The 230,686-nt window shown below is 37.6% G+C and carries 187 protein-coding genes, 13 pseudogenes, 1 CRISPR repeat array and 2 other annotated features (1 of these 203 running past the window's edge); of the genes and pseudogenes, 45 read left to right on the top strand and 155 right to left on the bottom strand.

Annotated elements, in window-relative coordinates; all coding sequences use genetic code 11:
- Positions 1–76 precede the first annotated feature (76 nt).
- A complete protein-coding gene (locus JCM15457_RS08445; protein WP_034989206.1) occupies positions 77–580 on the bottom strand; it encodes an RrF2 family transcriptional regulator in 504 nt (167 codons plus the stop codon).
- Positions 581–605: 25 nt separating this feature from the next.
- Complete coding sequence (locus JCM15457_RS08440; protein WP_051993387.1) at positions 606–1,121, bottom strand: GNAT family N-acetyltransferase; 516 nt, start codon at positions 1,119–1,121, stop codon at positions 606–608.
- Between the two features lie 409 nt (positions 1,122–1,530).
- Here JCM15457_RS08440 and JCM15457_RS08435 point away from each other — a divergent pair, with 409 nt between their 5' ends.
- The 4 genes from JCM15457_RS08435 to JCM15457_RS08420 all read left to right on the top strand — a co-directional run bounded on the left by JCM15457_RS08435 (position 1,531) and on the right by JCM15457_RS08420 (position 4,366).
- Positions 1,531–2,376: a sulfite exporter TauE/SafE family protein gene (locus tag JCM15457_RS08435; RefSeq protein ID WP_034989205.1), complete on the top strand. Its 846-nt coding sequence runs from the start codon at positions 1,531–1,533 to the stop codon at positions 2,374–2,376.
- Positions 2,376–2,750 carry a DUF1634 domain-containing protein gene (locus JCM15457_RS08430; RefSeq protein ID WP_034989203.1) on the top strand — a complete coding sequence of 125 codons (375 nt, stop codon included), beginning with the start codon at positions 2,376–2,378 and terminating at the stop codon, positions 2,748–2,750. The genes JCM15457_RS08435 and JCM15457_RS08430 overlap by 1 nt, the downstream gene beginning before the upstream one ends.
- A 48-nt stretch (positions 2,751–2,798) precedes the next feature.
- Positions 2,799–3,866 carry an LCP family glycopolymer transferase gene (locus tag JCM15457_RS08425; RefSeq protein WP_081778232.1) on the top strand — a complete coding sequence of 356 codons (1,068 nt, stop codon included), beginning with the start codon at positions 2,799–2,801 and terminating at the stop codon, positions 3,864–3,866.
- Positions 3,867–4,093: 227 nt separating this feature from the next.
- Positions 4,094–4,366 carry a hypothetical protein gene (locus JCM15457_RS08420; protein ID WP_034989201.1) on the top strand — a complete coding sequence of 91 codons (273 nt, stop codon included), beginning with the start codon at positions 4,094–4,096 and terminating at the stop codon, positions 4,364–4,366.
- A gap of 385 nt (positions 4,367–4,751) precedes the next feature.
- Here the strand turns inward: JCM15457_RS08420 and JCM15457_RS08410 are convergent, their stop codons facing one another.
- The 13 genes and pseudogenes from JCM15457_RS08410 to JCM15457_RS08360 all read right to left on the bottom strand — a co-directional run bounded on the left by JCM15457_RS08410 (position 4,752) and on the right by JCM15457_RS08360 (position 14,901).
- Positions 4,752–5,942 (bottom strand): MDR family MFS transporter, encoded by a 1,191-nt coding sequence (locus JCM15457_RS08410; protein WP_034989197.1) that lies wholly within the window; start codon positions 5,940–5,942, stop codon positions 4,752–4,754.
- Between the two features lie 70 nt (positions 5,943–6,012).
- Positions 6,013–6,213 (bottom strand): cold-shock protein, encoded by a 201-nt coding sequence (locus tag JCM15457_RS08405; RefSeq protein WP_034989196.1) that lies wholly within the window; start codon positions 6,211–6,213, stop codon positions 6,013–6,015.
- A gap of 159 nt (positions 6,214–6,372) precedes the next feature.
- Positions 6,373–7,020 (bottom strand): metal-dependent transcriptional regulator, encoded by a 648-nt coding sequence (locus JCM15457_RS08400; RefSeq protein ID WP_034989194.1) that lies wholly within the window; start codon positions 7,018–7,020, stop codon positions 6,373–6,375.
- A gap of 126 nt (positions 7,021–7,146) precedes the next feature.
- Positions 7,147–8,052 carry an RluA family pseudouridine synthase gene (locus tag JCM15457_RS08395; protein ID WP_051993385.1) on the bottom strand — a complete coding sequence of 302 codons (906 nt, stop codon included), beginning with the start codon at positions 8,050–8,052 and terminating at the stop codon, positions 7,147–7,149.
- A gap of 52 nt (positions 8,053–8,104) precedes the next feature.
- Positions 8,105–8,950: a hypothetical protein gene (locus JCM15457_RS08390; RefSeq protein WP_034989187.1), complete on the bottom strand. Its 846-nt coding sequence runs from the start codon at positions 8,948–8,950 to the stop codon at positions 8,105–8,107.
- Positions 8,951–9,039: 89 nt separating this feature from the next.
- Entirely contained in the window at positions 9,040–9,561 is a 522-nt protein-coding gene (locus JCM15457_RS08385; protein ID WP_051993382.1) for a hypothetical protein, read from the bottom strand.
- Positions 9,546–9,830, bottom strand: a complete 285-nt coding sequence (locus tag JCM15457_RS11715) for a hypothetical protein (protein ID WP_051993381.1) — start codon at positions 9,828–9,830, stop codon at positions 9,546–9,548. The genes JCM15457_RS08385 and JCM15457_RS11715 overlap by 16 nt, the downstream gene beginning before the upstream one ends.
- Positions 9,827–10,695: pseudogene (locus JCM15457_RS08380) on the bottom strand (ATP-binding cassette domain-containing protein). Before JCM15457_RS08380 ends, JCM15457_RS11715 begins: the two are co-directional and overlap by 4 nt.
- A gap of 2 nt (positions 10,696–10,697) precedes the next feature.
- Positions 10,698–11,060 carry a GntR family transcriptional regulator gene (locus JCM15457_RS08375; RefSeq protein WP_034989186.1) on the bottom strand — a complete coding sequence of 121 codons (363 nt, stop codon included), beginning with the start codon at positions 11,058–11,060 and terminating at the stop codon, positions 10,698–10,700.
- A gap of 33 nt (positions 11,061–11,093) precedes the next feature.
- Entirely contained in the window at positions 11,094–12,113 is a 1,020-nt protein-coding gene (locus tag JCM15457_RS12410; protein ID WP_235725639.1) for a hypothetical protein, read from the bottom strand.
- The gene (locus JCM15457_RS12405) at positions 12,079–12,909 is read right to left on the bottom strand and encodes an FtsX-like permease family protein (protein ID WP_235725638.1); all 831 of its coding nucleotides are present in this window, start codon (positions 12,907–12,909) and stop codon (positions 12,079–12,081) included. The genes JCM15457_RS12410 and JCM15457_RS12405 overlap by 35 nt, the downstream gene beginning before the upstream one ends.
- A gap of 16 nt (positions 12,910–12,925) precedes the next feature.
- Positions 12,926–13,621 carry an ABC transporter ATP-binding protein gene (locus JCM15457_RS08365; RefSeq protein WP_081778235.1) on the bottom strand — a complete coding sequence of 232 codons (696 nt, stop codon included), beginning with the start codon at positions 13,619–13,621 and terminating at the stop codon, positions 12,926–12,928.
- A gap of 383 nt (positions 13,622–14,004) precedes the next feature.
- Positions 14,005–14,901 (bottom strand): LysR family transcriptional regulator, encoded by an 897-nt coding sequence (locus tag JCM15457_RS08360; protein ID WP_034989183.1) that lies wholly within the window; start codon positions 14,899–14,901, stop codon positions 14,005–14,007.
- Between the two features lie 136 nt (positions 14,902–15,037).
- Here JCM15457_RS08360 and JCM15457_RS08355 point away from each other — a divergent pair, with 136 nt between their 5' ends.
- Together JCM15457_RS08355 and JCM15457_RS08350 are read left to right on the top strand one after the other, a co-directional pair.
- On the top strand, positions 15,038–16,657 hold the full coding sequence (locus JCM15457_RS08355; RefSeq protein ID WP_034989181.1) for a malolactic enzyme: 1,620 nt from the start codon (positions 15,038–15,040) through the stop codon (positions 16,655–16,657).
- A gap of 15 nt (positions 16,658–16,672) precedes the next feature.
- The gene (locus tag JCM15457_RS08350) at positions 16,673–18,091 is read left to right on the top strand and encodes an anion permease (protein WP_152537299.1); all 1,419 of its coding nucleotides are present in this window, start codon (positions 16,673–16,675) and stop codon (positions 18,089–18,091) included.
- A 402-nt stretch (positions 18,092–18,493) separates the two neighbouring features.
- On the opposite strand, the gene JCM15457_RS08345 is transcribed toward JCM15457_RS08350, so the two are convergent.
- The 4 genes from JCM15457_RS08345 to glpK form a co-directional block, all read right to left on the bottom strand.
- Positions 18,494–19,714 carry an acetate/propionate family kinase gene (locus tag JCM15457_RS08345; RefSeq protein ID WP_034989176.1) on the bottom strand — a complete coding sequence of 407 codons (1,221 nt, stop codon included), beginning with the start codon at positions 19,712–19,714 and terminating at the stop codon, positions 18,494–18,496.
- 347 nt (positions 19,715–20,061) lie between these two features.
- Entirely contained in the window at positions 20,062–20,778 is a 717-nt protein-coding gene (locus JCM15457_RS08340; protein ID WP_034989175.1) for an MIP/aquaporin family protein, read from the bottom strand.
- 9 nt (positions 20,779–20,787) lie between these two features.
- Complete coding sequence (glpO, locus tag JCM15457_RS08335; protein ID WP_034989173.1) at positions 20,788–22,650, bottom strand: type 1 glycerol-3-phosphate oxidase; 1,863 nt, start codon at positions 22,648–22,650, stop codon at positions 20,788–20,790.
- An 18-nt stretch (positions 22,651–22,668) separates the two neighbouring features.
- Positions 22,669–24,186, bottom strand: a complete 1,518-nt coding sequence (gene glpK, locus JCM15457_RS08330; protein WP_034989172.1) for a glycerol kinase GlpK — start codon at positions 24,184–24,186, stop codon at positions 22,669–22,671.
- A gap of 381 nt (positions 24,187–24,567) precedes the next feature.
- Between glpK and JCM15457_RS08325 the strand changes: the two genes are divergently transcribed.
- Entirely contained in the window at positions 24,568–25,776 is a 1,209-nt protein-coding gene (locus JCM15457_RS08325; RefSeq protein WP_034989170.1) for an NAD(P)/FAD-dependent oxidoreductase, read from the top strand.
- 262 nt (positions 25,777–26,038) lie between these two features.
- Here JCM15457_RS08325 and JCM15457_RS08320 read toward each other — a convergent pair whose 3' ends face one another.
- The 12 genes and pseudogenes from JCM15457_RS08320 to JCM15457_RS12665 all read right to left on the bottom strand — a co-directional run.
- Positions 26,039–28,573, bottom strand: coding sequence for a M1 family metallopeptidase (locus JCM15457_RS08320; protein ID WP_034989168.1), 2,535 nt, complete (start codon positions 28,571–28,573; stop codon positions 26,039–26,041).
- 123 nt (positions 28,574–28,696) lie between these two features.
- A complete protein-coding gene (locus tag JCM15457_RS08315; protein ID WP_034989166.1) occupies positions 28,697–30,073 on the bottom strand; it encodes a DUF2252 domain-containing protein in 1,377 nt (458 codons plus the stop codon).
- A 361-nt stretch (positions 30,074–30,434) separates the two neighbouring features.
- Positions 30,435–30,566, bottom strand: coding sequence for a hypothetical protein (locus tag JCM15457_RS12535; RefSeq protein WP_268870129.1), 132 nt, complete (start codon positions 30,564–30,566; stop codon positions 30,435–30,437).
- Positions 30,567–30,924: 358 nt separating this feature from the next.
- A CRISPR array of direct repeats spans positions 30,925–31,931; the repeat unit is 28 nt; unit sequence GGATCACCCCCGCATACGCGGGGAATAC.
- Positions 31,932–31,960: 29 nt separating this feature from the next.
- On the bottom strand, positions 31,961–32,845 hold the full coding sequence (gene cas2e, locus JCM15457_RS08310) for a type I-E CRISPR-associated endoribonuclease Cas2e (RefSeq protein WP_034989165.1): 885 nt from the start codon (positions 32,843–32,845) through the stop codon (positions 31,961–31,963).
- Positions 32,842–33,795 carry a type I-E CRISPR-associated endonuclease Cas1e gene (gene cas1e, locus JCM15457_RS08305; protein WP_034989163.1) on the bottom strand — a complete coding sequence of 318 codons (954 nt, stop codon included), beginning with the start codon at positions 33,793–33,795 and terminating at the stop codon, positions 32,842–32,844. Before cas1e ends, cas2e begins: the two co-directional genes overlap by 4 nt.
- 3 nt (positions 33,796–33,798) lie before the next feature.
- The gene (gene cas6e / locus JCM15457_RS08300; protein WP_034989160.1) at positions 33,799–34,470 is read right to left on the bottom strand and encodes a type I-E CRISPR-associated protein Cas6/Cse3/CasE; all 672 of its coding nucleotides are present in this window, start codon (positions 34,468–34,470) and stop codon (positions 33,799–33,801) included.
- A gap of 14 nt (positions 34,471–34,484) precedes the next feature.
- Entirely contained in the window at positions 34,485–35,198 is a 714-nt protein-coding gene (gene cas5e / locus JCM15457_RS08295) for a type I-E CRISPR-associated protein Cas5/CasD (RefSeq protein ID WP_034989157.1), read from the bottom strand.
- Positions 35,179–36,252, bottom strand: a complete 1,074-nt coding sequence (gene cas7e / locus JCM15457_RS08290) for a type I-E CRISPR-associated protein Cas7/Cse4/CasC (RefSeq protein WP_034989264.1) — start codon at positions 36,250–36,252, stop codon at positions 35,179–35,181. Before cas7e ends, cas5e begins: the two co-directional genes overlap by 20 nt.
- A 2-nt stretch (positions 36,253–36,254) precedes the next feature.
- Positions 36,255–36,881, bottom strand: a complete 627-nt coding sequence (casB, locus tag JCM15457_RS08285) for a type I-E CRISPR-associated protein Cse2/CasB (RefSeq protein ID WP_034989153.1) — start codon at positions 36,879–36,881, stop codon at positions 36,255–36,257.
- Positions 36,882–36,898: 17 nt separating this feature from the next.
- Positions 36,899–38,596, bottom strand: a complete 1,698-nt coding sequence (locus JCM15457_RS08280; RefSeq protein ID WP_034989150.1) for a type I-E CRISPR-associated protein Cse1/CasA — start codon at positions 38,594–38,596, stop codon at positions 36,899–36,901.
- Positions 38,589–41,366 carry a CRISPR-associated helicase Cas3' gene (cas3, locus tag JCM15457_RS08275; protein ID WP_152537298.1) on the bottom strand — a complete coding sequence of 926 codons (2,778 nt, stop codon included), beginning with the start codon at positions 41,364–41,366 and terminating at the stop codon, positions 38,589–38,591. Before cas3 ends, JCM15457_RS08280 begins: the two co-directional genes overlap by 8 nt.
- 174 nt (positions 41,367–41,540) lie before the next feature.
- Positions 41,541–41,729 (bottom strand): annotated as a pseudogene (locus JCM15457_RS12665) (transposase); the annotation flags it as partial.
- A 304-nt stretch (positions 41,730–42,033) separates the two neighbouring features.
- Here JCM15457_RS12665 and JCM15457_RS12660 point away from each other — a divergent pair.
- Positions 42,034–42,162, top strand: coding sequence for a YibE/F family protein (locus tag JCM15457_RS12660; RefSeq protein ID WP_152537303.1), 129 nt, complete (start codon positions 42,034–42,036; stop codon positions 42,160–42,162).
- 685 nt (positions 42,163–42,847) lie between these two features.
- Here JCM15457_RS12660 and JCM15457_RS08265 read toward each other — a convergent pair.
- The 7 genes from JCM15457_RS08265 to JCM15457_RS08235 all read right to left on the bottom strand — a co-directional run bounded on the left by JCM15457_RS08265 (position 42,848) and on the right by JCM15457_RS08235 (position 49,079).
- Positions 42,848–43,618: an SDR family NAD(P)-dependent oxidoreductase gene (locus JCM15457_RS08265; protein ID WP_034989145.1), complete on the bottom strand. Its 771-nt coding sequence runs from the start codon at positions 43,616–43,618 to the stop codon at positions 42,848–42,850.
- 11 nt (positions 43,619–43,629) lie between these two features.
- Positions 43,630–44,103, bottom strand: coding sequence for an S-ribosylhomocysteine lyase (locus JCM15457_RS08260; RefSeq protein WP_034989144.1), 474 nt, complete (start codon positions 44,101–44,103; stop codon positions 43,630–43,632).
- A 109-nt stretch (positions 44,104–44,212) separates the two neighbouring features.
- A complete protein-coding gene (locus JCM15457_RS08255) occupies positions 44,213–45,067 on the bottom strand; it encodes a MetQ/NlpA family ABC transporter substrate-binding protein (RefSeq protein WP_034989142.1) in 855 nt (284 codons plus the stop codon).
- Positions 45,068–45,078: 11 nt separating this feature from the next.
- On the bottom strand, positions 45,079–45,759 hold the full coding sequence (locus tag JCM15457_RS08250) for a methionine ABC transporter permease (RefSeq protein WP_034989140.1): 681 nt from the start codon (positions 45,757–45,759) through the stop codon (positions 45,079–45,081).
- Positions 45,743–46,795 carry a methionine ABC transporter ATP-binding protein gene (locus JCM15457_RS08245; RefSeq protein ID WP_235725636.1) on the bottom strand — a complete coding sequence of 351 codons (1,053 nt, stop codon included), beginning with the start codon at positions 46,793–46,795 and terminating at the stop codon, positions 45,743–45,745. The genes JCM15457_RS08250 and JCM15457_RS08245 overlap by 17 nt, the downstream gene beginning before the upstream one ends.
- Entirely contained in the window at positions 46,782–47,903 is a 1,122-nt protein-coding gene (locus tag JCM15457_RS08240) for an iron-containing alcohol dehydrogenase family protein (protein WP_034989138.1), read from the bottom strand. The genes JCM15457_RS08245 and JCM15457_RS08240 overlap by 14 nt, the downstream gene beginning before the upstream one ends.
- Positions 47,904–49,079: an aminotransferase class I/II-fold pyridoxal phosphate-dependent enzyme gene (locus tag JCM15457_RS08235; protein ID WP_034989137.1), complete on the bottom strand. Its 1,176-nt coding sequence runs from the start codon at positions 49,077–49,079 to the stop codon at positions 47,904–47,906. It lies immediately after the preceding gene.
- A gap of 747 nt (positions 49,080–49,826) precedes the next feature.
- Here JCM15457_RS08235 and JCM15457_RS08230 point away from each other — a divergent pair.
- A complete protein-coding gene (locus tag JCM15457_RS08230) occupies positions 49,827–50,765 on the top strand; it encodes an NmrA family NAD(P)-binding protein (protein ID WP_034989134.1) in 939 nt (312 codons plus the stop codon).
- Between the two features lie 247 nt (positions 50,766–51,012).
- On the opposite strand, the gene JCM15457_RS08225 is transcribed toward JCM15457_RS08230, so the two are convergent.
- From JCM15457_RS08225 to JCM15457_RS08180, 10 genes are all read right to left on the bottom strand, one after another.
- Positions 51,013–51,663, bottom strand: coding sequence for an NAD(P)H-binding protein (locus tag JCM15457_RS08225; RefSeq protein ID WP_034989132.1), 651 nt, complete (start codon positions 51,661–51,663; stop codon positions 51,013–51,015).
- Positions 51,656–53,008: a lanthionine synthetase LanC family protein gene (locus tag JCM15457_RS08220; RefSeq protein ID WP_034989130.1), complete on the bottom strand. Its 1,353-nt coding sequence runs from the start codon at positions 53,006–53,008 to the stop codon at positions 51,656–51,658. The genes JCM15457_RS08225 and JCM15457_RS08220 overlap by 8 nt, the downstream gene beginning before the upstream one ends.
- Before the next feature lie 31 nt (positions 53,009–53,039).
- Entirely contained in the window at positions 53,040–53,783 is a 744-nt protein-coding gene (locus JCM15457_RS08215; protein WP_034989128.1) for an amino acid ABC transporter ATP-binding protein, read from the bottom strand.
- Positions 53,776–54,480, bottom strand: coding sequence for an ABC transporter permease subunit (locus tag JCM15457_RS08210; RefSeq protein ID WP_034989125.1), 705 nt, complete (start codon positions 54,478–54,480; stop codon positions 53,776–53,778). The genes JCM15457_RS08215 and JCM15457_RS08210 overlap by 8 nt, the downstream gene beginning before the upstream one ends.
- A 34-nt stretch (positions 54,481–54,514) precedes the next feature.
- Positions 54,515–55,306, bottom strand: coding sequence for a transporter substrate-binding domain-containing protein (locus JCM15457_RS08205; protein ID WP_034989123.1), 792 nt, complete (start codon positions 55,304–55,306; stop codon positions 54,515–54,517).
- A gap of 100 nt (positions 55,307–55,406) precedes the next feature.
- Positions 55,407–56,147, bottom strand: coding sequence for an amino acid ABC transporter permease (locus tag JCM15457_RS08200; protein ID WP_034989120.1), 741 nt, complete (start codon positions 56,145–56,147; stop codon positions 55,407–55,409).
- Positions 56,148–56,720: 573 nt separating this feature from the next.
- Positions 56,721–57,830: an NAD(P)/FAD-dependent oxidoreductase gene (locus JCM15457_RS08195; RefSeq protein WP_034989118.1), complete on the bottom strand. Its 1,110-nt coding sequence runs from the start codon at positions 57,828–57,830 to the stop codon at positions 56,721–56,723.
- 60 nt (positions 57,831–57,890) lie between these two features.
- A complete protein-coding gene (dcd, locus tag JCM15457_RS08190; protein WP_034989117.1) occupies positions 57,891–58,412 on the bottom strand; it encodes a dCTP deaminase in 522 nt (173 codons plus the stop codon).
- Between the two features lie 190 nt (positions 58,413–58,602).
- Positions 58,603–59,775, bottom strand: coding sequence for an ammonium transporter family protein (locus JCM15457_RS08185; protein ID WP_051993376.1), 1,173 nt, complete (start codon positions 59,773–59,775; stop codon positions 58,603–58,605).
- Between the two features lie 120 nt (positions 59,776–59,895).
- The gene (locus JCM15457_RS08180; RefSeq protein WP_034989256.1) at positions 59,896–61,989 is read right to left on the bottom strand and encodes an LTA synthase family protein; all 2,094 of its coding nucleotides are present in this window, start codon (positions 61,987–61,989) and stop codon (positions 59,896–59,898) included.
- A gap of 171 nt (positions 61,990–62,160) precedes the next feature.
- Here JCM15457_RS08180 and JCM15457_RS08175 point away from each other — a divergent pair, with 171 nt between their 5' ends.
- Positions 62,161–63,291: a YibE/F family protein gene (locus JCM15457_RS08175; protein WP_152537297.1), complete on the top strand. Its 1,131-nt coding sequence runs from the start codon at positions 62,161–62,163 to the stop codon at positions 63,289–63,291.
- On the top strand, positions 63,288–64,046 hold the full coding sequence (locus tag JCM15457_RS08170) for a YibE/F family protein (RefSeq protein WP_034989115.1): 759 nt from the start codon (positions 63,288–63,290) through the stop codon (positions 64,044–64,046). The genes JCM15457_RS08175 and JCM15457_RS08170 overlap by 4 nt, the downstream gene beginning before the upstream one ends.
- Positions 64,047–64,093: 47 nt before the next feature.
- Here JCM15457_RS08170 and JCM15457_RS08165 read toward each other — a convergent pair whose 3' ends face one another.
- The 6 genes from JCM15457_RS08165 to JCM15457_RS08140 all read right to left on the bottom strand — a co-directional run bounded on the left by JCM15457_RS08165 (position 64,094) and on the right by JCM15457_RS08140 (position 71,880).
- Complete coding sequence (locus JCM15457_RS08165; protein ID WP_034989113.1) at positions 64,094–65,341, bottom strand: sensor histidine kinase; 1,248 nt, start codon at positions 65,339–65,341, stop codon at positions 64,094–64,096.
- Positions 65,319–66,023 carry a response regulator transcription factor gene (locus tag JCM15457_RS08160; RefSeq protein WP_051993370.1) on the bottom strand — a complete coding sequence of 235 codons (705 nt, stop codon included), beginning with the start codon at positions 66,021–66,023 and terminating at the stop codon, positions 65,319–65,321. Before JCM15457_RS08160 ends, JCM15457_RS08165 begins: the two co-directional genes overlap by 23 nt.
- A gap of 13 nt (positions 66,024–66,036) precedes the next feature.
- A complete protein-coding gene (locus JCM15457_RS08155; protein WP_034989112.1) occupies positions 66,037–66,648 on the bottom strand; it encodes a GTP pyrophosphokinase in 612 nt (203 codons plus the stop codon).
- Positions 66,649–67,144: 496 nt separating this feature from the next.
- Positions 67,145–70,357, bottom strand: coding sequence for a glycoside hydrolase family 70 protein (locus tag JCM15457_RS08150; RefSeq protein WP_051993368.1), 3,213 nt, complete (start codon positions 70,355–70,357; stop codon positions 67,145–67,147).
- Positions 70,358–70,696: 339 nt separating this feature from the next.
- Positions 70,697–71,554 carry a DUF1129 domain-containing protein gene (locus JCM15457_RS08145; protein ID WP_034989111.1) on the bottom strand — a complete coding sequence of 286 codons (858 nt, stop codon included), beginning with the start codon at positions 71,552–71,554 and terminating at the stop codon, positions 70,697–70,699.
- Entirely contained in the window at positions 71,551–71,880 is a 330-nt protein-coding gene (locus JCM15457_RS08140; protein WP_034989109.1) for a PadR family transcriptional regulator, read from the bottom strand. Before JCM15457_RS08140 ends, JCM15457_RS08145 begins: the two co-directional genes overlap by 4 nt.
- A 359-nt stretch (positions 71,881–72,239) precedes the next feature.
- Between JCM15457_RS08140 and JCM15457_RS08135 the strand changes: the two genes are divergently transcribed.
- The 3 genes from JCM15457_RS08135 to JCM15457_RS08130 all read left to right on the top strand — a co-directional run bounded on the left by JCM15457_RS08135 (position 72,240) and on the right by JCM15457_RS08130 (position 75,584).
- Positions 72,240–73,199, top strand: a complete 960-nt coding sequence (locus JCM15457_RS08135) for an MFS transporter (RefSeq protein ID WP_369384624.1) — start codon at positions 72,240–72,242, stop codon at positions 73,197–73,199.
- A gap of 139 nt (positions 73,200–73,338) precedes the next feature.
- Positions 73,339–73,602 (top strand): hypothetical protein, encoded by a 264-nt coding sequence (locus JCM15457_RS12655; RefSeq protein ID WP_369384623.1) that lies wholly within the window; start codon positions 73,339–73,341, stop codon positions 73,600–73,602.
- Between the two features lie 542 nt (positions 73,603–74,144).
- The gene (locus JCM15457_RS08130) at positions 74,145–75,584 is read left to right on the top strand and encodes a 6-phospho-beta-glucosidase (RefSeq protein WP_034989108.1); all 1,440 of its coding nucleotides are present in this window, start codon (positions 74,145–74,147) and stop codon (positions 75,582–75,584) included.
- Between the two features lie 127 nt (positions 75,585–75,711).
- On the opposite strand, the gene JCM15457_RS08125 is transcribed toward JCM15457_RS08130, so the two are convergent.
- Positions 75,712–76,446, bottom strand: a complete 735-nt coding sequence (locus JCM15457_RS08125; RefSeq protein ID WP_235725635.1) for a MurR/RpiR family transcriptional regulator — start codon at positions 76,444–76,446, stop codon at positions 75,712–75,714.
- Between the two features lie 232 nt (positions 76,447–76,678).
- Here JCM15457_RS08125 and JCM15457_RS08120 point away from each other — a divergent pair, with 232 nt between their 5' ends.
- Genes JCM15457_RS08120 through celB form a run of 3 tightly spaced genes read left to right on the top strand, consistent with a single transcriptional unit; the run spans position 76,679 to position 78,738 of the window.
- Positions 76,679–76,996 (top strand): PTS sugar transporter subunit IIB, encoded by a 318-nt coding sequence (locus JCM15457_RS08120; protein ID WP_034989106.1) that lies wholly within the window; start codon positions 76,679–76,681, stop codon positions 76,994–76,996.
- A 31-nt stretch (positions 76,997–77,027) separates the two neighbouring features.
- Positions 77,028–77,366: a PTS lactose/cellobiose transporter subunit IIA gene (locus JCM15457_RS08115; protein ID WP_034989104.1), complete on the top strand. Its 339-nt coding sequence runs from the start codon at positions 77,028–77,030 to the stop codon at positions 77,364–77,366.
- 25 nt (positions 77,367–77,391) lie between these two features.
- The gene (gene celB, locus JCM15457_RS08110; protein ID WP_034989103.1) at positions 77,392–78,738 is read left to right on the top strand and encodes a PTS cellobiose transporter subunit IIC; all 1,347 of its coding nucleotides are present in this window, start codon (positions 77,392–77,394) and stop codon (positions 78,736–78,738) included.
- 636 nt (positions 78,739–79,374) lie between these two features.
- Here celB and JCM15457_RS08105 read toward each other — a convergent pair.
- Complete coding sequence (locus tag JCM15457_RS08105) at positions 79,375–81,801, bottom strand: FIVAR domain-containing protein (RefSeq protein ID WP_034989102.1); 2,427 nt, start codon at positions 81,799–81,801, stop codon at positions 79,375–79,377.
- A 151-nt stretch (positions 81,802–81,952) separates the two neighbouring features.
- On the opposite strand from JCM15457_RS08105, the gene JCM15457_RS08100 reads away from it, so the two are divergent.
- The gene (locus JCM15457_RS08100) at positions 81,953–82,552 is read left to right on the top strand and encodes a tyrosine-type recombinase/integrase (protein WP_034989101.1); all 600 of its coding nucleotides are present in this window, start codon (positions 81,953–81,955) and stop codon (positions 82,550–82,552) included.
- Positions 82,553–83,408: 856 nt separating this feature from the next.
- On the opposite strand, the gene JCM15457_RS08095 is transcribed toward JCM15457_RS08100, so the two are convergent.
- Entirely contained in the window at positions 83,409–84,917 is a 1,509-nt protein-coding gene (locus tag JCM15457_RS08095; RefSeq protein WP_034989100.1) for an FAD-binding protein, read from the bottom strand.
- 37 nt (positions 84,918–84,954) lie between these two features.
- The gene (locus tag JCM15457_RS08090) at positions 84,955–86,193 is read right to left on the bottom strand and encodes an MFS transporter (protein WP_034989099.1); all 1,239 of its coding nucleotides are present in this window, start codon (positions 86,191–86,193) and stop codon (positions 84,955–84,957) included.
- Positions 86,194–86,303: 110 nt separating this feature from the next.
- Here JCM15457_RS08090 and JCM15457_RS08085 point away from each other — a divergent pair, with 110 nt between their 5' ends.
- Positions 86,304–87,215 carry a LysR family transcriptional regulator gene (locus JCM15457_RS08085; protein ID WP_034989098.1) on the top strand — a complete coding sequence of 304 codons (912 nt, stop codon included), beginning with the start codon at positions 86,304–86,306 and terminating at the stop codon, positions 87,213–87,215.
- Positions 87,216–87,501: 286 nt separating this feature from the next.
- Here JCM15457_RS08085 and JCM15457_RS11710 read toward each other — a convergent pair whose 3' ends face one another.
- The 3 genes from JCM15457_RS11710 to JCM15457_RS08070 all read right to left on the bottom strand — a co-directional run bounded on the left by JCM15457_RS11710 (position 87,502) and on the right by JCM15457_RS08070 (position 89,610).
- Complete coding sequence (locus tag JCM15457_RS11710) at positions 87,502–88,221, bottom strand: DUF6287 domain-containing protein (protein ID WP_051993365.1); 720 nt, start codon at positions 88,219–88,221, stop codon at positions 87,502–87,504.
- A gap of 353 nt (positions 88,222–88,574) precedes the next feature.
- Entirely contained in the window at positions 88,575–89,153 is a 579-nt protein-coding gene (locus JCM15457_RS11705) for a hypothetical protein (RefSeq protein WP_051993363.1), read from the bottom strand.
- A gap of 76 nt (positions 89,154–89,229) precedes the next feature.
- Positions 89,230–89,610 carry a hypothetical protein gene (locus JCM15457_RS08070; protein WP_034989097.1) on the bottom strand — a complete coding sequence of 127 codons (381 nt, stop codon included), beginning with the start codon at positions 89,608–89,610 and terminating at the stop codon, positions 89,230–89,232.
- Positions 89,611–90,164: 554 nt separating this feature from the next.
- Between JCM15457_RS08070 and JCM15457_RS08065 the strand changes: the two genes are divergently transcribed.
- Positions 90,165–90,473 carry a helix-turn-helix domain-containing protein gene (locus tag JCM15457_RS08065; RefSeq protein ID WP_034989096.1) on the top strand — a complete coding sequence of 103 codons (309 nt, stop codon included), beginning with the start codon at positions 90,165–90,167 and terminating at the stop codon, positions 90,471–90,473.
- A 97-nt stretch (positions 90,474–90,570) separates the two neighbouring features.
- On the opposite strand, the gene JCM15457_RS08060 is transcribed toward JCM15457_RS08065, so the two are convergent.
- The 6 genes and pseudogenes from JCM15457_RS08060 to JCM15457_RS08035 form a co-directional block, all read right to left on the bottom strand.
- Positions 90,571–93,486: an SEC10/PgrA surface exclusion domain-containing protein gene (locus JCM15457_RS08060; protein ID WP_034989094.1), complete on the bottom strand. Its 2,916-nt coding sequence runs from the start codon at positions 93,484–93,486 to the stop codon at positions 90,571–90,573.
- Between the two features lie 1,419 nt (positions 93,487–94,905).
- A complete protein-coding gene (locus tag JCM15457_RS08050) occupies positions 94,906–95,274 on the bottom strand; it encodes a hypothetical protein (protein ID WP_034989091.1) in 369 nt (122 codons plus the stop codon).
- Positions 95,255–95,794 (bottom strand): annotated as a pseudogene (locus tag JCM15457_RS12395) (hypothetical protein); the annotation flags it as partial. The gene JCM15457_RS08050 and the pseudogene JCM15457_RS12395, both read right to left, overlap by 20 nt.
- A 31-nt stretch (positions 95,795–95,825) precedes the next feature.
- A complete protein-coding gene (locus JCM15457_RS08045; RefSeq protein ID WP_034989090.1) occupies positions 95,826–97,064 on the bottom strand; it encodes a hypothetical protein in 1,239 nt (412 codons plus the stop codon).
- Between the two features lie 284 nt (positions 97,065–97,348).
- Complete coding sequence (locus JCM15457_RS08040) at positions 97,349–97,714, bottom strand: hypothetical protein (protein WP_034989089.1); 366 nt, start codon at positions 97,712–97,714, stop codon at positions 97,349–97,351.
- A 40-nt stretch (positions 97,715–97,754) separates the two neighbouring features.
- Entirely contained in the window at positions 97,755–100,805 is a 3,051-nt protein-coding gene (locus tag JCM15457_RS08035) for an LPXTG cell wall anchor domain-containing protein (protein WP_034989087.1), read from the bottom strand.
- A 178-nt stretch (positions 100,806–100,983) separates the two neighbouring features.
- On the opposite strand from JCM15457_RS08035, the gene JCM15457_RS08030 reads away from it, so the two are divergent.
- Positions 100,984–101,301 (top strand): helix-turn-helix domain-containing protein, encoded by a 318-nt coding sequence (locus JCM15457_RS08030; protein ID WP_034989085.1) that lies wholly within the window; start codon positions 100,984–100,986, stop codon positions 101,299–101,301.
- Positions 101,302–101,372: 71 nt separating this feature from the next.
- Complete coding sequence (locus JCM15457_RS08025; RefSeq protein WP_034989084.1) at positions 101,373–101,648, top strand: hypothetical protein; 276 nt, start codon at positions 101,373–101,375, stop codon at positions 101,646–101,648.
- 237 nt (positions 101,649–101,885) lie between these two features.
- Here the strand turns inward: JCM15457_RS08025 and JCM15457_RS08020 are convergent, their stop codons facing one another.
- The 7 genes from JCM15457_RS08020 to JCM15457_RS07990 form a co-directional block, all read right to left on the bottom strand.
- Complete coding sequence (locus tag JCM15457_RS08020) at positions 101,886–105,656, bottom strand: YobI family P-loop NTPase (protein ID WP_034989082.1); 3,771 nt, start codon at positions 105,654–105,656, stop codon at positions 101,886–101,888.
- Between the two features lie 314 nt (positions 105,657–105,970).
- Entirely contained in the window at positions 105,971–107,176 is a 1,206-nt protein-coding gene (locus JCM15457_RS08015) for a tyrosine-type recombinase/integrase (RefSeq protein ID WP_034989081.1), read from the bottom strand.
- Complete coding sequence (locus tag JCM15457_RS08010) at positions 107,166–107,381, bottom strand: DUF3173 domain-containing protein (protein WP_034989080.1); 216 nt, start codon at positions 107,379–107,381, stop codon at positions 107,166–107,168. The genes JCM15457_RS08015 and JCM15457_RS08010 overlap by 11 nt, the downstream gene beginning before the upstream one ends.
- 381 nt (positions 107,382–107,762) lie before the next feature.
- On the bottom strand, positions 107,763–108,692 hold the full coding sequence (locus JCM15457_RS08005; RefSeq protein WP_161633670.1) for a Rep family protein: 930 nt from the start codon (positions 108,690–108,692) through the stop codon (positions 107,763–107,765).
- 268 nt (positions 108,693–108,960) lie between these two features.
- Complete coding sequence (locus tag JCM15457_RS08000) at positions 108,961–109,560, bottom strand: hypothetical protein (RefSeq protein WP_034989077.1); 600 nt, start codon at positions 109,558–109,560, stop codon at positions 108,961–108,963.
- A gap of 15 nt (positions 109,561–109,575) precedes the next feature.
- Positions 109,576–110,685, bottom strand: coding sequence for a P-loop NTPase family protein (locus JCM15457_RS07995; RefSeq protein WP_034989076.1), 1,110 nt, complete (start codon positions 110,683–110,685; stop codon positions 109,576–109,578).
- Positions 110,685–111,002, bottom strand: a complete 318-nt coding sequence (locus JCM15457_RS07990; protein WP_034989074.1) for a hypothetical protein — start codon at positions 111,000–111,002, stop codon at positions 110,685–110,687. Before JCM15457_RS07990 ends, JCM15457_RS07995 begins: the two co-directional genes overlap by 1 nt.
- Before the next feature lie 210 nt (positions 111,003–111,212).
- On the opposite strand from JCM15457_RS07990, the gene JCM15457_RS07985 reads away from it, so the two are divergent.
- A complete protein-coding gene (locus JCM15457_RS07985) occupies positions 111,213–112,499 on the top strand; it encodes a hypothetical protein (protein ID WP_034989072.1) in 1,287 nt (428 codons plus the stop codon).
- A gap of 95 nt (positions 112,500–112,594) precedes the next feature.
- Here JCM15457_RS07985 and JCM15457_RS07980 read toward each other — a convergent pair whose 3' ends face one another.
- From JCM15457_RS07980 to JCM15457_RS07970, 3 genes are all read right to left on the bottom strand, one after another.
- On the bottom strand, positions 112,595–115,522 hold the full coding sequence (locus tag JCM15457_RS07980) for an SEC10/PgrA surface exclusion domain-containing protein (RefSeq protein ID WP_161633669.1): 2,928 nt from the start codon (positions 115,520–115,522) through the stop codon (positions 112,595–112,597).
- A 49-nt stretch (positions 115,523–115,571) separates the two neighbouring features.
- Complete coding sequence (locus JCM15457_RS07975; protein ID WP_034989067.1) at positions 115,572–116,342, bottom strand: hypothetical protein; 771 nt, start codon at positions 116,340–116,342, stop codon at positions 115,572–115,574.
- 61 nt (positions 116,343–116,403) lie between these two features.
- Positions 116,404–116,700 carry a hypothetical protein gene (locus JCM15457_RS07970; RefSeq protein WP_034989064.1) on the bottom strand — a complete coding sequence of 99 codons (297 nt, stop codon included), beginning with the start codon at positions 116,698–116,700 and terminating at the stop codon, positions 116,404–116,406.
- A gap of 154 nt (positions 116,701–116,854) precedes the next feature.
- Between JCM15457_RS07970 and JCM15457_RS07965 the strand changes: the two genes are divergently transcribed.
- Positions 116,855–117,223, top strand: coding sequence for a helix-turn-helix domain-containing protein (locus tag JCM15457_RS07965; protein WP_034989061.1), 369 nt, complete (start codon positions 116,855–116,857; stop codon positions 117,221–117,223).
- Positions 117,224–117,281: 58 nt separating this feature from the next.
- Here the strand turns inward: JCM15457_RS07965 and JCM15457_RS07960 are convergent, their stop codons facing one another.
- The 6 genes and pseudogenes from JCM15457_RS07960 to helD form a co-directional block, all read right to left on the bottom strand.
- The gene (locus tag JCM15457_RS07960) at positions 117,282–118,346 is read right to left on the bottom strand and encodes an RES family NAD+ phosphorylase (RefSeq protein WP_235725634.1); all 1,065 of its coding nucleotides are present in this window, start codon (positions 118,344–118,346) and stop codon (positions 117,282–117,284) included.
- Positions 118,347–118,386: 40 nt separating this feature from the next.
- A complete protein-coding gene (locus JCM15457_RS07955; RefSeq protein WP_034989056.1) occupies positions 118,387–119,313 on the bottom strand; it encodes a sce7725 family protein in 927 nt (308 codons plus the stop codon).
- Between the two features lie 4 nt (positions 119,314–119,317).
- Positions 119,318–120,175, bottom strand: coding sequence for a sce7726 family protein (locus JCM15457_RS07950; RefSeq protein WP_034989054.1), 858 nt, complete (start codon positions 120,173–120,175; stop codon positions 119,318–119,320).
- 401 nt (positions 120,176–120,576) lie between these two features.
- A pseudogene (gene guaA, locus JCM15457_RS07945) lies at positions 120,577–122,116 on the bottom strand (glutamine-hydrolyzing GMP synthase).
- A 123-nt stretch (positions 122,117–122,239) separates the two neighbouring features.
- Positions 122,240–123,160, bottom strand: a complete 921-nt coding sequence (gene coaA / locus JCM15457_RS07940) for a type I pantothenate kinase (RefSeq protein ID WP_034989052.1) — start codon at positions 123,158–123,160, stop codon at positions 122,240–122,242.
- 115 nt (positions 123,161–123,275) lie between these two features.
- Positions 123,276–125,562, bottom strand: a pseudogene (gene helD / locus JCM15457_RS07935) (RNA polymerase recycling motor HelD).
- Positions 125,563–125,740: 178 nt separating this feature from the next.
- Here helD and JCM15457_RS07930 point away from each other — a divergent pair.
- Both JCM15457_RS07930 and JCM15457_RS07925 read left to right on the top strand, forming a co-directional pair.
- Positions 125,741–126,388 (top strand): VTT domain-containing protein, encoded by a 648-nt coding sequence (locus JCM15457_RS07930; protein ID WP_034989050.1) that lies wholly within the window; start codon positions 125,741–125,743, stop codon positions 126,386–126,388.
- A gap of 236 nt (positions 126,389–126,624) precedes the next feature.
- Positions 126,625–127,296, top strand: a complete 672-nt coding sequence (locus JCM15457_RS07925) for a histidine phosphatase family protein (RefSeq protein WP_034989048.1) — start codon at positions 126,625–126,627, stop codon at positions 127,294–127,296.
- Between the two features lie 204 nt (positions 127,297–127,500).
- Here the strand turns inward: JCM15457_RS07925 and JCM15457_RS07920 are convergent, their stop codons facing one another.
- The 5 genes from JCM15457_RS07920 to JCM15457_RS07900 form a co-directional block, all read right to left on the bottom strand.
- On the bottom strand, positions 127,501–128,460 hold the full coding sequence (locus JCM15457_RS07920) for an ABC transporter ATP-binding protein (protein WP_034989046.1): 960 nt from the start codon (positions 128,458–128,460) through the stop codon (positions 127,501–127,503).
- Positions 128,461–128,485: 25 nt separating this feature from the next.
- On the bottom strand, positions 128,486–129,529 hold the full coding sequence (locus JCM15457_RS07915; RefSeq protein WP_034989045.1) for an ABC transporter ATP-binding protein: 1,044 nt from the start codon (positions 129,527–129,529) through the stop codon (positions 128,486–128,488).
- A gap of 8 nt (positions 129,530–129,537) precedes the next feature.
- Complete coding sequence (locus tag JCM15457_RS07910; protein WP_034989042.1) at positions 129,538–130,563, bottom strand: ABC transporter permease; 1,026 nt, start codon at positions 130,561–130,563, stop codon at positions 129,538–129,540.
- A gap of 3 nt (positions 130,564–130,566) precedes the next feature.
- Positions 130,567–131,496: an oligopeptide ABC transporter permease gene (gene opp3b, locus JCM15457_RS07905; RefSeq protein WP_034989039.1), complete on the bottom strand. Its 930-nt coding sequence runs from the start codon at positions 131,494–131,496 to the stop codon at positions 130,567–130,569.
- A 148-nt stretch (positions 131,497–131,644) separates the two neighbouring features.
- Positions 131,645–133,267: a peptide ABC transporter substrate-binding protein gene (locus JCM15457_RS07900; RefSeq protein ID WP_034989037.1), complete on the bottom strand. Its 1,623-nt coding sequence runs from the start codon at positions 133,265–133,267 to the stop codon at positions 131,645–131,647.
- Between the two features lie 437 nt (positions 133,268–133,704).
- On the opposite strand from JCM15457_RS07900, the gene hflX reads away from it, so the two are divergent.
- The gene (hflX, locus tag JCM15457_RS07895) at positions 133,705–134,955 is read left to right on the top strand and encodes a GTPase HflX (RefSeq protein ID WP_034989034.1); all 1,251 of its coding nucleotides are present in this window, start codon (positions 133,705–133,707) and stop codon (positions 134,953–134,955) included.
- Between the two features lie 49 nt (positions 134,956–135,004).
- Positions 135,005–136,341 (top strand): annotated as a pseudogene (locus JCM15457_RS07890) (APC family permease).
- Between the two features lie 93 nt (positions 136,342–136,434).
- On the opposite strand, the gene JCM15457_RS07885 reads toward JCM15457_RS07890, so the two are convergent.
- The 8 genes from JCM15457_RS07885 to JCM15457_RS07850 all read right to left on the bottom strand — a co-directional run bounded on the left by JCM15457_RS07885 (position 136,435) and on the right by JCM15457_RS07850 (position 142,313).
- On the bottom strand, positions 136,435–137,088 hold the full coding sequence (locus JCM15457_RS07885) for an amino acid ABC transporter permease (protein ID WP_034989032.1): 654 nt from the start codon (positions 137,086–137,088) through the stop codon (positions 136,435–136,437).
- A gap of 18 nt (positions 137,089–137,106) precedes the next feature.
- Positions 137,107–137,745: an amino acid ABC transporter permease gene (locus JCM15457_RS07880; RefSeq protein ID WP_034989031.1), complete on the bottom strand. Its 639-nt coding sequence runs from the start codon at positions 137,743–137,745 to the stop codon at positions 137,107–137,109.
- On the bottom strand, positions 137,742–138,575 hold the full coding sequence (locus JCM15457_RS07875; RefSeq protein WP_034989029.1) for a transporter substrate-binding domain-containing protein: 834 nt from the start codon (positions 138,573–138,575) through the stop codon (positions 137,742–137,744). Before JCM15457_RS07875 ends, JCM15457_RS07880 begins: the two co-directional genes overlap by 4 nt.
- A 14-nt stretch (positions 138,576–138,589) precedes the next feature.
- Entirely contained in the window at positions 138,590–139,324 is a 735-nt protein-coding gene (locus JCM15457_RS07870; protein WP_034989028.1) for an amino acid ABC transporter ATP-binding protein, read from the bottom strand.
- 480 nt (positions 139,325–139,804) lie between these two features.
- Positions 139,805–140,629, bottom strand: a complete 825-nt coding sequence (locus tag JCM15457_RS07865) for a DUF6681 family protein (protein WP_034989026.1) — start codon at positions 140,627–140,629, stop codon at positions 139,805–139,807.
- Positions 140,630–140,640: 11 nt separating this feature from the next.
- A complete protein-coding gene (locus JCM15457_RS07860) occupies positions 140,641–141,171 on the bottom strand; it encodes a hypothetical protein (protein WP_034989024.1) in 531 nt (176 codons plus the stop codon).
- Positions 141,172–141,238: 67 nt separating this feature from the next.
- The gene (locus JCM15457_RS07855; protein WP_034989022.1) at positions 141,239–141,676 is read right to left on the bottom strand and encodes a Fur family transcriptional regulator; all 438 of its coding nucleotides are present in this window, start codon (positions 141,674–141,676) and stop codon (positions 141,239–141,241) included.
- Positions 141,677–141,752: 76 nt separating this feature from the next.
- A complete protein-coding gene (locus JCM15457_RS07850) occupies positions 141,753–142,313 on the bottom strand; it encodes a guanylate kinase (RefSeq protein ID WP_034989020.1) in 561 nt (186 codons plus the stop codon).
- Positions 142,314–142,668: 355 nt separating this feature from the next.
- Here JCM15457_RS07850 and JCM15457_RS07845 point away from each other — a divergent pair, with 355 nt between their 5' ends.
- From JCM15457_RS07845 to JCM15457_RS07830, 4 genes are all read left to right on the top strand, one after another.
- Positions 142,669–144,063, top strand: coding sequence for an APC family permease (locus JCM15457_RS07845; RefSeq protein WP_034989018.1), 1,395 nt, complete (start codon positions 142,669–142,671; stop codon positions 144,061–144,063).
- Positions 144,064–144,225: 162 nt separating this feature from the next.
- On the top strand, positions 144,226–146,640 hold the full coding sequence (locus JCM15457_RS07840) for a Xaa-Pro dipeptidyl-peptidase (protein WP_034989017.1): 2,415 nt from the start codon (positions 144,226–144,228) through the stop codon (positions 146,638–146,640).
- Positions 146,641–146,741: 101 nt separating this feature from the next.
- The gene (locus JCM15457_RS07835; protein WP_034989016.1) at positions 146,742–147,647 is read left to right on the top strand and encodes a proline iminopeptidase-family hydrolase; all 906 of its coding nucleotides are present in this window, start codon (positions 146,742–146,744) and stop codon (positions 147,645–147,647) included.
- A 334-nt stretch (positions 147,648–147,981) separates the two neighbouring features.
- A complete protein-coding gene (locus JCM15457_RS07830) occupies positions 147,982–148,368 on the top strand; it encodes a VOC family protein (RefSeq protein WP_034989015.1) in 387 nt (128 codons plus the stop codon).
- 136 nt (positions 148,369–148,504) lie between these two features.
- Here JCM15457_RS07830 and JCM15457_RS07825 read toward each other — a convergent pair whose 3' ends face one another.
- From JCM15457_RS07825 to mscL, 27 genes and pseudogenes are all read right to left on the bottom strand, one after another.
- Positions 148,505–148,996: a QueT transporter family protein gene (locus tag JCM15457_RS07825; RefSeq protein ID WP_034989013.1), complete on the bottom strand. Its 492-nt coding sequence runs from the start codon at positions 148,994–148,996 to the stop codon at positions 148,505–148,507.
- Positions 148,997–149,209: 213 nt separating this feature from the next.
- Positions 149,210–149,626: a GtrA family protein gene (locus JCM15457_RS07820; RefSeq protein WP_235725632.1), complete on the bottom strand. Its 417-nt coding sequence runs from the start codon at positions 149,624–149,626 to the stop codon at positions 149,210–149,212.
- A gap of 292 nt (positions 149,627–149,918) precedes the next feature.
- A complete protein-coding gene (locus JCM15457_RS07815) occupies positions 149,919–150,911 on the bottom strand; it encodes an aldo/keto reductase (RefSeq protein WP_034989012.1) in 993 nt (330 codons plus the stop codon).
- A 69-nt stretch (positions 150,912–150,980) separates the two neighbouring features.
- Entirely contained in the window at positions 150,981–151,796 is an 816-nt protein-coding gene (locus JCM15457_RS07810; RefSeq protein ID WP_034989010.1) for a Cof-type HAD-IIB family hydrolase, read from the bottom strand.
- A gap of 41 nt (positions 151,797–151,837) precedes the next feature.
- Positions 151,838–152,560, bottom strand: coding sequence for a TerC family protein (locus JCM15457_RS07805; protein ID WP_034989239.1), 723 nt, complete (start codon positions 152,558–152,560; stop codon positions 151,838–151,840).
- Positions 152,561–152,796: 236 nt separating this feature from the next.
- Positions 152,797–153,216: a helix-turn-helix domain-containing protein gene (locus JCM15457_RS07800; protein WP_235725629.1), complete on the bottom strand. Its 420-nt coding sequence runs from the start codon at positions 153,214–153,216 to the stop codon at positions 152,797–152,799.
- A 109-nt stretch (positions 153,217–153,325) separates the two neighbouring features.
- Complete coding sequence (gene addA / locus JCM15457_RS07795; protein ID WP_034989008.1) at positions 153,326–157,081, bottom strand: helicase-exonuclease AddAB subunit AddA; 3,756 nt, start codon at positions 157,079–157,081, stop codon at positions 153,326–153,328.
- Complete coding sequence (locus JCM15457_RS07790; protein ID WP_034989007.1) at positions 157,071–160,658, bottom strand: PD-(D/E)XK nuclease family protein; 3,588 nt, start codon at positions 160,656–160,658, stop codon at positions 157,071–157,073. Before JCM15457_RS07790 ends, addA begins: the two co-directional genes overlap by 11 nt.
- Before the next feature lie 354 nt (positions 160,659–161,012).
- The gene (locus JCM15457_RS07785) at positions 161,013–162,329 is read right to left on the bottom strand and encodes a C1 family peptidase (protein WP_034989006.1); all 1,317 of its coding nucleotides are present in this window, start codon (positions 162,327–162,329) and stop codon (positions 161,013–161,015) included.
- 93 nt (positions 162,330–162,422) lie between these two features.
- Complete coding sequence (locus JCM15457_RS07780; RefSeq protein ID WP_034989005.1) at positions 162,423–163,076, bottom strand: carbonic anhydrase family protein; 654 nt, start codon at positions 163,074–163,076, stop codon at positions 162,423–162,425.
- 179 nt (positions 163,077–163,255) lie between these two features.
- Positions 163,256–164,230, bottom strand: a complete 975-nt coding sequence (locus JCM15457_RS07775) for a ribose-phosphate diphosphokinase (RefSeq protein WP_034989003.1) — start codon at positions 164,228–164,230, stop codon at positions 163,256–163,258.
- Positions 164,231–164,373: 143 nt separating this feature from the next.
- Complete coding sequence (locus JCM15457_RS07770) at positions 164,374–165,621, bottom strand: glutamate-5-semialdehyde dehydrogenase (protein WP_034989001.1); 1,248 nt, start codon at positions 165,619–165,621, stop codon at positions 164,374–164,376.
- 20 nt (positions 165,622–165,641) lie between these two features.
- Complete coding sequence (gene proB / locus JCM15457_RS07765; protein WP_034988999.1) at positions 165,642–166,448, bottom strand: glutamate 5-kinase; 807 nt, start codon at positions 166,446–166,448, stop codon at positions 165,642–165,644.
- Positions 166,449–166,545: 97 nt separating this feature from the next.
- On the bottom strand, positions 166,546–167,892 hold the full coding sequence (locus tag JCM15457_RS07760) for a hemolysin family protein (RefSeq protein ID WP_034988998.1): 1,347 nt from the start codon (positions 167,890–167,892) through the stop codon (positions 166,546–166,548).
- Between the two features lie 529 nt (positions 167,893–168,421).
- On the bottom strand, positions 168,422–169,240 hold the full coding sequence (locus JCM15457_RS07755; protein ID WP_034988996.1) for a MetQ/NlpA family ABC transporter substrate-binding protein: 819 nt from the start codon (positions 169,238–169,240) through the stop codon (positions 168,422–168,424).
- Between the two features lie 31 nt (positions 169,241–169,271).
- A complete protein-coding gene (locus JCM15457_RS07750; protein ID WP_034988995.1) occupies positions 169,272–169,958 on the bottom strand; it encodes a methionine ABC transporter permease in 687 nt (228 codons plus the stop codon).
- Positions 169,951–170,994 (bottom strand): methionine ABC transporter ATP-binding protein, encoded by a 1,044-nt coding sequence (locus tag JCM15457_RS07745; RefSeq protein ID WP_034989238.1) that lies wholly within the window; start codon positions 170,992–170,994, stop codon positions 169,951–169,953. The genes JCM15457_RS07750 and JCM15457_RS07745 overlap by 8 nt, the downstream gene beginning before the upstream one ends.
- 43 nt (positions 170,995–171,037) lie before the next feature.
- Positions 171,038–171,267, bottom strand: a binding site (T-box leader).
- Positions 171,268–171,448: 181 nt separating this feature from the next.
- Positions 171,449–171,919 carry a hypothetical protein gene (locus tag JCM15457_RS07740; protein ID WP_051993358.1) on the bottom strand — a complete coding sequence of 157 codons (471 nt, stop codon included), beginning with the start codon at positions 171,917–171,919 and terminating at the stop codon, positions 171,449–171,451.
- A 35-nt stretch (positions 171,920–171,954) separates the two neighbouring features.
- Positions 171,955–173,367 (bottom strand): C69 family dipeptidase, encoded by a 1,413-nt coding sequence (locus JCM15457_RS07735; protein WP_034988993.1) that lies wholly within the window; start codon positions 173,365–173,367, stop codon positions 171,955–171,957.
- A gap of 45 nt (positions 173,368–173,412) precedes the next feature.
- Positions 173,413–173,577 (bottom strand): hypothetical protein, encoded by a 165-nt coding sequence (locus tag JCM15457_RS12170; RefSeq protein WP_161633668.1) that lies wholly within the window; start codon positions 173,575–173,577, stop codon positions 173,413–173,415.
- Positions 173,578–173,612: 35 nt separating this feature from the next.
- Positions 173,613–174,047 (bottom strand): NAD-dependent epimerase/dehydratase family protein, encoded by a 435-nt coding sequence (locus JCM15457_RS07730; protein WP_051993353.1) that lies wholly within the window; start codon positions 174,045–174,047, stop codon positions 173,613–173,615.
- Between the two features lie 385 nt (positions 174,048–174,432).
- Positions 174,433–176,167, bottom strand: a pseudogene (locus JCM15457_RS07725) (pyruvate oxidase).
- 264 nt (positions 176,168–176,431) lie between these two features.
- Positions 176,432–177,978, bottom strand: a pseudogene (locus JCM15457_RS07720) (ABC-F family ATP-binding cassette domain-containing protein).
- 155 nt (positions 177,979–178,133) lie between these two features.
- Positions 178,134–178,295, bottom strand: a complete 162-nt coding sequence (locus tag JCM15457_RS12195; RefSeq protein WP_156406567.1) for a hypothetical protein — start codon at positions 178,293–178,295, stop codon at positions 178,134–178,136.
- Positions 178,296–178,362: 67 nt separating this feature from the next.
- Positions 178,363–179,271, bottom strand: a complete 909-nt coding sequence (locus JCM15457_RS07715; RefSeq protein ID WP_034988992.1) for a helix-turn-helix domain-containing protein — start codon at positions 179,269–179,271, stop codon at positions 178,363–178,365.
- 411 nt (positions 179,272–179,682) lie between these two features.
- Positions 179,683–180,915 carry a glycosyltransferase gene (locus tag JCM15457_RS07710; RefSeq protein WP_051993351.1) on the bottom strand — a complete coding sequence of 411 codons (1,233 nt, stop codon included), beginning with the start codon at positions 180,913–180,915 and terminating at the stop codon, positions 179,683–179,685.
- Positions 180,916–181,284: 369 nt separating this feature from the next.
- Positions 181,285–181,659 (bottom strand): large-conductance mechanosensitive channel protein MscL, encoded by a 375-nt coding sequence (gene mscL / locus JCM15457_RS07705; RefSeq protein ID WP_034988990.1) that lies wholly within the window; start codon positions 181,657–181,659, stop codon positions 181,285–181,287.
- A gap of 200 nt (positions 181,660–181,859) precedes the next feature.
- Between mscL and JCM15457_RS07700 the strand changes: the two are divergent.
- Positions 181,860–184,513, top strand: a pseudogene (locus JCM15457_RS07700) (calcium-translocating P-type ATPase, PMCA-type).
- Between the two features lie 232 nt (positions 184,514–184,745).
- On the opposite strand, the gene JCM15457_RS07695 reads toward JCM15457_RS07700, so the two are convergent.
- Both JCM15457_RS07695 and JCM15457_RS07690 read right to left on the bottom strand, forming a co-directional pair.
- A complete protein-coding gene (locus JCM15457_RS07695; RefSeq protein ID WP_034988989.1) occupies positions 184,746–185,663 on the bottom strand; it encodes an aldo/keto reductase in 918 nt (305 codons plus the stop codon).
- A gap of 94 nt (positions 185,664–185,757) precedes the next feature.
- On the bottom strand, positions 185,758–186,630 hold the full coding sequence (locus JCM15457_RS07690; protein ID WP_034989233.1) for a diacylglycerol/lipid kinase family protein: 873 nt from the start codon (positions 186,628–186,630) through the stop codon (positions 185,758–185,760).
- Between the two features lie 484 nt (positions 186,631–187,114).
- On the opposite strand from JCM15457_RS07690, the gene JCM15457_RS07685 reads away from it, so the two are divergent.
- Entirely contained in the window at positions 187,115–187,543 is a 429-nt protein-coding gene (locus JCM15457_RS07685) for a universal stress protein (RefSeq protein ID WP_034988987.1), read from the top strand.
- 637 nt (positions 187,544–188,180) lie between these two features.
- Here the strand turns inward: JCM15457_RS07685 and JCM15457_RS07680 are convergent.
- From JCM15457_RS07680 to JCM15457_RS07650, 6 genes are all read right to left on the bottom strand, one after another.
- A complete protein-coding gene (locus JCM15457_RS07680) occupies positions 188,181–188,699 on the bottom strand; it encodes a DUF6622 family protein (RefSeq protein ID WP_034988985.1) in 519 nt (172 codons plus the stop codon).
- 528 nt (positions 188,700–189,227) lie between these two features.
- On the bottom strand, positions 189,228–189,788 hold the full coding sequence (locus JCM15457_RS07675; protein WP_034988984.1) for a hypothetical protein: 561 nt from the start codon (positions 189,786–189,788) through the stop codon (positions 189,228–189,230).
- A 141-nt stretch (positions 189,789–189,929) separates the two neighbouring features.
- Positions 189,930–190,412 carry an HXXEE domain-containing protein gene (locus tag JCM15457_RS07670; protein ID WP_034988983.1) on the bottom strand — a complete coding sequence of 161 codons (483 nt, stop codon included), beginning with the start codon at positions 190,410–190,412 and terminating at the stop codon, positions 189,930–189,932.
- Positions 190,412–190,789 (bottom strand): DUF3021 family protein, encoded by a 378-nt coding sequence (locus JCM15457_RS07665; protein WP_034988981.1) that lies wholly within the window; start codon positions 190,787–190,789, stop codon positions 190,412–190,414. The genes JCM15457_RS07670 and JCM15457_RS07665 overlap by 1 nt, the downstream gene beginning before the upstream one ends.
- A gap of 114 nt (positions 190,790–190,903) precedes the next feature.
- Positions 190,904–191,362 (bottom strand): LytTR family DNA-binding domain-containing protein, encoded by a 459-nt coding sequence (locus JCM15457_RS07660; RefSeq protein WP_034988980.1) that lies wholly within the window; start codon positions 191,360–191,362, stop codon positions 190,904–190,906.
- A gap of 1,617 nt (positions 191,363–192,979) precedes the next feature.
- Positions 192,980–193,354 (bottom strand): winged helix-turn-helix transcriptional regulator, encoded by a 375-nt coding sequence (locus tag JCM15457_RS07650; protein ID WP_034988977.1) that lies wholly within the window; start codon positions 193,352–193,354, stop codon positions 192,980–192,982.
- Positions 193,355–193,504: 150 nt separating this feature from the next.
- On the opposite strand from JCM15457_RS07650, the gene JCM15457_RS07645 reads away from it, so the two are divergent.
- Entirely contained in the window at positions 193,505–194,692 is a 1,188-nt protein-coding gene (locus JCM15457_RS07645; RefSeq protein WP_034988975.1) for an NADH-dependent flavin oxidoreductase, read from the top strand.
- Positions 194,693–195,578: 886 nt separating this feature from the next.
- Here JCM15457_RS07645 and JCM15457_RS07635 read toward each other — a convergent pair.
- The 5 genes from JCM15457_RS07635 to JCM15457_RS07615 all read right to left on the bottom strand — a co-directional run bounded on the left by JCM15457_RS07635 (position 195,579) and on the right by JCM15457_RS07615 (position 198,708).
- On the bottom strand, positions 195,579–195,905 hold the full coding sequence (locus tag JCM15457_RS07635) for a YbjQ family protein (RefSeq protein WP_034988973.1): 327 nt from the start codon (positions 195,903–195,905) through the stop codon (positions 195,579–195,581).
- Between the two features lie 2 nt (positions 195,906–195,907).
- Positions 195,908–196,504 carry a GNAT family N-acetyltransferase gene (locus JCM15457_RS07630; protein WP_034988972.1) on the bottom strand — a complete coding sequence of 199 codons (597 nt, stop codon included), beginning with the start codon at positions 196,502–196,504 and terminating at the stop codon, positions 195,908–195,910.
- 394 nt (positions 196,505–196,898) lie between these two features.
- Complete coding sequence (locus tag JCM15457_RS11950) at positions 196,899–197,234, bottom strand: MerR family transcriptional regulator (protein ID WP_081778226.1); 336 nt, start codon at positions 197,232–197,234, stop codon at positions 196,899–196,901.
- Positions 197,235–197,506: 272 nt separating this feature from the next.
- Positions 197,507–197,767 (bottom strand): hypothetical protein, encoded by a 261-nt coding sequence (locus JCM15457_RS07620; RefSeq protein ID WP_051993350.1) that lies wholly within the window; start codon positions 197,765–197,767, stop codon positions 197,507–197,509.
- A gap of 86 nt (positions 197,768–197,853) precedes the next feature.
- Positions 197,854–198,708, bottom strand: coding sequence for an alpha/beta fold hydrolase (locus JCM15457_RS07615; protein ID WP_034988971.1), 855 nt, complete (start codon positions 198,706–198,708; stop codon positions 197,854–197,856).
- A 541-nt stretch (positions 198,709–199,249) separates the two neighbouring features.
- Between JCM15457_RS07615 and JCM15457_RS07605 the strand changes: the two are divergent.
- Positions 199,250–200,316: pseudogene (locus JCM15457_RS07605) on the top strand (IS3 family transposase).
- 141 nt (positions 200,317–200,457) lie between these two features.
- On the opposite strand, the gene JCM15457_RS11695 reads toward JCM15457_RS07605, so the two are convergent.
- Both JCM15457_RS11695 and JCM15457_RS12165 read right to left on the bottom strand, forming a co-directional pair.
- Entirely contained in the window at positions 200,458–201,159 is a 702-nt protein-coding gene (locus JCM15457_RS11695) for a CPBP family intramembrane glutamic endopeptidase (RefSeq protein ID WP_051993348.1), read from the bottom strand.
- Positions 201,160–201,476: 317 nt separating this feature from the next.
- Positions 201,477–201,635 (bottom strand): hypothetical protein, encoded by a 159-nt coding sequence (locus JCM15457_RS12165; RefSeq protein ID WP_156406568.1) that lies wholly within the window; start codon positions 201,633–201,635, stop codon positions 201,477–201,479.
- Between the two features lie 274 nt (positions 201,636–201,909).
- Here JCM15457_RS12165 and JCM15457_RS07595 point away from each other — a divergent pair.
- Positions 201,910–202,497: pseudogene (locus JCM15457_RS07595) on the top strand (ISL3 family transposase); the annotation flags it as partial.
- Between the two features lie 652 nt (positions 202,498–203,149).
- Here the strand turns inward: JCM15457_RS07595 and JCM15457_RS12160 are convergent.
- The 8 genes from JCM15457_RS12160 to JCM15457_RS07560 all read right to left on the bottom strand — a co-directional run bounded on the left by JCM15457_RS12160 (position 203,150) and on the right by JCM15457_RS07560 (position 211,089).
- On the bottom strand, positions 203,150–203,320 hold the full coding sequence (locus JCM15457_RS12160; RefSeq protein WP_156406569.1) for a hypothetical protein: 171 nt from the start codon (positions 203,318–203,320) through the stop codon (positions 203,150–203,152).
- A gap of 63 nt (positions 203,321–203,383) precedes the next feature.
- A complete protein-coding gene (locus JCM15457_RS07590; RefSeq protein WP_034988969.1) occupies positions 203,384–203,608 on the bottom strand; it encodes a hypothetical protein in 225 nt (74 codons plus the stop codon).
- A gap of 534 nt (positions 203,609–204,142) precedes the next feature.
- Positions 204,143–204,670: a hypothetical protein gene (locus tag JCM15457_RS07585; protein WP_034988968.1), complete on the bottom strand. Its 528-nt coding sequence runs from the start codon at positions 204,668–204,670 to the stop codon at positions 204,143–204,145.
- A 93-nt stretch (positions 204,671–204,763) separates the two neighbouring features.
- Positions 204,764–205,999 carry a glycoside hydrolase domain-containing protein gene (locus JCM15457_RS07580; protein WP_051993345.1) on the bottom strand — a complete coding sequence of 412 codons (1,236 nt, stop codon included), beginning with the start codon at positions 205,997–205,999 and terminating at the stop codon, positions 204,764–204,766.
- Positions 206,000–206,616: 617 nt separating this feature from the next.
- On the bottom strand, positions 206,617–206,859 hold the full coding sequence (locus JCM15457_RS07575) for a GlsB/YeaQ/YmgE family stress response membrane protein (protein ID WP_034988966.1): 243 nt from the start codon (positions 206,857–206,859) through the stop codon (positions 206,617–206,619).
- Positions 206,860–206,999: 140 nt separating this feature from the next.
- Positions 207,000–207,218, bottom strand: coding sequence for a CsbD family protein (locus JCM15457_RS07570; protein ID WP_034988964.1), 219 nt, complete (start codon positions 207,216–207,218; stop codon positions 207,000–207,002).
- A gap of 163 nt (positions 207,219–207,381) precedes the next feature.
- On the bottom strand, positions 207,382–208,038 hold the full coding sequence (locus tag JCM15457_RS07565; protein WP_034988962.1) for a class A sortase: 657 nt from the start codon (positions 208,036–208,038) through the stop codon (positions 207,382–207,384).
- 318 nt (positions 208,039–208,356) lie between these two features.
- On the bottom strand, positions 208,357–211,089 hold the full coding sequence (locus JCM15457_RS07560; protein WP_051993343.1) for an HAD-IC family P-type ATPase: 2,733 nt from the start codon (positions 211,087–211,089) through the stop codon (positions 208,357–208,359).
- A 308-nt stretch (positions 211,090–211,397) separates the two neighbouring features.
- Between JCM15457_RS07560 and JCM15457_RS07555 the strand changes: the two genes are divergently transcribed.
- Both JCM15457_RS07555 and JCM15457_RS07550 read left to right on the top strand, forming a co-directional pair.
- Positions 211,398–212,837 carry an MFS transporter gene (locus tag JCM15457_RS07555; protein ID WP_034988960.1) on the top strand — a complete coding sequence of 480 codons (1,440 nt, stop codon included), beginning with the start codon at positions 211,398–211,400 and terminating at the stop codon, positions 212,835–212,837.
- A 426-nt stretch (positions 212,838–213,263) separates the two neighbouring features.
- Entirely contained in the window at positions 213,264–213,968 is a 705-nt protein-coding gene (locus tag JCM15457_RS07550; RefSeq protein WP_034988958.1) for a glycerophosphodiester phosphodiesterase, read from the top strand.
- Between the two features lie 130 nt (positions 213,969–214,098).
- Here JCM15457_RS07550 and JCM15457_RS07545 read toward each other — a convergent pair whose 3' ends face one another.
- Complete coding sequence (locus tag JCM15457_RS07545) at positions 214,099–215,853, bottom strand: thiamine pyrophosphate-dependent enzyme (protein ID WP_034988957.1); 1,755 nt, start codon at positions 215,851–215,853, stop codon at positions 214,099–214,101.
- A 144-nt stretch (positions 215,854–215,997) separates the two neighbouring features.
- Here JCM15457_RS07545 and JCM15457_RS07540 point away from each other — a divergent pair, with 144 nt between their 5' ends.
- The 4 genes and pseudogenes from JCM15457_RS07540 (at position 215,998) to JCM15457_RS07525 (ending at position 219,446) form a co-directional block, all read left to right on the top strand.
- The gene (locus JCM15457_RS07540) at positions 215,998–216,450 is read left to right on the top strand and encodes an Rrf2 family transcriptional regulator (protein WP_034988956.1); all 453 of its coding nucleotides are present in this window, start codon (positions 215,998–216,000) and stop codon (positions 216,448–216,450) included.
- 324 nt (positions 216,451–216,774) lie between these two features.
- Positions 216,775–217,779, top strand: coding sequence for a tryptophan ABC transporter substrate-binding protein (trpX, locus tag JCM15457_RS07535; RefSeq protein WP_034988955.1), 1,005 nt, complete (start codon positions 216,775–216,777; stop codon positions 217,777–217,779).
- Positions 217,776–218,681, top strand: a complete 906-nt coding sequence (locus tag JCM15457_RS07530; protein WP_034988954.1) for an ABC transporter permease — start codon at positions 217,776–217,778, stop codon at positions 218,679–218,681. Before trpX ends, JCM15457_RS07530 begins: the two co-directional genes overlap by 4 nt.
- A pseudogene (locus tag JCM15457_RS07525) lies at positions 218,668–219,446 on the top strand (ABC transporter ATP-binding protein). Before JCM15457_RS07530 ends, JCM15457_RS07525 begins: the two are co-directional and overlap by 14 nt.
- 174 nt (positions 219,447–219,620) lie before the next feature.
- On the opposite strand, the gene JCM15457_RS07520 reads toward JCM15457_RS07525, so the two are convergent.
- The 4 genes from JCM15457_RS07520 to JCM15457_RS07505 all read right to left on the bottom strand — a co-directional run bounded on the left by JCM15457_RS07520 (position 219,621) and on the right by JCM15457_RS07505 (position 223,620).
- Positions 219,621–220,001, bottom strand: a complete 381-nt coding sequence (locus JCM15457_RS07520; protein ID WP_034988953.1) for an ester cyclase — start codon at positions 219,999–220,001, stop codon at positions 219,621–219,623.
- 531 nt (positions 220,002–220,532) lie between these two features.
- Positions 220,533–221,558 (bottom strand): polysaccharide pyruvyl transferase family protein, encoded by a 1,026-nt coding sequence (locus tag JCM15457_RS07515; protein ID WP_034988951.1) that lies wholly within the window; start codon positions 221,556–221,558, stop codon positions 220,533–220,535.
- Positions 221,559–222,075: 517 nt separating this feature from the next.
- Positions 222,076–222,696 (bottom strand): NADPH-dependent F420 reductase, encoded by a 621-nt coding sequence (locus JCM15457_RS07510; protein WP_034988949.1) that lies wholly within the window; start codon positions 222,694–222,696, stop codon positions 222,076–222,078.
- A 105-nt stretch (positions 222,697–222,801) separates the two neighbouring features.
- On the bottom strand, positions 222,802–223,620 hold the full coding sequence (locus tag JCM15457_RS07505; protein WP_034988947.1) for a DNA/RNA non-specific endonuclease: 819 nt from the start codon (positions 223,618–223,620) through the stop codon (positions 222,802–222,804).
- A 127-nt stretch (positions 223,621–223,747) separates the two neighbouring features.
- Between JCM15457_RS07505 and JCM15457_RS07500 the strand changes: the two genes are divergently transcribed.
- Positions 223,748–224,254, top strand: coding sequence for a type 1 glutamine amidotransferase domain-containing protein (locus JCM15457_RS07500; RefSeq protein ID WP_034988945.1), 507 nt, complete (start codon positions 223,748–223,750; stop codon positions 224,252–224,254).
- A 111-nt stretch (positions 224,255–224,365) separates the two neighbouring features.
- On the opposite strand, the gene JCM15457_RS07495 is transcribed toward JCM15457_RS07500, so the two are convergent.
- Positions 224,366–225,331 carry a ketopantoate reductase family protein gene (locus tag JCM15457_RS07495; protein WP_034988942.1) on the bottom strand — a complete coding sequence of 322 codons (966 nt, stop codon included), beginning with the start codon at positions 225,329–225,331 and terminating at the stop codon, positions 224,366–224,368.
- A gap of 493 nt (positions 225,332–225,824) precedes the next feature.
- Positions 225,825–226,063: a binding site (T-box leader), on the top strand.
- Between the two features lie 80 nt (positions 226,064–226,143).
- Between JCM15457_RS07495 and JCM15457_RS07490 the strand changes: the two genes are divergently transcribed.
- Positions 226,144–227,094, top strand: a complete 951-nt coding sequence (locus tag JCM15457_RS07490; RefSeq protein WP_034988940.1) for a ketopantoate reductase family protein — start codon at positions 226,144–226,146, stop codon at positions 227,092–227,094.
- A gap of 98 nt (positions 227,095–227,192) precedes the next feature.
- Here JCM15457_RS07490 and JCM15457_RS07485 read toward each other — a convergent pair whose 3' ends face one another.
- From JCM15457_RS07485 to JCM15457_RS07475, 3 genes and pseudogenes are all read right to left on the bottom strand, one after another.
- The gene (locus JCM15457_RS07485; protein ID WP_034989222.1) at positions 227,193–228,095 is read right to left on the bottom strand and encodes a LysR family transcriptional regulator; all 903 of its coding nucleotides are present in this window, start codon (positions 228,093–228,095) and stop codon (positions 227,193–227,195) included.
- A gap of 34 nt (positions 228,096–228,129) precedes the next feature.
- Positions 228,130–229,551: an anion permease gene (locus tag JCM15457_RS07480; RefSeq protein ID WP_034988937.1), complete on the bottom strand. Its 1,422-nt coding sequence runs from the start codon at positions 229,549–229,551 to the stop codon at positions 228,130–228,132.
- Positions 229,552–229,616: 65 nt separating this feature from the next.
- Positions 229,617–230,686 (bottom strand): annotated as a pseudogene (locus JCM15457_RS07475) (flavocytochrome c); it runs 332 nt beyond the window's last position.

Here is a 230,686-nt window from a genome sequence, read left to right as displayed (position 1 = left end):
AGCATTAGTACCTTTTAAATTATTTATATTGTGAAACACCACACTTCAAATAAGTATTTTGGTCATCTCCAGCAATTTATGTTTGTTTGGGAATGACATCACTTTCTGTTAAGTCTGGATTATTCCAGTCCACCAGCGGTATTTCCTCCTTGCCCAGAGTCTTGGAGATAACCTGATAAACTGTCTGTTCACCCAAATACTGGCACCAGCGTCTATCAGCCTGATGAAAAATACCATTCATTACTTGTTTTGCTTCTTGGGAAATAGGTTGAAAATCTTTAAAAACAAGATCAATAAAGCCTAAATCTGGATAAGATTGAATTTTCCCCTCAGTTGCGTCAACAATCTGCAACAAAGTAATTTCTTTAGGATCTCTTGCCAACGAAAAACCACCACTATTACCAGAAACAGACGTTATCAATCCAGCTACAACTAGTTTACGCAATACCTTCTGCAGGTATGTCTGGGAACCGCTGATTCGCTGATGGATCATTTGTGAAGAAAGCGGAACTTTACGATCCTGCGTTGCCAGCAGAGCAATGATGCATGCCGCTTGTTCAAATCCCTTTGTTAACTGCATTCTAAATTCTCACCCTTAACTTTAATTAATTAAAAAGCCTGCAATATGTATAAACTTGCTTCGCGGAAGTATGCCCAAAAAACGGGTTGGCTTTCCTTTTAACAACTAGCACAAAACCATTTTTTTCAAGAACTCGCTGTGAAGCAACGTTCCTATCTGACACCATTCCTGTCACTTCTTTTATTCCATTTTCTTGTGCCCAACCAACCATGGCTGCAAGGGCCTCCGTCATAATTCCTTGACCCCAATAGTCTTGGTTAAGCGCGTAACCGACAACCCGTCTATCCTCTATTGGTTGACTCTGCTCTCCTATTTGCTCATACAAACAGATATTGCCGATTACTTTTTTTTCAGCGCTATATTCAATAACCCATGTGTGTTCATTATCCAGAATCCTGTAAAAAGCACGGACATCATCCAATGTTTTACACAAAGTAAATTCAGCTTCTTGAGCAACTTTTTTTTGCGTAGCATAATCCTGCAAATCAAATAAATCGCTCTCTTTAATACGCCTAATTTTTAATCTCTTTGTTCTTAGCATAAATCCTCATCTTCTTAATAACCTGCTCCTCAGTCCAATTACAAGGCAGTAAGAGTTTCTCTGGAAATGAAGAGAAAGCCCCTCTCGTAGACATCTTCTCAACAGTTCGTTCTAAGAAGCTACTAATTTATTTTAGCATTTTTTCCAAACAATATACTACTAGTTTGTAACTGCCTGTGTTGATAAGCATTAAATATCTTCAAGTTTGCTTTTCATTATGCTGCTGGGGTCAAATCTCATCCTCATCTTGCTTATAACAGCATAAGTTTTAGTCTCCACACGCTGCTAAGACCTTTATACTTTTTGATTTTGATTATACAATAGCTTGGTAGCTTTAATTTGTGTTTGCATTGTTTGCTAACTTTAGCGCAAACTCAGTTAATAAAATAGCTTTCAAGGAGAATTCAATATGATTAATGACGTTTTACTATTCTTTGTTATCGGTCTTTTCGCTGGAACCATGGGTGCTATCCTAGGGCTTGGCGGGGGAATTATCATCACACCAATCGTCACCTTGGCTTTCGGGCTTGATATCAAATATGCCATTGGGGCAAGCATAATTGCTGTAATAGCGACTAGTTCGGGCTCTACGATTGCTTTTCTTAAAGACGATGTTCTTAATCTTCGTGTGGCCATGTTTTTAGAAATTGCAACAACGATCGGTGCGATTGTTGGAGCTTTTTTAACAGGTATTATTGACCCTAGTTTTCTCTATGTTATTTTTGGTGCTCTCCTTGTTTTCTCAAGTTGGAATATGTACCGCAAGTTACGTGCTGGAGCTGAAGTCTTCCACAGTCCCCAGCATAATAAACTAGCCGATAAGTTCAAACTTAACAGTTCCTATTATGATAAAAATTTAAAAAAGCAAATCAACTACCAAGTTGATAATATACCGACCGGTCTAACAATCATGTTTGGTGCTGGCATTGCAAGTGGAATGCTTGGGATTGGTTCGGGCGCTTTCAAAGTCATGGCTTTGGATAATGCTATGAAAATGCCGCTTAAACCGGCTAGTGCCACTAGCAATCTTATGATGGGAGTTACTGCGACTGCAAGTGCAACTATCTATTTTTTTAATGGCTCGATCCGTCCAGATATTGCAGTTCCATTAGCACTTGGAATACTTGTCGGCGCCGCAATTGGAAGCCGTATCATGCAGTTGCTTCCAGCTAGAATTATCCGTGGTATATTTATTCCAGTATTGCTTTATTTAGGGCTGCAAATGATTCTTAAAGGAATGGGGGTAATTGCATAATGAATTCAAAAAACAAAAATACCGCTGCAGAGATGGAAGAGATTGAAATAATCATTGGCAAGATTATGCGGGTTGGCGTACTGCTAGCCACTCTTTTCATGCTGGCAGGTCTATTGCTCCTACTAATCACATCTAATTCAGGTTATCCTGGTAAAAGTTTCCCGACAACTATAGCAGCAATTCTTTCGGGCCTAACAGAGTTCAAGGCATTCGCTTTTATGATGACTGGGATCTTCCTGTTAATTTTAACTCCCTTCCTGCGTGTTGTTATTTCGGTATATGCCTTCTACAAGGAAAAAGATACACTTTACGTTTACATCACCCTCACTGTCCTTTTCATCCTTATTATTAGTTTCTTAATTGGTCATCATTAAGTTAATTTGCTAAACTAAGAATAGCTTTAATCAAAAAGTATTAAGGGGATGTTCACGGTGGCTAAGGATAGAGAACGGCTTAAGGAAGAAAATTCAAGAAGAGCGAATCCTCCCCATTCGAAACCCGCTTTTAAAAGTCGTCAAAAAACGATTTTTTTCTGGACACTATTTGGCCTAATCTGCTGCTTAGGAATAGGGATACTTTACGTTTCACGAATCTATAAAAACGCACGTCAAGCCACTAACACTATCTATAGTCCAAATAATGTCAAAAAGAAGCGTGACACATCTTCTTTGTTAAAAAGCGGCTCTCCTATTTCAATTCTTTTAATGGGCACTGATACCGGCGCTCTCGGGAGAAATTTTAAAGGCAGAACAGATACTTTGATTATTTTGACGTTAAACCCTGACAAAGAGAAGATGACACTAGTTAGTCTTCCGCGTGATGCCAAAGTTGCTGTTACTAATTATGAAAACCGCTACCCTAGCAAATTAAACTCAGCCTATGACTATGGTGGCTCTGCAACTGCTGTGAAAACGGTACAAAAATATCTTAATGTTCCAATCGATTTTTATGCAACCATCAATATGGGCGGATTAGAGCATATGGTCAATGCAGTCAATGGCGTTGATATCAGCCCAACCTTAACTTTTTCTTACGGTGGTTATTCATTTACAAAGAACAAGACTGTTCACATGTCTGGGGCTGAAGCACTAGCATACGTCAGAATGCGCCATACAGATCCTCAAGGTGATTATGGCCGCCAACTGCGGCAGCGACAGGTTCTTACACAAGTTGCATCTAATGGCGGCAAATTAAAAAATCTGTTAAGCACCCGTTTCTTTGGAGAAATTTCTAAGCAATTAAAAACAGATCTTTCTTTCAATGACATTATGCTGCTCGCTTTAAAATATCGCACAGCAACACATCACATGACCTCGGATCATGCTCAAGGAAACCCACAAATGATCAATGGGGTGTCTTTTGAATCAGTTCCTGAAGATGAGAAACAACGTGTTACAGATTTATTGCGTTCATCTTTGGATATCCCCAAAGCCGAAACTGGAAATACTCTTTTAAATTCAAATGGCAGTTTAATAAACACTCAAAATTAAACAATTAAAATTAGTTGTAATGGGCGCTTGCTTGCGTTCTGTCGCAGCTTTTTTTATTCCAAAAACAAGCAGTATACTTGCCATCAAAACAAGTGCTTGCTACGTTCTCAAAAAATAAGTTTGTGAAATAATATTTTTATAGCAAAATATTATTGACATTTATCCAGTCAAAATAGTATAGTAATTACAAGTTAGTAAGCGTTTTCACAAAAGGAGGATTTATTACTATGAATGAAGAAAGTTATCTTGCTTGGGCTGAGTCAGTTCCACATAATTATGAGATTAACTTCAGCAATAGCATTTTGTCACCAGAAGTTAATGATTTCCCTGAATTAAAAGAGTTAGGAAAGATTACCGTTTCCGAACATAAAAAATGGCGCGTTAAATCTATCGTCCCAGAACTGGCAGTTTTTGAGCAATGCTTTGTAGCGATCATGAAAAAGCATCACGTTCCAACAGAAAACTACACCATCGTTCAATTAGACGAAGAAATGGTCTGATTTTTTAAAATTTAAGTTTTTACTATTCTCTTTTGTTAGTATACAAAATATTGTAAATCAACGCTCCCCATTAGCTATGACTATTTCAATATTAATCGGGAAACTTTTACTTGCACGATATCTCTATACACGCAATAGGCAGCAAGAGAACGGGGCTGTGCCAAAAGTGAAATTTTGGCACAACCCCTCTTTTATTCCGTATAAACGTGTTCCATAAGTCACAATCTCGTTCTTTTTTACCGGTTTACATAGTCTATCTACTTGCTTTTCCCCACCAAAAGTAATATTTGTGACTTGGATATTTCTTAACAAAAAAGCTTCTAGAGTCATTCTCTAAAAGCTCCTACAATCTTATGCCTACTTCATGTCTGTTTGCTTTAAAAAACTATTTTTTCTTCTTGGGACCTCTGACACCCGTCAGCAAAACACTCACTCCACCACTGAAAACAACTAGAACAACCATGATAAAAAAGAGTATTTCATATGATCCGATTTCAATTATTAATCCACCTAGTAGTGGTCCAACAGCATGCCCCAGTGACGCTGCAATGCTGACTAAGCCCTGATACCTTCCCTTTTCACCTGTACCACTCAAATTATTAACCAATGATGAGATCGTTGGAAATGTAATTACCTCTCCCAGAGTTACGACAATCATTGATAAAATAAAATGCATATAATCTTTAGCAAAAATCAATGATGTGAACGCTATTGTAAATAAAAAGAAACCCACATATATTTTTGTGTATTCATTAACCTTAAAATGTTCGTCGACAAAATTTATCAGCGGCTGCCCCAACACTATCAGCAACCCATTCATTGTCCACAGTAAACTATACTTGCCAATAGCAATTCCTAAGGTTTGCATATAGACAGCCAGATTACTCTGCCACTGGGAATAACCAATCTGAATTGCCAAATATGTTAATAAAATAAACAGAATAATGACAACATTACGTGTTTTAGTCTTGACACCTCTATCACCGCTCGCTTTTTTCTCATGAACATTCTTGTTTTCTTTATCTTGAGGATTATTGTAATGCTTTTTAGCTATGATGAAGAAAAGCAAAAACAAAACAAAAGTTATGCAGAAAATATAGCGTATATTAATGTCGATAATAAAACCGACGAGTAAGGTTCCCAAAACTACGCCAACATTAGCAGTAAAATATAACATATTAAAAACATAGCGTGCATCATATTTTTTTATGGATGTTGCCAAAGAATTAATAATCGTATTTGCGATTGCTCCGCCAAAACCATTGATAACTAAAAGTATCGGGTACGCTGGCCACCCATTCAGAAAAATCAAAATAAACATTGAACCCATTGACAGTCCAATTGCGGTCAGCAGCCAGTGCTGGCTATTCAAGCGATCATAGATATACCCACCAAAGTAGCTGCCTAGAATCATTACAATTGACTCTATACATAAGACGATCCCTGCCGTTGTCAAGCTCTGATTTAAATACTCGTGCATATATACCGTCGTCAATGGCCAAACAAAGCTTGTACCGGTACTTGCTATCAGACTTCCCAGCAGCAGCCAACTTAATTTAATTTCCCCTCTTCTCATTTATTTCTCCCAAAATAAAAAAACCGAAGCAAGACAGCTGTCTTGCTTCGGTTAAATTATTTTTAATTAATTAGTCTTTAACGACGTTAACAGCTTGTGGGCCACGGTCGCTTTCTTCAACGTCGAAAGTTACATGTTGGCCTTCATCTAAAGTTTTGAATCCTTCACCTTGGATAGCTGAGAAATGTACGAATACATCGCTACCATCTTCGCGAGTAATAAAACCAAAACCCTTGTCTGCATTAAACCACTTTACTGTACCTTGTTCCATAAATAAAATCCTCCTTGTGCCTGATGGCACTAAAATAGTTGTAATTCTTGATCGGCACAAATGGGGAAAGTTATTTGAAACAATCTAACCACGGTAACCCATACAAAAATACAAACATAGTATATCATACTTTGTCAAAAAAGATAGTCAAAAAAGCAATTATTTTACAAAGATATAGTGTGCTGCTTTAAAGCTAACATTGGTTTCTTGACCAGTTTCCTCGATTAATATTTTTATTGGGCCCTCAAAAGGCGCGTGGCTTATTATCTTCAACCTATCACCTATGTTCAATTCGATATCATCTAAGTAAGTAAGCAAATCATGATTATCAATAAAACGGTCTACAATAACGCTTTGCCCATCTTCAGCATCTGCTAAAACTTGATGGCTGTCCTCTTTATAGTCGCCGTCTTTGGTCGGGATAACTCCACCATGTGGACAATGTGATGGATGACCTAAGAAATCATCTAAGTGATCCATCAATCTTTCACTTGTAGCGTGCTCCAAGACTTCAGCGTCGGCATGCACATCCTGAAGTTTATATCCCAGTTTAAATACTAAAAAACTTTCCCATAATCGATGTCTACGGACCAAATTTTCTGCAATTTTAATGCCCTCAGAAGTTAACGAAATCCCTGCATAAGGTGTATGCTCAGCCAAGCCATCCTTAACTAGTTTACCGACCATTTCAGTAACTGAACCCGCGGCTACATTCAAGCTTAACGAAATCTGCTTGTTCGAGATTTTGGCTTGTGTCCCGCCTAATTCAAAAATAATCTTTAAATAATCTTCCTTCATGGGTGTCATGCAATTCACCTCACCTAATTTATATATCATAACGATACATCTAAAATAAAAATACTAGAAGCTATTATACCAGAAAATTCTCTGATCTGTTTGTATAAACTCTCTCACCAAGTACAAAATGCTTAATCAGTAATCAAAAGCAGGTAAAGCTAAACCGATTTTGTCACAAAGCTGCGTAAAATCATCTGGTAGAGGTGCAGTGATGGTTTGCCGTGTTCCATTGAATGGATCTGTGTATTCTATCGTGCTAGCATGCAGCGCTTGTCTAGTTATCCCCATCTGCATTTCCCCGCCATAAAGCTCATCCCCCAGCAATGGGTGGCCGCAAAAGGCGAAATGAACTCTGATCTGGTGCGTTCTACCAGTGTGCAATTTTACTCGCAACAAAGATCCGCGCTCATTTTCTGAAAGTACCCAATACTCAGTTTTAGCATATTGACCATTCTGCAGGACTGTTCTTCTTATCTGGTCACCCACTCGGCCGATTGGCTGTTCAATTATGCCATGTTTTTCAGAAATTTTTCCTTCAATTACAGCTAAATATTGTTTATTGATTGCCTTTTCTTCTACTTGTTTGTTGATCAATCCCTGTGCTAACCGATTTTTAGCAATTAAAACTACTCCGCTCGTAAAACGGTCAAGACGTGTTATAATGTGCGGAACCAAGTCCTCCGCATGTTTATCAAGCAGATAACCCTTTGTTCGATTAACCAATGTTTTTGTCCGATTGCTAGGACCTGGAACACTAGTCAGATCTGCAGGTTTATTTACCACGAGCCAATTTTCATTTTCTAGAAGAACTTCTATCTTCTCATGATCTGGCTTAACCTCTTGATTATTTTCTGGTGGCAAACAAAGTGTTACTTCTTCATTTTTAGAAACGTAAGTATTCAACTGGACATTTTTTTGATCAAGCCAAACTTTGCCACCACCCTCTTTAATCTGCCGCAACAGTCGATGACTTACCCCGCGATTTGCCAAAAAACGTTTAACTGTTATTTTATCTTCTCTACTACTCCATGTATAATGCATAAGCTCTCTCTTCCAAATAAACTTTAGGCTTTCTTTCTAAAAAAGCCTACAACTATTCCAAATAAACCGCATAATGCAAGCAAAAGCCCGGCACTTTGAAAGTTGACAGCCACCAGTTCAAGCAAGTTTTCCGCCAACCCGCTTGCCTGAGCAGCTCGTTCAGCTTTTGCGCAAAAAAGCCACTGTTGTTAGCGGCAAACGCCAGCACCGCCATTAATAGTCCACTCCAAAGAGCCGCCAATCCTAGATAATGAAGCCAGCGTAGAAACGCGCGCTCATGTAGCAGAAGCAGCACTGCTAGCACAACCGTTGCAATGGTACTGACCCAAAACACTATTTTTGTACCTTCATCAATATTTTTCACCATTTCTGTTACTCTGTCTAAATACCTGTCCTGAATGGTTTGATTAAGGTAGTTATCCACACTGCCTAGCAGTGATGACTGCACAGCTGCAAATTCCTCGTTGTTAGTTGACACTCCAGCACTCTGCGCTTTTAACGAAATATTTTGACTGATTTGCTGCTTTATTTTCTGGCTGTCGATTGCATTTGTCTTTCCTTTATAAACATTCTCCACAACTTCTGTTAAATCCTCTTTCACCTGCTTTGAGGTGACCAATCCACTAGCCAAAGAAGCGGGGACACCATTTGAAGACGCCAAATCAGCCACAACATTATTCACATTTGTTGTGGCTTCATTAACATAATCTGATTTAATTACTTCTGCAGCTACGAAATGCGCGTTTAGGACTGTTCTTTGCAGAATATGTGCGCCAACTGCCAAAAAAAGTGTTATCCCAATTAAAACAACTAGCAACCGGCTAATCGCATGTCCTGGAGTCTTAGTTAGATAGCGATTACGCGTGCGCCTGCTTAATTGCTCCACATCTTTACTCATTACTTCACTCCTCAACTTGTTATCTTTCTCTCAAGTATAAACTACTATAGCGCGAGGACAAACAAATTGAGTTGAAGTTTATAAAATAATTACTCGTTTCTGATTTTAAAGTGTTTCATGACCCATAAACTGCATATGCTGCTTAGAACTCCCGCTACAATTAAATCAATAAACGGCATTGTTGGATTCAAAGTTTTGCCAGCACTATTTTGATCATATCCCGCCAAGAAATTCAGCATGTTGATAATTCTAAACGACACCTTAAATCCATATCTGTCATAAGAATCCGCTATTGTTACTATCCCGACGATGAACAACGTTATCAGCGCTAAAAATATCAGGCGTCGCTGTTTTTTTGTGAAAAGGCTAAAAACACTTCCAATCAAAATACAGGTGAGTGAGAACACAAAAGACGATAATATTGCAAAAAGGAAGCTCACTAGATAAGCAACTGTTGTATTTTTGAAGAAACCCCCATATATCAGCATAAACAGTGAAAATTTTTCCCAACTAACGCCATTCAATGTCAGTTTAAGCAAAAAAGCATACAAAATACCTATTACTTGGCCTAACGTACTGATCCCTAGAAAGGCAATTACCTTGCTTTCCAATATGTATGCCGTGAAACTCCATTTTGAATCAGTATTTTAAAATCACTGTAGCTCAACAGTGCAAGGCAGCCAACGATAATATAAAGCATCGGGCCCAGCGTTATATTTTTAATTGCTTCAACTAAACTATAGTTGGCACCTGTCATAAAGGATAGTATCATTGGAAAAACAATTCCACCAAGCAGCAACCACAACAATACATAAAGTAGTTGGCGAAAAACACGTTTGAATAAAAAGTAAACAACACTTTCTTCTTTTGCTGTTATCACTTTTTTTGCCCCCTTACGTTCGTTAAATTGATAAATAGCTTCTGCAGATCCATCTTTTCGACGGTAACTGTATCAGGTAGGATTCGTTCACTGTCTAACTCACCGAAAACATAATTTCCTTGAATATTGCCTAAAGTTTCCTGCCCGATAACATTCAACCCAGATGTATATTGCTCAACTTCCTTCACGGGACCAGAAATCAAATACGCATTCTCAAGCACATCTTCAACGTCTCCATCCACGATGATCTGCCCATCTCTTATCACAAAAACATGTTCTAGACTATTTGCGATTTCTTCGATTAAATGTGTCGAAATTACAAATGTTTTCCCCGTTTTAACGTAATTGTCCACTAATTCGCGATAAAATAGTTCACGATGGTTCGCATCCAGTCCCAAAACCGGTTCGTCCAAGAACACATATTTTACTGGTACACAAAGTGAAACGATTAGTTTGAAAATTGTGCGATAGCCCGTCGATAACTTACCAAACTTCTGATTTAAATCCAATTCAAATATGTTGGCCAATTTTTGGGCGTAATTATAATCAAAGCCCCATACAGCAATTCTGTAGTAACGAACAATTGCTTCAGCTTACTGCCTTTAGAATAAAGATTACGTTCGCTCATTAAGTACAGCTGCCCGAGTGCTTCATCATTTTCAAAAACTGTACTGCCATCCAACATTACATCCCCTTCATTTGGGAAAATTCGGTTAGCAATAATACTTAGCAATGTGCTTTTTCCTGCACCATTTCGTCCTAACAGACCATATATTTTGCCTGGTTTGATCTGCAGATTTATATTCTTTAGCACTTCTTTTTTATTGAATTTTTTCTTGATCTCCTTAACAACTATTCCATTCACATTCAGAACCCCCTTTTTATTAAATCAACCAATTTTTCTTGTGAAATCTGCAATTTTTTAGCCTCGCTGATAAGCTTAACGACTTCGTCTTGGTAAAAAAGTTCTCTCCTCTTTTCGACGATCTTACTCTGTGCTCCTTCTACAACGAACATTCCAATTCCCCGCCTTTTCTCAATTAGCCCATCTGCAACAAGCAAGTTCATTCCCTTTAAAACAGTTGCTGGATTAATATGAAAGTCGCGCGATATTTCCGTTGTTGACGGTATTTGCTCGCCTTCTGCATATGTTTTGGTAAAAATAGCCTCTTGGATTTGCTGGGCTACTTGCAAATAGATTGGTTCCGAACTATTAAAATTAAAACGCATCTTTTTCACCTCATCATCCCTAGGGCAAATTACTTAGTCACTCTGCCTTTTCTTATTTAACACAATGCGCTCGTACATCAAAACCATCCCTGCATAATATCCGAAATACAGCAATCCAAAAATTGTAAAAGGTATCCAAATAGCATAATAAGGATCATTCAACAATGCTTTAAATAATTTCAGTCCAAACATTACGTGGACTACTCCAAGTGCTCCTGGCAAAACAAAGAGAATCCCTATTTCTTTTTTAATGGCCCATTTCAGATCACGTTTTCTTACACCCAATTTTGCAAGCAGCTGATAGCGTCTAACATCTGCAAAGGCACCTGAAAGAATTTTAAACATCAGACAGCTTGCCAGCATCGCTAAGAAAGCAACTCCCAAGAAAATTCCTATAAATTCAAAACCACCAAAAATTGTCTTCAATTGTTTAAAGCTGCTGAAGCTCCCGTTAACAGAAGTATTAGCCGCCAGCTGTTCCGCAACTGTCACACCATCTTTATTCTTAGTATTCTCAAGCTTTTGCAGTAGAGCGTAATCATTCGTTATGTTCTTAACTCTGAACAGAAATAAAGCCTTATTCTTAGTATTGATTCCCACAAATGCATTCTGGCCGACAACTTTCAAACGATGTTTACTATAGGATGTTGGTAAAAGCGACATTATTTCATTGCTATTTTTCTCAAGTGCAGGAATGCTTTGATTAACATATTTAATATTATACAAACTGTTGTTGAATTTGACCATTTGAAGTGGAACATCTTTCACTTGCTTTTTATTGAGATAAACAACATTCTCAGTGGCTTTTAGCTTGTATTTACCTTGTTTCTCGACTTTCAATTTTGCAATCAATCTTTTTTGTTGATTGCTTGGTTCTAGAATTCCCATTGTATATGCCGACTGTGCGTGTGCTGCATTTTCAATTGAATTTCTAAACCCAATTCCGGTAGTTATCGCTCCCAAAGCTAAGGCAAAAAGCATCGAAACAACAGTTAATATCCTAGTATAGTCAAATATTCTATATTTTAGCTGCCCCAACGTAAAAGTATTCAATCTTTTTTTTCGCTAAGCGGCTTTTCCTCAAAAAATCAATAATTACGATTATGCTGGCATTAAACAAAAAGTAAGATCCCAGCGTCAAGGTTATTAATGATGCTGGAATTGTGCTTTGCTTTAAAACATTTGCGTTAGATATCACCCAATATCCAGCAACTAAGAGTAAAATTCCCACTAAAGCCTGCAGTAATTGTAAATACCATGGCATAAAACTTTTGCTGACCGTCTGCTCACTTTTAAGGAGTTTCAATGCAGGTTTGCGTACCATAACAATTGTATTAAGAATTGCTCCCAGCAGAAACAAACCTAAATATAAAAGTGCAGTCCATAAAATAGCTTTTCCCCAAAATGGTTCATAATACTTGGGGGTTATTCCCAATAGCTTCGTTAAAAGTCTAGGAACAAATGAACTAGCTAAGATTCCTAATGCGATCCCAATGATCGTCGACAAAATACCAATTAGAATCGTCTCCACCCATACAAGCTGACCGATTTTTTTCTTTTTCGCTCCAAGCATCATAAAAAGTCCATAATCATGCTTACGCATATTCAGTAAAAAATTATTTGCGTAGTTTAGATAAACAAACGTGATCAGCATCAATAAAATTGACCCAAAGTTGAAAATATAACCGGTAAAACTAACAACCTCTCCGTTAGCCTGTAAAAACCGGCTGTTTGTTGCCAGTGTTTCAAAAAGATAAAAAATTGCACTGGAAATAATGAGACCTGACAGTAAAATCAAGTAATCCTTCCATCTATTCTTTAAACCGCCAACTGCCAATTTTCGTAACATCATGTTCCTCCTTCTATCACTGTTCAAAAGTTCCTAAAATATCAAGAATCTCTTGATAAAAAACACCACGCGTTTGCTTTTTATCCTTGAGCAATTGACGACTAATATAGCCATCTTTAATAAATAGGATCCTATTGCAGAAGCTCGCTGAAAACGGATCATGTGTCACCATCAGAATAGATGTTCTATGTTTTTCATTGATTTCAGTTAAAAGACTTAGCAATTCACGTGCGGACTTAGAATCAAGAGCTCCAGTTGGTTCATCTCCGAATAAGATTGCGGGATCATGAACCAAAGCTCGCGCACATGCCACCCTTTGTTTCTGCCCCCCAGACAATTCATACGGATAGTTCTTCAAAAGCTCTGAAATTCCTAATATCTGTGCTACTTCTGCTACTTTTTTGTCTATTTCATTGGCTGTAACAGATTGCAAGGATAAAGGCAAAGCAATATTCTCGGCTGCCGTCAAACTTTCAATCAAATTGAAATCTTGAAAAATAAATCCAATTTTTTGTGCTCTAAAATCAGCTAACTGATCTCCCTTCAATGAGCTGACCTCATCTCCAGCTATTTTTACTGAACCTGAGGTTGGACTGTCAAAAGTTGACAGCATATTCAATAAGGTGGTTTTTCCTGAACCGGAAGCCCCCATTATCCCCACAAATTCACCTTGCTGCATTTCAAAATCAATTTTTTTAAGCGCCATATACATTTTTTCATTTTTTTTACCGTAAACCTTTTTTAGATTAACAACTTTGACAACAGGTGTATTCAATGTATTTCCTCCATCCACTCTTTTAGTTAGTTACTTATGCAGTTAACCATATCACTGAGTGTCAGCAGAGTCAACTTCAATTCGTAGACTAGCCTCTTAAAAAGATTAGAATTTAAAACACGTTGCCAAAAGGAGGGAAAATTACATTCCCTTTTGGTAACGTGTTTTAATAAAGATTATTTTCTGCTCGCTCGCAAAATTTTTGTAGCTTACCGCCTAATTAACACATTTTCATTTTTGGTATTGAACGCGCACAAACAGCGTAAGCAATACGAAATGTTAGTCTTTTGAATATATCCCACCCTTGATTGTTTTAGAATTTATCCGATGCCTTTTTCAAACAAAGCAGTTCTAATATTATCTAAAATCTCTTTTTGCAAAGCATTAAAAAAATAGGCTTGTCTGTATGCAATGCTTGTTACAAATTGTGGCATGTCCTTGTCCAGTAAGTTGAGCTTGACAATATCGGTTCTCATTGGTTTGATAACCGATGTCAAGAAACCAACACCCACACCATCTGCAATCAAATTCATTAGGCTATGCGTCCCATTTGAACGAAAAATGACATGCGGCCTAAAGTGATTTCTCTGTGCTAAGACATTAATTGCTTGATTATGAACAAAACCATTTTTAAATAACACAAAATCTTCTTTTCTCAATTCTGCGAAGTAAATGTTTTTTTTACTTGCAAGTTTATGCTCCCGTGATACAAAAATGCTAAAGGTCTGCCGATCAAATTCCTCCGTGATAATTTCTTCATCGCTTAATGAGTCGATCGATCCGAGCAGTGCTAAGTCGACCGCGCCATTTTTTAATGCCTCAAGTGTTCGCATCGATCCGTATTCCATTGTATTGATCTTACTTAATAAATTTTTTTCCTTAAGTATTCGTGCAACTGCTGGAAAGTAGTTATTCTCTATAATCGGCGGCAAGCCCAGAGACAATTTCTTTTGTTTGATATTATTTATTTCCATCTTGATCAGCTGATAATGTCTCAACATTTGTTTGGCATGCTGCAAAAGTTGATGCCCACTGTCTGTGATCACCAATTGACCACGCGCGCGATGTCTAATAATCAATTTCGTATCTAATTCTTTTTCTAGTCTTTGCAACGCAAATGTTACACTTGGCTGACTTACTTTAAATTCCTGTGCAACTTTCGAAAAATTTTTCAATTCTGTAAGTTTTATAAAGTACTCTATATCTCTTGTATTCATCCAGAGCTCCCAATAACGCTGACACAGCAGCTTTTTAAGTTTTATTATAATAAATACTTATTATAATACACTATTTTGACTATAAAAATAATCTTCATATATCATAAAAGCAACTCAAAAAAAGGGAGTAATACTATTGGGAATAAATATTATTAATGATCCATTCAAAAATAAAGGTACGGCCTTTACCGCCCAAGAACGAAAAGAATTAGGCTTAGAGGGGTTGCTTCCCCCGTATGTTCAAACATTAGATGAACAGGTAAAACGTGTCTATGCTCAGTTTCAGACGAAGACATCGAATCTTGAAAAAAGACTTTTCTTAATGGAGATCTTCAATGAAAATCGAACACTATTCTTTAAACTGTTCAGCCAACATGTCGTTGAGTTTATGCCTATCGTCTATGACCCAACAATTGCTGATACGATCGAAAACTATAGTGAACTTTTTGTTGATCCTCAAAATGCCACTTTTTTGTCAATTGATGAGCCAGACGCCATCGAAAACTCATTACGCAACGCAGCTAACGGTCGTAAAATCCGTCTTATTGTTGTTACGGATGCCGAGGGGATTCTAGGTATTGGTGACTGGGGAACAAACGGGGTTGATATTGCGGTCGGCAAGTTAATGGTTTATACCGTAGCCGCAGGCATTGATCCTAGTCAAGTTCTTCCTGTTGTTTTGGACACTGGAACAAATAATGAAAAGCTTTTGAAAGACCCTTTGTATTTCGGTAATCATCATAAACGCGTTACAGGTGCTAAATACTACGACTTTGTTGACCGTTTTGTCGACACAGCTGAGAAACTTTTTCCCAACCTTTACCTTCACTTCGAAGATTTTGGACGCGACAATGCAGCTAATCTGCTTAACAAGTACAAAAATCAAATCACCACATTCAATGATGATATCCAAGGTACCGGCATCATTGTGTTAGCAGGTATTTTAGGCGCAATGAATATCTCCAAACAAAAAATGACTAACCAAACTTACTTATGTTTCGGTGCAGGCACGGCTGGAGCAGGCATTACCAAACGTATTTATGATGAATTCTTACAACAAGGCTTGACTCCTTCTGAAGCTCGAAAGCACTTTTATATGGTCGATAAGCAAGGTTTATTATTCGATGATGATCCAACTCTAACACCTGAACAAAAGCCATTTGCAAGGACACGCGATGAATTTAAAAACGCAGCTGAGTTAACTAATCTAGAAATGGTTGTTAAAACTATCCATCCAACAATCTTAGTTGGTACTTCAACACAACCAGGTGCATTTACGGAAACCATAGTGAAGGAAATGGCTGCGCACACTGAACGACCAATAATCTTCCCGCTCTCCAACCCAACTAAACTTGCAGAAGCCAAAGCAGCAGATTTGTTGAAGTGGTCAAATGGTCAAGCTTTAGTTGCTACTGGGATTCCAGTTGAAGATGTTGATTTCAATGGCACTAAATACCAAATCGGTCAAGCTAATAATGCTCTGGTTTATCCAGGTCTTGGGCTTGGCGTGATTGCATCAACGGCTAAGTTGCTAAATGATGAAATGATTTCAGCTGCTGCTCATTCATTGGGTGGAATTGTTGATCCTGACAAACCTGGTGCTGCTGTCTTGCCTCCAGTTTCCAAGTTAAATGTTTTTTCGACAACAGTTGCAAAAGCAGTTGCTAACAGCGCCGTTAAACAGAACCTGACCCGTTCAAAAATTGCTGATGTTGACGTAGCGATTGAAAACACTAAGTGGACACCACATTACTAAGAGAGTGTGACAAAATTGACCATCGAAAAAATAAATTATAAAAAATTTCTTTTGCCGCTTATAGTCGGATTGCTCATTTGGTTTTTAGCACCTTTTAAACCAATTGGAGTCTCAATAATAGCATGGCATATGCTTGCCATTTTTGTTGCTACTATCATTGGATGTATCACACAGCCCTTACCAATCGGGGCAGTTGCTATTCTCGGATTCACCGTTACTGTCATCACGGGAGAAGTAAAAATCGATACCGCAGTTGCTGGTTTCGGCAATGATAGCATTTGGTTAATTGCCATGGCGTTCTTTATCTCACGTGGTTTTATCAAAACTGGGCTCGGCAAGAGAATAGCCCTTGTTTTTGTCAGGCTGTTCGGTAAAAAGACACTTGGGCTTGCCTATTCTCTTATTGGGGTTGACTTAATACTATCGCCTGCAACTCCAAGTAATACGGCCAGAGCCGGCGGAATCATGTATCCGATCATTGATTCTTTATCACGATCGTTTGGCTCTAATCCTGAAGATAAAACCGAAAGAAAAATAGGTTCATTTCTGACCTTTGCCGAATTTCATGGTAATACAATAACTTCTGCCATGTTTTTGACAGCGATGGCAGGCAACCCGTTAGCTCAGTCCTTAGCTAAGGCTGCACATGTTAATATCTCATGGATGGGTTGGTTCTTAGCGGCACTTGTCCCAGGAATCATCTCTTTGATTTTAGTTCCATTTTTGATTTACAAACTTTATCCACCTGAAGTCAAAACGACCCCTAACGCCAAAAAATGGGCGGAAGATCAATTAAATAAAATGGGCCATATGTCCATAGCTGAACGTTTCATGGCAGTCATCTTCGTCGTTGCATTAATTCTTTGGGTTTTAGGCGGAACATTTAAGATAGATGCGACTTTAACAGCTTTTATCGCTCTTTCATTGCTGCTATTAACAGGTGTCCTTTCATGGTCCGATATTTTGCAGGAAAAAGGTGCATGGAATACTTTGACGTGGTTTTCCATCCTTGTGATGATGGCCACCCAATTAAATGTTCTAGGTTTCATTCCATGGTTGAGTAAGACAATTTCCACCAGTTTGCATGGTCTTAGCTGGCCGATTGTCCTAGTGATCTTAATTCTATTCTACTTTTATTCACATTATCTTTTTGCTAGTGCAACGGCTCATGTCAGTGCAATGTACACTGCTTTGTTGGGAGTGGCTATAGCTGCCGGCGTTCCTCCTCTGCTTGGTGCTTTGATGCTTGGTTTCTTTGGTAATCTTTTTGCTTCAACCACACATTACAGTGATGGTCCTGCGCCAATCCTATTCTCCTCGGGGTATGTACTTCAAAAAGACTGGTGGACTTTAAACGCTATTCTTGGAATATTTTATCTAGTGGTTTGGTTGGGCATCGGAACATTATGGATGAAAGTCATAGGGATTTTCTAAAAAGACCAGCGGATAAAAGATTTAAAATCTATATAACCTGCACACTAACGCAAAATTGCGAACGTAATACATTACTCATATGGAGGTTAATAAGCGAGCGTGCCATAAGTCGACAAAATTTGAGTGCTAACGCGAAATTATGCACAGAGAGACCATTTTGATATGCGTATTTCGAGGCAGGCAGGGGATTCCGACTTGTGGAACACGTTTATATAAAATAAACATAGGGGCTAGATCAAAAGTTAACTTTTGATCTAGCCCCCTATTTAAATTTCACATTGTATAAATTAACGTTTTTGTAAGTCCATCTTTTCTTCATTTAAGTATGAACTGCCTTTAGTTCACACTTAATATTCAAACTTTACTGTTCATCGGCAAAAATTGTTTCTTTTATTATCCCGCTTAAAGCGAAAGCTCTTTATTGTCATCGCGTGAGGAGTCTAAGCTAAAAACGTCTCGTGCGATCATTAATTCTTCATTTGTCGGGATCATCAACAGTTTTGCACTACTTCCCTTTCCCGTAAAATCAAGCTCATCTGCATCAGTCCACTGTCCTTCAACTGCCCTGAAAATGTTAAGCGGCTCCAACTTGTTGGCAATGCGTTCACGCATCACAGCATCTTTTTCACCAATTCCACCAGTAAAGACCAAAGCATCAGCACCTCCTAATTCCAGCCAGTAAGCACCAATATAATCCACAATCCTTTTCACAAACATCTCAATTGCTAATTGTGCCTGGGGGTCCTCAGACGCCTTCTTCTCCAAAGTGCGCATATCGTTACTAGTCTCTGAGACACCCAGCAAACCGGACTTTTTATTTAAGATGTTAAGACAATCATCAATATTCTTAATCACTCCCTTATGCATTAAATAAAACAGGGCGGAGGGATCAATGTCTCCTGAACGCGTACTCATCATTAAGCCGGAAACTGGTGAAAAGCCCATAGAGGTATCAACACTCTTCCCATTCTTAATAGCAGTCACCGATGCACCTGCCCCAAGATGTAACGTAATTAATTTCAGAGAAGTTAACGGTTTCCCGATGAGCTTAGCAGCTTGCATTGCCACATAACGATGACTTGTTCCATGCGCTCCGTATTTGCGAACCTTTAACGTACGATAGTATTCATATGGGAGTCCGTATAAAAAATTCTTTTTTCCCATGGATGAGTGAAAAGACGTGTCAAAAACCGCAACCTGCCGTGCATGCGGCAACAACCTAGCAGTTGCACGAATTCCCTTTGCATTAGCGGGATTATGTAAAGGAGCAAATTCAGCTAATGCCTCAATATCTCGCAAAACTTTGTCTGTAATCACAGTTGAAGAGGTGAACTTTTCTCCTCCTGCGACAATTCGATGACCAATTCCATGTATTTCTGAAAAGTCATTAATAACCTGATATTTCTTTAGTAATTTAAGTGCTAGTTCAACCGCTTCAGTATAATCAATTGCTGTATCTAAATGAAGTTTAGTTTTAAAATTGTCTTGTTTAAAAGTTATATTGCAATAATCAGCGTTAATCGGGTCAAATAACATACTAACAAGGCTTTTTTCTAATGGCATTGCAAAAAGCCGAATTTTGAGAGTAGAACTTCCTGAATTGACGGCAAGTATTTTCTCCATGATCATTCCTCCAAAATTGTGGAATTATTGATAATTTATGTGATTTACTTCACAAATATAATGATAACTATTTTTTATATAATGTCAACCCTATAGAAGCAATAATAATAAACAAATGTCTTTTCCTTAATATATTGTAAAAGCCTTATTTAAGTAGCATACTTCCAAGCGTTCCAAGAGATAACTTTAATTTAAGCAAAATAAAGAATTTGCAAATATATTCACTAAAAGAGAAATCTTTCCAGTTTTGCTGCAATAAAAAAACTAGTCTACTGTCCTGAATCCGTTCAGAACCCGACTAGCTTTAAATATCGCCCTTGTCTTATATACCGCTTATCAACTTGCAGTTACGGTAATATTATAAAAAGCACAGCTCCTAAAATGCCACCCACAACAGGGCCAAGTACTGGAACCCAACTATATTTCCAATCAGAACCACCCTTGTTTTTAATAGGTAAAAGTGCGTGTGCTAGACGCGGTGCTAGATCTCGTGCTGGATTGATAGCATAACCTGTTGTTCCACCTAACGAAAGCCCGATCGCAATAATAAGAATTCCCACGATAACCGGGGTTAAACCTGCTGTAAATTGACCACGGGTAAATGCCAAAAGTGAGAAAACTAAAACAAACGTTCCAATAACTTCACTCATGAAATTTGCAAAATAATTACGAATTGCCGGACCAGTTGCGAACGTTCCTAAAATCAATTCTTTGTCCTTAGTAGCTTGCCAATGAGGCAAATAGTGAACCCAAACTAACAGTGCTCCTAAAAATGCCCCCAGCATTTGTGCAATAATAAAAAGCAGCACACCTGACCAAGGAAATTTATTTGCCAGTGCCATTCCAATGGTAACTGCTGGATTAAGATGAGCAGGGCCTAAAAAAGCCGAAGTATATATCCCCATTGTAACTGCAAATCCCCATCCCAGCGAGATTACCACCCATCCTGAATTGTTCGCTTTCGACTTTGTAAGATTAACTCCCGCGCAAACTCCGTCTCCCAATAATACTAAAATAAATGTCCCAATAAATTCACCCAATGCTTGAACTGGAATACTATTCATCTCTTTCACCTACCCTATAAGTTGTTTTTGCTTGCTTTGTTTAAGATAGTTCAATTCGGTTTCTGAGATCACTTGATCCAACTGTGTACGCATTTTATCTGTTTGTTCACTTGACCAACCTAGAATCTCAGCCATTTCTCCAACAACTGACTCTTTTATTTTGCCGACCTTATCTGCATGGAACAATATATGATTTGTCCGACGCAGAAGATAGTCAACAGGTGTCAGGGTCATTTCCTCTTTGACTGCGTAATAGAGACTTAGCCGTTCGGCAAGATCGAGTGTAGAATTTGTCTTCATTTCTATTTTACTAATGTTTGCGATAACACGCGGTGTGTTTGAACCAAAGCGATTAGCAAGGTCAAGTGCTCTTTTTTCAGGTATTCCTTTCTCCATTGTTATTGTTTTATAAAACTCAATCGTGTCTTCAACATTAGTTGGATCAAAGTGTCCGCCTGATACTTGGAGCTTTTTGGAATCGATTTCATTAGAATCAACATCAAAATAGTCTTTCAACATTTTTCTAATAAGTTTCATTGCTCCCGCAGCCATTTTACGATAATCTGTTATTTTCCCACCAGATAGTGTAATCAACCGATTTTCTCCTACATCCAGTGACGAACCCCGTGAGACCTGCGACGGTGTCAATGCCGTTTCCATTCTCGCGGTCCTTAATTGACTGATTGCCTGCTCAACATCAGCGCGCGTCGCTTCGTCTTCATTAAACTCGCTCACGGTTTTGACCAAGTGTGCAAAACTTTCTGCTGATACTTTGCCCGCGTTTGCACCACCCCCATTATAGTCAGAGCTGCTGTTCCCAGCTATTAAAGGTCTCAATCCGGCCCAACTAGCCTCAATATCCCTCAAGCTAAGTCTGGTTTTGGGAAAATGCTTGTTAAGTGCCTTTAATAAATAATCAACATCTTTCTTTTCAACCTTCGGATGCCTATAGTCACCCTCATAATCAGTATCCGTTGTCCCAAAATAAGTTTTCCCTTCACGCGGTACGACAAAGATCATTCGGCCGTCACCCATTCCAGAGTCAAAGTAGGTGGGCTGCGGAACAGATAAACGTGTCTCGTCCACAACTAGATGAATACCTTTGGTTGGGCGCATTTTTGGAACTTGGCTCTTGCTTTTGTCAAGTGCAAAAACCCGGTCCACCCACGGGCCTGTGGTGTTGATAACCAATCTAGCTCGAATATCGAATTTTTCTCCTGTCAACTCATTTTTAGCTTTCACCCCCTTAATAATTCCGGCGGTATCGTAAAGCGCAGACACAGCTTTGACGCGACTTGCAATAATTCCGCCTAAAGTATTTGCCTCCTTTAAGTTCTCAATGACTAGCCGTGAATCATTATTGACATAATCAAGGTAAACGCCGGCGCCTAACAGCCCTTCCTGATTGATGTTCGGCTCTCTTTGAATCACTTCTGCCCTGTCAATTGTATAATTAGCATACTTAGTACCATTTACTCCTGCTAAACGATCATAAAGATCCATCGCAACTTTTAAACTGAACATGTTGAAGGTTGAAGCTGGGTCATCATAAACAGGCAGCAGCATTGGAAATGGGCGTGGAATGTGTGGTGCTATTCCTTGCACAACAGCTCGTTCCTTTACCGTATCAGAAACAACTTCGACATCAAACGTCTTTAGATAACGCAAGCCTCCATGTACCAATTTAGTTGAACGTGAACTAGTTCCTTCAGCAAAGTCTTGCATCTCGATCAAACCGACCTTAATACCAGAAGCTGCCGCTTGGACAGCCACACCTGCTCCCGTTATTCCACCACCGATAACTAACAGATCAAGCTCCTCATCCTGTAGACGTGCAATATTTTCTTGCCGAGTTTCATTTGAGAATCCCATTAGCTTTTCCATCCTTCCTTAATCGTCTTCATTTTCTGGCCTGAACTTGAATACTTGTGTTGCTTTAACTGCATTTTTCCACCCTGTATATAGATTCTCACGTTTTTTTTGTCCCATCTCTGGCTTAAATGACCTGCCTACTTCAAAAATCTGTTGCAGCTCGTTTGTGTTCTCCCAAAAACCAACGGCAAGTCCTGCCAGGAATGCAGCTCCCAGCGCTGTTGTCTCAAGATTTTTTGCCCTCTCTATTGGAATATTAAGCAAATCAGACTGAAACTGCATCAAGTAATTGTTATTGGCCGCCCCGCCATCAACCCTAAGCGCTGGGATGTTGAGTCCTGTGTCTTTGTTCATCGTATCAACAACATCTCTCGTTTGGTAAGATAGCGCTTGCAAAGTTGCTTTGATAAAATCTTCTCGCGTTGTTCCGCGCGTTAATCCGAAAACTGCACCACGTGCTTCACTATCCCAATATGGTGCACCCAACCCAGTGAAAGCTGGGACCACATAAACTTCATTTTGACTTTTTGAGGAAAGCGCAGCCTCTTCTGACTCTGGGGCTGAATTAAGCATCTTCATGCTGTCGCGCAACCATTGCAAGGCTGAGCCAGATACAAACACCGAGCCTTCAAGAGCATAAGTAATTTTACCGTCAATTGAATAACCAATTGTTGTCAACAGATTGTTTTTTGAAAGCGTTGGTTCTGAACCTGTATTCATAACGATAAATGAACCTGTGCCATAGGTGTTCTTTACCATTCCTTTTTTTAGCGCTAATTGACCAAATAATGCTGCTTGTTGATCCCCAGCCATTCCAGCAATTGGAATCGAGCTGCCATAAAAATGGTATTCTTTTGTTTTACCGTATACCTCAGAGTTTCCCTTCACTTCTGGCAACATCACTCGCGGAATATTCAGCAAATCCAGAATTTCTTGATCCCAATCCAACTTATGAATATTAAATAACATCGTGCGGGATGCATTTGTATAGTCTGTAACGTGTACATCCCCACCTGTTAATTTCCAGACAAGCCATGTATCAATCGTTCCAAACAACAGCTCCCCCTTCTCAGCTCTTTCTTGCGCTCCAGGTACTTGGTCTAGTATCCACCTCACTTTAGTCGCGGAGAAATAAGCATCGACGACTAAACCAGTCTTCTGATGTATCATCTCTGCGTGTCCCTCGTGCTTAAGCTTTTCAGCCAATTCATTAGTTTGACGTGATTGCCAAACCACTGCGTTATAAATTGGCAAACCTGTTTTTTTCTCCCAGACAACCGTTGTTTCACGTTGATTTGTAATACCGATTCCACTTATCTGATTCGGATGGATTCCAGAATCGATAAAGGAAGTTGCAATCGTCGATAAAACAGCATTCCAAATTTCATTTGCATTATGTTCCACCCATCCTGGATGTGGGAAAAACTGTGTAAATTCTCTTTGTGAATCGGCAACCTTTTTCCCATCATGATCAAAAATGATTGCTCGTGTACTAGTCGTTCCCTCATCAATTGCCATCACATATCTATTATCCATCAATAGCCCCCCTTAAAATATTGCGAGAATTGCTAAAAAAGTTACCCTCCGAAGTTATGTATCCGCTATCATAACAATTTATATTGTACACAATATTTATTTTTATTCAATCATTTTGCCTTTTAATTTATTTAGAAGCTCTCTGTAATTTATTAATTATTTTAGTTAAGTATACTATATTAACCATTAAAAAGAATTATTTTAGCTTGAACTATTCTTCTGATAACTTAGAGTATTTTACCGGTATGGAAAAAATTTCCTATGCTATTTTTAAGCAGATTTTTTAAACTTTTGTGTCCGCTCCTCTATAATCAAGACAAAAGACTTTTTGTAAACCAAAGGGTTGCACTATCAATAAAACATTGAAAGAGGGTACAATCTATGACCGAGAAAATCAGGCATTTTAACTATCTCTTAATCGGTGGTGGAATGGCGGCTGACCAAGCAGCTGCAGGCATTCGTTCCATTGACCGCAAAGGATCATTGGGAATCATTTCCGCCGATTCTGACGAGCCTTACGCAAGACCGGCTTTAAGTAAAAAACTTTGGGTTGATTCAGACTTTACTGAAAATGATACAAATTTTCATACCAAAGAAAAAAATAACGCCAATCTCTTTTTAAAAACGCAGGTAACAAATATATCTCCAGCGCAGCACCTTGTTACTACGACCGACGGAACCAAATTCAGTTACGACAAGCTATTACTTGCAACTGGCAGCAAAGCTCTAACGCTGAATGGCCCCGAGAGTGACTTAGTTGTTGCACTGCGTTCTAAAGCTGATTATCGTAAAATTCGTTCTTTTAGCAGTCCTCATAAACACGTTATCGTTGTTGGTAATGGCTATATTGGCAATGAAATAGCAGCTGGACTTATCCAAAATGATGTTCAAGTTTCTCTTGTCATCAGTGGAGAACAGCTCTACGATAAAAAATTTCCAGCGAACTTAAGCAAACAGTATCAAGACAAATACCTTGCTGCCGGTGTTAAAATATACTCTCGCAAACGTGCTCAAAAATACGAAGTTGAAGATAATCATGTTAAGCTTTTTCTTAATGATGGTTCAATTCTTGAAGGAGATGGTTTGATTCTAGGATTAGGTGCTCAGCCCAATCTCGCTCTTTCAAAAAATGCGCATCTAAAATCAGACAACCTCGGGGTAGTTGTTGATAAGTATTTAAAGACCTCTGCAAATGATATATGGGCTGCAGGCGATATTATTTGCTATCCAGATGTTATTTTGGGACGTCAGAACGCAGGCCATGTCAACCATGCTATCAAGTCAGGATATATTGCTGGGCAAAATATGGCTGGCAAGATAATTCCTTATGACCATACACCATACTTCTACAGTTGGGTTTTCGATGTTTCATGGGAAGCTCTGGGGACTGTCAGCTCAAATTTAGAAATGTATGAAGAGAAACTCAAACATTCGGACGGCAAAGTCGTTTACTATTTTGAAGAGAATATCCTACAAGGCGTATTACTCTGGAATGCAGCGATAAACTTGGATCATTTTCGCAATATTTTGAAAAAGAAACCGCATTTTACAGATTTAAACGCGCTATTACCGTTAGAGAAAGCTAATTAAATCTATTTTAGTAACAATATATGTCTTCGCCCTTTTGCTCGAACTATCAAAAAAGGAACCTTGGTCAAGAATTAAATCTTGAGTTAGGTTCCTTTTTTAAGTCGATATATACGAATTAACGTGTTCTATAAGTAAAATTTTTCGTCTAACTTCGAATTGTTCATAACTACAAACTCATAGTGTTTTCAATTTTGAGTTAGTCTTCAAATCCGCTGACTTATGCACACGTTCATTGATGTACCCAACATTCACCAAACAATAATTATTCAACAATAGAAGCTATCATTTTGTTTACTGCTTCTTTTTCACGTTCAATGAGTTCGACGCGGCTTTCAATCACTTTAATATCCATTGTGATCTCACGTTTCAAACCTGGAGTTTCCAGCTTAGGTTCAAAGAACTTTTTAAACTCTGCCAGCCGTTCTGCTGTTCGGAAAACGCCCGCAATAACTGTAATAAATGTCGTAAATTCCATGTCTCCGCCAACTGTTTTCTCAAGCCAGTCCCAGTCGTCACGTAGCCAGTCCCACGCTGCCTGTTGCCCATCTTCATTAGACAAGACACCGCGGAACCAAGCACGCAAATCCTGCGGCTTTATTGTTTCAGCATCCTTAAATTTGGTAATTAAACGTGCAATCAATTCTAGATCATTAGTACTTGTCAAAGCCGAATTTATATCTGCTTTGTAACTTGCATCGGAAGTTGTCCGATATGCTTCCAGTAAGTCGTCAAACAAGCGACTGTTGCCGAAATTTTTTACTTCATTACGCAGTACAAGAACTCTAATATCAGCTGGTAATGACGCTAAGTTCGTACTGTTGGCAGTGAATAAATCGTGCGCTACAGCAATCGCAGCTGCATTCTTAGCATACAAAGCTGCATTTAACACGTACGGACGTGTCAGCTGGTCATCATTTGATTCATTAGCTTTTCTTTGCCAGCCCAAACGCGCAACTTGTGGCGCGCTCAACTTATTGAAGAAGTCTTGCAGATTCTTTTCCTGTTCAGAATCAGGTGTTACGAACTTCTTCAGATTGCCTGCTACCTGATATAAAACCGTGTTAACAACGGCTGAGTGGCTATCTGCAAATTTTAAGAGCAGCGGTATAACAGCAACATAAGATACTTGTTTTCCTTCTGCCAGCAAACGCAAGTCTTGTAAAAGTTGCAACCTTGAAATATCATCCAGAGAGTCCGCATCATTCAAAAGATCGGTTAGCAAAGTGTCATCGTATCGAACAATAAAATGTGAATTATTACCTACATTCAACCTGAATGGTGTACCAGCACTTTCACGTAGAGCAGCATAATTCCCCAACTCTACCTTCTTCTCAGCTAAAATTGTCGGTGCTTTTGCATAATTGCTATTCAACGGGATCTGCCATTGGCGGCCTACTTCTTCACCCTTGCCAATAAAGAATTGCTGCTGTTGCAATACTAACTGCCCATTGACGACACTAGCCGTTACTACTGGGTAGCCCGGTTGCTCTAACCATGAATTCATGATAGCACCTACATCAATACCAGCTGCATCACCTAAAGCGGACCATAAATCAGCACCCGTCGCATTGCTAAACTGATGGGCTGCAAAATAGTTCTTCAAACCAGCTCGCAAAGCATCATCACCAATCAACGCACGTACCATCACCAGCATACGTGAACCTTTTGCATACACGATCGCACCATCAAACAAAGCATCAATTTCTGCTGGGTTTTCAACATTAACATGCACCGATTGTACCCCATCAGTAGCATCCCGCTGCAGCGCAGCTGGAACCTCTGAGGTTTGGAAAGTTTCCCAAATACGCCAGCTAGGTTCAAGAGCATCAACTGCAACATATTCCATCATGTTGGCAAAACTTTCATTTAGCCACAAATCGTCCCACCATTTCATTGTCACTAAATCGCCAAACCATTGATGGGCTAATTCATGTGCGATTACGGTTGCAACGAGCTGTTTCATATCAAGTGCCGTATTTTCGGGGTCAAGCAACAAATACGCTTCACGATACGTTACCAGTCCCCAGTTTTCCATTGCTCCTGCCGAGAAATCAGGTAAAGCCAGCTGCCAAGAATGAGGTAATGGATAAGGTGTTTGGTAAAAGTCTTCATAAAACTCAATGGATCTTTTAGCAATATCAAGCCCAAAGTCCAATTCACTAGGCCGATGTGCCTTAGTCGCAAACACACCGATTTTCACGCCACTTTTGGTAGTTGTCTGTTTGCTTTGCAGTTCACCAAAAGCGAAAGCAACCAAGTAAGTCGACATTCGAACAGTTGTGTCAAAGTAATGGATTCCATCGACAACCCGAATTTCTGGCATATTACTTAACGTAATTTCACCTGGATGCTCATCAAATTTAAGAGCTATATCAAAAGTCGCTTTGGCCTCAGGCTCATCAATACACGGAAAGGCTTGTCTTGCAAAATTAGTTTCAAACTGTGTTCCTATAATCTGCTTTTTGACACCATCTACCGTGTAATATGATGGATAAATCCCCATCATTGTGTCTGTTAATTGCGCATCGTATACAATACTTAACTTAACATCACCCGTTTTTTCTAAATCAATTTTAAGGGCATCATTTTCGTTATCAATCTCAAAAGGCAAACTTTGACCATCCAACTGCACAGATAGTATTTCCAGATCTTTCTGATGAATCGAGATATTTTGCTCTTTAGCCGTACCTGTAATCGTTGTTTTACCGGTAATTTTTTTAGATTCACGGTCAATATCCAAAAAAATATCATAATGTGTTGGTTGGAACATATTATAAAAGCGTTTCAATTCAGCCATAATTTCTCCTCTACTTTGTTAGAATAAAAATATTATACGACTTTCATTCATAAGACGCTACTATCCTGAAATGGGAAACCATTAAAAAGCACCTCGTAAACAGGCCAAAAAGACCATTGCTTACTAGTTCTCTACGACATACTTCTTGTACTTTTTATAATCATCACTAACTTGCTGTGCATACTTAACTGTCCACGCAGCCATTAACTCGTCAAAATCATCCCCCGCTTCTTCAAGATAACCTTGAATTATCGGTGCAGTTGGACTATGAAAATGGCTGAAAGCCAGAAGCAATGCACAGACTTCTGTATAAAGTTTATATCCTTGCCATCCCATTTTTTCAAGATCAAATGAACCTTTCATATCTCTGAATTGCCGCACATAATAACTGCGTTGTCCAACATTCATACTTCCTAAAAATGGATCTGAGGCAGACTGCATTATTTTCTGTGCCTTAATGATCCGATTACCTTCACCTATTTCTCTATGAAGATCAATATCCAGTTTCAGTGGAATAAATGAATCTCTCGTAGGCAAGGCCTCTTTAACTTGAAGGACCAAGTGGCTGCTATCATTGGCAGTCAATAATAATAGGTAACAGCGGGTACCAAAACTACCCACACCCACGCTATGTCGAATAACATCTGTAATCCGATATTGCATCAGCAAAACTTTAATCCTTTCAGGAACTGTTGTGCGATAGTCTTTAAATGCAACGGTAAATTTTTGCATTTGTTTCTTAGAAACATGAACAGACCGTGGGGTATCTTCAATAAAGACTCGCTCCCCATTAGAATTCAGCATTGTAAATTTTTTGAGCACCTTGCCCAGATCATTTTTAGTTGCCTTCCCAATAATATCTGCTAGCGGTTTTTCAAAATCACCATCGGTCTGTTCACGCACAGTTTCTGCTAGCAATCTAACTTTAGGCGAAAGATGAAAGCGTTCCATCAGATTCATTGATCCTGCTTGAGCAATAGCCGCGCGATACGCCGCAGTGACTTTCCCGAGTAACTTCCGTAATTTCTTATCTTTAAATCCATTATCCCTGCCTGCTAGGTATACACTAACAAGCAAACGACGTAGGTCGCTTTCCCAGTTGCCGATCCTAGCTTCATCAAAATCATTAAGATCAAACAGCAACTGTCGTTCCGGTGAAGCATAAAAACCATAGTTTCCAATATGTGCATCACCACAAAGCAAAACTGGAATATTACTATGAATCTGTGCAGCTAAATCAAAATCCATCAAACCAGCTGTCCCGCGATAAAATGAAAATGAATTTTTCAGCATTCGTTCTCGTCGCAATGGCAAAAGCTCGGAAATTAGATTCTTTTCAACAGACTTAATAATATTAACAGCATTTCTTTTAACGTCTTGATAAGCAGTCAATTTCTCACTCGGTACTGCCTGATACTTCTTTCTGCCGATTTCAATTAATTCTTCTTTTGTCTTTGAAACATTTATTTGATCAATATCCAAGATCTTTTTTTCAATCATGCGTACCACTCCTCGTATTTTACTACCTTTGATTATGCCTGAGCAGACCGCATTGACGTTGATTTTATCTTCAACAACTTCCAGCGCTAATTAATGTTTTAACTAAACCTAGAACAGCATGTTTGGATGCACCCTAAGCAGCCATCGCTCGATAACCGTTCTTACCGGCTTAAGAGTCCACAATAATTTTGCCTTTTTTCCCTTTAGCTTTAAGAAACCTGGCATAGTGCTTGCCTGTCAAATAAAAGCCGCGAGTATTGACTTCCCATTTTTTAAAAATCTGAAATCTTAGAATTGTCAATTCAATCATCTTCAAGCTTTTTCTAACCAGTGGCTTAGCTATCAAAGGCTGACAGAATATCTATAGCTGATTGACAACTGAGTGGTCGTTGATTCGAAACATCTTGGAAAACTCGAATTCCAACCAATGCCACTTAACGTATGGAACGGCCTTTGGAAATAAATTCTCGAATAAATTGTTTTCAGTTTTCATTAACTTCACGCTCCCACGGTAAATATGGGTGGTCAAAATAAGTCGTTGTGTCCGTTGCTTTTGACAAGTCCGCAAATTTAGAACTGTAGTCTTTAACGATACTTTTGAGTGCTTAACAGCAAGTATCCGCATGGTCATTGTCAAATTTTATCGATGGTCCCATGACAGCTTTTTCGTTCGACTAAAGTCATGATGGTAAATTCACTAATGACCTACTTACCTTTAAACAAACCATCTTATCAGTGACCGATTTCAGTTCAAGTGTTGGTGTCAGTTGATCGGTCTTCAATAGATTTGGACACATTGATTCATGTACGGGGAATACTTAAGACGTGCAAGACGAAGCTATAACAACCAAGGATCACCCCCGCATACGCGGGGAATACATTCAGACTTTCAGCACACACAAGAACATTACAGGATCACCCCCGCATACGCGGGGAATACTTATCAATTTTTGCTAAGCAATCACTACTTAGAGGATCACCCCCGCATACGCGGGGAATACTGATTTGCCCCTTGCAACACAATCAGCATTTCAGGATCACCCCCGCATACGCGGGGAATACGAGGCAAGAAGAGGTGCCAAAGCAGCAGAGCTAGGATCACCCCCGCATACGCGGGGAATACTGAAAGTTGGTGTTATGAATGGCAGGCGGTGGCGGGATCACCCCCGCATACGCGGGGAATACCGATAATAATACCAAAAAGAATGATTAGCTTTGGGATCACCCCCGCATACGCGGGGAATACTAACTGGATGGGTAACTACTTTGCTTGATTATAGGATCACCCCCGCATACGCGGGGAATACCTCGATCCAGATATGGTTAAAGATGATGGAACAGGATCACCCCCGCATACGCGGGGAATACTGTGTGGGCGCTTCTTGTGGAACGTTTGAAGCTAGGATCACCCCCGCATACGCGGGGAATACTCATTCCACTAACTGCCGAGGAACGACCAGTATGGATCACCCCCGCATACGCGGGGAATACCGGGAATACTAAATGGTGCAACTGTAGACGTTAGGATCACCCCCGCATACGCGGGGAATACTAAAAGATTTACTTCAAAGAGCCATTGGGGAAGGGATCACCCCCGCATACGCGGGGAATACAATTTCTTCAGCAGGGTAGACCATGTCTTCATAGGGATCACCCCCGCATACGCGGGGAATACCAATACTAACTTTGAAATAATCTGCCAGCTTTAGGATCACCCCCGCATACGCGGGGAATACTGGTTGGATCTTGGCAAATTGTTCTTCCATTTGGGATCACCCCCGCATACGCGGGGAATACCCACCAATTGCGCCACCTACTATTTCGCTGTTGGGATCACCCCCGCATACGCGGGGAATACACTAAATTAATCCCGTTAGACCGGCATCTTTAAATGTTCAAATTCTGTTTTTTTATGAGTTGTATCGCCAATTCAAGTGTTGCTTTTGCATCTGAATCCGCACGATGAGGATGACGATTTGAAATTTTATAGTCTTCTAAAACCGTCTTGAGACGATAATTATCCAAAAACTTATTTGTCTTTTTAATCACAGGCATTAAGTCAACTATTTTATTTGATAAACAAGGTTCTTGAATGTCTTTATATCCCCTTTCCAAGAAAGCTTCATCAAAATGAACGTTATAACCTACTATCGGTAGACTTCCAATAAATTTTTTCAATTGGACTAGTGCCACTCTAAGATCCACACCTTCGTCTGACAAAATCGTGGAAGTTAAACCCGTCAAATCAGATATCTTTTTGGGTACTATGGTATTCGACTTAATCAAAGAATAAAAACAACTGTTTTTTTTAGCTGCACCAATAGCAATTATTTGATCTTTCGTAACATCTAGACCTGTTGTTTCAATATCTAGCGATACAACTGACTCGCTTAAAACTTTCTCCAATTTATCCGTTACTTCTAGCCTCTTATGTGACATTACTTTAGCTTTATGAAGTTTTGCTGCATCGCTAAAGCCATGTTTAACTGCCTTATTGGGTACAACCAAATGCATCATTAATGGGATTCCATCATAATCTATCACATCACGGTCTGAACGAGTTGTTTTAAACGTATATCCGAGCTCGTTGTTCGTGTTATAAGCCATTGTTGCTTGCCCATTCCCAATATCGCGCATTATTCTATCCCATAGTCCATCACGAATTTTAGCACTAACATTGCCAACATAAACACCGGTTTGAATTTCTTGACACCATTTGGTTAAATCACCCCGAAGAGAGTTAGGAACTTTAGTTAAAGTAATCACTATCATACCGATTCATCCTCTTCAATCTCATGATATTGAACACCCATCTTTTGTAACCCAAGCTTATCATCCCAAAGGCTTAGAGACTCAACATTTTCTTCCAAATTTGCTTCACCTAGAAGATATTTTAAATCTACAACCATTTGAGATAAAAGATTTCCATCTTTAAAAGCATCTCGCATTGCTAAGCGTGTTTTAGCGGCAATATTCTTATCATTACCGAACTTTGCTGTCATTTTAAAAGCAATTGGAATTGAATATTTTGCTTTATATAAATCTGCAAAATCATACACAAAAGATAAATCGTGTCCCGTGTGCACAAACCCCAATCCTGCTGAGGCACCTAGAGCAGAAATAACGCTGTAACTTAATCCATAGAGAGCTTGATGTGCTGCAGTCAATGCCTTATTGATTGGTGTACCTGCATTAAAATCATCTGGATTATATTCTCTACGTGACCAGTCTACTTTCGATTTCTTCGACTGCTCCCGATAAACTCGACGAACTCTTGCCCCCTCTTTTCCTCTTAACTCTTGCATAGATAAATCAGAGACGTCCTCGCCCTTAAAACGCATTTGATACATTTTCCGTGCAACTGCTATTCGGGTCTTTGAATTGCAAACTAATCTTGCTTGAGCTTCTAACAGTGTTGAAGCATGATTTAATGGACGACCATAAGCATACTGTCTTACACCATATTCGCCGACCCAAATGACGCCCATACCTGATGTGCCAATCAATTCCATGGCACGGTGAGTTACGTCAACACCCGGCCCAAGCATTAAAACACTGACAACTGCCGCCGGAACACACACTGTTCCCCTGCTATCTATTGCAATGATAGCGCTATCTTGACGATTTAATTTTGCATGCTCTAAATAAAGAAAAGTCAGTCGGTCTCTTACCCGCCCCAATTCAGACCGCTCAGGTTTCTTTGCACCTATTTTCTTACCCATTGCTTACACCTCGGTAATCACTGTCATTAATCCCATACCGAAAGCCTTTTCTCGGCCTAATCCCTTGATAAGGGTTTCCTTAAATACAGTTACATCCCGAACTTGTAACAAACCTTCAAATGTTACGCGGCTCAATCTCATAACGTGTCCCTTTTCACGATACAGAACTGGATGATCACGACAGACGATATCAAAAGCAAAACCATCATCATCACCTTCACTATTCAACAAGCGTTGACGAATAAGTTTAAATCCCGCTTTTTCAGACCTTTCATTTAACCATTGGCGCTGTTGTTTAACAGTAATGTGTGGATACACTCGTCCACGTTTTTTACCTGGTTGCAAAACAGAATAGCTTGGATTAGCAGTTAATCTAAATCGCATTATTTCACCAATTTTAATTGCATCCAAAAATCGATTGTAAGATTTGATTTTAACAGTGCCTGAAACACCATATTTTTCCAATTGCCCTTCATCCGGCTGATTTTCACTTAATACTAGCAAATAATTTTTACCTGCTAACTGATCAAGCCGCCACAGATGACGCTTTCGTTCACCGAGGTTGATTTCATCTGGAAAACTTTGTTCAACCCAATTATGATAAGCGCCCAAATGTGTTAGATCCTTAATTTTTTGTCGATTTTTAGTTGCTATTTCGACCCTTGATAAGTACATAGAGCGACCCCTCTCTAGAGAAAATTCATAACATCATGGTTAGTATCTACTGTTTGTTTTTTAAACTTATCATTGTTGAGTTGAACCTGCGTGCGTGAAACAGCTCGAAATCCAATTTGCCGATACTGCTGGTCAAGCGAAATAACACGGTCTTTTACTAACTCAGGCCTCACTTTAGAATCCGGTAATAGCTCAGCATCTGCAATCATCTCAAGACTGACAGACTCTTTTTTAGTTTTTTTACGAAACCACTTAGATGCCTGCCACTTAAAATCCTTCAAAACTTGAACTGGATTTTGATGGTTAATTAAATGTAGTTGAAGCGGCCCAGCCGGAGCATTGGCCCGACGACCAAAAAACAACTGGAACTTTGGGTGTCGAAGTGCTGTTCGTAAGGTGTCAATTAATTGATCGTCCTCACTCCCAATTGCTACTACAAAAATAGCATCCTGCAAATAATCACGATAGGTTATTTTTCGCGTACTGAGTTTCCATTCAACAGTTTGATAATCAGTCATTGTTTGACCAGGTTGATCAATGCGGACTGCAAACTTTAACGTATTAAGATCAGCAATTCGTGAATCATTACGCCGGTAACCCATTGCTGCTGATAGCATTCCGATAACAGCACTTTTGGAAGGATATTTCCAAGTAGTCCGACGGGCAAATGTAGCTTCATTGCCAAAAGATTGCAAAGGTGCATTTAATTTAATCGTTAACGTCTTCATTTTGTATCGCCTCTTTAAGTCCATCAGTAACTCGTTGCAACAACTCTGATAAATTAGCAACCCTTACACCGGTATTCGTTTCAAATTTGCTCAGAACAACATTTAATTCTGGCTTATCAAGATACTGCCCACTTATCTCAAATTCTTTTTCAAATCTTTCAATAGATTTTTTAAGATAACCATTCTTTGATTTTACTGGTTCTTCAAAAGCAGAAACTAAATTAACTGACGTGTCAGTACGAAGGTTAATCATGGCATAACTAGGTAACGTTTTATTAGCAAATGTATTCTGCTTTCCTGATGGCATCGTCAACAGAAATTCTTTAATAAAAGCGACTGCACCAATTATTGCACTATCTATATCCATATTATGTATCAGTTCATTTACATTCACATTTGCGTAGCGATAGAGGGTTGATGAGTTAAATTCTAAGCTACCAAGCATTGCAGCCCCGGCATTAGTCTTAGGTTGTAAATCATCTAGAGCAGTAAAGTAATCATATTCTGGAACAACTTCATGCGTAGAGATAGCATGCGCTACTTGAGTAGAAGCGTCGACATTTAATTCTGGATTATCGGCTACCATACGTCCAAATAATGCAAGATCGAGAGATTGGTCACTCTTTAAAACTTTTTTAATTTCTTTCTTGCTTAGATCAGCATTGCTGAGTGCATATCGAGCTAATTTTTCAATTTGACCGCGGCTAACTAGAAGCAGTGCACCCGTCTCATTTGTTTTCTTATCAATTTTGACACCCGCAGCTTTGAAGACTTCAATTGCCATTTTGAGTGCATCTTTATCACCTAGGTCCTCATCTAATTTCATCAACTGGTCAATTAATAATTGAGCAGCTTCTTTTGTCCGAACACCAGCTGTTACATCTTCAGCTTTAAATCCTTGACGAACTGCGCGCTTCCAACTCTGTGAGGAAACCCGCGCTCGAGTTACACCACCATACAATGCAGTTTTAGGTGCACCTGTATCGTCACGGTTGAGGTTTGAAGAAGGTACAGTCTGTAAAACATGTAAGTCAATGTATAAATTTGGAGTAATCATTAATTTTTCTTCCCTTCAGATTGTGTTTTTCTGGATTTACTATTACTAATTGAATAAAAATATTGGCGTCCCCAATTCAATCGGACTCGATTAGCCTGTTCGTAGCTCATTTGAAAATGAAAAAGATCATCTGCCAAACGAGCGTAATCAATTTTACATGTTCGTTGACTAACTTTAAGAATGGCAACCAAATGTGTAAGTGAATTAATAACACTATTAACATTCGTTGTCGCAAGCAGTAGCTGTACCCGCCTGTCTAACGCAGCTCTAGCATCGTCACTTTGTCGTAAACTAGCTAAAGCCGCGAATAACGAAATGCCCTCTGACTTCTCATTATTGTATTGATTAAACGATGGTGAATAAACACAAGTATCGGTGCTTTGTTGATGAATCGCATATAGTCGGACTGCCGCATAGGTCGCTATTTCCGCATATGTTGGTTCACCATTTTGACTCAACATTGGCTTCTGCAGTTCTGCCATCATTATTGGCCAAACTGATTGTGCTTGTGGGCTTACCATAGATACGGCGTGTCTCGCACTTGCAAGAACTGCTTTATTGATATTCCCATTCCTGTACAAATTACAAAGGATATTATTAACAGAGATAACAATTGAATTTCTCATATATTTGACCACTCTTCCTAGAGGTTTAAATGTCGTTTCAAGTTATACCTCAAATCATTATTTGACGTAAAAATGTTCTGAATAACTGACTTATCCTTCCTAATAGCCGTAATACCTTTAATATCTCTTGAAGTACTTGAATTCATAAATTCTTCTGCCGACCGTAATACAATTTTTTTTAAAGTTCGTTGCCACTCAAGCTCTTTCTCATCACGATTGTCATCGTTTGATAATCCTGCTAGCCATTGTTTAAATGGTTCATTTAATCGATCATAGAACTTAGCGCTGTACTGGCTCGCAAATTGACGAGAATCAAGATTTCGAATCTGACCCATATTTACAACAAATTGCCAATAATCTTTACCAATTTGTTGTGTCAGATCAATAATATTTTCAATTCGTTCAGGCCAACGATGTGTCCCTTCAGTATCAAATAATACCTCCACTTTAACAACCAAATCATCAGCTATTTCTGCGACAGGCGCCTGAGATGTAGCATTACCGTCACTTACCAAAACAGCAGTTGCTAGATTTAGTCGTCGATTTGATGCTAGCATGCCCTTTTTCTCCAGGATGTGTAACCATGAAACTATTCCAGGTTCATGAGGTGTACTCTTGTCAACATTGACATATTGACCAAAATTGCGCCACATTGCAATCCCCAGAGAACGAGTACTTTTTACAGCTGGCTTAAAATCTTCTGTGCCTCCTTGTAAATCTGGTTTCCAAGTCGTCATCGGTTCAACAAAAGCATTTTTGTTGCTAAACATTGGCAATCCTGCACTGAAAATAGTTGGCTGATTTTGCTCATCCCATTCAATATGCAACACTCGTGACCATGCAGTATACAGTCCTGCTAAATCATCTGGTAAAACTAATTTTTTGCGGTTTGCTACATAGTCTTGGAGATTTTCGTATTCCCAAACTGGTTTTTGAGCAACATATTCTTTTTTAGTAAATAAAATAAGGTTTAGCATTAGAGTTTCAAATAAGGTAGCTCCATTTGCAAAAACCGGATTTAATTTATACAGCCATCCTGATGGTGTCGAAAATTTTTCATTGGTGTCAACCTTTGTTTTGTCAGTTACGCCAGTAAAATTTTGATACATAATCAACCAGCGTACTAATTCATCTAACAAAACTTGATTTTTTTTGCCATCCGTTTTGGGTGTGAAAATATCTGGTGTATTATTACTTTCTGAAATAAGGCGGTTGATTTGTTTAACTGAAACTGTACCAGAGCCCGTCGCAACCTTCTTCTTTTCAGATACCACAGCATCATACTCATCCGCTGTCACCTGATAAAAAGGCTGCTCACCAAATAAATCAAACCGTTTTTGGTGTCGTTTTAAATACTGAGTCACAATTTTTGAAAAATGGCCTTGCTGAAATAGTTGTTGCCAAGTTTCTTGCAAATCGCTTTGGTCATAGTCGTCCTCATCAACTGAATTGATTATTTTTAAGGTCTCTGTATCAATTTCCAGCCACTCGTATCCTACGCCGTCAGCGTCAACTCTTGAATAAACAGTTGTCAAAATTGCTAATAAAAAGCGTAAGATAGCTAAATCTTGTGACCGCATTTCCCCTGCTAGTCGTCTATAATGCTGTGCGTTCTCAAATAGTTCAGTAAGGGATACTTCTTTATCTTGATTTGTTGTTTTATCAATCACTTTAATCCATGGGTCGGTAACTAAATTAAAGACTTGATTATTCATCTTCATCCTCCTTTTCATAACTTAAGCCTAGTATTGGGGAATAATGTAGTTTCCAGCCATTCAATTCTCCTGAAAAATTTTTATCAAGAATCAACGCTAATGCCCCTCTTAACCAACAACTATCTTGCCAATCCGAAAAATAATGACTTGTCTGTGTTTCAAGTTGAGAAATCACTTGGTCTATTTTGTAATTTGGCGTAATAGCTGCTGGAATTTGGACAACTTGCTGGGCAATTTTAATAGGTGAACATTCTCTTAAATTTTGCCCGTCCATCAAAAAATCGCCCGTTTCAAGATGTTGAATTAAGATAACTTCTAATGTCTCCTGAATATCACGGACAGCGGCAGCTGCTTTCCGCTCGTCAGTATCAACATGGTTCTGTCCTCGGCTTAACCAACCATGAATCGTCATGTCATCGTCCATCGCGGATACCGCTAAATTAGGATCATTAATTTGAAAAACCTCTGCTTTTTTCTCTTCGCGTTGTAAGTCAGTATCAAACTTATCTCGTGCCTCAGTTAATTGTTCAACTTCCCTATCTGTATTATTGTCATAAACATTTTGCACCAAACTTGAAATATCATTTGGTAACTGAATTTTATCACTTAAAAAATGGTCTGTCTTCATTAAAAGATACTTTTCATATATCGATTCATTTCCAGAACCATAATCGCCGAATTCATTAATCCCCATAACATAGAGCCGTGGTTGTTTTAACATCCTAGGTCGTTTGATACGGTGTCGATGTAGACGCCCTGCCCGTTGAAGCAAAAGATCCATTGGTGCAACGTCAGTGAACAGGACATCAAAATCAATATCTAATGATTGCTCCAAAATCTGTGTCCCAATCACAATCATTTTATGTGGCCGGTCAGCATTCTTTCCGATAGTCCTTTCAAGTGTCTTCTCAAGGAGCACACGATCCGTTGCTAAAAATGCCGAGTGCAGCACCATTAACCTAACATCGTCCGGTACCAATTTGGCCAATACCTGCGCATGTTTAACAGTATTAACGATAATACCTGCAATACCACCACCACGTATTCTTTGCAAAACGATTTGAATTACTTCTGTATCAGCCACTTGAAGTCTTTTCACTTGGAGTTCGACAGACTTCTGATTATTTTGATCATTAAAATCAGTTATTTGCTTAATTTCTTTATCATCAAGAATACTAAGTAAGGGGTACGCCCGCTGGTTCTGCCATCCAATTGGAGCAATAACGTTCTTTTTAAAATGTTTTCCATATTTTCCCTTGTAATAGGCTTTTAACAGTGCGTTGCGCTTTAATTTGGGAAGGGTTGCAGATAAAATTACCAAAGGAACGTGATACGCCCCTAGCCACTCGATTGCTTTGTATAGATATTGATTCATATAACTATCATATGCATGGACTTCATCAATAATGACAACTTTATCGCTAAATCCCAGATGCCTTAAGAAGAGATGTTTTTGTTTAAGCCCCATCAGGAGCAAATTATCGATAGTACCAACGGTGAATTTAGTTAAGATTGACTTTTTACCCGAAAACCAATTATTGATAACTACCGCACCTTCATCATCTATGTTAGACGCATTAGGGATTTGTCGATAATCCTCATTGAATTCAGCTTTACCATGCATTAACTTAATAGCGAAGTTCTCATCTTGCATTTTAGCCAATACTTCCAGCCAATCCTCCACTCTTGCAAACATTGCGTTCGTTGTTGCTTGAGTTGGCAATCCCATAAATAAGCCATCTTGTCCAGTTTTAAACGCTAATTGCTCGGCAGCTAAAAGAGCGATTTCAGTTTTTCCTAAACCCATAGGGGCTTCTATAATCACTACACCAGGATCATTTGTATCAGCTATCGCTTTTGTCATAATCTGTTGCACTGGTCGTGCATCAAATCCCCAATACTTCCTATAAGGGTCATCTTTGGTATCGATCTGATCTGGTACCCATTCTCCCGTCTGATACCACGCCATCATGGCACTTCTAAATCGCTTTTTCATATCTAACTCTACAAAAGTTTGATCAATACTAATCAGTGGAAATAGCGGTACTGCGGTCTCATTTCCTAAATATTCACTTGAAGCAAGCCAATCGGCCATGATAAGCAGACCTTCTAATAGAACAGCCTCAGGTTGATTAATGTCTGGGATTTCATCGACTGATTCGTAGCCAGATAAATTCAATCCATACTTAAAAAGAGTCTTCTGCACTTGTTCCCAATTTTCCTGAATTTTCTTATCTGCAAAGCTTTTTCCAACATCCCTTTGTAAGTAATTTGCAGTATAAGTTGCAATCTGTTTGTCCTGTGGGCTTTCCTCTGGTTTACCATGATGGGCACCAATGATTGCAGTAATTGATTCAGGAACACCTTCACGGTCTAAAATAGCTTCTCCTGCGCGTGCATGCTGAGATTCCTGAGGTGCTGCTAAAATTAACTCATCTAATCCTGTAAAACCGTTTTTAACGAGTTTTTCCAATAGTTCAATATCTAATTCACTATCACCATCAAAAGATCTTTTCACTTGAAACACAGGTGTTGCTTTACCAATATCGTGGATAAACCCAAGAAATTTAACCAGTTTTTCAATATTTTCCTCACTTGACCGTTGTGCAAGTAGTTGTCTTTGCCCTTCACTAAACCAGTGGTTAAAAAGCCAGTTGATAGTATTTTGCGTGTCGAGTAAATGTGCAATTAATGGTAACCAATAATGTTCACCTTCTTTGGAACGCTTTTTGGCCCACAGAGTCGTCACCTGTCTTGATAAAGAAATCAAAAATCATCACCTGCATATGTAAATTTATTTCATGTAATTATTATATATTAATTAGCATAGTCAAGGCCATAGTTCTGTGTAAAATACACTAAGATTTTTAAAAGTTTCTTACCAATCAAACTTAATATAATTTCTTATAGAGTTGAGCCATTTTTTGACCATAAGTTCTAGCTATTCAATTAGGGTAGGAACGAAAAAATTCGATACTAACTTTCCACAGAGTTCTTCAACAATTTTAGAAGCTTTGCGCGTATAGACACTTGAAACATACATTTCAAGCATAGAATTCAGTAAATCTTCCTCATTTCGCAGGTACCTCTCAAACAGCGTTCGAGAAAACTTGCCATCGCATGTTCTAGGTACTTAAAAAAGAGTGTACACACGCGTCCGTAAACGCTCAATTATTGTACAACCATCTCATTTACTCTAGACAATTTCCAATCATTCATAATCAGTGACTTAAATATATTTATTCAACTTTAAAAGTTCATTTATCTTTTACACACTTATATAGACGTTGGCAGCGGCCAACAATTATTTATTAGTTTACATAGCCTAAAAAAGAATGACATCATAATTGCTGATATGAATGGTGATTGGAAAACAGATAATAGCAACAGATTTTAACACTTTGTTTTTTGGGGTTTTTCGGTAATTTTTTCGTCTTATTATTTGGTTTATCCGTCTTAATTATACATTTGGTGAATTTCTCAATAACAAAATCTTTGTCGTTGAATTTTTACTGACAATTATTTCAATAATCGGCGTAACACTCTCTATTCCTACACTTATTTGACTAATGATGCTAGAGTAAGAAGGACTTCTTAAACAACGTTACTTGTGTAAAAGAGGACAACATACTTTTAGTGCCGCAATATCGCTAGTTAAATCACACTGTCAGATCTCGGAAGATACCAAGCAGATGATTATTTTACGACTTACTAAAGATCGTAGCATTACTGATATCGCGGAGAAATTTTCACCAGTAGCAGTCACTCGAGGGCTTGATTCATTAGCGGTTCAGACCAAGACAGCCTTACTTACCTTACCAACCGCTGTATTGTCATCAGATGAGTTTTATTGCCATTGATGTCGATACAAATCGGCTAGTTTCTACTTTGCCTGACCGACTTAATCGAAATATCAAAAAGCACTTTCAAAGTAACTATTCCTTGGCGGAACGCAGAAAAAATAAACAAATCAAACGCACTGCATACGGCTACAAAAACTGCTCACATTTTTACACTCAAATTAGAATTGAATTTACGATTCAAATAAAAAAAGAAAACCAATTCGAAAATGAATTGATTTTCCCATAAAATACTGTATCGTACAAAGTTAATTAAGGTAACAAAATCAAGATTTGCCAAATTAATCATAAATTGCATCGCAGAAGATCAAGGCACTTAGGTACTGTGTTTAAGTAATGCCATTAGTGCATCAATCAAATCCCCAGTTTCAAAGCTAAAAACGCTACTTGCTTAATTCATCGTCATTCCGCCAGTGACATTAACTGCCTGCCCCGTCATATAATCGGACAAATGACTGCCTAAAAACAAAACAACATTTGCAACATCCTGCGGAGTACCTGTTCTGCCTAAGGGTACTTGACTATTATCTTCAGCTTGAACTTCTTCTGGAGTCAACCCTCGTATTTTACCACCTTCGATTCTCTCTCTGTGTTTCATCCCAGTTTCGATTATGCCTGGGCAGACCGCATTGACATTGATTTTATCTTCAGCAACTTCCAGCGCTAATGTTTTAACCAAGCCTAGAACAGCATGTTTGGATGCAACATAAGCAGCCATCGCTCGATAACCGTTCTTACCGGCTTGGGAGTCGACCACAATAACTTTGCCCTTTTTCCCTTTAGCTTTAAGAAGTCTGGTATAGTGCTTGGCTGTCAAATAAAAGCCGCGAGTATTGACTTCCCAATTTCTTTGAAAATCCGAGCTCTTACTTTCTGTCAAATAATCCATCGTCGAAATTCCAGCAACATGCACCAATATATCTGGAACTAGCCCTCTGTCCTCAAGTCGTGTAAATAAATCTTCAACTTGTTCTTCATCACTGACATCCAATTTGACAGTATACAGTCTTTCTTCTAGTTCCTTGAGGTCTGCATTTTCATAAACAACATCAGCTGCAATTACTTTTGCATTCTCTGCAAGGAATGTTGTCACAACAGCCTTACCTATCCCTTGAAAACTTCCAACAACAAGAACGAGCTTATCTTCTAATTCTCTAAACATTCTAATCACCACTAAATCACATTTCGTTCAAAAGGCTCATCACTGATTCCTTCATCAAGGATTTTCTTTGACCATTCTTTAGCCGAGAATAACGAATGGTCTCGATAATTTCCACAGCTGTAAATATCAGTTCCTTGAACATCCTTCCACTCAATCTGTTCAGCAATTTCTTCTAATGCTCCTTTTAGAGCTACCGCAACCTCTGTCGTTGAGTGTTCTCCCCAAGTTATTAAGTGAAAACCTGTTCGGCAACCAAATGGCGAACAATCAATGACCCCATCGAGCCGATCCCGCAACAGCCCCGCCAATAAATGTTCTATCGTATGCAATCCCGCCGTTGGAATAGCATTTTCATTGGGCTGCACCAATCGCAGATCATAGTTGGAAATTACATCACCTCTTGTTCCTTTTTCTTGCGTTATCAACCTAACATATGGAGCTTTTACTTTTGTATGATCTAATGTGAAACTTTCTACTTTTGCCATAAATAAATCACCTTTCATTAATTAAATTATTGGTATTTCAAAATACTTGAAAATAAATGATTCTGCCCACTTACACTTTTACTATCTATCAGCCGACTTCACTTCCTTATTAATATTTAAAAGCAGGAGTATAAACACCCTTATGTGTCTTTTCTATAACTTTGGCAACTGACTTTGTATGGTACGCTTTGACAACTTTTTTATAAGTTTCATTGTCCTTATCACTTGTTCTAGCTACAATAACGTTGATCCATGGTTTGTTTCGTGAATCATTGATATCCGGTTTCAAGCTATAGATTGCATCCTTAATTGGGTTAAGATGAGCCGCTTCTGCAAAATCGCTATTCGTAATACCAGCAGCGAAGTCAGGTAATAAACTAATTATTTTTGCTGGGTCGACTTGAACAATTTTTATATTATGCTTATTTTCAGTGATATCCTTGATTGCTGGCAAGTTTCCCTTGCTTGGATCTGTTTTTATAAGACCCGCACTTTCCAAGACTTTCAATGCTCGTCCAGCATTAGTTACATTATTTGGAATTGCAATTTTGTCCCCGTCTTTTATCTCTTTCAGACTGCTGATTTTTTTAGAAAAGACGTTCAACGGCACCAAGTATGACTGGCCAATAACCGTAAATTTGTAATGTTTTTCCTTTTCTTCCTGCTTCAAAAAAGCATAATGCTGAAAAGCAGTTAGGTCCAATTCTTTATTGTTCTGGGCCTGGTTTGCCAAGATACCATCTGTAAAAGAAACAGTCTTAACTTGAATATGATCTTTCTTCAAATTTTTATTGACTTGTTCCCAAATCGGTTTATCTGTTGTCCCTACCAGACCAACTTTAACGACCTTAGTCTTAGTTTTAGCTGCTGCAGATTTACCGCATCCGGCTAGGCTCCCAACAATTCCAAAGGTTGCAAGAACAACCAGAAAACTTAGAAAAAAGCGTTTATTTTTGAATTTCATTTTATTTCCTCCTAATGAGTGGCTTTCTTACTGATGAAAGTTCCTATAATTTGAACGATACTTACTAATATTAATAAAACGATAATGCACGCTATGGTTGCATCAAACTGGTTCTGCTGATAACCATATTGAATGGCGAAGTCTCCCAAACCACCGCCGCCGACCACACCGACTATTGCGGTCAATCCTATCAAACTTACAATTGTTATTGTAGTCACTCTCGAAATGCTTGAAATACTTTCATGCAGATACACCGACCACACTAACTGCCATGGCGTCAGTCCAATGACCTCACCAGTTTCGATTAACCCATCATCAGTCTCGTTTAAAGCAGATTCTATCTGCCTTGTAAAAAAAGGTGTTATTCCTACAATCAGTGGAAAAATAGTTCCCTTGACACCAATTGCCGTCCCCGAGATAATTCTGGTTACCGGGATTAAGGCTGCTATTAAAATTATAAATGGAATTGACCTGAACAAATTTATTATCTTGTCTAAAATATTCCAAACTATTCTGTTAGCTAAAATACCACCATTTTTGGTAATAACTATTAGAATTCCAAAAGTAAGGCTCAGTAAAAATGAAATTACCCCTGAAATAGCAACCATTTGCAACGTTTGTATAATTGCTTGGTTGAAGACCTCGAGATTACTTACTACGTTCGGAAATAACTTGCTAAAGAAAGCGTCCATTCTGATACACCTCCACCTGAATGTTTTTTTGTTCTTTGAGATATTTTAATGTATCAGTCACTTGCGCAGACTCGCCGTCTAAAACAATTATCAGGCCTCCCAATGGCTTACCTCTGAGTATCTTGATATCTCCAACGATTATATTAGCTTTGATCTTAAATTTTAACGAGATAATTGAAATGAGCGGGACTACCGCTTCATCACTGATATACGTAATCTTAACCAAACGCTGCTCTTCGGTAAGATTTATTGTATTCAGCAAACTATCTGAAATATTTAATTTAGAAGTTGTATTTATAAAACGTTTAGTTAACTCAGCTTGGGGGTTCACAAAGATGGAATATACATCTCCCTGCTCAACTATCTTTCCCTTATTCAAAACAGCAATTTCATCACAAATGTCTTCCACAACTTGCATTTCATGAGTTACTATTACCAAAGTTATCCCCAAGCTTTTGTTTAGTTTCTTTAATAATTCTAAAATTGACTGTGTCGTTTGAGGATCAAGTGCACTAGTCGCCTCGTCGCACAATAATATTTTTGGGTCATTTATTAAGGCCCGTGCAATTGCGACTCTTTGTTTTTGACCACCGGACAAGGAAGATGGATACGCATTAGCTTTTTCAGGAAGCCCAACAAGCTCTAGCATTTTCTTAACTTTTTCTTTGATTTTTTGTTTTCCCAGCTTACTGTACCTTATGGGTAAGGCGACATTTTCGGCAATTGTTCGCGCGGGCATCAAGTTAAACTGTTGAAAAATCATTCCTATTTGTCCCCTTACCTGCCTCAATGATTTCTTTGAAAGCTGATTGATCTCCTTGTCTTCAAAAAAAACTTTGCCTTGAGTCGTATCTTCAATTCCATTGATACACCTTATCAAGGTTGACTTACCCGCACCGCTATAACCAATAATTCCAAAAATTTTTCCTTTTCTGATAACCAAATTAACATCTTTCAGAACTTCATGTTCTTTTTTCTTACTAGTCTTAAATGATTTGCTTACATGTTGAAATTTTACCAGCTCAGAAGACGCCATTTTGTTCCCTCTCTCTCAGAAAATTATCGTTTAGTTCCTCTACACCAGTAACAGCCTCATAAACTGCTTCCTTGGAAACATTGAGTGGTAGTAGATGAATCATTTTGTCTTTCCTAACAGCGGCGGCTGCAATTTTTTCTTTGATCTCAAACCTATTCTCAAGCCCTAATTCAGCTAGATTGGTTGGTAAATTCAGTGTTCGCAACCATATTAAGACCTCTTTAGCTTCTTCTAGTTTATGTTCCAAAACTAATTGAACTAATATACCATAGCCTACCTTCAAGCCATGCAAAATCGCATGAGTTTCTGGAAATTGGGTCAATGCATCATGAATTGAATGTGCCCCTGTTGCACGTCCATACTGATCACTGAAACCACCGACCAGTCCACCAGTCACAATGACAGTTTCAGCTACTTCCAGCCACCTTTTGGTTTTTATGTGTTTCTCCATGTCGACCGTAGCTTGTATTCCTTGACCTAGGATAATTCGCTGACATCTCTTAGCAAAATATGCAGCATGCTCCAGAGCAGTCTTTCCATGAATAAACTCTTCAGTTAGTATCAGCTCAGATTCATAATACTTCGCTAGCGTATCAGCAAGACCTGCTACAAAATATGCCTTTGGTGAATCAAAAAGAACATTTTCCTCCAGAAGAAGTAGATCAGCTGAGTGTTCATAGGTATCAAAATCCAAAAACTTCCCGTCAGTATGATAATGAACACTCAGTGAAGACCAGGGGGCACAATTACTGACAAGTGTGGGCAGCAATATCAAGGGTATTCGCAACCTATCAGCAACACTTTTGACTGTATCTAAAACCTTTCCGCCACCAATTCCCACAATTGCTTGGAACCCTTCATTAATAATTTGAGCAGCTACACCTGTAATTTCGTTTGGAGAGCATTCACCTGAGAATTTTCTGTATTGAACTTTCGTAGCCAGAAACGAATCCGGCAAGTATTTCTTCGCGGCAAGCAGTGCTTTTTCACCATGCAAAACTAAGGCTTTCTTGATACTATTATTCCGAAAATAATCATTCAGATACTTGTAAACATGATTCCCAGCAATATATTGCTGGGGTCCAACTCTTGAAATAAAGTCTGGCATCTAAAAACCTTCTTTCACCTTTAGAACTCTTAATCTTTGTAAGACTTCTTGAATTTTTTCTAATCCGCATACCACACTGAAACGAATATACCCCTCACCATATTTTCCAAAACCATTGCCGGGCGCGACTGCAACGTGTGCTCCTTGCAAAAGAAGTTTTGCAAATGAAACACTTGTATAATTCTCAGGGATTCTGACCCAGACAAAAAAAGTCCCCCTTGTGTCTGCAACTTCCAAATTTATTTTCTTTAAACCGTCTATGAGCGCATCTCTTCTTGACTGATATTTTTTCCTTATTTCTTCAACACATTCTTGCGAAGATTCTAGAGCCGTACCGGCCGCATCCTGAACTGCCCCAAAAACTGTACTGTGTCCGTGTGCTAAGTACTTATTCAAAGATTTTACAACCGATGAATTGCCAACAGCGAAACCAATTCGCCAGCCTGCCATACTGTAGGTTTTGGACAAAGTATATATCTCCAATGCATTTTCCTTTGCTCCTGGACGGGACATGATGCTCACAGGAGTTTCATAAAACCCTAAGGAGGCATATGCAAAATCATTGACGACCAGTAATTTATTAGCATGTGCAAAAGAAAGTGAACGGTCAAAGAAAGATGCAGAAGCTGTCGCACCCGTGGGATTATTCGGATAATTAAGCAGTATTATCTTAGTTCTAGCCAAGATTTCCTTGGGTACTTGTGCATAGTCAGGCAAATAATTGTTTGCTTGCAAAAGTGGTAACTTGTAAATTTTTCCCCCTGCTAATTCGATAGCAGTATCGTACTCTGGATAGCAGGGATCAGTCGTAATGACATAATCACCAGGATTTAGCAATACCTGAGGAACTGCATTTATACCTACCACTGCTCCATGAAAAACAGCTATTTCTTTGTCAACATCAACTGATGCACCATATTGTTGCTGGTAAAATTTTTGAATTGATTTTCTAAAACTTATTTTCCCTTTGAAGGGCGTATATCTTTGATTTTCTCTTTTATCCACAGCTTCTTTTAAAGAGAGAGCAATATGTTGCGGTGTAGCAATGTCTGGATTTCCTTTAGACAAATCAATAACACTTTCATTTTCAGCACCTATAGTCGCAACCTGCTTATCAAGCTCTGCAAAAAAATTCTCTGGTATCTTTTTTATCCTGTTCGCCGCTCCAAATTCCACTTTCACACCTCCAAATAAAAAAATCCCGCCCCTTGTTATGTTTATATAACAAGGGACGGGAAACCCGTGGTACCACCCAAATTCGTAATTAAATAAATAATTACCTTCTTAAAGACACTAACATGTCCTGAGTTATATCGTACCCCAACGGATTTTCAGCTTTCACTTTAAATCTGAACTCCAAGCTCATCTTCAGTAAACTTTCAGATCCGTCCTCTCACTTTCAACGGTCGCTTTAATCCTACTAATTTACCTACTCTTCTCTTCAACGTCCAAAAGAATTAATTAAGTTGCTCATATTCTACAAACAAATCATTACAATGTCAAGAGAATAAAGCGTCGATATTTAATCGTTTTTTCATTTTATTTTAAAAAAAGGATTTCTACGACCTTTTATACATTTTTAATCTTTTTTAAGTAAGCATAATCCCATCAACTATAAGACTGCTAGGGAAACTCAAAAGCGTAAAATGTTTTTTGCATTAATTTTATAATTAAGTTTTAACAAATGATTAATATACGTAAAATCTATTAGTTTATACAATATATTCTTCTATAAGTTGAAACATCTACTGTTTTATGCCACTAAAATCAGCTTTAAAATAACAATGTATGCGTTTAAGCAGAATAAAAAATCATTACCCACAAGATGAATATTATAAATCAAAAATTAACGATAGTAATTACAAGTAAAATTTTGTATAATCATCTTGTGATATGATTAACAATTTTTTTGGAGGTGTCTTAATGGGAAAAATTTTAATGACTGGTGTAGATGGACATGTTGGAGGAATTGCAGCTGAAGAGGTTTTGAAGTATGTAGCACCTGAAAAACTGATTTTCAGCGCTCCCTCACTAGCATGGATCAAAAAGCCGAAATTCGAACGTTGGGAAAAATTAGGTGTCGAGTTTCGCGAGGCACCTTATGATGACGAAACAAAATTAGAAAAAGCTTTTGCCGGTGTGGACAGACTATTCATGCTTTCAACCATGGCTATCGGCGAGAAGCGACGTGAACAGCATTTTAATGCAGTTCAAGCAGCCAAGAACGCTGGTGTGAAGCATATAATATATTCCTCATTCAAAGGTGCTGAAATTGCTGAAAATACACCTGAAATAGCAATCGATCATCGTTACACTGAACAGTTAATACTCAAATCAGGTATGGATTATAATTTCATGCGCAACTGTCTTTATTATGATAACTTACTAACCCTTTTCGTTCCTTTAGCTGCCAAATTAGGCAATGTCTGGCATGCAAATTCCTTAGGTGGGAAAGCAGGTTTTGTTGCTCGTGAAGATGTTGCCAAGGTAGCTGCAGCTCTTGCCGCGGGCAAAGGCCAAAAGAATCATGCTTACTTTGTTACCGGACCTGATCTGTTGTCCGATGAAGATGTTTTCAATAGCTGCGAAACTGTGACTGGCTGGAAATGCAAATTTGACTATGTTAGCGATGAAGAATTGTATGCTTTTTGCGACTCAATAAACATTCCACGGACGATGACTGGTGATTTTTCCAAATCGCCGGTACGCATCTGCGGTGATGATATTGTTGATAACGGACGCAGCATTCGTCTAGGTTACTTTAACGTTGTCAGCGACACTGTAAAGGAACTTTTGGGCAGAGAACCATTATCTGTTTATGATGTAGTTAAACAATATAAAGATATCTTGCCTCACGGTTAAATCTTACTTAACTTGGGCGTGGTTAATCGATCGTTTATATAAACGAACAAGAAATTCAATCTAAGCATACTTAACTACGAACTTTAAATATAAAAAAAGGGAAGCTGGATCAAAGTAAAATTCTGATCTAGCTTCCCTTATTTCGTATAAACGAGCCCTACAAGTCAAAATTTCTCGTCCAGCTTCACATTATCCATGACAAAAACTTAACACACCAGCACCACAAATCTTATTTGTAATAGCTAATTTATGCGTCAATTGCTGTAAAGCGTTCCTGCTTATGCTTAGGATTGCTAATTTCATCAACAATGACCTTAGCTAGCGTGCCAGAAGAGGTTTCAGACTTTCCTTTTGCGTCATACAAAATGGTATTCTTGCCAATCTTAGCCGGTTGTACTTCCCCTTGTTTAAACAAAATACCTGGAGAAATTCCAACCCAATCAACATTTTCAACTTCAGATAAAAAGTTAAACTCCTTAAATTGCTGTTTAGGAGCTTCAATCCATGCCGCTGCATCTGGACTTTCCTTTAAATCATCCAAAACATGTTTTCCTTTACCATTCAATAAACTTCCCGCACCTAAAATGAAAAAAAGGCGTGGCCTCTCTTCTTCACGAAAGTAAGAAATTAATCTAGTAGCTAAATCAATATGCAGGTACGCTTTTTTCACATCTGATGGAGCAAAGGCATCAACAATTACATCAAAAGACTGCAAATCACTTTTTTCAAGTTCAAATGCATCTTTTGTTAAATAAGAAACTGTGTTTTCAAACAAATCCTTCGCTTTTACTTCGTTTCTGACAATTGCAGTAGTATCAAACCCCTGTTTGACAGCCTCTTTTACAATGGCTTGACCGGCTGTTCCTGTTGCACCTATAATGCCAATTTTTTTAGTCATTTTCTTTTACCTCCTGTTTTTTTTCAGTTGGAAATGGATCATCAACTGATCTAGGAACCTGTGGATGCTCTGTTAATACAGAATAAAGTTGTAAAAGAGCTGATCCTGCACCAGCAGCTCCATCGTAAAATCCAATAGGTGCTGAAATATTCTGAGGTTCCAATCGTGTATAAGCTTCATACCATTTAGCCAATTTATCGCCACCTTCAAGTTCATAATGTGCATCACCTATAATTTGTTCCGCAGTCCGTTTAGCATAATTCAGGAATTTTTTCTTGTTCGTGGCTAGATAAAATCCTAAAAAGGTATTTAGTATACTAGAGGAACCGCAACACTGTGCAACTGTATTCCAATATCCTTCTGAGTGAATCTCAGGAGCACCAGCAGCAACTATACTATCTAGCAATAGTTCTACTTCATTTAAATGCTTAGCTTCACCAGTTTCTTGATACAATTTATAAAAATACCGTGCTACTCCAGCGTTTCCGCCGCAATATCCTAGGTAATAAACTGGATTTTCATTTGGTATGTCATGCGGAATTTTAACAAAACCTTTATCATCATACCGATAAATTGTTCGATAAAAATCATCTATTCCCTCGGTGGCCTGTTTAAAAACCTCATCTCTGCTTACATCATAAAGTTTCCAGAGTGTAAAGGCTACTCCACCAGCTCCAATCGGAAATCCAGGAACTATTTGTTCGTTGAATTGGCTTCCTTCAAAATAATAACCACCTTCGGAATATTTTTTCTTTTGTCCTATTAAAATGCGCCCAGCATTAACCGTGAATTCTTGCCAATCATGGCGTTCAAATAAATCAGCTACATATAACAGAAAAAGCAATGTTCCTGAATCAGCAACAATTCCAAATGAACCTGACCAGTATGCTCCTATACCATCGTCTGCTGGTTTGGCATTTTTGATAATTTCTGCAACAACCTCTTCAACAAATTTTTTATATTTTTTGTTATGAGTCGTTGTATACAGTTCACTCACCGCATATGCCACTCCAGCAAATCCACTTGTAAAAGCCCATGGTGAGAAGGCAAGACTCAAATCCGGTTTTTCACGCCACCGATACTCTATATATGGATACGATTTTTCTGCCTGCTCAAGGTACTGCTGTTTTCCAGTCGTCTTATAAAGCTGCAATAGATAATGAACAATGCCTGCACTTCCTGAATATAAACAGATTTCATCAAAATAAGGATCTGAATTTGCTGATCCCTCCAAAGAGTATCGTATTCCGTGATCAGTTTTTTCAATTTTTGAATCTATATAGTTTTTTGCCAGTTCTGCTACGTTTAGTAGCTCTTTCGTATCTAACTCTGCTTTTATTGCCATAAATAACTCTCCTTTATCAATTTATCCTAAGTCAATTGTATCTAACACTTTTCAAAAAATTTTGAATTCTTGGATTCTGAGGATTCTCCAAAATCTGTCTTGGAGTCCCTTCATCAAGGATTGCTCCATTTTCCATAAAAACAATTCGATCTGATACATCGTGGGCGAATTGCATTTCATGCGTCACAACTATCATTGCTTGTTTCACCCGTGTTGCCGCAACATTTTTGATAAGCTCCAGTGTATCACCGACTAATTCTGGATCTAAAGCTGATGTAGGCTCATCAAATAAAATTAGCTCGGGGTCAAGCGCCAAAGCTCGTGAAATACCAATTCTTTGCTGTTGCCCTCCTGATAGTTCAGCAGGATATGCATTTCGTTTTTCATATAAACCTACTTTTTTCAAAAGATTCTCAGCAATCTCATTCGCTCTTTCCTTATCAATTTTTCTGGCTACTACAAGACCTTCCGTTATATTTTGAAATGCCGTTTTATTTCGAAATAATGCATACTGTTGAAATACCATCGCAGTTTTTCTTCGAATTTCTAAAACATCTTTCATCTTGACTCGTGGAAAGTTGATCACTTTTCCATTGAAATCAATAACTCCTTGGTCAGGGGTATTCAGTAAATTGATACACCGCAAAAATGTAGTTTTTCCTGCACCACTTGGTCCAATAATCGAAACAACTTCTCCTTTGGCAACAGAGAAATCTATATTGTCTAAAATCTTATGTTTTGAGATACTTTGTGACAGATTTCTTACTTCAATCACTAAAAATCCTCCTCTGCTTACTAGAAATAATTCCGAGAAAGCGGCTAGCAAACGTAATTACTGTGCATAACACCCAATAGACAATAGCTGCCGCTAGATATGCTTCAAAATATTCATAGTTGACTTGTGCTTTGATCATTACAGAATTCAACAGGTCAACTACTGAAACAGCCGATACCAATGATGAGCCCTTAATCAAAGACGTTAAAATATTTCCAAATAAAGGAATACTTGAACGTAAAGCTTGCGGCATAATTATTCCAAATAGTGTTTGTTTAGTAGTCAGCCCAACTGAATATGCTGCATCCCACTGTGATTGCGGTACTGCATTTAAGGCAGATCGAATTGCCTCTGCAACATAGTTCGTTGAAAAAATTGATAATGCAAAAATTGCGATCCACTTTCGATCAAAAAATTTGAATTGCCAATTGGCCCCCACTATGTTTCCTAGAGGATGAAGAGCGTCTGAAACAACCAAATAAAACACTGTCAACGTCAAAAGCAGAGGAATACTGTTAGAAAGACTGATAGTCCACTTGAAAAATGTACTGATAAACTGCACCTTGAAAAACCTGACGAGTGCGATAATAATTCCAAAAATTAACCCTATAAAAAACGAGGTCAAGCCTAAATATAAGGTGATTGGAACATACTTTACAGCAACTTTTATACAAGTAATTAAAAACGTAACATCCATTAGTATTCCTACATCCTTTCTGTCCCTATCAAAATTAATTAGTATAATCTCCGCCTAAATATTTAACAGACAGTTTTTTAAGCGTTCCATCATCTTTAAGCTGCTTCAAAGCTTTACTTACTTGACTATTCAATTTTGTTGAATCTGGGTCCTTTTTTCTAAATAGATAATATGTCGAAGAAGTATTTACAGGCTTGTCGGAGTATACATAATGAGACCCTAACTGTTTATTTGTAAAGTCTGCCGAAAACTTGGTTCCCAACGTAGCATCCACTGTTTTATTTTTAAAGCTCTTATACAAAAGCTGGTCCGACCAATTCCCATAAACAATTTTGAATTTATTCTCAGGGTGAGCTTTAATATAGTTTTCCAAAATTAAAGGAGCATTGCCACCAGGAATCGCGTAAACTTTCTTTCCCTTTAAATCTTTTAAAGTATGGTACTTGCCATATAATGACACAATGTGTAGGTCATAATTAGTGTATCCTTCTTTACTAAATTGATATAACTTGCGCCTTTCAGAATTTGATTCAATTTGATTGGCAAGAATGTCAATTCTCTTGTTTTTTAAAGCCGGAAATAAATTGGTGAAATCATAATGTGATACCTTAAATTTATACTGTGGTAATTTTTTATCAATTGCTTTAAGCACCGCTATCTCATATCCTGTATCTTTGCCAGATTTTGTTTGGTAAACAAAAGGCCGATAATTTGTACCTGTTCCGACCGTAATAGTTTTTACTTCTGCTTTTTTATTACCACAGCCCGCAGCTATGGTGCCTAAAGTGACAAAAGCAAACAAAGCAACTAATCGCTTTAACTTCATATTTTTCCTCCAACACTCTTTATTTTTATACAGACTGGTTGCAAAACATGAGCGACTTAATAAATCTGCATCATTTTTGCATAACTCAAGCATAGTTTTTTCATTTTACCTTTTTAAACGATAACTCATTTGTTTCTGCAAGAGGTCTAACATTGTATAAACGGAATTTAATATGTCTTTTAGTTAAGCCAAAGTATCTAAATAAGTAGTGAACAGCTAAACTAAGAACCATAAAAATAACCATTGCATCAATGTACGCCTCCATCTGATGCCCTGTGTTCGTCCCGACTAATTGTGATTTTCCCATGATATCCATAATCCCTAGGTATGTTGCTAATGAAGAATTCTGAAGCAATGATACTACTGAAACTTCAACATTAGGCGCCATAGCTTTTGTAGCCTGAGGAATAATAATCTTTCTATAGGCTTGATATTTGTTCATCCCAACCGAATAAGCTGCATCAAATTGAGTTTTAGGAATATCATTAATGGCTGCACGTATTATTTCACTGAAGTAAGCTGCTGAGTTTAAGCCGTATGCAATAAACATAAATGAAATCTTGCTGACGTCAGCAACATTGATCCCTGCCAAATCAAGAACAGCAGGAGCACCATAATAAACTACAAACAGTTGCACGATAATTGGTGTTCCTTGGACAAATGATACGTACAAGGCTCCCAACCAATTTAATAGAGGTATCCTTTCAATCCTAAAATAGGCTATAATCAAACCCAAGATTAGCCCTCCAATAGTCGAAACAACTACAATTGAAAGGGTAATTGGTAAAGAACTAATTATTTGCGGAAACAACTCATAAAGATACTTAATATCAAAAAACACTTTTTGATTTCCCCTCCCAATGTGATGACGAGCAATAAAATTATAAAAATTCCATATACATCTCTGTTCCCCTCTTACCCTTGCCTCTCCACATAAGTAGCCAAACATTGACCTTATGAGCGCGAATTCTGCACATTTTAATCACTCCAATTTAAAAAATTAAAAGCACCCCACAGTATAAACTGCGAGGTGCTTTTAAACACGGTACCACTCGTTTTCAACAATAATAATTGTCCTCAAAAGATCATCAAGCAGATAATCTTAGTCGCTGTATCGGGCGAACTCGAATACTGCTCAGAACTCCCTCACAGTACCAGCATCTAATTGGACCATATTCATTTACTCCGCACTAACTGCTTTCACCTAACACAGTCTCTCTTAAAGATAGGTTATAAACTACTCATCCAAATGCCATAAAAATATTATCATAATGTTACATTCAAACAAAAAATAAGTCAACCTTTTTTTGTTTTTTTATTGTGATTGCTTAAAGCCCTTCTTCCACTGTATTTTGCACAAAAAAATCCCCCCATAACTGATGTTGTCTATCAATCATGAGGGGATAATGATATTCTAACAGTCACACGCGACTACACAATTATTGCAATTTGCCAAATAAAAGCTGTTTTTTTGGTACTCGGCTATTTTTTCTTTATCTATTTGGAGATTTTCTCGCTTGGCAATTTCTTCGATGATAACCGCAAAACGCTGTCGAAATTTGTAAATGTAACAAAAAATTGCATTTTGATGACGCACATCTGGTCCTACCAGAAAAATATTTTGTGCTTTAAGTGACTCATCGTAGTCATTAAGTAACACTGTACCTTCTTCCTCTTCGAATAAATTCTGCTGCAATTTGACCGCTCCATTTTTGAATCCAGTGCAGAGAATCGGTTCTGTCTTTGCTTCAATCAAGTGACCATTTGCAAATTCTAAGAGGTACTTATTTTTTTGCTGTGTTAGCCTTTTAAGTTCCATTTTTTCATGAATTTTAATGTTTTGTCGCTGGTTTGCATTCAGCGCAAAAAATTTTTGGCGGGTATACGGTGACAGTCTGATGCTCGGATCTGCATCTGGTGCACTCAATCCGCTTTTTTGCGTATAAACGTTTACTTTGTTACCATTTTTGGCTAAATTCAAAGCAGCATCTATGCCGCTTTCATTGCCACCTATCACAATTTGTTTTTCATTTGTAAACTGCTTCCACGATTGAACCTCACTGTAATGTATCCCTATGTTTCCAAAACTTTTATCTGGAGTACTATATTGTCCAACCGCAAAAATAATATATTTCGCTTCAAAACTTTTACTGTCAGTATAGACTTGGTATCTGTTGTCCTCTTTTTTGATCTCATTGACCTTTTGATGCTCCAACAGCGGTAATTCGTACCCCTTAGCAACTAACTCTAGATATTGTGCGTACTCTTTTCCAGCTAATCGTTCCTTCCCTAATGAGTATGCTGGAGAAGTACTAAAACTGACCGCATTCAAATCAGGCATGCCAAAACCGTTGCTTGTAAAAGAAGGAGTGATGAAACGTGTTTCCTGAGGCCAGTTTTTAAAACTATTTCCAATAGTCTCACTTTCTAAAATCAAGAAATCATCATACTCCAAATCCTTCAAGGCAACTCCAAAACCTATTCCAGCTGCGCCTGCTCCAATAATAATAATACCCTTTTTCATTTTCTAAAATCCTTTCTCCGCGTGCTAAAAATGAAGCTTCTCTGCAGACTAATTGGCAAATCAATCCATAAACTCCTGATATAGCTTGCTTGGTTGGATATTCTGACTATTTGAATATTTCCCATGCTGATAGGAATCGTACTCATCACTGATGGTATGATAATAAATCTGACAGATCTCAACACCAGCATATATACGAATCGGTTGCAGACAAGCCATTTCAAGGGTCCAGCAACCTGAAAAACCAACATCTCCAAATCCAGCCGTCACGTGAACCAATAGTCCTAACCTGCCAATTGACGACCTTCCCTCAAGCATTGGCACATATTTCAGTGTTTTAGTATATTCAAGTGTTCTGCCGAGATAGACGTGTCCCGGCTGCAGTACATATCCTTCAGGCGGAATAGCGATACACTTAGTTTTCATCTTTTTTTTCATATCCAGTACTTGGTCTTCATAAACCATCAGTTTGTTGTACAGCCGCAAATTATAGCTATTCGGATTTACTAGTTTTTGTGAAAAAGGCTCTATAATAATTTCCTTGCCATGAAGTTCCTGAATTTTTTTCCCAGACAATATCATTTAGCTGCACTCTTTTCAAAAATATTCTTATTCAGTCAAACTTTTATCTTATTTGCAACATTTTCCCTGTGTACAACAGTTTTCCTTATCCTTTTTGTTTTTTCTTTCTTCTTCGACCAAAATGCTCTTTTTTAATTTCTTTAATTCTTTAGCTGATAACTGCATACATGCTTCACCTCCAACTACATCTTTATATTTTGCGCTGCCGTAAACTATACTTTCCTTTTAGCTTGATTTTCTTTCCACTTACAAATAATAGTTTGGTAATAGCATAAGTAAGTGTAGCCCCAATAAACGTCATGACTAGGGTTACTGTTAGTGCCAGCAGTTCGATTGCTGGAAAAGCAAGGTGTCCTTGCAGTAATCCGGCAGCGCCTGCGGAATTGAGCTTTTTATCTGCAAAAATGATAAGTCCTGCTGTCCCAACTATGCCACCTACTGCATTGATTCCAAACGAATCAACTGCATCAAAAAAATGAACACTTGCTTGCATTTTCAAAGTTACGTGGTAGCAGGTAACCCCACTAACAAATGCAGTAAGGGCAGTACTTAACGGGGAAATATAGGCGGCAAAGGCGGTACTGGTCACTAAACCGCAAATAACTCCGTTCATCAGATCACCAAGCTCCAAATCGCCAGCTTTTATGAAAGCCTGTATACTCCACCCTAAAACTGCAAACAAAACTGATATTAAGGTATTTAGCATCACTAGTCCGCCGAACTGATTCCATTCTGCTAGCGGAGCAAGATTAAAACCGAACCAACCAGTCAAAATAAGAAATAGCGCGATATAGCTGGTTGTCCTATCATCTGTGGAAACGGTATCATGTTCTTCTTTACGCTTGACAAACTTTGCTAGTACTAAACTCGTTATCCCTGCAGTCAAATGAACTACTAGAGCTCCCGAAAAATCTAGTGCGCCCAGTTGTTTAAGCCATCCACTTTCTGACCAAATAAAATTAGCAATCGGTCCATAAACCAAGAGCAGCCAAAACGGAATATAGATAATAAAAAACGGCCAATTAAACCGACTAGCTGCTGTTCCGCTGAACATCACCACTGCGTACAAAAAAAATTCCAATTGTACCAAAGCATTCAACACATTGCCGCTGGAGAAATTGCCCGCGTATACCGCTCCCAGTAAACGAAACTGTTGCAAAACAAAACCATCAAAGCGCAAATAAAATGATTCAAAGTAACCAAAAAGCAGCCAAAATAAAATGCCTGCAAATAAGCACACTATCATTCCTATCATTCCAGCTTGAAATCGTCTATTTGGCAGTGCCTGAGCATAGATTACAGGAACACTGAAAATCATCGGTAACATAATCAAAAAACAAATAAATTTAAATATGGTTGGCAAAACAACACCTCTTTTTCTAAATAGTAACTATTACTATTTAGAAATAATATAGAATGTCGCTAGCACTTTGTCAAGTTTTGGTAGCTTGTATTTTTTCAGATTTCAAAAACCGCAGCTTTTTCACTTAATCTCTGGCGCATTGGTAGAATATTCGTTTTCAAGCGGACACTTATTGTTTTTCGAGAAAAGTGACGTTGATCTTATCTTCAGCTTTTTCTGAACACCTATTTCTTTTTCAAGCAGTTTCGTATAGTCATAGATCCTAGGATTGATTTTTTTAAAACCTTTCGGATGATAAAACCGAAGCAGATTTCCCTGATTAAGGAGGTCCGACATTTCCAGTTGCGTATGTACCTTTTTTTGAGCAGTCGCGATCTCCCATTTTATCTTCCCATGCGGCGTAATCTGCTTGCCTGCCTTATTGTAAAATACCTCATTTATCTCACTAAATTTTGGAGAAACAAAATCTTGATTTCTAAAAGCAACAGTCTGATCGTGCTCTTTACTCAGTAGATCTGTTCCAAACTGAATATAGCTGGCCGTTTTTATGCCTAACAAATGAAGTAATGTCGGCAAAACATCAATTTCTCCACCATATTGCTTCAAAATTTTACCATTTTTATATCCTGGAATATGGATCATGAAGGGAACACGCTGCAATTGTGCATTATTCCAGCTTGACCAGTTTTGCGCATCTTCCCCTAAAGACTTGAAATGTTCTGGATCCTGAGCAAATGTTTTAGCGAGCGCGGGATTAGAAGAGTTCGAAATACCATAGTGATCGCCATACAAGATAATAAGTGAGTCATTATACAGCTTTGAACGCTTCAAAAAGGAAAAAAATTCTGCGACAGCTTGATCAAGATAATTAGCCGTTTTAAAGTAATTATCAACTTGCTGATTGCCAGTATCAGGTGTCCGAAAACTCGAATCTTGATTGCCTAACTCAAACGGGAAATGATTGGTTAAAGTTATAAACTTTGCATAAAATGGCTGTTGCAGATACTGAAGGTATTTAACCGAGTCTTTGAACAGCAATTTGTCCTTTAAACCATAGCCAACTGAATTATCATTCTTGGTGTTAAAATAATCTGCTGAAAAGAAATATTGAAATCCCATATTTTTGTAAACATTCGCCCGATTCCAAAAACTTGGAACATCACCATGAAAAACAGCAGATGTGTATCCTTGTTTCTGTTTCAAAATTGCTGGTGCACTCTGAAAAACCTGATCATTGCCTAATTCCGTAAAAAGAGACCCTTGCGGCAATCCAAAAGTACCAGTTTCTAACATATTTTCAGCGTCACTCGTTTTCCCTTGTCCTACTTGATGGAAAAAGTTTTCAAAGGACAATGTGCTTGAATCATGATAGAGGCTATTCAAAAAGGGAGTTACTTCCTGGCCCTCGACTTTATCATCAATTAAAAATTGTTGAAAACTTTCTAAGTGGACGATGATCACATTCTTCTTTTTAGCAACACCAAAATACTGTGGATCAGGTCGTGCTTGATGAAGTTGCACATAGTGGACAATTTTGTGCATACTTTTCCGTGTTGCTTTGCTGCGCATGACTGCTTTTTGTTCCATGTTAAGGCTGTCATAAACAGTAAAGACGTCAAGCCCCAAATATTTGACCATATATCTTCGATCAAATGTCCGTGTCAGCAATTGTGGCCGGTCAATTTCTGCCAGAGTCAAATTAAAGGTGAACAAAAGTAAACTGCTGGAAATTAAAGCCATCGCTTTTTTGGTTCTGATGTGTCGCTCATCCAAGCTTATTTTGCCCATGAATAAAAACAAAAATAACACCAAAAAATCAAGCCAATAGAAAATATCATGTAATTTGACTAATGCGACTGAGCTGCCGTCAAGCCCTTTGTTCACAGCTGAATACCCCAGAACCGTGCTCATCGTTACAAAATCGGAAAACTCGCGGAAATAAATTGCGTTCAAATATAGTAGTACTGTGTTGCACAAATAAAGCAAAAGAAGCACACTGTAATATTTTTTTGTACTTTTAACAAACATCCCTAAGCCAAAAATAAAAAATGTCATAGCCAAGGGATTCAAAAACAAGATAAACTGTTGGAAAATACCTGAAACGCCTAGTTTAAATTCCGTAGTATAGGCAAAGATGCTTTTTGACCAAGACAGAAAAACAAGCAGCCAAAAGAAGCCCATCCTAGTATTAATTTTCTCTAAAGTTTTATGCACACTCTCTCTTCCTAACTGGTTCAACGTGGTATTCTTTATCATAAACAGTAATTATTACTATTTATGATAAACCAAAAAAAATAATTTTGCACTACTATTTTTATTTGCACAACAGCTTTGCTTCTAAACATAAGAAGCGAAGTTAAAAAATATGTCGGAGTTGATATTATTTTGAGAATAACCACAAAAGATTTTCACATTGCTTGGATCAAGCTGTTACTCTTCCTCTCACTTGGAAGCATACTCTATCTACTGATAGTTAATGACGCAATGCTATATAAAACTCCGCTAAGTCAAGTCATCGCGCTTAGCAGTAAAAAAAAGATCTATCAAACTGATAACTTCAATAATAAAGATTATCAGCAAACACAAATCCTTAAATTAAGAATATTGAATGGTAAATATCGCGGCAAAACTGTTAATATCAGCAATACTTTTTCGTCTTCAAACGCCTACGATTTGCAGTATCATCGCGGTCAGCAATTATTTATTAGTTTACATAGCCTTGAAAAAAATGATGACATCATAATTACTGGTATGAAGCGCGACACTACTATTTTCCTAATCACATATTTGGCCATTGGGCTGTTGTTTATGATTATTAAAATGCACGGCTTTCTAGCGCTCATCAGTGTGCTGTTGAATGCGTCTTTCTTTTTTGCTGCTGTCAAACTTGATGTTATCACTCATGCAACTACCAGCAACGTCTTATTTATTTTTGGGGCTCTTGCTGTACTACTTTTGGGAATCACTTCTCTGCTAACCTTTGGAAGATCAAAACAGACTTTAATTCTATTTTGCTCCTCATTAGGCAGCACTTCTATTGGTCTACTACTTTCAATTATCATTTTGACAACTACTAACTACAACGGAATAAACTTTGAAATGATGGGATACGTCACACAGCTTCGTGTTCCGCTCTACCTCGCTGGCAGTATCTTAGGATCCCTAGGAGCTGTTATGGATGTTGCAACCGACATCACTGCTAGTTTATTTACGCTTGCTTACCGCACGCCGACGCTGCGTTTTCGCGATTTTGTGCAGGCTGGCCATAAAATCGGTAAGTCAGTCATGGGGCCGCTCATCAATGTCTTATTTCTGATTTTTCTTGCTGGCACCTTACCTATGATGGTTCTAGCAATGCGTAATGGTAACAGCTTCAGCTACTCCTTTTCAATGATCATGTCGCTCGGGATCGTGCAGAGCATCATTAGCGGGATCGCAATTTCTTTAACCATCCCAATTACCACTTTTTTAACTAGCTGGCACTGTAGCAGAAGTAAGAAAAGAGATGTTCTATGAACTCAATCGTAATTTTATCCTTCGTGCTATTGCTAACAATGTTTGCAGCGGGAGGAAAAAGCGGTATCAAATCTTTTTTTAGTCTCGTAAGTTGCTGCTGTGTTGTTTTTGTAACTATCATACTCATCGCATGGAACTTTCCATATTTATGGATCACTATTATCAGTTCGCTTATTATCTTGATACTAGTAATCTACCTGCGAGATGCGGATATTAAAAGCGCAAACACAGCCTTTCTCTCTTCCGTAATTATATTAGTACTGCTTGTTCTTTTAGTTATCCCACTGGAATATGTGGCTCAAGTGCAAGGCTTTAGCAGCGAAAACTCTGCAGACCTTGAAAGCATGTCTCTTTTGATTGGTTTTAATTTCATGAATGCTGCAATCGCAATGACAATTTTAAGTTGCCTAGGTGCTGTAGCTGAGGCGACTGTATCCGTTGCAGCTGGACTTAGTGAAGTACTGTCACATGATCCTTCTGTTTCAAATGAAGAGCTCTACCAAGATGGAATGATGATTGGAAAACAGATAATATCAACAGCTTTTAACACCTTGTTTTTTGGCTTTTTCGGTGGTTTCTTAGCCTTATTTATTTGGTTCATCCGTCTTAGTTATACATTTGGTGAATTTCTCAATAACAAAATCTTTGTCGTTGAATTTCTACTGACAATTATTTCAATAATCGGGGTAACACTCTCTATTCCTGCAGTTATTTGGCTAACAATGCTAGAGCGAAAAAAAACTTCTAAGAAATAAAAAAGCCACCCATCTGAGATGAATGACCATTAAAGTTCTCCAGTATATTACTTGACCGGTTTGAAACTAATATTGAATATTATTTGATTGCCGCTGTACCGTACACTTAATTTTGCTTTGAAAGAAGCTACCAAATTCTTAGCCATTGAGAGTCCGATACCGTAACCTTTTTTCTTGCTATTATGCGACTTGTCATCTCGGTAAAAGCGCTCGAAGAACTTGCTGTAATCAGTTTTTTTACCATCTGCATACGTATTCCCAATCGCAAGAATTACTCTTTTTTGTCGTTTGTCAGAAGTAAGCGCAGCAGTCACTGTACCACCTTCATCGCAATACTTGCTGGCGTTGTCCAGTAAAATATTGCATAATTCGTAAAAGTTGTTTTCATCAGCTTTAATTTTTAAATCTGGCATAATCTTTACTTTAAAAGATTTCTTTTCCTTATCAATAACGGTTTTAAAACTATCAGCAGCCTTCTTGAACGTTTCCGAAGCATTGATTGTAGTCAACGTAACTTTGGGCCGTTCCTCCATTCGAGCTAATGAGATCAAATTATTGATTAAGCGCGTCAGCCGATCTACTTGCTGCTCATTGCTGGTTGTCCATTCGGATTTGCCATCCATCATCTCTTGCAGTTCAGTGTTTGCCTTGATGATCGACAAGGGCGTTTTTAATTCATGTCCTGCATTAGTAATAAACTCTTTTTGCCGTTTGTCAGCTAAAATGATTGGTTCAATAGCTCTTTTAGAAAATGCAATCAGAATTAACGTGAAAAGGGCGAGACTGATTGCCCCAAGGAAGAGCCCAAGTTCCATAATATTATTAGTGCTTTCCATGATTACCGATTGATCGAGAAAAACGATAGTTGTTTTGTCAGGTTTTTTAGTCACTTTATAAGCGTAGTTTGACATTAGCGAGCTGATGGTTCCAGTTTTTTTGTCACTATCATATACACGACGACCTAAATCCATAATTGTTTCCCTTGAGACGCTGACAATATGAGAGTCATCTAAACCAGCCTGATTGCCGTTTTTATCGAAAGAAACGCTAAAATAACGGTACTGGTACAGGCTTTCTCGATTAAATGCAGGTCCAAACCTTTTTTTTACATTTTGCGTATTGATTTGGGAATTTATTTGCCCGTCATTTTGTGAAAGTATAACTAGGACATTATTGATCTGCTGTTTTGCACGATAAATAGAGATTCCAATGATGCTCCCAATTACCGTGAGAAGCACCAAAAACAAGGCCGCGGTAGAAATAGCGATGAACCTATAACGAAACTTCTGAATCATTAGAGTTCCCCCCGTTAGTGTTGACTAGCTGGTAAGGTCCGCCCTTCTCACCCTGAATTTCAACATGTGCATTAACTGATTGAAGTTTCTGCCGCAAATATGAGATATAGATCCATAGTGTGTCTTGATCCAAATCATCAGCATTTTCCCAAGCATGTGCAATGAGTACATCACTGTCTATTTTTTTATCTGCATTTAAGATGAAAAGATTTAAAAGTTTCGTTTCTTTTGCAGAAAGACTAATTGAATTAAAACTTTCCAAACGCTGTTCACTACTGTCAAGAACGATATCGCCAAATTTTAAAACATCATTGGTATAATTTTCACTTCGTCTTTCGAGGGAACGTAAACGCGCTAACAGCTCTTTTAACGAAAAAGGCTTAGTCATATAGTCATCCGCCCCCGCATCCAAGCCGGTAACTCTATCGTCAATTTCAGACATAGCCGTTAGCATGATTATATAAGTTTGATCGCCAGCAGCCCGGATCTTTTTTAGTGCTTCAATTCCTGTCATAACAGGCATCATAACATCAAAAATCATCAGATCATATACGCCCTGACTAGCTTTTTCGACAGCCTCCAAGCCATTATATGCAGGATCAACACTATAACCCTTACTATGCATAGCAGTAACAAGGACTCTTGATAGTTCCTTTTCGTCTTCAGCTAACAATATCCGCATCGTACATCGCTCCTCAATCATTTTCATGGATCAGCTGCCGAATCGTCTGCATTTGAACATCGCAAGAGGCAAGCTGATCTGCACATCGTTTTAATTCCTTAACTATTTGCTTTGAATTTCGGATGTTATGTTTATATTTCATTTCATGTTCTAAGCTAGCCCATGAATCCATTGCAATCGTTCGCAATTGAACTTCGACAAAGTAGCACCCCGCATCGTTCAAGTCGACGGAAGGATATGGGGTAGCAACTTTTAAGATAAGATGATAACTCCGATATCCGTTCGGTTTCGACCTCGTGATGTAGTCTTTTTCTTTAACAATCTCACACCAGTCAGCAGCTCTTAAAAGTTCAATGGAACGGTAAACATCATCAATAAAGTTGCAAACAACTCGAATGCCGATCGCATCCTTGCATTCATAAAGAGCACTTCTAGAGGAAAGTTCATATCCTTTTCGACTACACTTCTCCACCATACTGTCTTCAGCCTTAATACGTCCAATAAGATGTTCATATAACTTAGTTTGGTTGTTATCAAGCTCCCTTTGGTTAAGAACACTGAGCTTGTTCATCACATCATCCTTTATCCGAGAAAGATAAGATCCATACTCCCCATATATTCCCATAAACGTCATTCCCTTAGTCTGTTCTATTAACAACTATTATAACAGTCTTCACATATCAATTACTATTTTAACCAGTATGTTCAATAATTGGCTCAACCTTCAACTAGCAACCAGCATGCATCCTTGTAGTCAATAATTGTAGTTTGAAGTATAGTGAACGATAACATCAAAATATTAAATTTATTTATAGAAGCTCGCTAACTAAAAGTAAAATTAAGCTTTTACTCTGAGAACGTTAATTAAACAAATAATTTTACCGCCAAAAAGAAAGAATTTCGAAAGTCATTATCCTCTGGGTACTTAAGCCAAATCAATAGGCGCGGTAAAATTTGAGTATTATCGCGAAATTTTGACTTATGGAACACGTCTGTGCAGAATACATGAATAAGCAGAGCCAAAAATTACTTTTTGACCCTGCTTATTTATAAAGAATTTTTATGTCTTATCGTAAAAAATATTTCAGAAAAAGAAGAAGGATTGCCACAAAACACTCACCCTACTCATTCGACTGATCGTGTTCAGCTACAAGAGTTGATGGCAAAAACTTCTGCGCTACTGCTGAATTTTCTCCAACGTAGAAATAGTTGCTATGCGGGCTGCGTAAAACATAATCACTGCCGCGTCCTAAAATATTTGTTCCGTTGAAATACTTGGCAGACCAGCTAGTGATTCTAACACTCGGATCAATAGCTTTACCATTAGATGATTGAATAGCAGTAAATAAATCAGGATATTCGGTTTCTAATAGGTTTAAAAAAGCTCCTCCATACAATTTTTGGTATTTACCGCCACCAATTGTATTTGCAACATACAAACGGTTATGGATCTTGGAATCTGCTAATAGGTTGCCTCTTTCATCTGTTCGATCAACTGTTACTAGTTCTTTAGTTGGCAAATTATAAATCTGATCAGGTACCCAATCGGCAATTGCCTGAATTCCCACGGCATGCAGTGTTTTAATCGCATTCCGCAAATCAGCAACTGTCCCATATTTTGTTGGTTTCCCGAATCCAAGATCGTACCGATCAGTGAAAGCATAGCCATTATCGATGGTTGAATCTAAGAATGTCTTATCTCCGCTTGAACGATATTGTGGAGCCAGCTCAAAGCTGGTAAATCCTAATGACTTAAATAATCCCACATTTTTTGCAATGACAACATTTGCATTGTCATCGTGAATCTCTGGGTAAGATATGAAATTTGAAAAGCCTTCAAAGAGTACATTTGAATCTAACGCTGCATTGGAATGGAAAATTTTACCGTCAGTTGATGGCGTTGCCGCTGCTGATGTGCGTGCATCTTGATTAGTTGCTGCCCCCACCGGTACCCAAACAGCTAGATAACCAGTTACTTGTGAATTAGCATATCCTTGAACACTTGTGTTTGCCTCGCTAAGCCCATCGATTACTACATCGCGGTTCTTAAAAATCAAGTTTCCCTCGTCATCGGTATAGACGATTGGAGCACCTTCATCAGATGTGTAGTTAACTATTCCGGATTCAGTAGTCAAGACAGCTGCGCGATAAGCTTGGTTACGATGTGCAGCACCCATTTGCAATACGACCTGTTCATCATCTGATAGTTTCAGATCGGTGTTATTGCTGACAATTACACCTATTCCTTCTGTCCGTGTTTCGTCTGTGCCGTGATCATCCGCAGTCAGTGCTCCTTTGCCAAAACGAATGCTGGTCAAAATATCATTATGGTCAACAGACATTGTTTGCCCACCAGCAACATATTTAATCCTTGTCCTTAATAGGTTAGCAATTGTATCGTAGTAAATGGTCTTAGCAGACATATATTGTCCGCCTTCAAGATACATATCACCATAATATACTCGCGGAATCGTATCTTTGTTGGTCAAAAGCATTGCATAAGTGCTTGGCATATTATGCCGGTTGTATTGCTTATTAGTTGCGGTTTGATCTTTGTAGTACAATTCTAAACCTTGCTGCAGCTGTTCCCAGTTAAATACGCCGTACTCTCCACCTGTAGCAGCTTGAACTGCTGCTTGAATTTGATCTTGTGAGTTAGAATCATGTGCTCGCACAAACGTATAATTGGGAATAGCTGTGTTCTCAGTACTGTTGTTAGCCCGATCAATCAAATACCATTGTAGAAAGCGAAGCATTTTGTCATTTGTTCCTGGTTTATTTTCCAAAGAATAGTTCATTTGACCAACAAAATAATCATCCATTGTTAATTGATTAGCACCTTGGTCATAAATATATTGCGGGTCATCCGATCCCCAATCCTCCAAAATCGATAAATGTGCATTAGCAGCTTGGTCACTTTGATCGACATGATAAGCATTTTTGAAGTACTCAGCTGCTATATGCAATAGATCCGCGTCAACATTGTCAACTGCATCAACCCGAATACCATCAAAATTGGCTGCCGCATCATTTCCCGTGATCGAACCAAAATTCAATAAATAATGCAGCCAGTTCAATTCTTCAGCTTGCACCACCGGATTGGAGTTGTCGATATCATTTGCTAACAAAAATTCTGACCCTTTATTCTCATTATTTTTAATATATGACGGTACATAGCCTAAAATACGATAATCCGAGTTGGCCTTTGGCGTCAGTCGGCTGTTCTTATAAGTTAGGAATCCGCCTTGTAATGACTGCAGCCCATCTGAACTTACACTTTCAGAAGACTTGTTCCAAATTGCTTCTGTTTTAATAAAACTATGAATCAATTGACGCAGCCAGTTGGCAGATGCTGTTATCGTTAAATTCTTTTCCAATGCTATCTGAACATTTTGTACTGCATTATTGAGCACTCGTGGGCTATCCTTAGCAGTAAATTTACGCTTGCTTTCTACAATTCCCTGTTCGATCATGTAGTTGATGTAATCCGCTTGAATACTTTTGGTGGGCCACCATGACATTAATAGCGGCCGAAAATCAGCCTTACCTGATTTTTCCCATAACTGTCCATCAACCAAGATTTCTTTAGGACGATACCATGAATCGGCTGTTAAATAGCCATCGATTTCTTCAAAACTTTTTTTGTTAGCGGAATGTGCAACATTATGGGCTGCAAAACTCGCAATCGCTTTGGCAGAACTTACTCGACTTGGAATCCTTTGAGGGATCAATTTGACAACTTGACCAGTTGCTGCATCTGCGTAATATGTGCTACCATCCGCTGTTTCTAACGTATCTTTAGCTAGATGACCTGCTTCATCGAAGAAATAAACTATACCGTCAATTGTCTGCAAACCTGCAGCATATGAACCATCCTCATTAAAGTAGTAAATGTCACCGTTTTGAGCGGTGAAAAAGCCCCATTTAGCCGGTTTACCATCACTTTGATAGGCAGAGATCTTGTTGTCCTCTGTTAAAACATATGGTACAGCATTCCCCGAGATTTGATCAAAATAATAAGTCGTTCCGTCAACTTTTGCAAACTCTCCTTTGACCTGTGCTCCGGAGATTTGATCAAAATACTGCAATTTCCCGTTAATCTTATTCAAACCTTTTAGCTTGTTCCCGTGGCTGTCAACGTAGAAGCGTGTGTCTTTCAAATCTACATACTTGCCCTTAGAGATTTTTGAAACTGCAGCAGCTTTTTTCTCTTGTGTTTGCTTCTTTCGACGCTGCTTAGTAGTGGACTTGGCTACTTGCTTTTTAGCTTTAGCATTTTCACCTCCCTGTTTTTTGCTTGACCTTTTTTGTGCTTCTAATACTGCTTGAGCCATATGATAACTCCCTTTCTTTTAAGATTGATTTCATCTTAAGCCCGAAGTTTCATATAATCAAACGTATGTTCGTTTTTTATTCGAAGAATTTAGTCTTACTTTTTTTCGGAAGTACATATATTTTTCCCATTTCTCCAAGCAACAAAGTGAACATAATAAATTTTCCCTAACTCGCTTGAAAAGATTAGTACAGATAAAAAAAGCTCCCTCAACGGAAGCGGTGATAATAAAATAAAAAGTATTTTAAACTAGAAGTACTTTTCATAATAATCCTGCAATTTCAAACAACTCATAAAAGCTATTTTAATTATGTTAAAAAATGTGTTATGCCGACAACACTTAATCGTTTGCTACTTTCTTTACCTGAATTCTTGTCCAGATGATATTGGCTAAAAATCCGATTACAGCAGCCCCAATTGCCAGATATTTGACATTGTCTGCTCCTATAGCAGCAACCATCACAGGTATCCTTTGAATAATTCCCACTATTGCTATCAAAACAACAAATGGTGTTATCGGATACAGGTAAATCTGTTTACTGCTAATAATCCAGGTAACGAAGACAACTGCTAAAGCTAAAATAAGAATTGTATCATAAGGATATATAATTCTTATTGTCAAAAAGGCTGGAGTCCAAAATGAAATAGCTGAGAACAACAAGACAAAGCTTGCAAAAAAGGCGGTACCGAGAATAAAACCTGCTGTTTTTGACTTGCGAAAAATATTATCTTCACTTAGATAGACTGATTTATGAACTAGACTGAAAACTATACACGTCAATGCAACCGATAGCACAGCCATCAAAAAGTACTCTAAAATATTTATTTTAAGCGTTCCAGGATTGGCAAAGTCACTAAAAAAAGTAATCAGCCAAAAAATACCAATGGGAATGCAAGTTATATTAATCATCTCTCTAAGGCTGGCTTTTTTAAAATTTTTGATCATACTATTTGCCAGTTTTCGGCTGTCTTTACCAAAATACTCTTTAGCAGTTTGTCCATTTTCTTGCGCCTCAATCAAATCAAGACAGACATTGTATATCTGTTCAGTGACATCTTCTTCGGCGTAGAAAATCCCTGAAGTAATCAAATAACTTCTTAAATCATCAAAGAATATTGCATTTGGTTCTTTTAACTGCTTTCTGAGCTTATTTGTTTCATCCCTCAATAATTTCGTTCGTGTATCTTCTTTGTTCATTCTTCTCCCCCTAATTTAAAGATCCGTTTGACATTGTTATTAATTTCTTGCCAGTCCCGCAAAAATGCTGTTAGCTCCGCCCTTCCATCTGGAGTAATACTGAAATACTTGCGACTAGGTCCTTCAGGTGATGGTTTCATCTTGCCGATAATAAGTGACTTTTTTTCAAGTTTTTGCAAAATTGGATAGATCGTTCCACCTATTACATCTGTAAAACCCACGGCTCGCAGTTCTTGGACAAGTTGATACCCATATGTTTCATGCTGTGCAACAATTTGTAAAACACAGCCCTCTAAAACACCTTTTAACATTTGTGTTTTACTCAATACGCCATTCCTTTCAATCACTAGTATGTAATAGCAACTACCGTATTTGAAATATAACACATCCTTCACTAGTTTGTAAAGCATAGTAGTTAGATAGATGAAACTTTCAAGCTTTGCTACCTAACAAGTATTACAATGAAATTAATAAAAAATCGCTTTTAAACTGTCCCTGAATAAGAGCAGCTGTTTGCATAAAATTAAGAACATAGAAATTCAGTTAATAATTTTAGGTGTTGACTTGTCTTTTTGAATCAGTTAAATTAGAAGTACAGAGAAGCAACTCAATCTAGCGAGTATAAACGCTGAACTACCAGAAATGGGGGTTCAGCGTTTATTTTTGAAATCAAGGGAGTTATTTTATGAAAGAGAAAGTTTCATTAAAAACAATGTTGAGCATTGTAGCTGTGGCCCTAGTCTCATTCTCAGGAATCATGGCAGAAACAGCGATGAACGTCACATTTCCAGTTTTGTCAAAAGAATTCAATACTAATCTGAATTCCATCCAATGGGTCACGACAGCCTATCTATTAGCAGTTACAGTGATGATGACAACCAGTGCATATCTGGTCAAACGCTATAGCAGTCGCAATTTGTGGTTGACCAGCGTATTGGTATTCATGGTAGGAACATTGATTGGAGGTCTGGCACCAAGTGTGGAACTACTGCTTTTCGGACGTATCCTAGAAGGTATTGCTGCCGGAATTGCGATGCCACTCGTCTTTAATATCGTTGTGGCAACTGTCCCTTACTCTAAAGTCGGTACATGGATGGGGTTAGCCGCAATGGTAGTCAGTTTGGCACCATCTTTTGGTCCAACATATGGTGGTGCGTTGGTTGATACATTGGGCTGGCGTTCAATCTTCTTTATCCTATTGCTTGCCCCAGTAGCCTCGTTGCTGATAGGTTGGAAAACGGTTGGTGAGATCAAACGGCATCCGTTAAATAAGCCGTTTGATGTTGTAGCTTTTGTACTACTGGCAATTTGCTTAACAACAGCTTTGCTACTGGTTAATCAGCTAGAAGGCGGTGCACTTAATTGGACTTGGTTCGTTATCGCACTCGTAACATTAATAGCATTTATCTGGCGGGGAATCACTTCCACACACAGCTTTTTGAATTTAAAATTATTCGCAAAGGCAAGATTTGTTTCACTGTTAATTCCCATTGCACTCTACATGTTCATTATGTTGGGTTTAAACTTGATTATTCCAACGTATCTTCAAAGCTTTCTGCATACTTCAAGCTTTTGGGCAGGTTTTTCCTTACTGCCAGGTACTCTTTTGTGCATTCTTAACGCCATTCTTCGGAAGACTATATGACTTAAAGGGACCAAAACTGCCGTTATATTTAGGTAATGCTATTTTTACAATAGTCGTCTTTTGTATAGCCATATGGTCACGTCATTTATCCTTAATCTTGATTATCGGGCTATATATTATATTCATTATTGGGCGAAACATGGCATACACGAGCGCGCAAACTGCCGCAATTGCAGATGAAAACGAACTTGAAAAGGCGGACGCTACAGCAATCGTCCAAACTCTTCAAATGTTCATGGGTGCATTAGGAACTACAGTAGGCGCCCTACTGCAGGCTAAGAGCGGTGTGGTTAGCGGTCTCCAACATTTCTCCTGGCTCTCGTTCGTTCTAGCATTGGTAATGTTTGGTCTAATCGCAAGCTACTTTTTCAAAATGACATCATTAAATAACAAACAAGTCTAATGTGTTATTGCCAGCAACCTTACATTGATCCTTTCAATTTTAATCAGCGAGAGATACTGTTTTATTCACGCTTTTAGATATGAAAAAGGTTTGAAAGAGGGTCAGTGGTTGTCCTTTGGGTTAGTTTGAGTCTTTTCCATCCTACCCTAAGCTGGAACTTGGAGACATGTTTTCGTGGCTTCAAGTCGTGCCCACTGCGTTCCAGGCTCTCCAAAGAATTAGGCATACCGTCAGCGTTAAAGTTTTTACTTTAACTTTGGCGGTATTTTTTTGACCCACCCCTTTCTATTTTTCAGCTTTATATCTTATTTATCCAGCGTACGTCAAAAAGTATTAATTTTTTGTAAATGTATTTTATTTGATCTGTTTTTATCAACTTTTATACTAATTTAAGTACCTCTACCCCTGTATTAACCACAATCGTTTCAGAATTGTAACATAATACTTTTCTTCGATTACTGTTACTATTTGCTCGCTTCTTATGTTAGCGCATCCAAAACAGTTTATACTTAAGAAAATAAAATAAAAAGGAGACGACTTAGATGACATATTCAATACCAAAAGACTTTCTATGGGGGGGCGCAGTTGCAGCTCACCAACTGGAAGGTGCTTGGCAAGCAGACGGTAAAGGCCCAAGTATCGCTGACGTTATGACTGCAGGAGCGAATGGAATTCCCCGTCAAATCACGGATGGGGTCAAAGCTGACAAGTTTTATCCTAACCACGAAGCTATTGACTTTTACCATCACTACAAAGATGACATTAAATTGTTCTCTGAGATGGGCTTTAAAAGCTTTCGCACATCAATCGCCTGGACACGTATTTTTCCGCAAGGCGATGAAGAACAACCGAATGAAGCTGGCCTGCGATTCTACGATGAACTATTCGCAGAATGTCATAAATACGGAATTGAACCAATTATTACGTTGGCCCATTTTGAAATCCCCTATCACCTAGTAAAAAAATATGGTGGCTGGCGTGATCGTCGTGTAATCGACTTCTTCATTCGTTTTGCTACAACCGTCTTTAAGAGGTACAAAAACCAGGTGAAGTACTGGATGACCTTCAACGAAATCAACAATCAAACAAATTACAAAGAACAATTTTTAATGGCTACTGATTCCGGCCTAGTGCTAGAACCGGATGATCCTGAAAGTGAAGCTTTGATGTATCAAGCAGCCCATTATGAGTTAGTTGCAAGCGCCCTTGCAGTAAAAATCGGGCATGAAATCAATCCTGAATTCAAAATTGGTTGCATGTTGAATGTTTCGCCGTTATACCCCGCTACGTGCAAACCTGCAGATGCCTTCCAAGCTTTGAAAGCAATGCAGCGGCGTTATTGGTTCGGTGATGTTCATGCACTCGGTCGATATCCAAGACACATGGAAGCATTCTTCAAAGCCAATGGATTAAGACCAGATATTACCGCCGAGGATCGCGTAGTTCTCAAGGAAGGAATCGTTGATTATATCGGATTTAGTTACTATAATTCATCAACTGTTGCTGCTCAAGAAAACAATCCTGAATTTCATTTTGTTGGCTCCGAAGCAGCGCAAGAAAATCCTTATTTGACAACTAGTGATTGGGGCTGGCCCATTGATCCACTAGGATTACGCTACTCTTTAAACTGGTTGGCTGACCATTATCACAAACCGTTAATGATCGTCGAAAATGGTTTAGGTGCTAAGGATGAAGTTACAGCCGAAGGTAAAATACATGACGATTATCGCATTTCTTATTTGAAAGCCCATATTCAAGCAATGAAAGACGCAATTGAAAAAGACGGCGTTTCGGTAATCGGTTATACCCCATGGGGCTGTATTGACCTTGTTTCAGCTGGGACAGGCCAAATGTCAAAACGTTATGGTTTTATCTACGTTGATCGTGATGATAAAGGCAACGGCAGTGACAAGCGCCTTAAAAAAGATTCATTTTATTGGTACCAAAAGGTTATCAAAACAAACGGTTCTGATTTAGGCTAGATTCTAACAAACAATTTTAGAGAGTAGCACAAAAATTTACAATACTTCAACGATGTAACAAAAAAGCATAAACAGACGACCAAAAATCTTCTCACAAATTTTTGGTCGTTTTTATACGTTAGCGCTATCAAATGTTTCTAGCTAACAATTCTAAAATGAAGATAACTGGGACCTGCGTCGTAATATTTAGTGTTTCATTGATAATTTCAGGTTTGACGTTGTATGAAAAATTAATTTCAGAAACTTTGGCCAGAGTGCTGTAGTTATTATCTGTGATACTGATAATATGAAAGCCTTCCCCTTTTAAACTAATCGCCCGCTTAACGATTTCAGGTGTTTCACCGCTTACCGATAGCATAATAGCAATTTGATCAGTATCATGCCGTACCTCCTGAGGCAGCGGATAAAACGGGTCACTATTATAAACTGAATTAACTCCAAAATTAGCAAATTGACGCGCACCATATTGGGCCAAGACCCCTGAGGTTCCTATGCCAAAAAACAGAACATTATTCGTATTAGTAACCAGTTTTTTAAAAGCCGCCAATTCATCAGCATATTGCTGTAGTGAAGGACGGCTAAAAAATTCGACTGCTGAATCTACAATCTCTGTGTCATAATTTGTGGATAATTTCTTAGTTTGCAACACTAGTTTTTGCTGTTTTAAATCAAATTTAAATTCGTAAAAACTATCATACCCCATTTTCTTGATGCACCTAATAATAGAAGCTGATGAAACGTGAACCGCAGCGGCCAATTGGCGAATGCTTGATTTGAGCGTTTCGTTAGGGTGCGCTATTAGGTAATTGTAAATTATAATTTCCGTTGGGGTGAAATCCTTTAAATCGATCATTTCTTTCATCCAACCCTTCCTTAAAATGCATGGTGACTAAATTATAAAATAATACTTTAAAAAATACAAAGTTACACTTTGTTCCATTATCTGTAAAATGTAACCATTTCTCCTACAACTATAGATAGCGCTTACAAGTACTGCTATAATAACGTTAGTAAAGCAAAAAACAGTTTTGCTAAATTGTTGAGTTCTATTATTTTTAACACTAAACCATAAAACAAGCTAGGAGGAATTAATTATGAGTGAAAAAACAATTATGTTGTGTTGTGCTGCCGGCATGAGTACCAGTATGTTAGTTAAAAGAATGCAGGATGCTGCCAACGAAAAGGGAATTGATGCAAAAATATTTGCTTGTCCAGCCGCAGAAGTCGACGAGAAACTAAAACAAGAAAATGTTAACAGTATTTTATTAGGCCCTCAAGTTCGCTACTTACTTGACAACATCAAGAAAAAAGTTGAAGGCAAGCCAATCAAAGTTGATGTAATTGACATGCAGGCTTACGGAATGATGAATGGTGCCAAAGTTTTGGAACAAGGTCTAAAATTGATCGACTAAAAGTTCAATTAATTTTTGGAGGGATGACTTAATGGCTGATAATAATGAAGAACAACAATTGATGCAATCAATGGGGTTGATAACTAATGCTGGTAACGCGAAATCTCTGGCAATGGAAGCTATTCATGCTGCTCACAACAACAACTTTGAAGCGGCTCAAACAAAGATTGACGAAGCCAACAAGGCCTTGGTTGCTGCTCATAATATGCAAACAAAAATGTTAACTGAGGAAGCAAATGGACACCATGCAAAACTGACCTTACTAACCGTGCATTCTCAAGATCATCTGATGACTGCTATTACATTTATTGATTTGGCTCAAGAGTTGATTAGTGTTTACAAGAAGTTGGCTGAAACTAAGAAGATTTAAATCTTGCGGAAAGAGGCGTTAGTCTATGAATAATTCTGATGCATTTAAGGAGAAAATGACAAATTTGGTCGGCAAGTTTTCTGGATCACGGTTTGTACGCGCAATCATGGAGGCAGGATACAGTGTTATTGCTTTTTCCATTATCGGCGCTATATTTTTAATTTTGCAAGTTTTACCACAAGCCTTCCCCATCCCGGGATTCGCGGACCTATATGCAAATACACTAGGTCGCTTTAACATTCTATTCCAGGCAGTCTATAACTCAACAATGGGAATCTTGGCATTGATTTTTGCAGGAACATTCACTTTCAGTTATACCAAGATTTATCAAGAAGAGGAACATCTTAACTTAAATCCGCTTAATGGTCTATTAATGTTTTTGATGGCAATGTTTATTACTGTTCCACAATTAATTTGGAAAGGCGGTACAGTTCAGTTTGTACAAACCTTAGATAAAGCTAACATTATCGGCGGAGGATATGCAGTATCGGTCTCAGGTGTTACAAGAATTGGCGCAGTTGGAATTTTCACCGGATTAGTTGTTGGCTGGCTAACAGTTCAAATTTACAGATTTACAATTAAACACAACTGGTCGATCAAAATGCCGGCCTCGGTACCAGCCGGTGTCTCTAATTCATTCAGCGCTCTGATTCCGGGATTCTGTGTTGCCTTTGTAATTGCCGGCCTCAACTTATTGTTGGTTTTTGCCAAAACTGATATTTTTAAGGTCCTTTACATCCCATTCTCATTCGTCAGCAATATTGCCGACACTTGGTGGGGATTCCTAATTATTATTTTCTTGATTCATTTCCTCTGGTGGTTTGGAATTCACGGTGCAACGATCGTCAGTTCTTTCTATACGCCAATCGTGCTAGCAAACATGGCCGCTAATGTTAAAGGGGCGAACCATTTCTTCGCTGGTGATCCATTAAATGCCTTTGTTCTTCTTGGGGGTTCGGGAGCTACTTTAGGCGTAGCTATCTGGCTAGTAACTAGATCCAGGTCCGTTCAGTTACGTGAAATCGGTAAAGCAGAAATCGTCCCAGCAATTTTTAATATTAATGAGCCTTTGATCTTCGGATTACCGATTGTTTATAACGTCAAACTTTTTATTCCCTTTGTTTTTGCACCATTAGTTTCAGGTGGCATTGGATATTTCGCAATTAGTACTAATCTGGTTCACAAAATTATCATTCAGCAACCTTGGCCAACACCTATTGGCTTAGGTGGTTTCACCGCAACAACAAGTTGGCAAGGAGCTATTCTTGCATTCATCTGTGCCGCAGCTGCTTTTGTAGTTTGGTATCCATTTATCAAATACTATGATCGTACCCTGCTAAAACAAGAACAAGAAGCAGCAGCCAAGAATTAGGTATCGTAGCCTGCTTTCTCAAAAATATTCATGCTTCAGTGGCTTCACACTTTTTAGTAAAATCTGTTCTCTTCTGTCTTACTTTAACAGCTATTTAATTTAAAATTCTACTACAATAAACCTCTCAATGTGAATTTTCCATTCGACATTGAGAGGTTATTTCTTCCCTAAAATTAACAATATTTACATATAGACCGCATTTCGTCGTGACAGCTACTTGATAAAGAATTCTACTTTATAAATATTTTATCTTCAGCTAAGAAATACACACTCAAGCGTTGCTATGCCCTTCTTCATCAGCTATAAAACATTTTTAACTGCTGCAGCAATGATTTTATTCATATGTTGCTGCATATAGTTTTCTAAATAAACAACAGCCGTTAATTCTTCAAACAAAAAATGCTATTCTGTCTTCCTTATTAGCTGTAACATTGTATTTTCATCTTTGGGTTAGTTCTTCACATTCCTACTCTTCTTGCTGAGCCATTGTCTAAAGAAGATGAAATTAATACCAGACCTCCGCATAATATTCTGCAGACCTCTTAGTAATTAAAATTCCAACCATGCTTCAGCTAAAGCGATAAATCTATAGTTAACTTCTAAAAGTGGCAGCACATACTTATCAGCGTAAAACAACTATTTAGTAAAGTGTTTATATTTACGCATATAACCAAAACCAAAGACCGCAGCAGTAGAGGCCAAGAGAACACTACCCCACAATGTAATTGCTTTGCTACCCTGTTTATCCTCACCTGTCTGTGGAAGAGAAGCCTCTTGAACCTTCTGACTGCTCTTAGCAGCTATAACAGATCCAGCTTTAGAATCTAATTTTGCTGTAGAAGTGTTCTTCAATGTCTTTGGAACATCAGGAACATTCTCATTGGCCGAAGAACTAGGTATAGCATTAGATATAGCACTAGTTGCCTTGGTATCATTAGATTTAGTAACAACCTTAGCTTTTTCAGAAACCTGTGTCTTTTTGTTCAAAGACTCACTGGAACTATCAGACACACTTTTGGAACTATTTGTTGTTTTATCAACGTTCTTTGTGTCTTTATTTGTATTTGCATGCTTATCTGCTGGAGCTTGTTCTGTCTTCTTATCTGATTCAGAAGAAGAACTATCTTTATTAGCATCAGAGTCCTCAACCCCAGTATTTGCTTTTGGATCTGATTGCTCTTTCTGATCATTTGATGAGTTAGTAGGGTTCTTTGTATCAGGCTTCTTTTCATCAGTCTGTTTGTTAGAACCGCCATCAGCATCATGGTTGCCGGGTTCTGTTGGAGTATCTTGTTTATCATTGGTTGTTGCGGATACTAAGCCAGCAACCCCACTTTTTAGCCCTGCAGCAGCCTTATCTATATCAGATTGTGATGGATCAGTCGCCCCAAGAACTGAAAGAGCATAACTAACTTTCTGTTGTAATGCAGAGAAGGAAGCATCTGTATAATCAGCCCCCTTGTATTGGATAGCTTTGTTGTATTCTGTCTGTAATTTAGCTTTGTCTACCTTAGCGGGAGTAATTGTACCACCCTCGTCAGGCTTGCTGGGTGTTGGTGTTGGGTCGGCTTCTTTGACCTTGAGAGCTGATACTGCATTATCCAATGCTGTTTTGGCTCCATCAACCTGTGCCTGTGTTGCTTGAGCATTGTCGTTTACATCAAAAGCTTTGTTCAAAGCCTCTCGTACGTTAGCAACCGTTTCATCAGTGTATGTCTTACCATCATCTAATTTAGATTGCGCACCTACGATTGAATCACTCAAAGCACTCTTATCTGTGTCTACCTTGGGTGCTTGTTTCTCTAAAGCGTTGATATAACTTACCAAATCAGCGTTGGCTGAATCAATCTCTGATTGTACCATGCTAGAGTCGTTTTCAGCATCTTGAGCACGCTGGATAGCACTTGCCAAATCTGAAAGTGATACTTCTGTGTAAGTATCTGTTTGTTTAACTAAACCTTGTGCCTTAGCAATGTTCTGTTGCAAATCTGTCTTGTCCAAGTTACCTTGTGCTTCGATTGCATTCACAGCTTGTTGTAACTTGTCTGTAGCACTATCTACTTGTGCTTGTGTAGCAGTAGGTGTTTCGTCTACTCCATAAGCTGCTGTAATGGCGTCATCTAGGGCTTGACGTGACTCATGCGTGTAGTTCTTGGAATCGTGTTGGTAACCTGTTGCTGTCTGTAAGAGAGCTTCCAAGCCTGAACGGTCAACATTTTGAGTTGGGTTGGTTGGGTTTGTGTTGCCACCTGTGCTACCCTTTGTCAAGTAAATCGTTGCTCCTAAGTCACTACCTGCTGTCGCATCAGCATTGAGAACGATTGTAGCATTGACACTATTAGCATTTTCGATAGAACCAACACCCTCAGTAATCTTAGAAGAATCATAAGTGTAACCTTGGGAATCAAAACCGTAACTTTTGTAGTTAGACGTTGTAGCATATTGACCCATATCAACTTCGATATAGTCTACAAGTGTTGCTAAAGTAGCACCAGTGTCCTTATCTGCAACAACAGTCGTAACTTTCTTGTAAGCAGTTGGCCCTTTTGTACCATCACTAAATACTTGATAGTACTTTCCAGCAGAAGCATCTTTGTGCCAACCTACTGACTCGTTAGTAGTATTAGAAGTGCTTGATGCAGTAGAAGCACCGTCTAAACCAGTTTCATTACCATTAAGTTTATCAACATCAATGCCAGCATCTTCGAGCTGTTTAGCTCTTTGTTCTGGTGTCAATTTGGCAAGAGCTGCTGCACGGTCTGCTTCTGACATCTTACCCATTTCCTCTAACGTTGGTACTTTGTCTGTCGAAGAAGTTGAAGAAGCTGTGCTTGCTTGTGATGATGATGCTGTACTTGCTGATGATGCCGTTACAGGTGTTGTAGCAGTCGATGAAGATGAAGATGATGCTGGTTGGCTACTTGTCTGTGATGCCTGCGTTGTGGTATCAGCGAACGCCGTTGTAGTACTCAAGACTGAACCTGATAAGAGAATTGATGCGAAAAGAATAGAACCTGTGATTTTACCTACCTTTGCTAACTTGTACTTGTTTTGTTTGTCCATGACATTATTCCCCTTTTTTACGTATAGAGGGGTCTTTTCTATGTAAAGTCCCCTCACAAATGTTGATAAACCAAGGTATAAGCTTATCTAATTAATTAATTTAGAGTTATAATCTACATACCCCCAAAAACACCTTGAGAGGAAGATACATATGGCATCGCGTAAACCACACATAGTTAGCCCAATAAAAAATATAAAAATACAGAAACAGGTTGAAAAGACATTGTTAGAAAATTTTCGAGCAGGAAGACGCAACTATACAATTTTTCAAGTTGGAAAAGCAACATTGCTGCGAGTCAGTGATGTACTATCTTTGCGTTACAATGATGTTTTTGATAACAAGGGATGTGTTAGAACCAGAACCTATACTACAGATCAAAAAACAGGCAAGCCGAACACTCTTTACCTTAGACCAGTAATGGATGACCTAATGAAGTACAATGACTGGCTAAACAACAATCAACTTCATTCAGAGTGGCTATTCCCTTCTACAACCAATCCTTCCAAGCATATAACTCGAAAACAGTACTATAAAATAATAACTCATGCTGGTGATTTATTAGGCTTGAATTACTTAGGAACGCACACGATGCGAAAAACTGGAGCGTATATCGTGTACAAAGAGACTAACTACAACATAGGTTTGGTGATGCAGCTGCTCAATCACAGCAGTCAAAGAGCTACTCTGGAATATCTTGGGTTAGATCAATTCTCCCGTGAGTCTATCCTTGATAAAATAGATTTCAATTGATTTCTGAAAATGCACAATTTAACGAAAATAATTATTGACTTCCAAAGACTTATATTAAATAATTATCCTAGAGGTCTTTACATAGAAAAGACCCCACAACAGTTATTCTTGCATTTTTCTTTCTCCGCAAAGTCCAGTGCTTTGCTATTTTTTTGCCCTCAGTTAATAAGTATTTAAACCTATAAATAGCCATTTTTAAATTTATTAAGTACAAAAACTCAGCTAGAGATTAGTTTTTTATTCATATAACAAGTTGCTAATAAAATATATAATGATTTAACATTTTTTAAGAATTAGTCAAAATTCGGGTGTTGTTGGAAATTCATCAACATCCAATTTTCATATACAATAAAAGGATAGGCCCTCAAATGCACCACCAAATACTAACCAAAGTAAAGACAAGCGAGAAAACATGTTCCAAGAACATCCTGTCGGAAATATCCTTCAAATCCAAAACCCCAATATTAAATATATCAACGTTGGTAATTCAGATTAAAGAAGCAAGTCATTCACGTAATCTTTCCGGCAGCAAAAATAATTGCCGCTAACTTTCATCTAATTCAAACAATCCACTAGAAAACTTTAATCGAAAAATCAAGCGCATAGCATACGGGACCCAAGGCTGGTTATATTTTTAGACTCGAATTAGAATTGAATTCATGATCCAATAAAAAAAGAAAACCAATTCGAAATGAATTGATTTTCCCATAAAAGTTTCTCCTCAACGGCCGTTAACAAAGATCCGTTTAAATTCTTCAGAATATTTAGTTATAGAAAAATTTCTGGAATTAAAGCTGGTGCCGAAGCTTGAGAAAACTTAATTTTCAAAATATTATCCTTTGTTTTTTAGTTAAAACTAATCCTGCTTAGACATTGCCGCAAACTTACCTGCCAAACGTCCAAATGTTTGCGCATGACTAGCGGTTAGTCCTGGAACATGATCTGGATATGCTCCCCAGAAGAAGCCACCTGAACAGTTGCCAGCTGCATACAGTCCGGGAATCACTTTCCCATTCTCACGTAAAACTTGCATCTTTGTGTTGACTCTTAGGCCATCAAGGGTTGCTAAAAGTCGCCCACTTATAAATGCTCCATAGTAAGGACCTTGGTCAATTGCAAGCATACGGTAAGCTTCCTTACCAAAATCTTCATCTTTACCCTTATGGCAAAGTTCATTGTACCGCCTAACTGTGTTTGTCAAAGTTTTAACTGGCAAATTCAACTTATCTGCTAATTCTTCAATATTGTCTGCCTTCTGAACTAAATTTTCTTTAATCAGTCCAGCAATTTGTTTACGTCCTTCTTCCGCGGTCCAAATACCTGGGAACCCAAGACGAGAACATCCAAGAGTATGAACAGCTTTCAAATGCTCATCATCCATGGTTTCTTCATTCCAAATCATTGCCTGCATATAACCAGTTTGACGAGCAGCTGCATGTATTGCAAACTGATATGGTGCGCTTTCATTATAAAAGCGTTCACCTTCAAGGTTTACACGTAAGAATGGATAACTGCCGAACCAGAGATAAGCAGGATCATTGGGCGGAGTCATATCAATTTCATACATGTCTCGCGCATTAGCGCCAACAGAAACGGCAGCACGGTTAAACACAATAGAAGCAGCTTCCTCGTCCTTAGCAGCCCCAGCTTCCAGACCGGCTACAATCCCTGAGCCATCATCACGCATACTATCACTGTAAACATTAGTTTTGAGTCCCATTGGGTTCCACTTTTGCATCAGAGCAAGATTTGAACCATAACCACCGGTGCAGATAATGATATTTTTGGCACCAATTTCATAACTTCGTTTTGTTGGAAGGTCTTCAACTTTCACTCCTACAACTTCACCAGCCGCAACTACCAAGCTTTGCAGCTTAGTCTGCCAACGAACTTCTGCTCCCAATTTCTTAACCTCATCAAGGACCCAGTTACCATAGCCTAATTCCCAGTAGGTGCCGTCAGAATTTGTGACTTCATTTCCTGTTGGGAAAGCTTTATTCATCGCTGACTCATAGTAAGCATCGGGGGTAGCTTGTATATGGGCACCATGCGGCCGCAAAATTCTTTCATCGAGCCAATCAATCGTTTCAGCACTATTATCAACCCAAGTATTTAACAGGCGCTGATCAACGTTGTCTTGTGCAAACTCAGTTAAAAAATTAATTAACTCTTGTTTGTCAATCTCAACTCCAGCTTCTTTTTGTGCCTTACTGCCAATTGAAGCGATAGTATCACGGTATAAGTACCCCGCACTTCTCATCTTGTCAATCACCAATACCTTAGCACCCTTTTCGGCAGCTGCCGCCGCGGCAAACCCGCCAGCATTACTTGCCCCAATAACGATCACATCATATTCTTTTTTCATGTTTTTCCTCCATCATTAAAAGTTTATGTTATATCTATTAATCTACTGACCTATCTTCAAAGTGATTCTTTCCACCAAATATGATTAGTCCAATTGAAATCAGCACTAAAATTCCAAAGAAAATATACACTGCATTAAAATTGCCAAACTTTTCTGCAATTAAATTATTAACCGGCATCGCGAAAGCACCAATTATAAAGGAAAATGATCCCACTAAAGAAAATCCCTTAGCAAAAGCTCTTGCTCCAAAGATTGATTGTGCTAGTGCTGTGATTCCGGTTCCTAAGAAAACATAGATAATATCATTGAGTCCAGCGGCTGCTATTGCCAAACCTGCTGAGTGAACATTAGTCGCTAAAATTAACATTCCAAGTGAAAGAAGACCAACAAACATCCAGCCAACACTTGACTTTTCAGCGCCAAATTTATCACCAGTTATTCCAACCAGCGGATTAAGAAAAATATCAAAAAGCATAGCTGCCGTAACCATAAAGCCACCAATAGTTGGTTTAAAACCGACAGCCACTACATAAGTTGGAAACATTTGATTCAGAACCGCTGGAAATTGTAAAAGACACATTAATAAAGTCACAATCCAGAAAGATGCACTGCGCAATATTACTTTAGTTGAAATTTGAACTTCTTCATCATCGGCCACCTCTCCATGCTTTTCACCCAAAGCATGTGAACGAGCTAACTTTGGAGTAAATTTAATTAGAAATGAGCATGGGATACTCAAAACACCAACTATAATGGCTAAAGTATTTAAAGCCTCTTGCCAGCCCACTGAGTCTATCCATACCGACAATACTGGACTCATAATTCCTTGAAAGGCTGAAGTGATCGCCCAACAAATACCGATTGCCAGCCCAATTTTTTCATTAAACCAGTTATCAATTAAGATTCCCACAGGAACAAAGTTCATAAACGAGATTGCGACTCCAATAACAACTGCAATGACAAAGAACATCCAGATTTGCGTAATATGGCTTATCAAGATAAGACTAACAGTGATCGCTATTGTTGCTGCCAAATAAATAACAGTATTATTGATACTAGCCAAAGCTTTCGGAACTAGCGGCATCATAAGTGCCATAATTAAAACTAACACTGTATAATAGTATGAAACAATTGCAATTGAAACATGAGTTGCTTCGCTAATTGAGCCCAAAAATGATCCCATTAGAACCATGCTTGAGCCTAGACATGTAGCCGAAATTAAACTAATTGCCAACATGACTATCCATGGACGAAAATTGGATTTTTTTGATTTCATTTTTCTACTCCTTTCTTGAAGTTCCCTACATCTAGAATATTACCTGAATCTAGACATAGTGCTTGAAAGCGGTTAGAATACTATTATAACTTTTTGGAATAGAGGGAAACATGAATAGTACACAAATTGCTTGCTTCCTATCATTGGGAAGAACCTTAAATTATAGCAAAACTGCAAATGAGCTCTTTATGTCCCAACCAGCAGTTTCGAAGAATATAAAGAAATTAGAAGCAGAGTTAAAAGTTAATCTAGTTAAGTACCGTCATCATCAAGTATCTTTAACACAAAATGGAAAGTACTTCTGGAATAAAATGCTTACGGTGGAATCGATTGTAACTGAAACTGTTAGTAACATGCAGAACAACGATGTTAATGACATTATTACTATCAAAATTGGCTTTTCTGATATCTCATTCGAAAAAAGCTATCTGCCTAAATTAATTTCAAATTTAAAGCGAAAATACCACTATGATGTGCAGCTAGTTTTTACTGACCCTAATGGTAATAAAAAAATTGTTAACGAACTAGTTAACAAGCGCTATGATTTCCAACTCTTCCAAGACGATTTATTCTTCAAAAAAAAAGAACTGGCCTCCACAGCCTTGCTGACTGGGGGATTTTCAGTTTTGATTTCTAAGCGGAATCCCTTAAGCAACAATGAATACCTTACACTGGATCAATTATCAGGACAAAAAATCCTTATTTGGGAGGGAAATGAGTCAATTCCTGCTATAAGTAATCTTAAATACGAATTGAATACAAACTACAATAATCTTGATATTACGCCTATCTACGATTCTTCAAGTTTAGAAATTTATGCAGCTGCTAATAAAGTGATTGGAATCGTACCTAGTTTTCTTTATAATCCTGCTAGTAATGACGTTAATTACGTTAAGTTAGACATATCAATTTCCATCCATTACAGCATTGGCTACCTTAGAGAAACCACTAGTAAACCCTATTTTGAAAAAGTAATTACTTCTTTCAAACAAGCTGTTAATTTTGAAAAACAAAATTGGTAACTACTTTAACAAGTGTTGCCAGATAGGATAAATTCCAGATTAAATTTTCAATTACCTAAAAGCCTTTTGTCATAAAATAAAAAACTGGTTGGAAGAACATACAAATATACGTTCTTCCAACCAGTTTTTTATTTTATTACCTATCTACGTAAAGTGTTCTGCTTTTCTACCTAGTTATAGCTACTGAAAGAAAATCCAGCAGTAACCTTTCCGTTAAATTAGTGTACCGTTATTTAAAATATTAACATGCTCTATTAGTAGATAATCTCGTTTTTATGACAAACCATCAATTGTCCTGGCTTTGAAAAACTTCCGTGTAACTGTTGTTGCTAGTCCAAATCACTATTCGATTTTTAGAATTATCAATTGATGCCGGCACATCATCGCCAAAACCGGACATTGCTATCCCCTTTGGATAAAAGTAAATAGCATAATTAACGGCAACACTCTGATCTGCAAGATTGGCATTCAAGTAACCATCTTTTTGAGTAAATGTTACAGGTCTAGCGGTTCCATCATTCAAGCTGTTCCCTTGTAATGTCAAAGAACCATTAGCAAGTTTGTCTTTAGTTATTTCAAGAGTATCTGTTCCTTGGCTTTCTTCCCATCTACTCCCTGTCCCATCATGATGATTACCAGAAATTGCTACCTCTTGCCAGTTTCCAAGTAAACTTGCATAATTACCTTGCTGAATTTGAGAGAAATCCATTTGTTTTGTCGTGCTTTCTGCTTTTGAAGCTGATTCTGAGACATTATTCTTGCTGGATGTTTGCGAATTTGCTGCATTATCACTTTCCTGATTGGATTTTTGTTTCACTGAACTTTTATGACTGCTCTTATTCTTACTACTTGTTACCCTAGTTTTGTTACTACTTTGCTGCTTAGATTGACTATTACTGCATGCCGCCAAATTAGCAGTAACTACTATAGTTGTCACGGCAATAGCCATATGTTTGCTTAAACTTAGATAATCAAGCATACTTTTCCGACATTTTTTATTAGCCATTATGTTTTACATTCCTTCTATAATTTATTAATTAGTACCTCTATGTCCTATTTTTATTTCTGAAACACCTACTCTTCTCATTTATTGATAATTATCCTAAGTATTTTGCCTAGTCCTTTTGGTCTTTATCAGTAATTTTCCTAATAATGTAAATAATGAATATTAAGATAAGTTAGACTGGTAATGAATCCTCAGGTACATTAAAACCTTGCATAATCGCTCAACAATTAAGTTTTAGTATCGGACAGAGGATTAGTAATAATACAAATCATAATTCATTACATTAAAAGAAAGGTCCCTACCCAAAGATGACTTTCAGCATGGAACCTCCCCTATTCATTTCCTAAGTTGCGCTATTTACGTGTATTAAATGCTGTAAAAACATTTGCAGCGGCAGAAATTTTTGACATAGAATTAGTAGATTGTGCAACTGCAAGGTTTTGTTGTTGTAATGCTATTTGATCATTTTGAAAGTCTTGTGCTTCAGCAACATTAAATGCATCTTGCAGCGTAGTTGCTCGGTTCTCCTGTACAAGATGCATTAAACGATCAATTGTCCAGTAACTGTAGAACTTTTTGGGAAAATCAGCCATTCCTTCAATGTAAGACGGCTGATTTTGAGCATCTGCAATTTTCTGATTAGCTGTATTAATTTGCTGATTTGCTTGATTCCCTTGTTGAACCCTCTTAGCAACTACCCACCCCAACAGTGCCAAACATCCAAGAACTAAGATACCCTTAACAATACTGCCAGTATCCATACCTACAACTACGACCGTTACAACAATTGACCAAATCAAGCGCTTTTTGAATTGTTTTCTAATAGACACTAGATTTTTATTTGCTATGTATAGCTCATGGCGTGCATTTTGCAAATCAGCAGTTAAATTTCGCTTTTTCTCCAAGTAGTTTAAAATTTCATTTTTGCTCATTATAAACTTCTCCATTCTTCAATATGCTCAATTATCTTTTGAATTAAACGCTGTATTATTAAAATTAAATATCTACTTAATTCTTAGTATACTTAAAGCCCTTAGCCAAAGATGCTATACCATCAGCAGACTTAACTACAAACGATTTTTTATCATCTGAAAGTTTTGCAGCCATATTCACACCATTAATTTTCATTTTCAGTTCGTCGCCGGAAATTTTATATGTTCCAGAATTCGTTTTCTTACCATCTGCATATTCAATAACTTTATCCCCATCAAACTTCAAAGTATCAGTTGATGAAATAAACAGAAATGTGGTAGTATGCGAATATTCTCCATCCAAATGCTTCGGAAGAGCCTTCACCACACCTACAATAACAACTACAGCAATTATAGCAATACCAGTAATTAACCAACTTTTCTTGATTTTACCATTTGCATCTCTAAATGATCTCATTAGTTTTCCCCTATTTTCATTCTACTTATAAATAAGACTGATTCAGCAAATCTCAACATGCTTTTTCTAACTGTTACATTTTATTTTTGCGAATGTGCAATTAGACTTTAATTAGCTTCCCGTTACTTTATTACACATCCCTCCTAGTTTCAATTGCAGTGACAGTCAATAGGCACCGGCTTGAGAATAGGAATATCTAAACACTCTATATCGCAGGTGCACACATCTATACTATCCGCATCAAAATAAGTCCCATCACTGGCAAAGAGCACTACTTTATCTCAATTCTGATTACTATAAACCTCCTTTGTTTCCTCAAAGTTCTAAAACTTATTCAGGCTTTATTTGTATACTTAATACATTCCCCATTTACTCCCTGATCCATCCACTTATGTACCTCCCCTTCGCCTTCTTTCTCACGTAACAAATACCGATTATTCAGGTATTTTATACAGGTAATATTAATAAACTTTAGTAAAAATGTCAATATTATATGTATTGAGTACTGTTATTTTATGTATACACCTTTGCTATTCTAGAACGAGGGTGAACTTATGACCATAGACTTTTTTGGAGAAAAGTTAAAAGCAGTCCGCAAATCAAAACATTTAACGCAACTGGAATTATCAAAACGGTTAGACGTTAGCAAAGGTACTGTCTCGGCGTATGAGCAGGGTCTGTCCTATCCGTCTCTCGAAACATTCGTCAAAATTTGTCGCATTTTAGATACTTCTGCAGATTACTTGCTTAGTGTGTCCGATACCTTGCCATTTAAAATGGGGGGATTGACTGATGAACAGGTAGAAAGCATGTTACAGTTCATTTCACTAATTGAGCGTGCAAACAGAACTATTGACCAATAATTAAGCTGTTTTTTCAAAATAGAAATATACAAAAGGAGCTGTGCCAAAAGTTAAATTTGTCACAGCTCCTAGTTTTTTCATTCTGTTCTTTTATTTGCTATCTAATAAAGTGTTTTGCCTTTCTACTTCTAAATATCAATACCATACTAAATACACTAATTAGCAATCCTAACACTTTGACAAATGGCTTGGTTGCTTCGCCTGTTTGTGGATATGCACGTTGTTCTTTGAGTCTAACGATCTTGTTTGCTGATCTGCTGTTTACATTATTTTCTGCACCTTTTACGCTATTCGTGTGAGTTTTAAAATCATTTTCAGCAACATCATTTGGAGCAATTTTTTCTAAGACATCCATTTTAGTATTCTTTTTCAAAATCTGTACAATAGCTTTATCACTATATCCATGCTCTTTCAATATTTTGACAAATGGCTGAACTGTTGGGTCTTCGAAATTAATTTTACCATCACTGCTTGAATCATTTGAAAGATTTGTAGGTACAGCCCGATTCCCATCGGATACAACATTCTTGTCTTGGCTAGGTACAGTTGTTTGAGCGTTTTGTCCAGAAATTGTGTCGCCTGCTGACTGATTGCTCTGGTCTGCCTTTGCATCAGCCTCCTTAGTCTTTTGCTCAGCTTTCTTAACAGCCTGCTCAGCCTGTTCTTGTGCAACAACCTTGTTCAGTGCATTTTTAGCATTTGTGAGAGCTGTTTTCTTAACTTGTTCATTAACTGCAGCAGCTGCATAGGCTTTCTGAGCATTGGCGTTATTGAATTTTGCTTGTTCTAAAGCAGTTTTTGCATCTGCTAATTGAGCTTTGGCTTGTGTCAATGCAGTTTCGGCCTGTTTAACGCCTGTCTTAGCTTGTGCCAACTTATCGTTAGCAGCTGCAAGGTTTTTGGCCGCATTCAAGTAAGCATTCAACTTATCTTGAGCAGCTGTTTCTGCTTTCTTATCAAGTGCGACTTTGGCAGTTAACCTAACGACATTAGCCTGCACTGCACTTAGCTCACTCTTAGCTGATTCCAAATCATTTTGCTTTGCAGCAAATACCATTTTAACATTTGCTAGTGCTGTTTCAGCACTTTCCAAATCCGCTTTGGCCTCTGCAATTTCAGCCTGTTTTTCTTGTTGGCTCTTTAACGCATTATCTAATCTTATTTGTGCGCCTGATAACTCATTTTGAGCTGAAACTAACTCGCTTTGATCTTGAACTAATTTCTGTTGATTAGCTGCGGCTGCATTTTGTGCATCTGTAAGTGCAGCAGTCGCATCATCAACAGCCTTTTGAGCATTATCATTTTGTAATGCATTAAGCTTTGCAACAGCAGCAGCCATTGAAGCTTGATCTGTTTGCGTAATTGCTTGCTGACTCTGTAACTTAGATTTTAATTGAGCCACTTGTTCTTTCAATGCGGCTGTGTCATCAGTAATAACAGTTGATTGATTTAAAATACCATCAAAGTTCAAGATGAGTTGTCCATCAGTACCAACGCGATAGCTAAATCCAAAGGAATATACGTCTGGATTCAAGAAATTAATTGCATGTCCGTAGAGAGATTCAGAATCATCTAACAACATACCGTTAACAGCATTGTAGATATCACGTTTGAAATCATTAACAGTATATCCATCTGGGAAATCATCTGGCAGACCATTCAATAATGAATATGCGCCACTCCATGAAATATTTTCACCCGTCCAACCAGCATTCATGTCATTACTTGTCTTTACTAACATTTCACCATCATGAGCAAAACCATATTTTTCAGCGGTGTAATTATCTGAAACTTGATGTGCAAAGTTTTTAGCCAATTCTGAGGCGACAATTGGTTTGCGACCTACTTGTGTACGAGCTTGGTTAATCAAATCGATCACATACAAGTTATAATAATTACGTTGTGCATCTGACATTTCTGCCGTCGCATCAAATTTAACATCATCACTATCACTTGCAACATATTGATTCTTCTTATAAGCGTCTTGATCTTCTTGACTATTACTATACGTACCTGTTGAATCATAATTCTTTAACTTGGTAGCCAAATCAGATGGAACAGTGATTGTCTGTTGTGTACCATGTTTGCTCAATTGAGCATTGGCACTATCTAATTGTTTCTGAGTGTCCGAACTGTTCTTTTGATCAGTATCAACTTTTGATTGTGCCGTATTGACATCTGTTTTAGCGTCGCTAACTTGTTGATTATGTTTTTCCAACTTAGTATCGGCTGCATTTTTTGTATCTTGTGCATCGCTAACTTGTTGATTCAATTGCGTTTGCGCATCACTATCATCATCAACTTCTTTTAGATTGTTATTGACAGTTGTTTGTGCATCTTTAACGCCTTGTCGTGCTTTAGTAACATCAACACCTTGAATATTATTAAGCTTGCTCTGTTTATTATTAACATTTTGTTGAGCATCATTAACTGCAGAACTTGCTACAGCAACACTAGATGATGCTGCTGAAACAATAGCTGCTTGAGAATCAGCTTTCACTTGTGCATCTTTAGCGGCCTGTGTGTCACTTTGCGTTTGTGCATGTGCTTGATCAACTATAGTTTGCTGTTCAGCAATACTTTGCCCATTGGCAGCAGTCGCAGCAGCTTTGGCTTTGGATTGAGCAGCTTCAGCCGAAGATTCATTTGCTTTAGCAGTATCAACAGTTACTTGAGCACTTGACACACTAGAGTTGGCTTGATCGACCTTATTTTGTGCAGCTGATTGAGTTGCACTCGTACTGTCAGCTACTGCTTTAGCTGATGAAGTTTCACCTTGAGCTTGCGAGTAATCTGTTTGAGCTTGGGAAACATTATCAATTGCTTGCTGTTTCTTCTCAGCTACATCATTTTGGCTAGATACCTGTACCGATGATGAAGAATTACTATCTTTTAAGGCTGTATCGGCATTGACATTCAAAGTATTTGAGTTAAATGCAGCAACTCCTACTGCTCCTGACATCACTGTTAACGCTACTAACTTTTTGCTATTAGCCATTCCTTTTTTTACCATACATTTTTCCCCCAATATTTATTTGCAAATCATTCAGCCAAATATTCAGCTAAACAACCACACTACATAAATCACTAAAAATTGCAGAGACAAAATAATTTTTTTCACTGCAATTAACAATACTTCTTCTAATTTAGTTCCATCCCTTCACTCCACTTTGTATGTATAAGTTAACTCAGTGACGTCTTGTGATGTAACAGCATACTTAAAATACCTTTCAACATGTACCACTAACCCGACCCTGAACTTTCCTTTTCCCTCATAACATTCCTCCCCAGTCAATAGAATAAGTATGATTAAGTTCTATCGATTTTCTTTATAAAAACTCTAATCATTAATAAATCATTCATTTCCTGAAAAAATTATCAATTATTATTTTCTAAATTATTTCTGAGTGAATAATTGTAGAAAATATATAAGAAACCTAACAAATACAGTCAAAACCGGTATCTTGTACACCTAATACTATTAAAAAAACTTAAAAGTGTCAATATAAACTGTACTTAATACATGTATTTATGGTATAAATTTTCGTTATTGCATAGCAAAAATATGCCTGTAGAGATAAATTGGCTGGGGAACAGAGCGAAAGCGTACTACGTCAACAGAGCATGCAGTCAGAATTAATGATAAAAACAAATAAGGTGAAAAATATTTTACAATAGAGGATACAGTAAAAACCGTGATGCATTGAAGCACTTCATAATTGTGAGACAGTCTTTTTACATTTGAAATTTAAAAATGCGAAGACGAATATTTAAAAAAGTGGTGGTGGCTACTAGTGATATTAGCTGTTTTAGCACTTGGAGGGGAAAATATATTGATTGTCGAGCAAAGCAGTATGAAGATCAGCTGATGAATGCAGAACGAGACTCGTTGTGGCTTTGAAAAACATGTTTAAAGATATTGATGCTTTTGAATTTAAGCGTACAGATTATAATAGTACGACTGCATCATACAGTTTTTATATCAAAATGACATTATCTAATGGAAAACATATTGAGTTTAATTCTGCTTATTCTAAATCTAATAATAAAATTAGTGACTATTTGATTGTGGATGAAAGTATTCAAAAAAAGAGGGTACTGGTAATAGTGTCGGGGTGCTATATTCTGATGGAACCGAGAACTTAGTATGACTACTGCTGAACATATCGATTTTTGAGCGATAGAGTTTATTGGTTAGATTCAAAACATCAAAACTATATTGACAGACCAAAAGTAAATCAAAAAAATTAAACGTACCGCACACATATGGATACAGAAACTGGTCACATTTTTACACTCGAATTAGAATTTAATTTACGATTCAAATAAAAAAGAAAACCAATTCGAAAATGAATTGATTTTCTTATAAACGTTTCTCCTCAACAGCGGTTGAGAAAGAGCCGTTTTAAATAGCTGTTCCGACTTTTATTTTCTATATTTCGTATAATAGATACTTGTCTTCGGTAACAAAATAACTAATCAATTGGCTAGCTTCACTAGGAAGGCTTGTTTGAGGAAAATTGGCTACTAGAGAACAAAGATATAGGTATTTAGGGCTATGGCGTTTCGAAAAACCCGTATTACCAAATTTTCCCTGTATTTTGTCAAATAGTTGCTGAATATCTCTAGTTGTATCACAGCTAACAAATTTTTTTAAGTAAACAAATCGGGATTTATCCGTATTGTCAATCATTGATTTAGCGGTATTAATGGTTACAAAAAGCCATTGGTTCAAATCAATTAAATGTTTAGGGCGGCAGCGTAGTTCTTCTTTAGTTGCTTCAAACAACGAGTTTTTCATGATAGCTCCATCTTCTTTGCTGTAGCTTGTCTGTCATTTCTGATTGCTTAATCTCTGGACCTTGCTTGGCAAAATCTTGCAATTGTTGTTTGGTTCATTGACTAATTTTTTGGTCAAAATCATATAACTGCTGCTTTAACTGGGACTTTTGTGCTAGGGTGGTGGTACCAACAACCTGTTATTGTAAGCTTTGATAGGATTTATTCAATACCTTGAATAACTATTTAAGTTCATGCTTGGATTCTTGTTGTGCTTCCTGTAATCCCAATTGCTTGGTTAAACTCACTAAGCACACTCACCTTGTTGCTAACCTGCTGGATTTCACTTAAAACGCTATGGGTCATGGCTTTAACTTTGGTCTAGGTAACCGCAAGTAGGTTACCTGTATAACCCCAATATTTTGCAGGACAACATGCGCGACGGCTTCGGTTTGTGTTTCTTGATACGCGCGTGGGCGGTATTTAAAGGCTGAATTTAATCTGTGTAACTGACTATACGCATATTCTTGGTATAATGTCTTTTCTATCTCCATCTTTAATTACATCTTAGCATTAATTGCTAATTGTTGCTTTTTGTTTGGAATTTTGTGTTTTAGTTAACAAATAACCTTTAGTAGTTACATATCCAACATAACGAGCCTTATAAATCTTCTGACTTATTGAATCACTTATCGTCATTGCTTTACTCCACTTATGATAACCATAAACTCCTTTAGTTAAATCGTTATACTTATCATTAAGCAATTGACCATACAGATCATTACCTTCTGCACTGAACTGCGTTATTTGTGATTTGTATGCGCTCAATTCACTTGGATTCCAACCATCAGAACCAAAAACCATATATCTAGAAATGTCTTTACTGTTCATTCCGTAACCATAACTCGAAGCCAATGTTAGTAATTTAATAAAATCTACTTTATGTTTCATTACATAATTATATAGAGTAGTTTCTGCTTGTTTCGAATCAAACATATCAACTGCTGTATATGTTACGGTCTGACTTACAATCTTGTTTCCTGTATCATCAGTTGTATTCTTTACTTTAAGTTTCTGTGCCATTGGGGGCTGATACTTAGTATTTTCAATGTGTTTAATAATTGCTCTTCCAAAATTCGTATCAACTTTCTGATCTTTCTTAAGAGCATTGTCACTTAATGACAGCAAATCACTTGACCCATTGCTTAATCCTTCATCCTCAGCAGCCCTTTGAGCTTCAGCAGATGTTTTATAAATATTTTTTACAGTTTGTTGTTGATATTTATTTGTATCATCTTCTTGAAATGTGTAATAAATATTCAGTCCCCCGCTTGCTATTGTTTTAGTATTATCGTCAAAATCGGTTTCTTGACCAATTTGCCCATCTTTTTGTTTTAAATAGTTATTAATTTCTTTAATTGCACCATTCATTGTATATTTTTTATCTTGCTTTTTTGCTAGTTCAATAGCTTTACTATCACTCATGGAACTTAGTTTTCCAAGTGTGATATTATTATCAAAAATCTGATAAGCTTGTAATTTTCTATTTTTTAACACATAGATCGTGCTCACAATACTATCTTTAGAAACACTATCTCCTTTGGCCTGCACCCAAACATGAGTTGCAGGACTTTTTACTTGATTGACAAACGAAACTTTATTAGATGTTATCTGTTTGAAATTCTTTTTTGTAGCAAATCCATTATTTTGTGACGCACAACCATCTAAAAAAAGAATTATCACTAGGGCTATTACTATTTTACCAATATGATATTTTTCATTTGCTTTTTTTAAATTCGTCCATATCAACATTTACAGCTTTTCCTCCAAGTATCTTTACCACCACAACAAACTCCATTTTGTGCATCATAAACTTGTTTACACTGAATCTCACTATCAATGTTACAATAATTCTTTGGAGTATCGTCTATACTCCATTGTAATTTCTTGCCATTCTGCATCTTTTTATTTATTTTTAACTTTAGTATTGCATAAAAAGTTAGTTGAATTCTGGGTTATCCTTAAACAATAGTCTGGTATTTAGCAAAATCGTTTATATATTTACAAACGAAAATACTATCTACTCACAGCAGGTACTAATGCATCCACCACCACCATTGTTGGCTTTCATCCGCACCCAATCGTTTTTTTTGATCTCTTTCCCATTCTTTATTTTTTTGATTAGATCTCCTTCTTGCTTTAGGAGAAAGTGTAGTTGCATAGACAATCCACGCAATTACAACGAACCAAAAAGCAGAAATAAGCCAACTAACTATCACTGAAACAACACCAATAATTAATCCTACAATTGTGGAGATCAACCACCAACCTATCCATAGACCCAAAACTATAATGACTGTCCATATTACGAACTTACCCATAATTCTTAACCAATTATTTTCAGATGAAACATTTTTTTCACTTTGCTCTTTATTTTCATGCAATTCAGGCCCTGATCCCATGTAACATCTCTCCCGTCCTTAATCAAACATTTTTTCACACCTAGTCACGAGTCTTCTTACGTTGAATTCCAAGACCGAAAACTGCAGCAATGCTAATCATCAATAAACCTATAGCAGTTATTTCAGAATTATCAGACTCACCTGTTTGCGGTAAAAGTGCTGCCTTATTTAAATCATTAACAAAATGTTTGCCTATTTTGGGTGCAAAATGTTTGCCAGTTACTGGAGGGGTCGTTATTTCTGTGGTTGTAAAGTTGATATTATTGGTTGCCTCTTTTACTGAATTAGCAGTAGATACTTCCGAAACAGTAATCGCATTTCCGTAAGGATCAACCATTTTACCGTTAACAACTGTCCAGTTTTTAACTAGACTTCCATTTTTATCAACGACTTTATTGTCTACAATGCGATAATTATTTTCTTTTGCCATTGTTTCATCAGCTAAGCGATGTTGCTCACGGGCTACATTTTCAGCCAACGTTTCGGCGTCCTGTGCAGACTTGAGATTTGTTTGGGCAGTTGCAAGTTCTGATTTGGCATTTTCCAAGTTGGTGTTTGCTTGATCCAGAATACTTTTTGCCTTTGTTGTTGCATCTTTGGTATTAGATAAAACAGTTTGGTATGCAACTAATGTACTTTTAGCTGAATCGTAAGCGGCTTGGGCCTTTGTGACAGCAGCTTCAGCAGTTGCGTATTTTGCCTTTGCAGCAGCTAAGACAGCTGGAGCGTTTTGTAACTTGTTCAAGTATGCTTCAGCAGTCGTAACAGCATCGTTAGCGTTTGTTAAAACAGTTTTAGCATCGTTTAAGGCAGTCTCATCAGTTGCAAGTGTTGCTTTAGCACTTGCTAAGGCATCATTAGCTTTTGATAAGGTTGTTTTTGCAACATTTACGTTTGATTGTGCATCAGCATAAGCAGCTTCGGCTTTATCAAGAGCAGCTTGCTTTGTAGCAGTGTCTTTTAAGCTTTCTTCATACGTAGCTTCGGCGTCCGATAAAGCAGTCTGGGCAGTTGCTAAGTTAGTCTTAGCACTTGTCAAAGCGGCCTGTGTCTTAGTTACGTTGTTGGCAGCAGTTGTTTGTGCCGAAACAGCATTGTTATATGCAGTCTGTGCAGCAGTAACAGCAGCAGTTGCTGTGTCATAAGCACTTTGTTTTTGTGCCTGTGTACTCTTGGCACTTGTTAAGACAGTATTAGCAGATGTTAAGGCAGCTTTTGCTTTGTCTAAAGCAGTCTGCAAGGAAGTTGTATCAGTTGACTTTGCAGGTGTGCCCGGTGTGGTAATTGTAGCGGTATCAAAGGCTGAGGCATTGCTGAATGATGCATCCGTAGCAGGTACAAATGCCATACGGAATTTCTCCATGCCATAGTCAAGACCCTTGAATGCATTATCCCAAGCACCAAAATACGAATTTGTAACACCATTTGCAACGGTACTATTTAATTGCGACTTAGTAATTCCTAAGATTTGCTTACCAACAGTTTCGTTTGCATCACTTGTTACGGCTGCACTTGCAGTAATGTAGTTGGTTGTTCCAAGTGTATACAATGATTGCGTAATGTAATAATCAAGAACAAACTGTTTAACTTGTGCAAGCGTTAATGTCTTGTAAGTGATATTCCAATCGTCAATACCACTGCTTTGATAATCAGAGTTAACCATGCTGGTTAAGAGTGACTTAGAGACACCTGTGCTTGATGAAAGATCTGCTAACTTACTTGTTACGTTACCAGTAAAGCTTGAACTAGCTAAAGTTGAAGCAATCTTGATGGCATCATTGTTAATTTCAACGTAACCAACTTCATCAGCAATGCCCAGATTCTTACGGACAGCGTTAATTGCACCAGCTAAAGCTTGTTGAACTTCTGTTACTTCGGCATCAGTTAATTTGTTAAGTGCAACGTTATAGCCACTTTCTACGTTAAATGTAGCTTTATCGTTAGCAGTGTTGCCATTATAAGTAACTTTAACAGCCCCGTTTTCAGTGCCATCACCAACAGCCTTGCCAATAGCAGTCATATCATTTGTAAGTGTAGTTGTATCAGAGCTGTTCTTCTTGTAATCAGCAATGTATTTCTGAACAGCTGAAGCTAAGGCATTTGATACGGTAACGCTCACGTTGTTAGACGTAGTACTATTATTTGCAATAGCTTGATTTAATGCGTTCTGAGCAGCAGTTACAGCAGCTTGGTCAGTGTTGACCGTTGATTGTGCCTTAGACGTAGCGTCTTTGGCTGTGTTCAAGTCGTTAGCGGCACTTGATTGTGTTGCTTTAGCTTTATCAACATTTGTTGATGCATCGGAAACTTTACTGTCGGCATCGGATTTAGCACTTGTTGCAGAATCAGCATCTTTTTGTGCGCTTGATTCAGCGGTTGTAGCAGTGTCAACGTTTGATTGTGCTTTATCAACATCTGCTTTAGCACCAGTTGTGTCCATTGCTTTCTTAGCAGTATCAACATCGGATGATGCAGATGAGGCTTTGCTTTCAGCATCTTTTTCAGCAGAAGAAGCAGTATCAACGTTCTTTTGTGCATCTGATACAGATGATTGATCAGCATTCACGGTTGCTTGCTTTTGATCAACATTGGATGAAGCTGTTGCTGCGTTGTTTTTGGCTGTATCAACAGAACTTGATGCTTTAGCAACATTTTCGCTAGTGGCTTCATCATTAGTTTTTTGGGCTGATGAAACTTCATCAGCGGCAGATGAGGCACTACTTTGTGCATCTTTGACAGAAGACGATGCGGCATCGGTATTTGACTGTGCCTGATCAACGTTCTTTTGGGCAGATGATTGATTTGCTGCTGCATCATTATAATTTGTTTGCGCATTTTCCTGTGTTGATGAGGCTTTCGAAACATTTTCTTTGGCAGAATTTACATCAGACTGTGCCTTTTCGACTGGCGTCTGAGTACTAGATAAACTTGAAGTAACAGAAGCATTAGATGTACTTGTAGAATCAGATTGATCCGCAGTGCTTACAGTATCAGCACTAGCTTTAATCGTATTTAACGTTCCCCCAACTGCCCAAGTTGTTGCAGTCGCCATTGCAGTCACCACTGCAATTTTTTTTGATTTATTATTCATATTTTCAAAACTCCCTTTTTAAAACTTATATTTTATGTAAATCTTCCTATCTAAGACTCATTATACTTCATCATGTTAAAAAAGCCATATTTTTTAAAAAAATATGGCTTTTTAGCTATGTTTGAGAAAATAAAAAATCCTTACAGTTATCTTAAAAGTAACTATAAGGAGGATTGAAATGATTAAATCAGTAGGTAAAATTATTCGTGAGTGCCGAGAAAAGCAAGGATTAACAATTGAAAAACTAGCAGAAAAAGCTGAAGTTTCTGACAGTTACATTTCTCGACTTGAACGAAATAACATTGCAAATGCTCGTGTTGCAAAGTTAGCTGATGTAGCTAACGCATTAGGCTTGGACTTAGCTGACTTATTTACTGATAGTAAATTAGATGATCCAGATACAATCGAGTTATTAAAATATTTAAAAGAAATACCCGAAAACAAACGCCAGGATATTTCAAAATCAATTTTGAAAATTTTAAAGTATCGCAAATAATTATTTACCATTAGGGGTGTCAAAGACACCCTTTTTAACCTCTTGAAGTTTAAATTTTAGGAGGTCTTTTTATGTTACAAAAGATTAGAGAACAAGAAATGATTGAGGAAATTATCGAAGATTTAGAACTACAGGCTGGTTTAAAACTTTCACCACTTCAGATAAAAATGCTTCAATTGACACAGCATATCTTCTTTACTGAACAAGAACTCAAGGATCACATCAGTGGCATTACTGACTATTTAAAAAACACACCAGCTGATGAAAGAATTTGGAACTGTTACCAAGATCTATCTGATAATTCATACGTTTTAATTGTCTGTCTAACGCCTAGTAAGCTTGGTTAGCACTAGAAATTAAGGACCCTGATTTTACCGGTCAGGGTCTTTTTTTACACAATAGTTATTTAAATAAAAAGATTACTAGCAATTACATTAACTTGAAATGTCGTTAAATCAACATTCAAAATCTACACTAAATAAAAATGATTGGGTATTTCGATCAATACTCTATTTTAGCCGATAAAAATTTATAAGTTGTTATAGTTGTTATGGCTTACGGGCGATTACTCAGCAACCATAAATTTAATTTCTAACTAAATTAATAAATTGATTACTTTTCTGTACTGATATTGTGTTTTTAGGCCTTCTAAGTTCTTTCATTCCTCTAACTAAATCACGTTCACAAAATTCCTGTAATAAATTTATAATACTCTTTCTATTTTTTAAACGAATTGTTCCAGTTTTTTCCTCAGTTAACTTCATAATGTTATCATCATGCGTATTAAATATAAAATTAATTATATCACTATTTTTAATAGACTTAACTCTACATAAAGCAATTAACTTTTTAATTTGTTTCTCTGCAGAATCGTATGTCTCGTAAATTTTTAATATCTTATCAACATTTCCATTGTAATCTGATAATAGTACATCAATCAATTTATCCTTTTTCTGGTCTGAAAGTGTTCCATCCTCTAAGTGATTTGAAAAAAGATCTGTTATTACCTTTTCTCTTAATTTAGTAAATTGTCTATACTTACCTGTCGAAATATTAAATAATTCTGATACTTGTAATTTACTAAATAGTGCACTCTCTTCTTCTGACCATTCCTCAAAATTATCATTGAGTTTGTTTAAACACAGCAAAACAATTTCCTTTTGATTTGTTATTTTATTAACAAGTTCCATACTTAGTTTTATCAAATTAAGCCTAAGCATTGTGTTAAATGTCTTTGGAGTTTGATTTATTCCCAAATATTGATTTGCTAGGCAAATTACGGTTTCATTATCTTGACTAATTTCAATCTCATGCGTATTGACCAAGTCAATAAGGATTTTTTCATCAAACCCATCCTGATTCTGCTGAAATTCTGCCAAATAACTCGTTTTATGCAAAAAAAGATCAATTTCAGTAGTTTTAAACGATTCATCTTTTACCGATAAAAGTATTTTAAGGTTTTCCCATGTTCTATTAAATTTATCTTTTTCTAAGATAAGGTTAATAAGTTCGTAGTACTTTTCTCCTCCTGTATCAGCAATTGTAAAACTCGAAAAGTCTAAATTTTTAGATGGATATTCATCTAAAATATTCTCTTTCATTTCCCAGTCTAATCTTGCATTTGTGAGTATTTTAGCCATAGATTCTTGTGTTTCATTCTGTAAATACATTTCTGTTAATTCTATTTGCAGAAACGATTCAAAAGATTCTTCAATAAATTTGCTTAATTTTGGATCATTTATTTGTTGAACAAGAGAAAAAGATACTTCATTAGCTGCACCTGGGTAATAAGACTCTAATATAGTGGTAATAGTATTTGCTGAACAAGAAACTGCCTTATTTTCCATTAAGTACTCAACTAAATTTTTATCACATTGGATATTTATGTCTAATTGGCTAAGTTTAACATTTGTGTTCTCAAAAATCGCATCAGCTCTATCACGATAATTCTCAACAAAACTCCAAGTTACCGGCCATTTATTTCCATTTATATAATCTACTAACGATTTAAGTGTTGCGATACATTTTCCTATACCTTCGACAGCTGTGTCTTGAAGTAGCACCTGTGCAAAAGCGTTAATATTATTGCCACTATATTTACTCCAATCATTTTGTAAAATTACAGATAAATCTGTAATAAAGATTTTCACATATTGTATATCCATTCTATCTAAAAGTTCATCAAGATGTGTAGAAAAATTAGCTGAACTTTGTCGTGTTAATTGTTTCAGTGCAGCATTATAAGCATTTAAAAGAGGATTTTTATCTTTCATTGTTTTTTTTCGTTGCACAACATATTCAATCAATTCTGACAGTGCAATTGATGATTTTTCAAAATCACTTGGAACACAATCGCCAACAAAATTTGGGACACTTTCGATATGTTCTCCAAACTCCAACAATTCCCCACTGCGTAATCGTCGTATCAATTGTCTATCAGCAATAGAAATTCTTTGCCCACTAAAAAGAGATAAATAATCATCAATTGTTTCATTAAGATAACCATTCAGAATTCCAAAGCTTAAAAAATTTTGTGCTTCTAAGGTATCAACTAATAATTCTCGAATTTCCACTCCATTTTTCTGCGCAATTTTATAAATTGACATTCCTAAAATATTATTAATTTCGAGTTGACACTCACTAATTTTATTATCAATACTCGAATATCCCCTTTCGATAGCCTTATTTTCAAAATAAATTTTTGAATCAAAATAATCGTTCTTCATTACTAAATGTTTAAATTCTACGTATTCATTTTGATTTCCGTAAGGACTATGCCAAAAAAATGTAAATTTTTCATTATTTGATATTTCAGTATATCGGTATAGATCTGCCAATTCAGCAAAAGTAATTTTCCCCAATTCTTCAATAACTTTGTTGTCATCGGAATATGACAGACTATAACTAGAATCTGCTCCTAGATCAAAAAACAGTGCTTTATACATTTGCAGTACTTGTGTTTCTGAATTTTTTTCTAGTATTTCTTTTTTCTTTTTTAGTGCTTGTAACTTTTTCCTTTTTTCTTGAATAACATTGTTCGCCAAATCCCGAGTTCGCAATAACTTGTTTAGTCCTCCTTCTCTTCGCTGAAATTTTTGAAATTGTCGAGGAAATCCATTCTTAAATAATAAAATTGTAAACATTTTTTTGGGATTTAAGTCCGATTTATCCTGCAATTCTAAACATAACTTAAAATCATTAATTGTATTTTCCAATACTCGAACATCATCAAAATAAACTGAGACTGCACGTAAATAATTCTTAAAGTCAGGGGTTGGCTGAATAAACATTTCCATTAAAAAATCAGCAGAATTTGTTAATGATACGTGTGGTAAAATAGTCATTGTCCAATCAAAAAACTTTGTTGTCGCTTCAGCAACACCTTGTTCAGAAGGCATTTCATCATACTCTGACTTATCGTCAATTTGCCCCCTTACACTTTTACTTTTGAATTTATCGTTATGTGCAAGCATTATGTTGTCAAAAAGATCTTCTTTTACCGCGTAAAGAAACTTAATCGCAGGTTTTGATTCATCTACATTATATGCATTGCTTAATGTTCTGTTATTGTTAAGAATCTGATTGAGTTCTCTTAAGTGTTCAAAAATGCTGAGGTCATTAAACCTATCGATATCTTCCAAAATAATCAAATTATATTTTTTTTGAGTGAAAAAGTATATGATTTCATCTAAATATTCATTAAATGCAGATTTTGAGTCCATAATTGCTAATTCAGATTGTCCCCATCCAATTTTAGCTGAGCTAAAAAACTTAGGTATATACTCAAAAGCCTTATACAACAAATATGCTCCAGAACAAAACATAATTAAAATCAGAAATATTCGAATTAATATATTCAACCAATACGGTCCTATAATATACAACATATTCCACTTATCTATCAATAACAAAAAGCTTAAAGCAAAAAATAACGAGGTACAATATGCTTTATTTTTATTGGAAATATCTATAGGCTCAATTTTTCTATATTTAGAATCGGGTAATTCTTTGTTACTTGGCCCATACAATATTTGTTGTACCAAATTTCGCTCAATTTCTATCCACTCATCTTCCTTCGGATTTTCTGATTCATTTCGTGTAAATGTTGCAAGCGATAAACGTAACGGTCTAATTCTAGAATCGGACTTATGATCCTTTAAAAATGTATTAATTATTGTACTCTTGCCTGCACCAAATTTACCAAACACCGCAATATTTTTCACTGTATCATTTTTAAGAGACTCTTCAATATTCTTAATATATGGTCTTAATTTACCCTTTTCAGTTTCATTTGTTATAGTAGTTGGACCCAGTGAATGATAGTTTACACTCTTAAAATACTTATCAAAATCCATTATTTCTCGCCTCTTTCAAATATTTCTTTATATACTATACAGCTATCTTTCCTATGTTTCATTATTTTGTACATTCATCCAAATACATTAAAAAGAGCCCCACCGTTTGGCGGGGGCTCTTGGCGGGGAACTATATTAAAGCTTCCCAATTACTATCCCGTATATCAGCATAAAATGCCGTTGAATCAACATTCCGCATCCATTTAATATATATACTTCATTCCCACTCAATCTTGAAAATATTGTTCAAATCGCTTATATATCAATGTTTCAAGTGATTGATTTTAATTCTGGCAAACAATTGGCAAACAGCGCTAATTTACTTTAACAGTTTGATTTCCATTAAAATAAACAGTTGGTTCTTTAGCTGTCCTTACATTAATATTGTCTGTCATCAACTTAGCTAATTTGTCGTCATTTCGATCCCATAAATGCGAATAGTGTTTCAAAGTAATATCAGGCCCAGAATGTCCCAATCGTTGAGATACGACTAACAAATCAGCATTAAACTCGTTGATTAAATAACTAACGTGGCTATGTCTCAAACTTTTAGCTGCAATCTCCGGCACTCCTGCTAGTTTGGCATAACGTTTAACAATACGGCTTACAGTCGATCTTGGGACTGGTGCATCATCGTAAGATAAAACAAAATTGAAGACACCATGCTTTTGTTGAACACTTTTCCACTTTTTTAAATATTGTAGTGTATTTTCGTCTAGAACAATTGTTCGATTACTATTAATTGTTTTCGTATAAGGCTTTATTGTGTACTCATGCTTGTTCTTAAAGTCTAACGTGTGACAAATATGCAATTTCTTATTCCTCAAGTCAACATCTTTCCAAGACAGGGCCAGCCCTTCACTTACTCTGATCCCTGTCATGAAGTATAACCAGATTAGAATGAACTCGAATTTGCCATAATAATCAGAAATACATATTTTTGACAAAACCTTTTCAAACTGCTCTTTATCCCAAAACGCTATACTTACATGACCTTTAGAAATAGATTTTGTCTTGCGTGATACATTTATTTTGATCAAATCAAGCGTCACAGCATAATCTAAAGACTGCCTAAATGCAATGTACAAAACACTACTATAACTTTTTGAGAAACCACTTTTGGTTAATAACCATGTACGATAACTTGCACAATCTCTCACAGTTATATCTTCAAGTAATTTTGCACCCACACGCTTTATAGCGACATTAAATGCACGTTTATGAGAAATAAATGTACTTTTCTCAACATCAGCGCGATATGCAGGAATAAATTCATTTTCCATAAAACTTTTGTAAGTCATCCGATAAGGAGCTCTACCATCATGTTCTAGATATTCGTTCTTTACTCTAACAGCTTCTTTGTGTGCTTCATGTGCGCTTCTAAAAATCCTGCCATTCGATGCTTTGCGTCCCTTTTTAAACCTTTGTTTTCCATCTCCATCTCGCCCAACGAAAACTTGGTAAAAAAAGTGTCCCTTTGTATCTTGGTAAACATTCGCATATCTTGTTTTAGTTGCCATTTCGATCTCCCTTTTCAACCTGATCTAAGGGAATTCCAATTATTTCAGCAACTGCGGAAATCGGAACACGTCCAACTCTTCTTCCATTATAAAACCCATACCCCTTGCTTACCAAGTTTTTCTTAGCCATTCTAATAATTCTTCTGGCTTGATTTTCAGGAAAACCCATCTTGCGTAAATCATTAAAATCTACAGTGTTTAACATGTAACCAACCTCCATTATATGCGATAATGTCAGTGATAGTTATATTCAAAACTATCATAAGTATAGAGTATGGCTACTACTTTGCTTTCGAGGGCAGTAGTAGTCATTTTTTATCATCGCTTTTACCGTACTGTTCTAGATCCTCTAAACTAAAATTTACAGATCTATTATCATTCAAATAAGGATTTTCATTACTCTGCGAAACACAATAATTCCAACCACATCTAGAGTTTGAATTTTTCTCCAAATATTCTGCGTCTATTGATTTCTTTTTGAAATGTAGGAGCAGGCCGATACGTCTTCTTAATTGTTCAAAACTATCAACGCTCCTATCAAGTTTTGTAATCTTTTCATAAAAAGTTAAAGGATCATACGGCGTCGTTACAAAAATAAAATCAGCATGATATTAGAATTATGGTAACGAGCTACTGTCTTTTTTTCATAGCTCATAGGATCTAGCAAATGTAGCACATCGGGATACTTAAGAGTTTCTGGTCGTAATTCATCTATTATAAGTATTTTTTGTCCGTTATAACCTTCAAAAGGATCATTTGTAGTAACTGTCTTAAAAAAACTTATTTTTCGTTTATCAGCGAACTCAACTGCATATCGTGTTTTACCAGTTCCAGCTCCACCATAAATCCAAATCACCTTGATTGATTCCTTCGTTTCAATCTTATTCTTGAGCCATTTTTCAAACTTAAGCTTGTTCGCTCCCAGTGCAACTTCAGATATTCGTCTTGAATACTTAAAATAAGTATTGGCACTTGCACCCATCATCATTGCCCTGGCCTGCTCTTCTTGTATCTCCCCAGCACCAAGTAATTCAATTATGTCCCTAGGATCTATTTGTGCCCTCTTACGACTTACAAAATTTGCATAATCAAAATTGGCTACAACATCTTCAACACGATATTGATACTTATCACGCGAATTATCAGTTTGGTGAATTAAATACATGAAAGCATTGTCTGCACCTTTTTTCGCACTGTTTCCACGCTTAGTCATTCTTTCAAACTGCTGCGGCTGGTCACCAAATACTTTTCCAAGTGAATTTGCAGCCACACGTTCTTTAAAGGTCATTACTAAGTGAATATGCGATTTAACCCGCTTACCTTCAGCATTAACATCTTTGGCATGTTGAATCATAGCAAATTTGTCCAAATTATAATTATCAATCAAAGAATCAACTCTCCTTTTCAAAGCATCTATATTAGCAAAGGGCAAGTGTTCTAATTGCTGTTCATACATCCATACAGTTGACCGATAAGATCGACCAGCTTTCTCATTTTTCGTTTTGTCTATTTTCAATCTTTTTCCTCCATTCATCCAAAGCCCACCATCGCAGGATAAAATCCAATTTCGTTCCTTCATTTCGTAGTTAAGAAACTAGCCCCTTAACTACGCGATAGAAGGAAAAATTAGAAAAATTACCCTTTATTTTGGTCAAATATGGGGACTAAACTTTCATACACTAGTTTGCGAACAATTTATAAAGCTTTTCTCTGCCAGCACGGCAGAAAATTTTTATAAATTATTCGCTCTCATGGTCCTCTATTCATTATTACAACCTCCAATCTTATTTTTCCCTAACAATAATCCATGTGAAAAAAAGCTTTCTTTCCACCACAACAGGTTGCCAATTAACAGTTTTAAAATTAGTGTTCAGCCAAGAAGGTAAGAATTCTTTGCATCTCTGCTGCATAATTTTGACAACAGCCTCGTTCATACCACAAGGAATTCTCAACACTAGCTTTTTTCTATGTTTACTGATTCTGCTTTTGCGCAACCAGAAATTAGCCTTTTTTTCTTCGTTAGCAACCATCTGAATATTATTTTGAGGCACATCACGAATCATATGCTTAACTAAAACTCCAGTTTTCCAATCTCGTTTAAATTGCCCTGTGTAGAGATCAATACAGAACCACAGAATTAAAAGCACTACCATAACCATCAGAAGCAGCATCAAATATTCCGAAAATTTTAACGCCGTATTATCAGTTGTTCTTTTAAATTCAGCAACCTTGTTCAAATTAATAAAACTAAAATGCCACTCCTGTAGTCTCAAACCTATCAAAAGAATTGCTTTTGTAATAAACTGGACACCATACTTAGCAACATTCAAAGTTAATATCATCAATAACAATGTTTCAAATAAAAATTTTTTAAAATAAAGCATTTATATCTCTCCCTTCTAAATTATTGTTGGTGTAGCAATCGGTTCAATCCCCGAATACCTACTATCGCCTGCAATGCTTATTATTCCTGTGCCTTTTCCTCCCATCGGAACCATTGGCATTTCATTCAATTCTGGAAACAAAAATCTTGTATTTTCAGAATTAATGCGCCCCAATTGAATTCTTAGTGAGATAGAATCTCTTACGATGGTCGGCACATATTCTGCACGTGCTGATTGCATTGCAAGTATCAAATAAATTCCGGCTTCACGACCTAATACAATCAACCTTGTTAATGTATTTTGAAAATCATCTTTAACCGCTTTATTCGCTCCGGTTAACAATGCTGCAAGCTCATCGATAAATACAAAGTAAGGCTTAAATCCTAGCTCTCTATAATCTGTGGAAACTTTATCTGAATTTTGATAAATTTGGCTTTGCCTTTCATACATGATGCTCTCAATATTTTTCAAAGCTTTGATAACATCTTGTAAAAATTTTCCACCAATTCCCTGTTCACCATTTCCACTACTTATAAACTGTGGAATGACAATATCTTCATTTCCTTGTTTATGAGCTAATCTTGCAAGATCGCTTCCCTTGGGATCAATAGCGATTGAATTTCCAATAATTGAACAAATTTGAAAAAGAACTTTCATGTAGTAGCTCTTTCCACTACCACTTACTCCTGTGATTATTGCATGAGGAGCTTTAACAAAATCCCAATCAATGATATCCATAATCGGGATTCTTCCTGTTTGGTAAAAGCGCTGTATAATCTGTTCCATTGTTTCGTTTAAACGATTAGCAGTTCCCTTACGCATTGGGAAGAATAATCCTCTTTCTTGCGAAAGATTTGCTGTTTCTAAAACCACAACTTGCATTGTCAAAGGCCTTATCAATGTGTATTCAGGAGTAAGTGCTAAGTTTAAAACATTGAAAATTTTGTTGTAAAATGCTTCATCAATGACATAGGTTATCGGATAAATTGGAACAAAGATCATTCCATCATCTTTTAACAAAAGATCATATTCAGCATTTTGATCTGAGTTTGAAAAAAGAATGTACCGAAGTACATCCTTTATATACTCAAGCATCAGATTAGTTTTCTTTTGCTTGAATCCCATTATTTAACCCCCTTAGCTCTTACGTAAACATTCTTGTTAACGACACAAGCTTCGGGTGAAACTAATTCGATCTCTGACAAATCTTTAAGATTGCTAGCCGAAAATTCTTTTGGCAATTTTACTTCTTGAACTCCGCATCCTGAAAAATACACATCAATTTTTACATTGACGATCTTCTTCGTAAATTTCTTGTTCTCCCGATCGTATTCATTGACCGGTAAAGGACCAGCACCTAACAAAAAGAGACACTTATTTGTTTTGCAGGCTTCTATGAAAGTTTCTTCAGAATAGCCGCCTTTAGTTTGTCGGATTCTCATAACCATACCTCCTTGATTTATAAGATTCTAAAAGATTTTAAAATTCTAAAAAATCTATTTAGTACAATAACATCTTATATCTGGGAGTATTATTTTATTTGGGGTCAAATATTAAGATTGAAATATGCCTATTTCCTGGGCTTTTCGAAAACATTTTTATGATTTATTATATTTGTATACTTATAAAAATTGTAGGGAGGTAAAACTTTAATGCCAATATTAGATGAGTACGGGCGAGTCAAACTTGATAATAAAAGTCAAAAATATTTACTCACCACATTTCAAAAATATCTCAAATATCATTATAAAAATCTATATGATAATGCTATGGAAGAAAAACATTTCAAGAAAACAACCGACCTTTTTAATCAGATTCCTAAGGATCCTGGAGACCTTTCTAAGGGCTATTATCCAGATTTAAATGATTCCAATGTTCCCGCTCAAAGTGAATTAAGCCGTTTCAAAAATTCTAAATTAAAAAAAGGAAAAAACTCAATTTTTCCTACAAAAAAAGTATCTACCTTTTTAGAAGATAAATTAAATGTCACTACTTCCAGTGCTAAAGATTATGCGCTTCCTTTAACTACCTATGCATATGAATTCTTTTTTATATCTTTACCTAAATATGAAATCTTTAATGAATTCCCCGACACCTTGAACGAAAATCCGGACATAAGAAATTTATTTCCTGGAAAATTTTATGATAAAGATCACCTTTTTGATTCTTTTATAAAATTAAAGCTTGGTTTTAGTATGTTGTATGCTCCTATTTCTATGGGAATGTATTCCACTTATAGTGGTCAAATAGGCGCACTTGATGGCAAAGAGAAGTACCTTACTCAAAAATCTTTTTTTGAATGGCAGCGCATATTTTTCTCAGAAGGATTTCTTCCATACAGGTTTAGCAGTATGTATTTGGAAAAACTTCCGAAAATCGGACGTAAAAAAATCCTCACTAATTCAGAATTTTCAGATTACTATCCTGTCCTAAGTAATATGTTTACAGCATTATTTGCTGACATAGCTGCTGAATTATTGGATAAAAAAGAATACGATTTCACCAATATAAACCGTAACTCTAAATATAAGACTGTTGAGAGCAAAGGATTACTAGCATTTTATCTAAGAGACTTTATGCCTTTAGTTTTAAAAAAAATACAAAACTTGCTCACCTCAGAAAATAAAGTTGCAATTAGTTTGCAGATATATTCTGATCTCACTACTCTACACACTAACGACTTCATATGTCCCTTTTCTGACAACACAATTCGCTATAATTACAAAGGATTGACTAAGATAAAGGAATTCACTGATACCTATCATTTTCGTTTGCAAGAATGGTTCACATGGTATCAGGACATCTTTGATAATTCTGAATACTGGAATAAATGGTTGAAATTACAAAACAATCATACAAATGGATATGATTTCCAAAAAGATATACTAACAGTGACTAAATTGAAAAAAATGTTTGACTTTAGTGAATATGGTCTTTAATCAGATTAAATTCTCGCTAAAATAAAAAACTAGTCATAAGAACATACTGCTCTATGTTCTTACAACTAGTTTCTTTCGTTTTAATATTTTATTCGTTATCTAATAAAATGTTTTGCCTTTCTACTTCTAAACATTAATATCATACTGACAGCACTAATTAGCAATCCCAAAGCTTTGACAATTTGATTGCTTGATTCACCGGTTTGCGGATATGCTTTCTGCCCTTTTTGACTGATAATTTTTTTGGGTAAACTATTATTCAATTGGTATCCTGCACTTCTCATATTATTCGTGTGAATTTCAAAATCATTTTCAACAATAGCATCGAGAACAGCTTTTTTTAAGGAAATCATATCATTGTTGTTTTTCAAAATCTGTTCAATTGATTTATCACTATATCCACTTTGACAAAGTGCTTTAATAAAGGTCTGAACTGTTGGATTCTTAAAATTGAGCGTAATAGCACCATCTGAAACATTTGCAGATGCGGTTTGTGTCTTACCTGATACAACGTTTTGAACTTGACTAGGTGCAACTGTTTGCGTTTCCTTTACAGATGTTGAGCTGTTAGCTGATTGACTGTTATTAGCCTTTTGTTCAGCTTCTTTAATAGCTTGTTCCGCCTGTGCTTGAGCAACAATCTTATTCAATGCACTTTCGGCACTTGCAAGAGCTGTCTTCTTAGCTTTTTCATTGGCTACAGCATCTTGATAAGCCTTTTGAGCAGTTTCGTTATCACACTTGGCTTGTTCTAATGCAGTTTCAGCATCGGTTAATTCTGCCTTAGCTTGTGTCAATGCAGTTTCGGCATTTTCAACGGCTGTCTTAGCTTGTGCCAATTTATCATTTGCATCAGCTAAAACTGTATCAGCATTCAGGTAAGTGTCTAATTTGTTTTGCAACGTTGTTAAAATAGCTTTTTGGTTAGCAACATTTTCATTAGCTGTTTTTTCGTTAGCTTGAACAGTTGTAAGTTTTTTCTCAGCATTGGAAACCGCAGTTTGCTTTTTCTGCAAGATAGCCTGTAATTCTGCTAACTTATCTTGCTGTGTTTTCAATTCTGCTTTAGCACTAGCTAATTTAGCTTGCTTAGTTGCAATGTCAGCATTGGCATCAGCTAAATCTTGTTCAGCTTGTTTTTCTTTTGCTTGATCGGCTGTCAATTGTACTTGATCGTCTTCCAAAGTTTGTTGTGCCTTTGAAACAGCATTTTCAGCATCAGCGACAGCTTGTTTCTTTGCAGATAAGTTGATTTGTGCTTTTGTTAAATCTGTTTTTGCGTTGTTCAAATCAGTAACCGCACTGTTGTAAGCTGTAGTTGCATTACTCAAAATCTGTTTTTGAGCTGACAAGGTGTCTTTCAAATCACTTAACTGCTTTTTCAAAGCAGAAACATCATTTGATGGAATTTCATAAGTTGTTGCAGTATTAAACTTAGAAGCATCTTGAATTTGGTAATCCTGAATAAATTCGAAATGAACTTGTCCCATTTTATCGGTTGAAACACCTAAGTACGTGTTGTCTGAATAACCGTAGTTATCATATCCTAACAACGATTCAGCATGTAAGTAAGATGAACCACTATCATCAAAGAGCATTGAAACAATTGTGTTGTAAAGAGCTTCTTTCAAATCACTTAATGTGATATTTGAAGTTCCAGACAAGAACCCTGCACTTAAATCTTCGTAATAATTGCCACCAGTCATTAACCCATATTTGCTTGCCACTGAACTAATACCATCAACATCATGTGCACTCTTAGCAAATAAATTCCAGTTATCAGTGTCGTATTGTTTAGCTACGGCCTGTGCAAAATCAATTGAACCTTGCGAAATTGAAAGAGTATGATTGCCAAGTTCTTTGCGCAATGGCTGTAACAAACTAGCAACGAATTGAGCTAATTGCTGTTGAGTATTGGCATCTAAATTGTCAACATCGGCAATCTTAGTAGCCTTATCAGTATCACTAGCTTTGTAAGTATTGGTTGTAAGTCCTGATTTAGCAATTGCATCAATTTCATCAGTTGTCTTGGTCTTAAACATATTGTCGTTATAACCATCAGGCAATGTGATCGTATTGGTTGAATTGATTTCATCAGAAACCTTGTTAGCCGATGCTTGTGTTGAGTCAACATCTTTTTGAGCATCTGCTTTAGAAGAAGCCTTATCGTTCACCGTTGCTGTTTTATCTTCAACATTTTGTTGAGCAGTATCGGCTGTTGATTCAGCAGAGGATTGAGCCGACTGTGCATCAGTTACACTTGATTGAGCTTTAGTAACATTTGTCTGGTCGTCATCAACCTTACTCTGGTCGGTTGCAACTTGTGCTTTGGTACTTGAAACTTCTGATTCAGCTTTTTGAGTATTTGTTCCATCAAGATCGCCCTGTACTTTATCAACACTTGAACTTGCTTGGTCAACGTTTGTTTGCTGATTGTTAACATCAGTTTGTGCTGAACTTTCAGCAGTTTGTGCATTTTCAACGTCTGTTTGTGCGGATTTTGTGGCGGTACTTGCGCTATTTGCTGTATTTTCAGCATCACTTACAGAGTTCTTTTGTTCAGTAACATCAGCTTGAGATTTGCTAATATTATCTGGTGTAGCTTCATCTTTAGTTGATTGTGCGCTTGATTGACTAGTTTCAGCAGATAATTCATTTGCCTTGGCTGTATCAACACTTGATTGAGCACTTGAAACACTAGAACTTGCTTGATTGACCTTAGTTTGTGCATCTGATTGAGCTGAACTTGTACTATCGGCCGTTGCCTTTGCTGACGAAGTTTCGCTTTGAGCTTGTGAGTAATCTGTTTGAGCTTTAGAAACATCATCGGTTGCTTGTTGTTTCTTATCAGCCGTACTTGATTGGCTAGAAGCCTGTGCTGATGATGAAGAACTGCTATCATTTGAAACTGTATCAGCATTTGCTTTCAAAATATTTGAGTTAAATGCTACAGCCCCTAGAGCTCCTGACATCGCCGTTAATGCCATTAACTTCCTACTAACAATGTATTTTCCTTTTGTCATTTTTTCTCCACCTTTAAGCTGCAAACTAATCATTAAAATATCATTTTTTTTACTGGGCAATAACTGTATCATTTTTGGCATCATGTGTTTGCGAAGTCATTACATTATTTGGGTAGGTTACATTTTTAAATTTTGCGTTATCGATCCTTTTCAAAGATTTTTTTCTAAGAGTTTCTATCTTAGTATCACTTATCACTGTATTTTGAGTTTTAGATGTACTATATGTTTCAGTCTTTTCCTGCCCTGAAATCGTATATTTTAAAATAACATTGCCTTTGATTACAACTGTTCCTTTTCCATATCCTTTTGGATTTTTTTCAATGTGTACACCATTAAACGTTACATAATTGTATGTACAATCATTTGGATTCAAGCCTACAGGCATCAAATTAGAAGCGTCCGAGATAGAATCGTTACTTTTGTTGTATGCATGAGACACAAAACTTTGTATTGCGTTAACTCCAGTCTGACCTAAATTCTTATTTTGTGCAAAATTTGTAATACTTACCCCTTCTATACCTGTTGTATAGGCATAAGTTTCCTTATTAGAATTTGAGGACCAGACAACATCATTAACAGCAAGAGCACCATTACTAGATTTAACTACCTTAATTTTTGTATCAGGACTATTAAGAGAGCTTACTATTTTATTAGCAATTATTACTTTCTTTTTTAGTAAATCGTTTTTAGTACTTTGCTTTTTGCTAACATTTTTACTTGCTTCCGAATAAACAGTATTTCCACCATCACTCTGTTTTTTACATCCAACTAATAATAGTGAAAAAAGGCAAATTATACTTAAAAATTTAAATTTAGACAAAAAATCTCCCCCTAAAAATTGCTAACTTTCAAATTTGTAGTAAGACACTACCTATGTATTACTAACCCCTAGTCAATTTTTTCCAACCAATAAATTTCTTTACCTCTACCTCAGGCATAGCATTTTGATCAACACCGGTAATAAACTGTTCTGCACGAGAACCATTGTTAAAAATTAGTGCGCTTTTTGAATCCCCAGTATATTGAAAAGTGTTATTAATACCATCAACTGATTTAAGATATTTACGATAACCTGTTACAGGATCGACCAAAATAACTCGATACTTAGGTCTACTTAAAATTTTATAGACCACGTAAATTATTCCGATAAAAATAATAAATCCAAATAAATTTTCCATGTACCGTGCATCTCCTAACATATTATTTTCCACAAAGATATTTTAACACAAAATATTACTATTTTAACAGTTTATTTTAATTACTATAATGAGTTATTTTTAGCGATGAAAAGCTTTAATGTCATGTATATAAGAAATGATATGAGGTATTTTTATGAAAAATGACTTTAACATTGGTAATAATATACGTATTCAAAGAAAAAAATCCGGCCTAACACAAGAAAAGTTAGCCGAATATAGTGGTTTATCTATAAATTTTATTTCTAAACTTGAGCGCACTGATGGTCAAAATATTAGTATTAAGAAACTTAAGTCCATAGCTGATACACTTGGTGTAAATATTATTTCATTAATAGAAAATAACTTATCATGTCCAGATGAATCTTCTCCTAAAATTCCTCCCTCAATGTCTCTCCTTTTCAAACAATTAAACAGTTTTGATTATGATAAAGCTAACAAAATAAGCAAGCATTTTTCAATGCTTATTGATGACTTTAATGATAAAAATAAAAAGAATTCTTAAAATGATAATGTACATTTTAAGAACTCTTCGTGTTGCTTAATGCAATCTTTTAGTAAATTTAATCAAAACGCTCTTCAAAATTATAGGTTATATTCTTTATTACATAAGTTTTCAACTCATCTTTAACCGCTACAATTTTCGAATCACTATCATTGAAGTCTTCAAATAATACAATATCCTTTACACCACTATCCAACGAACTATCGTACATTATACCGTCTACATCCATAGATTTAATTAAATCACTCATATACTCGGTAGGCGCATAGAGAACTTCTGAACGTTCTCTACCACTCATTCTTTGCATTTCATTATCTATATCTTTTAAAATTTCTTTATTCATAAGATATACATCTTTGTCAGAAAAACTAAGAATATCAATGTTCTTAATTTGTGATAAATCCACAACTTTTAAATTCTCATTATTTTTTGAAGATTTAGTTACAAAAGCTGCAATCGTGCAGACATCATTTACGGCCGCTTTTATTTCTTTCAATGCTACTCTAGAGTCTTCACTTAAATAAAAATATCCAATTCCTGAAGCATTTAATCTTCCAGGCGTTGCCTTTCCTTCAGGAGCCTTACCCATGTCTTTTAACTCGAACCCTATTCCTGCATCATCAATTCTAGCTCTATATAATTTTTTGCTTTCAGGAAGATTTTTTATGCAAGAACCAAAAAAAAGTTTTAAAATTTCTTCATTTACCATAGTTGAATAAAATCTATTATTTCTTTTGATGTCATTTTCAAAATCTTTCCAGGATTTTCCTTTAAATATACCACTCTCTTTTACAGATTCTGAATTCAACCTAAAAATAGGTACGACAAGTCCATCAAACAGTTTAGGCTCATTTTTGTACAAATCAGGCAATAATGCTTTTAAAAAAATTGACACTTTTTCACTGGGCAGGGAAAAAAAGTTTTCTATGTCTAATAATGCATCAGCAACCTTATGTGCGTAATCTAAATACTCATACGGATATTGATGCGTATATTGTTCTAATAAATCTTCAAAATCTGAAGCGAATCCAATTGCATAGTCTTGCTTTTTACTGGCTTTTTCTAAATCCATTATATAAGTATCTTCGCTTCCACAAAAATCACAGTTTCCTTTTTCATGCAATGTTTCAATTCTCTCTTGAATATCATGATCTTTAAAACAGTTACTGCAACAATTCATTTTTTTGACCTTCTAAAAATTTCCCCATAATCTCTAAATGATGTTTTATAGACAACTTTTTTATAACTCCTAATCCTGGATATGTACCTGCATCATTTAACTTTTTAAATTCTCTTAGCGCATTAGAATCATTTTTCCTATCAAATGAATTTCCAGCATACCAATCAATAAGCTTTTTTAAAGCTTCTGCAAATTTACCGGCAGGATTAAAAATATCATCATTAGAATCGGAAACAAAATGGCGTATCCGCAACTTATTATCCTTATCAAAATACACGATATGTATAGCTACCGCTTTGGGTGCAAAACCCGCGTCAATAAATTCTTCTCCAACAATTGAATAGTCGCTAAACCCCAAAAAACCATCTTTTTTGTAATACAGATGCTCTTCAGAAAAAACTTCATCGTTTTCTTGTTCATAATCTTGATTTCTTTTCTGCTTGTCAAAACTATCATTAAGTTCTACAAGTTTTTCCACATTAGCCCTCAACAGATCTCTTATGGTTCTGTTCTGTGTATTAACAATTAAGTACAATTTGCTATCAAGAATCTTTCCGACATCAACTTTAGCTTTTTTGCCTAAAATAAGTGCATTGTAAGCCTTCTCCTTATTCATAAGATTAAGATCTTCATCTTTTTTTATATAGTATGTAGGAATGAAATTGTCTTCTGCTTTAATTTCACTTACTTCATCATTATCGAATCCAACGTAATTAGTTAAATTGGTATTTTGAATTACCATCAGTTCTCGAGTTTTGTCTTGAAAATGATTAAGCAATAATCTAAAAGTAGCGGATGGTTTTATAGGTTCAATTATTGGTAAAATTTCTTTACTAAGACTATTTTCTTCCAGAAGCTCTCTCAGAGCCAGTAACTCATTCTGTTTACCACGTAGCAAGGGAAAATACATAATATTAGGCCTCCATATCTGTTTTATATAAAAAATGATTTAATTGTTCAAAATCTCTTTTTTTATATTCTGAAAAGTATACTAATGATTTGAGTTCCATAGGAACCTTGTTAAATTCATGCACTTGATTCTTGGTGATAGTATACCTTTTTTTCAACTGTTTTAACATATAGCTTTGAGCTAAAGTAATTTCAATTTTTTTAAACATATCAAAGCAAACTGTATAATATTCAAAAGAATTTGCTTTGGGAAGCTCTCCAAAATGAGTTTTTAGTATATCTTCAAACTCATACTTTCTTAAAATCTTGAACATAGCTTCATATTCTAGGCCACCATCATATTTAACTGGTTCTCTCTCCACATGCAAAGTATTTCTTTTTGTAAGCACTATAATTCCAACCTCTGGTCTGCTTACGTGGCTCATAGTCCCTTCAATATCATCTTCATTTGTCACAATATTACAAAAAGAAAAAGCTTTATAGTAAGCATTAATTTGACCTTCTAATCTTTTTAAATTATCAAGTTCTGTTTTTATTTCGTAGACCTGTCCACTACCATTAACTATTAAAAAATCTAAGATATTACCTGCAACTGGTAATTCACGAATAGCTGTAGTAGTATTTACGCTATGTTGCCCTAATAATATTTTATTAAACAATGTATTTTTATAAAAGTATTCATTTCTATGTTTCTTAGACATAAATTTGTAAATTGCGCTCAAAATTTCAAAATTTGTCATTCCATTATTGATTTCAACTATTTTATGTGCCGTTTTCTGGAACGTTGTGTAATTTTTATTAGTTAATATTTTTTTTAGAGAGTTAACCGTAAATAGTTCATTCAATAATACATTCACATTCATGGTGCCAACTCCTTGTCATTGAACTTAATTAAGCATAACATATTCTAGTTCATATTTTAATCACCTACTATCCGTTTAAGCCTTAAATTCGTATGTCCAAAAAATAACTCTAGATTTTTGGTAGACAAATCTGCTTATTTGAGTATTTTTTATCTAGTTATTAATTGTAAAATATTGCTCTTATCCTAGTATTTGGCACACAAATACCAGGATGTTGCTTTTAAAATACTTTTCAAAAAATAAAAAGTAAAAAAGCAGTAATACCCAACAGAGTATCACTGCTTTTCATTTTTTGGTAAACTTTTGGCAAACAACCATAATGTTTTTTATCTTTTTAAGTTGGATGTGCTCCGCTAAAGTCCTGAAATAAAGGGATTCCCCATTCAAATCCTATATAACCTTTATTCCCACTCAATCGTTGCCGGGGGCTTGGAGGTGATGTCGTACACTACGCGGTTGACGTGTGCAACCTCGTTAACGATACGGACAGAGATTTCTTGCAAGACATCCCATGGGATCTTTGCGAAATCGGCTGTCATGCCATCAATCGAAGTCACGGCACGTATTCCAACTGTATAGTCGTATGTGCGACCATCCCCCATCACACCAACACTTCTAATGCCAGGTAGAACGGTGAAATATTGCCAGATTTCGCGTTCAAGTCCATGGTTAGCAACTTCTTCACGTAAGATCAGATCACTATCACGTACGATCTGTAATTTTTCTTCAGTGATTTCCCCAATGACACGAATTCCTAAACCGGGACCAGGGAACGGTTGCCGCCAAACTAATTCAGATGGCATTCCTAGCTTCTCACCCAATTCGCGCACTTCATCCTTGAATAAAGTGTTCAGGGGTTCAATTAGTTGGAATTGGATATCTTCTGGCAGTCCGCCTACATTATGATGCGATTTGATTGTCTGCGCCGTATCTGTTCCAGATTCAATCACATCGGTGTATAACGTTCCTTGAGCTAGATAATCGATTCCATCTAACTTGGCAGCTTCGTCATCGAACACGCGGATAAACTCATTGCCGATAATCTTCCGTTTCTTTTCCGGATCGGAGACACCAGCAAGTTTCTTCATAAAACGTTCTTTGGCGTTGACCTGAATGATATTCAGGCCAAACTTGCCTTCTAGGCTCTCCATCACTTGTTCAACTTCGCCTTTGCGCAAAAGACCATGGTCAACAAAAATACTTGTCAATTGTGGGCCGATTGCTTTATGCAGTAATACCCCAACAACTGATGAATCAACTCCACCAGAAAGTCCCAGCAGAACCTTTTTATCGCCAACTGTGGCGCGAATCTTAGCAATCTGCATGTCAATGAAATCATCCATTGACCAGTTGTCACGAGCTTCACAGACATCAAATGCAAAGTGGCGCAGAATTTCATTACCGTATTCAGTATTACGGACTTCTGTATGGAACTGCAAACCGTAAAATTTCTTGTCGTCATTTGCCATGGCGGAAATAGGACAGTTCTCACTTGTTGCTGTTGCCTTAAAACCATCAGGAACTTGTGTGACCAAGTCTCCATGACTCATCCAGACAGTTTGTTTTTGCGGCAAATCATGGAAAAGAACTGCCTTACTATCAGTTACCTCAATGACAGCTTTGCCATATTCTTTATTGGTTGCTCGTTCAACTTTTCCACCTGACAGCTCTGTTGCCATCAGCTGCATTCCATAACAGATTCCTAAAATCGGTATCCCGAGTTTGAAAATCTCTGGATCAACATGGAAGCTTTGCCATCATAGACACTGTTCGGACCACCAGAAAAAATAATGCCTTAGGTGCCATTTTCTTTATCTCAGCAGCCGTTATTTTATGTGATAATAATTCTGAATAAACACCGAATTCACGAATTCGACGTGTGATCAATTGATTATACTGACTCCCGAAGTCAAGAACGATGATCTTATCAAAAGCCTGCATGTCAATATTTGTCAAGACATTCACCTCATCTTATTTTTACTACTACATCTCCCACTTATTTTACAGATAGTTAAGAGACTGGTCAAATCAAATTATGGAAATCACGTACATTATGACAGTTCTTTAATACTTGCGCAGAAATAGTTCGTTTACTAGATGGTTTTTGGTCTTATGCACGATCAAATCTGCGCGATTTCTTGTTGGAACGATATATTCATGCAGATTGGGCAGATTAATCGAACGCCAAACTCGTTTTGCCATTCTAAACGCGGAAGCACGATCACCAATCGCGTATGGGTAATAATAATTCGTCGGATCTTGGAAAGCTGTGTCCAACAACATCCCAAAGCGTTCCAAATACCATTTCTTGATCAAACTTTCCTGTGCATCAACATAAATTGAGAAATCAAAAAAGTCGCTGACATACAATTGCTGGTTGCTTGGCAGTTGCAAAACATTGATCCCCTCAACTATCAAAATATCAGGATTATCAACAACTTCAAATTTTCCCGGTATAATATCGTACACTTTATGCGAATAAACAGGGGCTTTGGCCAAAAGTCCATTCTTAACGTCGTTCGTAAACAGTAGTAGGCGCCGCATATCATACGATTCAGGAAATCCCTTTCGCTTCATCAAATGACGCCTTTTCAGTTCTTTATTCGGGAAAAGAAAACCATCTGTGGTAATCAACTGAACCTTCTTATCGGGATAGATCCCACTCAACATTGTCTGCAGCAGACGTGCGATCGTACTCTTACCCACTGCTACACTACCGGCGATCCCCAGTATAAATGGCACTTTGTGTGCTCTTATTCCCAAAAAGTCAGCCTGTTTGTTCAAAAGGTCTTGGCGCGACCTAAGATAAAGTCCCAAAAGATGCACCAGCGGAACATACACATCCTGCACATCCTGCAATGAAATACGATCATTTACTGATTTTATCCGTGACAACTCTTCTGCGCTCAAGGGAGAAATATGATCCTGATAAAATTCACGCCACTCTTCACGCGGAATCTTGTAGTAATTCATCTGATTATACATTTGCGGCTCCTATACCTGCTTAAATGATTGTCCCAATTATACCATTTTTTCACCGCAGCCCAAGCCCCTTCTTGCAACATAAGTGCGTTTACTTGCGGCCGCACATTCAACCTCACTACTTAAATTCAAAATACTTCGTAGGAACACGTTTGAATAACGGCGATAATTGACCACAAGCGTAGATGCTCAAACGATGCATTGCCCGCGAACAAATCGTATACACCAGCTGCCTTTCGCTTTCAAGTGCATAGTTTTCTTCATTCGCATTCCACATAATAACAGCATCAAATTCAAGCCCTTTGGCAAGAAAAGCCGGCACTATGATCGTTCCTGCAGCCAACCGCTGATTTTCAGTCTTGATCAAGGTTACCTGGACTTCTTCAGCACGAAGCGCATCTGTCAGCTTCTCACATTCCTTCAATGTTTTACAGATAATCGCCGTTGTCAGCTGGTCATCGTTATTTTTTTTGATTTGTGCAACAACATCATGTGTTAAAGCATTCACCGTTGTGTCAACCATAATCTGCGGCAGCTCTCCCTCACGTTCAAATGACTCGACCGCCGCTCCGTCAACAAGAATTTGCTTGGTAAAGTCGGTAATCTGCTGCGTTGACCGATAAGACTTGGTTAATTGGACAACCTTTGTCTTCTCCTTAGGGAACATCACACTAACATCATCCAACAAGTTATAACTATTTTTTTTCGTGAAAATTGCTTGATTCAGATCCCCAAGGACTGTGAATCTAGCACGCGGAAAGTTTTCTTTCAGAAATGCCAACTGATAAGGCGTATAATCCTGAATCTCATCGATAAAAACATGTCGCATCTCAATATTTCCGCGCTTACCGGTAATCCGATCATACAAATGCAAGTATGGGGTAACATCTGCCAACTGCATCTGACCTTTTTTCAACCTTGAGATTACAGCGGCAATACTATCTTTCCACTCCTCTTGCGCAACACTAAGCTTCGAGAGCTCAATTAATTCTGGAATATTTTTCAGGAAATGAATATACTGTGCATTAATGTTCAAGAAACGATTATGAATAATGTCCGCATGAATCTTCTTATACTGCTCCATGACAAAGCGTCGTGCAAGAAAGCGCAATTCCTTATCGCCATTTTCGAAATCACGCGGATGGTCTCCATAAAGTTCTGCTAACTGTTGCGAACTAGCTTCTTGAATTGCTTTTTCAACCCATTCAGTTCGTGACTCACTTTCTACCCTGCGATTGAGCATTTTCAACAACCGTTCCTTGGTCGCGCTTAACCGATTGCGCAGATGATAATTCTCATTAAAACTATAGTAGATTTGACTGATCTTCTGCTTTTCAAAGAATGGTTTCCCGCGGAACATTATATTCTTGAAACGCATACCTTTCTTTTCCAGATAACGTGTATACGCAGTTGTCGCCCCAAAAAAGCGCAGACTATTCTTCAAATTCAGAATCCTTTGCTGCGCTTCAGACCGCTTTGCCTCAAACCGTTCCTGCAGTGTCTCAACTTGAACACGCGGCAGGCGGCGTTGCGCATACTGGTAGTAAGTCATTTGAACCATATTATGCTCGCCTAATTCTGGCAGGACCTGATCAATATAATCATTAAACAGCTGGTTGGGCGAGAATAAAATAACTTGGCTGGAAGTCAGTTTTCCCCGGTAACGGTACAGTAAATAAGCTACACGCTGCAAGACAGCAGATGTTTTACCAGAACCGGCTGCACCTTGAACAAATAGAAGCTCTGCATCGGTTTCACGGATAATCTGATTTTGTTCCTTTTGAATAGTTGTCACAATACTCTTCATCTTGGTGTCAGACGATTCATCTAGAACATCTAACAGCATCTGATCCCCCACTGCTTCATCTGTATCAAAAACTGTCTTTATCTTTCCATTCTCAACTAAGAATTGTCTCTTTAAAGTCACATTGACATGCTGCAGTCCATCTGGCGTCTGATAAGTAATATCACCGATACCACCGTCATAGTAAATACTTGAGATCGGCGCGCGCCAATCATATATCAGGAAATTATCCGGCTTATCCGCAAAAGAGCCCAAACCAATGTAGATTGATTCTGCCTTTTGCTCTCCTTTTTCCTGAAAATCTATTCTGGCAAAGTACGGTGTTTTCTCCAGCTTTTTTAAAATATCCAGTCTTTTTGTAGCATGTTGCCAGCTATTTTCACGTTCTTGCAGCATTTGCTGCTGTTGCCGTACTGTAGCTGCTGTTTCAAAAATACCTGAATATGTTTCTGTTTTTAAACGCAAATTATTTGAAAAATCATCTGATGGCGTGGGTATCACTCTCAGCATTTCTTATCTCTTCGTGATGCTTTTGCTCCGCTATTTTTATCTTGCGTATAACTTCATCCATTCGCTGCTGTTCTTGTTGCCTGATCGTCATATGTTGATCCCCCGCTCTCCTAATTACTGATCATACAATTTTATCATTTTTACAGAACAGCTACAATTAAAGCCTATTCGAAAGACCTTAAATTTAGTTTAACTACACCTATATTACTGGCAATTTGGCTTCAAAACCTGTAAAATTTAACTAAATCTAATGTAAGGGAAGTGTTGTCTTGATTAGTCAAGCTCTGTTTATTCTTTCACATTTCCATCTGTATATGGCACCGCTAATTGAGACTCTCGGCGGTTGGGTATACCTCACTCTGTTCGCACTTGTCTTTATGGAAACTGGGCTTGTTGTCTTCGCATTTCTGCCGGGGGAATCGCTAATCTTTTTCACGAGCACCTTAGCGGCAATTACCGGATCAACCCTCGATATTCGCATACTGATTCCTGTGTTCTTCTTTGCCGCATTGATCGGCGATACAGTTAACTATGAAATTGGACGTAACCTGCATAAACTTCCACTATTCAGGCGCCTGCTCTCAGAAGAAAAGCTTGCAAAAGCACAGCATTTCTTTGACAAACATGGCGGAAAGACGGTTATCTTTGGGCGTTTCATTCCCTTAATCAGAACCTTTATCCCCCTAATCTCTGGAAGTGCAAAAATGGATTACAAACGTTTTTCTATCTATAACTTGCTGGGCGTTTTATTATGGGTGACCTTTGGTTCTTCGCTTGGTTACTTTTTCGGGCAGATCAGCTACGTGCAGGAACATTTTTCGTTGATCTTTATCGGACTCGCTGCTTTGACAGCCGTCCCAGGTCTGATGCTGTTTCTTTACCGCTTTATGAAGAATCGGGCTACTGCTGGATACTAATTTGATTTTAAAAAAATATTAATAATTATCAGTGAGGGATACCCATAAAGTGAAAAGCTTTAGAGGTGTCCCTTATCTTTAATTATTTTGGCTCGAATTTTTCTATACCTAAAGCGAATGTTTTTATTTAATTTAGTCGTAAAAGGTCAAATTAATTTCAGTCAGAGCATGTTTCAATGTATACTTGTTGTTGTAGCGTTAATTATTTCGTAACTAACTTTCTAGGAGGCAAATTGATGTCGTTTACTATTTATTTCGTACGTCACGGGCAAACCTTTTTAAATCATTATCGTCGGATGCAAGGCTGGTGTGACTCACCTTTAACTCCAAAAGGTATTGAAGATGGTCATCGTGCAGGCCGTCATCTTGCACATATCAGTTTTTCCAATGTTTATCATAGTGACACGACCAGAGCAAAAAGAACTTGCGGTTATATTATTGACGAAAATGTTGCATCAGCAGAATTGCCGCAGCCAAAAATTCTGCGTAATTTTCGCGAACAAAGCTATGGTTACTTTGAAGGCAATGACTCCAGTCAAACTTGGCTGATGGTTGGTGCAATGCACGACTGTGAAACATTTGAAGAATTGATTACTAAGTATTCAATTGAAAAGTCACGGGATTTTATGAAAGAAACCGACCCCTTCCATGATGCTGAAAATGATGCTGAATATTGGACCCGGATCAACGCCGGCTTTGATTACCTGCGTACTAAACAAAAGACCAATGATAAAGTACTGCTTGTCAGTCATGGGACAACTATTCGCAGTATTGTGCACCGTTTTGCGCCTGACATTGACATCATTTCACAGGGCCCGGCTAATGGCTCGGTTACCAAAATGATCGTTGATCAGAGCAATGTTAAGGTGGACTACTATAACCACTATCTTGATGATCAAACATATTAAAAATAGTTATATTTCACATAACACAATTTAGTTTGTTCTGCCAAAACATACTAAGATTAGCCCTTGACTAAACGTAGGAAGGAGCTAGGCCAAAAGTAATTTGACCTAGCTCCTTCATTTTTTTGTATAATCTTGTTCCATAACCAAATCTGATTATGGCGTAATCCACAGACTATCTATCTGCTATCAGCTGCCCGTCAAAAACTAAGCCTGCTGTTTGTATTCTTCTGCTTTTTTGCGATAAGTTGCAACTTCGTCTTCTGTACAACGCACAAAATGTCCTGGAACGATTTCACGCAATTTGCGCGGATTATCAGGGTGATCTTGTTCAGCAGAAGCATCATAAGGAAGTTGCTTACGATTCCGCTCATACTCTGGATCTGGTACTGGTACTGCTGAAATCAAGCTGGCAGTGTAAGCATGCAGCGGATGTGCGTATATTTCATCAGCAGTTCCAACTTCAAGCAGTTTTCCATAATGCATGACACCGATTCGGTCAGAAATATACTTAACCATCGATAGATCATGTGCAATGAAAAGATAGGTCAACCCATGTTCGCGTTGTAAATCTTTCAATAAATTGACAACTTGAGCCTGAATTGACACATCTAAAGCGGAAATCGGTTCATCAGCAATGATGAACTTTGGTTTGACTGCCAAGGCACGTGCAATCCCGATTCTTTGCCGCTGACCACCTGAAAATTCATGTGGATAACGGCTTGAATGATCACGGTTAAGCCCAACAGTTTCCAACAGATCTTCAACTAATTTGCTGCGTTCTGCATCATTTTTGGCTAGATGATGAATATCAATTCCTTCAGCAACAATATCCTTGATTTTCATTCGCGGATTCAATGAAGCATATGGGTCCTGGAAGATCATCTGCATTTCTCTCCTGAATTTTAAAAACTCTGCCTTGGTTTTCAGCTTGCTGATGTCCCTGCCTTCAAATAAGATGCTTCCGTCTGTCGGCTCATACAAGTGGATAATGCTTCTGCCGGTGGTTGTTTTACCAGAACCTGACTCACCTACAAGGCCGAATGTTTCGCCTTCATAGACATCAAAAGTAACATCATCGACTGCTCGTACTTCGTCGGCTTTTCCCACATTAAAGTATTGCTTAAGGTGTTTAACTTCCAAAATTTTTTTTCGTTTTTCTGACATGCGGTCTTCTTCCTTCCTCAGCCTCTTAAATTGCTCTATGAGCCATTATGTCTTTAAAGGTCTGCCTGCGGCGAATAATTTCATCCGGCGGTGTAACCTTAGGCGCATCTGGGTGCAATAACCAAGTTGCAGCATAATGAGTCTCTGAAACTTTGAAGAATGGCGGCCGTTGTTCAGCATCGATCTTCATCGCATATGGGTTGCGCGCCACAAATGGATCTCCCTTAGGTGGATCCAGCAAATCTGGCGGTGTCCCCGGAATTGCTTCAAGCTTAGTGCTTGATAATGTCGGCATCGAGTTCAACAACCCCCATGTATACGGATGCTGCGGGTTAAAGAAGATCTCATCAACGGTACCATACTCTACGATCTGACCAGCATACATCACGGCAACTCGATCTGCCATGCCTGCTACCACACCAAGATCATGAGTAATAAAGATAATTGAAGTTTCGATTTTTTCCTGCAATTCTTTCATCAACTCAAGTATTTGAGCCTGAATTGTAACATCAAGTGCCGTTGTCGGCTCATCAGCAATCAATATTTCAGGGTAGCAGACCAAAGCAATCGCAATCACAATTCTTTGTCTTTGCCCACCAGAGAACTGATGCGGATAATTTTTAATCCGTTCTTCAGCATCTGTGATTCCGACAAGTTTCATCAGCTCCAAAGCCTGGGCCCATGCCTTTTTCTTATCAACGTGTTTATGCTTGATCAATGGTTCAGCTATCTGCTGTCCAATGCGCATTGTTGGATCAAGTGAAGTCATTGGATCTTGGAAAATCATCGCGATATCTTTCCCCCGGATATTTTGCATCTCTTTTTCCGATTTCTTTAAGATATCCTGATCATGAAACATAATCGAACCACCAGTTACTTCAGCATTATTGGCTAGCAAGCCCATTAAACTCTTCGTTGTTACTGACTTACCAGAACCAGATTCACCAACAATTGCCAGTGTTTCACCTTTATCTAAGTGAAAACTAACGTCCCGAATCGCCTTAACTTCTCCAGCATAAGTGTGAAAATCAATTTTTAAGTTTTTTACGTCTAAAATTCTTTCAGCCATATCTGCACCTACCTCCTAGTCTTCGGATCAAACGCATCACGCAATCCATCGCCAAGCAGGTTGAAAGCAATCATCAAGATGCACAATACGATTGCTGGATACCACATTTGATATGGTAAGAATTGGAAGTTTTTCTGTCCATCATTCAGCAGCACACCCAATGATGTCTGCGGTGCACTGATTCCAATTCCGATAAAGCTCAGGAACGCCTCAAAAAAGATCGCCGTCGGAATAGTATACATTGTCTGGATAATAATAATGCTTGAGAGATTAGGGACCAGATGTTTCCATGCTATCTTCCAAGGTGATTCCCCCAGCGTTCGTGCCGCTAAAACATATTCTTGCGATTTCAACTGCAATGTTTCAGCTCGAATCATCCTAGCCATTGTCGTCCAACTTGAGATAGCAATCGCAGCAATGATAGAGGTCATCCCGGGTTTCAGAACAATCAACATCAGCACAACGATGACTAAACTAGGAATAGATGAGATGATCTCGATGATACGCTGCATGATATTATCGACTCGACCACCACGCCATCCAGAGAAGATCCCATACGCGACTCCTAGCGTTAAATCGAAGAATGTCGCGACTAATGCAACAATCAGTGAAATTTTTGTTCCGTAAACAATTCGTTGAGCTAACGAATGCCCTAAATAATCTGTTCCTAAAACAAAATATTTGTTGGCTGGAACATTATTTTCCTTGTATTCATCGACCCATTCACCGGAAACTTTCAATTTACCATTCAGCCCATTGATTGGAACTCCAGGTATTTTAGCTGGTAAATTAGCGTACTTGGGTGCTGATTTCACCAACGAATCATGATTGATAAAAGGTGTTGAGCCAAATGCCACAATTATCATCAGGATAATCACTACTAAAGATACCAGCGCACCTTTATTCATTTTCAAACGCCGCCATGCATCTTGCACGAACGTTAGTGACGGAGCAGCAATTTTTTCATTATCCAATTCTTCTGCTTTGGGCAATGCCTCAAAACTATCTGGACTTAACTTAATTTTTTCTTCCATTGTTTAATCCCCACTTCCACTTAGGCGAATCCGTGGATCAATAATTCCATAAATAACGTCTGTTATTAAAATAACAGCAACTAATCCAGCGGAAAACAACATCGTGACACCCATGATTGTTGGATAATCATTGGTTAGGATCGATTTAACAAATTGTTCACCGATTCCAGGAATTGAGAAGATATTTTCAATAACCATTGAACCCGTCATCAAAGTTACCGTATATGGACCAATCAAAGTTACTAATGGTATCAAACTGTTGCGCAGCGCATGATGCCACACAATCCCATAACGCGTTAAGCCTTTTGCTTTGGCCAGTTCAATATAGTCGGAATTAAGTACATCAACCATTCCAGTTCGAATAAAGCGCGCCGTTTCAGCTAATGGTCCCACACCAAGTGCGATCGTCGGCAGAACCGTATAACTGAAACCGCCCCAATCGGCAATTGGAAACCATCCTAGTTTTAAAGCAATATAGAACTGCAGTAAAACAGCTAAAACAAAGTTAGGGACTGATTTCCCGATGATTGACAGCACCGTACACAGCGTATCAACCCAAGTATTTCTATTAACAGCGGCAACCGAACCAATGATTATTCCTAAAACAACTCCGAAAATCATTGCTTGGATGCCTAACTGTGCTGAAGCGCCGATCCGACTAGCAATCAGATAAGAAACAGGTTGATTACTGAACTGGAATGAAACTCCAAGATCACCGTGGAGCATTCCACCCAGATAAATCAGATATTGTACCCACATAGGTTTATTCAAACCATACTGTTCGTTCATGATCTGAATTTGTTGAGCCGTCATTTTCTGCTGATTTGAATAAGGCGTCCCTGGCATTAATTTCATCAAGAAAAAGGTGATCGTCGCAACCAAGAATAACGTCAATATCATATAGAAAACACGCTTAAGAAGATATTTCCGCATATTATTTCCTCACATTCTAATAACAAGATAGATTAACAAACCGCATCTAGCAGCTTTTTTTATTATATACCGTCAAATAGCAATTGGGGGTTAACATTTGATGTTAATCCCCCAATCGATTTTTAAATTCTAAAATAAACGAAGCTGTTTACTTAATATATGCATCCTTAAAGTTGTAGTTTGCACCTGCAGAGTTGTAGATAACGCCTTTAACTTTAGATTTAACCATTGTTGCTTCTGCCTGTTGGTAGATAGGAGCGATACCTTGGTCTTTTAATAAGACTTTTTGTGCTTGAACTAAGTCATCCCAACGTTTAGATGTATCGCCAGCATTGGTTGTCTTCGAAGATTCGATCAATTTATCATATTCAGCATTCTTCCACTTACCATTGTTATAAGTGTTGTCTGCAGTGAATAAATCTAAGAAACTGATTGGATCGGCGAAGTCAGCACCCCAAGCAGTGATAACAACATCAAAGTTTCCTTTCACTGAACGATCTAAACGAGTCTTGAACGGTACATTAGTAACAGAAACTTTTGCACCAGAAAGATTTTCTTCGATCTGACTCTGAATAAATTCAGTTGAGTCCTTTGCTTTATCAGTATCATCACTCAATAATGCAAAACTTAATTCTTTGACACCTAATTCTTTCAAACCTTCGTTCCAAAGTTTCTTAGCCTTAGCAGTATCTGTTGCTGTTGCTTCTTTAACTTCAGCTTCGTCAGCAAAGTCCTTGCCATTATGCTTAGACATGTCAGATGCTACTAACCCTTTAGCAACAGTCGAACCGTCACCTAAAACTTTGTCTGTGAATTGCTTGCGATTGATGACCAAGGATAATGCCTGACGGATCTTCTTGTTTTGGAATTCCTTCTTGGTTTGGTTGTATTCAAGGTAGAATGTTGATGCCCCGCGACGTGTAACTAATTCTTTAGAATCAGCTAAACGTTTTGCTTGTTCAGCATTTAAATAAGTCATGTCAAGCTTGTCAGACTGATACAAGTTGTAACCTGTCGAATTGCTCTTGTTGACCTTATTATTGATGGCTGACAACTTAACATTCTTCTTGTCCCAGTAATCATTGTTCTTCTTCATCGTCCAGCTCAGATTAGAACCAGTCCATTTGGTTAACTTAAATGGTCCATTGTATACCATGTATTTTGAAGCTGTTCCGTATTTGCTGCCATATTTTTCAACAGTTTTCTGGTTTTGCGGGAAGAAACTTGCAAAGCCCATCAATAACTTGAAGTATGGAATCTGTTTGTCCAATGTAACTACTAATTTATAATCGCCGTCTGCTTTAACACCCAAAGTTGATGGTGCCTTCTTACCAGCCGTGATATCATCAGCATTTTGAATACCGCTGAAGAGGTATGCGTATTGTGAACCTGTTGAAGGTTTAACTGTCCGCTGCCATGAGTATACAAAATCTTTGGCTGTAACTTTATCCCCATTGCTCCACTTAGCATTCTTACGCAATGTGAATGTATACTTCAAGCCATCATTAGATACTACCGTCTTAGTAGCCATCCCCGGTTCGACCTTGCTGTCCTTGCCTAAACGATACAAACCTTCATTTGTATTATTCAATGTATCAAAACTAACACGATCAGTTGCCTTGGATAGATCCATTGTCGGTAACTCCGCAGTTTGATCCCAATTTAAAACTTGCTTGGATGAGCTGCTTGAACTCTTAGAACCGCAAGCTGCCAAAAATACTGCTGACAGCACTGCAACTGCTCCAAGCTTAGCGAATTTGTTCAATTTCATCGCAAAACTACTCCCTTTTTTGTTTCTTCCGAAACATTATTTATAACAGTGCTTAAATTTTATATGAAATTTAAATTAAATACAAGCAAAAATTCTTATATTACTGCTAATAAGTGCTTTTTTTCGCAAATTCAACGGGATGTATGCTGTTACAACTTTTTTTTGTTAATATTTAGCTGCCTTTATTTATTTTTTCAAAGCAAACTACAGTTTTTTCTTGCAATCGCAAAAAGTATTTCTAATTGAAAAATAATCAATTTCACTGCTTTTTTAGCCAATTTTTTTAACTTTATGTGCTAGAGAATGCCGCGTATTTCTGACAATTAAGCAGTTAACGCTATCAAATACTATCAGAGTAACCTCTCATCTTTATCTTATTCAACGACCATATTAATTAAATGTTATAATGTTTGAGTAACAAAGGAGGGGAGTTTCTCATGATTCCAGTTATTATCGCGGGAATTGAAAATCAGCAGTCCAATTTTGACTACCTAATGCAGGAACTAGCAGAATTGGCATACGCAAATAATATGCAAGTCGTTTCAGAAGTCCGACAGAAGCTTCAAAAACCAGTCGCAGCAACTTATTTAGGAAAGGGCAAGATTGAGGAGCTTGCACGAATAGCACAAGCAAAGGACGCTGCAGTTCTCCTTTTAAATGATGAGCTTTCACCTACACAAATCCGTAATCTAGAAAAAGAAACTTCATTAGATGTCCTTGATCGAACGGAACTGATACTTGAAATCTTTTCATCGCGTGCACGGACAAAAGAAGCCCAGCTTCAGGTGGAAGTTGCACGGCTTAAATACAAACTGCCGCGTTTGCGGACATCAGTTCACGAAAAGTTAGATCAACAAAGTGCGAGTGGCTCTCTTGCCAATCGTGGTGCCGGTGAAACAAAGCTTGAATTAAATCGGCGGACAATCCAGAAGAAAATTACACAATTAACTCGCGAATTAAAAAACATTGACAAAGAACAGTATGTAAAAAGCAGTTCACGCCGAGAATCCGGTCTTCCTAGTGTCGCCCTAGTCGGATACACGAACTCAGGCAAATCGACAACAATGAATGGTTTGCTCCATCTACTGAACAGCGATGATACCAAAAAAGTAATGACCAAAAATATGCTCTTCGCCACACTCGATACATCTGTTCGTAAATTACGTTTCAAAGATAGACGTGAATTTCTGTTAAGCGATACTGTCGGTTTTGTTAGTAAATTGCCACATAACTTGGTCAAAGCTTTTCAATCAACATTAGCGGAAGTTAAAAATGCCGATCTGCTACTGCATGTCGTCGATATCTCGGATGAACATTCCGCTGAGATGGTAAAAGTAACCAACGAAACCTTGAAAGAACTTGGGGTTGAGAACACACCTATGATCTATGCTTTTAACAAGGCCGATAAAATTGGTGGTAACTATCCGATAATAGAAGGACATCAGCTAACTTACAGTGCTCGCGATGAAAAATCGCTCAATGCTTTAGCAGAGCTGATCAAGAAGATCCTCTTCAGAGATTATCAAACTCATAAATACTTCATTTCTTATGAACAAGGACATTATCTTGAAAAAATCAATAATCTTGCACTGGTAACTGCAACAGATTACACAGAGGACGGGGCTAGGATAACCGCTGAAGTTTCTCCCACACAGGAGAAATACTTTGCACGTTTCTTAGCTGAGTAGACACACCACAGTACAATTTATTTTAATATAAAACGAAAGGAATTGAACAATGAAAGAACAAGTAAAGCTCAAGCGCACACTTGGCTTATGGTCGTCGCTTGCCATGGTCATTGGAACTGTAATCGGTTCAGGAATCTTCTTCAAACAAGCATCCGTTTTAGATTATTCCCACTCAACCACTATGGCCTTGCTTGCATGGCTTTTCGGGGGACTCCTTACCTTGGCATCCGGCCTAACGATTGCGAGATCGGTGCACAGATGCCGCATACTGGCGGACTTTATGTTTACATGGAAAAAATCTACGGTAAATTATGGGGCTTCCTTTCTGGTTGGATGCAGATCATTATCTACGGACCGGCTATGATTGCCGCGCTCGGTTCTTACCTAGCCATATTATTAGTCGCTTTTTTCGGCTTGTCCTCATCATGGCAGCATCCACTCGCTATACTGTCAGTGGCTCTAATAACTTTTTTTAATCTGCTGTCCAACCGCTATGGTGCGGCCTTTCAGATTTTGACTACCATTGGAAAGTTTATCCCGATTATCGCAATCATTATTTTTGGACTTTTTTTTGGTGACCATAATGCTTTGGGAAATGTCGCTACGCAGGCTTCAACTGGCGCTACAGGTAATTTTGGAGTTGCAATCTTAGCCACACTCTTCGCATATGATGGCTGGATTCTTCTTGCAAACATGGGTGGAGAGATCAAAAATCCGCAAAAATTACTTCCGTTAGCCATCATCTGGGGGCTAGTAATAGTTTTGCTGGCTTATGTTTTAGTTACTTGGGGTGTCTTTAGTGTGTTATCAGCTGATCAAATTCATCAATTCGGCGAAAATACAACACCACACTTTGCAACGATCGCGTTCGGCAGCCTAGGTGGTAAACTTCTCAGTATTGGTATCATTATCTCTATTGCTGGATGTCTGAATGGCAAGGTCATGTCCTTCCCGCGCATCATGTATGCAATGGCTAAAAATAATGACCTACCCTTTTCCAAACAGTTATCATATCTGAATGCTAAGACTCGCAGTCCAATGGTTTCAACACTCACGATTTTCGCAATCGCGGTTTTAATGATCTTAACCGTCAATGCTGATCGTTTAACTGAACTATGCATCTTCACTGTTTATTGCTTCTACGTGATGGCATTCTTCGGCCTCTTCAAATTACGCCTTATTCGGCCGCAACTACCGCGTCCTTTCTCTGTTCCGCTTTATCCCTGGATTCCTATCATTGCTATTGGTGGAGCCATTTTTGTTTTGATCAGTGAAATCATCTCTGATACTCAAGGCGTCTTCGTATCACTCATAATCGTAGTAGTCGGCATTCCAATCTATTTCTACAAAAATAAATTTAGAAACGATAATCATTTGCAGCATTAAAAACAAATCATAAAAAAACCGTTCTTGAGATGTTGACTATGTACCTCATCTCAAAACGGTTTTTATTTTTCACTTAATTTCAATAATACTATATTAACTAGTTCTCTTTTCAAGACCTGATGCCACTAGCGATAAGGCATAACATACAACGAAGTACATCACGGCCAATGCAATAAACATCGGTATCATATAGCGGGTATTCTGTCCATAAATAATCTGAGCCCGGTACAACAGTTCTGGCAGTACAATGATTGTTGCCAGCGAAGTATCCTTTATCAAAGAAATAAACTGGCTTACCAGTGGCGGAATCATTTTTTTCATGGCCTGTGGTAAAACGATCACTCGCAGCCCTTGCCAATATGTCATCCCGACTGAGCGGGCTCCTTCCATTTGGCCCGTATCGACCGCTTGGATACCGCTACGAACAATTTCAGCAATCATAGCTGATTCAAAAACAGTCATTGCTGCAATCGCCGCACTCAAAGGTTCCATTCTAATGCCAATCTTGGGAAGCCCAAAATAAGTAAAGAAAAGAAGCAGCAGCAAAGGCAAATTTCTAATCAAGTCGATAACAAACCCCACTATGGCTGACACAAAAGGAAAGCGAACATAGCGAATTATACCTAAAATTGATCCAAAAATGAAACTCAAGATAATTGAAACGACTGACACCTCAATCGTTACCCACAAACCTTCTAATAGATAGCGTAAATTGATCCACGAATAAGCTTCAGCTAAATTTGACATTTAATTCACCCTCCTCCTTTAGGCCAGCTTCTTCTCCAAATAGCGCATGTAGTAGCTCAATGGCAACGTAATTATCAGATACAAAATACCGACAACAATGTAAGTATTAAAAGTATCAAAAGTCGTTGAAGCAATTGCATCACCTTGATACATCAGATCAAAGCCTGCCACAAATGCTAACACAGAAGAATTCTTAACTAAATTTATGAACTGGTTGCCTAAAGGCGGAATAACATATCTAAATGCTTGCGGAAGGATAATATGCCACATGGCCTGCATAAATGTCAACCCATTAGCACGAGCACCTTCCATTTGTCCGTCATCGACTGCCTGAATACCTGCACGAACCGTTTCTGCGATAAAAGACGAGGTATATAGCGTCAGCCCAATTGTTCCAGCAGTGAAACCATCTAGGGTAACAAAGAATTGCGGTACAACAACGTAAAAGAACATGCCGATTACCAACAGAGGTATATTACGGAAAACTTCGATATAGACGCGCCCAATAATATGCAATACCTTATAAGGCAAAACTTCAAAAATCGCAAATGTCGAGCCGATTATCAAACTAAAGAATAAAGCTATTACACTGCAAAGAAGTGTATTACCAAAACCAAGCAGTAATTCTTGCCAATGTTGCGTAAAGACATTTATCATTGTTGGCTCGCCTCCTTCAAATCAAATCCTGCGACATTTCCAAACCACTTCTGCAACAGTCTTTGATAGGTGCCGTCTCTTCTCATGTCGGCAATCGCCTGATCAATCTTATTTTTTAACTGAGTTTGTCCTTTATCGACCGCAATCCCATAAGGTTCATTGGTAAATGCTCCACCGACTACATGATAACCTGGATTCTCTGCAGCTATACCAAACAAAATACCATTATCAGTTGTCATGGCATCGCCTTGACCTGATTTAAGTGCCGTAAAAGCTTGGGCATAATCCTCTAATTCTAGAACCTTGGCTTTCGGTGCATACTTTTTGACATTGACCGCCGAAGTTGAGCCTTTGACTGCCAAAACAGTCATTCCATCTTTATTTAAATCTCGCACATTTTTAATGTCGCTATCTTTTTTTACCAGCAATGACTGACCGGCCGCAAAATACACATTCGAAAAATCAACGATCTTTTCTCGGTCAGGTGTAATTGTCATCGTAGCTATAATAGCGTCAATATTGCCATTTTTAAGTAAGGGAATACGTGTCTTGCTGGTAACTTGAACGAACTTCGCATGCCCCTTCTTGCCAAGAACTCTCTTAGTAACTTCCTTGCCCATGTCAATATCAAACCCCTTGATCGTTCCTGATTTAATATCCATCAGCCCAAACAAACGCGTATCAGCCTTAACGCCCCATGTAAGAGTGTTGCTTTCCTGACTCCTCTTCAACGCATTTTGCTGTGCACTCTTCTCATTCGAACAAGCACCAAGTGATAGGGTCAATAAAAGCATCCCGCATAAAACAAGGATCGATTTCCATCTTCTCATCATTCTTCCCCCTCTTAATGCTTGATGATTTTGCTTAAGAATTGTTGTGCTCTTTTCTCCTTAGGTGCTTTGAAGAAGACGTCAGCCTTTTCATCCTCAAGGATCTCGCCATTATCAATAAAAATAACACGATCCGCCACTTCGCGGGCAAAACCCATCTCATGGGTAACAACAACCATTGTCATTCCTTCAGTCGCGATTTTCTTCATAACATTCAACACATCATCAATCATCTCAGGATCAAGTGCAGAAGTCGGTTCATCAAATAATAATGCTTTAGGTTTCATTGCCAAGCTGCGTGCAATTGCTACACGTTGTTTCTGACCGCCTGAAAGCTGACGTGGATATGAACCAGCCTTATCTGCTACTCCAACGCTCTTCAAAAGCCGCATGGCAAGATCTTTATTTTCCTTAGGATCGCGCTTCAAAACCAGCTTAGGTGCCAACATAATATTCTCAAGCACTGTTTTGTTATCGTAGAGATTAAAATGCTGAAAAACCATTCCAACATCTTTCCTAATCTGATTTAAATCCGTCTTCTTATCGGCCAAGTCATACCCGTTAACAATCAGCTGTCCTTCAGTAAAATCTTCGAGGCCATTGATAGTCCTAATTAATGTACTTTTTCCAGAACCAGAAGGACCGATGACAACAACAACTTCACCCTTGTCTACCTTCAGGTTGATATTCTTTAGCGCATGAAACTGATCATAGTACTTTTCAACATTTTTAAACTCAATCATTGCCATTCTTTTTTCCCCCTTGAGAACAATCATTAATTTCCGGTAACTACAATATTAAATTTTAATTTGATTTTGCGCAAGAATTTCGAATTAATTATGTTTTTTAATATTATTTTTGCCATTTTAACTTTGTTTAACAAAGTTAAAAGCCTAAAACAATTCATATACTTTTAAAACTCAACAGCTAAATTACTTTAAATTATATAGTTTCATCTGAAGATCTATCAATGTTTTTTCAGAAAAGTCATGCTGCTTTTACTGTAAATTTTCACAGCATAAGTAATTTCTTCTAAAAATAAAAAGCTGTGCCTTCCACTAAAAAAACAAAGTTAACTATTTTTTCGCATTAACAAATTTTTCAAAGCTGCGCCTTTATCTTAAAAACAAATTAAAAAAGCTGTGGCAAAATAAACATTACCGCAACTTTTTTCATTTTATGCATTTAATTTTCAAGACAGACTGTAAGAAATTTTACGCCACCAGCATCTATAGCTTCTTAGCCGCTTCCTTTTCTCTATATGCAACTTGAATCTTTAAATCATATGGTCCGTCTTCGTGCATTACTGTTGATCGTCCGGCGAATTTGTATGCACCACCTTGGACAACTGCAGTCGCTATGAACAGACTGTACTTTCGTTCAACCTCAGCAGCCGGCATCAGTCCCACAGACTGGATCCGGCCAAGTTTTTTCCTTTCAATCTGATTAATCCCGCCGTATAGATCTAAGTGTCCTGCCTCATGCACCAGCTCAAAATAAGGCAACGCAACTGGCTCGCTCAATGCGTAAATATTTTCTTTCTTCGTTCTAGCCAACTTAAACAGTTCGTCATCACTGCGGCCACCATAGTCAAGCCGCAGATAGCCCTGTGCTTCCAACTGGGCAACAATCTCATTTAAAGCCTGAATCTCTGCAGGACTTCTTTTAAGTTTCGCAGGCAATGTCGCTTCGCCTTTGAAAAGTCCATTGGTCTGCACAAATCCTGCTTGCGGTCTTGCATTTCTTTTATCTGCTGTTTCTTCTTTAGGTTTCATCCCTAATTTTTTCTCAATCCAAGGTGAAAAATCAAATCGTGATTTTTTGGATGTGAAAAAATAGAGAATATTCAAATAAGCAAAGTAACTGATAACAAAAAATGCCAAGACAAACAATAGACCGCGAGCCAAGAAGCCGTTTGCTAGAAAGCGATAGGCCACATACAACAGATAGAAATTGCCGGCCGTTCCTAAAATAGTGTACACACGATTTTTCAATTTGACATTGATATTGATGTATCCTAGATAGCTATTAATCAACCCTATAAGACCGAACAAGTCATTTCCCCCTATTCTCCAGTATTGTTATCATTTTGAACATTTTGGTTGTTCTGATTATCTTGATTGTTTTGCGTATTTTGACTTTGGGTACTTGAAGCTGAACTCGAATTCTGTCGGTTAGTACCAGTCTGGGAACTAGATTGTGTCGCATCATTCTCATTATTATTTTCCCTACTCGTTGTGCTGCTGCTTGTACGCGAAGCAGAAGTTGCTGATTCAGCTGAACTTTGATCTTCTTCAGATGTACTGCTGCTCTCTTGGCTCTCCGCAGACGAAACAGAGCTGTCTTCACTGCTGGACCTTGATGAATCTTCTTCACTGTCATCATCCGAACTGCTCTTCTTATCGCTGGAGTCAGCAGGTTTGGAAGAATTACTCGAGCCGTTTGGAACGGAACTGGTCTGTTCAACCTTCTGTGTCACCGGTCTACCTTCAGATGTATTGGTTGCCTTGTTCACCGCAACATTGGTTGCACCTAAAGCCAACACAACTGACATAACCGCAAATGGTGTAATAAAGGGCGGTGTTCGATAAGCCATTCTTGATCTCTCCATTTCTTACTCCGAAACTTAATATTATTAAACCAAAATTAGCCCGCAAAAGATACTAGTCAGGCTGATCTTTGCTTAATTTTATACAATCGGCACATAAACCGTACAATTCAAAATGATGTTCATCAATTCGACAACCCGGAAGCTGCTGCTCGAAATAATCTAATGGGCACATTTCTACCTCTTGGACCTTGCCACAGTGTTTACAAATAAAATGATGATGATGCTGATGTATAAAATCACATTGATACTTGACACTTGCATTTCCGTCTTTTGTTCGCTGTTCGACAATTCCAACTTCTTCGAATTCTTTGATGTTTCTGTAAATCGTATTATGACTCATGCCAGGATAAATACTGTGCATATATTTATCAACCGCCACAACGTTGATATATTGTTCCTGAAAATGGCTTAAATATTCCAACAAACTTAATCGCTGTTTAGTAATCTTATAATTATTCTTCTGCAACAATTTAACCGCAACTTCTATCATAAGCTCTATGCTCCTCTATACAAATAATAATTATTACTATTAAGCATAGTATACCATAGCTCATCTATAATAAAAATTAATTGTCCCAGCCCTCAGCCCGTAACATTTCTGCAATTGTTTTTTTAGTTTTTCCCCAATCGTCATTACGAATAAGATGACAAGAATTTCTAAGTTCAGTTGGGACATGCATATCTCGCTGTGCTTCCAAACTAGCTAGTCGTTTTGTGACTGCCGCGTTATCAGCACCCCTTTTTTTCAACCTACTGGCTAGCATTTTTTTATCCGATACACTGATATACCAGCACCTTAACTCCACTGTTAACTGGCGGAAGTACGCGGCAGCTCCTTTTGTATCTAAAACGATAACTGTCTTATCACACTTCTGCCAAGCGCGCTGCAGTCCTTCTCGAGAAGATCCATAAAGATAATGCGCATATTCGACATGTTCTAGATAATTGTTCTTAAAAAAAGATTCTGTAGTTTCAAAATAATAGTCGCGTCCATCTAGTTCATGTGGTCTTCGCGGTCGTGTTGTATGTGTGATAACGCGTTCAAACCCATAATTTTTTACCAAATAATCCTGAATAGTTGTTTTACCAACACCAGATGGACCGCAAATAATCAAAAGTCGTTTCATACAATTCCTCAATTCAACTAAATGTTCACATGGCTTGATCCCATGGACTCGCTGACTCATCTACCGTATACATATGTTATTATAGTTTTAAAATAGAACTTTGACTATGAATTTATATCTTTCAGCAGCATTAGTCAATTTTCCTCATGGTAAAATAATAGATGTCAGTTATTCACTGCTATTTTTTAATTTTTCCATTAAAAGTCAATCATATCGGCCTGCTCAACCTTGATTTTTCAACATTTCATTCATTGTCAGCTATTAATTCGTTCAAATATAATTGACATCATGCTCTAATGTTGTATATTATCAAGGCTGTATGCTTTATTTTTTTAAGAAACGGAGGGATCATTCATTGGATTTAAAACAAAGGATTTTCAAAAAAGAAAGCTTGGCACGTTATATTGACAAAGATAACCGCCTTGCAAAAACATTAGGTGCTGGCGATCTGATCGCATTAGGCATTGGAGCCGTTATTGGAACTGGTATCTTCATACTACCGGGAACGGTAGCCGCCCTGCACAGCGGCCCTAGTATCATCCTATCATTTGTCGTAGCAGCCATCATCTGCTCAACTGCAGCCATGTGCTACGCTGAATTTTCATCTGCACTTCCCATTGCTGGCAGTGCGTATTCATTCGGAAATATCGTTTTCGGTGAAATTATAGGCTGGTTTTTGGGTTGGGCTCTGATTCTCGAATACATGCTGGCAGTTGCTGCGGTTTCAACCGGATGGGCAGCATATTTCAATTCATTTATATCCGGTTTTGGTCTTAAGATTCCCAAAGCTGTCAGTGGCAGTTTCGATCCGGCACATGGAACTTACGTTAACATTGTAGCAATTTTAATTGTGTTATTTATTTCTTTCATTCTTTCTAGAGGTGTTAAAACATCTGTACGTATCAACAATATTATCGTTGTTGTGAAAATAGCTATTATCTTTCTCTTCCTGCTTGTTGGTATGTTCTATGTTAAACCAGCAAACTGGCATCCTTTCTTTCCATTTGGTTATGGTGGAGTTTTGAAGGGAGCATCACTTGTCTTTTTCGCCTATCTCGGTTTTGATGTCGTTTCTGCAACTGCAGCTGAAGTCAAGAATCCGCGTAAGAATATGCCAATTGGAATAATCGGAACATTGTTAATCTGTACGGTTTTGTACATTTTAGTTTCAATAGTTCTCACAGGTATGACTTCTTATACCAAATTAAATGTGGCTGACCCAGTTTCGTTTGCCCTGCAGCTTGTTCACTTAAACTGGATAGCTGGTATTATCTCTATTGGGGCTCTCGCGGGAATGTTCACAATGATGGTTACCATGATCTACAGCAGTTCACGTTTAATTTACTCTATCGGTCGTGATGGGCTGCTTCCCAAATTTCTTGGTGAAGTAAACGCTGAACACCACACTCCCAACAAAAGTATGGCTTTCGTAACAATCATCATCAGTTTTATGGGTGGATTTGTTTCATTGACCCAACTGACTAACCTTGTCAATATTGGGACTTTGATTGCCTTTACTTTCGTTTCAATCGGAATCATTCCTCTGCGAAAACGCAAGGATATTCCCAACAATGGATTCAAAGTTCCCTTTTATCCATTTCTGCCGATTGTTTCAACGCTCCTATGTATCCTAATGCTGTCCCAATTATCAAAGGAAACATGGATTGCATCGATCATCTGGTTCGCGATCGGCATGGTTATCTACTTCACTTATGGTATCAAGCATAGTCAAATAACAAAAAATAATTAGTTATGCGCGCATTGCAACATAAAAAGCTGTGTAATTGCTAGATGGAATCTAACAATTCGCAGTTTTTTTATTTTCTCCCCAGACACAGAGATTATTTTAATCACATACCTTGTTTTACGTTATAATTAGGAGTTAAAAGATAACTTCTGGAGGATTTTACCTATGCATTTCAATCAATTCGCACATACAAATGCTTCTTTGGAAACAAAGATCGCAGAACTAAAAAGAATTCACTATCTCGATCATTCACTGCTTACAACTGAAACACCGACTAAACTGTGGTTAGGCTTAGTTAAAAAGACCTTTCCCCAAGCACACTCAGTCGCCGCCAAAAATCAAAAAACGGCAATGCTTCTGGCCGATAATCTAGTTGCTCTACCCGCTTACGCTGCTAAAAAAAACGTAAATGAGCGAGTTTTTTATAATGTTGGCTTGCAGCTATTGGGATTTGAGCCCGACGAAGACTTTTCCCTCTCTAACCCGTTTGAGACTATGAAAAAATACAACCTAACTTATCAAAAAAAGATCATTTCAAGAGAAGATGTCCTGAGTGCTTGGTATGACCTTCTCTGCACTTACACTGCCAGTGGCCAGACTCTGTTGGATAAACTAGCTTCACTCGGCTATTTCAAGCCACTGTGGGGTAATGTTTCGGGTCCAGTATTTTTTAATGGTAAAGCCCAACCAGTTTTTGACACACACAAGTTAATTCGTGAGGTAGTCTATGTTGAAGCCGCTGTGGATACTGATCACGATGGAAAACGTGATCTTCTCAAAACAGAAATCATTAGGCCTGCGGAAACTGATACTGGGTTGAAAGTTCCAGCCATCTTTACTGCTAGTCCCTATAACCAAGGAACCAACGATACCGACGGCAAAAAAATGATGCATAACATGAACACTCCTTTGAAACACAAGGAACCCAACAACACCCATTACGCAGAAATAGAATATCAGGCTCAAGAAGCTGCTGTCCCCGCTCCACGCGAAATCACGGCTAAGACTGAAACAGCTGAAGAAACATTTGGACGTGAATTTTCATACACACTCAATGATTATTTGCTAGCACGTGGTTTTGCTGCTGTCTATTCTGCTGGAATCGGTACACTCGATTCGGATGGAGTCAGGACCTGTGGTTCTCCTGCTGAAACTGCTGCTGCTGTTGCTGTCATCGAATGGCTGAACGGCCAGCGAACAGCCTTTACCAACAAAATTGATGGAAGTGCAATTGCGGCCTGGTGGTGCAATAAAAATATTGCAATGACCGGGAAATCATATTTGGGAACCTTAGCAACCGCAGCGGCAACAACTGGAGTTGAAGGGTTAAAGACCATCATTTCGGAAGCTGCTATCTCCAGCTGGTACGATTATTATCGTGATGGCGGACTTGTTGTTGCCCCTGGGGGATTTCCTGGCGAGGACGCCGATGTTCTGGCAATGGAGTGCTTCAGCCGTAAAAAGCATCCGGCCGATTACTTAAAAGTCAAAGAAGCCTTCGCACAGCAATTGAATAAAATAACGGCTGGTCAAGCCCGGGAAAGCGGTAACTATAACACTTTTTGGGATGAACGAAACTATCTGAAGAATGTTGCGAAGATTAAGGCCGATATCATTATGGTTCATGGACTTAATGATTGGAATGTTAAACCGCGTAATGTCTTTAACCTCTGGCAGTCATTAAAACAGCTGCCTGTTACACGCAAGCTCATTCTTCATCAAGGCCAGCACATCTATATTAATAACATGCGTTCACTTGACTTCAATGACATGATGAATCTCTGGCTTTCCTATAAATTATACGACATTGATAATCAAGCAAATACTGTTCTGCCAGATGTTCTAGTCCAAGATAACACCCAACCAGAAACGTGGAATAGTTTCACGGATTGGATAGCTCCGACGCATGATGTTGAGGAACTATACTTGCGTCCCCACGAACTAGTTTCCTCAAAGCTAGGTCCTGCTGAAGGAGCAGCTAATTTTCAAGATCAATTAACTACAGATGATTTTGAATACTATCAAAATCATTTAAATGCTTGGACGGAAGCACTGTTAACACCTGACCATTCACCGCTGAAACACAATCGACTGTTGTTCAGAACGGCAGCCGTGCCGGCTGATAGAATAATTCAGGGAGAACCAGAAGTAACTCTAAGCGTCGCTACTAATAAAGATCACGGCATGCTGAGTTTCATGCTGGTCGACTATGGCAGTACAAGGAGGCTTGCCCCTACCCCAGCAGTCCTTGAACGTAAGGGACTTGCTTGTGGTTTTGAGTGGCGGGAAGACGATCTCGTTGAATTCTCTTTAGCACAGGAAACTCCTTGGAAAATGATCTCAAAAGGTCATATCAATCTTCAAAATAGGCATTCCAACTGGCAGAATGATGAATTACAACCTAATTATTTCTACAACATTAGTGCTAAAATGCAACCAACATTCTATCACCTTCCTCAGGGGCATCACATTGGCCTCATCATCTATGCCACAGATATGGGGATGACAGTTCGGGGAAATGAGGATCTGGCCTATTCGATCAATCTCGGTGCTAGCCGCTTAAAGCTTATATTTGCTTGATTCTGGATAAACTGTTTTGGTTAATCTTTTCCAATTTATTCCGCTAAATCTTCTCAAAGTGCTATGATAAAATTATCTTTAAAGAAACTAGGTGTTTGATTATGAATCAAGGTACAACCATTCTTACTTTAGACAATGGTTATCATTTATGGACACATACAGAAGGACATGGCAACATTCAGTTGCTCTGTCTGCATGGAGGCCCAGGCGGGAATCATGAATACTATGAGAACTTCGCAGAAAAACTTGCAGATCTCGGTGTGCAAGTATCAATGTACGACCAACTCGGTTCATGGTACTCAGACCAGCCTGATTTCACAAAACAGGAAAATATTGATAAGTTCTTAAACATGGATTATTTCATTGATGAAGTGGAAGAAGTCCGCCAAAAACTCGGTTTGGATAACTTTTACCTTATCGGTCAATCGTGGGGTGGCATTCTAACACAGGAATATGCGCTTAAGTATCCTGACCACCTTAAGGGCATTATTATTTCCAGTATGACAGATAATATTGAAGAATACGTTGTTAATATCAATGCTATCCGTGAAAAAGAGTTCTCAGCTGATGAACTTCAATTCATGAAGAGCTGTGAAGCTAAAAATGACTATGCTAATGATAAGTATCAAAAACTGATTGATATCTTGAATCGTGGATATGTAGATCGTAAACAACCGCCAGCAATCTCGCATCTAACTGACACCGTAGCTACTCCTGTTTACAACTACTTCCAAGGAGATAACGAATTTGTTGTTACCGGCAAGATGCAGGGTTGGGACCGACGTCAGGATATTCATAAAATAAATGTGCCGACGTTAATTACTTACGGCGAGCATGAAACAATGCCTCTCGCTACTGCTAAAAGAATGGCACATGTAATTCCGCATGCACGTTTGGAAACAACTCCGAACGGCGGACATCATCATATGATCGATAACGCGCCTGTTTATTTCGCACATCTAAAGAAATTCTTGCAAGATGTCGAAAATGACACCTTTGCGGATTAATTCTGCATTAGTAGTAAAACATTTAAGTGTGCTGTAAGGCGGGGAACCTTGAGAGCTAATTCGAAATTGAACACAGCAAGTTTTTTACTGTGAGTAATTCAGAGCTAGCTGGGAATTTTTGACTTATAGGAATGCTTATTATACCTGATAAACACAAGGAGCTAGATCAAAATTAACTTGATCCAGCCCCTTGTGTTTTAAGTCGAAATATACGCATTACGTGTTCTAATAGAAAACAGTCCGTTTTCCCCGCTCAACACAGCTTAAAATGCGTTGCCACCCTAGATGCATGTTATAATTGCCCATGTTTGGTTACAAAAGGAGCTGACTATAATTGAATATTAAACGTATTGATCATATTGTTTTAACAGTTACCGATTTGCCGCGTGCTATTCGTTTCTACCACGAAGTATTCGACATGCCGATCATCAAAGAAAAGAATAGTGCCGAAGAAAAATGTGTCCGCTGCGGTCATCAGTTGATCGAGTTTCACCTTGACCATGAAAAAAAACCTTTGCTGCCGGCTGCCCCAACTGCTGGTTCCGCGGACTTATGCATCATAGCGGGTGATTCAATGGATCACATCATTAATCATTTGATCAGCTACTATGTTCCTATCTTAGCAGGTCCAATGAAAAGAATAGGTTCGGAGGGCGAGATGACTTCAATCTATATCAATGACTACGACCACAATCTACTTGAGATCTCAAGTTATAAGTAATTTTCAAACACAAACAAGGATCTGTGCAAAATCTCTGATTTTGCTACAGATCCTTAATTTTTTATTTTATTCCACAGTCGGCCTTCCTATCCGTTGAGAACTGCCAGGCGACCTCTACTATGTCTGTCTTATTGTCTTACTTAGTCAGGTCAATCCGCAAGCTGATGAGCCAAAAGACGCCTGCTCCAATGACCATCGAAATAAACTCGCCTACTGCAACCGTAAAATATGTTGCCCAAAAAGGAACATTGCTGACAAAAAACAATTCAAGTGCCACGCTCCATGTCAGCACTGTGCATGAAAGCACGCTGATTACCAGCTTGTGTGGCGTAGATTTAGCAAAACGACTCAATAAATAACTAACACCCGTCATCATTAATGTGCCTAATGAACCAAAAACCACATCGACAGCACCCAAACTTGACCACAAATTAGCAATAAAACACCCTAGGGTCAGTGCCCAAATATAGCGTTTGTTAAACACTGCCAAATTATTCAGCATCTCGGCCAGTCGCAGTTGAATCGGTCCAAAGCTCCAGGGCAGCAAAGCCACCGTAATCACGACATAAAGTGCTGCAACTAGGGCGCTTTTAAGCAGCCCCACTGTTTTAGCGTGGGTATTCTCCATTTCAAAGACCTCTTTCTAGTTTTTTTATTTTGGTGGGATTTTCGCGAACCACCATTGCAGGTTTTAGCTGTTACTTAGACAATAACTGTACTGTAACCGCTTCTGCTTGCACACCCATTGATTATAACAAAAAAAACTGCTGGAAAAAAGCAGCTTTCATGTCTAATTTAAAATCAGTTATTCCAAAAAAACACTTACCCAAAGTAAAAATAGCTATTCTTTTTTGAATGCCCAAAATCTTTGTCCCAGATAATTCAACCCCACAAAAAAAACTGTTCCGGCCAGCATTGCAATGTTATCTTGTGTCCCCTTAGGAAAGGTATTGAACAGGATTTTGATGACAGGCTGTGCAACACCGTAGGCTATTATGTAACAAATCGTAATATTTATCACAAAACGAAAAATAATTCGCTTATCCTTTGACTTATTTTGAAAGGTAAAGTATTTATTCAAAAAATAGCTCAAAATACTTCCAAATATATAATTAGAGGCTGAAGAAACCCAGTAATTAAAGTGGAACAGATTATAGAACAAAAACATGATTCCCATGCCAAAAGCAGTATTTGCAATACCAACTATGATAAATTTGAGCATTGTAATGTCGAAAAACTTTTTTAGTTTGTTTATCATTTTTTAGGTGTCCTTTCACTGATAATGTAGTGCTGTTTTTTTTTACAGATAGGCAATATCTCTTATTCATCAAACTATGATCTAATTCTTAGGCTCATTTATCATAGTAATCCCCCACGGTGTGCATCTTCAAAACCATCTTTTGTATTCTAGCATCTACCTTCACTTTTGTAAATTTACACAATGTTTTCTTACTCAGCCAAAAATAGCATGAAATCACGGCTCTTCTCTATTCCGCCGCAACCTCATACTATTTTACTTATGTCCGGTTAAGTTTTACACACTTGTTTGTTTAACTTTCTAAAATACTGTTGATATGTTCCAGTTCATCTGCAGTGAAATCTAAATTATCCACAGCCTCTAAGTTAGCGTCTAGATGTTCCAAACTAGTTGTCCCAATAATAACGCTCGCAACGACCTCATTGCGCAACAGCCAAGCCAATGCCAGTTGCGACAAAGTCTGCTTTCGTTCTTTTGCGAGCTCATTTAATTCGCGTATTTTAGCAAGTACCTTATCTTTGCCATTATCAAAAACTGCTTGGCTAGTGTGATGAATCTTAAAGGAATCGGGAATGCCATCTAAATAGCGGTCACTCAAAAGACCTTCTGCTAGCGGACCATATGCCACGATTCCTTTTTCTTCTTGTTTTAGTGTATTGAGTAAGCCGCTTTTTTCAACTTCGCGATTCAAGATGTTGTATGAAACCTGATTGACAGTAAAAGGTGTTCCTAATTCTTTGAAGATCTTACTGATCATCTTGGTCTGTTGAACATCAAAGTTAGAAATACCAATGTATAGTGCCTTTCCCTGACGTACAACATCATTCAAAGCCACCGCTGTTTCTTCCAGATCAGTATGTGGATCAAAGCGATGTGCATAATAAACGTCAACATAGTCTGTTCCTAATCTTCTCAAACTTTGGTCAATCGACTGTAGTATCGTTTTACGCGACAAAAAATGCCCATAAGGCCCTGGAATGGTACGGTAGCCCACCTTGGTCGTAATAACAAGTTCATCCCTATATGGTTTTAGTTCATCATGCAGAACATTGCCCAACAAAGTCTCAGCTGATCCTATTTCAGGAGCGCCATAATGATCTGCACAATCAAAACTGAAAATTCCCTTATTAAAAGCGTTTAAAATGACCTGTTTCCTATCATAGTACGGTGCAGCACTATCAAACCGCTTCCATAAACCTAAAGAAATAACTGGCAGACGCAACCCTGTGTTTCCGACCCGTCTATAAGGCAATGCTTCATACCTTTTTTCATTTGGAATAAACATATTACCAATCCTTTCATAGAATATTAGTCACTGCTTAGCTTCTAACTTCACTTATATAGTAACTGGTTATCACAAAATAAATTTCTCAATAACCTCGGCAACTGCGCTATGATTATTATCTTTTCTGGTGATGTAAGCAGCCTTTTTTTTGACAAAATCCTTGCCATTGCTGACACAAACACCCATACCGACTTTCTCTATCATTGGCAAATCGTTGCTATTGTCACCGATAGCAATAATTTCCGCTGGTCTTATCCCCAACTGCTGCCCTAACTGTAATGTTGCACTTCCCTTATCAGCAGACGGATCATTAAATTCAATATATCTATCTGAAGAAAAAGTGATATTCAAATCTTGACTTATATTCTGTTCCACGAACTTTCTGAGTTCAAGCCTCTCCTCAGCTGCCGGGACATAGAAAAGTATTTTGACTAACTCCTTATCTTGTAACTTATCGATCTCGTCCTCTTTCAAATCTATCCAACCATTGATCCTCCCCGTCAGATAATCAACCTCACTTTGATTCATGTTCCAAATATACAACTCGTGCAATGAATAAACGTGAACACAAAAATTATGTGCCACTCCAAGCTTGAATAACTGTCGAATTGTTTCAAACTTCATAGTGTTGACCCTTAAAAAGCGATTGTTTTTATTTTCAACTATCGCTCCTCCATTAAAAGAGATAACGTATTCATTTTTCTTTTGGAACAATCCAAGTTCACGCAGATTGTCCTGAACGGTCAGATAGTTGCGCCCTGTGTTAGGCACAAAATGGACACCTTTAGCAGCCGCTGCTTGAATAGCTTGGATATTTTCTGCAGTAATTCCTTTATCATCACTTAGAAGCGTCTCGTCTAAATCACAAGTTACCATTTTATACATATACGTCAGACCACCTTATCATTTTTCAATATTAATGATGCTTAACGCCGGATTCGATGCACAATAATCGTTGTCAAAATTGACAGAAAAACAATAATCGCAAAAACAGCCGCTGGAATTTCGATATCAATAGCTGGAATTGATAGGAAAAGCTTGACCGCAATTAAGGCGATCAATCCATAGGCCATGACCTCTAACTCTGGAACAAGTTCCATCAATCTAATAATAAATTCTGCAATTCCACGCATGCATAAGATTCCAATCATCCCACCTATCAGGACAATTACCGGATTGCTTGAAATCGCCAAAGATGCTAGCACTGAGTCTATCGAAAAAACAATATCCATCATTTCAATAGAGATAACAACTGACCAGAACAGTGGTAGCAGCCTTTTCTTATTTTTGCCCTTTTTTACGGGTGCTGGATGAGCAATACGATAAAAATGGTTAACAGATAAGTACATCAGATAACCAGCCCCCAGAACCTTGATTTCCCAAAAATTAATTAAATAGGTTCCTAGACCAATAATCAAGAAGCGAAAAAGATAAGCCCCCCACAGTCCATAAAACAATGATTTTTCTTGTTCTTTTTTAGTGGGAAGTGTCTGTGTCTGTGCTGCTAACACAATCGCATTATCCACCGAAAGCAAACATTCAATCAAGACCAGAGAAAGGATAATCATCCAATCACTGCCAGATTCGATCACACTTTTCCAATTTTCAACATCAAAAAAAGGCCCATATAACTTTGAAATGATACTCAACAAAAAGCTCCTCTCATTACGCTTTTATTAATTCATTTTATTCTACCATAGCCGTCATACAGATAAAACAACTTAATCGTATGGTGCTCGGAAATATTTGTTCCCTCTTTCGCAATTATTACAAATGCATATTTTTATAGATGTTGTGAACTTACGCCACCCACAGATTGATAATCAATCTAAAATTATTAAAATAATTGCACAACATTGATTGTTGCTAATTATCTATGCTTGGCTTAATGAAGAGGGAGAGTTACTTCACTGTCGTTATTATCCTCACTATCAGGTACTTCCAATGGATATTTTCCTCGCAGATAACTTTTAATCAAACCATAAATTACTTCGCGCTCTTGTCCATTTAAAATATGTCCTTCCATTGACAACTCTGTATTCATTGCAAAAAGATCCGATAAATCTCGGACACTGTAACTATTTCCTACTAAAAAATCAAGCGTAACACCGAAAAAGCGTGCCAACTTCAACACTTCAAGATAAGAAGGGGTATTGATCCCTCTTTCCCAGCTCCCGATCTGAGGGCCCGAATTGGGACGGTCAGTCAGATTATCACCGTTCATTTTGTTCAATTCCTCTGCTAGTTCTGCCAAAGTCAAATCGCGCCCTTTGCGCAAAGCTTTTAAACGTTCTGGAAACATCATTCCCCACCCCTTTTATATTAGAATACTACAAACTTTTGTTTTCTGTCTTAAAAAATCTGCTCGATTGCCTTTTCGATACCAGCCTTATCGCGGTTCTGGACAAATATATCTATACTTCGATTTGTTCACTGGTCTCTAAAAGATAGACATACTTATGTGTAACTTCTCGTCCCAAAATATTCCCTAGGGCTATGGCGTATAAATTCAGTTGTCCTTTATAACGTTCGATTATTTTTTGCTTTGCCCGCTCATCGCCTGGCAGCAAATAATCTGTTTTATAATCAAATAACTCTACTTTGTCGCTGTTAACCAGATAGCCATCTATGATTCCATGAATAAGAACATCTTGAGTTTTATCTCCAATATCCGTAAACAGCCTTTTAGCAGGCAGTAATAATGAAAAAGGTACCTCACGTTTGACGTGTTCTGGTTCCTGCAAGAGTTTGCTTCCTAGATCACTCTTAAAGAATTTCAGAATTTTGGTCTGGTCAACTGCTGCAGCTAATTCTGGTGTCAATAGTTTTTTGGCTGTCAATGAATCCACTAATGCTTGCAAACTATCCACTGTTGGCGATTCTGTGAGCGGCAATTCTTGGAGTACCAGATGTGTAGCTGTCCCAACCTGTGCACTGGTTATTTTTTGTTTGCGTTCAATAAAGTTCGGTAATGTGATTTCATTTTTAACATAACGTTTAGCTCTAATTTTTGCTTTTACCTCAAAATCAGGTTCTAGAAATTCCATTCTTTCTTGATCAGGATCATTAAATAAACGTTTAATCTCTGAAACGGCCTGATAAGCTGTCGTTTTCGTCAATTGAAGCGCTGGATATTGATATTCCAAAATATGCTGTGATTTTTTTACTTCCTCTTCAGTTACGGCATCCTCAATCTCCGGTTCCTTCGCTAGTTTTTTAAACCAGTCTTCATTGTCTTCTTGGAAAGTCTGTACTGTCTCTTCAAGCTTCTTTTTATTATAGAAAGAAATGCTAAAATCGGCTGAATTTTCTTCAAGTAATGGCAGCGACTGGGTTTTGTCAATTCCAAGTTCAGCACTGGAATCTTGCCGTCGCACAAGACACATTCCTATCCAATCCATAAAATCCTTAGTTTCTTGCCGTAATCGGCTATTCAAAACAGTTCCCTTGCTTTGAAACGCCCGCTTCCACTTTTCGATAACCGTCTGCTGATCAGTGCAGGCACCAACAATGTACAACCGTTGTTCAGCTCTCGTTAACGCTACATATAGGAGTCTCATCTGCTCAGCTGCCATTTTTTTCTGTCCATTATCCCGCGCAACAAGCTTGGGCAGCGTGTCTATCTTGACTCGCGTTTGCGGATTCATCCATGTGATTCCAACGCCCTCTTGCTCGTCCAGAATATAATCCTTGATCAAGGAACGCTCATTGAAACGATGAGTTGCATCCATTAAAAATACTAGAGGAAACTCTAACCCTTTACTACCATGTATTGTCATTACTTGAACAGCATCTTCATTTGTCTGTGCATTTGCCTCTGTCAGGTCACGTTTTTTCTGCTGCATTTTGTCAACAAAACGCAAAAATTGAAAAAGACCCTTAAAACTGGTTTTCTCATAGGCACTAGCACGTTCATATAAAGCATGCAGATTCGCCTGCCTTTGCGCTCCACCTGGCATCCCGCCCACATAGTCCAAAAAACCAGTCTCGTCATATATCTGCCAAATAAGCGCCGCCAATTCATTTTGCCGTGCAAGCGTTCTGAAACGTTCTAATTGATCTAAAAACTTAGCAATTTTTTCATACAAATCCAACGCGAAATTACTTGCCTTCTGTGGCATAAAATTCTGATAAAACTTCAAAACCGCTTGATAATAATCTCCTGTCCGATCATTGATCCGCAAAAAAGCTAATTGATTTTCCTTTAACCCAACTAACGGTGAGCGAAGCACACTGACCAGCGGAATATCCTGATAGGGATTATCGATTATTTTCAGAAAAGACTGCATAATCTGAATCTCGATCGTTTGAAAGTAGTTCTGCGCGTCATTTACAAAAACTGGAATCCCCAATTTCCTGAATTCTTCTGTAATAAGCAAGTTATTACTGCGCGTTGGAACCAAGAGAACAATATCGCGATATTGCAATTCTCGCTCAACACTATTTTTTCTATCAAAAACAACTGTCTTTTGTTCAATCAATTGCTTAATACGCTGCCCCGTCATGATAACTTGTCCTTGGGCCGCACTATCCACTGTGAAACTTTCATCAAAAGGCTCTTTTTCATCTTCTTTGGATGTTTTTTCTTTTTCTTCTGTTTCATACAGCAAGATCTCTGTCCTATGTGTTACTTCAGGGTAGTACTTAGCCCCAAAAATCAGTTTGGCATTTTGATCATAGTTCATCTCACCAACTTCTGTATCCATCAGCTGCGTAAAAACCAAATTTGTAAAATCCGTCACACTACTCATCGAACGGAAGTTTTCAGCCAAAATGATACGCTGTCCTTGAGTATTATTTCCAGCAGCGTATGCGTGGTACTTCTTCAAAAACAGCGTTGGATCTGCCAGTCTGAATCCATAAATCGACTGTTTAACATCTCCCACCATAAACATGTTCCCAGGATCTTTTTGAGCAATCGTTGTTAAAATTGTCTCCTGCAACTGATTAGTATCTTGGTACTCATCAATCAATATCTCATGATACCTGTTCTGCAGACTATGCAAAACTTGTTTCGACTCAACTGTATCTTGCGTTAGAATCGCTAATGTCAAGTGTTCAAGATCATTAAAATCTAAAATATGCCGTCGCCTTTTCTCTGCGGTAAATTCATCCATAAACTCAGTCACAACTTGACTCAATTTTTGGATTAAAGCTTCCGCATGGTTCAAGGCCGACATTGTTTCTGCCTCGCCCAAAGGAAAGTAACGCTCTGCAAGTTCCGCGATAGCTTTTTTAGCTAGTTCACGCAAATGCATGATTTCTTCTTTTGCTTGCTTTTGCTCGTCTTCCAACTGACTAAGTCGTGGAGCACGTTGCAATTTAAATGATTGTATCAGTTCTTTGACTGTATTCCATTTTTCCTTTTGATCCAATGCATCTAGTATCACCTGAATATTTGTTTGATCTTTCCGTAATTCAGCAGTAAATTTTTCAAATCCCTCATCTTCGGAAATCCTTTGCGCCATTTTCAATTCATTATTTGCTTGCCTCAACCGTGCAGCAGCTAGTGGCCTAACTTTTTCAAGGTAAACTCTGCTTGTGCTCAGATCATTGTTTTGAACCATATACTCGTCTGCTAGATGTTCTAACCATGCCTTCGGATCAGCTTTCGCATTAGCAAAGTCAAAAGTTCTGAGTACTAAATCTGTTAATCCATCATCACTGCGGTCATTGGAAAAATTCTGCGTCAGTTGTTCAAAAAGCACATCATCTTCACCGTAAAGGCGTTCGCGTAAATCAGACCAAACATCTTCAAGCAGTAACTCACGTTCTGTTTCATCTGTCAACAAGCGGAACAAAGGGTCAAGTTTGATAACATAATAATACTGCTCGATAACCCTTAAGCAGAAAGCATGTAGTGTACTTATATTCGCTGTTCCGAGCTTAGTAAGCTGTTCCACATACCATTTCTTTTGTGCGGGATCTCCGTGATTGATTTCAGCACGTAAGGTCGTTTGGATACGTTCATGCATTTCCTTCGCTGCAGCTTCCGTGAAGGTCACGACTAAAAGTTCATCAACACCGATTCCACGGTGCAGATGCTCAATTACCCGCTCAACTAATACCCTTGTTTTCCCTGAACCAGCAGATGCTGAAACTAAAATATTTTTACCTGTTTCGGTGATTGCCTTTTTTTGAGCTGGGGTATACTTAATCTTATTTGTCACTTATTTCAGCTCCTCTCTGCTCTTTTAGAGTCGTCAAAATTTCTAACGGCGTCATTGGTTCTAAACGATGATAATTATTTTCCGGTAGTAGTGCATCAAATTGAAAAATTGGCTTAAAGGGTGAATATTGCAGCGCTGAACGCCCATTTGGCCAAAGCACTGGGTTCAAAGCATTCTCTCCCGCAAAAATCTGATTTGCAGCTTGTCTGATTAATTCTTCATTGTGTTCCAAAAGGAGCAGCAACTCCTCATAAGTAACCAGTTGATGCTTTCTAGACTTAAACGAACCATCCTTGTTGCGTCTGAAAGGATAGACTGTCGATTCACCGTTTCCTTTCTCATTCAACTCTTGATCCAATTCCTCAAGCATTAGCGGATCAGCAACCAAAAGTCCATCATACTTGTTTTTCTTCAGCAACACTTCATCGAGCGGTTTCTTAACTGCTTCTTTGAGCTTAAGCTTAGGATTGTACAAATGCATATACAGTGCCCCCGCCGGTTGCACATTATCCTGAACGGTGCCCGCTGCAAGCAGATCTAAATTTTTCATCACCGCGTTTAAATATGTCAGCATTTGAAGAGCAAGGCCATAGTAAGCGTCTCTGAAATCAAAGACGTGCTCACTTGATTTGTAGTCGACTATTCCTAAGTAATTTTTACCTGCCGCATGCATATGGTCAATCCGATCGATTTTTCCGCGGACATTGACTTTTTTCCCATGCGGTAATTCAAATGTCAATGGTCGTAAACCGTCTTGCGCACCGACATGTCCAAACAAAACTTCAGTCTTCAATGGACGCATTCCTGTACGCTGTGACTGTTGGTGGATCGACCACCCAATCTGCTGGACAGTTGCAAGCAACTGTCTACTGAGATAGTCCATTCTATTGGAGCTGCTTAAAATCTGAAACTGCGGTAATTCTCTGATTTGCAGCAAAATTTTGTGCAACAGTTGATTAAGTTCGTTCCGCGAGGTCTCTGCGATTGTTTTTCCAGTCTGAGCAATCGCCTTCATCAGCGAATCAAGTGCCAGATGAAAAAACTCGCCCGTATTAGCGGCTGATAATTCAAAAACATCGCGCTCTTGTAGCCGTAATCCATATTTCAAAAAGTAGGCATATTGATTTGCATAAAATTCTTCCATCTTCGAAACCGAAGTACTGATCGTTTTTCCATACAATTGCTCTATAATTTCCGGTTGCAGCCTTTCTGGAATGTTTTTATACACGAGACTCGCAAACAGTTTTTGCGTGAGTGGCCTGAACTGAGCATCTCGCTGCAGCAATCTGTATATGTAATGCCAAAAAACCGGCAGCGTATTTTTCGCGGCATGTGCCTGCCTACTAATATTCAGAAGCTGAGTCAGCGTCGTTCGCTTAGTACCTATAAAATGGCTTGTTATTTGATGCGGAGTGTCTGCAAGCAATGGTTCTGTAGCAACCCTTTTGACTTTCAAACCAAACTGTTGTTGAATGTGTTCCAGATACCTAGATGGTTTAATGCCCACTTGCTCCTCACTACTGCTCGGATATGACAGATACAACCTCTCACTGCTACTCATGAATGCAAGATAATTAAGATATACCTCAGCTGCCATTTGATGATCGGTGGTTTCAGCCAAGTATTGTCCGTCCTGCAAAAAAGGCTCCATTTTTTTCCGATCTTCATCTGACAGAAGACTTTTTTGTGTAATATTATCCGGCATCACCATATCTGTTGAACCGATCATAAATGTTACTTTGCGGTCATTCATTTGAACCATTCCTGATTCTGAAATGATTACTTGATCAAGTGTGGAAGGCACCTGACTATACTCAGAACCTTCAAAACCACTTTGCAGAAGTTCTAGAAAATTTTCGCTGTCAAAATCAAAATCACCAAGTGCCAAAACATATTCATCCAATAATTGACAAAAAGTATCCCATGTTTGCTCAGGACGTGCAGCAGCCTCAATATTGCCTTTCTCCAATTCGACATCACGCCATTCAAGTAAACGTTGCGGGACCTGCTGTGCGTTTAAAAAGTTGAACAATAATGTCGCTGCTTCACGACCATTTTTGGCATTATCAAGTTTTTTGAAAAATGGCGCAATCTTTTCTTTTACAAAATGCCGTACCAAATTAACTTTTTGCGTTTTATCTCGTTCTTCATCGGTTTTTATCCCTGTATCCGTGTCCATAAAACGGTAATAGGTCCAATCATCATCTTGAAGCCAGCGGTTACCTTCAAAGCCGTATTTAAGTATCATATTTTCCGTTAGATCAAGTGCTTTTCTAAATGATTCAATAGCCATAGGCTTGCCGTTTACCTGCGGAATAAGCAGTTCTGTTTTTAACAGCCTCATCATATCATCATAACGATAGTAGCGTTTTTTGATTGCAAACAGTGCATTTATCAGTTCAACAAACGGATGATCATTCATTTTCTTTTGCAGATCCACAAAAGTTGGAATATCAAATTGTTCAAATACTGGGTGAATGATATTTTGGTAAAGATCTAGATGCCGAGTCATTATTATAAAATCGCAATAGTGATAACCCGCGGCGATTAGCTGCCTAATCCGTGTCGCCACCTCTCGGATTTCAACAAAACGGTTAGAAGCTTGAATAATTTGCAAACCTTGTTTATCTGAAATTCGCTGTGCTTTCATTGGTGTCATCTTAGTTGTCTCAATCCAATAGTCTTCCAAAGCCAGTAAGCTTTCATTTTGAATTCGCATTTTTGATGCGTACTTATCCACTAAAACTGGAATTTTGGCCTTTCTTGCCCCTTGATACAATTCAAAATATAATTTACCAGAACGATAAAAAAGGTCATGAAGTTCTGGTTGCTGATTGCTATAAGGTTTATCCAAAACCAATGCAATTCGTACATGCTGTGCATATCGAATAAGAGTTTCTACCAGACGTCGTTCACCCGCTGTCAACTGTGAAAAACCTGCAATGAAGAAATAACAATGACTCAAATCCTGTTTTGCCAAGTAACGGCTCATTTCATCCAAAAGATCAGCACTTTCGTTGTATTTTCCTAGAGTGGCTTGTTCAAACGCCTGATAAATGATTCGTAAATCATGGGCCTTGGCCCGCAAATCAGCTGCAGTGTCCCCAGCCTTCTCTAACGAAGCGGTAATAGTCGCTAAATCATCGCTTGCAACACACCCAGCACGAAGTTCTGATAATTGGCTGACTAGCTGACTTACAAAACCAATCTGAGTCTGTTCGCCCTTGAAGACTGTCAGTTCATCTTGATGCTGCTGCAGGATATTCTGAACTATCATATTCAATCCCGCTTGAGACAAGCGAGGAATCTGATAAAAGGCAGTGTTTTTAAGAAAAAACCATGCCAGACGTGTGAAAGAAAAAACTTGGACATCAGTCTGAGCGAAAAGCGGTTCTTCTGGCTGTTCCAAAGATTGCAAAATTTTTAAAGCTCTGACTTCTGATGCAAATTTAATATGATTAGGAACCAGATAGAAAAAGTTTCCCCGCGGATCTTTTTTCTTTAATTCTGCAATTTCTCTTACTAGCTCCTCTTGATGATCCCGCGAAGCTTTGCCTAAAATGAACCCTAGACTCATATTATTTCCTCCCAGCTTTCTTTTCCTACCTGTTATTTTACCATCTTATGACCAAGATCAGAAAAATCACCCCTTAAACATCCGAAAAAAGCCAGGAGATACAACCATAATTGTCAGTCTCTGATCATTATTTACTAATTATAGATCTAACTATCAGAGATCCGCCCTCAAGCGGAAAAAGTGGCTCTTACATAAATCAGCCAAGCCTGAACACTAATCCGAAGTTGGATGGAAAACGTTGGGCCTAAACTCGTTACAGAAGAAAAAATAGGACTAGATCAAGATTTTACTTTTGACCCAGTCCTCGCTAGTTGCATACCGCGTACTATTAACCTTTTGAAAAAATCTTAGACACTAGGCCAGCGAATCCCATGGTTCCAACATAATTTTTTCTTTTGTCAAGATTTTTTCTTGCTCGCTTCCCAGATACCTCTTATTAACGATCACTTCATAAACGTAATCATCAAACCAAGCATCACTCATGATAAAATACCCTTTAGCTCCATTTTTCTCGCCCCAACTGTTTTCAACCTTCCATTTAGTTGAATTTCCGTCTACAATATCTACACCAGTCAGTGTCATTGCATGCGAAACGCTGCCTTCATGTGTTCGCAGCCGATCTGCCTTAGACAACTTCAAATCAATACTGAACAAATCGTCTTTTTTGTAAAATTCCGTATCCAAAATGCCCTGTTTACGATCCATATCCTTTAAGACATCATTGCCAAACCAGACTGTTTCACCATCTTTCATTTGTGCGATTGCTGCCTTCTTTAAAGCCTGAATATCTGTGTTCACAAGTGCAATCTTTTGCCCGTTAAAAATGTAATCCTGACTATCCAGCCCGTAAAGCTGATCCAATTCATGATCAGGTGCATTCGTTAAACAAACATAATCACTCCACTGACGTGCAACATATTTTCCATAAAATTTTTGGGGTGTTAGGTTACGATCAAGATGATAATCTTTTTTATCATCTTGATATTCAAAATCAAATTCAACTGGTGGTTCACCAAAAACATAAACCAGCATGCGATAAACTTGGTTGAGATATTCTTTCTTAACTTTATTTACTTCTATCTCTGTTGCACCCTTACTAATTAACTTGCGTAAGGCCAAACCGTCTTTACGTAATTTTAAAGTTAAAGTTTCACTGAACTCATTTGTATTTTCACTATTGTAGGTCTCCGGCATAACAGCCTGTGGAACCACACCATATTTGGCAATCAAAGCTGCCGCGTTAGCCCATTGACCGCCATCGCTGTCGGGACCAGCAAAAAGATACTCAACATGGCGCTCTGTAAACGGCAGTTCTGCTGTTTCAATCACTGTCTCATAGAACTTATTTGCCTTTTCAAGTCGATCATAAAATGAGTTATAATTCTGTGAAAACTGAAAATCCTTCACGTTATACTTTTTGGCGAACTCGTGTCTTAGTGTATTGAGAGTCGCGAAAAGCCAACAGCGTCCACTTCTTTTTTGGTTAGTGACCTTTCCGGTCTCCAAATCAAGCGAAAAAACTCGATTTAGATTTCGTTTGGCAACATAATTTTCGCTTGCAGCGTTTACTCCATTTTTTTGAACTGCTCGTGCAATAACTTTAGCTGAAGGCGTGTCCTCCAACTCTGTTCTAAAAGACGCCAGATCATTCATCGTGATATCTCTTTCCATATAGCTCTTCGCTCCCTACTCTCATCATTTTAAAATCCAAACGTTCCAATTTCTCATATTCCCATATTATCACACACTTACATATGTCAGCAGTTAAAATTCTGACCTATATAGAATGATCTTTCGACCCGACTTTCTTTGTGTTTCGCGCGCGTTGCCATTAAAGCTTTCTTGCAAAGCTTTCAGCTGCATTATAGAAACGACTAACGGTTGCTGCAAGACCCACCATTCGACCCCCCGACTCAATGGTGGAGTTGTCAGTGAGCCCAAATAATTATAAGCATTTTGTTTATTCTCCGTAATCAGCTTATTCATCGGCAGACGATATTCAAACGCCTGCTTCTCTCCATCTCTCAGGTTATCCTTCTCATAAAAAGGCTGTAGAATAGAGTTGTCTTGCCCTAACTCGACAAAAAGAGCAACAACTAATGGCTGTCCGATATTATTTTGATGAACGAAGTGCCATTCCATTGGATAAACTTTCCCGTCTAAGATATGTTCAGCAGGAATATGGAAATGCAGCTGCTGAAATTCAAATTCGTTTCCTTTCAGTTTCATTCTGCCTCTGCCATTAAATTGTAAATTATTGCCCTTACTGATCACACTTTCAAAAACATAATCTGTCAAAAAAACTAATGGTGTTTGATTAATATTTTTTTGTTCGACTTGTTTTGTCTCAATATCAATCGGTGATTGCCACGCTGATGGAATAAACTCCCATTTTTCTTGCTGTTGATAATCTAACATGCTGTGATGACCTCTTTCCCTTATAAAATCATCTTATATTATCAACAAACGGCATCCCCAATTCAAATTCTCTGCTCTAAAAAAGATGCCCCACATCGTGAAATTCGACGTACTGGCATCCTTTTCTAAATTTATAACTGCTTTATGGTTAACATAGAAAGATAATTCACTCTATCCAACTAAACAGTGTGTTTTTTATTAAACAATGCATCAACTGAACGATTATTGAAAATCAAATCAATAGCCTTCGCAAAGGTTGGTGCAACAGACAAAACTTTTAGCTTAGCAATTTTCTTTGACTTAGGAACCTCAATCGTATCAGTAACAACGATTTCTGTATAAGCAGAATTTTGCAATTGTTCAACAGCACCCTTAGAAAAAATTGGATGCGTGGCACAGGCATAAACATCAGTTGCTCCTGCATTTTTCAATGAACGAACGGCATCGATCATTTTTTCCCCAGTATCAATCAAATCATCAAAAACAATGCAGCGTCTGCCCTTCACATCACCGATGATTGTCAGATCCTCATTGCCGTGGTTTGATCTACCTTCTCTTTTATCAACGATTGCAAGCGGAGCCTTCAAAAGCGTTGCTAAATTGCGTGCAATTTTCACACCATTATGGTCTGGCGCAACTATGACCACATCATTTGTAATACCTTTCTTAACAAAATATTCAGCCTGAACAAAAATTGCAAGCAGATGATCTACTGGAATATTGAAAAATCCTTGCAGTTGACCAGCATGCAGATCCATCGTCACAACACGGTCCGCACCCACAAGTTCCAAAAAATTAGCAATCAATTTGGCGGTAATGGGTTCACGTGGACGTGCCTTTCTGTCTGCACGCGCATAGCCGTAATATGGAATCACCAGATTTATCGTGCCTGCACTTGAACGACGTAAAGCATCTATCATAATCATCAATTCCATAAAGTTTTCATTGACTGGATCGGAAATTGACTGGATGACAAATACATCATCCCCACGAATACTTTCGTTAATGCTGATTTGGATCTCACCATCACTAAAATGATTGACTGACGCTTTACTCAAGGAAACTCCGAGTTCCTGTGCAACTTTATCTGCCAATTCCTGATTAGAATTCAAAGCAAACAACTTCAAAGATGCTTCTGCCTGTTTTTCGCTCATAACTGCCTCCAATTTAGAATGTCTTCTTAATTATTATAATAAACTCTTTTCCGGAATACTATCACTTTATTCATTATCTTGCTTTTTCTCTCATCCTTTAGAATAAAGGGCACTCAGATTACTACAATAATGTACAAAAACTGCTATTTTCTGATCTGCCCTTGGCCGCGAACAACATACTTAGTTGTTGTCAGCTCCTCAAGTCCCATTGGCCCACGTGCATGCAGTTTTTGCGTTGAAATACCAATTTCAGCGCCAAAACCATATTCAAATCCATCCGTAAACCTCGTCGACGCGTTGACGTAAACTGCTGCCGCATCAATGCGATCAAGAAATTGTTCACTTCTCTGATAATTGTTCGTTACGATCGTTTCAGAATGTTTTGTATTGTATTTATTGATATGTTCAATTGCATCATCCACTGAGTCAACAATTTTAATCGCTAAAATATAGTCATTGTATTCTGTATACCAATCTTCTTCAGTTGCAGGTTTTATTGCTGCACCAAGTATTTGCTGGGCTTTTTTATCGCCCCTTAGCTCAACATGATATGGTTTTAGTTTTTCAGCAATGTAAGGCAGATATTCATCGGCCACATCTTTATGCAGCAATAATTTTTCCATAGCGTTGCATACGGCCGGCCGCTGACATTTCGCATTGACAACAATATCAGCCGCCATTTTTTTATCACTATCGGCATCTACATAAACATGACAGTTTCCTGCACCAGTCTCAATCACTGGGACCTTAGCTTTATTAACTACAGCCTTAATAAGACGTGCGCTACCTCTTGGAATCAAAACATCTAAATAACCAGTCAATTCCATAAAGCGTGCGGCTGTTTCATGCGATGTGTCTTCAATAATCTGAATTGCATTGGCATCGAGACCATTGTCTTTCAAAACTGCACGCAGAATTTCTGCTAGTTTCAAATTAGAATGTAAGGCTTCTTTGCCGCCACGCAGAATTACTGCATTGCTAGACTTAAAACACAACGCCGCCGCATCAACAGTCACATTAGGACGTGCTTCATAAATAATACCAATAACCCCTAACGGCACACGTCGTTTAGCAATACTTAGACCGGCCGCATTGACCCATGCCTTATCGACATTACCAATGGGATCGGGTAATTGTGCGACTTGGTTCAAGCCTTCAGCGATTGCTTTAATTCTTTCTTTTGTTAAAGTCAGCCTATCAACAAAATTAGTTGCCAACTTTTCTGTATTCTCCAGATCCTTTTGATTGGCATCTAAGATTTCAGCACTCTTTTCATTTAGTGCTTGCGCCATTGATTTTAATATGCTGTTTTTTTGCGCTGTCTCCAATTGACCTAACTGATAAGCCGCCCTTTGCGCCTGCTTACCTAGTTCAACTATATTAGATGGCATGGGCTCCACTCCTCTAATAATTATTTTTGTATTTGAAACAATGTTCCCAATGGATCACCTTGTAGCAACTTAAAGATAATAGATGGATTTTCTCCGCTCGCTAAGATCATCGATTTATTGGCCTGCAGCATCTTTTGAGCTGCTTTTAGCTTGGTAACCATACCGCCAGTTCCAAGTTTAGTTCCCTGACCGCCCGCTTTTTCAAACGTCTCTTCGTCAATCCGATTAATACTAGGTATCAAAACCGCATCATTAAATTTACGTGGATTTTTATCAAAGAAACCCTTAATATCTGATAACATAATCAGCAAGTCTGCATCCGTCATTGTTGCTACGATCGCTGACAACTGATCATTATCGCCAAATTTTGTATGGTGATCCAGCTCATCAACTGCAACAGTATCATTTTCATTCACAACTGGGATGATATTAAGCCGTAGCAAATTCTCAAAAGTATTCAAAACATTTTGATGGCTTGTCGGATAGTCAACTACATCATGTGTCAGCAAAATCTGTCCGATTTTTTGACCATAAACAGCAAACCGCCGCTGATAAACAGTCATCAATTGTGTCTGTCCTACCGCAGCTATCGCTTGCTGCTGTGGGATCGAGCTAGGACGCTCGTCTATTCCAAGCAATCCCAGCCCTACTCCAATCGCTCCTGATGAAACAAGGATGACTTCCTTGCCCTCATTAACTAATCCACTAAGTGTATAACACAACTGATCGATCGCCTTTAAATTCAATTTACCATTTGTATGTGTCAATGTGCTCGTCCCAACCTTGACAACAATCCGCGCAGATTTGAGCTGGCGTTTTTCCACCATTTTCAACTTCCTCCATCAAATTTAGCTCTTAATTTATATCACTTAATAATACAATTCATTAAATGTTCTGTACACTTTTAAGTTTTTAGTTTTGCTTTTATTTATTATTTTGTTCTTTCTCGTTGGCTTCACTGTGTCTGGTTACTTCAAGCCACTCAATATAGTTTCGATTAAACTCGGTGATCTTTAAATCAAATTGTCCGATTGTGATCACATCCCCGCGTTTAACTTTATAATTTTCCAGCAAATAACCAGCTATCGTGACACTCTCGGCCTCATCAAAGCTGCGGTTTTTGACTCTGAAGAAACGCTCAAAATCATAAAGTGTGGTTTTACCGGAAATGCGGTAGACATTAGCACCCGTTTTGATGATATATTCACTCGAAACATCATCTATTTCATCCTTAACAACCCCAAATAACTCTTCATAAATATCTTTATCAGTAACGATTCCGCTTGTGCCCCCATATTCGTCTAAAATAACCACTATTGGTGTCTGCTTTTTGATCATCTGCTGCAACAGGCCTTGAATCGGAGTTACTTCTGGAGCCGTAATAATCGTCCGCAGTAACTTGCTGACTAAAATAGAATCGTCTATCCTTGCCTGACGAATCAAATCATAAATATAAACATAACCTAGAATCTTATCTTTGTCATTGTTCGCCACCACAGGAAAACGACTGAACCCGTCTCTAAGATAGTAGTTGATGACAGTCTTTACCGAATCAGTTATATCGACTACTTCTAAGCTTGTTCGATCAACCATAATATCCTTGGCGACTTTATCATTAAAGTCGAATGCCCGCTGCATATAGAGCAAATCGTTTTTGTCTAAATTACCACCTGTAACTGCATTTCTTGATAAACGCAGGATCTCCGCTTGAGTCAAAACGTCGTTGCTCTCATTGGCTGGTGGCAAGCCAAATAATTTAATGATCCCCATCGCTGAAATATTTAACAGCCACACAAACGGATAAAAGAGGATATGAAAATAATGCAGTGGAGTAACTACCAACATTAGCATTTTCATTGGCATATCAATACTTAGATTTTTAGGAACAATCTCAGTTAGCACGACCTCCAAATAAGTCAGCAGCAAAACCCCTAAAACCGCGCCAACTGCATGCAATGCACTAGTACTCAGCGGAGTTATTTTCAAAGCATCAACAAGCAGTAATTCAATTGTTCCTTCACCAATCCAGCCCAAGATAATACCAGAAAGAGTCACTCCGACCTGTGTTGTTGATAAGTATTCATTTAATTCCTGCACCATCTTAAGTGCGGTTTTTAATTTACGTTTGTTCCCTTGATCTGCATCAAGCGCACTTTCTAAAGCACTTTTACGTGTTTGAACTAACGCAAATTCTGCTGCCACAAAGAAAGCCGCAAAATAAAAAACAATTAACATTATGATCAAATTGATTACTAACTGATCATTTGTCAAAAACAATTCCCCATTTCTTTCTACCATCTGTTCTATGAGTACATCATATCATTTTTTTCTTTTCAAATGTTGGTCGATATTGGCAAAGAATCTTATATTTTTGCTTTACTACCAGTATATACACTTCAAAAAGCAAAAAACAGGAGCTGGGTCAAAAGTTAAATTTTAACCCAGCTCCTAAACACGGCCTCAAGGGTCCTCAATCTTAAATCATATTTGTGCGTAGAAAGTAAAGGATGTCTTTTTAAAATACGGGCTCGAAGTCCCAGGAGCCATGGTCGACCTTAGCTTCACTTTCAGTGTAAAACAAAAAGTTCTGATATTAACTGATTTTCATCAATTAATACCAGAACTAATCTTAGATTGTTTATTTATTTCATATAAACGTGTTCTATTGAGCTTTCCCTTTTAGCTGCAAGATCACTTATATTCAAAATTCAGGCTATCTATAATTTGCAGTTAATGCCTCTGAGTCTACGACTATCGGCACACTACCGTTTTTGTTTACTTTATTAAAGTTTTAGCCTGTCTACTTAACCGGCAACACGCCGCCCTTATACTTATTCTTGATCCAATTCTGTGTTGATTTAGATTGCAGAGCTTTCATCAGCTTTTTAATAGCAGGCTTGTTCTTATCGCCCTTTCTGACAGCTATAATGTTGGCATACGGTGATGAAGACTTTTCAAGTGCGATCGTATCCTTAGCAGGATTCAAGCCGGCCTGAACAGCATAGTTAGCATTAATAACAACTGCATCGCCTTCATTATTCTTGTAAAACTGTGTCATCAGTTTTGCTTCATAAGTGTGTTTAAAGTTCAAATGCTTTTTGTTTGTTTGGATATCATCAAAGTTTGCAGTTGTAATCTTAGTGCCCTTTTTCAATGTGATAAGACCTGCATCTTTGAAAATCGTCAAAATTCGACCATAGTCAGCAACATTGCTGCTGACCAAAACAGTTGCTCCGTCCTTCAGATCCTTCAGATTCTTAACTTTCTTGGAATAAACTCCGATTGGTTCCAAGTGAACAGCTCCTGCTGAAACCAAACTACCATTATTTTTCTTGTTCCAATTATCCAAGAATGGAATGTGTTGGAAATAGTTAGCATCCAATTCCTTGTTAGCTAACGCCTTATTGGGCATAATATAATCTTGGAAAACTTTTACTTTAAGATTAACGCCCTCCTTTTTCAGTTGCGGCTGAACATGCTTTAAAATCTCAGCATGTGGAACTGACGAAGCCCCAACCGTAATCGTTGTATTTTTTTCTGATGAAGATGCCTTGCCACATCCAACCAATAATAAAGCCGAAGCAGCTAATGCAAATAGCCCTGCTAATTTTTTATTCATCTAAAATCACTCCTATATTTTATTAATACTTTTAACGTTTGTCTAAATGACGCACAGCGAAATCACCTAAAAATTGAAAAGCAAAAACAATCAAAACAATGATAATTGTCGCTGTAAATGTAATTGCATTATTGTAAGCTTGGAAACCATCTGTATAAGCTAATTGTCCTAATCCACCTGCTCCAATTGCTCCAGCCATCGCAGTGTAGCTAATCAAGGAAATAGCTGTCACTGTAATACCTGAAGTCAAAGCCGGCATGCTTTCTGGAATCAGTACTTTATAGATGAGCTGCCATTTGTTTGCCCCCATTGATTCTGCCGCCTCGATAACTCCACCGTCAACTTCGTGGAATGCCAATTCAACCAACCGTGCGTAAAAAGGAGCTGCTGAAAAGATAAGCGAAGGCAGTGCTGCTTTGGGCCCAATCTGCGTACCTACCAAAGTCTGTGTCACAGGCAATAATAGTACAATCAAAATAATAAAAGGAATTGAGCGGAAAACATTAACAAATAATGCAACAAGTGCGTTCAATCCACGAACGATTAAGTTATTGCTTCCAGTCGTTTCATACAAAAGAAGTCCTAGCAAAATACCAAAGATTGCAACTAAGACTACTGAAACAACAGTTATCCAAAGAGTTTCCCAAGTTGCGCCCCACATATTGCCCCAGTTAACATTACTGAATTTAAAATACGTGCTTAAGCCCTGATTATTCATGGTTATACACCTCCGTTTCAACTCTCATAGTATTAAGGAACTTAAGTGCTTCCCTAATGTCTTCTTCGCTTCCTACGAGTTGAACGAAGAGGCTGCCGATCGACCCCGATGAATCCTGCAACTGTCGTACTGATCCTTGAAGAATACTCAATTGCAGATCTGGAAATTGATGGAGCATCTCTGACACGATTGGCATTTTAACCTGATCACCGTGAAATTTCAATTGTAACAGCTGTCCTTCTGGATATTTCTGCAACAACTCACCAATAACAGGTTTGACATCCTCATTCGGACCCGTATCAGTCTCAACGTTCACAAATTTCCGAGTCAATTCCTGTTCTGGGTGCGTAAAGACTTTTGCTACAGTACCTTCTTCTATCACACGCCCATCTTCCATGACTGCGACCTTATCAGCCAAACGGCGAATAACATGCATCTCATGGGTGATGATAACGATCGTCAGCCTCAGCTTCTGCTTAATACTTGCAAGTAAATCGAGCACCTCATCCGTCGTCTGCGGGTCTAGCGCACTCGTTGCCTCATCGGAGATCAATATCGCAGGATCATTCGCCAAGGCACGTGCAATTCCCACTCGTTGTTTTTGTCCCCCAGACAACTGTGCAGGATAAGCATCGATCCTATCGCTTAATCCTACGAGTTCTGCCAGATGCTTAGCTTTCTCTACCCGCTCGGCCTTGCTCATCTTACCAAGTTCTAAGGGGAACATTATGTTTTCCAAAACTGTTCTTGACCATAACAGGTTGAAATGCTGAAAAATCATACCGATTTTCCGACGCTGTTCACGTAACTGATTCTTCGATAAATTATCATTACTTTTACCATCAATCAACAATTCGCCGCTTGTTGGAGTTTCTAGCCCGTTCATCATCCTAACCAACGTGCTTTTACCTGCTCCAGAGAAACCGATAATGCCAAAAACTTCATCTGTGTTTATTTTCAAAGAAACATCTTGTACGGCCGGGACTCTTCCCGACTTTGTCTGATATATCTTTGAAACATTCTTAAACTCAATCACAAAATCCCCACCTTGTTTGGAATAAAAAAGGCCCTCATCCATCTTTAAGGACGAGAGTCTCGCGGTACCACCTTTTTTCATCACCAGCTTATACTGACGATCTCAACAGCTATTAAAAGCCGATGGTTATACCGTAAACCCACGGATTATCAGTTTGACAACCAACAATCGAACTCCAAGCTCATTTTCATTTTCCTGCCCATCCCTTTTTTCACCTAACGAGGGTCTCTATAACATGTTTGGAAAAATTACTTTTCTCTTCAACGTTCATTAAATTATCTTTAATTATTAAGTTCTCATTAATTCTAATTTTAATTTTATTATTTGTCAATAAAATATCTCTATAAACGCTGCAACTCTCACAGTGTATTACAGCGGACTTTATAGCTGTTAGTTATTTATCATAATTTGCCGGTTATTTCAAAGCTACCGCTGATTATCCTGCTGCTTTGCCTCAATCTTCGCTTTTTCCTTTTCTATTTTCGGCAATCAGATTCAACTGTTCATTGATACCATGCACCAAGGCTTGGTCAATCTGCTCGAATGCAGTAAGATAATCCGCCACAGTTCCAAAAGAGTCAATCCTCAAACCGGAAGCATTGACATCTGCCGCTTCTACAATCAAATTCACGATCACAGCAGTTTCTTCATCATTTTCAAAAAAATTATCAACACGATTGCTGTTAGCAAACGGTAAATTGATGATTCCACTTTCCAACGAAACAATCACTTCTTCATCTTCAAAGAGAAGTGGTTGACTAACCCGTGCTAATTTGTTTTGTTCTAAAAATTGTCGAAATTGCTCAAAAAGATGATTAAGAACTTGCATGCTAACTGCTTTCTTTATGGTCAAAGTTTCCAAAGCTGCTGTTCGAAAGTCACTATTCTCAATCTTTTCTACAAAGGTCTCAACCTTTATCTTCATCACACCAACTCCAAAAATAAATTGTCTTTATCATATCAAAGATTCTTGTCCATATTAAAAGTTAGTTTAGACAATGTCAAACCCTTTGTAACAAAATGACCGATTATTTTTGTAGTTTTTTCCCGCATTGCAGCAGCCATTCTGTAATTTTGCTGCGTCAAAAATTTCATTGCATCTTCTTTGTTTTTGCCTACAACTGCAGTATCCGCCTCTTTAAGCAAACGCAACTGCAATTCACGGCATTCTTTGATGTAATCCAAATCATCTTGGATAAATTCCGCATGGTGCGCTTCAACCAACATCGACAGCGTCCGATACATCCAGTACGCACTCTTTGAATCATATTCAAGCGGTGTGTTGCTCCAGCTCGGATCAGTATCGTTAGCATTAGTATAAAAGGGAACATATGGTGTAAACGAGGGAATCCCAAAACAGATCCACATCAGTGCTGCTTGTTCACGTGAAACATCATTTCTGATCTGCAAAACATGTGAATTTTGGGTCCGATTGAGCGAAATCGGCCTAAATTTCAATTTATCAGCCTTGTTCCCATGGCCTAACGGATCATATTCAGTTTCATTGTAATGCGAGCTTAGAATATACTCTAGGTCAGAAACCGCAATCAAACTCTCTGCATGTCGAATAAAAGGCAGGTCACTTGACATTGGATCTTGTTCAATACTCGGATTCAAATAGCGCTGTCCGAACCAAACCCGTGGTGTATTATAATGCCGGTCTTTTTCCGTATCTGTCCCAAAGATATGCCTGAAGTTCCAGCCCTTCTTATCTGGGTTGAGATGATATTCGGTAACAAATTTCTGAATACCCTCTGACCACATATAGTTATCCTTATCATTAAAATCAATTTGTTGTTGTGCGACTTGGTTAGCAGCAACTGCATATGCGTCATCAGGAATACGTGTGGCAGCCCAATGGTGCCCCGTAACAATCTCCATATACCAGACTTCATCCTTATCCGAGAAAAGAACTCCATTGCCTTCAGGCGAACCATATCGTGCAATTAAACCTCCTAAATACTTCACTCCAGCACGCGCAGATTCAATATACGGCGCAACCATCGTTTGTAGCGAATCCTCTGCCAAGCCGTTTGGTATCCATGGATCATAAGCTAATGCTTTTTCATTGCCATAAACACTTTCAGTTGCTGACATTGCAACATTTTTTTCATTGATAGAACTTTCTTCAAAAACACCCTCATGTTCCACATCCGCATTCGGTGTTGCTGTGTAACGAAAACCCCTGTCTGGGAGTTCTGCGGTAAAGCCATTCTGATTGGACACCAATCTTTTTTTAGACTTTGTAGCTGGCCGCATAACAAAACGCTGCGGGGTGAGCGGCAAAAAAGTATCATCGTTGCGGGCGATCATCGTTGATCCATCAACGCTTGCTTTTTTCCCAACTAGGATTGTTGTACATGCTTTTTCCATTTCAATTCCTCCAACATAATATTAAATAGTAATCAATTGCAGCTGCTATCTGTATTGGTCTTGCAGTAAAAAGCTATCATGTCCCAACAGAATCTGTCTGATTTCACGACTGAAAGCTGTCCTTTTGATAGGTTCATACCCAGCTAGCAATTGTTTAAGAACAGGAATTCTTAGTGCTAACTTCAGTAATTCCGCACTAAAGTATACCATTTTGCGCTCTTGTGCATATATCATTCCTGGATACACTATATACCTCTGTCAGGTAATTTCCGCATTATGTCAGCCTCAACTTCTTTTTTCGCTCGCATATAGTTTTTCATAAAAAAAGGAGCGTGCTTGGCCGACACAAATAACAGCTTAGTGGGGACATCCTTGTCATGTAGGTATTTAATCAACTCTTTAGCAGGTGTGACACTTTTTTGCTGATACTCGTGATAATTTTTTTCAATTAAAACACCAATTAAATCCAGTACCCAATCAGCAGCTGCAGCATATTTTTTCCAATTTTCGTCATGGTTTAAATCTGAACGTATCCAAGTAACTTGTTCCAGCCAAGCCTGTGTCCCATGAGGACGTCCTGAACGGGAAATGCTAATCAAGTCAAAATTAGAATCAGCAGCTAAGTATTGTAAAATACCTCTGCCGACAAAGCCCGATCCTCCAATAAGCAATACTTTCAAATTATCCACCTCATTTTCTACAGATATTTTCCGAATGTGTTTTATCTAACTGACATTCCCGCATACTGTCATAAAGATTATACATTAAAGAAGAGGGTTTGACATAGAGCACCAAAATTTGAGTAATTGAAGTTAACCGAAAAGTTTAGCCTTATAGATAACGTTTATGTGGAACAAATAAAAGGCTGAATCAAAATTTAACTTTAGATCCAGCCCCTTGTGTTAACTTTGCATTACGCGTACTAATGTCTTCTCTTCTCACTTAAGTGCTAATATGTTATCGATTACAGTTCTAATTACATCCGTAACATACACTTATTTATGCTCAATGACTCAGCTATCAACACACTCAGACTTTAAGCCTGCTCCAAAACTACTATTTCAGCTAGAAGAATTGCCGCATAATATCCTTTAATGGCGGCAATTCAGGAATTTTCCAATAGTTTTCAAGATATTCCTGTCCAAACTTCATGTAACCCTTCGCTTCATCCATGACTATTTTTCCCGGAAGAGGTGCATTATCATCTACATAAGCATTAATCAGAATTGGTCTGTCCTTAATCTTATACGCACGATCCAAAGCCTTTTTAAATTCCGTATTGCTCTTAGCAACGATTCCAATTCCGCCACAAGCTTCAGCAAACTTGGCAAAATCAATGTCAGCAAGATTAATTTGGTAATTCAACTGGCCCGCAGATTGCTGTTCGTATTCAATGAATGCTAATTTCTGATTATTAATAACAACACAAATAATTGGTAGGTTGTATTTTACAGCCGTAACAAAGTCCTGCATAACCATTGAAAAAGCGCCATCACCGTTGAGCGTCAATACCCTGCGTTTAGGATACGCAACTTGTGCTGCAATTGCGCCTGGAAGACCACATCCCATAGTGCCCAGCCAAGCAGAGATTGCAAATTTTTGTGACTCTCTAACATGAAGAAAGCGTGCTGCCCAAGATGTTGAAGTACCAACATCAATTGAGTAAACTAGGTCGTTCGGTGCAGTTTCATCGATGTAAGCAGCCATTGCTTCAGGAGCTAGCGGGGATGTATTCAGTTCACGTTTAGCCTGCATCCACTTATTCCAGTTCTTCATATTTTTTTGGCAAGCACTTAAGAAAGATCCATCCTCTCGAATTCTTCCCTGCCTGTTCAATTCCTTCATGACCTTCGCTGTGTCTCCTTGAATGGCAACATCAACACTGTATCGTTTGCCTAGGTTTTCAGCTTTCAAATCGATCTGAATACACTTAGCTTGCCCTCTCTTGGGAAGGTACGGGCGGTATGGGTAGTTGGTCCCAAACAACAATAGCAAATCTGCGTTACGCATTGCTTCATAAGCTGGCTTAGTTCCCAGTTTACCCACATTTCCTAATGAATTAGGATGCGCATCATTGATGATCCCTTTAGCAGGCAGAGTTGCAATGAAAGGAATCTGATTTTCCTCAACAAACTGTTTAATATCCGCACCAGCTTTTTTAGCTCCCATACCAAGCAGCACAACAGGTTTCTTCGCATCACGAATAAGTTTGACCGCGTGCTTGACCTGCATTTTGTCAACTTCGGGGGTACTTAATGAAAAAGCATGTGCTGCCGATTTATAGAATCCCTTCAATTCTTGCTCAGGAATATCATCTGGAATTGTTAAAACGGCGACACCCTTGTTTTCATAAGCACTTCTAATCGCCTGATCAACCACATCTGGTAAATTGTCAACAGATGAGATATTTCTATTGAAGACCGCAACATCATCAAAAAGTTTCGCAGTATTAACTTCTTGAAAATATCCCTCATTCAGTGACTTTGAAGTTACCTGCCCCAACAAGGCCAAAACGAACATGATCCATTTTGGCGTCATACAACCCATTTAATAAGTGAATTGCTCCTGGACCGCCAATAGACAAACATACCCCTATCTTATCGGTATATTTAGCTTCCGCAGCAGCTGACAGTGCCGCAACCTCTTCATGTCTGACTTGAACAAACTTGATCTTATCTTTTTGTCTTCTTAAAGCATCGACCGTTGTATCAATTGAATCACCAGGCAATCCATAAACATTTTTAACTCCCCAATCAACCAATACCTTGACTAACACATCTGAACCTTTGATCTTTGACATTTAAAACACTTCCTCTAGAAAATAGCTTCTGTAAGAAGGAGCTTCTGTATTAAGCATAGTACAAAAAAGGTTGTACACGATAATTATTTGCTTATTTTAAATAATCGAAATGTTTTATTTATTGTCTGCTGCACTGGACTATCTTTTACTCTCTGAGCGTAAAAAAAGATCTCCCTTAGAGTTAAAAAAACTTAAGCTGTTATCCATGTGGCTAACACTTACGTTCAGTCTCTAAGTAAGATCTGCAATAATATTGTTCTCAATTTAGTTTTTACTTAACCTGACACTTTCAACATCGAAAATTTTGTCAATCCAGCCTTCATAAAAAGATGATTCATGAGTAACCAACAGAACATTTCCAGGAAAAGCGACCAAGGCATCCCTCAACGCCGCTTTTGTTTCATCATCCAAATGGTTAGTAGGTTCATCCATAATCAAAAAATTGCTAGGTTTGAGTTCAAGAATGCATATTTTAACTTTTGTTTGTTCTCCACCACTCAATAATTTGATCGGTTTCATAGCATTAGCTGCATTAAGTCCTGCACGCGCCAACCGTTGTCGAATTGTCTTTGGTTCAAGCCTTGGGTATATATCCTGTACAATTTGTAATGGCGTTTTCATATTGCCATCCCATTCCAAATCTTGTGTGAAATAATTGACCTCCACTGCGTCAACAAATTTTGCCGTTCCGCCGAATGTTGGAATAAGTCCTAAGATCGATTTGATCAGCGTTGATTTTCCGACCCCGTTAAAGCCCTTTAGGACAACCTTTTCACCATGACTCATAGAAAAAGTTACCGGTTCTAGCAAAGGAGCCTTATAGCCAACTGAAAGGTTTTCAACAGTCAAAGTCGCCGCTGACATCAATTCGACATATGGAAAATTAAAGTGTGCCTGAAGCGCATCACTAGGCGGATCAATCCGGTCCAATTTGTCGAGCCTTTTTTGTCTTGATTTTGCCATTGTTGACCGTGTTCCAGCCTTATTTTTCCGAATGTAGCTTCATCTTTTTCAATCTGCTGCCTCTGTTTTTCATAAGCCTTTAATTGAACTTCCTTTTTAACTTCTTTTTGTTTTATCGCAGATTTAAAACTACCAGTATATTTGGTAATTTTGCCGAAAGCAACATCAATTATTGTATTCGTAATTCTCTCTAAAAAGTCAAAATCGTGAGACACAACCATAAAACAACCACTGAAACCATTCAAGTAATTAATTAACCACTCAATGTGCTCCGTATCTAGATAGTTTGTCGGTTCATCTAACAGTAAAACATCCGGCTTCTCAAGTAAGAGCTTAGCTAAAATTATTTTTGAGCGCTGTCCTCCACTGCATTCACTAACTTTATGATCCTTGCCGATCGCATCTATTCCCAGACCTGCCATAACTTGTTCAATATGCGTTTGGATCTCATAAAAATCATTGGCTTCCAAGATTTCTTGGTAACGTCCGGCTTTCTCCATCAACTTATCATCCATAGTTTCTGCATATCTTTCGTAGCAATTGGCTTGCTCTTGGCTGATTCGATACAGTTCCGCAAATGCTGTCTTCAAAAATTCAAAAACAGTCATCTCATGTGCTCCTTGAGCATACTGATCCAAGTAACCGATCTTACAACCATTTTGCCATTTTATCTGGCCTTCATCTGGCAATTGTTGTCCCGTAATAATTTTGATAAGGGTACTCTTTCCAGCACCATTTTGCCCGATTATGCCCATATGATCTTCTTTATTTAACCTGAAACTGGCATCCTGATACAATTGCTTGTCTGCAAATGTATGTGAGAGACCATTAACTTCTAAAATACTCATCTTTTCTCCATCCTCTTATCGACCGATTATATCATATCCTGTCTAAAAAAATTTTTTCAATGTTTTCTAGATTCTATAAATAAATTAAAAAAGACCACCACAAAACGCTGGGGACGTTTCATGCCGGTCACTGCAACCAGAATAGCTGCACCGAATTATTTGGCTGCTTTTTCTAATTCTTCACGACTCTTCAAAAAAGCCAAAACAGCTTGATGTTGAGCACGACGTTTCTTAATATTTTTTTGATTTACAGGGCGACGATCATTAGCAACCCCAACATGAGTATTTTGCGACATCACTGCTCCTCCTTTCGTCATCCACATATCTCCTAATTCTATACTGTAACTATATTTTTTTCAAGTTTTATCCAAAGCAACTTTTTTCTTACGCTTTACGGCGGCGACGTGTTCCCTTTTTCTGTAATTGCGTACTTAACAGATCCTGCAAAATTTCAACATGTTCATGATACAGTTCGTCTAACCCGACTTTTTGATACAGTGAGAAAGTTTCTGAAACAATTTTAATTCCCTGTTCATAGTCTCCATCATAGATTGTTTTCAATCCCTTAAAAAAGCGTTTGTTACTTCGTGCGTAAATATTATTGGAGTCGACTTTTATCTTAGCCAACAAACCATAATAATACGCTGTATGCTCTTTTTTGTTAGATTTCATAAACAGCAGAATCGTCCCGCATAGCGTCTTGATTTTTAAATTTTCTAGCCGCCTGTCCTGCTGTTCATAATCTTCCATCCATTCATGGTTTTGCAGTAATTTCTCAGCAGATGAGCTGTCAAACATAAACATCGAGTCAGACAACAATCTATATTCATAATGTCCCCAATGTTTGCTGCGCGAAAGATAGTGTGTGATCTCCTTTCGTTCCGCTAAAATGCTTTCATTTGATCTGCCCAGTCTTTTCTTCATAGCCCGTGCTATTAGCTGTAAGTTATAAAAACGCAGCAATTGAGTTTCTTCATACCCACGTGTAAGCTTTTTTTCCAAGGCTCGTATCTCAGTAAAATTTCCTTCATGAAATGATCGCAGCAAGTCCTGCCGGTACTCATTATAGTGGAACTGCGATTGTTTTTGCATTACCTGCTTAAACAACAAGACAAATTCGTCAGATTCCACATTCAACCTATCCAGTATATGTAAGAATGTATCAGCCGTCGTTTCAACAAGTCCGCTTTCATACTTGTAATACATTGAGCGTGATAATAAGTTGTCATAAATAGTCTTCGCCTTTATTCCCTTAGCCGTTCGAATGTTTTTTACTAATTCCCCAGTCTTCATCCCATAAACTCCTTTATATATTAATTAAACACATGTTCATTAAATGACAGTTCATCAGTGAGCATCCCTAACGATACCTAAATGAGTGTCTTTTAGCGTTTTTCTATACTGTCATTAACCGTATAGAACTTACAATTCAATGGTTCTGAAGAAAAAATTTTAAAGCGTAGTTGTTTTTATTTTTAATAAATTAGTTAGAACCTGGAAACTCTTTAGAACAAATAGTACCATTTTTCTTGATTTAATCATAGTGGATTCTGTCCATAAAAGTAACCATCCAACCAGTTTCAACTCGTTCAAAAGAGCCATATCTACTACTATCGGATAGTTTTGTGATAATTTAACTGGTTTAAACAACTAATAAAAAATAGAGCATAAATTTTAGAAATGTTATTTATCCAGTTAATACTTTCATTTTCTGACAGATTTCAACCACTTGCTCAGCTTGGACTGCTGCAATAGTTTTCTTAATCCAGGAACACGTCTCAAGTGACGATATAATTTAAGGTACCAAGGAGCATGCGCCGCTCCTAACGCTCTTTCCAGCTGTTTTTTGGTTGTACTCTTAACATCTGCACTTTTTTCGGCAGCCAAAGTTCCCTTTCCTTTAAATACTGAGGTCTTTTCAATCATTTTTCTTACGTACCCTGACTTCATTTTCTTTAAGACTGCTATGCTGGCAGTTAGTCTCTCAAGTGTGATTTCCTCAGAAACCGCATCTACAACCTGTCGTGCGTCAGCAGAAATATCTTTTTTATATAGCCAGCTGATAAGTGGTACTTTTTGAAAGTTCTCATAAGTTACATGGTCATCTCCGACATACGCTACCACACGGTGTCCTTGAGCTACAGCTTCAGCAATCGTATATCCCAATGTTTCAACATGCGCAGTGGACAGTGCAACATAATCTTGCGGTGGTTTCTTATTTATAAATACTGAGGATCTAAGGTCATATTGATCAATCATTTGCTCATACACCGACTTATCTGGCCCATATCCATTGATGTATAGCTTGATATCGTCTCTTTTTAACTCATTCGTGATGTACACTATCAGCTTGATGGCGTAACTGATGTCCTTGGCACTTTCATCAAAACGTGCAAAGACTAAAAGGTTGCTTGTCTTATTTCTCTGCGTCTTTGTTGGGATACATAGCTGCAAATGATCTAGGCTGACAGTCTGCACATAAATTCGGTCAAAATGATATTTCTGCTTAAACCTTTTTTTAATTGTTGGCGTTGCAACCCTGATACAAGTGAATGGTGTCAGATCAACACTTGCAAAACTTTCGCTTAATAGCGCTAATGGTGTATGTACTTCTCCAATAATTAGCGCTTTCAAATTAAATTCTCGTATTAATGCAGCTAGTGGGAAAAGATCCTCCCGTGTAATAAAAAAGTATTCTTCAGCAGAATCGTTCACCACTTTTTGTTTATACAACACATCTATTTTTTCTATCTGTACGCTAGCCGTAATCTCTTCGCACTTATGTAATCTACGCAGATCAAGCGTGTCAAAATCGGTATAATTATAATATGTCACTTTATAGTTTTGCCTAATGAACTCTTTCATCAAATTCAAATTACTGCGTGTTGTCCCACCTGGTGAAAAAATATTATAGCCAACAATATTTACTTTGATCATAATCCTGCCCTCTCCGCTTGCGTAAAGCCAAGTAATTCTTATCTTTCAGCAAAATTACCGCAAAGTTGATTTTACCACATAATCAGGCAGCAAAATGCCGTTTTTATCATTTTTATCTCTAATAAAACAAATTATTTCGTTCAAATTTATTATGCAAAAAAAGTAGCTTCAGCCTTTCTTCTTCAGAAGGTCAATCTTAAAATTGCTCCCAATCTGTTCTGCCTGCTCAGCAACAAGATAATTTCAGTGACGTTTACTCCAGATAAAAACTAAAAATAGCAGGATTTGCAGCAAAAATAACTCTGCTGCAGCTCCTGCAATTGCTAACTAGTAAAATAATAATAAAATAATATCTAGAGTTCTAGGGTACTACTCGCCCTGCTTTTTAAGCAAATCACGAATTTCTTCCAATAATTCAACCTCTGGTGCGGTAACTGGTGCTTCTTCTTTCTTTTTGCGAATTAAAAACTTGTTAACAGCTTTTACCAGCAAGAACACAACGAAGGCAATGATCAAGAAGTTAATCACTGCATTAATGAAACTACCGAACTTGAATGTAGCATCTCCTACTTTAAAAACCCAGTCTGAAAAATCAATTCCACCGATGAAAAGTCCAATCAACGGATTGATAAGATAGTCAACTAAGGATTTTACGATTGAAGTAAACGCCCCACCAATAATAACACCAACAGCTAAATCAATTACATTTCCACGTGAAATGAACTCTTTGAATTCTTTAATCAACACAATTTCCCCCTTATGTAGTTATTCTATCTCAATTTAACAATAACTATCAATTTTTTCAACTTTTTGTTCCCTCAAATTTTAGAAAAGGCAAGCGATTATTATCCCCTGAATAATTTCAAAAAGGGCGAGTATATAACTTTCCTTAAACATATGTACTGTGCTACATTTAAGAAAAGAAAAGGGAAGGATTATCCGAAATGACACAAAATTACCATCAGCTATCATCTGACAAGGTCTTAACTGAGTTAAATACAACAGAACAAGGGCTCAAAAACGAGGAAATCTCATCAAGGTTGTCTAAATATGGTCATAATGTTTTAACTGAGCAAAAGAGCTCCACACTGTTGCAAAAATTCATTAGCCAATTCAAAGACCTAATGATTATCATTTTAATGATTGCCGCAGTGATAGCTTTTTTTGCCGGCGATGCATCTGATGCCATAATTATTTTCTTAGTTGTGGTTTTAAATGCCGCTTTCGGTGTTTTCCAAGAAGCAAAGGCAGAGAATGCTATTAATGCTTTAAAAGAAATGACCACTCCTTCTTCACATGTACGACGTGACGGGCAGATCCAAACCATTAAAAGCTCCGAACTTGTTCCAGGTGACATCGTTCTGCTTGAAGCAGGGGATATCATTCCTGCTGATTTGCGCTTTATTAAGACTAACTCATTAAAAGTCGAAGAAGCTGCTTTAACTGGTGAATCTGTTCCTGTTGATAAAAATGATAGTCCGCTTGAAGCCGAGAAACTACCTCTGGGTGACCGGCATAATTTAGGCTATATGAATACAAATGTTACCTATGGAACGGCCGAAGGGGTGGTCACTGCAACAGGAATGCAAACCGAAGTCGGGCATATTGCTAATATGTTAAATACTGTTGATAAATCAATTACTCCCCTGCAAAAAAGTATCATTCATTTGAGCAAAATTCTAAGTGTCCTTGTCTTAATCATCGCAGCACTTGTTTTTGTTATAGGAATTGTAGCTGATCGAGCTTCTATCCTTGATATGCTGCTGACTTCCATCTCACTTGCAGTCGCTGCTATTCCTGAAGGTCTGCCCGCAATTGTGACTATTACGCTTGCTTTAGGAACACAGGCAATGGCCAAGCGCAATGCTTTGATTCGCAAGCTGCCTGCTGTTGAAACTTTAGGAACCACGGAGATCATTGCTTCTGATAAAACTGGGACCTTGACTCAAAATAAGATGACTGTTGAAAAAATTTACCAGAATGACCGCTTGCAGGATGCTCATACAAGTAACTTTGAACTTCAAAACCGCTTGGCCCAAATAATGATTCTTGCTAATGATAGCCAAGAGTCAGACCAAGGCCTTGTCGGTGACCCTACGGAAACGGCACTTATCCAGTACTATTTGGATAACAAACAGCCTGTCAATGAAGTCATGCAAAATTTCCCACGTATTATGTCGCTTCCATTTGACTCCGAGCGCAAACTGATGTCTGTCGTTGTTTCACACAATGAACAACAGTTGGTCATGACAAAGGGGGCTGTTGATGAGCTGCTGAAACGTACAACTAAGATTGAAGAAGATGGTCAGGTCCGTTCTCTGACCGATAAAGATAGCAAACGGATCTTGGAGATCAATCATTCTCTTGCTCAACAAGCACTGCGTGTCCTAGCTTTTGCCTATGCACCTACGCAAAGTATCGATGCTTCTACCAATTATGATTCCACCGAGATCGAAAACAACTTAATCTTTGTTGGAATGGTTGGGATGATCGATCCAGAAAGACCTGAGGCAAAGGCTGCTGTCGCAGAAGCTCGAAGTGCTGGAATTCGCCCACTTATGATAACTGGGGATCACAAAGATACGGCAACAGCGATTGCAAAGCGGTTACAGATTATTGATGAAAACGAGGTCGAAGGCAGTGTTATTACTGGGAATGAACTCGATCATCTCTCTACAGAACAGTTAGATGCAAATGTGGAACAATACTCTGTTTATGCGCGAGTCGCACCAGAACATAAAGTTCGTATCGTTAAAGCATGGCAGAAAAAGGGTAAAATAGTTGCGATGACTGGTGATGGTGTCAATGATGCCCCTGCGTTAAAAACTGCTGATATCGGAGTTGGAATGGGAATTACAGGGACTGAGGTTTCCAAAAACGCTAGTGATATCGTTCTGGCTGATGATAATTTTGCAACGATTATCGTCGCAGTAAAAGAAGGACGCAAAGTCTTTGCCAATATTCAAAAGGCAATTCAATATCTCCTATCCGCCAACCTTGGTGAAGTTCTGACACTCTTCTTCATGACAATGCTCGGCTGGGATATTTTTGCACCTGCCAGATCCTTTGGATAAACTTGGTAACAGACACATTCCCAGCGATTGCACTTGGTGTTGAAAAAGCAGAAGCAAACATGATGCAGAATAAGCCACGTGGAAATAAATCGAGTTTCTTTGGTGACGGAGTCATGTCAAGTATTCTTTACCAAGGTTTGCTTGAAGGTGCTCTAACATTGGGAGTTTATCTAGTAGCTTTGACTTTCCCATTCCATAATACTCATGCCTTAATTCACGCTGATGCGTTGACGATGGCATTTGCAACATTGGGACTGATTCAGTTATTCCATGCATTCAACTCGAAATCAATCCATGGGTCAATTTTTAGGAAAGATTTATTTAATAACCGTATGTTTAACTGGTCAATCCTACTTTCTGGAATATTATTGTTTGCAACAATTTTTGTTTCAGCATTCAACGATACCTTCAAAGTCACACCACTTGCACCTCAACAATGGTTTGTGGTCCTGATTGGCGGACTATTGATGCTAGTTATCGTTGAAATTGTTAAGTTTTTCCAACGCATCTTGTTAAAGAAGTAAATCGTTTGGCATAAAATTTAAAGTTTGAACATTAACTGCATATTACATTCATAGTCAAAAAAAAGCTATGAATGTAATATGCTGGTTAAACGAAAAAGACTAGTTGTTGAAGCACACTAGTTCGTATATTTCAACTAAAAAATGGGTGGAGTCAAAATTTATTTTTGACCCCGCCCATTTTTTTAGTTAAGCCCTATATCACAAAAAGCTTAGTGATTTCACAGAAATGACTTTAAAATGCAGCGAATAGTTTATCAATAGTTGCAAAATCATCTTCACTCAAATCAACATCTGTCGCTTTAATATTGCTTAAAACCTGTTCTTGTTTTCGTGCCCCAGGGATGACAATTCCTATACTTGGTGCCGCTATATACCATGCTAAAAATATCTGAGCAACAGTTGCATTGTATTTTGCAGCTATCTGGCGCACTTTCTCCAGACTTTCGATAATATTCTTGTATTGCTCAGCTGAAAAATTCTTAAATTTTTTGTGGTCATCTAATGAATATTTTCCGGTCAACAATCCAGCTGCTAATGGGAAATACGGTACAAAAGTAATGTTATTTGCCTTCAAATATGGAAAAAGCTGTCTTTCAGCATCGCGGTGAACTAAATTATAATTATCCTCCACGATATCAACTTCACCATTTTTATTTGCCTCTTTTATCTGTGCAAGCGAAAAATTAGAAACACCTATTGCCTTGATCTTTCCAGTCTTCTTCAGTTCTGCTAGTGCTCCAACTGCCTCATCTTTAGGGGTTTCATCATCCGGAAAATGAATATAAAAAATATCAATATAATCAGTTTTAAGTCTTAGTAGTGCTTCATCGACGGCTTGTTTTAAAAACTCTGGTGAGTTATTTATTTTTAAATTGTTTGTCTTATCCTGAGCTGCCTTAGTTGCTAGTACAACCTGCGAACGTTCATAGTTTTGCAAAACATCACCAATTATTTCTTCTGAACGTCCTAAACCGTACATATATGCGGTATCCAATAAAGAAACCTTTTCGTCCAAAGCTGCTTTAACAACTGCATAACCATCTTCATCTCTTAACCCTTCAAAAAGATTATGCCCACCTACTTTGTTGGTTCCTAATCCTAGCTTTGATGTTATGACATCACTCTTACCAACTCTTATATTTTCTGCCATTTATATGCCTCCTTAATTACAAAAATCTACCGTTATTATAAGACTTACACCAGTATTATGAAAAAGTATCTGCTCATTGCATTATTATTCAGTATCACATGAAAAAAGAAACAAAATTGGGAAGCCATTCGATCTTGACCGGCAAGTCCGGTCCTGGATCACCATCAATTCTTGTGCCTGTGAGCTTCCCATCAGTTGTTTTTATGATCAGCTTCTTCACATCAAAGGATGTCAGTGTGGTCGACTTACGCAAGTTACCAGTCAAGGCAAAATAGCCGTAATTCAATAACTTGCTGAATTTCATGTTGTTCAGCATCGTTACGTGCAGCCCGTCACTTCGTGTTCCAAGATAGCGCCGCCCACCGACAAAATCAGTGGTTGTTATTAAACAGAACCAGACTTTCGCAGGCATTGAAAAAACATCATTATAGAATTCTGTTTTATAAGAGTGGTTTTTACGCAAATTTTTGACTGCGTTAAAACCATAAACCGCCAAACCATATTTTTTCTTTTCACTTTGTCGGACATCATTTGAAATGCTCGCTAAACTTCCGAAAGCCAAAGAACTTACCACAGCTTGACCAGCGCATTTACCAATACCCACGGAATGCAGATTGTTTTCCATAATTTTTGCAAAAGCCTTGTTCTGGTCTAGTGGAATCCCCCATTTTTGAGCAAAATTATTAACTGTTCCATTCGGAATAAGCCCAACTGGTACACTTTTTTTAGCACGAACAAAAGCTGTCAGCACTGCATTAAGGCTTCCATCTCCTCCAATACAAATCACTGCTTTTGCTTGTGGCAGCTCACCTATTAGCATTTGTATAGCCTCTGTTCGACCTCCAGCTACCAGTTGAGCGACATCCTGTCCTCTTATTTTTAACCGTTTCTGAATATCATCGGCTATTTTTTGTGCTTTACCATCTCCAGCTCGCGGATTAAAAAAGATTATATATTTCTGACACATTGCTTTCCCACCATTTCCATTATCAAGGTTCACTTCATTCTTTCTTTAAGATAGCACACATATATATACTATTGCGTTTTTACGACTCGACTCTTATCTTTCCGCAAAAAGCCTTTGCATGCTTTTCAAAATGAATTGAAAGAATTTTTCAATATAAAAAACTTGGTGTACAATAGTTGCTGAACACATGAATTTTTGCACAATCATATAACTTTTAATTCTAGTTATCTCAGTCATTTCCCGTGTTGCATCTAACTTGCTTTATTGGGCTTATTCATGAGAGAGACCTCAAGCGATCGGTCTCCCCTGCTGGTGCCCTTTAAAAAGCTATCACGAAGGTTTTGATTACACGAGAATGCCATTTTAGGATTGCTAATTTTGACGGTCTATGCTCTCTATCGCGTAATCAAAGTTCGACTGCCAAGACTACAAATAGTTATTAATTTGTTGCTTGCACACTACATGAATGGAGTTGAATTAACCAATGGAAAATTTTAAAAAAATCCTAGTAGGTGTTGATGATTCCGCTGATGCACTTCTTGCATTCCGCTATGCTATTAAAAGAGCCAAGAATGACGAAGCTGAGTTAGTTATTGTTTCTATCCTTGAAAGTCACGAAATGAACGTTTTTGAAGCTTTAGATAAGGATTACATCCATGGTGAACGCGCGGAGCTGGAAAAACATCTCCTTAAGTATCAGCATGAGGCCCAAGCGGCCGGCGTTGAGAAAGTCAGCGCAGTTGTTGCAGAAGGTGAAGCTGGAGAAACCATCGTCAAAGATGTTATTCCTCATGTAGCACCTGACCTGCTTATCATTGGTTCTCAATCTAAAAAAGGACTGGCTAAGCACTTTGGCAGTCAAGCAGCATACATGGCTAAATACGCACCGATTTCTGTTTTAGTTATACGCTAATAAACTTAACTGCTGCACATAAATAAAAGCCATGGTCGTAAGGAACATCTAACATGACTGTGGCTTTCTTTTATATTGTCCTTGGTGAGAAAGAGCACACTTCTTTGAAAAAATTAGTAACTTGATAGATATCATAATTTAGTCAACTCTACTCTTCATGATTATTTACAATTTATCCAGTTCATTTATACCAAGAGATTAAAATCCGAGCACTTGCCCAGTAGCCAGCTTTCAATTATTTTTAAGCCACCACATAATTCCCGCTTTGGTTTGACGATCTAAGAGTATGGGATAGTATTTCCTTTTTCAATAGATTTTTCATTCTCGTAAACTATTTTATTCTCGCTATTTCTTTGTCACTCAGCTGGCTTTTAAATCAAATACTATTTGACTTAATTTGTAATTTATATATATTTCTGCTTATTACCATAAGAACCCTTTAATCTTTAATTATACGAAAAAAAGGCCCATCAGAAACATCATTATTTTTTCTGATGGGCCTTTTTTTGGAGTTCTTATACAGTTCCCTATCATTCTCTCTAGAGTAGTCCCCCTAAGTTGACAGTCAGCACAAAATATTCAGATTCCATGAACAATTATAAAAAATAAACTTAAATAAATTTTATATAATGTGAGTTTACTTTTTGTGAATACCTAATTGCCTTTTAGCTTGTACAATTCTAAAAATCCCCCCAAAGAAAAGACCAATAGTGAAACCACAAATACACCCATAGAAGATATTAAATTGAAAATCATTATAAAGCATCGGCCGTGTAGCGAGTACTACATTCAATAAATATTTAGCTGAAAAATTAAGCATCATAATTATTAACGGTATAACACTGCCTTCTTGTATCAGCAACCCATTCTTAATATAGAATGCTTGTTTTTTATATAACAAATAGCTAAGCAGGAAACCTGGAATTAAAGAAATCACATAAAAATTCAATAGTACATTAGGATTGCCAAATTGATTAACAATAGTATCTAAACCCCAAATGATGAAAATAGAAGGCATTATGAATGATCTTTTCAAAGAAACTGGACTTTCTGCTATCAAAGCAGTTCCGCGTTTGATTAAAATCACTAAAACGACCCACACCCAAAAAGGAGTGTTATGAACTATTTGAAAAATAATTTTAAGCACGTCAGCCATAGTTTTACTCTCCTTTGAAAACATAGTTCTTTTACTTATCACTGAAAAATCAATTATTTCTTTCTGCAGATATTTATTCACTTCTTCTACAGATATTTTTAAAGCCTATATTTTATAAATATTTGCCCTTAGTGTCTTGGTAAAGAAGGAAACCAGACATAACATAAATGGACTGTAAGGATAACCTGAGACCAACTTATTTCCGACATTGGAGATTCACCAGTCAGATTTAAAAACAAGTCTGACCAATCCACAAAATCTTGCAGAATAATAGAAAAAATATTTCTACTTTTACACAAAGTCAATCGCTATGGTGTAGACAACTTGATATAAAATATTCCCTAAATCCTATCTTCCCTAAGAGCACATGCAACTATAGACTACTCCAAAAATTAAACTAGCTATCAAACCGCCGAATAAAATGGCACTTGGGGATTTCCTCAAAATGAAACTAGGGTGATTAAGTATACTCCCATGTGCTTAAATAACTGTTTAACATCACAAGAAATTCATGACTCACTAGCCAAATTAGCTATGTGTTTTTTTGTTATTATGCAAAGCACTTTTTATATCTGGATTTTTGAATTCTAAAATTTTTATATACAAAAAAGAAGTGACCCCACTCATTAACCAGACATACCAATTCTTTTGTTGACTGAATATTGAATAGACTAAAAATTCACTTTTGATTTCAGAAAAGAGTTCTCTAAAAATAAACTCCTTAGTTACTGATTCAAAAAAAAGGGAACAACCAATTCCTGTTAAAAAAATGATTACCCACCCCAAAAGATAAGGATAGCCTTTACGAACATATACTAACATCTGGTTATTATTACCCTTTCCAGGCATCTTTTTTATTTGAACTTTTGATGCTTGAAATAAAGCAATAAATACAGATAACATAAGCAAGAACAGTAAAATCACGATATTCGTAAGATTCCACACCATTGTGGTGATAAACATAATTATTGAATAAAAAGGAATAAAAACATTTGTAAACTTAGTGAGTTTTTCAAATTCAAAGGGTTTTCTAACTACTTGAAATATCACTCCCAAAAAAATTAGCATAAATAAAGCGTTGAATTTCATTGTGTCTCCTTAATATATTGATTGTTCATTTAATTCACTAGAACTTCGAATTCATCTAAATAATTATCTCTTTAATTACAAACCATTTTATGGTGAGTGTTTTAAAAAAGGCACTAAACATATTAGCCACACTTTGATAAGCTAACAACTTTTTTTGGCAAGCTTTTCGTATTTGTGCCAGTTCCATAGTTCATAGAGCGGGGCAATGCAAATATAAAGACACAGGTTACCAACGCTTATTAAATGTAATGAGTATGTTGTAAAATAGCACATAAAACAGATTGGCAAGTATAAGACGATCCCCGTTATCATGCCTGGAGAATAAGTACGCGTTTTAATTGCACCAATAATATGTGTAAAAATTGCATTACTGGCCAGAAAACCAGCAGAAATTACCAAACCAGAATTATTACCCTCAGTAAAAAATGCAAAACCGCCAGTAATTGCAACGATTGTAAAAGCGATTATATTTACTCTCCAGTAGTAACTTCGTTTTTGTCTACTCAACGATGGTCGCAAGTTATGATACCAAGTCATAAAACCTCCTGGTAATGCAAACTCCTCAATACAATGAAGCAGGTAAGAAAATGGCACCATTATAGCAAGTATCTTCATATTTTCCATTATTGTTTATTCATTCTCCTAACATAACTGTTTAGTTTATTAGTTGTAACAAGTAAATTGATATACACAACAAAGTAAGAAAGAATGTATATTAAAGCGCTACTACTAAGAACAGAGAAAAACGAAAAATTAAGATGCCCTATCCAGTCAAACATAAAAATAAACAATAAGATAGCAATAAAATGTATGCTACCCGCAACCAAGAGACTGATTTTTTCTATGTCGAATATAAAGGTCATTAAACCAATAAAACCCGAAAGTAAAAAAACAAACAAAATTGTTTTTGCATTGAGGTAAGTTGGTTTATTAAAAAATCTTATTAATAAAAAGATGAATGATCCAGTACCTAAACCACGAAAAACTCTTTTTAATATCATTTTTTCAACTCCATTAATGTTTTCAAGTTACTTGTGCGACCAATAACCTCAATATAAAGGTGTCTTGTTTAAAAGTTAATAGCTTATGACACTTCATGACATTTTTAATACACATCAGGAAACAATACTAAATAATTTTAATTTTTTTCGCAGATGAGCAACAAATTTTCGACTAACAATTTGTTGCTCGCCAGTATTTAAAGTAACCAACAAATTGCCATTTATTTTTGTCTCAAAACTGGAAATTGTATATAAATTAATCATGGTGGCTTTAGATATTTGAACTAAATAATTAGGGGATTCTTGATTAAACTTAGCTAGTGAACATCGTACATAATAAACTTTATCGGCAGTATAAATAAACATCTGTCGCTCTAGGTACTCCACAAAGACAATATTTGCATAATCCAACTGTTGTTCTCGAGTGGAATCCACAGCGCTTGCAAAAAAATGCTGATTATTACTTTTTAAAATACTAATTGCCTGTTGTATATTTCCAGTAACCTCATGTACATGGAAAAGCACTTCGTCGTCCACATTTTTAGAAATTTTAACAACCTTTATTTTTATCATTTATAATCATTCCTTTTAGGTGTCATTCAGTAATTCTCTATTAAATAACCTTAAAACAATAATTTAAGCACAATTATGTTACTTTTAATTCAACAAGATTTCTTTTTAGTTTGGTATTAATTAAAACTATGAATTCAAGTACAGTTATAAAGAATTTCAATATATTTAAGCTGCACCTGATTCACCTTCTTAAAACTTTGATCAGTTAAATTGCTTGTTTTTAAACAGTGATATGTTCTTTGACTCTATAAGTGATCATTAGCTTATGGCTAAACTATATGTCATAAGCTTGCGTGGCTAATATCCTCAAATTCAAAAAAAGTATCGTCAATTGTTCTAGTTGGATCAAATACAAAGAATATCAGCTGCACATTTTGATTTAGTTATATTTTGTTGAATTAAATCAAGAAGATTTTGATATATTGAATTGTTGAAATTTAATGTATGCCAGATTTTTTTATAGTATGCATCTCTTGAGCACATTCAAAGGATACACTTCGTATATTCAGGTTAATTATGACTTATTAGAGATCAATTTATTGGTTGATAGTAGAACACTGTTTTCGGATCTACTTGTAAATTATGAATATTTTTCAAAACTATATTTTTAAAAATCCATACCGAACTTTTATCAGGATGCATATTCCGTGTATATATAAAATATACTTTCTTATTAACACGTTCATAGAAAATCCCGCGTCTTCTGTATAAATTGAAAAAATATGTTCTGGAAAAACCAAAACTGTTATTTTGAGTAGTAAGCACGTAATCCCTACCATGTATTTTAATCTTAAAACTTTTTGAATTAAACATTTGAATAGCATAAACCTCATTTGTTGAATACCGATTTTCATGGGTACAGATAATCACAGTACATAAGCTGAAAAAAAGCATTAAGCACATTAGTTTTGAAATTCCTTTTGAGGAGTTGCTCGAGCAATTATCAAGATAAACTAACCATAAAGATAAAATAATAAAAGCTGTTATTGCAACTAATGCTTTAGGTGTTTGTAACATCACCTTATTCGCAGAAAAAATTGTACAAATAAATAAAAATACGAAAAAAAGGAATTTTTTTAACCTAGTTTTAGACATCAACCTCACCTCAATGTATATCCCACAGTTGCTCATCGAATATATTCCTGCCCTTTGTCTTATAAAGCTCGAAACATCAACGTTTTTAAACTATTCGCAAATACATACTTCCTAATGAAACAAGAAAACACACTAAAAAAGCAAAGCACGGGAGTTAGTATCCCATACTTTACTTTTTCAGTGCAAGCCTTCTAACTAATAAAGAGTTTTGAAGATTATATGCTTCCTTCTACCAATTTTGATAGGCTATTGCTGAATCCGTTTGTACAATCAGACAGCTGTATTTTAGACTCTTTGAATGCTTAGAGTGCCGCACTATAATCTTCTCCAATTATAATAATCTTCTATATCTGCTGCAAATGCTAAAGCATCTATTGAGTTGGCAAATATGAAAAAACTATGCGTTATTAATTTGAGCTTGGTGCATCCAATAAAGTTATTGATTTAAATTGTATAAAGAAATCCAATAAAAAGCTTCAATTCTGAATTATTAAATATTATTTTCATATCAAATATTCAAAACTAAAAATTCAAATAGCCTTCGTGTCCCTTACTCAATAGTTCAACTTGATGCCCTTCTGCTTTTAAACGTTTGACTCTCTTCTCACCCCAAACAGACATTGTTACTAATAATTCACGTAGTGTTTTCCCCTCATCAGATAAATAGTACTCAACCTTTGGTGGCACTTGATTATATATCTTGCGAATAATAATACGATCATTTTCCAATTCACGTAGTTGCTGGGTCAACATTTTCTGAGTAATATTTGGAATCAATCTTCGAAGTTCGCCAGTTCTAGTGGGTCCATTACCCAAATGACATAAAATGATAGGTTTCCATTTACCGCCAATTACATCTAACGTTGCTTCAACACCAATATGATAAATTTTCGCCATTATTAATCTCCTCATAATCCCTTATTTAATACATTAGGAACTTTTTAGTATCTATATAACTTTTTAGTACGTACTTGTTTAAATATATGTACGAATTATAATAACACGTATAATTCAGAAAACCTATTACTATTTGGAGGAATTGATTTTATGACAACAAAGACATTTTTATCACCATTTAGATTTAACAATGGCTTAGTAATCAAAAACCATATTGTAATGTCACCTATGACAACAATGTCTAGCTTTTATAACGGCATGATTACCACTGATGAGCTTAACTATTATGCGGCTCGTGCTGGTGGACCGGGAATGATGTTAACCGGTGTTGCTAATGTCAGTGACAATGGCAAGGGATTCGAAGGCGAACTATCAGTTGCCCATGACGAAATGTTAGTTGGTTTGACCAAACTAGCTAAAGCTATCCATAAAGATGGTACCAAAGCAATTTTACAGATTTTTCATGCGGGACGAAAGTCTAATAGTGCTATACTTCGTGGTGAAAAGCCTGTTAGTGCCAGTGCACTAGCAGCCAGTTATCCAGCCAATTCCGAAACCCCTAGGGCATTAAACAATCAAGAAATTCTCCAAATCATTTCTGACTTTGGTGAAGCCACCAGGCGAGCTATCCAAGCTGGCTTTGACGGTATTGAACTTCATGGTGCTAACACCTACCTACTACAACAATTTTTTTCCGAGAATTCCAATCAAAGAACAGATACTTGGGGAGGTTCTAGAGAAAAACGTTTAAAATTTCCATTAGCTGTAATCAAAACTGTTAACGAAGTTGTTAACAAATATGCAAATAGACCTTTCCTAGTAGGCTATCGAATTTCACCGGAAGAAATTGAAACACCCGGAATTCGGCTAGAAGATTCTCTTTTCTTTGTTGACAAGATCAAGAGTAAAATTGATTATCTTCATCTTTCAATGGGCGATTACAAACGTACTTCACTAAATAATCCAAATAATAAAAAAACATTAATTTCTCAGTTTGCTCGACACACCCAAGGAATAATTCCCCTCATTGGAATTGGATCTATTGAAACACCGGAAGATGTAAATGCAGCAATGGCCGATGGTGCTGACTTAGTCGCGATTGGTCGAGAATTTATTAGGGAGCCACAATGGGTTCAAAAGGTTGCTGGCAATGATTTAAACAGTATTCGAACTCAAATTAGCCCATCAGATATGGATGAATTAGCTATTCCACCCGTAATGCAAACTTATTTGAAGGAATCCTTTTATTCAGTTATGCATTTTACAGATGACCCAAAAATTCACCAAAGTTACCAAAATACTTTAGCACCAATGGAAGGCTTTGAAAAAAAGATTTGATTGATAATACCCAAAATACTTGGTTCACTCTTTCTAAATGAGTTCAACATAGTTTAGAACCCCTGTTAAATAAATAATTGAGCGATAAGTGACTAATATTAACCCAGTACTTTATCGCTCATTTTTTATATAAAAGATTGCATCAACGCAAAGCATCTGCACAAAAAATAGCAGATAGGTCCCCACAAACATCCCATCAAAGCCGCGGAGAACCTCCTCTTTTCGGCTTTTCAGTTTATACAGAAATCAAGATGTTATTGCGGACTCCAGCTTAATTCATAGTCATAAATGTAGTATCATTACTCATTAAGCCCTTACAACAAAGCCACATTTATATTCGATATGGATATCAAATATAAACCTTCAGCTATTATGATAAGAGTAAAGCTAGAGTTCTTAACGATATTTTAGCTTCTATGTGTCTCCAAAACCCGAAAGAGGTGGGCTCTCTTCGGGTTTTTTGTTAAATTCTATAAAAATATGGAGAGTTTAAAGTAATAAAATAATTATACTAGCTAAATAAATTCTCCCATCTATTTTTACTTTGAAGCATTTCGAGTAAAACATCTGTATTCCATAGACATTTTTAGTTGACCGGTAATTTTCATGTGTATATGCAACCACTAAGAATAGACTTAACCATGGAAAGATCAGTAAAATTTTTGAAATTATCTTTCTTTTCCGAAAGTGCTTATCAAAATAAAATACTAACAAAGACAAGACGCCAAACACAATACTAGAAACCAATGCTTTATGCGTTTGCAACATTACTTTATTTGAAAAAAATAAGTATTTACCATAGTCTCTCATAGCTATTCTGATCCCATCCTAGTCATTCAATTATGGTGCAAACACTAGGGGAGGAGCAAAGTGAGCGAATCTGATTTTACTCTTCAATAACAACTGCTGTGCCACTAGCAGTTATAGCTATTAACATGATGTCAGAATTTACAAATTGAGTATAACTCACTTGAACTTTAGTTATTGCATTAGCAGATAAGCTATGTGCTTTTGCTTTTAAATCTTTTATAGCTAGATTTCGTCCTTTTGCATACTCATCGGAGTAGGTGGTAGACTTTCCTCCAAATATTCCTTTTAATCCACTTAAGGTGTCTTTCACAATATTTACTGAAATAACTTGTTCACTAAAAATCGCACCTTTAACTTCACTAATTGTTTTGTCAGCAATATTTTCCGTAGTTACTATATACATATTTAATTTTTCCTCCATTCCATAAAATACCATAAAGGTATTTTTAGTATCCGTTTGCTTAACATACTCTTTTTGTGCGTTTTCATTTTAAACCCTTGACTATTATACAAACTGAATGCAGCTTTATTACTGGAAGCAACATGTAATGACACTTTTTTTGAAGAATGTATTTGTAAATAGTTTAATAATTTTTTTCCTACCCCCTTCCCTCTAAAACTAGCAGCTACAGCAAGAAAATCAATATAGGTTTCTCCCTTTTTAGGCCTATAGGAAAGAAGAGTTAAAAAGGCATATATTCTTAATCGATCAAGTAGCTTAAAATTTCTTTTCAATAAATACATAAAATAATAATCGGAAGTCTCTTTGTCTAAAAAATATAAGCATCCAATAATTTTATCTTTCGCAATTGCAACCAGAAGTCGCTCACGCTCACATGCACAGATATAAATACTGATGATGTTTGTAATCTTTTTCGCCGTCTCCTTAGAGAAAAAAGATGAGCTAAATTTTCCTCTAAAACTTTCGTAAATAAGCAAAGAAAGATCTTCTGAAAAGTTTATATTGTTACATTCTGAAGCGACTATAATCTCTACTTTCACAATCTAACCTCCAGAGAAAAAATAGTAACATTATTATAGGCCAAAGAGCAGTAAACATTTTCGTAAAGTAGTAACTCATTATGACTAGGACCATTAATATTCAATAATCTGTCTGATAAAAAAAGATCAATATTTCTTTTAATACACTCTTCGTTTTTAACTATAAAACTTTTACAGGCATAAGTGCCTTGTGGAAAAACGTATTCACTGTCCTCTTTTTCGCTTCTTAGGCAAGGAATATGTGATAAATTTTTTTCAGTAATATAAAATATTTCATCTAATGGCGAAATATTCAAATCTGATGCTTTTAATAAATCTACTGTCTCATTCTCAAGCACCGATTTGGGTACAGGCTTAAAGTAGCGATCAGGCCTATCGAAAAATATTGTTTCATTCAGTTTATAAATATCTTGTGCTTGTATAATTGACTGTACCGTTTTTTTACAGCACTCAACTCGTCAATTTTATTTTGTAGGCGCTGTTCAGCATCAGTGAAATAATTTAAAATTTCATTTTGTGTCAAAATAGTACTGATAGTACCGAGAGAATAGCCAATTTTTTTTAAAACGAGAATTTGATATAGTTTATAAACATTTTCTTCATCAAATAAATAGTAGCCATTTTCTTTCCTATGCTTGGGTATTAAAAGTTCAATATCGATATAGTGCCTAATGGTATATTTTGATATAGAGAACAATGAGGCTAGTTCTCCAGTAGTAAGTAATTTCATAAGTTCGCCTCCTCGTAAAAGCAGTATACACCGTTGGGTTACAACGCAGTCAACACTTATAAAAATATAGTAACTTATTTAGTTTGGGGACATTTCCACGTTTTTTTAATGACGTTCCGTACATTGTTGTTGAAGATGTGACCAAGCAATTAACAATAAATAGTCTACCCCCTATATACTTTTTACATGTTTAATACATATCAAAAAAGCTAACTAATTCCTATTCAGAACAGTTAACTTTACTTAAAACAATGTTTAATTAGTTGTTTTGATTATTGAAACCAAGTTGTTGACGACTTAGCAATATCAACGTTAATATTCGGCCTACTTATTTTTGACAGGAATTTAACACCTTCGGCAGAAAGCTTTTGCTGCATTGCTAATTTACCGAATTCGCGCTTAAGACTTGAGAGAACAACAGCTTTGTTTTTCTTAGCATATAGTTCATTAATTGCAGAATCGATAAGAACTTGCTCTTGAGGATTACTTAAAGTAATGTCTTTTAACATATCAAGAAATGTGTTTTTTTTCATAAGAAAATTTCTCATCCTTTCTTAGTACCAATCTTGTTAGCAACAGCAATAAGAGATTCATTTTTAGAATAATCCTAACTTTACACTTAAATTAAACTTTTAATAAATTCTATAATCTGCGCAGTTAATTCATCTGGCTTTTCTTCTGGAATATAGTGTCCAGACCCCTTAATCATTGTTCCAGTAACCTTTTCCCCTAATACTTTTAGTTTTTCAAGAAGATCGCGTGATGAACCAAATTCGCCATTTATTGCAAGAATAGGAACAGCTATTTTTTGTGAGCCTAAGGGTTCATTAATTTTAAAATCATCCAAAACAGCACGATAGTAGCCAAGCATTCCACGCATAACCCCTAATTGACGATATTCCTGTACATATTCATCAATATCTTCCTTTGTAAAAGCACTTCGCCAATTGTGTGCTTTATTAGAAAAGAACCATTCAATTAAAACACGTTCTTTATCCCTTAATAACTCTTCAGGTAAATCAGGAATAACATTGAATAAGAAATGCCAACTACGCCAACTTTCTGTGTCCAATGGTATTTGTTTTTTTAATGTCACTCCAGGAATGTTTGCATCAATTAGTGTAATGCCTAAAAGATCATCTGGAAATAGATGTGCATAGGTATAACCGATCCAACTTCCTACATCATGCCCAACATATAAAATCTTTTTTAGTTCTAGTTGAACAACTAATTCATGTATTCTTTGTGCAGTTGTTTTCGTGTCGTATCCCGACCGAGGGACACTTGAATATCCTTGTCCAGGTAAATCAATTGCTAAAACATGATATTTTTGCCAAATCGGCAAAATTTTGCGCCATGCGTAAGCACTTTGAGGAAAGCCCGCAATCAATAAAATTGTAGTTACTTGTTCTTTTCCGTCCTCATAAACATGCCAGGTAATATTATCTTTAGTAGAAATAAAACGTTCACGCATCTTTATCCCTCCAGTTTTGATATGTCCTAATTCAGAAATACATTACTATGTTGAGAATATCCAAGTTCATGCTCAAAATGATAGATACTAAAGAAGCAGCTTGACAATAAGTCAATTTTCGAGAAAGAATCCTTACTCCGCGTTCGTAAGATTGAAGTTGTTGGTAGTGACGAGTAATGGTATTCTGGTCATCAGTCATGAAGACATCTCTTTCTTAGTTCATGGTTGATTTAAGAATAGGTCTTCATGGCCCTTTTGAGCTAGTCCTTTAGGTGTTGCACTTCGACTTTAAATCCGGGTAATTTTTAGTTTTATGAATTTTTGGGTTTAAAGTTATCGAGTAAGGTATCCTATGCCTTTTTGAAAACATTAGAATTTTGGATTGGTAAGATGACTTGTCACATAAGTTGTTATCTCACACTTTGTAGTAATTTTCAATTGGCGTACGCCATCAGGTACATATTGCTCTTATCCTAGTATTTGGTACACAAACATTTAGACATTTGTGCCATAATAAAATGACTAGGATAGGAGTTTTTATATGAAACGATACACTGATGATTTTAAAGCAAGCATTATTAAAATGCATACCGAGGAAAAGAGATCAGTTCGTTCTCTCTCAGAAGAATATGCAGTGTCTCCTGCATCAATTCATAACTGGATTAAAGATGCAAAATCAGTTGAACTTGATGATGGAACTGAAGTTATTTCTAAAGAATTTAAAAAATTACAAAAAGAGAACCAACGTCTCAAGGAAAAATTGAAGATTTTAAAAGCTACGGCAGTGTTATCGGGAAAGCGCTAAGGCGAGTTAAAGCTCTTATTTTCGTTAAGAGCCAGTTACCCTATTACCGCCCCTCCTTAATACTTTCAACTTTAAGATTAGCTCGTAGTAACTATTGCCATTGATTGAACTATCAACCTAGTCAACCCGATCGTGTTGACCGTCATTTAAAAGCAAGCATTCGAAAAATTTGGGAAGAAAACTATCCGCTTATAGTTATCCAAGAATCAAACTAGCATTAAATAGACTGGGAATTATAGTTGGTGTCAAACGGATTTTTCGACTAATGCAAGAAATGAAGCTTCACTCTCTCATGCATCGGCGTTTTAAAAAGCCTAGTACTCATGTTGATTATTTACAACGTCCCAATCTGATTAAAAACAAACCAAAAGCTAGGGCTTGGCGAGCTGATATTACTTATCTTGAGCTACGATCTGGAACTTGGGTATATTTTAGTTCAGTATATGAGACAAGGGTTCATAAGATACTTGCATATAAAATAGGACGACAGATGAACGCTAAACTAGTAGTAGATACAGTTAACCAAGCACTTGACATCATAAAAGGCTAACATATTTTCATTCAGATATTGGTTCATAATATACGAGCTATGGTGTTGAAAACTTGCTTAGACGACATTAAATCATCCACTCGTATTCTAAACAAGGATATCCTTACGATAATAGCCAAATAGAAGCTTTTAACTCATTACTAAAACGATAATTTGTTTTTCAAACGTGCTTCTCAAGTTTCAAAGACATAATTCTCAGGATCTCAATTACATTACTTAGTTCAACACTGAAAGAATCAGAACAAGTGTCTAGAAAAACATATACCCAATATTGACTTAAGAGCAATCTTAATTCTTAAAATTCTGGACTTGCATCACTAATTGTATCTTAAGTTACAAATTCAGGTCTACGTTGAATTAAATGTATCGAAGATTCTTTATGCCTCTAGCCATTCTAAAAAAACAAGGTAATGATGGTATTGCCAACTATATGAACAAATATACTAGTTTTTACATCTCCATCGTTTAAGACATAACAACTAGCCAATGTAATCCCAATTAATGAATAGTATATAAATGGAACAAGATTACACCCACTATGTAAAAAAGCAAAAAAAACTCCATTAATCAGAACCGTTAATATCACCCAATATTTATTCAAATATTGCTCAAAGTTAACAAATGAAAAGAAACAATGCCGGTAGATCATTTCCTCACATATCGGTCCGAACAACACTACAGAGCTTAAAAATAAAATAGATCCAGACTGATTATACTTACTAAAAACTCGATCATTACTAGTTTCTGGGATATTCATCCAAACATTTATGTGTTGGTATACAAATGCCACTGCTAACGCAATTAGTAGGCATATGCAAATAATAATCCATGTTCTCTTATTTCTGAAATTTCCCATCTTGTCAATTGGACTTGACCATTTACTGTTTCTCTCTTTTTTTATCCAATTCCCAAATATATATAATCCAATAATCTCAAATACATAAAAAATAACACCTAGTAATATCCTAAAAATAGAATTTTTTGTCCCTGGGAAAGCTATAGGAAATTCCATAAATAGTCCGATAAACCACGTAATAAAAATAACAGTAAAAATATTCTTTAAAAAAAGTATAGTTTCTCTAACTTTTATTTTCATTATTATACCTCAATTTTGAATATATAATTTTAAAAAATCAGCTATTATAATGAGATGAATTTTATGTTAATCATAAAATCTATCTCATTACAACTGAAAATAAAAAGCCTACACTCGATTAATGTTGCCGTCTATTTCCATGCTTAAATCCATTCACAAAATCCGAACCGTAAGCTAAACCTACATCGATACCTCATCTAACCCAAGTCCCTTTGCTACCACCAATAATCTTAGAGCTTTCTTTTTCTGTAAGAAAATCGAATTGGCTCAATGAATTCATAAAATTATCCTCCTAACTAATTTTACACACTCCTGTACTACCCGTATCTATGTGCACGTAATTTTCCTGCTTGTTCTGCTGCATAGTTGACTTCGCCAAATTTTTCACCAATCCACCACGCAGCATTATGAACACCGACTACCTTAACCATCTCCTTATTTGATAAAGAAATATACTGATCTTTTAATTTTTCCATAGACTTATCCCTCCTCAACATAAAATATGAGATATTTTATTATATATTTCAACAACAAAGTAATTCTAATTTTTTTGTTTGCCAACCCTAAAAAATAGTCGTGAATTTAAAATAAAAATATTACGCTTAATTTTATTGATTATATAATTATATATAGCTTTATTTTAACGTCTAAACTAATACTTATAAGGAATTTTTTGCATTACTATCCGCAGCTTTTTTTAATAAGCATAACATTAAAATTTAGTACTGCTATTTCATTTACAATAAAATAGCAAAAATTATCGCCGATAACTTTCATCTAGTTCAAATGGGACTCCAAGCACTGAACCAGACACGCGTACAGTTAATGCATCGTTTTACTCAAAATTCACGAGAATATCGAGTACTAAAACATCACTGGCGTTTATTTTTAAAAACTTATTCTGATTTAAATCAACACAAATCACAATGGTTTGCGCACTTAAAGAACTGGTTCACCCAAGAACAATTAGTTTTGCAAGGTCTTGAGTTAAATTCAATCTTTCAACATACTTATTTTGTTGCACATTCGCTAGTTGATGCCTTAAGATGTCGTGATTATTTAAAGTTCAGCCAAATACTAAACCGTGCTGACAAAGTCAGCCCGCAACTTGAAACTACAATAAAGACCTATCGAAAAAAACTATCACTAATTAGAAACATGATGACCAGTAATTATTCAAACGGCCCACTAGAAGGCGTTAATCGGAAAATCAAACAAATTAAACGTACCGCATATGGATACAGAAACTGGTCACATTTTTACACTCGAATTAGAATTGAATTTACGATTCAAATAAAAAAAGAAGACCAATTCGAAAATGAATTGATTTTCTTATAAAAATTTCTCATCAACAGCGGTTGACAAGGAGACTAAAGAAGGGGTGATCAGAATAGGGCTTAAACAGATTAGAAACTGTTCTCTGCAATAAAAAATAGACCTCCAGAGAGTTAAGTCTGGAAGTCCATGAGTGCCGTGGATTGATTAAGTCCACTAAAGCGATGCAATCTTAGCACCGTAACAATTTATCTATCTACATATTAGCATAATCTAGTTACATAATCCAATATCTGATATACTGATTAAGGTTGCAGTACAAGGCTGATTACCTTTAATCAAACTGTAACTGGGTGGTGTCAATCGATGCACCTAACAATTTATCTACCAGTTACTTTAGTTGTTCAACTATTTATCATTTACTTGATATTTAGCAATAACAAAAAGTAGCCGTAAAGCACTCAGATTAATTTCTGGGTGCTTTTATATGCATGCTTATGTATGTTTATTATTAATTGAACAGTTCTACTCACAAATCGTTCAGATGTATCTTTGATCCTTTTGACATCTATGTCAGCTTTAGAATACTATCCTAGGTAAACTTTGAAAAAAGTGTCCCATGTATTATTAAAATTCGTGCTTCACATATTCTGTACCTTTCATAGTTTACATAACCGACCTTATAACATGTAATAATTGTACCATTAGGTACACACTAATGGATTATATTCCTTCTATTTTTAGCAATGGTTTTATAAAAATCTATAAGAACAGACTCAATAGCATCTTTCACTTCAGGATTTTCTGAAATGTATTTTACTATACTCTTAATAAACTTAGTAGCCTTACCTAGGGAAGTTTTAATTATTAAATTATTTAATGCCATTTTTTTATTCTCCTTCATTTTTTTTTTAAAATGTTTTATGGCTCTTGATAAAATTATTTTTTTTTAAAAGTTGCTCGTTGTTAAAAAATCGTATTCCATAAGTTTTAATGTCAGTTTTTCTTCACTTATATTTTTATTTATTTTAAGTAATGCGTCTGCTTTTTTCTCTATTTTTTTATCTTGAAATTCATTTTCTAAAGTATTAACCAAGTAATTTTTTTGAGCTTCCGTAACATTTGTAGTAGAAATTTTATCCTTTATTGTCGTTAATTCCATTTTGTTACTCATACTTATACCTCCATGTCTATAAATACATAACTATCATTAAAAAATTTTGCCATCATTTACGCCCTGAAACGTCATTTCCAGACCCTATCGTGTCCCCTGTATGTTAAGACTCCATTCGTTACCACTGTACCACTCTAGCCATTAGACAGCAGCTTCTATGTCTGCAGGTCGGCTCTGAACCCAGCCTACGGATCAGATTACAGAATCCATAGACTACTCAATTATTTTTGTGAAGTTCTGGCTGAGTTCACCAGAGGTCTACTTTTTAGCGTTCATTCATAAGCAGCTGTCGGCTGTCGCGTATCGAAATATGAAACCTATGTACTACAACCCTATCTCTCAGCTTGTCTCCTACTCCTATGATGATAATATAGACCATTTTTATGTTCTCTTCATTGGCCTTCCATAATCCCATTTTTCTCTTTAAGTCCCGTTCGCATACACTCAAAAAGTTCAAAGGCTCTATTTCTACTACAAACAATTAACACACTTATAAAATGCAACTCACATTGTATAGATGGCATCTGAAATCATTTAACTAATTACACCCATGATAAAAGCTAAAATACTGGTAATCAGTAATAATATACCCGCACGCTTAAATACGTATCTATACTGTATGAGCAACTCATCTGGGTAGATAAAAAATTTCAGAGGGTTATCTGGATACTTGTCAATATACTTTTTTCTGATTACTTGTCCTCTTGCTACTGACTTTTGTGCAAAACTAGCACATAAAATAACTACTAGCATTAATAGACTTATCAAGAAGAATACCAGACTTCCTGATTTATCAAAAAGATTCCGCAGACTGTACCCTAGAAGTACCAATAAAATAATAATAAAAACAATTGCTATATTTATAATAAATACAATAAATTTACTCATATGAATTTTAAGATAGACTTGTTGCTTTTTTATTTGATCCTCAGTTAACTTAGCCCTTTCTTTTATACGAAAAACACGAATTTCTTTATTTATTTTATTAAGTTTTATCGCCTGCACTATACCAAGTACTCCAAAAATAAACATTGCTGTTTCAGCTAACAGAATAATCAACATAAAAAATTAAATTTCCTCTCTAAAAAGACTGTAGGTTAATTTTAACCCTTACAGTCTTTGATTGTCACTAAAGCAATTGTATAATTTTAATTTTTACGCTAAATCTGCGACTATCGTTGTAAAGAGAGTTACTGTTGCAGTTACAATCGCACCTACAATATCAGCCGGTAACATTCCCACAATTAATATAGCAGTCCCAGTAACTGCAACAGCAATTACTGCAACTTGACCAATCTTCCCCAAAGTCTCGGTGAAAGTTCCCCAACTCGGAAAATCAGGCAAATTAATCTTGATTTCCAATGCAATAGTCAGCGTTTCACCAAGAACACCTTCATCAGTTTCAAACGCCGTCCATGCAAGTTCAATTGTGTATGAACCATCCGAGCCCGTTGTAGATTTAACAGAAAGTTGTCCATTTTTAATTTCACTAGTGAAACTGAGTGTATTAAATTTATCAATAATAAGATCATTAATGATATTGTTCGAAGCACCCAGTGAATTTAGGAAACCATTCATACTTGCCTCATCAACTTTACCGTTTTTAATGGTAATAACGGTGCTACCATCTGCTTTTTTGAATGAAGTAGTAATTTTACCAGTAATTTTCATCCACTTCGTATCAAACATTGTAAATTCGACTTCTTGGTCATATTCACAATTCGGCCACAATGACTTCAAAGCAGCTTTCGCTGACACACCTGTAACTTTGTCAAATTTGGATACACCCTGATCTTTCCCGGAAGCAGCATCTTGATCAATATCAATCCCAGTTGAACCTGCTGTATATTCTGTAAACTGATCAAAACTCCAGTTTGAAGGCATCTTAAAACCTAAGTTACCACTCCAGCCATAAGACATATTAGCGACGAAACTGTACTTAACCCCGATTTTTTCCGCATACAGACAAACATTACGCGTTCCATAGACCCCAACTTCGTAACCAGAATCTGCGACTGCGGCGAGAACTCCCTTCAGGTACGGAATAACCGTTCCGTCGATATCACCATCTTGAATGTCAACATCAACCGCAAAGTAAATAGTAGTTCCTTCAGGAAAACCTAACTTACGTGCTGCAGCAGTTGCCATGCCGCCATCTGTTGTTCCTTGACTGTTTGTAAAATATTTTTCTTCATAACCGCCATCTTCATAAATCGGAAAGAGGCTCAGACCAGCTGACGTAATCGCTGTAATTTCATCAGCTGTTAAATTCTTAGGGCGCTCATTGCTGCCTGTCCCAACTGTTCCAGTAAGGTAGCGGCCTACAATTTCAAAACCTGCATTTTTAAATTTGGCTATTGCCGCTGATGTTAACTGTAGATTGTTGCCCAACCTGTTTGCCCATTTTCGGGAGCCTTTTGAAACCCACTAACATCTCCATATGTTTTGTTCAACCATCGTTGTGTTTCTAACACCATTTGATCCATTAAAAAACTTCCTTTCACTTAAGAATGAACTCAGTATAAGATCTGTTTTCTAAATCATCAAACGTATGTTCGATATTAATTTGATTAAATTTAATTTTCGACACACAATTCCGCAAAGAGATAATTTTAAGCAAACAAATAGACCCCAGCAATTAAGTTGGAGTCCATGAGTGTGTGGATTGTTCAAGTCCACATAAAAGAGTCAAACTCTTTGCTCTCACATCTACTTTACCTGTGTACTATCATTTTATGGTTATTAAGTCCAATATGATATACTGATAAACGGCTACAGTACAAGGCTGTTCACCCTTAATTAAACTGTATGCTAGAGGGTGAAAACTCTTTGCAAGTAACATTTGCTCTAATCTGCTTCTTTAGTTGTTCAATTGTTTATCATTTATTTGGTACTCAAGGCTAATGGCACGAAGTAGTTTTTAAAGAGGCTGTGACATAACTAGCCTCTACTTACTATTTCATGACAGCAGTTGGCAAAAGATTACTTTAGCCAACTCTATCTGAGCCTCAGGATCTCGAAAGGAAGAAGGACACTATCAATACTAAAATAATTGCACCTATAACCGAAGGAATAATGGCCATTCCAGCAATTTGTGGACCCCATGATCCCAAGATAGCTTCACCAACGACCGATCCTACTAAACCAGCGATAATATTGCTGATCCAGCCCATAGACTTACCCTTATTCGTAATTGCACCTGCAAGTGCACCAATAATTGCACCAACAATTAACACCCATAACCAATGCATTAAAACTCCCCCTATCTCAATAATCATTCCTGCTTTTACACAGAAAACAGGACAAAACCTCTAAAAGTATTGCCCCCCTATATATTCCGACAACTTTAAGTCAATACAATGCAACAGATCCCTTATATACCTGAGACCCATTACTCCTTGTCTTTTTTATCAACCTTATCTTTCAAATCATCCACAGCACCCTTGACCGCATCTTTAGCATCACTTAGCTTATCTTTTGCTTTGCCAAGAACACCTTGTGCCTTGCCTTGAGCCTCACGTGTCTTATCGCCGGTTGCTTTTCCCTCAACTTCTTTTGCTTTGCCTGCAACCTTATCCTTTGCACTATCAAACTTTTCTTCTTGACTCATAGCAGCAACCCCTTTCAGATTTTAGATAAAGAAAAACCTCTAATTGTTAAACATAACAATCAACGGTTCTCCTTCAACCTCTAAGAAAATGGTAACATTGGATAATATTATAAGCAATAATATTGCTCATAGCTTATAAATAGCAAAAGAGTCACCTAAAAACTTATGATTTTTTCAAAGATTCAATCTTAACCAACTCACCACGCACAACAATTCGATTATTTTCTCCAGTTTTAGCTGTTAGACAGGTTACCAAAGTTAACAACTTTTTTCCTGGCACATCTTTAATCCATTGAACCTGATACTCATCAACGACCTTTTTTACCGTGATTCGATATTGATAGACCCTTTTATTATCGGTCAAATAAATTAACTCGCCTTTTTTTACTTTTGTTAATGGGGAGAATAAAATTCGCGGATCCTTCATGTGATGGCCTGCTAAGGCATAATTTCCTTGTCCCATTTTTTCGTTACTTTTCATCGTTCCTGTCCCGCGTAATAAATTTTCATTGCGAAGCCCATAAAAAATCGGTAATTTCATCTTAACAGCCGGTATCGCCAACTTCCCGATAGCATGCGTATTATCACTCCACGCATCTTTTACTGCAGCCGGACCTGCTGGTTTAACCTTTTTAAAATCAAAGCTTGTTTTTGATTTTTTAGCTTGGTCAACTGACTGTGTTTCGCTCTTCAAAGCATTGTGGGTCATATCGCCGATAACTATGTTTTTGATTTGCTCATTAAAAATCATTGCTAGTCCAATTGCTAGTAATAAAACCAAACAAAATATTTTTATTGAAGCTGCTACCTTTTTTTTCATTGTCTACCCTCACTCTGATAAGCTTCTCTGATCATCTGCTTACCCCATTTTTCTCATAAAAATTATCTAGAAATAGTATAATACTACTTGCCCTTCCGACCAAGTCAACACACTAACCTAAACAAAAAATAAACACGCTAATAATCATCAGTGTAGTAACCTCAAAAAGGCAGAATATTTTGAACATAGAAAAACTGATCTTTGAGTCACATAATACAAATTTAAAATAAGGAGCTGGGTTTTTGACCCAGCTCCTTATTTTAAGCCAATATCAAGCCTCTATCCAGCGTAAGCACTTATGTTTACTCATTCTTTAGCTCAACTGCTCTTTTTTAGTGACATCCGATAAATGTACGAATGCACATACTTGATAATTTCTGTAACGATCAAGACTATTATTCCAGCCACAATCGGAACTCCCCAGCCAGCTATCCACCCTGGTGCAGTTGTATGGAATATTTCCTGCATAAATGGCAGATATATAATTCCTGCTTGTAATACCAGTAAAACGGCTATAATATAAAAAGCCATTTTATTTTGGAAGAAGTATCGCGAGAGCACTGGATGACTATTACGCATATTGAAGAGATAAAAAATCTTCCCAAAAATAATCACATTCAGTGTCATTGTACTACCAACAGCAGCTGACATTCCTTGTTTCGTCATTATATCGTATGCAATCATCCCTAGACCTGAAATAAGCAACGACACATAGGTAATTTCAATAATATCTGCTTTTTTTAAAATTCCTTGGTTAACCTTTCGTGGTCCCCGTGTCATTATTCCCTTTTCAGCTGGTTCAAAAATAAATGCAAACTGAATAGTCAAGGCGGACACCATATTTATCCATAATAACTGCGTCGGATAAAGTGGCATTGTTTGATCTAACAGAATGCTCATAACAACAATCAGTCCTTCAGCAAAGCTAGTCGGTAAAAGGAAACGAATTGTCTTGCGAATATTATCAAAAATATGCCGTCCTTCTTTGACAGCTGTCAAAATCGTCGTAAAGTTGTCATCTGCCAAAACCATATCAGCAGAGCTCTTAGCAACATCCGTCCCTTTAATCCCCATCGCGACCCCAATGTCAGCTTGTTTCAGTGCGGGTGCATCATTAACACCGTCACCGGTCATTGAAACTACATGTCCTCTTTTCTGCTGAGCACGCACAATTTTCAATTTATCACTCGGTGTCGTCCGCGCAAACACAGTATACTTATCAATTCCCCTTGTTAGTTGTTCATCTGACATTTTGTCAAGTTCTGGCCCCGTGATTACATTGACCCTATCTGCCAATTTCAATTGTTTAGCGATCGCCATAGCTGTGTTAGGGTCGTCACCAGTGATCATTTTAACCTTAATGCCTGCATATCTTAACTTACGAATTGCTGCAGCAACTTCTTGCCGTGGAGGATCAATGATCCCCACCATTCCGACTAGATGAAAATCACGCCCGATGTGAGCTGTAATGATTTTATCTGACATCTCGTCCGCCTGCTGGTAGCCCAACGCGACTACACGTTTACCTTGTTTTGTCAGTTGCTCCATTTTGGCAAGCCATTCGTGTTCTTCAATCGTACTTCCATGCTTTTTCATTCGTTCAAAAAGCGTTTGTGGTGCTCCCTTGACCATCAAAACTTTTCTATCGTCTAAAAGAGCTAGACGAGCTGAATAGCGGAAAGCCGAGTCAAATGGCAGAGAATCAATTTCTTCAACAGAAGGCGCCTTGCCTGTAAACTTATGAAACAAGCCTGTCAACGCCCCATCAGTTGGCTCACCGGTCAGCACCCAACGCCCATCCTCTTGGTGAAAGGAAGCATCAGTCGTCTGCCCTGCAATTTGAATCATCCACTTCAGTTTCTCGTTATTTTTCCAGTCAATTTCCGTGCCATCCCTTTTTTGAATCTGACCAGTTGCATCATATCCAACTCCAGAGACAGTATACTGTCCATCGGCTGTGATAATATCTGTTACTGTCATTTCGTTTTTTGTCAGTGTTCCAGTCTTATCTGTGTTTACAATACTGACAGCCCCTAAGGTTTCAACCGCGGGTAAAGTTTTGACAATGGCTTTCTTTCGTGTTAATTTACGCGTTCCCATCGCTAAAACCACTGAAACACTTGCGGGCATACCTTCTGGCATTGAGCCGACGATCATCGTAATCACGGCAATTAAAAGTGTAGGTAAACTATATACTCGAAGAAAAGCCCCTAAGGCGAACATTAAAATCGCAACTGCCACAATAGCCAAAGAAAGTGCCCAACCCAGCTTATTTAAATTCTGCATTAAAGGTGTTACCTTGCTTTTGACCTCAACGACATCTTGTTGTATGTGTCCGATTTCTGTTTGTGCCCCTGTAGCTACTACAATCCCGACACCTGAACCACTAGTAACTGCAGTCGCAGCAAAGGCCATATTTGTCCGCTCTGCTAAAGGCAGCGTCTCCAAATCAATTGCTTCTTCGGTTTTGATGACAGAATCAGTCTCACCGGTCAGGTTTGACTCCTGAATTTTCATATTATCTGCAGAAACCAGCCGCAAGTCAGCAGGTACCGCATCCCCCGCTTCCAAGCGAATGATGTCACCAACTACTACCTGTTTAGCTGGCAATTCCACTTTATGTCCATCTCGAACCACATAACATTCGGAAACCAAGAGCTCTTTAATCTTGCTAAGAGCATTATCTGCCGAAACTTCTTGAAAAAAGCCAACTAATGCGTTTGCAACAATCACTGCTCCAATAACGCTCGAGTCAGGATAATGACGCAACAAAAGAGTGACAACTGCCGTGGCCGCTAGAATGTAGGTGATACTATTATTAAACTGTTTAAAAAACAACAGCCAATTAGAAGTTTTCTTAGCAACAAGTTCATTTTTGCCATTTTCTTCAAGCCTGCGTTCAGCTTCTTTGCTAGTTAGTCCCTGTTCTAAATGCGTTTTAAACTCTGTTTCTAGTTCTTCTGACTTCTTTTGCCAGAGCTGCTGTCTAGGCCCAGAATCATCATTGTCCTCACTTGATCCAATTAGATTTGTGTGCTTTTCTTCCTGCATAAAAAAACCATCCTTTGTGTTATTTATATTCTGATTATCGATCTGGTATACGATACGCCGCTATTTTCCCCTTAATATCTCACACCTCCGTCAAAATCCACTCTGCACTTTTAGTGCACCTAATCCCTTAAAAAGGTACAACACGTTACCTTATTATAACTTATTACATGTTAAAATGAGAATTTTTTAGCTTACTTGAATTAAACTTCTATATGTGTTTAATTCAATTGAAAATAATTTTGTTTTGTTGAATAATGGTTTAGTGGCTCTTTGGGGAGCATTAAATTAAAAGGATGGTTGGTCACTTTATGAAAAATAGAACACGAATTTGGATCATGATTGCGATTTTTATTGCAACATTCATGACTTCTGTGGAGATAACAATTGTTACTACCGCATTGCCTTCTATTATCAGCGAATTACACGGTCTTGCTTATCAAAGCTGGATTATGAGCACTTACTTGCTGACAACGGCGATAACGACACCCATCTATGGGAAGTTGGCCGACAGTTGGGGCCGTAAAATAGTTTTCCAGGTTGGAGTAATTCTCTTTACCCTAGGCTCGCTTCTAAGCGGCCTTTCTCCTTCGATTTTTTCTCTTATTTTAGCGCGCGCACTGCAAGGATTGGGAGCTGGCTCAATCATTCCATTGACTTTTACCATTATTGCTGACATATATTCTTTTCAAGATCGTGCCAAAGTCCTAGCCTTTAATAATACAGCCTGGGGTCTATCTGCCCTGCTTGGTCCCCTACTTGGAGGCTTCTTGGTCGACACACTCAGCTGGCACTGGGTTTTCTTCGTCAATGTTCCGCTGGGCGTACTTATTTTTCTAGTTATCACTTTTAAATACACGGAGACTTTAGCAGCTAAAACTGTTCTGCATATCGACTGGTATGGAATTTGCTGGCTTTCTATTACCTTAATTGCTTTACTGATTGGCATTCAGCAAATCAATATCAGTATTCGGAGCTCAATCATTTTATTCAGCGTTTCACTGCTGAGCTTCTTTCTTCTCATCAAACAGGAGAAGAAGGTTTCTGATCCGTTGATTCCCTTCGAAATGTTTGTAAATCCTACTTTTTCAATTCAGGTCGTTACATCAACCCTTTTAAGCGGGATTCTTATTGGTTATCAAATCTATTTTCCTATTTGGCTGCAATCTATTTATCGTGTTCCCGCGACCATTTCAGGTCTTGTTGTTACTTCAAGTTCGGTCATGTGGCTACTCGCTTCATTCCTTGTTGGTGGACTATTGAGAAGATTTTCACCTAAAAACATTATTTTGGTGGTCGTTTCAGTTCAATTTATCTCTTACCTCTCGCTGCTTTTCATCAATTCTTCGTTTCCATATTGGGTTTTCTACCTTATCGCTGCGATCAGTGGTTTCGGTATGGGAATTGTCATCAGTATAAACATCATGTTAAGCCAGCATCTCGTTAGTAAAAAACTACTAGGCTCAGCCACTGCAATTATTACTTTAGGGCGAACACTAGGGCAAACATTAATGATCGGTATTTATGGTGCCGTCTTGAATCTCTTTATCCGTCTTCAATTACATGGTCTAAGATTTTCAGCTGTCAACAACTTCATTAGTTCAACTAACAAAATTGATATTCATTTGCAGCAAATATTTGCACCTATCGTACTCAACTCGCTGCACGCAGTTTTTGGAGTTGTAAATCTGTTGTTCATTGTTATTTTAGTAACGAATATGTTAGACCCTAACAAAGAGGTCATCCGTTAGTAACAGTCAATCACGGCTTAATCCTAATTTAATTGCAGGCACAGCTTACTACTGGCGAAAATCAACTTTTAAGCAGCTTCATTTTTTTACACATTAGTTACACGTTGAATGTAACATCGTTACATTCATAATCTATGCTTAAACTATGAGTTAAGTGAGTCGTTTATTGAATTAAAATATAACGTTGATTTTAATATTAACTTAACACCTTGCTAGCTATGGTGTATTATGATGCTAGCTGAATTTGGGAACGGAAGAATTGCAGCACCAATTTGATTAAGATTAATGCCTAACGGTGAACTATTGGAAGGTGTTGAAAGAGCCGAGCGCTACAATAAGCTGTAATAAAATCAATACAGCTATCAAAACACAGCCTCAGATTGTTTGCAAAAAATATTTCTAATATACACATTGAAGGAGTTTCTTATGTTAAAACATACTTTAATTTTCGGTCACCGTGGGTATCCGCACAAATTCCCTGAGAACTCACTTGCTGGTTTCAAATACAGTATCCAGCATCATATCGATGGGCTTGAATTCGATGTTCATCTAACTAAAGATGGTATTCCCGTAATCATGCACGATGAAACGATTGATCGAACAACTGATGGTAGTGGGGCAATTGCTTCCTATACGTTTTCTGAGCTGCGGCAATTTAAACTCAGAAATGCTGAACCGATTCCAAGTCTGGTTGAACTTTTAGAACTCGCTGCTTACCAGCCGGTACATCTTAACTTGGAGTTCAAGACCGACAAGACACACTATCCCCATATTGAGGAAACAGTGCTGCAGTTGGTCCGTAAAGCTGATCTTAAGTATCCTGTCATTTTCTCTTCATTCAACCTTGAGACCTTAAAAAAATGTCGCCAGCTCGATGCACAGCAGCAGTACTGTTGGCTGACAGAACGTCAAGTCACGAACCCTGAAGAGTTCATCAAAAAAACTGGTTTGGCAGGACTGCATTTGCAACACTACCAGTCAGCAAATGTCTTACAGCGCTTGTGGACCATTGATGATAAGGACTCTGCACGCCATTTATTTCAAGTCGGCGTTGACGGCCTGATCACCGATAATTTTGAACAAATGATGGCACTTCAAGAACAAGTTTTCTCCTCGCAGGAAGCCATTTAGTTTTCCTAGTTAACTAAAATCCAAACAAAAAAGCTCCGTGATCTAATAACCCTTTCATTTCTATATCAGGAGGGCTTGATCTTGGAGTCTTTTTATTTACTAATTATGTTACCTTATGTGCAACATAGCGTTATTCATCAATATTTTTCAAAAGCTGACTGAATGCTGGTTGCGATTTCTCATCAATATTATAACGTTTGCGATATGCAGTCACTGCTTGCGTATCAAAAGATTCTGGATCGACCTGCACAAAACTTGTATCAATTGGATCCACGTTCTTTATCTTTGCATCAAGAACGATCGGCAAATTATTGCCTTGTTGCTGCAGCTTATTTATCTTCTTCATTGCTTCATTCAATTCTTGAAGATTAGTAACCTTGAATCCGATTGCTCCCATGTCTTCAGCCACATGTGCCCAATCAGCTCCCAAAAGGTCAATACCATACAACGCTTGACCGCTCATTAGTTTTTCGTGTTGGATAAACCCAAAAGAATTGTTCTCCAATACAACATTGATTATAGGCAAATGGTACTTAACTTCTGTCAGCAAATCCGGCATCACCATTGCATAACCGCCATCACCGGAAATTGTCCATGTCTGACGTTCTGGAAAACTCAACTTACCTGCCAGACCCGCTGGAAGTCCAAATCCCATTGTCCCATACCACGGAGACATAGTCATTTTCTGCTCCTTGTTCAATGGTAGCTGGCGGATAGCCCATTCTGTGTTGTTTCCCACATCTAAGCCAAAAATAGCATCATCTGCTGCATTCTCGCGAATCGCTTTGATTACTCCTTCTGCAGCCAAGCCTTCGCTATCATCCGCAGCTAAGTCTTCCAACCATTTATCCCAATTCTTTTTATCAAGTTGAGCTGCTTTCAAAAATCTATTAGGTGCAACTGTATAATCAGATTTCAATAACTCTGTGAAGAACAATTTGGCATCTGACAACACCGTTAAATCTGCATCGCGCTGCTTACCTAAATCAGCCAAGTTATTGTTTACTTGAATGAATTTGATGTTCTGAGGTAAGTATCGTGCAAATGGGTAGTTGGTTCCTACAAACAAAACTAAATCTGCTGCTTGCGAAACCTCAAAACCTGGTTTAGTTCCTAGACGCCCACGTGAACCCATAAAATTAGGATGGTCAGTTGGAATAGCACCGGTTGCCGGTACAGTCGATAAAACCGGCAGACTGAATTTTTCAGAAACTTTAATGATCTCATTTCTTGCATTCATGGCTCCGCGCCCAACCCATAAAATCGGATGTTCAGCATTTTTTAGAGCTTTAATAACTGCTGCTATATCATTTTGTTGTGGTACTACTTGTGTTTCGACAGCTTTGATAGCCTTGGTTTTGAACCCATTAAAATCAATCTCCTGGCCTGACAAGTCGTCAGGAATAATGACAACTGAAACTGAGTGATGTGCATACGCTGAACGAATTGCCTCATCAACAACATAAGGTATTTGTTCGGCACTCACCACCTGTTTGTGGAAATCTGCAACATCTGCAAAAATAGGATCCTGATTCATTTCTTGAAAGAAATTCGTATTCATTACACCAGTTGCGGATTGACCAACCAAGGCCAGAACCGGTGTATGATCCATTTTGGCATCGTAAAGTCCATTTAACAAATGTACTGCTCCCGGTCCTGCAGATCCGAAACTTACGCCGATTTTTCCAGTCAATTTTGCATCAGCAGCCGCTGCTAATGCTCCAATCTCTTCATGCCTTACTTGAATATATTTTAAGTTTTCCTTTTCTCTGTAAAAACCATCAACTGTATTATTAATAGAATCTGCTGTAATTCCGTAGACATGGTCAATATCCCAATCCAAAAGAACCTTGGCAAGTGCTTGCCCTGCAATCATTTTTGTCATAATTATCCGCTCCTTAATTGTTACTTTTTTTATCACATGAACAATATAGCACTTTTAAATATTAACTACAACCTTAAAGTTATTTTTCTAAAGGTTTATGCTATTATCACATTAAAAGTAACATCTTAGAAAGGAGAATGACAATTGGCTAACAACCGTCTAAGCGATTTAGTTCATATTCTTGTGTACATCCAAATGCATGCAGAAAGCAAATTAACTAGCGACTTGATTGCAAGTAGCTTGAATACCAACCCAAGTTTGGCACGCAGAATGATGAGCCAGTTAAAGAAAGCATCATTACTGGACACGACTCAAGGAACCGCCTCTCCAAAGTTAAGTCGTCCGGCAACACAAATTACTATTTTTGATGTTTACATGGCAACAAAACCTGAATCCCCGTTACTAAAGGTTGATAAAAACACTTCACAAAATTGTGCTGTTGGGCATGCTCTGCCGAAAGTCCTCAATAAGTACTACCTTGATATTCAAAGTACTGCAGAAGCAAAAATGCGCAGAATTACTATTCAAGATATCATTAATGATGTAAAAATGGACATTGAACATCATCAAAAGGAATCTTCAATGTTGAACTCCTAATTTTAAGGCATTTTTTAATAATGCTCTTGACAACCTCTAATCATTTTTTTATACTGTCATTAATAAGTTTCAGAAAGGACGAATAATATGCGAAAGTTTACGTATGCCAATTTAAATAATTCTTGGCAAAGCCGGCACTGCTGGTTGTAATTCGTTGTTACGGATGCAATCTGGCAAACAGTTTGTATCTGTGCCGACTAACTTTCGTGTTGTTCGAAGTCTGCATAGGTCTAATACAGCAGGCTTCGGTTTTAAGGGTAAAACCAGAGCTGCTGGTTTGCCCTTTTTCTTTTGCCCTATTTTTTAAAACTTGGAGGAATTATAATGAAGAGAATGTATGCACTGATCGCAGCACTTGCTGCTTTTCTAATTTTTGCTTTTTTTGCAACCAATAAGGATAACGATACACATTCATCAAAAGCAAAGATTCCCACAGTCGGTATTTTACAGTTAGTGACCCACCCTGCCCTTGACCAGATTCACCGTGGTTTTGTTGATGGACTTAAAGAATATGGTTATACTCCAGGGAAAAATATTAAGATAGACTTTCAGAATGCTCAAGGAGACCAGAGTAACCTTAAAACGATGAGCACAAAATTTGCGAACGAGAATGTTGATCTAATGGCAGGAATCGCAACTCCAGCAGCTCAAGCTCTTGCTAATGCTGCAAACAAAAAAACCCCTGTCATCTTGGCAGGAATCACTGATCCAAAGGGAGGCGGCTTAGTTTCTTCCGATAAACATCCTGGCGGCAATATTACTGGTACTTCAGGCGAATCACCTTTGAAGGAACAATTGGATCTACTAAAACAAATTCTCCCGAATGCTAAAACTGTTGGTATCATGTATACTTCCTCAGATCATGGCGGTCAATATAATGCTAAAAAATTCGCTAAGCTCTGCAAGCAAAGAGGGATCAACTACAAGTTATATACGATTTCTAGTACAAATGATATGCAGCAAGTAGCTGAACAAGCTGTTTCTCAGGTTGATGCCATCTACGCACCGCAGGATAACGGGATTGCATCTGCAATGAAAACACTGGTTAATGTTGCAAATAAAGCAAAAATTCCCGTAATACCTTCTGCTGATACAATGGTCAAGGACGGTGGACTAGCATCCTATGCTATCAACCAGTATGATTTAGGAAAAGTTGCTGGTGAGATGGCAGGACAAGTGCTGCATGGACGCAAGACAGCTGATTTTCCAGTAGCATATGTTACCAAAGGAAAGTATGTCATTAATCAAAAAGAAGCTCAGATATTAGGTATTCAATTACCGCAAAGCATTGTGGAACAAGCTGAAAAAGAGGGGGAAGTTTTTAAATGAGTATGATAGTATCTAGTATTGGTCAAGGGTTGCTATGGGCCATTTTAGGAGTTGCGCTTTTCCTAACTTTTAGGATTCTTAATTTCCCGGATATGACAGTTGAAGGAACTTTTCCGTTAGGTGCCGCTACTGCAGTTACTGCCATCAGTCATGGTATATCACCATTATTAGCAACTGTTTTAGCTTTTATAACAGGCGCGCTGGCTGGGCTTATTACTGGGCTGCTCTATACCAAAGGTAAAATACCTATCCTGCTAGCGGGAATTTTAGTCATGACTGCTTGTTTATCGGTAAATCTGCGAATCATGGGTGGAGCTAATGTTTCACTATTAGGTAAAAAAACTGTTTTTAGCAGTCATTTTCTACAATCATTACCCAAGTATTTTGACAGTGTTTTTGTCGGACTTTTGATGATCATAATTGTGACCGCCCTTCTCATTTTGTTTTTGCAAACAAACCTAGGCCAAGCATTTATCGTTACAGGTGATAACCCTGTGATGGCCCGCTCTTTCGGCATCAACACCGACAACATGACAATCATGGGATTGATGCTGTCAAACGGTCTAATCGGATTGGGTGGTGCCTTAATCTCACAAAATAACGGTTACGCCGACATTAATATGGGGATCGGTATTATCGTGATTGCTCTGGCATCAATTATTATTGGTGAAGTTGTTTTTGGAGAATTAACCCTGAATGAACGTTTAGTCGCAGTAGCTCTTGGCAGTATTCTCTATCGTTTTGTTCTGTTGATCGTATTGCAGTTGGGCTTCAGCACCAATGATTTGAATTTATTATCTGCCATTATTCTTGCTATCTGCTTAATGCTTCCTAACCTCAGCAAATCATTAAAACTAAATCACGTAATTGCGAAAGGAGTGAATATTGATGAAACAAAATAGTGTGCCTATTCTTTCTTTAAAGAACATCGTGACCTTTGTAAACCAAAAAACTCCTTCTGAAACCATGATTTTGAAACATCTCAATCTTGACGTTTTCGATGGTGATTTCATCACAGTCCTCGGCTCTAATGGCGCCGGAAAGTCAACTCTTTTCAATACAATAGCCGGTACCTTGCCTCCAAGCAGTGGACAAATTCTGCATGCTGGTTCCGATATCACCGGTGATTCCGTTGAAAAAAGATCACGTTTTCTGGGGCGGGTTTTCCAAGATCCCAAGTTAGGGACAGCTCCTAGAATGACAGTAGCGGAAAACCTGCTGCTAGCAACTAAACGCGGGCAACGCCGCACGCTTGCTTTACGTCAATTGAAGCAAAACATGCCAGCATTCAAACAAGCAACTGTTTCAATGAACAATGGTCTGAGTGAACGCCTGAATACAGCGACTGAGAACCTCTCCGGGGGACAGCGTCAAGCATTAAGCTTCCTTATGGCGACGCTTAGGCGCCTGATGTCTTGCTTCTTGATGAACATACCGCTGCTCTGGATCCTAATACAAGTGCTCAATTAATGGACCAGACCAATAAAAAAGTTCTGGAACAAAAATTAACCTGTTTAATGATCACCCATCACTTGGATGATGCTTTAAAATATGGCAATCGTTTGATTGTCCTAGATGATGGTCAAGTTAAGTTCGACGTACGTGGAAAAGAAAAAGATAAGCTTACCAAAGAAAAGTTACTAAGCTTTTTCGGCAATATTGCTTAGCTGTTCATTCATGATTGCTTAGAGAATAAACTTATTGTTATTGTAAATAGTTCAGTCCTAGGGGACAGGGTAAAAGTCAAATTTGCTCCGTTCCCTAGTTTGTTCTGCATAAACGTATTCCGCTAATTAATCCTCTTCATTCCACACTTAACTCAGCAGTAAGCCAAAACAATTCTATTGTAATGGCTTTAAATCTTCAAAATGCCATGTTGCTAGAATATGTTCAGTTCCTACTTGATGTAAATCAAGACCATAAAAAGTAACAAAGTGATGTGAAGGAAGAATCCCCGCAAATTTCTTAGTATGAACGCCACTCATTTTTATATGAGCAACTACACGCTTATCTTGCTCTGTCAGAGAAAGAATTTCTAGCTTAAAATCATTAAAACTCTCTCGCAACTCCAATACACCTTCTTTGAAGCCGGTAAGATCAGGGCTTTTCCCAACGTCGGCTGGATGATTAATCCAGTTTGGGCTTAACAGCCGATTATAAACCGTTACATCTCCATTATTGAAAGGTTCATAAAATTGAGTAATGAGCTCTTTTTTTGACATGCTTAACACTCTCCATATTACCAAGTTTAATTTTTTGAGCAACTTACATAGATTGCAACCTGTGCTACACTTAAACTTACTTTATTGAAACAGATTCTATAAGTTATGTGCTCACTATAGAAGGACTTTGCTTACAACTTCAAGATAAGAATTTCAGTACAATTATTTTTCAATGTCTATTGCTCTAATAAAAATACATAATCGTTATTATTTACTCGTGTATATGTTTTTTTATTGCGCTACAGATCATCAGATAAAGTTTGCTATTGATGCGTCTCTCCACCTCACACCATATCTATATTTTAATGCAACAAAAAGCTTCAGTTAAAAAATCAACAAGTCTCATTTTTAACCGAAGCCAAGAGTAAGATCAAAGGTTAAATTTTAACCTAGTCCCTCTATTTGTTCTGTAAGTCAAAACTATTCGTCTGCCTCACACTACTCATAGTAAAGTACTCACTATAACTATATTCATAATTTCACGTTAGTACAAATTTACTCATTAAATAACTTAAAAACTGTGTTGTCTGATCATGCTTGCATTTCAATATATTTTTTTATAATTCTCTTCAGAGGCCGGAAATTTGGTTGAAGATCATACTCATGTGTCTGTGCACTTGTCAAATCCGCAAGTTCAGTTTTTATTCTAGTAATATCGCGCTCATCGCTATATTTTATCCAACTAATATTTTCCAACCAATCAAAATAAGCATGCTTGCCCTTGCCGTAACTATTTCCAAACAATAAACATGGAGTCTGTGTTAAAACTGAAAAGACCATTGCATGGAAACGATCAGAGATGATCAATTCTTGACTTGCAATTTTTTGCAGTTGCTCTTCAAAAAGCTTTTGGCGTGTTTTCGGTGTGATTTGAGTTGGGGTTTCCAAAACCGTATCAGTTCTCTCCAATGAGTAATGCTTTTTCAAAATTACTTTCAAAGATTCAATAAACGACTCATCTAAGATTTTCTCGCCGTCATGACGCAAAACAAACAGGGCTCCCGAACGTTCAGCATTAAATACTTTAGGTTTAAGATATAAAACCATATCTGGAATAAATACTATCTTGTTCTTGAAAGTTTTCTGCATCCGCCGATAGCTTTGAGCATCACGAGCCAGTAAAACCAAATTATGATTTTTATTATAGGCGTCTTGGCTCAGCCTTTTCTCACGCTCGCCGTAAGCTGTTTTTTCAAAGTGAATCGACTGTGGAAATGAAATTGTCAAATTATCTACAAAAGTACTAAAAACTGCACGTCGATCTTCTTCAATATCCGTGTACAGGTTGCCCATGTTTCCGCCGCCAACATAGCCCACAATATCCTGCTTTGTAATAATTTCTTTCACTGCCTTGATTCCTGCTTCATTATCGTAATCCATGATTTCGATATACTGATAATTTGGAAACTCTTTTTCAAAGAAGATGCGTGAAACCAAGGAAACAGCTTGATCCCCCATATTCGTATAGCTTGGTACTCCAAACATAAACATCTTTGGTTTAGCATTTTGTGGAAGCTGTGCACTTGATTCTTTCGTTTCAATAAAGAAATCTGCCATCTCAATCATCCCTTTGCTGATTCTAAGATTACTGGTGTGTTTTTAAAGACCTGCTTGCACACCCTGTCAGTCTCCTTAATATACTTACCTATATTAATTATCATGGCCTTCATCCCCAGAATATGCAAGAAATTAGCACTTTGATTGCTTCCACACATACTTTGTTTTTTTCCCAGCATATTTACAAGTGTGGGATCTAAAAACATGTGAAATACAAAAAATACGGCGCTAGTCGTTAGACACTGCGCACTAATTCTAAATTACGAACATCATCTGCTCTTGAATCTTGACTATAAGTAATCTTATCGTTAAGCAAAAAAGGCTGACTGTTAAAACACGCTAATTCATATGCTTCAACTTAAAACAAAAACCCCATCCCCAGCGGGATAAGGTCACAGTGATAGCTTGCATGAATAAGACCCGGTCAAGTATCTTTTAAGCTATGTCACATTTCCATCTCTTGTTCATCATTCATGCATTACTTACGTTCAAAAAATGTCTTCACATATGCAAAAAATCAATCACCGATTTTTTTGCTTAGCTCCTCTTTATTACCAACGAAGAGAAACGCTGGAGTGTCTGATTGGCTCTTCCGGCTGTCTGCAAGGCTACCCACATCATAAGGTGTGAAACCGATCTCGGTGATTAATGAAGCAACCTTGTCTTTTAAAACTGCATCATTACCCGCAATAGGCAAAGCGACTCGTTTAACATTGTCCTTGGACGTTGCCAGTCTCGCCAGATCGGCAACTGGGATTGTATTAAAAGCCTTAACAACATTTGCACCCTTAAAATGCTGTGCCACCAACTCAGTTGTTGCTTTTTGATGCTCACGCAATTCTTCGATATCGCCGTCACGGTGTGGAAAATAATTGGTAGCGTCAATAATATCTTTTCCCTGCAGTAACTGACTTTCTATTTCAAAAACAGCCTTGTAAGGCACGGCGAGAACAACAACATCTTGTCTGACTACTTCCGCTAAATTGCCAGCTTGTGCCTGTGAACCCAAGCGTTCGATCGTTGGCTTCAACTTTTCCAAACCATGTTTGTTCGTCAGAACCACGGTGTGTCCTTTACCAATAAAAAGCTTAGCCAGTACTTGAGCTACATGACCTCCGCCAATAAAACCTATTTTCATCTAATGCACCTCCAAACAGTTTCTACTTCTATAAACTACGCTCTTGCCGCCATTTTAAGCCATTAAAGTTCAAGATACAACTTAACTGGCTGGAAATCACAACATTTATGGCACAAAGTTTTGTGGCAAGGCTACTTGAAAACCTGCATTTCTTGTTGAACGCCCAGTTTGATAGTCAAAGACATAACGTGGCTGAACATTGAACAAATAAACATTAAAATTCAGCGAACCGTCATCAGACAAAGCCTGCATATGCACCCCACGAGCCATCAACTCTTGGTTTCTAAAAAGTGGCTGGACCTGATAAATAACTTTATGCCCACTCCTCAAAGCATCTCGCACTTTCTTTTCATAAATCGTCTGCAACCGTTGGTTAGAAAAGGCAGTTTGAGTAAAAAGATTTTTAGGATTATTCTGATCACCGCTTTCTTGCATGCGATCATAGTTCCCGTCTTGATCAATTCCTCCAGAGATTGAATAGGCAATCAGATGACCACGATTGATAATTGCTTCTCCATTTTCCATTTTCTGGTGCCATGCTGTCGGACGAACATACTGTCGCATTCTTTGCTCGTCGTCTACAACATTTCGCTGCTCTAAATAAGCGGTATTGGGGCTTGATGTCCGATTCAAGCTATCCAACGAACTGTAGACCACCATATTTTTCTTCCATGTACTCATCTGCAGTGTACTTTTGTCACCATTAACCATCACTATTGGGGTGTCCCCAGAATGAAAATCCAGCGTAACTAACTTTTCAGCAGTTACGTCTTTGCTTGCGCTCTTTTGTTCCGTATTTGGAGTCGTTGCATCGTGTGTACTATTCTTTGCCAACTGGTCTGGCCGGGCAATAGCATAGATTAGCAACAGGATCACCACAGCTGCACTCGGCAGTAAAGTTCTTTTTTTCCTTCTTCTACTCATTCCATTTTCCAACTTTCGTTCTTAGATAAATCATTCTTTCAAGCCGATAAATTGTACCCAAAAATGATTCTTGTTATATTGTAACAGAAGGATGCAATTCAAAAAATACACTATAGGAGGATGTTTTATGAGTAAAATTGCAGTTGTCGTCACAGATTTAGTCGAGGATATTGAATACACATCCCCTGTTGCTGCTTTAGAAAAAGAAGGACATGATGTTGTTACAATCGGATTTGAAGGTAAAGATTCAGTAACCGGCAAACATGGAACTAAAATTTCCATCGACAAATCCATCAAAGAAGTAGATCCTGCTGATTTTGACGCTCTATTGATTCCTGGTGGTTTTTCTCCAGATCAACTGCGTTCGGATCAAAATTTCGTTGACTTCACTAAAAAATTTCTGCTTGCAGATAAAAATGTTTTCGCAATTTGTCATGGCCCACAACTCTTTATTCAAACGGGATTGGTTAAGGGGCGGACATTAACATCATATTTGACAGTTCAGCCTGACCTTTATTACGCCGGTGCGCTTGTCAAGGATGCCCCAGTGGTAATTGATCACAACCTGATTACCAGCCGAACACCTGACGATCTGCCTGCATTCAACAAAGAAATTGTTGCAGCACTCAAATAATCTTTCTGTATGTTAACAAAGCATAAAACATAATAGACTGGAGAATTTGTGACACCATACCAACCTCTGTCACAATTTCTCCAGCCTTTTTCGTCTCTTTAATACTTCATACTATTGTTTTTGATGATACTTACGCATTAATTCTGCCAAATGGACTTGATGGGTTGCAAACTCGTGCGTGCGACAAACATAATCGTTTTCACGCCCTATTTTAGCAATATATCCGTTGATGTAATCAACCTCCGTTGGGCGCCCCTTAGAAAAATCTTGATACATTGATGGATAATGATATTTATAAGCATGGCTGATTGTCGTCACTGAATCGATTTCCTGCTGGCGCGTTTCAATCAAATGAATTCCTGCACGTTCGCATGCGTCATAGGCTTCATTGAATAATTGCCGTGCCATCTCTGGTACACCCTCATATTCGATAAATTGCCCCATTTGAACCTCAAACATTGTACATAAAGTGTTAACTACCGCATTAAAAACAACTTTCGACATACACATACCCAAGTAATCTTCAGCAAAAATAGGGTTAAGCGAGGCCTTTTTAAACTCAGCCATCATTTGCTGAGTAACCGCAGCAGGTGTAGTTCCGACGTATTGTGCTACATGCATTTCCTCGGTGCCTTCAGCACCCATAAAATCAACATTTGCAGGTCCATCAAGGCGTGTTGCAATCATCGCCGTCCCGCAGATAATATGCTCAGCAGGGAAATACTTGGCAATTTTTTCAAAGTGTCCCATTCCGTTCATTGCAGAAAAAACGTACTGGTCTTTATGAAAAATTCCAGCTGCATTGTCGCGTTTCAGCTCTTCGTCAAGCTGCATCTGCTTTTTGAAAATAATCCAAACATCAGGATGACCTTGATACTCTTCAGGATAGAAAATGTTGATTGGTACAATTCGTCGATTCTTATGATCGCGCGCTACAGAGACTCCCCCTTGCTGCCGAACCTTTTCAACATTAGGTTCCCAAGTATCAATAAAATCAACCTTGACATGCGCATTTTCCTGCAGCATAACACCATAACGATATCCCATAGCTCCTGCACCAATAATTCCATAATTCATAAAATCACTCCTCACAATATTTTGACACGTAAAAAGCACCCCTTGGTTTTCAACCAAAGGGCGCTTCCGCGTGGTACCACCTTTTTCAAATTATTCTCACGAATAATCTCTTAGCATGTATCAAGTTTAATAATATATGCGCACATTAATGGATGCTGCCCATTCGTCTCGAAAAACGAAGTCACAGAATCAAGCTTTCACACAATAGCTCTGGTATCTTCCCACCCAACAATACTCTCTAAGCAAAACTATTATCTTACTCCTTCAATTCCAAACGAACCTATCAAAGATTGTCGCCAGTTTAACCTATATCACCATAGTATGTCAAGTTGTTTTCTTCATTCTATTTTAATTAATTTATTATTTTGCTTAATTATCTATGTTTGTTCAGCGCCTAATACTTAGTAATACAATTGGCTTTTATTTTTTTTATAAAAAGTTGACTATCTAATATGCTTGAGTTAGACTACAGTTATATTAAAAAGTGATGAGAGCAAACGCAATGATAAGAACTGATAGTTTCTTGACGATTTAAGCGAGCCTGGGTTGATGCAAGCAGGTATCTAAAAGAAACCATTGATCATCTTTGAGCGCTGCAGTTAAAAATCAGAAATCAAGTAAATTGCAGTGGGTAGCACCCATTATTGTGCTGATGGATTGATTTTCAGTCCGGGATAGAGGTTCATTTCATATGAACAAACAAAGGTGGTACCACGCGTGAGCGTCCTTTAGATAATATTGCTAATTATTATCTGGGGGGCGCTTTTTGTTTACTGTCATTAATTTAAACTTTTTTGGAAGGGGTAGTATTCATGAAGTTCACAGTTTTAGGTTCTGGTGCAATGGGTTATCGTTATGGTGTTTTATTGCAAGAGGCGGGCAATGAGGTTGAGTTTGTAGATACTTGGAAACCAAACGTCGAAAAAGTCTTGCAACAAGGCGGTGTCTACGTCTCACGTGATCATAAGGATCGCCGTCTTGTTCCCATAAAAATGTATTACCCTGAAGATTACACGGGTAAACCAGATGTTTGGGTCGTTTTTGACAAACAGATGCATCTCGCTTCTTTTCTTGAACGAATGCAACAATCATTTGATGAAAAGCAATATGTCTTGACTTGCATGAATGGAATGGGTCATGTAGAGAAACTACTGCAATACTTTAAACCGGAAAAAATCATTGCCGGAACAGCCCTTGTTGCCACTGTTTTAAATGGTCCTGGGGATGTTGACTTTATCGGTGCACGCGGTGCTGGTACGATGAATCTTGCAAACTACACCGAAAAACCGGATGAAATGACACATAAGATAGTTAATGAACTTGATAAAGCGCAATTTAATCCGAACTTGACTACTAACTTCATGGGAACATTGCTTGCTAAGGTTGTCTTCAACTCTGTGGTTAATACACTCTGTACGCTGTTTGAAATTACAATGGGTGAATTTGCAAGCTATCCTGGTGCAGATGAATTAAGCAAACAGCTAATCAATGAGGCCTATGATGTCTGCGAACGTGCTGGAATTCAGATGTTGAATACAAGACAGGAAGAATTAGACAGTGTGAACTACGTTTCAACAGTTGCCAATCCGCTACACTATCCATCAATGTACCAAGATATGTCACACAATCGACCAACTGAAGTCGATTACATCAATGGTTACTTAGTGAAGCTGGGACGTAAATATCACTACGAAGCTGCAACCCATGCCTTCTTAACGCATCTTGTTCATTTAGCTGAACATACACGACAGCAAAAAAAATAAAATTGCTGATATTCAGAACCGACTCCTAGCACTACTAAAAGAGGATTTAAGCTGTTCACAGTGCAAACAGCTTAAATCCTTTTTTAGTAGTTTATTATTTAACAATCTTTAGTTTCAATCAAGCCTTTAAGTTCAAACAAAATACTGATAAACTCTTTTTGAATTTTATTAGGCAAGAAATTTTTACGCACAACTAATGACATATTAAATCTTTCTGGCAACGGATCATCTAATTCCAAACAACAAAGATGATCCTGTGGTTTAACTGCATCATCTACTAGCAGACTGATACCTAAATCCGCATTAACCAGTTCCTTAATCAAGGATAATGTAGGTGTACTGAATGCAATTTGCGGTCTGAAACCTGCATACTTGCTGTAACTTGCCAGCGCTTGTGGGTGAACAAAATTATTGGTAAAGGTCACAAATCTTTCACCTTTCAACTCTGCAAAAGAAATATGTTTCTTCGAAACTAAGGAATGCTTTCGACTGACAACAACTCTAAAAGGATGCACCGCCAACAAAAAAGTATCCAACTTTTTTTCCTGCAACGGCCGAATCGATCCTAAAAGTGCCACATCTATCTTGCCCTGTTTTAACTTCTCCAGCAATTGATCAGACCCAGCTTCAATTGATTGAATATGTGATAGAAGTCCCTTATTTAGTAATTCTTGCGCGATTAGCGGGAACCACATTGTCCCGATTATCGGTGGCAATCCGAAGCGAATCATTGAAGAATCAGCATTTTGAACCTCACTGTATGCTAGATCCAAACTCTGCAAAATCTGCTGTGCTCGTTGAAACAGCAAGACACCCGCACGAGTCACAACTAACCGATTATGAATATAATCCCGCTTGATCAGCTGTGCCCCGAATTCATTTTCAAGACGTTTGATAGCAACTGTGATCGTTGGCTGACTAACAGAGAACTTATTAGCAACCTCAGTATAGTTTTTTAGCTCTACTAAATCATGAAAATAAGCCAAATCTCTTGTGTTCAACCCCATTCGCCCCTTCATCGCTTACATGTATATTTTACCATACACCAATAAGTTTCATCCAGACTGTACCTACACTCAGCCAAATAACAAGATACACAATTCCCAAAATAGCATTCATCTTCCACCATTCAGCCTGCTTGACGTAACCAGAGCCAAATAAAATTGGGGCTGGTCCGCAAGAATAATGGGTCGTTGAAGCAAACAAATTACCGAAAAATCCGAGCATTAAAGCTGCTAGCATTGCTGGTACCCCAGCAGAGATCGCAACAGCCAGTAAGGCACTGTACATCGCACTGATATGTGCTGTTGCACTCGCAAATAAATAATGACTGTAAAAGAAGGTTATGACCAAAATCACCAAGACAATAAACCAATTCAACCCACTGAGCGAACTTGCAATCGTTTTGCTCAGCCAAGGAATAAAGCCAAGATCATTCAGTTCGGTGGCCATCATTACAAGAACTGAGAACCATGTCAGTGTATTCCATGCGCCAGTTTCATGCAAAACATCTTGCCATGATAGAACACCTGTAATCAATAATAATGTCAACGCAATAAAAGCTGTCAAAGTTGCATCAACATGAATAAAACTACCTACGATCCAAAGAAGTAGTGCCACTATGAAAACAACAGTCATGATTTTTTCAGGAAGTGTCACTTTTCCCATTTTTTTAAGCTGCTTATCGGCCCATTCTCGTGCATTAGGAGTTGCTTTAATCTGAGGTGGATACATCTTATAAATAATAAAGGGTACCAGCAGCAACGAAATCACTCCAGGAACAAGTCCTGCAAGAAACCAGTTCATCCATTCCAAATCTACATTATTACTTTTAGCTAGTGACTGTGCTAAAGGATTTCCAGCCATAGCCGTTAAGAACATTGCCGATGTAATTGTATTTCCCTGAAATTCTGCAAAAATCAAGAATGATCCCATTTTGCGTTCCGTTTTATTTTTAGGATCCGAGCCAAATGCCTGTGCCAGCGATTTAATAATCGGATACATGATACCACCGGCGCGAGCTGTATTACTTGGTGTAGCTGGAGCCAATATCAAATCCACTCCAATTAAAGAATACGCTAAACCTAACGTTCTCTTTCCAAAAGCACGTACAAAAACGAAAGCAATTCGCCGTCCAAGACCAGTTTTTATAAATCCCCGTGATATAAAGAATGCCATCGCAATTAACCAGATGCTTCCGTTCCCAAAACCTGTGATCGCCTTATCAATTGGAACAGTCTTAGTTAATGTTGTTAAAGTAAATGCAATAATTGCAACCGCGCCAATAGGGAGCGGCTGTGTGATACATCCGATAATTGTCGCGACAAATAATGCAAACATATGCCATGCAGTAATGGATAGTGCCGCTGGTCGCAGCGGGGTTGCGAACCATAGTACTAATCCTGTCAAAAGGGGGATAAGGAATTTTTTGTATTTAATATTCTCTAAAGACTGCATAATTTATACTCTCCTTAGTATGATTGCAGCAATCTTAAATGAGTTTCCCACACATCACCAAATGATCAATGCTTATCTAGGATGTACTCCGCTGATTGTTGTCCTGCCTGCCGTCCAAAAACAACTGTTTCTGAAATCGAATTGCCTCCAATCCGATTATTCCCGTGTAAACCACCAGCAACTTCACCAGCTGCAAAAAGCCCTGGGATAACATTGCCATTCCCATCCAAAACATGTGTTTTTTTATCGATGTGAATGCCCCCCATTGTATAGTGGACTGCTGGTGCAATATGAATCGCGAAAAATGGCTTTTTGCTTAACTGCCGTTCCATCCCCGTTGTTCGTCCAAATCTATTATCCTGCTTATTCGTTACTGCCTCATTCCACTCGCTGACTGTTTGTGACAAGACCTCTGGGGATAAATTGATTTTTTCTGCCAACGTGTTCACATTTTCTCCTGTAACCACCAAACCAATGTGGTCATAAAATTCAATCGCTTTCACACGATTTCGCACACTTTGATCGAAAATCAAGTAAGCACTCTTATCTGGTAAATCAACAATTGAGTTAGAAACTATCTTACGTGTTCCCAGTTCATTTACGAAGCGTTTCCCCTGTGCATCGACTAAAATTGCACCTTCACCACGGACTGCCTCACCAATCAAATATGTGTGCGGATTGTCTTGTTGAACAGTAGGATGGACTTGAATGAGGTTCATTTGAACTAATTCTGCACCTATGTCCTCTGCTAATTCCAATCCATCTCCTGTTGCTCCAGGCTGGTTAGTAGTTTTATACCCTGCCAGATCTGGTCGATACTTTTTAATAATATTTTTAGAAGCACCAAATCCTCCTGTCGCTAAAATCACTGACTTGCCGTTTAAAGTACGCTCATCTCCGTTGGGAAGCTCAAGAGCGACTCCGGTGATCTTGCCAGCATCATTCTTATTTAAGGACGTAACTGTAACTTTGGTAAACAGGGGAATATTTTTCTGCTGTACTACTTTTAACAAATTTTGATCAAAAAGCTCCAATTGGTGCCATGGTAGCAGGACGATGAGTCCGCATCTTGCTCATTCCACCTGTAATCGTCAAATCATCAAGTTTGATATTATGGTCAGCAAGCCAATCAACT

This window comes from Liquorilactobacillus sucicola DSM 21376 = JCM 15457, from assembly GCF_000612445.1.
GTDB classification, from domain to species: Bacteria; Bacillota; Bacilli; order Lactobacillales; family Lactobacillaceae; genus Liquorilactobacillus; species Liquorilactobacillus sucicola.
Note: the sequence above shows the minus strand (reverse complement) of the source record. Positions and strands in the feature narration are given on the sequence as shown.

Excerpts from the sequence above, each read along its gene's own strand:
- JCM15457_RS08345 (WP_034989176.1), bottom strand. The coding sequence starts at position 19,714 with ATGGAGAAAATACTTGCCGTCAATTCAGGAAGTTCTACTCTCAAAATT.
- JCM15457_RS12160 (WP_156406569.1), bottom strand. The coding sequence starts at position 203,320 with ATGGCATTAAATAATTTAATAATTAAAACTTCCCTAGGTAAGGCTACT.
- JCM15457_RS07620 (WP_051993350.1), bottom strand. The coding sequence starts at position 197,767 with ATGAAAAAAAACACATTTCTTGATATGTTAAAAGACATTACTTTAAGT.
- JCM15457_RS08255 (WP_034989142.1), bottom strand. The coding sequence starts at position 45,067 with ATGAAATTCAAAAATAAACGCTTTTTTCTAAGTTTTCTGGTTGTTCTT.
- JCM15457_RS08115 (WP_034989104.1), top strand. The coding sequence starts at position 77,028 with ATGGCTGATAATAATGAAGAACAACAATTGATGCAATCAATGGGGTTG.
- JCM15457_RS07530 (WP_034988954.1), top strand. The coding sequence starts at position 217,776 with ATGAGTATGATAGTATCTAGTATTGGTCAAGGGTTGCTATGGGCCATT.
- JCM15457_RS08400 (WP_034989194.1), bottom strand. The coding sequence starts at position 7,020 with ATGACACCCATGAAGGAAGATTATTTAAAGATTATTTTTGAATTAGGC.
- JCM15457_RS07850 (WP_034989020.1), bottom strand. The coding sequence starts at position 142,313 with ATGAAACGACTTTTGATTATTTGCGGTCCATCTGGTGTTGGTAAAACA.
- JCM15457_RS07820 (WP_235725632.1), bottom strand. The coding sequence starts at position 149,626 with ATGATAAACAAACTAAAAAAGTTTTTCGACATTACAATGCTCAAATTT.
- JCM15457_RS08230 (WP_034989134.1), top strand. The coding sequence starts at position 49,827 with ATGGGAAAAATTTTAATGACTGGTGTAGATGGACATGTTGGAGGAATT.
- JCM15457_RS07840 (WP_034989017.1), top strand. The coding sequence starts at position 144,226 with ATGCATTTCAATCAATTCGCACATACAAATGCTTCTTTGGAAACAAAG.
- celB (WP_034989103.1), top strand. The coding sequence starts at position 77,392 with ATGAATAATTCTGATGCATTTAAGGAGAAAATGACAAATTTGGTCGGC.
- JCM15457_RS07825 (WP_034989013.1), bottom strand. The coding sequence starts at position 148,996 with ATGGAGAATACCCACGCTAAAACAGTGGGGCTGCTTAAAAGCGCCCTA.
- JCM15457_RS07650 (WP_034988977.1), bottom strand. The coding sequence starts at position 193,354 with ATGGCGAAAATTTATCATATTGGTGTTGAAGCAACGTTAGATGTAATT.
- JCM15457_RS07740 (WP_051993358.1), bottom strand. The coding sequence starts at position 171,919 with ATGAAGATAAAGGTTGAGACCTTTGTAGAAAAGATTGAGAATAGTGAC.
- proB (WP_034988999.1), bottom strand. The coding sequence starts at position 166,448 with ATGGTGGAAAAACGCCAGCTCAAATCTGCGCGGATTGTTGTCAAGGTT.
- JCM15457_RS07495 (WP_034988942.1), bottom strand. The coding sequence starts at position 225,331 with ATGAATTATGGAATTATTGGTGCAGGAGCTATGGGATATCGTTATGGT.
- coaA (WP_034989052.1), bottom strand. The coding sequence starts at position 123,160 with ATGTATAATCAGATGAATTACTACAAGATTCCGCGTGAAGAGTGGCGT.
- JCM15457_RS08365 (WP_081778235.1), bottom strand. The coding sequence starts at position 13,621 with ATGTATATGGCGCTTAAAAAAATTGATTTTGAAATGCAGCAAGGTGAA.
- JCM15457_RS07785 (WP_034989006.1), bottom strand. The coding sequence starts at position 162,329 with ATGGAAAGAGATATCACGATGAATGATCTGGCGTCTTTTAGAACAGAG.
- JCM15457_RS07735 (WP_034988993.1), bottom strand. The coding sequence starts at position 173,367 with ATGGAAAAAGCATGTACAACAATCCTAGTTGGGAAAAAAGCAAGCGTT.
- JCM15457_RS08035 (WP_034989087.1), bottom strand. The coding sequence starts at position 100,805 with ATGAATAATAAATCAAAAAAAATTGCAGTGGTGACTGCAATGGCGACT.
- JCM15457_RS08390 (WP_034989187.1), bottom strand. The coding sequence starts at position 8,950 with ATGAGTAAAGATGTGGAGCAATTAAGCAGGCGCACGCGTAATCGCTAT.
- JCM15457_RS07480 (WP_034988937.1), bottom strand. The coding sequence starts at position 229,551 with ATGCAGTCTTTAGAGAATATTAAATACAAAAAATTCCTTATCCCCCTT.
- JCM15457_RS07835 (WP_034989016.1), top strand. The coding sequence starts at position 146,742 with ATGAATCAAGGTACAACCATTCTTACTTTAGACAATGGTTATCATTTA.
- JCM15457_RS08130 (WP_034989108.1), top strand. The coding sequence starts at position 74,145 with ATGACATATTCAATACCAAAAGACTTTCTATGGGGGGGCGCAGTTGCA.
- JCM15457_RS08220 (WP_034989130.1), bottom strand. The coding sequence starts at position 53,008 with ATGGCAATAAAAGCAGAGTTAGATACGAAAGAGCTACTAAACGTAGCA.
- JCM15457_RS08430 (WP_034989203.1), top strand. The coding sequence starts at position 2,376 with ATGAATTCAAAAAACAAAAATACCGCTGCAGAGATGGAAGAGATTGAA.
- JCM15457_RS12405 (WP_235725638.1), bottom strand. The coding sequence starts at position 12,909 with ATGTTACGAAAATTGGCAGTTGGCGGTTTAAAGAATAGATGGAAGGAT.
- JCM15457_RS07950 (WP_034989054.1), bottom strand. The coding sequence starts at position 120,175 with ATGAATGTGAATGTATTATTGAATGAACTATTTACGGTTAACTCTCTA.
- JCM15457_RS07520 (WP_034988953.1), bottom strand. The coding sequence starts at position 220,001 with ATGTCAAAAAAAGAGCTCATTACTCAATTTTATGAACCTTTCAATAAT.
- JCM15457_RS07880 (WP_034989031.1), bottom strand. The coding sequence starts at position 137,745 with ATGATAAATGTCTTTACGCAACATTGGCAAGAATTACTGCTTGGTTTT.
- JCM15457_RS07555 (WP_034988960.1), top strand. The coding sequence starts at position 211,398 with ATGAAAAATAGAACACGAATTTGGATCATGATTGCGATTTTTATTGCA.
- cas6e (WP_034989160.1), bottom strand. The coding sequence starts at position 34,470 with ATGTACTTATCAAGGGTCGAAATAGCAACTAAAAATCGACAAAAAATT.
- JCM15457_RS08325 (WP_034989170.1), top strand. The coding sequence starts at position 24,568 with ATGACCGAGAAAATCAGGCATTTTAACTATCTCTTAATCGGTGGTGGA.
- JCM15457_RS08170 (WP_034989115.1), top strand. The coding sequence starts at position 63,288 with ATGAACTCAATCGTAATTTTATCCTTCGTGCTATTGCTAACAATGTTT.
- JCM15457_RS08105 (WP_034989102.1), bottom strand. The coding sequence starts at position 81,801 with ATGGACAAACAAAACAAGTACAAGTTAGCAAAGGTAGGTAAAATCACA.
- JCM15457_RS07980 (WP_161633669.1), bottom strand. The coding sequence starts at position 115,522 with ATGACAAAAGGAAAATACATTGTTAGTAGGAAGTTAATGGCATTAACG.
- JCM15457_RS07680 (WP_034988985.1), bottom strand. The coding sequence starts at position 188,699 with ATGGCTGACGTGCTTAAAATTATTTTTCAAATAGTTCATAACACTCCT.
- cas1e (WP_034989163.1), bottom strand. The coding sequence starts at position 33,795 with ATGGGTAAGAAAATAGGTGCAAAGAAACCTGAGCGGTCTGAATTGGGG.
- JCM15457_RS08280 (WP_034989150.1), bottom strand. The coding sequence starts at position 38,596 with ATGAATAATCAAGTCTTTAATTTAGTTACCGACCCATGGATTAAAGTG.
- JCM15457_RS07900 (WP_034989037.1), bottom strand. The coding sequence starts at position 133,267 with ATGAAATTGAACAAATTCGCTAAGCTTGGAGCAGTTGCAGTGCTGTCA.
- JCM15457_RS07925 (WP_034989048.1), top strand. The coding sequence starts at position 126,625 with ATGTCGTTTACTATTTATTTCGTACGTCACGGGCAAACCTTTTTAAAT.
- JCM15457_RS07665 (WP_034988981.1), bottom strand. The coding sequence starts at position 190,789 with ATGATATTAAAAAGAGTTTTTCGTGGTTTAGGTACTGGATCATTCATC.
- cas2e (WP_034989165.1), bottom strand. The coding sequence starts at position 32,845 with ATGATAGTGATTACTTTAACTAAAGTTCCTAACTCTCTTCGGGGTGAT.
- JCM15457_RS08210 (WP_034989125.1), bottom strand. The coding sequence starts at position 54,480 with ATGGATGTTACGTTTTTAATTACTTGTATAAAAGTTGCTGTAAAGTAT.
- JCM15457_RS08395 (WP_051993385.1), bottom strand. The coding sequence starts at position 8,052 with ATGCATTATACATGGAGTAGTAGAGAAGATAAAATAACAGTTAAACGT.
- JCM15457_RS07560 (WP_051993343.1), bottom strand. The coding sequence starts at position 211,089 with ATGCAGGAAGAAAAGCACACAAATCTAATTGGATCAAGTGAGGACAAT.
- JCM15457_RS07955 (WP_034989056.1), bottom strand. The coding sequence starts at position 119,313 with ATGTATTTTCCCTTGCTACGTGGTAAACAGAATGAGTTACTGGCTCTG.
- JCM15457_RS08100 (WP_034989101.1), top strand. The coding sequence starts at position 81,953 with ATGGCATCGCGTAAACCACACATAGTTAGCCCAATAAAAAATATAAAA.
- JCM15457_RS08250 (WP_034989140.1), bottom strand. The coding sequence starts at position 45,759 with ATGGACGCTTTCTTTAGCAAGTTATTTCCGAACGTAGTAAGTAATCTC.
- JCM15457_RS08145 (WP_034989111.1), bottom strand. The coding sequence starts at position 71,554 with ATGAACAAAGAAGATACACGAACGAAATTATTGAGGGATGAAACAAAT.
- JCM15457_RS07675 (WP_034988984.1), bottom strand. The coding sequence starts at position 189,788 with ATGAAATTCAACGCTTTATTTATGCTAATTTTTTTGGGAGTGATATTT.
- JCM15457_RS12535 (WP_268870129.1), bottom strand. The coding sequence starts at position 30,566 with ATGAAAACTGAAAACAATTTATTCGAGAATTTATTTCCAAAGGCCGTT.
- JCM15457_RS07995 (WP_034989076.1), bottom strand. The coding sequence starts at position 110,685 with ATGGGATTCAAGCAAAAGAAAACTAATCTGATGCTTGAGTATATAAAG.
- JCM15457_RS11705 (WP_051993363.1), bottom strand. The coding sequence starts at position 89,153 with ATGAGCAAAAATGAAATTTTAAACTACTTGGAGAAAAAGCGAAATTTA.
- JCM15457_RS08015 (WP_034989081.1), bottom strand. The coding sequence starts at position 107,176 with ATGGCAACTAAAACAAGATATGCGAATGTTTACCAAGATACAAAGGGA.
- JCM15457_RS07685 (WP_034988987.1), top strand. The coding sequence starts at position 187,115 with ATGGAAAATTTTAAAAAAATCCTAGTAGGTGTTGATGATTCCGCTGAT.
- JCM15457_RS07515 (WP_034988951.1), bottom strand. The coding sequence starts at position 221,558 with ATGGCAGATTTCTTTATTGAAACGAAAGAATCAAGTGCACAGCTTCCA.
- JCM15457_RS07715 (WP_034988992.1), bottom strand. The coding sequence starts at position 179,271 with ATGAAGACTGGGGAATTAGTAAAAAACATTCGAACGGCTAAGGGAATA.
- JCM15457_RS08265 (WP_034989145.1), bottom strand. The coding sequence starts at position 43,618 with ATGTTTAGAGAATTAGAAGATAAGCTCGTTCTTGTTGTTGGAAGTTTT.
- JCM15457_RS07645 (WP_034988975.1), top strand. The coding sequence starts at position 193,505 with ATGACAACAAAGACATTTTTATCACCATTTAGATTTAACAATGGCTTA.
- trpX (WP_034988955.1), top strand. The coding sequence starts at position 216,775 with ATGAAGAGAATGTATGCACTGATCGCAGCACTTGCTGCTTTTCTAATT.
- JCM15457_RS07920 (WP_034989046.1), bottom strand. The coding sequence starts at position 128,460 with ATGTCAGAAAAACGAAAAAAAATTTTGGAAGTTAAACACCTTAAGCAA.
- JCM15457_RS12165 (WP_156406568.1), bottom strand. The coding sequence starts at position 201,635 with ATGGAAAAATTAAAAGATCAGTATATTTCTTTATCAAATAAGGAGATG.
- JCM15457_RS07570 (WP_034988964.1), bottom strand. The coding sequence starts at position 207,218 with ATGAGTCAAGAAGAAAAGTTTGATAGTGCAAAGGATAAGGTTGCAGGC.
- JCM15457_RS08065 (WP_034989096.1), top strand. The coding sequence starts at position 90,165 with ATGACCATAGACTTTTTTGGAGAAAAGTTAAAAGCAGTCCGCAAATCA.
- JCM15457_RS08260 (WP_034989144.1), bottom strand. The coding sequence starts at position 44,103 with ATGGCAAAAGTAGAAAGTTTCACATTAGATCATACAAAAGTAAAAGCT.
- JCM15457_RS08245 (WP_235725636.1), bottom strand. The coding sequence starts at position 46,795 with ATGGCGTCTTCTGAGCTGGTAAAATTTCAACATGTAAGCAAATCATTT.
- JCM15457_RS07670 (WP_034988983.1), bottom strand. The coding sequence starts at position 190,412 with ATGGAAAATATGAAGATACTTGCTATAATGGTGCCATTTTCTTACCTG.
- JCM15457_RS07965 (WP_034989061.1), top strand. The coding sequence starts at position 116,855 with ATGAAAAATGACTTTAACATTGGTAATAATATACGTATTCAAAGAAAA.
- JCM15457_RS07710 (WP_051993351.1), bottom strand. The coding sequence starts at position 180,915 with ATGATCAAAGTAAATATTGTTGGCTATAATATTTTTTCACCAGGTGGG.
- JCM15457_RS07775 (WP_034989003.1), bottom strand. The coding sequence starts at position 164,230 with ATGAGCGAAAAACAGGCAGAAGCATCTTTGAAGTTGTTTGCTTTGAAT.
- JCM15457_RS08440 (WP_051993387.1), bottom strand. The coding sequence starts at position 1,121 with ATGCTAAGAACAAAGAGATTAAAAATTAGGCGTATTAAAGAGAGCGAT.
- JCM15457_RS08205 (WP_034989123.1), bottom strand. The coding sequence starts at position 55,306 with ATGAAGTTAAAGCGATTAGTTGCTTTGTTTGCTTTTGTCACTTTAGGC.
- JCM15457_RS12655 (WP_369384623.1), top strand. The coding sequence starts at position 73,339 with ATGGCATACACGAGCGCGCAAACTGCCGCAATTGCAGATGAAAACGAA.
- JCM15457_RS07790 (WP_034989007.1), bottom strand. The coding sequence starts at position 160,658 with ATGAGTCTAGGGTTCATTTTAGGCAAAGCTTCGCGGGATCATCAAGAG.
- JCM15457_RS07575 (WP_034988966.1), bottom strand. The coding sequence starts at position 206,859 with ATGCATTGGTTATGGGTGTTAATTGTTGGTGCAATTATTGGTGCACTT.
- JCM15457_RS07910 (WP_034989042.1), bottom strand. The coding sequence starts at position 130,563 with ATGGAAGAAAAAATTAAGTTAAGTCCAGATAGTTTTGAGGCATTGCCC.
- JCM15457_RS07660 (WP_034988980.1), bottom strand. The coding sequence starts at position 191,362 with ATGATAAAAATAAAGGTTGTTAAAATTTCTAAAAATGTGGACGACGAA.
- cas5e (WP_034989157.1), bottom strand. The coding sequence starts at position 35,198 with ATGAAGACGTTAACGATTAAATTAAATGCACCTTTGCAATCTTTTGGC.
- JCM15457_RS08375 (WP_034989186.1), bottom strand. The coding sequence starts at position 11,060 with ATGCGTTTTAATTTTAATAGTTCGGAACCAATCTATTTGCAAGTAGCC.
- JCM15457_RS08095 (WP_034989100.1), bottom strand. The coding sequence starts at position 84,917 with ATGAAAAAAGAATATGATGTGATCGTTATTGGGGCAAGTAATGCTGGC.
- glpO (WP_034989173.1), bottom strand. The coding sequence starts at position 22,650 with ATGGGATTCTCAAATGAAACTCGGCAAGAAAATATTGCACGTCTACAG.
- JCM15457_RS08030 (WP_034989085.1), top strand. The coding sequence starts at position 100,984 with ATGATTAAATCAGTAGGTAAAATTATTCGTGAGTGCCGAGAAAAGCAA.
- JCM15457_RS08150 (WP_051993368.1), bottom strand. The coding sequence starts at position 70,357 with ATGGCTCAAGCAGTATTAGAAGCACAAAAAAGGTCAAGCAAAAAACAG.
- JCM15457_RS07635 (WP_034988973.1), bottom strand. The coding sequence starts at position 195,905 with ATGTATATAGTAACTACGGAAAATATTGCTGACAAAACAATTAGTGAA.
- JCM15457_RS07770 (WP_034989001.1), bottom strand. The coding sequence starts at position 165,621 with ATGCCATCTAATATAGTTGAACTAGGTAAGCAGGCGCAAAGGGCGGCT.
- JCM15457_RS08070 (WP_034989097.1), bottom strand. The coding sequence starts at position 89,610 with ATGAGATCATTTAGAGATGCAAATGGTAAAATCAAGAAAAGTTGGTTA.
- JCM15457_RS07550 (WP_034988958.1), top strand. The coding sequence starts at position 213,264 with ATGTTAAAACATACTTTAATTTTCGGTCACCGTGGGTATCCGCACAAA.
- JCM15457_RS07615 (WP_034988971.1), bottom strand. The coding sequence starts at position 198,708 with ATGCGTGAACGTTTTATTTCTACTAAAGATAATATTACCTGGCATGTT.
- JCM15457_RS07780 (WP_034989005.1), bottom strand. The coding sequence starts at position 163,076 with ATGTTAGATTATCAACAGCAAGAAAAATGGGAGTTTATTCCATCAGCG.
- JCM15457_RS08040 (WP_034989089.1), bottom strand. The coding sequence starts at position 97,714 with ATGGGATCAGGGCCTGAATTGCATGAAAATAAAGAGCAAAGTGAAAAA.
- JCM15457_RS07695 (WP_034988989.1), bottom strand. The coding sequence starts at position 185,663 with ATGGCAGAAAATATAAGAGTTGGTAAGAGTGATGTCATAACATCAAAG.
- JCM15457_RS07970 (WP_034989064.1), bottom strand. The coding sequence starts at position 116,700 with ATGGAAAATTTATTTGGATTTATTATTTTTATCGGAATAATTTACGTG.
- JCM15457_RS07750 (WP_034988995.1), bottom strand. The coding sequence starts at position 169,958 with ATGAATAATCAGGGCTTAAGCACGTATTTTAAATTCAGTAATGTTAAC.
- JCM15457_RS07500 (WP_034988945.1), top strand. The coding sequence starts at position 223,748 with ATGAGTAAAATTGCAGTTGTCGTCACAGATTTAGTCGAGGATATTGAA.
- JCM15457_RS12170 (WP_161633668.1), bottom strand. The coding sequence starts at position 173,577 with ATGGTATACTTTAGTGCGGAATTACTGAAGTTAGCACTAAGAATTCCT.
- JCM15457_RS07490 (WP_034988940.1), top strand. The coding sequence starts at position 226,144 with ATGAAGTTCACAGTTTTAGGTTCTGGTGCAATGGGTTATCGTTATGGT.
- JCM15457_RS08405 (WP_034989196.1), bottom strand. The coding sequence starts at position 6,213 with ATGGAACAAGGTACAGTAAAGTGGTTTAATGCAGACAAGGGTTTTGGT.
- JCM15457_RS08315 (WP_034989166.1), bottom strand. The coding sequence starts at position 30,073 with ATGATTGAAAAAAAGATCTTGGATATTGATCAAATAAATGTTTCAAAG.
- JCM15457_RS07585 (WP_034988968.1), bottom strand. The coding sequence starts at position 204,670 with ATGTTGATTATTCTGTTAGCTGAAACAGCAATGTTTATTTTTGGAGTA.
- JCM15457_RS07815 (WP_034989012.1), bottom strand. The coding sequence starts at position 150,911 with ATGTTTATTCCAAATGAAAAAAGGTATGAAGCATTGCCTTATAGACGG.
- JCM15457_RS08010 (WP_034989080.1), bottom strand. The coding sequence starts at position 107,381 with ATGTTAAACACTGTAGATTTTAATGATTTACGCAAGATGGGTTTTCCT.
- JCM15457_RS08050 (WP_034989091.1), bottom strand. The coding sequence starts at position 95,274 with ATGAAAAACTCGTTGTTTGAAGCAACTAAAGAAGAACTACGCTGCCGC.
- JCM15457_RS07690 (WP_034989233.1), bottom strand. The coding sequence starts at position 186,630 with ATGTGTCAGAAATATATAATCTTTTTTAATCCGCGAGCTGGAGATGGT.
- opp3b (WP_034989039.1), bottom strand. The coding sequence starts at position 131,496 with ATGCGGAAATATCTTCTTAAGCGTGTTTTCTATATGATATTGACGTTA.
- JCM15457_RS07590 (WP_034988969.1), bottom strand. The coding sequence starts at position 203,608 with ATGAGTAACAAAATGGAATTAACGACAATAAAGGATAAAATTTCTACT.
- JCM15457_RS07870 (WP_034989028.1), bottom strand. The coding sequence starts at position 139,324 with ATGGCAATGATTGAGTTTAAAAATGTTGAAAAGTACTATGATCAGTTT.
- JCM15457_RS07810 (WP_034989010.1), bottom strand. The coding sequence starts at position 151,796 with ATGTATAAAATGGTAACTTGTGATTTAGACGAGACGCTTCTAAGTGAT.
- JCM15457_RS07505 (WP_034988947.1), bottom strand. The coding sequence starts at position 223,620 with ATGAGTAGAAGAAGGAAAAAAAGAACTTTACTGCCGAGTGCAGCTGTG.
- JCM15457_RS08025 (WP_034989084.1), top strand. The coding sequence starts at position 101,373 with ATGTTACAAAAGATTAGAGAACAAGAAATGATTGAGGAAATTATCGAA.
- JCM15457_RS11950 (WP_081778226.1), bottom strand. The coding sequence starts at position 197,234 with ATGAAATTACTTACTACTGGAGAACTAGCCTCATTGTTCTCTATATCA.
- JCM15457_RS07985 (WP_034989072.1), top strand. The coding sequence starts at position 111,213 with ATGCCAATATTAGATGAGTACGGGCGAGTCAAACTTGATAATAAAAGT.
- JCM15457_RS08045 (WP_034989090.1), bottom strand. The coding sequence starts at position 97,064 with ATGTTGATATGGACGAATTTAAAAAAAGCAAATGAAAAATATCATATT.
- JCM15457_RS08360 (WP_034989183.1), bottom strand. The coding sequence starts at position 14,901 with ATGAATACAAGAGATATAGAGTACTTTATAAAACTTACAGAATTGAAA.
- JCM15457_RS08085 (WP_034989098.1), top strand. The coding sequence starts at position 86,304 with ATGAATAGTACACAAATTGCTTGCTTCCTATCATTGGGAAGAACCTTA.
- JCM15457_RS08195 (WP_034989118.1), bottom strand. The coding sequence starts at position 57,830 with ATGAAAAAGGGTATTATTATTATTGGAGCAGGCGCAGCTGGAATAGGT.
- hflX (WP_034989034.1), top strand. The coding sequence starts at position 133,705 with ATGATTCCAGTTATTATCGCGGGAATTGAAAATCAGCAGTCCAATTTT.
- JCM15457_RS07875 (WP_034989029.1), bottom strand. The coding sequence starts at position 138,575 with ATGAGAAGATGGAAATCGATCCTTGTTTTATGCGGGATGCTTTTATTG.
- JCM15457_RS07510 (WP_034988949.1), bottom strand. The coding sequence starts at position 222,696 with ATGAAAATAGGTTTTATTGGCGGAGGTCATGTAGCTCAAGTACTGGCT.
- JCM15457_RS08135 (WP_369384624.1), top strand. The coding sequence starts at position 72,240 with ATGAAAGAGAAAGTTTCATTAAAAACAATGTTGAGCATTGTAGCTGTG.
- dcd (WP_034989117.1), bottom strand. The coding sequence starts at position 58,412 with ATGATATTGTCTGGGAAAAAAATTCAGGAACTTCATGGCAAGGAAATT.
- JCM15457_RS07885 (WP_034989032.1), bottom strand. The coding sequence starts at position 137,088 with ATGTCAAATTTAGCTGAAGCTTATTCGTGGATCAATTTACGCTATCTA.
- JCM15457_RS07800 (WP_235725629.1), bottom strand. The coding sequence starts at position 153,216 with ATGATGTTTCCAGAACGTTTAAAAGCTTTGCGCAAAGGGCGCGATTTG.
- JCM15457_RS07990 (WP_034989074.1), bottom strand. The coding sequence starts at position 111,002 with ATGAGAATCCGACAAACTAAAGGCGGCTATTCTGAAGAAACTTTCATA.
- JCM15457_RS07565 (WP_034988962.1), bottom strand. The coding sequence starts at position 208,038 with ATGAAAAAAAAGGTAGCAGCTTCAATAAAAATATTTTGTTTGGTTTTA.
- JCM15457_RS08155 (WP_034989112.1), bottom strand. The coding sequence starts at position 66,648 with ATGGGAATATATGGGGAGTATGGATCTTATCTTTCTCGGATAAAGGAT.
- JCM15457_RS08435 (WP_034989205.1), top strand. The coding sequence starts at position 1,531 with ATGATTAATGACGTTTTACTATTCTTTGTTATCGGTCTTTTCGCTGGA.
- JCM15457_RS11710 (WP_051993365.1), bottom strand. The coding sequence starts at position 88,221 with ATGGCTAATAAAAAATGTCGGAAAAGTATGCTTGATTATCTAAGTTTA.
- JCM15457_RS08320 (WP_034989168.1), bottom strand. The coding sequence starts at position 28,573 with ATGGCTGAATTGAAACGCTTTTATAATATGTTCCAACCAACACATTAT.
- JCM15457_RS08060 (WP_034989094.1), bottom strand. The coding sequence starts at position 93,486 with ATGGTAAAAAAAGGAATGGCTAATAGCAAAAAGTTAGTAGCGTTAACA.
- JCM15457_RS08225 (WP_034989132.1), bottom strand. The coding sequence starts at position 51,663 with ATGACTAAAAAAATTGGCATTATAGGTGCAACAGGAACAGCCGGTCAA.
- JCM15457_RS08420 (WP_034989201.1), top strand. The coding sequence starts at position 4,094 with ATGAATGAAGAAAGTTATCTTGCTTGGGCTGAGTCAGTTCCACATAAT.
- JCM15457_RS07855 (WP_034989022.1), bottom strand. The coding sequence starts at position 141,676 with ATGATAGAAGTTGCGGTTAAATTGTTGCAGAAGAATAATTATAAGATT.
- JCM15457_RS07755 (WP_034988996.1), bottom strand. The coding sequence starts at position 169,240 with ATGAATAAAAAATTAGCAGGGCTATTTGCATTAGCTGCTTCGGCTTTA.
- JCM15457_RS08020 (WP_034989082.1), bottom strand. The coding sequence starts at position 105,656 with ATGGATTTTGATAAGTATTTTAAGAGTGTAAACTATCATTCACTGGGT.
- JCM15457_RS08125 (WP_235725635.1), bottom strand. The coding sequence starts at position 76,446 with ATGAAAGAAATGATCGATTTAAAGGATTTCACCCCAACGGAAATTATA.
- glpK (WP_034989172.1), bottom strand. The coding sequence starts at position 24,186 with ATGGATAATAGATATGTGATGGCAATTGATGAGGGAACGACTAGTACA.
- JCM15457_RS08445 (WP_034989206.1), bottom strand. The coding sequence starts at position 580 with ATGCAGTTAACAAAGGGATTTGAACAAGCGGCATGCATCATTGCTCTG.
- JCM15457_RS07860 (WP_034989024.1), bottom strand. The coding sequence starts at position 141,171 with ATGGCTTATCGAACACCGCCCTTTATTACACCATTTGCGGTTATGTCA.
- JCM15457_RS08120 (WP_034989106.1), top strand. The coding sequence starts at position 76,679 with ATGAGTGAAAAAACAATTATGTTGTGTTGTGCTGCCGGCATGAGTACC.
- JCM15457_RS08090 (WP_034989099.1), bottom strand. The coding sequence starts at position 86,193 with ATGAAATCAAAAAAATCCAATTTTCGTCCATGGATAGTCATGTTGGCA.
- JCM15457_RS08425 (WP_081778232.1), top strand. The coding sequence starts at position 2,799 with ATGTTCACGGTGGCTAAGGATAGAGAACGGCTTAAGGAAGAAAATTCA.
- JCM15457_RS08240 (WP_034989138.1), bottom strand. The coding sequence starts at position 47,903 with ATGCCAGACTTTATTTCAAGAGTTGGACCCCAGCAATATATTGCTGGG.
- JCM15457_RS08410 (WP_034989197.1), bottom strand. The coding sequence starts at position 5,942 with ATGAGAAGAGGGGAAATTAAATTAAGTTGGCTGCTGCTGGGAAGTCTG.
- JCM15457_RS11695 (WP_051993348.1), bottom strand. The coding sequence starts at position 201,159 with ATGAAAATAAAAGTTAGAGAAACTATACTTTTTTTAAAGAATATTTTT.
- JCM15457_RS08340 (WP_034989175.1), bottom strand. The coding sequence starts at position 20,778 with ATGAATAGTATTCCAGTTCAAGCATTGGGTGAATTTATTGGGACATTT.
- casB (WP_034989153.1), bottom strand. The coding sequence starts at position 36,881 with ATGAGAAATTCAATTGTTATCTCTGTTAATAATATCCTTTGTAATTTG.
- JCM15457_RS07545 (WP_034988957.1), bottom strand. The coding sequence starts at position 215,853 with ATGACAAAAATGATTGCAGGGCAAGCACTTGCCAAGGTTCTTTTGGAT.
- JCM15457_RS08160 (WP_051993370.1), bottom strand. The coding sequence starts at position 66,023 with ATGCGGATATTGTTAGCTGAAGACGAAAAGGAACTATCAAGAGTCCTT.
- JCM15457_RS08000 (WP_034989077.1), bottom strand. The coding sequence starts at position 109,560 with ATGCTTTATTTTAAAAAATTTTTATTTGAAACATTGTTATTGATGATA.
- JCM15457_RS12195 (WP_156406567.1), bottom strand. The coding sequence starts at position 178,295 with ATGACGAAAGGAGGAGCAGTGATGTCGCAAAATACTCATGTTGGGGTT.
- JCM15457_RS08165 (WP_034989113.1), bottom strand. The coding sequence starts at position 65,341 with ATGATTCAGAAGTTTCGTTATAGGTTCATCGCTATTTCTACCGCGGCC.
- JCM15457_RS07915 (WP_034989045.1), bottom strand. The coding sequence starts at position 129,529 with ATGGCTGAAAGAATTTTAGACGTAAAAAACTTAAAAATTGATTTTCAC.